Annotated in this window: 178 protein-coding genes, 2 tRNA genes and 1 pseudogene (1 of these 181 cut by a window edge); 96 read left to right on the top strand and 85 right to left on the bottom strand. The window is 34.0% G+C overall.

Annotated features, from left to right (window positions below; genetic code table 11):
• The 3 genes in view from E0I26_RS04580 to E0I26_RS04570 are tightly spaced (at most 54 nt apart) and all read left to right on the top strand, a layout consistent with a single transcriptional unit that may run on beyond the window.
• On the top strand, positions 1-21 hold the final stretch of the coding sequence (locus E0I26_RS04580; protein ID WP_131915318.1) for an ROK family protein. 882 nt of this gene lie to the left of the window's left edge; only the last 21 of its 903 coding nucleotides appear in the window; the start codon falls outside the window, past its left edge; its stop codon occupies positions 19-21.
• 54 nt (positions 22-75) lie between these two features.
• On the top strand, positions 76-1,068 hold the full coding sequence (locus E0I26_RS04575) for an isoaspartyl peptidase/L-asparaginase family protein (RefSeq protein ID WP_131915317.1): 993 nt from the start codon (positions 76-78) through the stop codon (positions 1,066-1,068).
• Positions 1,069-1,740, top strand: a complete 672-nt coding sequence (locus tag E0I26_RS04570) for a copper homeostasis protein CutC (RefSeq protein ID WP_131915316.1) — start codon at positions 1,069-1,071, stop codon at positions 1,738-1,740.
• 90 nt (positions 1,741-1,830) lie between these two features.
• Here E0I26_RS04570 and E0I26_RS04565 read toward each other — a convergent pair whose 3' ends face one another.
• Complete coding sequence (locus E0I26_RS04565) at positions 1,831-4,242, bottom strand: TonB-dependent receptor domain-containing protein (RefSeq protein ID WP_131915315.1); 2,412 nt, start codon at positions 4,240-4,242, stop codon at positions 1,831-1,833.
• A 292-nt stretch (positions 4,243-4,534) separates the two neighbouring features.
• Between E0I26_RS04565 and argS the strand changes: the two genes are divergently transcribed.
• The 12 genes from argS (at position 4,535) to E0I26_RS04510 (ending at position 18,097) form a co-directional block, all read left to right on the top strand.
• Positions 4,535-6,313: an arginine--tRNA ligase gene (gene argS / locus E0I26_RS04560; protein ID WP_131915407.1), complete on the top strand. Its 1,779-nt coding sequence runs from the start codon at positions 4,535-4,537 to the stop codon at positions 6,311-6,313.
• Positions 6,314-6,381: 68 nt separating this feature from the next.
• A complete protein-coding gene (locus E0I26_RS04555; protein ID WP_131915314.1) occupies positions 6,382-6,852 on the top strand; it encodes a hypothetical protein in 471 nt (156 codons plus the stop codon).
• A gap of 129 nt (positions 6,853-6,981) precedes the next feature.
• Positions 6,982-8,343 (top strand): signal recognition particle protein, encoded by a 1,362-nt coding sequence (ffh, locus tag E0I26_RS04550; RefSeq protein WP_131915313.1) that lies wholly within the window; start codon positions 6,982-6,984, stop codon positions 8,341-8,343.
• 136 nt (positions 8,344-8,479) lie between these two features.
• Positions 8,480-9,361 carry a bifunctional 5,10-methylenetetrahydrofolate dehydrogenase/5,10-methenyltetrahydrofolate cyclohydrolase gene (locus E0I26_RS04545; protein WP_091205932.1) on the top strand — a complete coding sequence of 294 codons (882 nt, stop codon included), beginning with the start codon at positions 8,480-8,482 and terminating at the stop codon, positions 9,359-9,361.
• 226 nt (positions 9,362-9,587) lie between these two features.
• Positions 9,588-10,514 carry a magnesium transporter CorA family protein gene (locus E0I26_RS04540; RefSeq protein ID WP_131915312.1) on the top strand — a complete coding sequence of 309 codons (927 nt, stop codon included), beginning with the start codon at positions 9,588-9,590 and terminating at the stop codon, positions 10,512-10,514.
• A 200-nt stretch (positions 10,515-10,714) separates the two neighbouring features.
• On the top strand, positions 10,715-12,358 hold the full coding sequence (locus tag E0I26_RS04535) for a M14 family metallopeptidase (RefSeq protein ID WP_131915311.1): 1,644 nt from the start codon (positions 10,715-10,717) through the stop codon (positions 12,356-12,358).
• A gap of 61 nt (positions 12,359-12,419) precedes the next feature.
• Positions 12,420-14,174 carry a M14 family metallopeptidase gene (locus E0I26_RS04530; protein WP_131915310.1) on the top strand — a complete coding sequence of 585 codons (1,755 nt, stop codon included), beginning with the start codon at positions 12,420-12,422 and terminating at the stop codon, positions 14,172-14,174.
• A 257-nt stretch (positions 14,175-14,431) separates the two neighbouring features.
• Positions 14,432-15,046: a hypothetical protein gene (locus E0I26_RS04525; RefSeq protein ID WP_131915309.1), complete on the top strand. Its 615-nt coding sequence runs from the start codon at positions 14,432-14,434 to the stop codon at positions 15,044-15,046.
• A gap of 2 nt (positions 15,047-15,048) precedes the next feature.
• Positions 15,049-15,342 carry a winged helix-turn-helix domain-containing protein gene (locus tag E0I26_RS04520; protein WP_131915308.1) on the top strand — a complete coding sequence of 98 codons (294 nt, stop codon included), beginning with the start codon at positions 15,049-15,051 and terminating at the stop codon, positions 15,340-15,342.
• Positions 15,343-15,396: 54 nt separating this feature from the next.
• On the top strand, positions 15,397-16,785 hold the full coding sequence (locus tag E0I26_RS04515; protein ID WP_131915307.1) for a DUF4153 domain-containing protein: 1,389 nt from the start codon (positions 15,397-15,399) through the stop codon (positions 16,783-16,785).
• 190 nt (positions 16,786-16,975) lie between these two features.
• The gene (locus tag E0I26_RS16455; protein WP_165929404.1) at positions 16,976-17,116 is read left to right on the top strand and encodes a hypothetical protein; all 141 of its coding nucleotides are present in this window, start codon (positions 16,976-16,978) and stop codon (positions 17,114-17,116) included.
• A 102-nt stretch (positions 17,117-17,218) separates the two neighbouring features.
• Positions 17,219-18,097, top strand: a complete 879-nt coding sequence (locus E0I26_RS04510; RefSeq protein ID WP_131915306.1) for an Abi family protein — start codon at positions 17,219-17,221, stop codon at positions 18,095-18,097.
• A 125-nt stretch (positions 18,098-18,222) separates the two neighbouring features.
• Here E0I26_RS04510 and E0I26_RS04505 read toward each other — a convergent pair.
• Positions 18,223-18,423, bottom strand: a pseudogene (locus tag E0I26_RS04505) (23S rRNA pseudouridine synthase F); the annotation flags it as partial.
• 107 nt (positions 18,424-18,530) lie between these two features.
• Between E0I26_RS04505 and E0I26_RS04500 the strand changes: the two are divergent.
• Complete coding sequence (locus tag E0I26_RS04500; protein ID WP_131915305.1) at positions 18,531-19,787, top strand: TlpA disulfide reductase family protein; 1,257 nt, start codon at positions 18,531-18,533, stop codon at positions 19,785-19,787.
• 102 nt (positions 19,788-19,889) lie between these two features.
• Here the strand turns inward: E0I26_RS04500 and rluF are convergent, their stop codons facing one another.
• The 4 genes from rluF to E0I26_RS04480 all read right to left on the bottom strand — a co-directional run bounded on the left by rluF (position 19,890) and on the right by E0I26_RS04480 (position 23,621).
• Positions 19,890-20,702 (bottom strand): 23S rRNA pseudouridine(2604) synthase RluF, encoded by an 813-nt coding sequence (rluF, locus tag E0I26_RS04495; RefSeq protein ID WP_131915304.1) that lies wholly within the window; start codon positions 20,700-20,702, stop codon positions 19,890-19,892.
• A gap of 150 nt (positions 20,703-20,852) precedes the next feature.
• Positions 20,853-21,704, bottom strand: a complete 852-nt coding sequence (locus E0I26_RS04490) for an alpha/beta fold hydrolase (protein ID WP_131915303.1) — start codon at positions 21,702-21,704, stop codon at positions 20,853-20,855.
• 39 nt (positions 21,705-21,743) lie between these two features.
• Positions 21,744-22,523, bottom strand: a complete 780-nt coding sequence (locus E0I26_RS04485; RefSeq protein WP_131915302.1) for a zinc ribbon domain-containing protein — start codon at positions 22,521-22,523, stop codon at positions 21,744-21,746.
• A gap of 3 nt (positions 22,524-22,526) precedes the next feature.
• Positions 22,527-23,621 carry a Nif3-like dinuclear metal center hexameric protein gene (locus tag E0I26_RS04480; protein ID WP_131915301.1) on the bottom strand — a complete coding sequence of 365 codons (1,095 nt, stop codon included), beginning with the start codon at positions 23,619-23,621 and terminating at the stop codon, positions 22,527-22,529.
• A 97-nt stretch (positions 23,622-23,718) separates the two neighbouring features.
• On the opposite strand from E0I26_RS04480, the gene lpxK reads away from it, so the two are divergent.
• Together lpxK and E0I26_RS04470 are read left to right on the top strand one after the other, a co-directional pair.
• Positions 23,719-24,753: a tetraacyldisaccharide 4'-kinase gene (lpxK, locus tag E0I26_RS04475; protein WP_131915300.1), complete on the top strand. Its 1,035-nt coding sequence runs from the start codon at positions 23,719-23,721 to the stop codon at positions 24,751-24,753.
• Positions 24,716-25,528 (top strand): purine-nucleoside phosphorylase, encoded by an 813-nt coding sequence (locus E0I26_RS04470; RefSeq protein WP_131915299.1) that lies wholly within the window; start codon positions 24,716-24,718, stop codon positions 25,526-25,528. The genes lpxK and E0I26_RS04470 overlap by 38 nt, the downstream gene beginning before the upstream one ends.
• 4 nt (positions 25,529-25,532) lie before the next feature.
• On the opposite strand, the gene E0I26_RS04465 is transcribed toward E0I26_RS04470, so the two are convergent.
• From E0I26_RS04465 to lipA, 3 genes are all read right to left on the bottom strand, one after another.
• Positions 25,533-27,701 (bottom strand): tetratricopeptide repeat-containing hybrid sensor histidine kinase/response regulator, encoded by a 2,169-nt coding sequence (locus E0I26_RS04465; RefSeq protein WP_131915298.1) that lies wholly within the window; start codon positions 27,699-27,701, stop codon positions 25,533-25,535.
• A gap of 30 nt (positions 27,702-27,731) precedes the next feature.
• Positions 27,732-28,727 (bottom strand): type I glyceraldehyde-3-phosphate dehydrogenase, encoded by a 996-nt coding sequence (gap, locus tag E0I26_RS04460; protein ID WP_131915297.1) that lies wholly within the window; start codon positions 28,725-28,727, stop codon positions 27,732-27,734.
• A 67-nt stretch (positions 28,728-28,794) separates the two neighbouring features.
• Positions 28,795-29,664 carry a lipoyl synthase gene (lipA, locus tag E0I26_RS04455; protein ID WP_131915296.1) on the bottom strand — a complete coding sequence of 290 codons (870 nt, stop codon included), beginning with the start codon at positions 29,662-29,664 and terminating at the stop codon, positions 28,795-28,797.
• Between the two features lie 342 nt (positions 29,665-30,006).
• Here lipA and E0I26_RS04450 point away from each other — a divergent pair, with 342 nt between their 5' ends.
• Positions 30,007-30,861: a M48 family metalloprotease gene (locus tag E0I26_RS04450; protein ID WP_131915295.1), complete on the top strand. Its 855-nt coding sequence runs from the start codon at positions 30,007-30,009 to the stop codon at positions 30,859-30,861.
• Between the two features lie 63 nt (positions 30,862-30,924).
• On the opposite strand, the gene E0I26_RS04445 is transcribed toward E0I26_RS04450, so the two are convergent.
• The 10 genes from E0I26_RS04445 to recF all read right to left on the bottom strand — a co-directional run bounded on the left by E0I26_RS04445 (position 30,925) and on the right by recF (position 40,965).
• Positions 30,925-31,746 carry an energy transducer TonB gene (locus tag E0I26_RS04445; RefSeq protein ID WP_131915294.1) on the bottom strand — a complete coding sequence of 274 codons (822 nt, stop codon included), beginning with the start codon at positions 31,744-31,746 and terminating at the stop codon, positions 30,925-30,927.
• A 251-nt stretch (positions 31,747-31,997) separates the two neighbouring features.
• Positions 31,998-32,549 carry an RNA polymerase sigma factor gene (locus tag E0I26_RS04440; RefSeq protein WP_131915293.1) on the bottom strand — a complete coding sequence of 184 codons (552 nt, stop codon included), beginning with the start codon at positions 32,547-32,549 and terminating at the stop codon, positions 31,998-32,000.
• On the bottom strand, positions 32,540-33,646 hold the full coding sequence (locus tag E0I26_RS04435; protein ID WP_131915292.1) for a glycosyltransferase: 1,107 nt from the start codon (positions 33,644-33,646) through the stop codon (positions 32,540-32,542). Before E0I26_RS04435 ends, E0I26_RS04440 begins: the two co-directional genes overlap by 10 nt.
• A gap of 85 nt (positions 33,647-33,731) precedes the next feature.
• A complete protein-coding gene (locus E0I26_RS04430; protein ID WP_131915291.1) occupies positions 33,732-34,346 on the bottom strand; it encodes an FMN-binding negative transcriptional regulator in 615 nt (204 codons plus the stop codon).
• 89 nt (positions 34,347-34,435) lie between these two features.
• Positions 34,436-35,449 carry a UDP-N-acetylmuramate dehydrogenase gene (gene murB / locus E0I26_RS04425; protein ID WP_131915290.1) on the bottom strand — a complete coding sequence of 338 codons (1,014 nt, stop codon included), beginning with the start codon at positions 35,447-35,449 and terminating at the stop codon, positions 34,436-34,438.
• A gap of 48 nt (positions 35,450-35,497) precedes the next feature.
• On the bottom strand, positions 35,498-37,345 hold the full coding sequence (gene asnB / locus E0I26_RS04420) for an asparagine synthase (glutamine-hydrolyzing) (RefSeq protein ID WP_131915289.1): 1,848 nt from the start codon (positions 37,343-37,345) through the stop codon (positions 35,498-35,500).
• 2 nt (positions 37,346-37,347) lie between these two features.
• Positions 37,348-38,415 carry a glycosyltransferase gene (locus E0I26_RS04415; RefSeq protein ID WP_131915288.1) on the bottom strand — a complete coding sequence of 356 codons (1,068 nt, stop codon included), beginning with the start codon at positions 38,413-38,415 and terminating at the stop codon, positions 37,348-37,350.
• Between the two features lie 15 nt (positions 38,416-38,430).
• Positions 38,431-39,102: a DUF2461 domain-containing protein gene (locus tag E0I26_RS04410; RefSeq protein ID WP_131915287.1), complete on the bottom strand. Its 672-nt coding sequence runs from the start codon at positions 39,100-39,102 to the stop codon at positions 38,431-38,433.
• A gap of 6 nt (positions 39,103-39,108) precedes the next feature.
• Complete coding sequence (locus tag E0I26_RS04405; RefSeq protein WP_131915286.1) at positions 39,109-39,807, bottom strand: thioredoxin domain-containing protein; 699 nt, start codon at positions 39,805-39,807, stop codon at positions 39,109-39,111.
• Between the two features lie 78 nt (positions 39,808-39,885).
• Entirely contained in the window at positions 39,886-40,965 is a 1,080-nt protein-coding gene (recF, locus tag E0I26_RS04400) for a DNA replication/repair protein RecF (RefSeq protein WP_131915285.1), read from the bottom strand.
• Between the two features lie 232 nt (positions 40,966-41,197).
• Between recF and E0I26_RS04395 the strand changes: the two genes are divergently transcribed.
• From E0I26_RS04395 to E0I26_RS04365, 7 genes are all read left to right on the top strand, one after another.
• The gene (locus E0I26_RS04395) at positions 41,198-41,971 is read left to right on the top strand and encodes a tetratricopeptide repeat protein (RefSeq protein ID WP_131915284.1); all 774 of its coding nucleotides are present in this window, start codon (positions 41,198-41,200) and stop codon (positions 41,969-41,971) included.
• Between the two features lie 106 nt (positions 41,972-42,077).
• Positions 42,078-42,653 carry a 6,7-dimethyl-8-ribityllumazine synthase gene (ribH, locus tag E0I26_RS04390; protein WP_131915283.1) on the top strand — a complete coding sequence of 192 codons (576 nt, stop codon included), beginning with the start codon at positions 42,078-42,080 and terminating at the stop codon, positions 42,651-42,653.
• Between the two features lie 5 nt (positions 42,654-42,658).
• Positions 42,659-43,042, top strand: coding sequence for a hypothetical protein (locus E0I26_RS04385; RefSeq protein ID WP_131915282.1), 384 nt, complete (start codon positions 42,659-42,661; stop codon positions 43,040-43,042).
• Positions 43,043-43,281: 239 nt separating this feature from the next.
• Entirely contained in the window at positions 43,282-45,123 is a 1,842-nt protein-coding gene (gene mutL / locus E0I26_RS04380) for a DNA mismatch repair endonuclease MutL (protein WP_131915281.1), read from the top strand.
• Positions 45,120-45,866: a rhomboid family intramembrane serine protease gene (locus tag E0I26_RS04375; protein WP_131915280.1), complete on the top strand. Its 747-nt coding sequence runs from the start codon at positions 45,120-45,122 to the stop codon at positions 45,864-45,866. Before mutL ends, E0I26_RS04375 begins: the two co-directional genes overlap by 4 nt.
• 61 nt (positions 45,867-45,927) lie before the next feature.
• Positions 45,928-46,797, top strand: coding sequence for a rhomboid family intramembrane serine protease (locus E0I26_RS04370; protein WP_131915279.1), 870 nt, complete (start codon positions 45,928-45,930; stop codon positions 46,795-46,797).
• A gap of 45 nt (positions 46,798-46,842) precedes the next feature.
• The gene (locus tag E0I26_RS04365; protein WP_131915278.1) at positions 46,843-47,889 is read left to right on the top strand and encodes an endonuclease/exonuclease/phosphatase family protein; all 1,047 of its coding nucleotides are present in this window, start codon (positions 46,843-46,845) and stop codon (positions 47,887-47,889) included.
• A gap of 16 nt (positions 47,890-47,905) precedes the next feature.
• Here the strand turns inward: E0I26_RS04365 and E0I26_RS04360 are convergent, their stop codons facing one another.
• From E0I26_RS04360 to E0I26_RS04335, 6 genes are all read right to left on the bottom strand, one after another.
• Positions 47,906-48,532, bottom strand: a complete 627-nt coding sequence (locus E0I26_RS04360) for a WbqC family protein (protein ID WP_131915277.1) — start codon at positions 48,530-48,532, stop codon at positions 47,906-47,908.
• A 90-nt stretch (positions 48,533-48,622) separates the two neighbouring features.
• Positions 48,623-50,194: a signal peptidase I gene (gene lepB, locus E0I26_RS04355; RefSeq protein ID WP_131915276.1), complete on the bottom strand. Its 1,572-nt coding sequence runs from the start codon at positions 50,192-50,194 to the stop codon at positions 48,623-48,625.
• 63 nt (positions 50,195-50,257) lie between these two features.
• On the bottom strand, positions 50,258-50,986 hold the full coding sequence (gene dapB / locus E0I26_RS04350) for a 4-hydroxy-tetrahydrodipicolinate reductase (RefSeq protein ID WP_131915275.1): 729 nt from the start codon (positions 50,984-50,986) through the stop codon (positions 50,258-50,260).
• A gap of 243 nt (positions 50,987-51,229) precedes the next feature.
• Complete coding sequence (locus E0I26_RS04345; protein WP_131915274.1) at positions 51,230-51,784, bottom strand: DUF5683 domain-containing protein; 555 nt, start codon at positions 51,782-51,784, stop codon at positions 51,230-51,232.
• Positions 51,784-52,683, bottom strand: coding sequence for a ParB/RepB/Spo0J family partition protein (locus E0I26_RS04340; RefSeq protein WP_131915273.1), 900 nt, complete (start codon positions 52,681-52,683; stop codon positions 51,784-51,786). Before E0I26_RS04340 ends, E0I26_RS04345 begins: the two co-directional genes overlap by 1 nt.
• Before the next feature lie 4 nt (positions 52,684-52,687).
• A complete protein-coding gene (locus E0I26_RS04335) occupies positions 52,688-53,455 on the bottom strand; it encodes a ParA family protein (RefSeq protein ID WP_131915272.1) in 768 nt (255 codons plus the stop codon).
• Between the two features lie 421 nt (positions 53,456-53,876).
• Between E0I26_RS04335 and E0I26_RS04330 the strand changes: the two genes are divergently transcribed.
• Together E0I26_RS04330 and trxB are read left to right on the top strand one after the other, a co-directional pair.
• Positions 53,877-53,951: transfer RNA gene (locus tag E0I26_RS04330), tRNA-Pro, on the top strand.
• 131 nt (positions 53,952-54,082) lie between these two features.
• Positions 54,083-55,030, top strand: a complete 948-nt coding sequence (gene trxB, locus E0I26_RS04325) for a thioredoxin-disulfide reductase (protein ID WP_131915271.1) — start codon at positions 54,083-54,085, stop codon at positions 55,028-55,030.
• Positions 55,031-55,106: 76 nt separating this feature from the next.
• Here trxB and E0I26_RS04320 read toward each other — a convergent pair whose 3' ends face one another.
• From E0I26_RS04320 to E0I26_RS04295, 6 genes are all read right to left on the bottom strand, one after another.
• Positions 55,107-55,940 carry a GIN domain-containing protein gene (locus tag E0I26_RS04320; RefSeq protein WP_131915270.1) on the bottom strand — a complete coding sequence of 278 codons (834 nt, stop codon included), beginning with the start codon at positions 55,938-55,940 and terminating at the stop codon, positions 55,107-55,109.
• Between the two features lie 122 nt (positions 55,941-56,062).
• Positions 56,063-58,333, bottom strand: coding sequence for a M1 family metallopeptidase (locus E0I26_RS04315; protein WP_131915269.1), 2,271 nt, complete (start codon positions 58,331-58,333; stop codon positions 56,063-56,065).
• A gap of 179 nt (positions 58,334-58,512) precedes the next feature.
• Entirely contained in the window at positions 58,513-59,253 is a 741-nt protein-coding gene (locus tag E0I26_RS04310) for a head GIN domain-containing protein (protein WP_131915268.1), read from the bottom strand.
• A 4-nt stretch (positions 59,254-59,257) separates the two neighbouring features.
• Complete coding sequence (locus E0I26_RS04305) at positions 59,258-61,018, bottom strand: PspC domain-containing protein (protein WP_131915267.1); 1,761 nt, start codon at positions 61,016-61,018, stop codon at positions 59,258-59,260.
• A 2-nt stretch (positions 61,019-61,020) separates the two neighbouring features.
• Positions 61,021-61,353: a PadR family transcriptional regulator gene (locus tag E0I26_RS04300; RefSeq protein WP_099713267.1), complete on the bottom strand. Its 333-nt coding sequence runs from the start codon at positions 61,351-61,353 to the stop codon at positions 61,021-61,023.
• 152 nt (positions 61,354-61,505) lie between these two features.
• Complete coding sequence (locus E0I26_RS04295) at positions 61,506-61,961, bottom strand: DUF4870 domain-containing protein (protein WP_131915266.1); 456 nt, start codon at positions 61,959-61,961, stop codon at positions 61,506-61,508.
• 152 nt (positions 61,962-62,113) lie between these two features.
• On the opposite strand from E0I26_RS04295, the gene E0I26_RS04290 reads away from it, so the two are divergent.
• Positions 62,114-62,566, top strand: coding sequence for a DUF4442 domain-containing protein (locus E0I26_RS04290; RefSeq protein ID WP_131915265.1), 453 nt, complete (start codon positions 62,114-62,116; stop codon positions 62,564-62,566).
• Positions 62,567-62,652: 86 nt separating this feature from the next.
• On the opposite strand, the gene E0I26_RS04285 is transcribed toward E0I26_RS04290, so the two are convergent.
• The 5 genes from E0I26_RS04285 to E0I26_RS16450 form a co-directional block, all read right to left on the bottom strand.
• The gene (locus E0I26_RS04285) at positions 62,653-62,886 is read right to left on the bottom strand and encodes a hypothetical protein (protein WP_131915264.1); all 234 of its coding nucleotides are present in this window, start codon (positions 62,884-62,886) and stop codon (positions 62,653-62,655) included.
• 150 nt (positions 62,887-63,036) lie between these two features.
• Complete coding sequence (locus E0I26_RS04280; protein ID WP_131915263.1) at positions 63,037-69,654, bottom strand: LamG-like jellyroll fold domain-containing protein; 6,618 nt, start codon at positions 69,652-69,654, stop codon at positions 63,037-63,039.
• Positions 69,655-70,092: 438 nt separating this feature from the next.
• The gene (locus E0I26_RS04275; RefSeq protein WP_131915262.1) at positions 70,093-75,843 is read right to left on the bottom strand and encodes a LamG-like jellyroll fold domain-containing protein; all 5,751 of its coding nucleotides are present in this window, start codon (positions 75,841-75,843) and stop codon (positions 70,093-70,095) included.
• Between the two features lie 1,283 nt (positions 75,844-77,126).
• Positions 77,127-80,021: a GEVED domain-containing protein gene (locus E0I26_RS04270; RefSeq protein ID WP_165929403.1), complete on the bottom strand. Its 2,895-nt coding sequence runs from the start codon at positions 80,019-80,021 to the stop codon at positions 77,127-77,129.
• Positions 79,937-80,518, bottom strand: a complete 582-nt coding sequence (locus E0I26_RS16450; RefSeq protein ID WP_165929402.1) for a hypothetical protein — start codon at positions 80,516-80,518, stop codon at positions 79,937-79,939. The genes E0I26_RS04270 and E0I26_RS16450 overlap by 85 nt, the downstream gene beginning before the upstream one ends.
• Here E0I26_RS16450 and E0I26_RS04265 point away from each other — a divergent pair.
• Positions 80,502-80,930: a hypothetical protein gene (locus E0I26_RS04265; protein ID WP_131915260.1), complete on the top strand. Its 429-nt coding sequence runs from the start codon at positions 80,502-80,504 to the stop codon at positions 80,928-80,930. The two genes, E0I26_RS16450 and E0I26_RS04265, sit on opposite strands and share 17 nt — an antisense overlap.
• Before the next feature lie 530 nt (positions 80,931-81,460).
• Here E0I26_RS04265 and E0I26_RS04260 read toward each other — a convergent pair.
• The 3 genes from E0I26_RS04260 to E0I26_RS04250 all read right to left on the bottom strand — a co-directional run bounded on the left by E0I26_RS04260 (position 81,461) and on the right by E0I26_RS04250 (position 87,227).
• Positions 81,461-82,528, bottom strand: a complete 1,068-nt coding sequence (locus tag E0I26_RS04260) for an alkaline phosphatase D family protein (protein WP_131915259.1) — start codon at positions 82,526-82,528, stop codon at positions 81,461-81,463.
• Between the two features lie 191 nt (positions 82,529-82,719).
• On the bottom strand, positions 82,720-84,126 hold the full coding sequence (locus E0I26_RS04255; RefSeq protein ID WP_131915258.1) for a SusD/RagB family nutrient-binding outer membrane lipoprotein: 1,407 nt from the start codon (positions 84,124-84,126) through the stop codon (positions 82,720-82,722).
• Positions 84,127-84,137: 11 nt separating this feature from the next.
• Entirely contained in the window at positions 84,138-87,227 is a 3,090-nt protein-coding gene (locus E0I26_RS04250) for a SusC/RagA family TonB-linked outer membrane protein (protein ID WP_131915257.1), read from the bottom strand.
• 1,382 nt (positions 87,228-88,609) lie between these two features.
• On the opposite strand from E0I26_RS04250, the gene E0I26_RS04245 reads away from it, so the two are divergent.
• From E0I26_RS04245 to E0I26_RS04145, 21 genes are all read left to right on the top strand, one after another.
• Positions 88,610-89,641, top strand: coding sequence for a GntR family transcriptional regulator (locus E0I26_RS04245; RefSeq protein WP_131915256.1), 1,032 nt, complete (start codon positions 88,610-88,612; stop codon positions 89,639-89,641).
• A 10-nt stretch (positions 89,642-89,651) separates the two neighbouring features.
• A complete protein-coding gene (locus tag E0I26_RS04240) occupies positions 89,652-90,542 on the top strand; it encodes a LysR family transcriptional regulator (RefSeq protein ID WP_131915255.1) in 891 nt (296 codons plus the stop codon).
• Positions 90,543-90,965: 423 nt separating this feature from the next.
• Positions 90,966-94,040 carry a SusC/RagA family TonB-linked outer membrane protein gene (locus tag E0I26_RS04235; RefSeq protein ID WP_131915254.1) on the top strand — a complete coding sequence of 1,025 codons (3,075 nt, stop codon included), beginning with the start codon at positions 90,966-90,968 and terminating at the stop codon, positions 94,038-94,040.
• A gap of 28 nt (positions 94,041-94,068) precedes the next feature.
• Entirely contained in the window at positions 94,069-95,601 is a 1,533-nt protein-coding gene (locus E0I26_RS04230) for a RagB/SusD family nutrient uptake outer membrane protein (RefSeq protein WP_131915253.1), read from the top strand.
• A gap of 91 nt (positions 95,602-95,692) precedes the next feature.
• On the top strand, positions 95,693-96,523 hold the full coding sequence (locus tag E0I26_RS04225; protein ID WP_131915252.1) for a phytanoyl-CoA dioxygenase family protein: 831 nt from the start codon (positions 95,693-95,695) through the stop codon (positions 96,521-96,523).
• On the top strand, positions 96,523-97,356 hold the full coding sequence (locus tag E0I26_RS04220; protein WP_131915251.1) for a sugar phosphate isomerase/epimerase: 834 nt from the start codon (positions 96,523-96,525) through the stop codon (positions 97,354-97,356). Before E0I26_RS04225 ends, E0I26_RS04220 begins: the two co-directional genes overlap by 1 nt.
• Positions 97,357-97,364: 8 nt before the next feature.
• A complete protein-coding gene (locus tag E0I26_RS04215; protein ID WP_131915250.1) occupies positions 97,365-100,229 on the top strand; it encodes a glycosyl hydrolase in 2,865 nt (954 codons plus the stop codon).
• Between the two features lie 19 nt (positions 100,230-100,248).
• Positions 100,249-101,724 carry a glycoside hydrolase family 28 protein gene (locus E0I26_RS04210; protein WP_131915249.1) on the top strand — a complete coding sequence of 492 codons (1,476 nt, stop codon included), beginning with the start codon at positions 100,249-100,251 and terminating at the stop codon, positions 101,722-101,724.
• 80 nt (positions 101,725-101,804) lie between these two features.
• A complete protein-coding gene (locus tag E0I26_RS04205) occupies positions 101,805-103,277 on the top strand; it encodes a glycoside hydrolase family 28 protein (protein ID WP_131915248.1) in 1,473 nt (490 codons plus the stop codon).
• Between the two features lie 125 nt (positions 103,278-103,402).
• Positions 103,403-104,329 (top strand): ROK family protein, encoded by a 927-nt coding sequence (locus E0I26_RS04200; protein WP_131915247.1) that lies wholly within the window; start codon positions 103,403-103,405, stop codon positions 104,327-104,329.
• Between the two features lie 72 nt (positions 104,330-104,401).
• Positions 104,402-106,696: a GH92 family glycosyl hydrolase gene (locus E0I26_RS04195; protein WP_131915246.1), complete on the top strand. Its 2,295-nt coding sequence runs from the start codon at positions 104,402-104,404 to the stop codon at positions 106,694-106,696.
• A gap of 9 nt (positions 106,697-106,705) precedes the next feature.
• Positions 106,706-108,589 (top strand): CocE/NonD family hydrolase, encoded by a 1,884-nt coding sequence (locus E0I26_RS04190; protein ID WP_131915245.1) that lies wholly within the window; start codon positions 106,706-106,708, stop codon positions 108,587-108,589.
• A gap of 36 nt (positions 108,590-108,625) precedes the next feature.
• Positions 108,626-109,942 (top strand): M28 family metallopeptidase, encoded by a 1,317-nt coding sequence (locus E0I26_RS04185; protein ID WP_205728771.1) that lies wholly within the window; start codon positions 108,626-108,628, stop codon positions 109,940-109,942.
• 183 nt (positions 109,943-110,125) lie between these two features.
• Positions 110,126-111,178 carry an L-rhamnose/proton symporter RhaT gene (rhaT, locus tag E0I26_RS04180; protein ID WP_131915244.1) on the top strand — a complete coding sequence of 351 codons (1,053 nt, stop codon included), beginning with the start codon at positions 110,126-110,128 and terminating at the stop codon, positions 111,176-111,178.
• A 54-nt stretch (positions 111,179-111,232) separates the two neighbouring features.
• Complete coding sequence (locus E0I26_RS04175) at positions 111,233-113,368, top strand: bifunctional aldolase/short-chain dehydrogenase (protein ID WP_131915243.1); 2,136 nt, start codon at positions 111,233-111,235, stop codon at positions 113,366-113,368.
• A 147-nt stretch (positions 113,369-113,515) separates the two neighbouring features.
• Positions 113,516-114,790, top strand: a complete 1,275-nt coding sequence (locus E0I26_RS04170; protein WP_131915242.1) for a TIM barrel protein — start codon at positions 113,516-113,518, stop codon at positions 114,788-114,790.
• Positions 114,791-114,803: 13 nt separating this feature from the next.
• Complete coding sequence (locus E0I26_RS04165) at positions 114,804-116,165, top strand: FGGY-family carbohydrate kinase (RefSeq protein WP_131915241.1); 1,362 nt, start codon at positions 114,804-114,806, stop codon at positions 116,163-116,165.
• Between the two features lies 1 nt (position 116,166).
• Positions 116,167-116,904, top strand: coding sequence for a (Fe-S)-binding protein (locus E0I26_RS04160; protein ID WP_131915240.1), 738 nt, complete (start codon positions 116,167-116,169; stop codon positions 116,902-116,904).
• Positions 116,901-118,295: a lactate utilization protein B gene (locus tag E0I26_RS04155; protein ID WP_131915239.1), complete on the top strand. Its 1,395-nt coding sequence runs from the start codon at positions 116,901-116,903 to the stop codon at positions 118,293-118,295. Before E0I26_RS04160 ends, E0I26_RS04155 begins: the two co-directional genes overlap by 4 nt.
• Complete coding sequence (locus tag E0I26_RS04150; RefSeq protein WP_131915238.1) at positions 118,288-118,875, top strand: LutC/YkgG family protein; 588 nt, start codon at positions 118,288-118,290, stop codon at positions 118,873-118,875. The genes E0I26_RS04155 and E0I26_RS04150 overlap by 8 nt, the downstream gene beginning before the upstream one ends.
• A 241-nt stretch (positions 118,876-119,116) precedes the next feature.
• Positions 119,117-121,042: a sialate O-acetylesterase gene (locus tag E0I26_RS04145; RefSeq protein ID WP_131915237.1), complete on the top strand. Its 1,926-nt coding sequence runs from the start codon at positions 119,117-119,119 to the stop codon at positions 121,040-121,042.
• A gap of 522 nt (positions 121,043-121,564) precedes the next feature.
• Here E0I26_RS04145 and E0I26_RS04135 read toward each other — a convergent pair.
• Positions 121,565-122,191, bottom strand: a complete 627-nt coding sequence (locus tag E0I26_RS04135) for a recombinase family protein (RefSeq protein ID WP_131915236.1) — start codon at positions 122,189-122,191, stop codon at positions 121,565-121,567.
• A 250-nt stretch (positions 122,192-122,441) separates the two neighbouring features.
• On the opposite strand from E0I26_RS04135, the gene E0I26_RS04130 reads away from it, so the two are divergent.
• Complete coding sequence (locus E0I26_RS04130) at positions 122,442-122,966, top strand: hypothetical protein (protein WP_131915235.1); 525 nt, start codon at positions 122,442-122,444, stop codon at positions 122,964-122,966.
• Positions 122,967-123,020: 54 nt separating this feature from the next.
• Here E0I26_RS04130 and E0I26_RS04125 read toward each other — a convergent pair whose 3' ends face one another.
• The 6 genes from E0I26_RS04125 to E0I26_RS04100 all read right to left on the bottom strand — a co-directional run bounded on the left by E0I26_RS04125 (position 123,021) and on the right by E0I26_RS04100 (position 133,482).
• Positions 123,021-123,734, bottom strand: coding sequence for a M48 family metallopeptidase (locus E0I26_RS04125; RefSeq protein ID WP_131915234.1), 714 nt, complete (start codon positions 123,732-123,734; stop codon positions 123,021-123,023).
• On the bottom strand, positions 123,735-126,788 hold the full coding sequence (locus tag E0I26_RS04120; protein ID WP_131915233.1) for a type I restriction endonuclease subunit R: 3,054 nt from the start codon (positions 126,786-126,788) through the stop codon (positions 123,735-123,737).
• Positions 126,781-127,821, bottom strand: a complete 1,041-nt coding sequence (locus E0I26_RS04115) for a PDDEXK nuclease domain-containing protein (protein WP_131915232.1) — start codon at positions 127,819-127,821, stop codon at positions 126,781-126,783. Before E0I26_RS04115 ends, E0I26_RS04120 begins: the two co-directional genes overlap by 8 nt.
• A gap of 96 nt (positions 127,822-127,917) precedes the next feature.
• A complete protein-coding gene (locus E0I26_RS04110; RefSeq protein ID WP_131915231.1) occupies positions 127,918-129,861 on the bottom strand; it encodes a DUF262 domain-containing protein in 1,944 nt (647 codons plus the stop codon).
• Between the two features lie 25 nt (positions 129,862-129,886).
• On the bottom strand, positions 129,887-131,053 hold the full coding sequence (locus E0I26_RS16445) for a restriction endonuclease subunit S (protein WP_165929401.1): 1,167 nt from the start codon (positions 131,051-131,053) through the stop codon (positions 129,887-129,889).
• Entirely contained in the window at positions 131,044-133,482 is a 2,439-nt protein-coding gene (locus tag E0I26_RS04100) for a type I restriction-modification system subunit M (RefSeq protein ID WP_131915230.1), read from the bottom strand. Before E0I26_RS04100 ends, E0I26_RS16445 begins: the two co-directional genes overlap by 10 nt.
• Positions 133,483-133,827: 345 nt before the next feature.
• On the opposite strand from E0I26_RS04100, the gene E0I26_RS04095 reads away from it, so the two are divergent.
• The 5 genes from E0I26_RS04095 (at position 133,828) to E0I26_RS04075 (ending at position 138,981) form a co-directional block, all read left to right on the top strand.
• Positions 133,828-135,351: a hypothetical protein gene (locus E0I26_RS04095; protein WP_131915229.1), complete on the top strand. Its 1,524-nt coding sequence runs from the start codon at positions 133,828-133,830 to the stop codon at positions 135,349-135,351.
• Between the two features lie 168 nt (positions 135,352-135,519).
• Positions 135,520-136,326 (top strand): hypothetical protein, encoded by an 807-nt coding sequence (locus E0I26_RS04090; protein WP_131915228.1) that lies wholly within the window; start codon positions 135,520-135,522, stop codon positions 136,324-136,326.
• Positions 136,327-136,341: 15 nt separating this feature from the next.
• A complete protein-coding gene (locus tag E0I26_RS04085; RefSeq protein WP_131915227.1) occupies positions 136,342-136,905 on the top strand; it encodes a hypothetical protein in 564 nt (187 codons plus the stop codon).
• Between the two features lie 421 nt (positions 136,906-137,326).
• Positions 137,327-137,704 carry a hypothetical protein gene (locus E0I26_RS04080; protein WP_131915226.1) on the top strand — a complete coding sequence of 126 codons (378 nt, stop codon included), beginning with the start codon at positions 137,327-137,329 and terminating at the stop codon, positions 137,702-137,704.
• The gene (locus E0I26_RS04075) at positions 137,701-138,981 is read left to right on the top strand and encodes a tyrosine-type recombinase/integrase (RefSeq protein WP_131915225.1); all 1,281 of its coding nucleotides are present in this window, start codon (positions 137,701-137,703) and stop codon (positions 138,979-138,981) included. The genes E0I26_RS04080 and E0I26_RS04075 overlap by 4 nt, the downstream gene beginning before the upstream one ends.
• Positions 138,982-139,179: 198 nt before the next feature.
• Here the strand turns inward: E0I26_RS04075 and E0I26_RS04070 are convergent.
• A tRNA-Met gene (locus E0I26_RS04070) sits at positions 139,180-139,256 on the bottom strand.
• A gap of 155 nt (positions 139,257-139,411) precedes the next feature.
• On the opposite strand from E0I26_RS04070, the gene E0I26_RS04065 reads away from it, so the two are divergent.
• On the top strand, positions 139,412-139,804 hold the full coding sequence (locus tag E0I26_RS04065) for an START-like domain-containing protein (RefSeq protein WP_131915224.1): 393 nt from the start codon (positions 139,412-139,414) through the stop codon (positions 139,802-139,804).
• Between the two features lie 55 nt (positions 139,805-139,859).
• Positions 139,860-140,699, top strand: a complete 840-nt coding sequence (locus E0I26_RS04060) for an aminotransferase class IV (protein ID WP_131915223.1) — start codon at positions 139,860-139,862, stop codon at positions 140,697-140,699.
• Here E0I26_RS04060 and E0I26_RS04055 read toward each other — a convergent pair.
• The 5 genes from E0I26_RS04055 to E0I26_RS04035 form a co-directional block, all read right to left on the bottom strand.
• Positions 140,696-141,256, bottom strand: a complete 561-nt coding sequence (locus tag E0I26_RS04055; RefSeq protein WP_131915222.1) for a YqgE/AlgH family protein — start codon at positions 141,254-141,256, stop codon at positions 140,696-140,698. The two genes, E0I26_RS04060 and E0I26_RS04055, sit on opposite strands and share 4 nt — an antisense overlap.
• 117 nt (positions 141,257-141,373) lie before the next feature.
• Positions 141,374-141,646, bottom strand: a complete 273-nt coding sequence (locus tag E0I26_RS04050; RefSeq protein ID WP_073017033.1) for an HU family DNA-binding protein — start codon at positions 141,644-141,646, stop codon at positions 141,374-141,376.
• A 181-nt stretch (positions 141,647-141,827) separates the two neighbouring features.
• Complete coding sequence (gene fmt / locus E0I26_RS04045; RefSeq protein WP_131915221.1) at positions 141,828-142,775, bottom strand: methionyl-tRNA formyltransferase; 948 nt, start codon at positions 142,773-142,775, stop codon at positions 141,828-141,830.
• A complete protein-coding gene (locus E0I26_RS04040; RefSeq protein ID WP_131915220.1) occupies positions 142,775-144,670 on the bottom strand; it encodes a RecQ family ATP-dependent DNA helicase in 1,896 nt (631 codons plus the stop codon). Before E0I26_RS04040 ends, fmt begins: the two co-directional genes overlap by 1 nt.
• Positions 144,671-144,751: 81 nt before the next feature.
• The gene (locus E0I26_RS04035; protein WP_131915219.1) at positions 144,752-145,288 is read right to left on the bottom strand and encodes an AAA family ATPase; all 537 of its coding nucleotides are present in this window, start codon (positions 145,286-145,288) and stop codon (positions 144,752-144,754) included.
• A gap of 147 nt (positions 145,289-145,435) precedes the next feature.
• Here E0I26_RS04035 and E0I26_RS04030 point away from each other — a divergent pair, with 147 nt between their 5' ends.
• The 4 genes from E0I26_RS04030 (at position 145,436) to E0I26_RS04015 (ending at position 148,906) form a co-directional block, all read left to right on the top strand.
• Complete coding sequence (locus E0I26_RS04030) at positions 145,436-145,720, top strand: DUF493 family protein (RefSeq protein ID WP_131915218.1); 285 nt, start codon at positions 145,436-145,438, stop codon at positions 145,718-145,720.
• Positions 145,721-145,809: 89 nt separating this feature from the next.
• Positions 145,810-146,535 carry a DUF4290 domain-containing protein gene (locus tag E0I26_RS04025; RefSeq protein ID WP_131915217.1) on the top strand — a complete coding sequence of 242 codons (726 nt, stop codon included), beginning with the start codon at positions 145,810-145,812 and terminating at the stop codon, positions 146,533-146,535.
• Between the two features lie 79 nt (positions 146,536-146,614).
• Entirely contained in the window at positions 146,615-147,925 is a 1,311-nt protein-coding gene (gene murA, locus E0I26_RS04020) for a UDP-N-acetylglucosamine 1-carboxyvinyltransferase (protein ID WP_131915216.1), read from the top strand.
• Positions 147,926-148,039: 114 nt separating this feature from the next.
• Positions 148,040-148,906 carry a cation diffusion facilitator family transporter gene (locus E0I26_RS04015; RefSeq protein ID WP_131915215.1) on the top strand — a complete coding sequence of 289 codons (867 nt, stop codon included), beginning with the start codon at positions 148,040-148,042 and terminating at the stop codon, positions 148,904-148,906.
• Positions 148,907-149,008: 102 nt separating this feature from the next.
• Here the strand turns inward: E0I26_RS04015 and E0I26_RS04010 are convergent, their stop codons facing one another.
• From E0I26_RS04010 to E0I26_RS04000, 3 genes are all read right to left on the bottom strand, one after another.
• Entirely contained in the window at positions 149,009-151,495 is a 2,487-nt protein-coding gene (locus tag E0I26_RS04010; RefSeq protein WP_131915214.1) for a DUF5686 and carboxypeptidase regulatory-like domain-containing protein, read from the bottom strand.
• A gap of 97 nt (positions 151,496-151,592) precedes the next feature.
• The gene (gene aroQ, locus E0I26_RS04005) at positions 151,593-152,006 is read right to left on the bottom strand and encodes a type II 3-dehydroquinate dehydratase (protein WP_131915213.1); all 414 of its coding nucleotides are present in this window, start codon (positions 152,004-152,006) and stop codon (positions 151,593-151,595) included.
• 77 nt (positions 152,007-152,083) lie between these two features.
• The gene (locus tag E0I26_RS04000) at positions 152,084-152,647 is read right to left on the bottom strand and encodes a porin family protein (RefSeq protein WP_131915212.1); all 564 of its coding nucleotides are present in this window, start codon (positions 152,645-152,647) and stop codon (positions 152,084-152,086) included.
• Between the two features lie 325 nt (positions 152,648-152,972).
• On the opposite strand from E0I26_RS04000, the gene E0I26_RS03995 reads away from it, so the two are divergent.
• The 5 genes from E0I26_RS03995 to E0I26_RS03975 all read left to right on the top strand — a co-directional run bounded on the left by E0I26_RS03995 (position 152,973) and on the right by E0I26_RS03975 (position 157,936).
• Complete coding sequence (locus E0I26_RS03995; protein WP_131915211.1) at positions 152,973-153,497, top strand: hypothetical protein; 525 nt, start codon at positions 152,973-152,975, stop codon at positions 153,495-153,497.
• A gap of 215 nt (positions 153,498-153,712) precedes the next feature.
• Positions 153,713-154,207: a hypothetical protein gene (locus tag E0I26_RS03990; RefSeq protein ID WP_131915210.1), complete on the top strand. Its 495-nt coding sequence runs from the start codon at positions 153,713-153,715 to the stop codon at positions 154,205-154,207.
• 442 nt (positions 154,208-154,649) lie between these two features.
• Positions 154,650-155,243, top strand: a complete 594-nt coding sequence (locus tag E0I26_RS03985; protein ID WP_131915209.1) for an outer membrane beta-barrel protein — start codon at positions 154,650-154,652, stop codon at positions 155,241-155,243.
• A gap of 78 nt (positions 155,244-155,321) precedes the next feature.
• Positions 155,322-156,218, top strand: a complete 897-nt coding sequence (xerD, locus tag E0I26_RS03980) for a site-specific tyrosine recombinase XerD (RefSeq protein ID WP_131915405.1) — start codon at positions 155,322-155,324, stop codon at positions 156,216-156,218.
• 191 nt (positions 156,219-156,409) lie between these two features.
• Positions 156,410-157,936 (top strand): PAS domain-containing sensor histidine kinase, encoded by a 1,527-nt coding sequence (locus E0I26_RS03975; protein ID WP_131915208.1) that lies wholly within the window; start codon positions 156,410-156,412, stop codon positions 157,934-157,936.
• Positions 157,937-158,049: 113 nt separating this feature from the next.
• Here the strand turns inward: E0I26_RS03975 and rny are convergent, their stop codons facing one another.
• The 3 genes from rny to E0I26_RS03955 all read right to left on the bottom strand — a co-directional run bounded on the left by rny (position 158,050) and on the right by E0I26_RS03955 (position 160,412).
• On the bottom strand, positions 158,050-159,612 hold the full coding sequence (gene rny / locus E0I26_RS03970) for a ribonuclease Y (protein WP_131915207.1): 1,563 nt from the start codon (positions 159,610-159,612) through the stop codon (positions 158,050-158,052).
• Positions 159,613-159,819: 207 nt separating this feature from the next.
• A complete protein-coding gene (locus E0I26_RS03960) occupies positions 159,820-160,113 on the bottom strand; it encodes a cell division protein ZapA (protein WP_131915206.1) in 294 nt (97 codons plus the stop codon).
• An 8-nt stretch (positions 160,114-160,121) separates the two neighbouring features.
• Positions 160,122-160,412 carry a hypothetical protein gene (locus E0I26_RS03955; protein WP_131915205.1) on the bottom strand — a complete coding sequence of 97 codons (291 nt, stop codon included), beginning with the start codon at positions 160,410-160,412 and terminating at the stop codon, positions 160,122-160,124.
• A 174-nt stretch (positions 160,413-160,586) separates the two neighbouring features.
• Here E0I26_RS03955 and E0I26_RS03950 point away from each other — a divergent pair, with 174 nt between their 5' ends.
• The 4 genes from E0I26_RS03950 to E0I26_RS03935 all read left to right on the top strand — a co-directional run bounded on the left by E0I26_RS03950 (position 160,587) and on the right by E0I26_RS03935 (position 166,319).
• The gene (locus E0I26_RS03950) at positions 160,587-162,284 is read left to right on the top strand and encodes a M23 family metallopeptidase (RefSeq protein ID WP_131915204.1); all 1,698 of its coding nucleotides are present in this window, start codon (positions 160,587-160,589) and stop codon (positions 162,282-162,284) included.
• Between the two features lie 12 nt (positions 162,285-162,296).
• Complete coding sequence (locus E0I26_RS03945) at positions 162,297-164,768, top strand: TonB-dependent receptor (protein WP_131915203.1); 2,472 nt, start codon at positions 162,297-162,299, stop codon at positions 164,766-164,768.
• 39 nt (positions 164,769-164,807) lie between these two features.
• Positions 164,808-165,359: a hypothetical protein gene (locus E0I26_RS03940; protein WP_131915202.1), complete on the top strand. Its 552-nt coding sequence runs from the start codon at positions 164,808-164,810 to the stop codon at positions 165,357-165,359.
• A 237-nt stretch (positions 165,360-165,596) separates the two neighbouring features.
• Positions 165,597-166,319 (top strand): hypothetical protein, encoded by a 723-nt coding sequence (locus E0I26_RS03935; protein ID WP_131915201.1) that lies wholly within the window; start codon positions 165,597-165,599, stop codon positions 166,317-166,319.
• An 11-nt stretch (positions 166,320-166,330) separates the two neighbouring features.
• Here the strand turns inward: E0I26_RS03935 and E0I26_RS03930 are convergent, their stop codons facing one another.
• From E0I26_RS03930 to E0I26_RS03905, 6 genes are all read right to left on the bottom strand, one after another.
• Positions 166,331-167,032: a DUF2971 domain-containing protein gene (locus E0I26_RS03930; RefSeq protein ID WP_131915200.1), complete on the bottom strand. Its 702-nt coding sequence runs from the start codon at positions 167,030-167,032 to the stop codon at positions 166,331-166,333.
• 82 nt (positions 167,033-167,114) lie between these two features.
• Positions 167,115-168,941, bottom strand: a complete 1,827-nt coding sequence (locus E0I26_RS03925; protein ID WP_131915199.1) for an ABC transporter ATP-binding protein — start codon at positions 168,939-168,941, stop codon at positions 167,115-167,117.
• A gap of 75 nt (positions 168,942-169,016) precedes the next feature.
• Entirely contained in the window at positions 169,017-170,744 is a 1,728-nt protein-coding gene (locus E0I26_RS03920; protein ID WP_131915198.1) for a phospho-sugar mutase, read from the bottom strand.
• A 185-nt stretch (positions 170,745-170,929) separates the two neighbouring features.
• Complete coding sequence (locus E0I26_RS03915; protein ID WP_131915197.1) at positions 170,930-171,430, bottom strand: ORF6N domain-containing protein; 501 nt, start codon at positions 171,428-171,430, stop codon at positions 170,930-170,932.
• 115 nt (positions 171,431-171,545) lie between these two features.
• The gene (locus tag E0I26_RS03910) at positions 171,546-172,505 is read right to left on the bottom strand and encodes a glycosyltransferase family 2 protein (protein WP_131915196.1); all 960 of its coding nucleotides are present in this window, start codon (positions 172,503-172,505) and stop codon (positions 171,546-171,548) included.
• Between the two features lie 6 nt (positions 172,506-172,511).
• Positions 172,512-173,042 (bottom strand): DUF4199 domain-containing protein, encoded by a 531-nt coding sequence (locus E0I26_RS03905; RefSeq protein ID WP_131915195.1) that lies wholly within the window; start codon positions 173,040-173,042, stop codon positions 172,512-172,514.
• A gap of 240 nt (positions 173,043-173,282) precedes the next feature.
• Between E0I26_RS03905 and E0I26_RS03900 the strand changes: the two genes are divergently transcribed.
• Both E0I26_RS03900 and E0I26_RS03895 read left to right on the top strand, forming a co-directional pair.
• Positions 173,283-173,534 carry a type B 50S ribosomal protein L31 gene (locus E0I26_RS03900; protein WP_039109118.1) on the top strand — a complete coding sequence of 84 codons (252 nt, stop codon included), beginning with the start codon at positions 173,283-173,285 and terminating at the stop codon, positions 173,532-173,534.
• 176 nt (positions 173,535-173,710) lie between these two features.
• On the top strand, positions 173,711-174,886 hold the full coding sequence (locus E0I26_RS03895) for a GlmU family protein (protein WP_131915194.1): 1,176 nt from the start codon (positions 173,711-173,713) through the stop codon (positions 174,884-174,886).
• A 77-nt stretch (positions 174,887-174,963) separates the two neighbouring features.
• Here the strand turns inward: E0I26_RS03895 and E0I26_RS03890 are convergent, their stop codons facing one another.
• The gene (locus tag E0I26_RS03890; protein WP_131915193.1) at positions 174,964-175,497 is read right to left on the bottom strand and encodes a murein L,D-transpeptidase catalytic domain family protein; all 534 of its coding nucleotides are present in this window, start codon (positions 175,495-175,497) and stop codon (positions 174,964-174,966) included.
• A 573-nt stretch (positions 175,498-176,070) separates the two neighbouring features.
• On the opposite strand from E0I26_RS03890, the gene E0I26_RS03885 reads away from it, so the two are divergent.
• Positions 176,071-177,705, top strand: coding sequence for an ABC-F family ATP-binding cassette domain-containing protein (locus E0I26_RS03885; RefSeq protein WP_131915192.1), 1,635 nt, complete (start codon positions 176,071-176,073; stop codon positions 177,703-177,705).
• 81 nt (positions 177,706-177,786) lie between these two features.
• Here the strand turns inward: E0I26_RS03885 and E0I26_RS03880 are convergent, their stop codons facing one another.
• Positions 177,787-178,734, bottom strand: coding sequence for a TerC family protein (locus tag E0I26_RS03880; protein ID WP_131915191.1), 948 nt, complete (start codon positions 178,732-178,734; stop codon positions 177,787-177,789).
• A 294-nt stretch (positions 178,735-179,028) separates the two neighbouring features.
• Between E0I26_RS03880 and E0I26_RS03875 the strand changes: the two genes are divergently transcribed.
• Entirely contained in the window at positions 179,029-181,218 is a 2,190-nt protein-coding gene (locus tag E0I26_RS03875) for a glutamine synthetase III family protein (protein ID WP_131915190.1), read from the top strand.
• 183 nt (positions 181,219-181,401) lie between these two features.
• The gene (locus E0I26_RS03870) at positions 181,402-182,175 is read left to right on the top strand and encodes an OmpA family protein (RefSeq protein WP_165929400.1); all 774 of its coding nucleotides are present in this window, start codon (positions 181,402-181,404) and stop codon (positions 182,173-182,175) included.
• A 189-nt stretch (positions 182,176-182,364) separates the two neighbouring features.
• Here the strand turns inward: E0I26_RS03870 and E0I26_RS03865 are convergent, their stop codons facing one another.
• Positions 182,365-182,646, bottom strand: coding sequence for a DUF4242 domain-containing protein (locus E0I26_RS03865; RefSeq protein ID WP_131915188.1), 282 nt, complete (start codon positions 182,644-182,646; stop codon positions 182,365-182,367).
• 386 nt (positions 182,647-183,032) lie between these two features.
• Between E0I26_RS03865 and E0I26_RS03860 the strand changes: the two genes are divergently transcribed.
• Both E0I26_RS03860 and E0I26_RS03855 read left to right on the top strand, forming a co-directional pair.
• Positions 183,033-184,211 (top strand): AIR synthase related protein, encoded by a 1,179-nt coding sequence (locus E0I26_RS03860; RefSeq protein WP_131915187.1) that lies wholly within the window; start codon positions 183,033-183,035, stop codon positions 184,209-184,211.
• Between the two features lie 18 nt (positions 184,212-184,229).
• Positions 184,230-184,589, top strand: coding sequence for a hypothetical protein (locus E0I26_RS03855; protein ID WP_131915186.1), 360 nt, complete (start codon positions 184,230-184,232; stop codon positions 184,587-184,589).
• A 192-nt stretch (positions 184,590-184,781) separates the two neighbouring features.
• On the opposite strand, the gene E0I26_RS03850 is transcribed toward E0I26_RS03855, so the two are convergent.
• Positions 184,782-187,622 (bottom strand): M16 family metallopeptidase, encoded by a 2,841-nt coding sequence (locus E0I26_RS03850; protein WP_131915185.1) that lies wholly within the window; start codon positions 187,620-187,622, stop codon positions 184,782-184,784.
• 339 nt (positions 187,623-187,961) lie between these two features.
• Positions 187,962-191,819: a TIM-barrel domain-containing protein gene (locus E0I26_RS03845; RefSeq protein WP_131915184.1), complete on the bottom strand. Its 3,858-nt coding sequence runs from the start codon at positions 191,817-191,819 to the stop codon at positions 187,962-187,964.
• Positions 191,820-191,993: 174 nt separating this feature from the next.
• Here E0I26_RS03845 and E0I26_RS03840 point away from each other — a divergent pair, with 174 nt between their 5' ends.
• A complete protein-coding gene (locus E0I26_RS03840) occupies positions 191,994-192,590 on the top strand; it encodes a GNAT family N-acetyltransferase (RefSeq protein WP_131915183.1) in 597 nt (198 codons plus the stop codon).
• A 35-nt stretch (positions 192,591-192,625) separates the two neighbouring features.
• Here the strand turns inward: E0I26_RS03840 and E0I26_RS03835 are convergent, their stop codons facing one another.
• Together E0I26_RS03835 and E0I26_RS03830 are read right to left on the bottom strand one after the other, a co-directional pair.
• Positions 192,626-194,779: a PAS domain S-box protein gene (locus tag E0I26_RS03835; RefSeq protein ID WP_131915182.1), complete on the bottom strand. Its 2,154-nt coding sequence runs from the start codon at positions 194,777-194,779 to the stop codon at positions 192,626-192,628.
• A 459-nt stretch (positions 194,780-195,238) separates the two neighbouring features.
• Positions 195,239-196,237, bottom strand: coding sequence for a hypothetical protein (locus tag E0I26_RS03830; RefSeq protein WP_131915181.1), 999 nt, complete (start codon positions 196,235-196,237; stop codon positions 195,239-195,241).
• 64 nt (positions 196,238-196,301) lie between these two features.
• Between E0I26_RS03830 and E0I26_RS03825 the strand changes: the two genes are divergently transcribed.
• The 11 genes from E0I26_RS03825 (at position 196,302) to E0I26_RS03775 (ending at position 206,758) form a co-directional block, all read left to right on the top strand.
• Positions 196,302-197,015, top strand: a complete 714-nt coding sequence (locus E0I26_RS03825) for a hypothetical protein (protein ID WP_131915180.1) — start codon at positions 196,302-196,304, stop codon at positions 197,013-197,015.
• A 98-nt stretch (positions 197,016-197,113) separates the two neighbouring features.
• Entirely contained in the window at positions 197,114-197,461 is a 348-nt protein-coding gene (locus tag E0I26_RS03820) for a hypothetical protein (RefSeq protein WP_131915179.1), read from the top strand.
• 628 nt (positions 197,462-198,089) lie between these two features.
• Positions 198,090-199,220, top strand: coding sequence for a tRNA guanosine(34) transglycosylase Tgt (gene tgt / locus E0I26_RS03815; protein WP_131915178.1), 1,131 nt, complete (start codon positions 198,090-198,092; stop codon positions 199,218-199,220).
• Positions 199,221-199,278: 58 nt separating this feature from the next.
• Entirely contained in the window at positions 199,279-200,367 is a 1,089-nt protein-coding gene (locus E0I26_RS03810) for an LptF/LptG family permease (RefSeq protein WP_131915177.1), read from the top strand.
• Positions 200,354-201,235: a DMT family transporter gene (locus E0I26_RS03805; protein WP_131915176.1), complete on the top strand. Its 882-nt coding sequence runs from the start codon at positions 200,354-200,356 to the stop codon at positions 201,233-201,235. Before E0I26_RS03810 ends, E0I26_RS03805 begins: the two co-directional genes overlap by 14 nt.
• Positions 201,236-201,356: 121 nt before the next feature.
• Positions 201,357-202,310, top strand: a complete 954-nt coding sequence (locus E0I26_RS03800) for an acetyl-CoA carboxylase carboxyltransferase subunit alpha (protein ID WP_131915175.1) — start codon at positions 201,357-201,359, stop codon at positions 202,308-202,310.
• Between the two features lie 140 nt (positions 202,311-202,450).
• Positions 202,451-203,995, top strand: coding sequence for a replicative DNA helicase (dnaB, locus tag E0I26_RS03795; protein ID WP_131915174.1), 1,545 nt, complete (start codon positions 202,451-202,453; stop codon positions 203,993-203,995).
• A gap of 242 nt (positions 203,996-204,237) precedes the next feature.
• Positions 204,238-204,636 carry a hypothetical protein gene (locus E0I26_RS03790; protein WP_131915173.1) on the top strand — a complete coding sequence of 133 codons (399 nt, stop codon included), beginning with the start codon at positions 204,238-204,240 and terminating at the stop codon, positions 204,634-204,636.
• 7 nt (positions 204,637-204,643) lie between these two features.
• On the top strand, positions 204,644-205,273 hold the full coding sequence (locus E0I26_RS03785) for a hypothetical protein (RefSeq protein WP_131915172.1): 630 nt from the start codon (positions 204,644-204,646) through the stop codon (positions 205,271-205,273).
• A gap of 8 nt (positions 205,274-205,281) precedes the next feature.
• The gene (locus E0I26_RS03780) at positions 205,282-206,073 is read left to right on the top strand and encodes a sensor histidine kinase (RefSeq protein WP_131915171.1); all 792 of its coding nucleotides are present in this window, start codon (positions 205,282-205,284) and stop codon (positions 206,071-206,073) included.
• Between the two features lie 4 nt (positions 206,074-206,077).
• On the top strand, positions 206,078-206,758 hold the full coding sequence (locus tag E0I26_RS03775; RefSeq protein WP_131915170.1) for a response regulator transcription factor: 681 nt from the start codon (positions 206,078-206,080) through the stop codon (positions 206,756-206,758).
• A gap of 263 nt (positions 206,759-207,021) precedes the next feature.
• Here E0I26_RS03775 and E0I26_RS03770 read toward each other — a convergent pair whose 3' ends face one another.
• Complete coding sequence (locus E0I26_RS03770; RefSeq protein ID WP_131915169.1) at positions 207,022-207,552, bottom strand: hypothetical protein; 531 nt, start codon at positions 207,550-207,552, stop codon at positions 207,022-207,024.
• 702 nt (positions 207,553-208,254) lie between these two features.
• Between E0I26_RS03770 and E0I26_RS03765 the strand changes: the two genes are divergently transcribed.
• The 5 genes from E0I26_RS03765 (at position 208,255) to E0I26_RS03745 (ending at position 215,416) form a co-directional block, all read left to right on the top strand.
• Positions 208,255-209,514 (top strand): asparagine synthetase B, encoded by a 1,260-nt coding sequence (locus tag E0I26_RS03765; protein WP_131915168.1) that lies wholly within the window; start codon positions 208,255-208,257, stop codon positions 209,512-209,514.
• Positions 209,515-209,579: 65 nt separating this feature from the next.
• Entirely contained in the window at positions 209,580-210,491 is a 912-nt protein-coding gene (locus E0I26_RS03760) for a glutaminase (RefSeq protein ID WP_131915167.1), read from the top strand.
• Positions 210,492-211,060: 569 nt separating this feature from the next.
• On the top strand, positions 211,061-212,470 hold the full coding sequence (gene aspA, locus E0I26_RS03755) for an aspartate ammonia-lyase (protein ID WP_131915166.1): 1,410 nt from the start codon (positions 211,061-211,063) through the stop codon (positions 212,468-212,470).
• Positions 212,471-212,883: 413 nt separating this feature from the next.
• The gene (locus E0I26_RS03750; RefSeq protein ID WP_131915165.1) at positions 212,884-214,224 is read left to right on the top strand and encodes an anaerobic C4-dicarboxylate transporter family protein; all 1,341 of its coding nucleotides are present in this window, start codon (positions 212,884-212,886) and stop codon (positions 214,222-214,224) included.
• Between the two features lie 7 nt (positions 214,225-214,231).
• Positions 214,232-215,416 carry a porin gene (locus E0I26_RS03745; RefSeq protein WP_131915164.1) on the top strand — a complete coding sequence of 395 codons (1,185 nt, stop codon included), beginning with the start codon at positions 214,232-214,234 and terminating at the stop codon, positions 215,414-215,416.
• A 103-nt stretch (positions 215,417-215,519) separates the two neighbouring features.
• Here E0I26_RS03745 and E0I26_RS03740 read toward each other — a convergent pair whose 3' ends face one another.
• The 13 genes from E0I26_RS03740 to thrS all read right to left on the bottom strand — a co-directional run bounded on the left by E0I26_RS03740 (position 215,520) and on the right by thrS (position 229,884).
• The gene (locus E0I26_RS03740; protein ID WP_131915163.1) at positions 215,520-216,323 is read right to left on the bottom strand and encodes an endonuclease/exonuclease/phosphatase family protein; all 804 of its coding nucleotides are present in this window, start codon (positions 216,321-216,323) and stop codon (positions 215,520-215,522) included.
• Positions 216,324-216,593: 270 nt separating this feature from the next.
• On the bottom strand, positions 216,594-217,649 hold the full coding sequence (locus tag E0I26_RS03735) for a type I restriction endonuclease (protein WP_131915162.1): 1,056 nt from the start codon (positions 217,647-217,649) through the stop codon (positions 216,594-216,596).
• 287 nt (positions 217,650-217,936) lie between these two features.
• The gene (locus tag E0I26_RS03730) at positions 217,937-218,257 is read right to left on the bottom strand and encodes a hypothetical protein (RefSeq protein ID WP_131915161.1); all 321 of its coding nucleotides are present in this window, start codon (positions 218,255-218,257) and stop codon (positions 217,937-217,939) included.
• A gap of 21 nt (positions 218,258-218,278) precedes the next feature.
• A complete protein-coding gene (locus E0I26_RS03725; RefSeq protein WP_131915160.1) occupies positions 218,279-218,584 on the bottom strand; it encodes a hypothetical protein in 306 nt (101 codons plus the stop codon).
• A 155-nt stretch (positions 218,585-218,739) separates the two neighbouring features.
• Entirely contained in the window at positions 218,740-219,027 is a 288-nt protein-coding gene (locus E0I26_RS03720; protein WP_131915159.1) for a hypothetical protein, read from the bottom strand.
• Positions 219,028-219,224: 197 nt separating this feature from the next.
• Positions 219,225-219,893, bottom strand: coding sequence for a DNA-binding transcriptional response regulator (locus tag E0I26_RS03715; RefSeq protein WP_131915158.1), 669 nt, complete (start codon positions 219,891-219,893; stop codon positions 219,225-219,227).
• Between the two features lie 11 nt (positions 219,894-219,904).
• Entirely contained in the window at positions 219,905-221,623 is a 1,719-nt protein-coding gene (locus tag E0I26_RS03710) for a tetratricopeptide repeat-containing sensor histidine kinase (RefSeq protein WP_165929399.1), read from the bottom strand.
• 184 nt (positions 221,624-221,807) lie between these two features.
• Positions 221,808-223,442 carry a tetratricopeptide repeat-containing sensor histidine kinase gene (locus tag E0I26_RS03705; protein WP_131915156.1) on the bottom strand — a complete coding sequence of 545 codons (1,635 nt, stop codon included), beginning with the start codon at positions 223,440-223,442 and terminating at the stop codon, positions 221,808-221,810.
• 282 nt (positions 223,443-223,724) lie between these two features.
• A complete protein-coding gene (locus tag E0I26_RS03700; RefSeq protein WP_131915155.1) occupies positions 223,725-226,334 on the bottom strand; it encodes a zinc-dependent metalloprotease in 2,610 nt (869 codons plus the stop codon).
• Between the two features lie 191 nt (positions 226,335-226,525).
• Positions 226,526-226,870 (bottom strand): 50S ribosomal protein L20, encoded by a 345-nt coding sequence (gene rplT, locus E0I26_RS03695; protein WP_091205336.1) that lies wholly within the window; start codon positions 226,868-226,870, stop codon positions 226,526-226,528.
• Between the two features lie 180 nt (positions 226,871-227,050).
• On the bottom strand, positions 227,051-227,248 hold the full coding sequence (gene rpmI / locus E0I26_RS03690) for a 50S ribosomal protein L35 (RefSeq protein ID WP_022827375.1): 198 nt from the start codon (positions 227,246-227,248) through the stop codon (positions 227,051-227,053).
• Positions 227,249-227,363: 115 nt separating this feature from the next.
• Positions 227,364-227,921 (bottom strand): translation initiation factor IF-3, encoded by a 558-nt coding sequence (gene infC / locus E0I26_RS03685; protein ID WP_369800971.1) that lies wholly within the window; start codon positions 227,919-227,921, stop codon positions 227,364-227,366.
• A 16-nt stretch (positions 227,922-227,937) separates the two neighbouring features.
• On the bottom strand, positions 227,938-229,884 hold the full coding sequence (thrS, locus tag E0I26_RS03680) for a threonine--tRNA ligase (protein WP_131915154.1): 1,947 nt from the start codon (positions 229,882-229,884) through the stop codon (positions 227,938-227,940).
• Positions 229,885-230,686 lie beyond the last annotated feature (802 nt).

Raw genomic sequence — 230,686 nt, 5'->3', positions numbered from 1 at the left:
AGTTTACTATGTGAAATATAGTATTTAATTATAATTATTTTTAAACCAAATTTGGATTAATATAAAATAGAAAATATGACTAACCGTAGGAGTTTTATAAAAACAGCGGCGATAGCTTCCGCAGCTGTGGCGTTAAATTCATTCAAAGGGAAACCAGAAGAAAATGATTTTTCATCTAAAAAAGGAAAGAAACCCATTGTACTTTCTACATGGAATTTTGGGATACAAGCTAACGCTGCCGCTTGGGAAATATTAAAAAATAAAGGGAGAGCTTTAGATGCTGTAGAAGCAGGAGTGAAAGTTCCCGAAGGTGACCCAAAAGAACGAAGTGTGGGGTATGGCGGACGACCAGATAGAGATGGTCGGGTTACACTTGATGCTTGCATTATGGATGAAAATGCCAATATTGGATCAGTAGCTTGTTTGGAATTTATAAAACATCCTATTTCGGTAGCTCGAGGTGTGATGGAAAAAACACCACACGTGATGTTGGTTGGTGATGGTGCTTTACAGTTTGCGCTATCACAAGGTTTTAAAAAGGAAAATTTATTGACCGAGGAATCCGAAAAAGAATGGAAAGAATGGCTGAAAGATAGTAAATACAAACCCATCGCTAATATCGAAAATCATGACACGATTGGGATGATTGCTTTGGATGCGAGCGGGAATCTTTCTGGTGCCTGTACCACAAGCGGAATGGCTTTCAAAATGCACGGACGTGTAGGCGACTCACCAATTATAGGTGCGGGTTTGTATGTTGATAATGAAATTGGTGCCGCCACAGCTACAGGTCACGGAGAAGAAGTGATTCGTATTTCAGGTTGCCACTTGGTTGTCGAATTGATGCGTCAAGGGAAATCTCCACAAAAAGCCTGTGAAGAAGCGGTTGCTCGAATTGTAAAATTAACAAAGAATAGAAATAAAGACCTAAAAGACATTCAAGTTGGTTTTATCGCCTTGAATAAAAAAGGGGAATATGGTTCGTATTGCATTCAAGGAGGTTTTAACTACGCCGTTAATGATGAAACGGGAAACCGATTAATTGATGCCGATTACTTTTTAAAATAAATGGAAAAAAGTAAACTGGAGATAGCGTGCTTTAATCTTGAATCGGCTATTATTGCACAAAAAAATGGCGCCGATAGAGTAGAATTGTGTGCCAATATGAAAGAGGGCGGAACAACGCCAGATTTTGAAATAACTAAAGCTGCCCGCGACGTTCTTTCTATCGATTTGAATGTCATGATTCGACCTCGTGGAGGAAATTTTGTCTATTCTGATTTTGAATTTGAACAAATGAAATCAGAAATCATAGCCTTCAAAAAGCTACAAGTAGATGGTTTTGTTTTTGGAATTTTAAAAGAAGACGGTAGTCTTAATAAGGAACGAAATGCCGAATTAGTTGCTTTGGCAAACCCGCTTCCATGTACGTTTCATCGTGCTTTTGATAGAATAAAAAACAGATTTGAATCACTTGAAACCGTAATTGAATGTGGTTTTAAAACCATTTTGACTTCTGGGCTAGAAACAAATGTGATGGAAGGAATTGATATATTGGTAACTTTAGTAGAAAAGGTAAATGATAGAATTACCATTATGCCAGGCGGGGGATTGCGTTCATCGAATATTGGTTTGTTAAAGGAAAAAACGAATGCTGTTTTTTACCATTCTTCAGCTATTACAGACTCAAGCGAAACAGCAAACGGTAATGAGGTAAAAGCCCTAAAAGCCATTTTGTAATACTTGTAAAAGAGCAATTTTTAAAATCGAAAAACCCGGAGTGGCATACTCCGGGTTTTTCTTTTGGCAACAAACTATTAAAACTAATTCTTATAAAAGCCCACCACTACCTTGGGTTTCATTTTTGTCGCGTTGTTTTCTTTGAATGGCTTTGTTTTTTCCACTACCAAAACGGTAATTGAATCCTACATAAACCGATTGGCTTTCCCAATTAAATTGTCCGTTTGCCTTGTAAGGTCTGTCACCATTAAATGCAAAATGCATGGTGTTGAAAATATCGCTGAATCGGGCACTGATGGTTCCGCTTCCTTTCAAGATATTGTAACTTGTTCCAAAGTCCATTTTCCACATTGGTTCTCTTAAAAATTGCAAACTGATATCACGTCCTCTATACATTCCAGACAATTGAAAACGCAGGTCTTTTGTGGCTTTAAACGTATTGCTAATTCGGGTATTGAAAGTAGTAGCATTAACCGTTATAAATTCGAAATTTCCAGGTGTATTTTCAATAGTTCCTTTTACTTTTTTCTTATACGCATCTAAACTGATGTTGGCACTCCACCATTTTTTGAAATCTAAATTTCCGGAAACTTCCACGCCATACGCATCATTGTTTTCGAAGTTGTCGTAAGATAATATTTGTTTGTTAGTATCTTCAGGATTGGTAAAAATTACTCTGGTAATTTCGTCCTCGATTCTTCTGTAAAAAATACCTGAAGTGATCGATCCAATTTTAGTTTTTCGGGTATAATTCAATTCAAATGAATTGGTAAATTGAGGGATTAGATCTGGGTTTCCTTCAGAATCGATTGTAGGGGTACTCCATTCTCTAATTGGGTTTACCTGTGAAATACTTGGTCTGTCTACACGTCTTGAAAAGCTCAAGTTGAAAGAGTTGTTATCGCTGGGATTGTAGGTTATAAAAGTGGATGGATAAAGGCTTAAAATATCGTCTTCAAATTTCGAATCGGCTTCACCATCTTTTTTAAATATCGCCTCTACATCGTATTGTTCCAAACGTGCTCCCACTTGGAAATTCCATTTTTTCCATTGTTTTCCTAAAGTGGCATAAGCCGAATATAACGATCTGTCATAAGTAAAAGCAGAACCGAAAGCATTGTCTTTGAATAAACTATTGTCAGTATTATCATTTCTGCTTTCCAATCCCAGTTCTAATTTGATGGTTTCAGTTAATGGATTAACATAGTCAAGATTAACGATAGTACTTTTGCCCAAAGTTTCCACATCATTGTTGAATGAATTAATTAATACCCCAGTGGTTTTGTTATAATTGGTATAAACGGCATCTTCTGGACTGTCACTTTTGTTGTAATTCACTTCCAGTTCTAAATTGTGACCTTCTTTTTTGAAATTCAATTTATAATCAAAGTTATAGGTTTGCGAATGGTCATCGTTTACGTTGTCAAAAAGTTGTAATTTGTCTATATTGCTGTTGTTAACATAATCTACATCGGTACTTCCAAAACCATTTCCTAAGAAAAAACTTTGATTGGTATAAAACGAAAAAGTATTTTTTTCATTGATATAGAAATCAAATCCCAATTTGGCCAAATGCGAGGTGTTTTTATTGTTAAATTCAAACTTCTGAAGGTTTTCTTTGTTCGTTTCAAAACTTTTTATAAAACCATAGTTTGCATTTTTTCCATGATTAAATCCATAATTTCCATAGAAATTAAACTTTCCAGATCTATAATTTAAGTCAAGTGATGAATTTACTTTTGGAGTTTTACCAAAGGTTACGCCATTATTGATACTTCTATTGAAACCAAGTTTACTGTTTTTATTCAAAACAATATTGATAATTCCGCTCATTCCTTCGGGATTGTATTTTGCCGATGGATTGGTGATTAATTCAATTTGTTTGATGGAAGCTGATGGGATTTGTTGCAAGATTTGTGCAGCATCCATATTGGTAGGTTTCCCGTCGATTAGTATGCGAACATTAGAATTTCCTCTTAAACTGATGGCATTCGTTTGCGGATCTACACTCACAGATGGAATGTTGTTCATGATTTCTCCAGCTGTTGCTCCGGCAGAAATTAAATCTTTCCCCACGTTAATAATCTTTCTGTCAATTTTTTGTACAATAGTTGATTTTTCGCTTACTACTTCAACACCAGCCAGCTGAACGGCATCTTCTTCTAATGCAATTGTATTAAAATTGATGTTTCTGTCTTCCGTTAATTTTGCCGATTTTGTAATTGTTTTATAACCCATAAATTGGATTTCAACAGTGTAATCTTTTAAGGCTAAATTTTTTATTTGAAAAGTTCCTTTGTCAGATGTAATGCCACCAGTAATGACTTTGTTGTTTTCTTTTACCACAATATTTACATACGGTAACGGTTCATTAGTTTTTTTGTCAGTGATTTTTCCAGAAATAATTCCGGAGTTTTCCAGAATTGATGGTTTGACCGAAGTTTGTGCCTGCATCGAAAACAACGTTCCGATAAAGCAGATTAAAATTAATTTAAGTTTCATGATTGATTTGATTTAAATGATTGATGATGCAAATGTATTCTTTTATATAATACTATGTTAAACATAATACCTTTTTTAATAATATTTAACATTTTTTAACAAATACTAAATATTAAAAGTTTCTTAATAGACTTCCGAACAAGGATTTTGTTACATCTATTTTTGAAAAAAATATGGATTTCTACCTTAAGCTAGGTTAAAAGCTTCATTTTTAGGTGTAAATTATCTTGTTTTCCAATTTTCAAATTACTGCAATATGACTATCTTTGTAGCCTTAAAACCAATACACGAAATGACATTACCACAGATTCTTACGCCCTCTATTGAAAAAGCTGTAAAAGTTTTATTCGACGTTACTATTGATAAAGTTGAATTTCAAACTACACGCAAGGAATTTGAAGGGGATATTACAATGGTTATTTTTCCATTGTTGAAAGTTGTTAAAAGTAATCCAGTAGAATTGGGAAATAAAATAGGGAACTATTTAGTTGAAAATCTAGCTGAGGTAAGTCGGTTTAATGTGGTTTCCGGATTTTTGAATATTGTTATTTCAGATGACTATTATTTGGATTTCTTCGGAGAAATAAAAGATAACCTTACGTTTGGTTTCGTTACCCCAAATCCAGAAGACAAAGCGGTAATGGTGGAATATTCTTCGCCAAACACCAATAAACCATTGCATTTAGGTCACGTTCGTAATAATCTTTTAGGCTATTCAGTTGCCGAAATCATTAAAGCTTCTGGTAAAAAAGTCTATAAAACTCAAATTATCAACGATAGGGGGATTCATATTTGTAAGTCGATGCTGGCTTGGCAGAAATTTGGAAATGGACAAACTCCGGAGTCAACAGGTTTAAAAGGCGATAAATTAGTTGGAAATTATTACGTGGCTTTTGATAAAGCGTACAAAGAAGAAATAGCGCAATTAATGAGCGCCGGTAAAACAGAAGAAGAAGCCAAAAAACAAGCACCAATCATCTTGGAAGCGCAGGAAATGTTGCTGAAATGGGAAGCTGGAGATGATGCGGTAATCACGCTTTGGAAAACCATGAATCAATGGGTTTATGATGGTTTTGCCATTACCTATAAAAATTTAGGAGTTGATTTTGATTGTTTTTATTACGAAAGTAACACGTATTTATTAGGGAAAGATGTGGTTCAGATTGGTTTGGACAGAGGCGTTTTCGAAAAAGATCCTGACGGTTCCGTTTGGATTGATTTAACGGACGAAGGCTTAGACCGTAAAATTGTATTGCGTTCAGACGGAACTGCGGTTTACATGACGCAAGATATTGGAACTGCTATTCAGCGTGTGAAGGATTATCCAGATGTAGGCGGAATGGTTTATACCGTAGGAAATGAGCAGGATTATCACTTCAAAGTGTTGTTTCTTATCTTGAAAAAATTAGGTTTTGACTGGTCTAAAAATCTATTCCATTTGTCTTACGGAATGGTAGATTTACCTTCCGGAAAAATGAAAAGCCGCGAAGGAACGGTTGTCGATGCCGATGATTTGATGCAGGAAATGGCAGATACAGCGCAAAAAATTGCAGAAGATTTAGGGAAATTAGACTCCTATTCTCCCGATGAAAAAGCAAAATTATACAGCACGATTGGTTTAGGTGCTTTGAAATATTATATTCTAAAAGTAGATCCTAAAAAACGAATCCTTTTTAATCCGGAAGAATCGGTAGATTTCGCCGGAAATACAGGACCGTTTATTCAATATACCTACGCCAGAATTCAATCTATTATTCGTAAAGCAAATTTTGATTTTTCGAATAAATCAAAAATGACAACGCTGCACGAAAAAGAGAAAGAATTGGTGAAACAATTAGAATTGTTCCCTGAAGTTATTCAAAATGCAGCGCAACATCACAGTCCGGCTTTGCTTGCAAATTTCACGTATGATTTAGTTCGTGAATACAATTCATTCTATCAGGCTGTTCCTATTCTTGGAGAAGAGGATTTAGAGAAGAAAATTTTCAGAGTTCAATTATCCAAAAAAGTAGCAGATACTATTGCAGCCTCGTTTAGATTGTTGGGAATTAACGTTCCGGAGAGAATGTAATTTTTTAACTTCTTTATTGTGAAAATGATGTTTATTTAATACATTTAGTATCAAATAAATAGTTAATCATGAGAAAGATGTTTTTTTACCCGCTTTTGTTTGGTCTGTTTTTGCTGAATGTAGCTGGAACATGTTGTGCTGATGATCCCGAAGTGGTGTCTATTGCAAAAAATAACCTGACACAAGTAAATAGTATAATAAGTCAAGGCACTTGGAAAGTGAGCTATTTTCTTGATAAAAATAGTAACCTGACAAGTGAATATTCAGGATATAATTTCACTTTTGGAATGAATGAAATTTTGACTTCTAACAATGCTGCCAATGCGTTTTCTGGAAATTGGTCCGTTGTAAAATCGAATGGTATCGATGATAATCCGGATAATGATTTGGATTTTGCCATTTCATTTTCAAGTCCGGATACATTAATGGAGTTGACAGCGCATTGGGATGTTACTGAAATTACGGAAACTAAGGTTCGGTTGAAAAGTAAATCTGGCAATGTTGATGGAATCAATTATTTGACTTTCGAAAAGAAATAAATTTATATCGTTTAACGATTTAGTAAAACTTTAGAAAACAGTCTTAAAAAAGGCTGTTTTTTTTATAATATTATGAATACAACTTCAAAATCAAATGCTTAAATTTGCATCTCAAAATAAATCAATACTATGTTCGATAATTTAAGCGATAAACTAGATAAAGCCTTTCATATACTTAAAGGTCACGGAAAAATCACCGAAGTAAATGTAGCCGAAACTCTAAAAGAAGTTCGTAGAGCCTTACTTGACGCGGATGTTAACTTTAAAATTGCGAAAGATTTTACCACTAAAGTAAAAGAAAAAGCAATTGGTCAGGATGTATTGACGACACTTCAACCAGGACAATTATTGGTGAAGTTAGTGAAAGATGAATTGACAGAATTAATGGGTGGTGATGTTGCCGGAATCAATCTTTCGGGAAATCCATCGATTATTTTAATGTCAGGTTTGCAAGGTTCAGGGAAAACTACTTTCTCAGGAAAACTAGCCAATTATCTTTTAACAAAGAAAAATAAAAAGCCATTATTAGTAGCTTGTGATATTTACCGTCCTGCGGCGATTCAACAATTATACGTAGTTGGAGATTCGATAGGAGTTGAGGTTTATTCAGAGCCAGAAAATAAAAATCCTGTTGAAATTGCTCAAAATGCAATCAAACATGCGAAAGCAAACGGATTCAATGTAGTGATTGTCGATACAGCCGGTCGTTTAGCTGTCGATGAGGAAATGATGAACGAAATAGAACGCGTTCATAAAGCAATTCAACCTAATGAAACGTTGTTTGTTGTTGATGCAATGACAGGTCAGGATGCTGTAAATACTGCAAAAGCCTTCAATGAAAGATTAAATTTTGATGGGGTTATCTTAACCAAATTAGATGGTGATACACGTGGTGGAGCTGCAATTTCGATTAAATCGGTTGTTAATAAACCAATTAAATTCGTAGGTACAGGAGAAAAGATGGACGCCATTGATGTGTTCTATCCTATTCGTATGGCCGAAAGAATTTTGGGAATGGGAGACGTTGTGTCTTTGGTAGAAAGAGCTCAAGAGCAATTTGACGAAGAAGAAGCAAGAAAAATCCAAAAGAAAATTGCCAAAAACGAATTCGGTTTTGATGATTTCCTTTCTCAAATTCAGCAAGTAAAGAAAATGGGTAATATGAAAGATTTGGTAGGAATGATACCAGGTGCTTCAAAAGCCATGAAAGATGTGGAAATAGAAGACGATGCATTCAAACATATTGAAGCGATTATTCATTCAATGACTCCAATTGAAAGAAGCAAGCCGGCTTTGATTGATGTAAAAAGAAAAGCCAGAATTGCAAAAGGTTCCGGAACCAAAATCGAGCAGGTTAATCAATTGATGAAGCAGTTTGAACAAATGAGCAAGATGATGAAAATGATGCAAGGACCAGGAGGAAAAAACCTCATGAAGATGATGGGCGGCATGAAAGGCGGAATGCCAGGTGGTATGGTCGGAATGAGATAATTTATTTGTGTAAGGTTTAAAAATTCAATTCGTTGCGTTTTTAAACCTTACTCTTTTATACAAATTACACAACTACTAAACCTTTAAGTCTCAAGTTTTCAAAGCTTCAGAATTAAAATTTAAACAATTTTTAAAAATGCAATTACTAGACGGAAAAAAAACAGCGGAAGATATTAAGAGTGAAATCGCTGCAGAAGTACAAAAAATGAAAGACAATGGGGAGAAAGTACCTCATTTAGCAGCCTTGATTGTTGGTAACGATGGAGCTAGTTTAACTTATGTAGGAAGTAAAGTAAAAGCCTGCGAAAGAGTAGGTTTTGAGTCGACTTTAGTAAAAATGCCAAGTACAACTACTGAAGTTGAATTGTTGAAAAAGATTAAGGAATTGAATGAGAATGATGCTATTGATGGATTTATCGTTCAATTGCCACTTCCGGAACAAATCGATGAGCAAAAAGTGTTAATGGCGGTAGACCCAAGTAAAGATGTTGATGGATTTCATCCTGAGAATTTTGGAAAAATGGCTTTAGACATGACCACTTTTATTCCGGCAACACCTTTCGGAATTTTAGAATTGTTAGAAAGATACGGAGTAGAAACCAAAGGAAAACATACTGTAGTAATAGGTCGTAGTCATATTGTGGGAAGACCCATGAGTATTTTGATGGGAAGAAAAGGTTTTCCTGGAAATTCAACGGTAACTCTAACGCATAGTTACACTAAAAATATTGAAGAAATTACCATTCAGGCGGATATCATTATTACGGCTTTGGGCGTTCCTAATTACCTGAAAGCAAATATGGTGAAAGAAGGAGTGGTAGTTATTGATGTTGGTATTACTCGTGTTCCTGATGAAACAAACGAAAAAGGATATGTGATTACGGGTGATGTTGATTTTGAGCAAGTAAGTAAAAAATCATCGTTTATTACTCCTGTTCCGGGTGGAGTAGGACCTATGACCATTGCAATGTTGTTGAAAAACACGCTTTTGGCTAGAGAAATGAAAAGAAATAAATAAAGAAAAAATAGTTTTGATTGAAAGCCTTAAATGTAAGTTTAAGGCTTTTTTTATCTTAAAAATGTATAAAATTCTGATAATTGATGCTAAAACGGAATTTAAAGAATACTTTTGCACCACTTAAAAAAAGACCTTTAAAATGGACGATTATTATTCGGAAATGTTGAACTAATGTAGCACTTGAACTGTTTTCAAGAGGCTATAAATAAACCTATAGAATTTTGAAATGAGAGCTTTTTACAAAAACAATAACGGATTAATTGCCATTACTGAATGGATTCCAAACTGCTGGATAAATATTGAATGTCCTACCGAAGCAGAAAAAAAATATTTACTCGAAGACTTACAGATTCCCGAAGCATTTTATAATGACATTGAAGATATTGACGAAAGGCCAAGGATAGAAATTGAAAATGGTTGGACTTTGATAATTATGCGAATTCCGGTTAAAAGTAACGATGTGAAATTACCTTTTCATACAATTCCTGTCGGGGTTGTTTTTAAAGGAGATGTTTGCATCACCATCAGTTTTCATAAAACGGAAATGCTTACTGATTTTGTAACCTACACCAAACGCAAAAATATCAACATTAAAGACAACTTCGATTTAGTGCTGAAACTATTGCTTTCCTCCAGTGTTTGGTTTTTGAAATATTTAAAACAAGTCAATCAAAAAATAAAATTAGCTGAGGACAATTTAGAAAAGTCAATTAAGAATGAAGAATTACAAGCGTTGCTTCAAATAGAAAAATGTTTGGTATTCTTTATGACATCCTTGAAAGGGAATGATATTTTGTTGCATCGAATCAAGAATATAAAATCCCAAAAAGAACACTTTGACCTGGATTTGCTGGAAGATGTTGAAATTGAATTGCGTCAGGCACAAGAAACTACTAATATTTACAGCGACATCTTAACGGGAACTATGGATGCCTATGCCTCTGTGATTTCTAATAATATGAATACGATTATGAAACAGATGACTTCGATTTCGATAATTCTGATGATTCCAACATTGATTGCCAGTTTGTATGGAATGAACGTGCCTAATGATTTAGAAGATAATCGCTATGGAATATGGATTGTCATTTCCGTATCTGTTTTGTTATCTGCTTTTGGTGTGTTTCTGTTCAAAAGAAAAAGATGGTTTTGATAAAAACGGTTTTAAGTTGAATTTTAATCCTCCATTTAATGTTAAAGAGGAGTGTGTATTTTATCAATACACATAGAATATTCATCTTTTTTATGGCTAAAGTCCTAGTAACTTGATGACTGTGTAAAATATTTTTTACATAATTTAGGATAGGCCAAATTTATAAACTACATTTATTTCTCAAAGAAATTACTATCTAAATGAGAAAAAAAATACTGTTTTTATTCGTACTTTGTTTTGGTATCACTCATGCGCAAAATGACTACCTGAACTATCAAAATCTTACTAAAAACCTAAAAGAGCTTGACGTTAAAAGTAAATATTGCACTGTCAAATCAATTGGTAAAAGCAGTGGAGGCAAAGAAATATGGTTGTTGACAATTTCTGAATCAACTACTCCAAAACCAGCCTTGCTTATCACAGCCGGGCTTGACGGAAAATATCGCGCAGGTACGCAGATTACCTTAAAAATGATTGAGAACTTATTAAACAGCGATAAATTATCAAAGATTTTAGAGGAAAAAACAATTTATTTTGTTCCATCTGTAAATCCAGATGCCATAGACGCCGCTTTTGCTACTATAAAAATGGAAAAGAGTGGTAACGACACAAAAACGGATGATGACAGAGATGGTAAAATTGGAGAAGACCCTTTTGAAGATTTGAATAAAGATGGTTTAATTACGCAACTACGGATTGAAGATATAACAGGAAGTTTCATTGAAAGCCCAGAGGATTCCCGTGTTTTAATAAAAGCGGATCCAATGAAAAATCAGGTTGGCAAGTATGTTTTGATTTCAGAGGGAATTGATAACGATAAAGATGGCATGTTTAATGAAGATTTTTCAGAAGGAGTCAATATAGATAAGAATTTTACTTTTGATTATCCTGTTTTTGAAAAAGGTGCAGGAGTCTATGTGGCTTCTGAACCAGAAACCAGAGCACTTCTTGATTTTTTATATTTGAATCAGAATATATATGGTGTACTAACTTTTGGGATGCACAATAATTTATCTGAAACTCCTAAGTATGACAGTAAGTTAGCCAGTTCCCGAATTATTAAGGGATGGTTAGAAAAAGATATCAAAGCGGTCGAGCGGGTTTCTAAATTATATACGCAAAAAGCAGCAATCAAAGACGGACCCAAAATGCCAATGACCAAAGGGAATTTTGCGCAAACTGCTTATTTCCATGCAGGCAGATTCAGTTTTTCTACACCGGGATGGTGGGTTCCTAAAGTTGAAGCTAAAAAAGATTCGCTTGATTCTAAATTAGAGAAGCCAAAAGATAAAGATAAAGAGGCAGTGAATTCAGAAGTCTCTTTTTTAAAATGGGCTGATAGCCAAAATATAAAAAGTGCTTTTATCAACTGGTCAGTCATCAAGCATCCTGATTTTCCAAATCAAAAAGTAGAAGTAGGAGGTTTTGCTCCTTATACTTTAAATAATCCACCCGTAAATTTCTTGGAAGAAACAGCTACTAAGCATGTGCTTTTTGTTGAAGAACTTTTGGCAGCCATGCCAAAAATTGAAACAAATGTTCCCGAAGTAGAAAAGGTAAGGGAGAACTTATATCGTATCACTATAAAAGTAGCCAACAAAGGATTGCTGCCTACCTATACTGAAATAGGGGACAAAATCCGATTTGTTTCTAAAATGAAAACAGAGATTGTACTCCAAAAAAATCAATCAATGGTTTCTGGCAGGAAATATTTTATTCGTAACAGTATGCAAGCTGATGAATCAGAAGAATATTCATGGCTGATTTCAGGTACAGGAAAAGTGACTATTACTACTGGTTGTGCCACTGCAGGGTTCAAAGAAGTAATTGTTGATTTGAAATAATACTTTAACTTCAAAAAAATAAAAAAGGATGTTAAATTCTTACAGATAAAAAATTAATGAAATGAAAAAATACATACTACTCAGCTTGCTCAGTTTTGTTTTTTGGGTTACCAATGCTCAAAAAAGTGATATTGCTCCACAAGATTTAAATGGCATCCGAGCTATTGGTTCGCCTGCTAATCCCAAAGTAAAAATGGCTTGGGACAGTTACCATGATTATGCGCAGGTTACTCAGCTAGGAAGGGATTTGGTGAAAGCATATCCTAATTTGGTTAAAATGGAATCCGTTGGTAAATCGTATGAAGGAAGAGATATTTGGGTTTTAACCATATCCGATTTTAATTCAGGTGAAGTTGAAAATAAACCAGGTTTTTACATAGATGGAGGTATTCATGCGAATGAAATGCAAGGTGTTGAGGTTGCCATGTACACGGCATGGTATTTAGCAGAGAGTTTTCAAACTATTAAATTCATCAACACTTTATTAAAAGAAAAGGTGTTTTATATTGTAATGACTATCAGTCCTGATGGACGGGAAAATTTTATTTATAAATCGAATAACTCAAATACCTCTCGTTCAGGAATGCGCCCTTTTGATAATGATGGTGATGGTCTTGTGAATGAAGATAAGCTGGATGATTTGGATAATGACGGGCATATTGTAATGATGCGCAGAAAATCAAAAACAGGACGTTGGAAAGTAGATACTAAATATCCTACCCGAATGTATCAGGTGAAAGGAGATGAAATAGGAGAATATGAAATGTTGGGTTATGAAGGTGTAGATAACGATAAAGACGGTTTAGTAAATGAGGATTTGATTGGAACTTATGATCCAAACCGAGATTGGGGATGGAATTGGCAACCTAATTATGTTCAAAATGGCGCATTGTTTTATCCAGGTACACTTCCTGAAACCCGTGCCATAAAAGCCTTTATTGTAAATCATCCCAATATAGCCGGAGCTCAAAGTTATCATAATTTTGGCGGAATGTTTCTAAGAGGCCCAGGTGCTGCAGAAGATGATGCTTTATTTTCATCTCAAGATATTGAAGTGTACGATAATATTGGAAAGTTAGGAGAAAAAATGATTCCTGGTTATAATTATTTTGTAATTCACAAAGACTTATATACCGTTTATGGGGGAGAAATCGATTTTTTGTCCTTGACTCGTGGGATATTTACTTTTAGTAATGAGTTGATGACTTCTTATAAATTATTTAACCAAAAGAGCACTGCTGGACGATGGGATAATGATGAATTTAATGAGTTTGATAAATATCTGTTGTTTGGTGATGGCTATTTAGAATGGAAGACGTTTAATCATCCGCAGTTTGGCGATATCGAAATAGGAGGGCCCAAAAAGAATTATATTCGGAATCATCCCGGGTTTATGATTCAGGAAGATGCTCATAGAAACATGGCGTTTTCATTGTATCATGCTTATCAGACTCCAAAATTAGAAATTATAGGTATTGAAACTGAAAAACTTTCAGGGGATTTAGTCGCGGTGACTGCTACAGTTATGAATACCAGGATTATTCCAACCCATTCTCTACATGATGTGAAAAATAAAATAGAGCGTCCTAATTATATCAGTTTAACAGGTAGTGCTGTGGTAGCAGGTATGACAGTTCAAAATGAAGATTTAAATTTATTTACAGAACAAAAATTCACTCCTGAAACAATCGCAGTACCTAATATTGAAGGTATGGGTAATGTAAAAGTAAGATGGATTGTTAAAGGAAACCCTTCTGGAGCTACAGTTAAAGTTTCCAGTGCCAAAGGAGGAACAGTCTCTGATAAAATAAAATAGATCAATTAGTAATGATGTAAAAGGAGATTATTGAAAGTTAATTTTAATAATCTCCTTTCTCTTTTCTTTCTTTCTTTTGAAGAGTCGATATTGACTGGGAATTATAAAAAATAACGTCATTAATAATCTCCTTTCTCTTTAAATCTTGATAATGTCATTTGATAAATATTCATTTTATAAATTTATTAAAATTAAATCAGTTTCTATTTTGAAATCTAAAAATAATAAATAACTTTGTAGTTCAAAGTACTTTATTTATGAGTCAGAAAATTAAAGAAGATTTATCGCATATTCGTTCCATGATGGAGCGCTCTTCAAGATTTATTTCGTTAAGCGGCCTTTCAGGAGTATTTGCAGGAGCATTTGCATTAGCTGGGGCTATGTATGCCTATCAGTTGTTTAAAAATAATGGCATTGAATATTTTGATGGTAAGCAAAAGATGTATAGTTATGATTTAATAATCGAATTAGCATTCATTGCTTCGGCAATTTTGATCTTAGCATTGGGATCGGGTATATTTTTTACTTTGAGAAAAAGTAAAAAGTTTGATTTGCCGGTTTGGACTAATACTACTAAAAAAATGTTACTGAATCTAGCGATTCCTTTATTGGTTGGAGGCGTGTTTTGTGTTGCACTTTTATACCATCAGTTATTTGCTCTGATTGCTCCTGTTACTTTATTGTTTTATGGCTTAGCACTTATTAATGCCGGGAAATATACTTTTTCGGATATTAGGTATTTGGGTATATGTGAAATTATTTTAGGGTGTATTTCCCTTTTTTATCTTGGTTTCGGACTTGTTTTTTGGGCAATAGGATTTGGAATTTTGCACATCCTGTACGGAATAATTGTGTTCAAAAAATACAAATAGAAATGGGAATCATTGATACATTAAATAAAGATTTCGAAAGTCGGGTCAGATTAGGCATTATGTCTGTTTTGATGGTAAACGACTGGATTGATTTTACCGAAATGAAATCTTTATTGAATATTACTGATGGTAATTTAGCGAGTCATTCTTCAGCATTGGAAAAATCTGGATATATAGAAGTTAAAAAAGAGTTTGTTGGTAAAAAGCCGAAAACTTCGTATCGAGTTACCAATATGGGTAGAGGTGCTTTTGTTTCCCACTTGAATAGCCTTGAAAAATTAATCAAATCTAAATAACACCTTTTTTTAACTTTATACTTTGAAATACAAAGTACTTTTAAATTTTTTATTATGAAAAAACACCAATTAATTTTAGCCTGTAGCCTGATTTTTACTTTGCTTTTTTATAAGCAAGATGTAGGAATAAATCTGGCAATTTTCGGTTTAGTATTGACCGGAATGATTTGCTATTTCTTTCAGGAACGATTTGCCAGTCGTTTGCATTTAGTATTAGTAACCACTTCTGTTTTGTCGTGTTTTGCTTTTGCTTGGTATGGCGATTTTGTATCTTTTTTGGCTTTATCAATGTCTATTCTTTTTTTACAATATAAAACTCATGAAGTAAAACTTAAAATGCTACAGATTTTTCCAATTGTATTTATCAACGGATTTGCTTCATTGGGCCGCATTTTTATGTTTAGTCAATGGCTTCCAAAACGAGAAATCAAAAATGATTTTGCTAAAAAACTGATAGCTTACGTTGTTATTCCAGCTATATTTATAACCTTGTTTTTTATGGTATACGCTTTTGGTAGCGACCATTTTTCAGCTCTATTTACGGATTATACGTTGGATTTGGATATTTTTGAAGTCTTTCTGATTGCTTTGTTAGGCTTCTATATTTCGTTTAGTTTTTGGAATTATTGGGTTCCTGATATTTGTTACGATTATAACTCAATGTTAGATAATGATTTTAGCAATGCAATTAAAAACCAAAATCAAAAGACATTTTCATTCCTTGATTTGGATTTCGAAAGAAAGAGCGGTGAAATTACCTTAGTACTTTTGAATGCTATGCTTTTGGTTTTTATAGTTACCTATAATTACGAGCAGTTTTTTGAAATAATCGAAACGTCTAAATTAAGTTCAGCCACTCACGAACGAGTAAATGCTGTAATTTTTTCTATTGTTATGGCGGTAGGTGTAATCTTGTTTTATTTTAAAGGAGGATTTAATTTTGATGAAAAAGCAAATAGCTTGAAACGGTTAGCTAAAATTTGGATTCTTCTAAATGGAGTTTTAATCATTAGTACCGTTATTAAAAACTCAGAATATGTTTCCTATTTTGGTTTAACCTATAAAAGATTGGGCGTATATGCTTTCTTAATTTTAGCGATTATTGGATTGGTTTTTGCCTTTTTGAAAATTATAAATCAAAAAACCAACGCTTTTCTTTTCAATCAAATGGTTTGGTATTTTTACGGAACGATTCTTTTATGCAGTTTTGTGAATTGGGGAAATATAATCACGCAGTACAATATTTCTGTAAATAAGGGGGTAGAGCCTATATTTTTATCTGGATTAAATTTTAATGATGAAGCACTTCGGGATTATTTCAAACTTAATAATCTTGATGGAGGTAATAGTGAATCTTATGAAGAAGACTTAATTGATGAAAGACAAAATGAGCCTTTTCTGTCAAAAGCTTTGTACTATGAATTTGTAAAGACTAAGAATTAATAGAAGTCAAAAATCCTGTTCTATTGATGAATGGGATTTTTTATTTCAACATTTAAAGCTTCTCAATCGGTTTGAATTTTCTTATATTGTGAATCTTTTTAATCAACATCTTTTACATGTCGTTATTTCAAAATTCAGTTTGAGTGAGTAAGAAATAGAAATAGTTGAGAAAAGTTAAAATGCAAGCATTATGATAAAAGCAATAATAGGTTTTTTTAAAAATCTGTGGGAAAAAGAAATTGATTATGAATTTGAAATTGAATTTTCAATTTATGATGTTATCGCTGGAGTTGGATTATTAGTTTTACTACTTTGGTGCTTTTTGAAGTAAATGGACAATCTTTAATGTTAAGAACTCTTATTGTTTGTGAATAAGTCCTTTGTGGATTATCAATAATTAATTACAAACTTTGCCAAATAGAAACTAATAATTATGGCTGGAATAGCAACCAATGTTAAAGACCAAATTCAGAAACTTACCGATAGAGGAATGGAGTTGGATTGGGGAATGGAAAAAGCAGAAGAAATTTTGCTTGATGTTGGTTACTATCGTTTGGGTTTTTATTGGAATCCTTTTGAGATTGACGATAATCATAATTTTGAAAAAGGGACAAAATTTTCAAACGTAGTTCAATTGTATTATTTAGATGTTGATTTAAAAAACATCTTAAATAAAGCATTAAATAGAATCGAAATTAATTTAAGAACTCAATTGATTTATATTGTTTCTAATGAATATCCGCAATTCCCAACTTGGTTTGCCAACAAAAAAGTAATGAACAGCAAATTTGTTGACGAATTTCCAAAATATTATAATGAGAAGTTTAAAGATAAAAATAAACCAATAAAGAAACACCATGTTAACTATCCAAATGATATTTACGCCCCAGCTTGGAAAACATTAGAATTTTTAACTTTTGGCAGTGTTTACAGTATTTTTTATTCGATAAAAGATGAAAAATTAAAAAGTAAAGTAGCTAAATATTATGGTTTTAATTCAGTAAAGACGTTTCTGAATTTTTTTCAAACTATAATCTTTATTCGTAATATTTGTGCACATAGTGGTTTATTGTACGATTCTAACACACCTAAAGAGATAAGTACAACACCATTTTTTAAATTTAATAACAATAACAAACACTCGTTAGATTCTGCAATTAAAGTGATTTTATATTTTCTTGAAAAAATTTCAACTGATAGAAAAAGTATTATTGAAAAGGAGATTGAAGCTTTGTTTAACAGCTATGAAAACAATGAAGTGCTGATAAAAATTATCGCTAAAAAAATTGGTTACGTAAAAAAAATAGACTGAATCATTTTGTATTATTACACAAATTGTGTAATTTTGTCCCTCAGTGCCCAGCTATTCATTACGCTTTAGTGCCTGCACTTAAAAATAGTAACTATAACCCAGACTTGCTCTGGGTTTTTTTATATCTAATAATCCCCTCTTTTCTTAAACCTGGGATCGTTTCTTTTGATGAATTCGGTTCTTCTTTTTGGCGCTTCCGTTTTGGGTAAACTGGCTTCTTCGGTTTTACTCGAAGGCTCGATGAGCTCGTTTAATTCTTTGATTTCGGCATCTGTCAAATCGCGGTAACGCCCTACGGGAATATCCAGCGAAATATTGATAATTCGGTTTTCGATTTAAATTATACTAAATCTAGAAAGAAAACAATTTAGCATAAGAAAAAACGTGTTATATTGTGCGTTAAAAAGTCAAGTAAATTTTAAAATAAACAGATATGAAACACATTTTTTATGCAAAACTCCTATTGATGATAGGCTTGATCTCTAACAGCTTATTTTCACAGGAAATTCATTGTAAATTACGAGGAAATGTAATTGGAGAAAATTCTAAATTCTTGATATTAGTCAATGAAAGAGAAAATCCTAGTCATAATGGGGTAAAAATTCCAATTATAGGGGGACATTTTGAGTATGAATTGAAAACATCTTTTGCTGAAAAATATAGCTTGATTTTTGAAAATGAATTGGATGCGTATAGACCTATAAGTTTCTTTACGGAAAATGGTATTGTTGAATTTTTATTACATCCATCTCAAGAATTTGATAAAAACATAATAAAGGGAGGGATGTTAACCAACAAAATGATTGCGTTTGAAAAAGAGCAAAAAAATATTTTTAATTCTAAAGCGAAGCCTTTTAAGAGGGAACTTGATACGTTATGGAACTCAAACGGTTATTTTAGCGAAGCGGTTAATGCTCTTTATGAAAAAGGTAAAGGTCTTGAAAACGGAGAGGAGCTTAATAGACTATATAAGATGCGAGATGAATTATTGGAAACGGATAAAGGGTATACTCCTAAAACATGGCTCTTAAAGAATAAGATGGATTCTATTCAAAAAATAGTATTTGATTGGCAAAACAAATACATCAAAACAAATCAAGATATTTTTTCGTATTCACTTTTGCAAAATACGGTACAGCAGTATAAACAAGTCAAAAAAAATATTGATTTAGATTTTATATCAAATCTATTTTCGATCTATTCAAAAAAGTATCCTTTACATCCTTATACCAAACAAATAAGAGAAATGCTCAATGGCATAAAAACAATAAAAGTAGGAAGTCAATTTATAGATTTTTCGGCACCTACTATAGAAGGAAAAGTAGTTAAGGTTTCGGAAATTGTAGCTGGTAAAGTGGCAGTAATTGACATGTGGGCTTCTTGGTGTGGGTCATGCAGGGTAACCAGTAAAAGTTATATTCCTGTATATGAAAAATATAAAGACAAAGGATTTGTCATTGTTGGCGTCGCTGGAGAATATAAAAACACCAATGCGTTCAAAATTGCTATTGAAAAAGATAAATACCCTTGGCTAAGCCTTATTGAGTTGGACAATGAAAATGGGATTTGGAACAAATATAATATTTCAAATTCAGGGGGTTCTACCTATCTTGTTGATTCCAAAGGTGTAATCTTAGCTATCAATCCAAATGCAGAACAGTTGGAAAAGTTTCTTGGAGAATTATTATGATAGAACGGTAAGCGCATAAAAGGAATAGTCAAAAAATAGTATTAGTACCCGATGAAAAAGCGCTTCGTTCGAATGTTTTTATCGGGTGCTGGTATTAAATCATTAATAATCCCCTCTCTTCTTAAATCTGGGATCATCTCTTTTGATGAATTCCGTTCTTCTTTTAGCGGGTTCCGCTTTGGGCAAACTGGCTTCTTCGGTTTTGCTCGAAGGCTCGATGAGCTCGTTTAATTCTGTGATTTCGGCATCGGTTAAATCGCGGTAACGGCCTACGGGAACATCCAGCGAAATATTGATAATTCGGATGCGTTTTAGCGCCGTTACATCATACCCTAAATATTCTGTCATTCGACGAATTTGACGGTTTAAACCTTGTGTCAAGATGATTTTGAAAGTAAATTTACTAATTTGTTCCACCTTACATTTTCGGGTAACGGTGTCTAAAATTGGAACTCCATTGCCCATTCTTTCGATGAATCGATCGGTGATGGGTTTATTAACGGTTACCGTATATTCTTTTTCGTGATTGTTTCGTGCGCGTAATATTTTATTGACGATGTCACCGTCATTGGTCATAAAAATCAATCCTTCACTGGCTTTGTCCAATCTTCCGATAGGAAAAATACGTTTGGGATAATTGATGTAATCTACAATGTTATTGCGAACATCAAGATTTGTGGTACATTCGATTCCTACGGGTTTGTAGAAAGCAAGATAAACAGGTTTCTCATTTTTTTCACGGATTAATTTACCGTCAATACGCACTTCGTCATTTGGGGAAACTTTTGTTCCTAATTCCGGAACGACTCCATTGATGGTCACACGACCTTCTTCAATGATTTTATCAGCTTCGCGGCGGGAGCAATACCCAGTTTCTCCTATGAATTTATTGAGGCGTTTTAAATTTTCTTCCATACTGCAAAAGTAGTCATTTTGTTTGTTAGATTTTTAGACTTCTTAGATTTTTGGATTGTTAGAAAGTTTAGTTTCGATGGATTGTTTTAAGTCTTCTTAGATTTAATACACAAGTTCTTATCATCTAAGAAGTCTAAAAATCTAAGAAGTCTATTTTTGTTCTTCAAATAAAAAGCGGGACACTTTTTCATACAATTCGGCGTCATGCATGCTGTGTCCCAAACCCTTAGTTTCGATAAAAACTGCATTTTCCCATGCTCCGGCAATTTTCTTTCCCTCTTCGAATAAAACTACCGTGTCGTCAATATCGTGGGCGATTAGTCCTTTGATGTTCAGTTTAGAGGCGAATAATTTTCCTGAAAATTGTTCCAGATTGAGTTTGAAATGATTTAAATAATGATCTTCTAAAGATTTTGAAATTTTAGCATTCAAGCTCAATAATGTAATATAATTATTGAGTATGATGTTGAAATCACTTGGTGCTCCAAGAATCACCATTTTTTTTAGCAAATCATTTTGATATATGGATTGATAATACAAACAGGTTTTGCCGCCGATGGAATGCCCTATCAGGTATTGAGGCTTGAATTTTTGGACAGCGAGATGAATAAATTCGGCATATTTAGGAATGCTAAATTCCTTGCCGCTGGATAATCCATGAGCCGGACCGTCAATAGCAATAATGGTGCTTCCTGATTTTTTTAAATACGGTAGTAAGTTTTCCCAGCGAGAAGCGTTACTTTCCCAGCCATGAACCAATAGGATTACAGTGTCATTTCCTTTCCAAGTATAAGTGTGAAAGGAATGTTTCCCATGTTGGAATGTCTCAGATTGTGCTTCTTGTAATATTGCCGGAAGACTAGTTTTTGATAATTTACCTTCTCGAGGTTCACTAAAAAAGGCATACGCAAGTTGCGAAGCTTTTTTGGGAAATACAAAACTCAAAAGGTTAATGTATGCCCCAATAGATTTAGTGAATATAAAAAATAATATTTTTTTCATAAAAAAAAAGTCCCGATGTGTATCGGGACTTAAATGTAATTAGAATTTAGAAAACAACTGTTCCATTTTCTCTTTTTCTTCGTCAGCCAATACGCTGTCTACTAATATTCTTCCTGAATGTTCATCAGTAATGATTTTCTTTCTAGAAGCAATTTCTACTTGTGTCTGTGGTGGAATAGTAAAGAATGATCCTGCAGACGCACCTCTTTCAATAGAAACAACAGCTAAACCATTACGAACGCTAGTTCTAATTCTAGTGTAGGCCTTCAATAATCTTTCTTCGATTAAAGCTTGGTATTCAGCTGATTTTTCAGACAAGAATGCTTCTTCTTTAGCAGTTTCTGCCATGATAGCATCTAACTCTGATTTTTTGTGCTTCAAGTGATTAGATTTTGCTTCTAATCTTTCTTTTGAATTTGAAATTACTTCTTTCTTGTGTTCGATAGAAGCTTTCATTTCTTTAATTTGTTTTTCAGACAATTGAATTTCTAATTCTTGAAATTCAACCTCTTTAGTCAACGAATTAAATTCTCTGTTGTTACGAACAGTTTCTTGTTGCTTCGTATATTTTTTGATAGCCTCTTTGTGCTCATCAATTGCATTCTTTTTTACCTTGATAAGATCTTCGATAACTTCAAGTTCACTTTTCAATTTTTCTGAACGTGTGCTTAAACCAGCCACTTCATCTTCTAAATCTTCCACTTCTAAAGGAAGTTCTCCTCTTACGTTTCTGATTTCGTCAATTCTAGAGTCAATAAGTTGTAAATCGTAAATTGCTCTTAACTTGTCCTCAACACTTAATTCTTTCGTATTCGCCATATTCTATAAGTACTTAACTGGATTTGAATTTTCTTCTGATAAAATAACTGCAAAATTAAGGATTTTTTTCCGAAGATACTCAACAATATAATTTTTTGTATAGCGTTCGCTTTCAAAATGTCCAATATCGGCTAATAGCAGTTGATTTTCGGCTTCATAAAACTGATGATATTTTAAATCAGCAGTCAAATAAGCATCTGCTCCGGCTTGAATGGCATTTTTTATTGCAAAACTTCCTGCTCCACCAAGAACCGCGACTTTTTTTATTTCCTTCCCCGTGAAGTTGGAATGTCGAATTCCGCCGCATTCCATTTTTTCTTTTGCAAAAAGCAAAAATTCTTTTTCTTTCATGGGATTTTTCAATTCGCCAATCATTCCCAAGCCAATATTTTGATGCTTGTTTTGTAAATCATAAATCTCATATGCGACTTCTTCATAGGCGTGGCTTTTAAATAACGCTTTTAGAATTTTGTTTTCTAAATGCTTTTCGAAAGTGACTTCGATTTTTATTTCGTCTCCTTGTACAAACTCAAATCGTTCTCCGACTTGTGGATTGCTGTTCTCATTTCCCATATAGGTTCCAATTCCTTTCGAATTAAAACTGCAATTTTCATAATTCCCGATCGTTCCGGCTCCGGCATCGAATAGTGCATTTCGTACTTCTTCCGCATTTTCAGGAATAGTATAGGTCACTAATTTACGAATGAAATTTTCCTTCGGAATCAGGATTTTAGTATTTACCAATCCTAATGCATCGCTGAATATTTTATTCACGCCTTCTTGATGATTGTCCAAGGCGGTGTGAACGGCATAAATAGCAATGTCATTTTTTATGGCTTTAATGACGGAACGTTCCACGTAGTTTTTCCCCGTAATTTTTTTCAACCCTGAAAATAAGATGGGATGAAAACAAACCACCAGATTACAATTTTTTGCAATCGCTTCGTCAATTATATTTTCTAAAGCATCATGGCAAACCAAAATTCCTGTTGCTTCGGATTCTTGATTTCCAACCAATAATCCCACATTGTCAAAATCTTCAGCATAGGCGAGTGGCGCCATTTCTTCAAGTACGGAAATTATTTCTTTGATTTTCATAACATCAGATTTTTGATTGTTTAATTCAGGATTTTCGAATGAACAAATTAACGAATAAACAAATCAACTTTAAAATAAAATATTCTACTTTCGTATAATGAATTTACTGCGAAAAATACTGTTCCCGTTTGCCATTTTGTATGGTCTGATAACGAGTATTCGGAATTTTCTTTTCGACAAAGGGATTTTAAAATCCTATTCTTTTGATTTACCTATTATTGCTGTTGGAAATCTTAGCGTTGGTGGAACCGGGAAAACACCTCAAATCGAATATTTGATTCGGTTGCTTTCGGATAAATATAAAATCGCCACATTAAGTAGAGGTTATAAAAGACAATCTAAAGGTTTTATTTTGGCGGAAGCCAGCTCAAATGCTGCCCTTCTTGGAGACGAGCCTTTTCAGTTTTATAAAAAATTCGCAGCTATCCAAGTTGCCGTTGATGCCGACAGGAAAAATGGAATTGAACAATTGCTTGCTCAACAAGAAAAACCAGAAGTGATTTTGCTTGATGACGCTTTTCAACATCGAAAAGTAAAAGCGGGATTTTATATTCTACTCACTTCTTATGGTGATTTGTATTCGGATGATTTTATGTTGCCAACCGGAAATTTACGAGAAAGCCGAAGCGGAGCAGCAAGAGCCAATGTGATTATTGTTACGAAATGTCCTTTTAATCTTTCGCCTGACGAACAAAATAATATTAAAAACAGGTTAAAAGTTTCTGAAAATCAGGAATTGTACTTTACTTTTATAGCATACGAAGAATTTATTTATGCAGAGAATCGAAAGATAAATGTAAATGAAATTCAATCGGCTTCTAAATTACTGGTGGCAGGAATTGCAAAACCGGAACCGTTTTTTGCCTATTTACAAGACACCAATGATGTCTGTTTGTCTTTTCCGGACCATCATAATTTTACCGATAAAGACATTTTGGAAATTAAAAATTTAGCTCAAAATAACATTATTATCACTACCGAAAAGGATTATGTACGATTAAAAGGAAGTTTACCAAGCGAACAACTTTTCTATTTGCCAATACAAAGTTCTTTCGTTTCGGGAAGTGAAAATTTTGATAAAATAATTATAGATTATGTGGGAAAAAGTACAAGAAACAGTAAGTCAGATTAAAGGAAAAATCAATTTCACACCAGAATACGGGGTGATTTTAGGTTCAGGACTAGGGAGTTTTACGGATGAAATGAAAGTAGAATATACGTTGCCGTACAATGAAATTCTAAATTTTCCTGTTTCGACCGTTCAAGGTCATAAAGGCGCATTAGTTTTTGGAACAATAGGAGATAAGAAAGTAGTTGCCATGCAGGGACGATTTCATTTCTATGAAGGCTATTCGATGACAGAAGTTACTTTCCCGGTGCGAGTGATGAAATTTTTAGGCGTTGAGAAATTAATAGTTTCAAATGCTTCAGGCGGTGTAAATCCAAGTTATAAAGTAGGATCTATCGTTATGATTACAGATCATATCAATATGACGCCGGAACATCCTTTGCGTGGAAAAAATGACGAACGTTTTGGACCTCGTTTTGTAAATATGAGTGAACCGTATTCGAGAAAAATGATTGCGAAAGCCACTGAATTGGCTCAAGAATTAAACATTGCCGTTCATGAAGGAATTTATCTTGGTTTGCAAGGCCCAACTTTTGAAACCTTGGCTGAATACAAAATGGTAAAAATCCTTGGTGCAGATTGTGTCGGAATGTCAACCGTTCCCGAAGTTATTGTGGCACGTCATATGGATTTGGAAACATTTGGTATTTCAGTAATTACCGATATGGGAAATGAGGAAAGTATTGGAACTATTTCACATGACGAAGTATTAGAAGCGGCAAAAAATGCAGAACCAAAAGTAAGAAGTCTTATTAAAGAATTGATTTTAAACTACTAGGGATCTAAATATATTCAGCGATTATACTATAAAATTCCTCTGGGACAAATGGTTTGGTGATTACTTCATTCATTCCAAACGATAAAAGCATTTCACGGTTTTCATGTAATGAAATTGCGGTAAGAGCAATGATAGGTGTAGTGCTATCAAATGTTCGTATCGTTTCTGTTGCAATTGTTCCGTTTATGCCGGGTAAGTGAACGTCCATAAGGACTAAGTCAAATTTATTCCTTTTTAATAAATCGATTGCCTCCTCGCCGTTGTCAATTATTTCGCAGATAATTCCTTTATTATCCAGCATTTTTTTGGTAATCATTTGATTGATTTTATTATCCTCAACCAATAGTATTTTTTTGTTTACTAATTTAGAATCGTAGTCTATTTTTGGTTTTTTCTCAATTTGTGATTCCTGCTGTGCGCTTATTTTGAATTTTAGTTCGAATGAAAATGACGAACCTTTGCCCACGACACTTTTAAGTTTTATATGCCCGCCAAGAATTTTAATTAATTTTTTTACAATAGTCAATCCTAAACCGGTTCCGCCATATTTGCGATTCACTTCTATGGAGCCTTGGGAGAAACTATCAAAAATAGTTTTTAATTTGTCTTCAGGAATTCCTATCCCTGTATCTTTTACTTCAAAATATAAAGCAGCTTTTTCATCCGTAATAGCAGCTAGTTTAGTGATTACATTTACAGAGCCATTTTTTGTGAACTTTAGCGCATTGTTAATTAAATTCAACATTATCTGCGACAATTTTGTAGGATCACCAATCAAATAATCAGGAATGCCAGCATCAATTTCAAGTTCAAAGGTGTTGTTATTTACTGAAGCCAATTCTTTTAAAGAGTTCTGTATGTTTTCTAATAATTGTTTAAGGTTAAAAGTAATGTATTCGATTTCAACTTTATTAGAATCAATTCTATTTATTTCCAGAATTTCATTTATAAATTTTGTCAGATAATCTCCAGAAAATTTCAAGGACAGCAAATAGTTCATTTGCGATTTTTTTGGTTTTTCTTCCAATAATAAATGAGCGATACCATTGATGGCATTCAAAGGTGTCCGAAGTTCATGGCTTACGGTTGATAAAAATTCGGATCTTGCATTAGAAGCTTTTTCTGCTTTATTTTTGGCAATTTCTAATTCTTTATTTTTTTCTTTTAATAGTAAATTAGACTGATTTCTAATGATATTATTTTTGTACAAGGATAGACTTAATAAAGATAAAATTGAAATTAAGGCAATTGCAAAAATACTGATCAGTTTCGAAAATTTATTAGCTTTTTCCTGCTCCTTGTTTTCATAATTGATTTGTGCAATTTCTTTTAATTTTTCAGATTCTTTGAATTTGTCATAATCATCAATTCCCAGTCTTTCGTTGTTCAAAATCGCAATGTGCTCTTTTAAATTAAGATGCTGTTTCAAATAGGAATATGCGTTATTTTTGTCTAACGTTTTTTCATAAACATCACTTATGGCAAGTAAAATATTTGATTTCTGTTCTAGATTTTCGGTTTTACTGTTTAATTCTAATGCTTTATTAAGATAGTTTAAAGCCAGATTATTTCTATTTCGGCTGGCTTCAATTTCACCTATTTGATACGTGGCTTCTGCTTTAGTATTTAACAAAGCTGGCCTGTCAGGTTTTGCAATTATAATTTTAAAAACGGATAATGCTAAATCTAATTTATTCTTTGATTTGTAAATCAGTCCTTTTTGGAGGCTAAACAATTCAGCAGAATCAGGAATTCTTAATTTATCATTAATGGATCTGGCTCTCTCGAAATATATTGAAGCTCTATTGTAATTTTCCTTTTGCATATAGCATAAGCCAATATAATAGTACGTTGCAGAACGTTCTGAGTTTAGCTCAAAATTCGAAAATAATGCAGCACTTTTCAATAAAGTTTCTATGGCATCATCGTATTTTTTTAAGTCAAAATAAATTTTTCCAAGGTTGAAAGTCTGTTTTGCCTGGTCTTTAGTGTTTTTGTTTTTTGTGGCATACCGTATTGCTTTTTGACTATACAATAACGCCTCTTTATAATTATTAGTTTGAATATTGGAGTTACTCAAACTGTTGTAATAGGCAGTACTATCTATATTCTCATTAGGTTGAGAATACAGTGTGGAATAAAAAAAGACAATAAAAACAAAAAAATACTTCATTTGCAACTGAATTTTTTCTTGGGGTTATTTTTATTTTTTTGTTAAAAGAATCAAATCGATTATTCTAGAGGAATAACCAATTTCATTGTCATACCATCCTACCACTTTTACCATTTTATCAATAACAGAAGTGAGTTGAGCATCAAATATACATGAATTTTTATTGCCAATCACATCTACAGATACAATCGGGTCTTCGGTATAATCCAAAACACCTTTCAAAGTAGTTTGTGCAGCAATTTTAAAAGCAGCGTTGATCTCATTTATGGTGACCGCACGTTTTACATTGAAAGTAATATCAGTCAAAGAACCATCAGGAACGGGTACTCGTATACCACAACCGCCAATTTTACCTTCAAACTCAGGAAATATTTTTGTCAATGCTTTTGCCGCCCCAGTTGTTGTTGGTACAATAGATTGACTTGCCCCGCGAGCGCGACGTAAATCTTTATGAGGTTGATCGTGTAAACTTTGATCCGTCGTGTAGGAGTGAATGGTGGTGATGTACGCTTGCTCTATACCACAAAGGTCATTGATTACTTTAATCATCGGTGCAGCATTATTCGTCGTGCAACTAGCATTCGAAATAATAGTTTCTGTACCGTCAAGAATAAAATCATTTACACCCAATACTACCGTTTTTATAGTGTCAACTTCTGATGGTGCTGAAAGAATCACTTTTTTGGCACCGGCAATAATATGGGAATTCAGTTCTTCAAAAGTCTTGTACTTGCCGGTTGATTCCACTACGTAATCAATGTCTAGACTTTTCCAATCCAGGTTAGAAATGCTTTTTTCGTGAAAAAACAAAAAAGGCTTTCCATCTACCAGAATTCCTTTTTCATCATCGCTGACCGAAAATGGTAAGACACCATGGATACTGTCGTATTTCACTAAATGCGCCATTGTTTTTTTATCAGCAATGTCATTTATGGCAACAACTTCTATTGAAGGATGGTTCAAAAGTAATCGGAATAAATTCCTGCCGATTCTTCCAAAACCATTTATGGCAATTCTTGTTTTCAAATGGATTCGTTTATTCGTTTATTCGTTTATTTGGTTAACCGATTAAACAAATAAACAAATAAACTATTTATAAAATATGCTTTTGTGCTTTGTAAGAGGAACGAACCAACGGTCCGCTTTCTACATGACGGAAACCTAATTCTAAACCAAACTGCTCGTATTTTGCAAATTGTTCCGGCGTTATAAATTCCTTTACTGGCAAGTGTTTTTTACTCGGTTGCAAGTATTGGCCTATCGTTACTATATCAACATTGGCTTCACGCAAATCTCGCATCGTTTGATACACTTCCTCTTCTTGCTCGCCAAGACCCAACATAATTCCCGACTTTGTTCTGTTAATTCCTTTTTCTTTCAAGTAGCGTAATACTTCCAGACTTCGGTCGTATTTTGCCTGAATTCGTACTTCACGTGTCAATCTGCGAACCGTTTCCACATTATGCGAAACCACTTCAGGATTCGCTTCCACGATTCGGTCAATATTCCTTTCGATACCTTGAAAATCCGGAATCAATGTTTCCAGTGTTGTGTTTGGGTTCATTCTGCGAATGGCTTTTACGGTTTCAATCCAAATAATTGATCCGCCATCTTTCAAATCATCTCTGTCAACGCTAGTAATTACGGCATGTTTGATGTTCATAATTTTGATAGAACGCGCCACTTTTTCAGGCTCATCCCAGTCCACAGTTTCTGGTCTTCCAGTTTTTACACCACAAAAACCACAAGATCGCGTACATACATTTCCTAAAATCATGAATGTTGCCGTTCCTTCGCCCCAGCATTCCCCCATATTTGGGCAGCTTCCCGAAGTACAAATCGTGTTCAAACTATATTTGTCTACTAAGCCGCGAAGCTCCGTATATTTTTGGCCTATTGGGAGTTTTACCTTCAACCATTTCGGTTTTCCTGTAGGTAAAGTATTTTCTAAAACAGTTTCCATATATCAATTTTCAAAGCACAAAGATAATGAAAGTTGATTTAAGAAATAGGAATTAACAAAGACGAATTAAGCCCGTAAATCGCAATGATTTTTAGAAGCAATTTCCAGCTATGCGTTTCAATCTTGTGCTTTGAAATGCTTTTTTTTTAAGACCATAAAGGAGCTTCCGTTGGTCGCTCTTTTTGGTCAAGAAAAAATACCATTTCAAAGCACAAGGATTTTCACTGCTATCTGGGCTAGAAAGCGGTAAAGACAAGGTTAATTATAAAGATTGACTTTTGTTGTATTCCATTAAATCAGTTCTTCAAAAAATAGTATATTTGAAACTCAAAATCAAAAAAAATGAAAAATAAATCAATACTATTAGGGGTATTATTGGTACTGTTTGGTCTTTCAAAAGCCAATGCGCAAATTAATTTTGGAGAAAAAGCATTAGGTGCAGTTCAAAAAGGAGTTACAGGATTCACTTTTAATGATGCTGATGCCGCTGCATTATCTAAAGCCGCTGTCGATAAGATGGATGCGGAACACATCGTTACGGGACCAAAAGATCCTTACACCATCCGTCTTAATAAAGTTTTTGGGAAATACACAAGCGGGGACGGATATACATTAAACTATAAAGTCTATAAACTAAATGAAGTAAACGCATTTGCAACTGCAGATGGAAGTGTTCGTGTGTATTCAGGATTGATGGACATTATGGATGATAATGAATTGTTGGCTGTTATTGGTCATGAAATAGGTCATGTTGCCAATCACGATTCACGAGATGGGATGAAAGCGGCGTATAAAAAAGAAGCATTAATAGATGCAGCTGCTTCGCAATCAAATAAAGTGGCTGCTGTAACGGATAGTCAACTGGCTAAATTGGGAAGTGTGATGATTGATAGCAAACACAGCCGAAAACAAGAATCAGAAGCAGATGAGTTCTCGTATAATTTCATGAAAAAAAACGGATATAATGTTAATGCAGTTTCATCTGCCTTTTCTATTTTGGCAAAAATGAGCGAAGGAACTCAGGCTTCTTTTTTGGAAAGAATGATGAGCTCGCATCCTGATTCTAAAGAAAGAGCGGAATCAGCAAAACAAAGAGCTGAAAAAGATGGATTGTACAAACCGTATGTGCAACAAAAAGCAGTGGTAGCTACTAAAACTACAACGACCAAAAAGACTGCGACTAAAAAGGAGAAATAAATTTTTCTCTCAAAATCACATAAAAAAGCAGAATCATTTGATTCTGCTTTTTTGTTTTTAAAACTAATTCATTTGTACTGTAATGGGAAGGTTATAGGCGGTTCGCACTGCTTTTCCGTCAATCATTCCCGGAGACCATTTTGTTTTCAAGGATTTCAATACGCGAACGGCTTCTTTTCCCAAGCCATAACCAGGATCTCTTTTTACCTGAATGTCAGTCATGCTTCCGTCTCTTTCAATTACAAAAGAAACATACACCCGAATCGAACCGCTACCGTCTATTTCTTGTTTTTCAAAATTATTACCCACATAATTATAGAACTTATTAATTCCACCTGGGAATTCAGGAAGTTTATCCAGAGCAACGCTGTTTACAATAGTATTTCCAAGATCAACGGGCGTTACGGTTTCAGTTCCTGTTCCCGAAGTAGAAGTTGGATTCATGCCTATAGTTCCAGTTCCTTCTGTAGTGGCATTTGTTATGTTAGCATTTTCGGTGTTTTTTGCAATGTCCTGATTTGCTTGTGATGCCTGTACGATAATTGGATTAACCAGTTGGGCACTTTTAATGGGTACATCTGCATTTTGGGTTTTTACTTCAGGAAGGGTCTGTTTTTTCTCAACCTGATTTGGTATTATGTCAGTAAGTTGAACGACAGTATTTGTAAACTCAGGAATACGTATCGAAATACTTTTATCGGGATTAAAATAATTAATGATCACAGGAATACTTAAAGCCGCTGATAAAAATAATACACCCATGAAAAGTGCCATTAATGATGTTTTAGTGCTTTCCTGGCGCAATTGATACGCTCCATATTCTTTGTTTCGGTCTTGGAAAACAAGGTTAATCCAACCGGTCTCGTAAATGCTTAGTTTTGACATAATTTATGGATTTAATGGTTAAGTAGTAATTAAATCATAAGCAGAGGTATTTTTATTTTATAACGAATATAACAGGAATTTTAGTATGTAAAATAGAAATTATTTTAAAATAAATGAAAGAGATGGAAAGCAAGGAGCGTGGAGAGTCTTTTTTAGTTTAGAACCAAACAAATATGAATTGCCGTTGTCCCGAAACGTAGGGATTAACCAACGGATTAAAATGAGAAATAAAGAATAATAAATTGTAAATGTTATCTTTTATTCTGAATAATTTCTGCCAGAAGTTTTTTGGCGCGAAGCAATTTAATCTTCACATTACTCAAAGGTTCGTCAATTTTGTTGGCGATTTCCTGGTAACTCATTTCCTGGAAATAGCGCAACTGAATCACTTCCTGATAATGAGGTTTCAATTCTTTAATGAATTGCAGTAATCGAGAAAGGTTCTGTTCGGTAATCAATTCATCTTCCGCTGATGGAGTAGTGTCGGCAATATTGTAGGCTTGCTGGTCTTGTTCATCGGTAATTTCCACAAAAAGACTCGATTTCTTTTTTCGTAATAAATCGATATGAACGTTTTTTGCAATAGCAATAAGCCAGGTGTTAAACTGGAATTCCGAGTTGTAAGTGGCTATTTTATCGAACGCTTTCGAGAATGTTTCGATGGTAATGTCCTCGGCAGTGGTTTCGTTTTCGGTACGTTTCAGCATAAAACCATACACTTCATTCCAATAATAATCCAATAGAAAAGTAAAGGCAACCTGATCGCCTTGTTTTGCTTTTTCTATTTGTTTGTTTATTTCCAATGTACCGGTTTTGAGAATATATTTGTTATAAAGATATTGATTTGTGTGAAGATAAGTACTATCTCAACGATAGGGAACCAGAATTTAATATCATTTTCTTTAAGTTTTGCTGCTGAAAATCCTACCACAACCCATGCCACAAGATAGCGTAATGCTATTAAACTTAAAACGAATATCCATTGAAATTGAAAAGCTAATAACAGAATGGGCAATAAAATAAACAGTAATTGCGAACAATAGAACGCTCCTAATTGTAATTTATCGAGAGGTTTATAATAATTTGCCGTAGCAATATGCCTTCTTTTTTGTATTAGCCAGTCTTTGTATGTCGTTTTTGGTTTAGAAAGCGTAAAACTTTCCAGTGTGTAGGCAATAGTTGTGTTTTTAGCTTTTGCTGCTTGGTTTATAAATAAATCATCATCGCCAGAACGAACCTGCATGTGCTCGATGAAACCATTTACATTGAAAAATTCTTCCTTTTTATACGCTAAATTTCTTCCTACACCCATATACGGATGTCCAATTTTTGCCCATGAAAAATATTGAATTGCGGTCAGTAAAGTTTCAAAACGAATTATTTTATTCAGGAATGAATTAGGAATTTTTTCATATTTACCATAGCCCAAAACAATAGTTTTTTGCATCGTAAATTGAGAACTCATAGCAGTTATCCAATCTTTTGAAGTTGGGTAACAATCAGCATCAGTGAATAATAAATACTCTTTTTTGGCAGCTTTTATTCCTAAAGTCAACGCGTATTTTTTGTTTCCCCAAAAGGCTTCGTTGTTCTCTACTTTTACCAAGCGAACATTTGGATATTGCTTTTCAAAACCTTCAAAAATAGCCAGAGTGTTATCACTTGAAGCATCGTCAATTAAGACAATTTCAAAATCAGGATAGTTTTGTTCCGCAAGCAGAGGAATAAAATGAGCTGCATTTTCTTCTTCGTTTTTGGCACAAACAATCACCGAAATCGGGATTCTTTTTGGTGTAATTTTCTGTGCTTTGGCGAAAGAAAATTTTCCGAAAACACCTAGATAATACGAAATTTGAACTACAACAATAAAAATAAAAAAGTAAAGAATTAGTATAAGCATCGGAGTTTAATGAGTTTTTAAATCGAGTGCAAAGGTATGAATAGAATTGTGAATTGTAAATACAATGTGTTAATTTCGAAAGAATTTATATTGGGCATTTCTTCATCTCATTTGCAATGGCAATGGACTGATTTGTGTTCACTTTTTCTAACTCGGAAATGATGTTTTGATAATTTTTTTCGTCTCTGTTTTGCGATATTTTTTTCGTGGCTTGGATTTCAGTTATTTCAATTTCAAATGCTACAATACCACGAGTTTGCATCATAGTTTTCTTAGATAAATCTTCTATGCGAACCGGGTTTTCAGAATTTTGTTCGTACTTATCAACTAGCTTTTTTAGGGATTCAATGACGGCTTCTCCTTCGATAATTTTGATTTTTCCGTACACATGAACGGCAATATAGTTCCAAGTTGGAACATTTTCATGATCGTACCAAGAAGGAGAAATATAACTGTGAGGACCTGAAAATACCGCTAAAACTTGGTCATTGTCTATGAAACCATTCCATTGTGGGTTTTCTTTGGAAATGTGCCCGTATAAAATGTCCTTGCCTTCTTTATTGGTGTCCAGTTCCAAAGGAATATGCGTTGCGCACAATATTCCATTGGTTTGATTGATTAGAATACCAAAACTATTCTCTTGCAGAAATTTTTTGATTTCTTCTTTGTTTTCGTTTTTATAAATATCGGGTGTATACATATTTGATAACTTAGGTTTTTGATTTTAGAATTAAACATAAAATTAAAAGATATGAATTAATCGGTTTGCTATCTAATAATCTGTTATTGTTAAATCACATTTACTTCGGCCTCAATATGAATGCCAAATGTTTTAAAAATAGTCTCTTGAATGTCCTTTGAAACATTCAAAATTTCCTGTCCGGTCGCATTACCATAATTTACTAAAACCAACGCTTGGTTTTTATGGATTCCGGCATCACCAAAACGTTTTCCTTTAAACCCAGCCTGTTCAATCAGCCAGCCAGCAGGAACTTTTACTTCGGTTTCAGAAATGTCGAAATATTTCATTTCAGGAAATTGCTGATGAATTTTTTCGAAATCCGATTTCAATAGAATTGGATTTTTAAAAAAACTACCGCTGTTTCCTAACTCTTTTGGATCGGGTAATTTGCTTTGTCGAATGGCAATTACGGCATTACTGACGTCCTTTAAAGTAGGATTTGTGATGTTGTTTTTGGCTAATTCAGCTGAAATGTCTCCGTAAGAAGTGTTGATTTTATGATTCGTTTTTGTCAATTTAAAAACAACCGATGTAATAATGTATTGATTTTTCACTTCGTTTTTGAAAATGCTTTCTCGATATCCAAAATGACATTCTTCCTTTGTGAACGTTTTTATTTTCTGATTTTCTATCGTCATTGCTTCACAGGAAACAAAAGTGTCTTTTATTTCGGTTCCGTAAGCTCCGATGTTTTGGACTGGTGTAGTTCCAACGTTTCCAGGAATAAGTGACATGTTTTCTAAACCACCAAAATTTTGGTCGATGGTCCAAAGCACAAATTCATGCCAGCTTTCACCAGCCTGACTTTCGACCCAGACAAAATCATCGTTTTCTTCAATAATTTTCTTGCCTTTCAAATCGATATGAATGACAAGCGCATCAATGTCTTTTGTCAAAAGCATATTGCTTCCACCACCCAAAATAAATTTTTTCTGAGATTTATTTTCTTGTAAAATAGTTGTCAAATCCTGCACAGAATGAACGGCAACGAACTGTTTTGCTTTGGCTTCAATGCCAAAAGTATTGTATTTTTTTAAAGAGAAATTAGGTACTATTTCCATAAAAGAAAGTGCTTTTTGAATTGTTTTATTCCGCACCAAAAGTAAGGATTAAAATTTAGTTGCATACGTTTTCATCCAGATATGCATCATAAACAATGGCATAATGTAAGGAGTCATTCGGATGTCACCTTTTTGTAAATTCTGAACGAGTTTTTGGATGTTTATGTGTTCAAAATAAGGAATTTGAAATAAATCACTTTTAGAAAAAGATTCTAATTCTTCTTTAAAGGCAGTACTTTTTGTGATGTAATCTCCCCAAGGAGCACTTAATCCTACCTTTCTGAATTTTAGAATTTCGTCTGGTAAACGTTTTTCCATTGCTGATTTCAGAATGTATTTCCCTTTTTTTCCTGTAAAAGGCCATTTGTCTTCCAATGATCCTAATCCAACAATTAATCTAGTGTCCAAAAATGGTTCCCTGCATTCAATGGATGCGCCCATTGTACAGCGATCGTTTCTGTCAAGAAGTGAGCATAAATAGGTATGTTGGTCAAAATAAAGTGCTTGTCGGCGTAAATTATTCGGATACAATGACTTCGCTTCCTTATAAATTTGTTTCCTGTATTCGTTTTTTGGTGGCGCATTAATTCCAAAAGTTTTCGCAATATCATTTGGATAAATATTGGAGCCGTTGAAAATAACCAAATCAGATTTTTTATTGATTTGAGCATAACGTGTTAACTTTTCATATCGCGGTTGTTTTGTAAAAACATCCAGATTTCCAATGGCGGCAATAGAATTCAATAAAGAAGGATATTGTAAGGCTTTATAGCGCACATAACCACCCATTAATTCATCGGCACCTTCACCGGAAAGTAATACTTTTACCGAAAGTTTTGCCATTTGAGAAACTGCCAAAAGGTGCGGTTCGCTTAAATGCATGATCGGTTCGTCCTGAAAATAAGTAGAACTGATTAGCTGATCATGCAGATTTTTACCCTCTAATTGCATCGTGTGAAATTCATAATCAAACTTCTCTGCCATCATTTTAGCCAAATGTGCTTCGTTATGTTCTTTCTCTTTGAAACCTATATTAAAGGTTTGTATGTCTTTGTAATTTTGGTAGTATAACGAAGCTAAAATCGAGGAAGAATCCAGTCCGCCGCTCAAAAGAACGCCCACAGGAACGTCACTCACCATTCTCAGTTTTACAGAATCATCAAAAATTTCCCGAAACCATTCTACCGGATTTTTTATCTCAGGTTGATTTTGAATTTCCTTTTTTAAATTCCACCAGTTGTAGGTAGTGGTTTTTCCGCCTTCATGAATGGTCATGATATGTCCGGGCAATACTTTTTTTACGTTTTGATATAAGGTGTTTTCACCGGCAACAAATCGGTTGAAAATGTATTCTTCCAGTCCGTCTTGTGCCATTTTGAGCGGAACCCCAGCCGTGAAAAGTGCTTTTTGTTCGGAAGCAAAATAAAAAGTTTCATTGTAAAAAGAATAATATAGCGGTTTAACGCCCATTCTATCCCGAACAAGAGTTAGCTTTTTTTCCATTTTATCCCAAATAGCAAATGCAAACATTCCGTTGAGGCGATTGAGCATTTTTAAACCATGCAATTGAAATAATTTCATTAAAACCTCGGTATCCGAAGTGGTTCTGATGTCAAATCCATTGCTTTTTAACTCTGGATAAAATTCTTTGAAATTGTAGATTTCACCATTGTAAACCAGTACATATCTCCCGTCTTCTGACAGGAAAGGTTGGTGTCCGGCTAAGGAAACATCCAGAATTGAAAGTCTTCGGTGTCCAAAACCAATATTGTTTTCTATGAATAATCCTTTATCATCTGGTCCGCGATGCTCGAGCGAATCACGCATCTTAGTAAGAATACGTTCGTCAACTTTTTTTTGTGATTGTAAATGCAAGATTCCATTAATTCCACACATAGTTAATTGGGGCTATTTGTGTTAATTAATTCGTGGTATTTATTAGCAATGATTTTCATATTTATGTTGTAATCTGCATTTTTTTCTAAAAACAGTCTGTTTTTTAAAACGGCTTCGTTTCGATGTTCTGAATTTTCAAATGCCCAGATTAATTCTTCTGCGAGCATTTTATAATCATCAACGGTAATCAATTGTCCGTTTTCGCGGTGTTTAATCCAACTCTGGTTTCCTGCAATGTCGGTTACAATTGGATAGCAATTAGTAGCCATAGCTTCAAATAGTGAGGACGAAACCCCTTCGGTTACGGGCATACTAATGTAAATATTAGATTGCTGTAATAGTTTTGGTAATGCTGTGTTTGGAATCCTTCCGGTAAAGTTGACTTTGTTTTCAATACCTAAATCTTTTGTTAAATCTTTCAGTTTTGAAAGTTGTGTTCCGTCTCCTAAGATAGTAAGTGCGAAATCTATTCCTTTTTGGTTTAAAATGGCAAATGCTTTTAATATGATGTCATGACGGTATTCCGGTAATAAAGACCGAGTAACAATGGCACAAATTTTTTCTGGATTGGCGTTGTTTATATTTACAAATGTAGCCAAATCAATTCCCTTTGGTAAAACCAAAACTTTATTCATATCGACATTGGCTTCCATCATAGAAATAGTCATCACCGGACCCCAGGCATGAATTAAATCTGCTTTTTTGAAAGCGTAATTCTGAATGAGTTTTTTTAAAGGTAATGAAATCGATTTTTCAGGCCATAAATCTGTTCTGCCTTGTTGTGCAATTGCAATAGGTTTTACACCGGATAATGCGGCAAGAAAACCATAACTGGTGGTTCTCTCTGCAATTACCATATCCGGTTGTTGGGCTTTTATTATTTTTTTGATTCTAAAAATGGCCAATTCGAATTCGAAAATCCTTAAAATTCGGTTATGAATATCACTACTGGGTGTTTTTAATTCCCAAGTAATAATTTCAAAATCACCAAATTCCTTTAAGCCGTTCATCCAAGTGATGGCATCGGCTCTGTAGGATTCCCCTAGAAATAGAATTTTCTTTTTTTTCATCAGTGTAAATTATAATCACTCAGAAGTTAAAGCCCGATTTATAAAATCGTTCAATGGTTTAAGCGCAATCAGTTTTTTACTCATTGTAGCGACAAAATCTTTTTTTGTCACTTCTGCAATATCAATTCTTTGAGAAGACTCAAAACTTTTTAGCTTGAGAAATTCAATCGCCGGATGTTCTTTTTCATACCCTCTTGGTGGGTTTTTCAGCATATTTTTTTCATTTCGATCAAAATCTTTAAATTCCTTTTTGAAATTTTTCTCATCAAGAATTGCTTCTAAATCATCATGAAAATAGGCAATTTCTTTGCGCATTTTTTTCAAATCTTCCGCTTCAGGACAATACAATCCTCCGGCAATAAAACTGGCTCCTTTTTCTAAATGAAGGTAATAACCGGAACGATTCAGGCCCTTTGCTCCCGAAGAAAGCCAAACACCTAAATGCGATTTATAAGGAGTTTTGTCCTTAGAAAACCGAATGTCACGATTGATTCTGAAAGTACAATTTTTTACTTCCAACATTTCCAATGAAGGATCGAGCGGTTTCATGGCATCAAGTAAATCAGCAACTAATTGCTGGTAATCTTTCTTGACAGCTTCGTAGCGTTTTTTATTTTCCAAAAACCAATCCCTATTGTTATTGGCTTTTAAATCATCCAGAAATTGTAGTGTGTCTTTTGAAAGCATCTTGAGCTATTGTAATTGTTTTTTTAAATCAGTTTCACTTATATAACCAGAATGTTTCCATTTTACTGCTGCATTATCATACAATAATACCGTAGGAAGTTCACTGATTTTCATTTCAGCCATCAAGGTTTTATTTTTATCGGCATCCAATCGAATGATAACCACTTCATCTCCTAAATCTTTCTGCATTTGCAAAACATAAGGAGTCATTTTTTTGCAGGGTGCACACCATTCAGCGTAAAAATTAATCAGTACTTTTTTATCTGAATTTAATAGTTTGTTGTATTCCGGAACGGATAATCCTATGATTTTATCAGTTGGTTTAGCGTGTCCGTTAGCGTCCCATTTTAACATTCCGCCGTCTAATTGATAGATGGTTTTAAAGCCTAATTCATTTAATTTTTCAGCTGCTTTCTGACTTCTTCCGCCACTTTTGCAATACACAAAAACGGGTTGTGATTTGTCTAGTTTTTCTACGTCAGAAACAAAAGTATTTCCAAGCCAATTTATATTTTTGGCATTATCAATATGATCAGAAGTAAATTCCTCGGGAGTTCGCACATCCAGAATTTGTGGATTTGGAGTTGCTGCGATTTTTTCGGCAAAGGCTTTTGAATCAATTGTTTTGATTTCTTTTGAACTTTGTCCGTTGCAGGATAAGATAAAAAAGGATAGTATTGCAAGGAATATCGAATGAAATTTCATTGTAATCGAATTTAAAATTGAATACGCTAAAATAGGTAATTTTTCAATTTTCGAACGGTATAAATTACTAAATAAAAGTTATAAGTTGAAGATCTTATACGTCTGATGTGTCGATTTTACAATGGCTTCAGTACGTTCCGGATGTGTATCTGAAATAAAAAGCTGCCCAAAAGTATCACTGTTTACCATTTCTATGATTTTGGCTACACGACTTTCGTCTAATTTATCAAAGATGTCGTCAAAAAGTAAAATTGGTTTTACACCGCTTTGCTTTTTTAGGAACTCAAATTGAGCTAGTTTCAAAGCAATCAGAAACGATTTTTGCTGTCCCTGAGATCCAAATTTCTTAATTGGATGTTGGTCAATTTCAAAAGCCAAATCATCTTTGTGAATTCCCACACTTGTATACTGTAAAGCTCGGTCTTTATTGATGTTTTCCTGTAATAAAGTCAATAAGTCTTTTTCGAATAAATGACTTTCATATACCAGTTGAACGGTTTCCTGTGATCCCGTTATAGCTTGATGATGTGTATTGAAAATAGGAATAAACTGGTCGATAAATTCTTTTCTTTTTTCGAAAATATAATCTCCAAAACTAGTTAGTTGCTCATTATATATAGACAGCGTATCGTTGTCAAAAACATGATTCAATGCGAAATATTTCAACAAAGCATTGCGCTGACTCATTACTTTTTGGTATTGAATGAGTTGCTGTAAATAATGAGAATCCAGTTGAGAAATCACACTGTCCATGAATTTTCTCCTGGTTTCGCTGCCTTCCACAATCAAATCCCTGTCGGCAGGAGAAATGATAACCAAAGGAATAAAACCAATATGATCTGAGAATTTGTCATAGGCTTTTCCGTTGCGTTTCAATATTTTTTTTTGCCCTTTTTTTAGACTGCAAAGAATTTGTTCATTTCTTTCGTTTTTTTCAAATTCAGCATCAATCACAAAGAATTCTTCTCCGTGTTTAATATTCTGAACCGCTAAGGGATTGAAATAGCTTTTTCCGTATGATAAATGGTAGATTGCATCAAGCACATTTGTCTTTCCAATGCCATTCTTACCTACAAAACAATTTATTTTGCTGTCAAAATCGAAATTTGCTTCCGAAAAATTCTTATAATTGAATAATGAAATCTTTTTTAAATACATCTGTAAGGCTTGCTGGTATTGAGAACTTTGATGTTTTTAAACGGGTTTTTCAAAGTGGGTGCAAATTATTGAAAAATATCGATAAAAATGGCTTTTCCATTTTTTCTATGCTAATTATTTTGCCTTTGGAAAGAAAGAACCTCCCATAATATTTTTTTTGAATATAAAAGCATATTTTTTATGTCGGTTTGAATAAAAATTTTATTTTTGCGACTCACTAAATTAAAAATAAATGGCTACTTACAGTAAAAGAGGATATAAAGCACCAAAAGAAAAAGAAGTAAATGACGCGGTTGAAGCAGTACAGATTGATGAAAAAGACAGCACAACAGCTGGTGTTTTTTCAACATTAGACGAAACAGCTTCGAAAACTGAGGATTGGGTAGCTAAAAACCAAAAAGTTATTATTGGTTTAGTTGCTGCTGCTGCTATTTTTACAATTGGTTATTTAGGATACCAAAGATTCGTTGCTGCGCCACAACAAGAAGAAGCAGCAAACGAAATGTTTGTAGCACAACAAAATTTCCAAAAAGCAACTGATGGAGTAGCAAGTGACTCTTTATATAAATTGTCTTTGAATGGTTCAGAAGGTAAATTTGGATTCTTAAAAATTGCTGATGAATATTCTGGAACTGATGCAGGAAATTTAGCTAATTATTATGCTGGAATTGCGTATTTGAATACAGGAAAATATACTGAAGCGATTGATTATTTAAGTAAATTTAAATCGGATGATATTGTTCTGGGAGCTTTGGCAAAAGGAGCAATTGGAGATGCTTATTCTCAAAAAAATCAACCGAAAGAAGCTTTAGAAAATTACGTAAAAGCTGCTGAATCAAATAAAAATGATTTCACTACGCCACGTTTCTTGTTGAAAGCTGGAAAAACAGCTTTGGCATTAGGAAACAAAGCAGACGCTTTGAAATATTTTACAGACATTAAAGACAATTTTGAAGGAACTCCAGAGGCTGCTTCAGTTGACGTTTTGATAGGATTAGCACAATAGTAAAAAATGATATAAGATTGGTGATTTAAGATTGTAGAATTTTGATTTCAAAATGCTATCTTTAATATCTGAAATCAAAATTCTAAAATCAAAATTCTAAAATCAAATGGCTACCGAAAATAAAAACTTATCCGAGTACGATAAAAATTCAATCCCAAACGCGAAAGATTTTCGCTTTGGGATTGTTGTTTCAGAATGGAATGATTCTATAACTGAAGGACTTTACAGAGGTGCTATTGAAGCCCTTTTGGAAAACCAAGTTCCAGCCCAGCATATTATTCGCTGGAATGTTCCTGGAAGCTTTGAGCTTATTTATGGCTCTAAGAAAATGCTCCAAACCCAGAATGTTGATGCTGTTATTGCTATTGGATGTGTAATTCAAGGGCAAACCAAGCATTTTGATTTTGTGTGTGAAGGAGTAACGCAAGGAATTAAAGACCTGAATGTTCAAACGGATATTCCTGTTATTTTTTGTGTTTTGACTGATAATACCATGCAACAATCCATTGATAGAAGTGGAGGGATTCACGGTAATAAAGGTACAGAAGCGGCTATTGCGGCTATCAAAATGGCCTATATTCGCCAACAGGCTTCGTTGTCACATCAAATAGATAACCAACATTTATTGTCTGCCGGAGCTATTCAACTAGAAGAAGGAACGCCTTTAGAGTTGAAAGAGTAAACATTATGGATGAGTTTTTTTGTAAAACAAGACTTTTTTGGGCTATTACTAGAATTATTTTTTCGATTCTAACTTTGATAGATATTTTTGCTAAAATTGGAGATAATTATCGTTATACAGCAATAGAATCCATCTATAATTTTCTTTTCTTTATATATGCAGTTTTGTTATTTATTATTGGAATAAACGAAATTAGAGAAAAAGAAACCAATACTTCATTACTTTTTATAACTGGTATTACTTCTATGATATTCTCAGTTTTAATAGTTGCATTGACTATGAATCATTTAAAATCGGGTTACTTTTTATTGTTATTTTTGAATTTTGCATGGATGATTTTAGTTGGTTTGAAGGATATTTTAGGAAATCATTTTTATGTTGAAGAATAGTTTTTTTATAGTTAATGATATTTTAGCTTTAAAAAAAATATAACTGGAAAACCTATACTGTCTCATAAATAGTATAGGTTTTTTGTTTTTTTTATGATTAAATAAGCTACCATTCCCAATAGAAATTCATTAAATTTGTGCATCTTGGTTTTATAATAAACTATTGTCACCCTGAGGAGTCTATACTGAGCGAAGTCGAAGTACAGTCGAAGGGTTAAACTTTAAACCTAAATTTTTTAATGTCGAGTATAATTCAATTACTTCCTGATCATGTTGCCAATCAAATTGCTGCTGGAGAAGTCGTTCAAAGACCCGCTTCAGTTGTCAAAGAGTTGCTTGAAAATGCGGTTGATGCCAGAGCAACAGATATAAAATTAATTCTTAAAGATGCAGGGAAGGCATTAGTACAAGTGATTGATAATGGTTTAGGAATGAGCGTTACCGATGCACGTTTGTGTTTTGAACGTCACGCCACTTCCAAAATTCGTCAGGCTGAAGATTTATTTTCTTTGCATACCAAAGGGTTTCGTGGGGAAGCATTGGCATCTATTGCGGCGATTGCCCATGTAGAAATGAAAACCAAGCCAGATCAAGAAGAACTCGGAACGCACATCATCGTTGAAGGCAGTAAGTTTGTATCGCAAGATGTGGCAGTTTTGCCAAAAGGCACGTCATTTGCTGTCAAAAATTTATTTTTTAATATTCCGGCGCGACGTAATTTCTTAAAGTCGGATACGGTGGAATACCGTCATATTATTGATGAGTTTCAACGTGTGGCTTTGGCTCACCCAAAAATACATTTTACGTTTTATCACAATGGCAGTGAAATGTTCAATTTGCCGCCATCTACTTTACGACAACGAATTGTGAATGTTTTCTCGGGTAAAACCAATGAAAAATTAGTGCCGGTTCAGGAAGAAACAGAAATAGTGGCGATTCAAGGATTTGTGAGCAAACCGGAATTTGCCAAAAAAAATCGTGGAGAACAGTTTTTCTTTGTCAATGATCGTTTTATAAAAAGCGGTTATTTGCATCATGCGGTTATGGCAGCTTATGACGGAATCTTGAAAGACGGTGCGCAGCCTAGTTATTTTCTATATTTATCGGTGCCGCCAAACACAATTGACATCAATATTCATCCTACTAAAACGGAGATTAAGTTTGATGACGAACATGCTTTGTATGCTATTTTAAGAGCTTCCATAAAACATAGTTTGGGTCAGTTTAATGTAGCGCCAGTTTTAGATTTTGACAGGGATTCTAATTTGGACACACCATATCATTATAAAGATTTAGAAGGTGCAACGCCTACGATTCAGGTGGATGGCAATTTCAATCCGTTTTCTGATGATAAGCCCAATAAGCATTTTTCTAATTATAAGAAACCGGAACCAACGGCTAATTGGGAAAGTTTGTACGTAGGTTTAAAACAAGATACGGATGAAATAGGACACATAACTTTCGAAAATGAAGAAGTGACTTCCTCTTTATTTAATGACGAAGAAGTGGAGCATTCTGTTCATAAAACGTATCAAATACATAAAAAATACATTGTTTCATCGATAAAATCAGGAATGGTAATTGTCGATCAGCAACGGGCACATCAGCGTGTTTTGTACGAGCAGTTTTTGGTAAATATGACCGTTAATCAGGCATCAAGCCAGCAGTTATTATTTCCATTAAACTTGTTTTTTTCGTCAAGCGAAATGGATCTTATTGCTGAATTACAGCTTTCATTGATGAACACCGGATTTGTCTTCGAAGAAAATAATACAGATCATATTGTTATTTCAGGAATTCCTGTGAATGTAACTGAGAGTGAAGTTTCACTGGTTTTAGAACAATTATTAAGTGATTTGCAGGACGGGATTCCTGAAAGCAGTTTCAGTCAGAACGATACGATTGCCAAATCTATGGCCAAAAGTTTAGCGGTGAAAACAGGAACGCACCTTACAGAAAAAGAGCAGGAAAATTTGGTAAACGGACTTTTTGCCTGTAAAGATCCCAATGTTTCCCCATTTCATAAACCCACTTTCATCACGATACGTGTGGAAGATTTAGATAAAAAATTTGCATTATGAGAAACGTAACTGAGACAGTAAAACAATTAATAATTATAAATGTATTGTTTTTTGTAGGTACGCTGGTTATAGGTGACGCTGCCTATAAAATATTGGCATTGTATTTTCCGGAAAATCCAGATTTTCAATTGTGGCAACCGTTGACCCACATGTTTATGCATGGTGGCTTTATGCATATTTTTTTCAATATGTTTGCTTTGTATTCTTTTGGGTCTGCTTTAGAGCAAATGTGGGGAAGTAAGAAATTCTTATTTTTCTATATTTCCTGTGGGTTAGGAGCAGCGTTGTTGCATACGGGAGTCAATTATTACTATTTTCAAGAGAGTTTGAATACGCTAATCGCTAACGGATTTCCTACACAAGAAATTTTACAACTTTTAAATGAGGGTAAAATCGATACAAGATGGCAACAATTTATATCCGTTTCTGATTTTCAAAATTTCACAAGTGCCTATGTTGGTACCGCGGTGGGTGCATCCGGAGCTATTTATGGAACGATAGTAGCATTTGCTTTTATGTTTCCTAATGCTGAATTGGCTTTGATGTTTATTCCTGTGCCCATAAAAGCAAAATATTTTGTACCAGGTTTAGTATTGGTCGATTTGTATTTAGGGATTTCTGGAAAATCAATTTTTGGTGGCGGCGGAATTGCCCATTTTGCACACGTTGGTGGCGCTTTGTTTGGTTTTATTATTATGTGGTATTGGAAGAAAAATCAGTTCAATAAAAACCGTTGGAATTAAAATTGTAACCCCTTTTAAAGTAGTACGACCTAAATATCAGATCTTAAATCCCAATTAAATTATGAATATTATTGACGACCTGAAATTACAATACAAAATGGGAGGAATAGTGACTAAGCTAATCTTTTGGAATGCAGCTTTGTTTGTTCTTCCGTGGTTGTTTTTTGCACTTTTATCCTTGTTGGGTGTCAATATTGATTACATTCATTATGTGAGTTTATCCTCTAATCCGGCACATTTGCTTTGGAAACCTTGGTCGCTGCTTTCGTATGCTTTTTTTCACAGCGGAATCATGCATATTATTTTTAATATGATTGTTTTGAACTTTTCGGGCAGATTATTTATGACGTATTTTACGGCTAAGCAATTGCTGGGCTTGTATGTATTGAGTGCTATTTTTGCTGGAATTAGTTATATTCTTGTATTCTATGTTTTAAGTATTAACGCTCCAATTGTAGGTGCCTCTGCCGCTATTATGGCTATTTTAGTCGCAACTACTACATATAATCCTTTGATGGATCTTCGTTTATTGATTATTGGAAATGTCAAATTGTGGCATATAACCGCTGTAATTGTTATTATTGATTTGATGCAACTGCGTTCAGAAAATATGGGTGGGCATATTTCTCATCTTTCTGGAGCTTTTTTTGGTTTTATTTTTATTAAATTGCTCCAAAATGGAACGGATTTAAGCACACTTGTTTCTCGTTTTCTAGATTTTTTTGCAAATTTGTTCAAAAAAAATACGGCGACACCATTCAAGAAAGTGCATAAAAACTACAGTAAGCCTCTGGAAAAAAGCGTTTCAAAAATAGTTGCAAAAGATAAATCGCAGCAACAGATAGATGAAATTTTAGATAAAATTAGTCAGTCAGGATACGATAGTTTGACAAAAGAAGAGAAAGAATTCTTGTTCAAAGTTGGAAAATAAGTAGCAATGAGATTTTAGCTATTGTCTTAATAAAAAATGTAGAAAATGAAAAATCTTTCATGGTTTAATAAAGGAATGTTTTTTTTGAATATAGTCCTTACTATTGTGACTTTTATTGCCTATGTTTTGCCCTTTTTGGCGCCAAAATCATTTCCTCTTTTGTCTGTTTTAACACTTTTTATGCCACTCTTTTTTATTTTGAATGGCTTGTTTTTTGTGTATTGGGCATTGCAATTCAAAAAGCAATTGATAGTTTCGGGTTTAGTTTTATTGATGGGAATTACTTTTATAAATAAATTTTATAAATTTTCTTCGCCTGAGTTTCCCAAAGAAGAAAAAGATTTTACCGTAATGAGTTATAATGTTCGTCTGTTTAATGTTTTTAAATGGATTGACAGAGACGATGTCCCTTCTGATATTCTCACCTTTATTAATGATAAAAACCCTGACATATTGTGTATTCAGGAATACTCTTCGTCTGCTAATATTGATTTGAAAGTGTATCCACACCGATATATTTTTACCGATGGGAACCAAATTAAAACGGGACAGGCTATTTTTTCTAAATTCCCGATTATTGATCAAGGAAATATTATTTTTCCAAATTCCAGTAACAACGTTGTTTTTGCGGATATAAAAAAGGGAAAAGACATTATCAGAGTGTATAATATGCACATACAGTCCATTAAAATTTCTCCTGATGTTAATGAAATTGATGAAAATATCGACGCTATTAATCAGCAAAAATCACAAATGTTATTTATTAGGATAAGTAAAGCGTTCAAGCAACAGCAACAGCAAGCTGAGATTTTCAAGGAGCATAAAATGAAATGTACGTATCCAATTATCATTTGTGGAGACATGAATAATAGTGCGTTTTCTTATGTATACCGAAGCATCAAAGGAAAGTTGAAAGATAGCTTTGAAGAAGCAGGGAAAGGTTTTGGAGAGACGTATAAATTCAGGTATTATCCAGCCAGAATTGATTATATTTTTGCTGACGAAAAAATGAAAGTAAAGAAATTTGAAAATTTCCCGAAATTTATAAATTCAGATCATTTTCCTATTATGGCAAGATTATCTTTGGAATAAAATTTAATCAGGAATTTTATTTTAGAATCAGATCTTGTTTTTTTAAATAATCCATTGCATATTTCCCTTCATTAAACAGCAAATCCAGAACACTAAGATTGTTGATAAAACCATGTTTATCATCAAAAACCTGTGTGTAACTTTCAAATAAAGAAAGGTCTTTTTTCCCGTTTACCAAAGCCCTAAAATCTGTGATTGTAGCTGTATTAACATCATGAAAGTATTCCGTTGTTGTCGTGTAATCTAATTTCAGGCGAAAACATTTTGATAGAATGGCGAAAACTTCAAAATTTAAATCCAATAAAAAAGTATATTTTTTTTCGAAAATTGGTCTGATATCATCTTCGAAAAATTCAAAAAAAGGAGAACTTCGGTATCCAGCTTCTAATGATTTGAAGTGTTGTTTTTGCCAGTCAAAATCAGTTTCAATTTTGATGTCTTTTGTTTTTTGATGACTTTCTTTCGAATGTTTTACCGGGATATTCAATAACTGAATTCCATTTGGACTATAAATATAAGCGCGGTTGCGGTTGGTTTGTTTCTGAAAATTATCTTCTATTTCAAAGGTAATATTTTCCGATTGTACCATGGCTGCAAAATGGCTTATCGATGGGAAATAGGTGGGGTGGATGAGAATGTTCATATTTGTCTAAAGTTTTTAAAGTTATAAAGTCGAAAGTCATAAAGCTAAATTAAATAGATACTTTATGACTTTCGACTTTGAAACTTTTGACTAATTTTTTTCCTCTTTTCTTTTCTTCCAAAAATAATCTCCAATGAAAAATGCTGCTAAAGCGATTAGGAAATATTTAAAATAAGATTGAGGTTGACCATCACCGCTAACAGTTGTAAAAACTCTGTCCCAACGTATTTTATTCAAACCTTTACCGTTTGTATCCCAGCTTAACCAGATAAAAATAGGTTTCCCAACAATGTGATTTTCAGGAACAAATCCCCAAAAACGGCTGTCTTCAGAGTTATGACGGTTGTCACCCATCATCCAGTAATAATTTTGTTGGAAAGTATAATCTTTAACTACTTTTCCGTTTAGCCTTATTTCGTTCCCTGTTACTTTAAGGTCGTTTTTATCTCCATTTTCATTTGTTTCATAATCAGTAATTATGGTTTTATAAAATGGCAATGATTCGGTTGTTAAAGAGACAGTTTTCCCTTTTTCGGGGATGTAAATTGGACCAAAATTATCACGGTTCCATTTATTAATGTGTGGGAAGATGCTGTTATCAATATCTTTTGATATTTGTTGGATAACGGCTGTAATACCGGGTACATTTTTCAATCTTTCCGCTCCGGCAGCTGTCAAAGCACTAAAGAATAAGGTATCTCTTCGGGTTTCATCAGTAACCATTACAGGGTCGGTTATGTCCATCTCTTTGAATAAATGTTCAAAATCGATTGGCGTTTTTCCGTCTAATGCTACTTTATAGGAGAATTGTGGTTTCGCTCTTTCGGGCATTTCCAATAGCTTACCATCAATATAAATCATGCCGTCTTTTATAGACAAGTTGTCTCCAGGGATTCCAACGCATCTTTTTACATAATTCGATTTCTTGTCTACCGGTTTGAAAGCACGTCTTTTTGAAGTGTCAAAAAATCTATAAACAGTATCAACCGGCCAGTTAAATACAACGATGTCTGTTCTGTTTATATTTTGGATCCCCGGTAATCTTAAATAAGGTAATTGTGGCCAAGTTAAGTATGATTTTTTTTGAACTAAAGGTATCGAATCGTGAACCATTGGCAATGCCACAGTTGTCATTGGAATTCGGGCACCATAATTCATTTTACTCACAAATAAAAAGTCACCTACCAATAAGGATTTTTCTAATGAAGGGGTAGGAATTGTGTACGGTTGAATTAAATAAGTATGAACCAAAGTAGCTACGATAACTGCAAAAAGTAAAGAGCTAACCGTATCAGCGGTTTTATTTTCCGGACTTAAACTTCTGTCGGCTATGTAATTTAATTTTTGAGTATAATTGACATAATAGATGTAAAATCCGAGGGTTATAAGTACTAAAAAAGTATCTAGTCCAGATCGTTTTCCAAAACTTCTCAATGTTTCTACCCAGATTACCGGAAACATAATCAAATTGATAATTGGAATAAAAAGTAAAATGGTCCACCAAGTGGGGCGACCTATTATTTTCATCAAAACAATAGCATTATATACTGGAATAGCTGCTTCCCAACGTTTCCTTCCTGCACTTTCATATAATTTCCATGTTCCTAAAAAGTGAACTATTTGTACAAGCAGAAAAAATATAAACCATTGATATACTGACATAATTTTTTGTTTAAGGTTTGAAATTTATGATTGTCAAATGAGTAATCATAAACTGGATAACATTTATTTTAAATTTAAAACATCCTTCATTGTGAAAATTCCTTGTTTTCCTACAATCCATTCTGCTGCAATTACTGCACCTAGAGCAAAACCTTCACGATTGTGTGCCGTATGTTTTATTTCGATAGCATCAACAACAGAATTGTATGTTACGGTGTGTGTTCCGGGAACAGTTCCTATTCTTTTTGCTTCGATATGAATTTGCTTCGCCAGTTCGCTATCGCTCGGGTGATTAGCTTCAGGTTTTTCCAATGTCCAGTTGGTGTACAAACTATTTTCAATTACTCCTTTGGCTAATGAAATTGCAGTACCACTTGGCGCGTCTAGTTTTTGGGTATGATGAATTTCTTCCATAGCAACCGTGTAATTGTCAAATTTTGACATGATTTTAGCCAAATATTCATTGAGTTCAAAGAAAATATTTACACCTAAACTAAAGTTAGAACTAGAGATAAAACCACCGTTCTTTGCTGCACAAAGTGCCGCCATTTCATCATAATGTTCCAGCCAGCCTGTGGTTCCTGAAATTACAGGGACATTAGCATGGAAACAACTGGAGATGTTACTGACTGCGGCTGTTGGAACACTGAAATCTATAGCCACATCAGCATTTGAAAGACCGTCAAAAGTATTGTTTTCATCTTTTTTCAAAACGATTTCATGACCTCTTTCCAGTGCAATTCTTTCAATTACCTGACCCATTTTTCCGTATCCTAAAAGCGCAATTTTCATTTGTTTATTTTTTAAATTTTGAATAATTTACGATTCCTGCAAGCAAGAGCCCTATTAAAATTCCAGCGATAAATCCAGAAAAGAAATTATTCATTCGAATAGTCTCAAACTCTTTAATTTCTGAATAATTTATTAAAGTGATTAATAACAAAATTGTAGTAATAATAAAAAAATATTTCTTCCCTATTTTATTAATTAATGACATAATGAGCTGTTCTTTTTCTTTATTTAAGCTTTTGGCTTCTAAAAATTATAATTAAATGTTAGTCCTACATTAGTCTTTAATGTTACATCATTTGGATAAAGAACTGGTCTTATTGATAAGTTTTCATCCACATTGAATTGTATTAAAGCGGCATCCACATTAGCATCAATAATATTTAAGGCATAAAAAGCCACAACAAATAATGCGGATAAATCACGATTTCGCTGATAAAATTTTTGTCCGGCAATCAATCGGTTATTATCTAAGAAAGCTAAATCGTCGGTAACATGTCCTTCCAGCCGGCTTTTATAAGCGTCTCTATATTGATGGTACTTTTTATTGTTATCGATATAAAAATAGAGACTGGTTCCAATGGCTCCATAAACCAGCGGTATTTTCCAATATTTTTTATTGTAAGCCTGGCCTAAACCGGGCAAAACTGCTGAATAAAAAGCTGCTTTTGCGGGAGTCAACGGATCAATGTTGTTCGATTTCAAAGTATCTTTAGCTACAAGTACCGCTTCTGTTTGGGCAAAAACAGTAGTGTTTCCCGTAATAAAAAGGAATAGACCTATGAAAATGATTTTATGCACTACTCGTTTATTAATTTAATAATTCTGTTGAAGTCTTCTTCAGAATGAAATGGAATAGTGATTTTTCCTTTGCCGTTTCCGGCTACTTTCACATCGACTTTGGTTCCGAAATAATTTGTAAAAGTACTTTTATGAGCATCTGCAATTTCAAATGAAGCCGCTTTTGGTTTGCCGGCAGGTTTAGGTTTTAAACTTTCCTGATAGTTTTTTACCAAAGCTTCCGTATCTCGAACGGATAGATTTTGACTGACGATTTTTTGATAAATATCAGTTTGAATATCTTGGTCTTCAATATTGATTATCGCACGACCATGACCCATACTGATGAAACCATCACGAATTCCGGTTTGGATTATCGGATCTAGTTTTAAAAGTCTCAAATAATTAGCGATTGTAGAACGTTTTTTTCCTACTCGCTCACTCATTTGTTCCTGAGTCAATTGAATTTCATCAATCAAACGTTGGTACGAAAGTGCAATCTCAATTGGATCTAAATCATGACGTTGGATGTTTTCCACCAAAGCCATAACCAATGATTCGTTGTCATTTGCAATACGAATGTAAGCAGGGACAGTTTTCAATCCTACAAGAGTTGACGCACGAAGACGACGCTCACCCGAAATCAATTGGTATTTATTGAAGTCTAATTTACGTACGGTAATAGGCTGAATAACGCCTAATTCTTTGATAGAAGTCGCTAATTCTCTCAACGATTCCTCATTGAAATTACTTCTGGGCTGAAACGGATTTATTTCAATTGCTTCAATTTCAAGCTCAATAATATTTCCTACAACTTTATCGGCATTTTTATCGTCAACGGATTTTATATCGTTTTCCGGATCTTTCAATAACGCAGATAATCCTCTTCCTAAGGCTTGTTTTTTTATTGCTTTTGCCATAAAACTATTTACTGTTTTTCTTTATAACTTCTTGAGCAAGATGTAAGTAATTGGTAGCTCCTTTGCTTGTCGCATCGTAGTTTATTATACTTTCTCCAAAGCTTGGCGCTTCGCTCAGTTTTACATTTCTTTGAATAATGGTGTCAAAAACCATGTCGTTGAAATGCTTTTGAACCTCTTCAACTACTTGGTTTGATAAACGCAATCTCGAGTCAAACATGGTCAATAATAACCCTTCGATGTCTAAATCCGGATTGTGAATTTTTTGGATGCTTTTTATCGTATTCAATAATTTCCCTAAACCTTCCAGTGCAAAATACTCACATTGAATAGGAATAATCACAGAATCTGCAGCAGTCAAAGCATTCAACGTAAGCAATCCAAGAGATGGCGCGCAATCGATGATGATATAATCGTACTCCTCTTTGATGCTTTCCAATGCTTTTTTAAGCATATATTCCCTGTTTTCTTTATCGACTAATTCGATTTCAATAGCAACAAGGTCAATATGTGATGGAATTACATCCACATTTGGAGCAGAACATTTTATAATGGCCTCTTTCGGCGCATGACTATGTTCCAGAATTTGATACGTACCGATCTCAACAGATTCAACATCAATACCCAATCCTGAAGAGGCATTTGCCTGTGGATCAGCATCAATAAGTAATACTTTTTTTTCTAAAACACCCAGTGAAGCAGCAAGATTAACTGACGTTGTAGTCTTTCCAACTCCACCTTTTTGATTAGCAATCGCGATGATTTTGCCCATTTATTTTTCTAAATTTTGAACCGTAAAAATACAATTATTTATGGTTTCTAAAAATCTATTTTGTTAACATTTGTTAAAGCTTGATTAGTCGCTATTTGACAATTCCCATTTTTAAAACGGATTTCATTTTACAGGAGCTATTCCAGCTGTGCGTTACAAGTTCTTGAGCTGCTCCTGGTTTTTTCTAAAACCATAAAAGGAGCTTCCTTTGGTCGCTCTTTTCTGTCAAGAAAAAATCGGGAGTAGCCCGGCGAAGCTTTTCACTGCCATCCGGGCTAGGGGAGTTGTGGATGAATAATGCTTTGGAAAAACAAATTTATTATAGATTTCCACACTAATTTTCGCACCAAATAAATTTAGTCCTTAATTTCTGAAATAGTTTTGCATAAGCCAAAAATAGTACTATATTTGCACCCGCTTTCGGGGTGTAGCGTAGCTCGGTTATCGCGCCTGCTTTGGGAGCAGGAGGCCGCAGGTTCGAATCCTGCCACCCCGACTAAAAATCCTTTCTGTCTCAACAGAAGGGATTTTTTTATTGTAGAATAACAAAAACTGATTATTCAGGTTCTATAATACAGTAATTATGACTTATTTTTGCACTGTTAAAAATTATAATATAATCGTACTATGTCAGATACAATCGAAAAAATTAAATGTCTTATTATAGGTTCTGGTCCAGCAGGTTATACCGCAGCAATATATGCCGCCAGAGCTAATATGAATCCAGTTTTATACCAAGGAATCCAACCTGGTGGGCAGCTGACAACAACTAACGAAGTGGAAAATTTCCCAGGATACGTTGATGGTGTTACAGGACCTGAAATGATGGTTCAATTGCAATCTCAAGCACAACGTTTTGGTACTGATGTGCGTGATGGTTGGGCAACTAAAGTTGATTTCTCAGGAGATATTCATAAAGTTTGGATCAATGATACTAAAGAATTGCATTGTGAAACAGTAATTATTTCTACTGGAGCATCGGCTAAATATTTAGGTTTACCATCAGAGCAACACTATTTAAAAATGGGTGGCGGAGTTTCTGCTTGTGCTGTTTGTGACGGTTTTTTCTATAGAAATCAAGAAGTGGTAATTGTAGGAGCAGGAGATTCGGCTTGTGAAGAAGCACATTATTTGTCAAAACTTTGTAAAAAAGTAACCATGTTAGTGCGCAGCGAGAAATTCAGAGCTTCTAAAATCATGGAAGAACGCGTTCGCAAAACCGAAAACATTACCATATTAATGAATCACGATACCGTTGAAGTATTAGGAGATGAGCAAGTGGTTACTGCTGTGAAGGCTTTAAATAAAACGACAAATGAAGTTTTTGATATTCCTGCAACTGGTTTCTTCGTGGCTATTGGTCACAAACCAAATACGGATATTTTCAAAGATTATATCACATTAGACGAAACGGGATATATTATCAATACTCCTGGAACTTCAAAAACAAATGTTGATGGCGTTTTTGTAGCGGGTGATGCAGCGGATCATGTATATCGTCAAGCGATAACTGCAGCCGGAACAGGTTGTATGGCCGCTCTTGATGCCGAAAGATATTTGGCTTCTAAAGAATAATCAGAATCTGGAAGTTCCAATAAAAAAAGTCCCATTTGCCTTAGCAAGTGGGACTTTTTGTTGGTTAGAGGATTTTTTATTTCAACTTTTTTATCAATTTAGCTTCATCAGCAAATTTTCTGATTTCAATTTTTGGAGCACCCACAAGTTGGATTTCTGATTTATTAGCGGCGTCTATAATAACGGTTGTTACAGCATTAACACTACAATTGGAATAACTTTCTGTGGTTACGTCAACATTTTTTATAGTTAATTTATTTCCTGTCAAGCTCGAGTTATTATCCAACCGAATGATGGCATTAGCTGCGTCTCCTTCGATAGTAGCATCTGATTTTTGGTACATATCCACTTTTAAATCAGTAGTGGTGACTAAGGCTTTTAGAGATGCGTTTTTACTTAATTCGATGGTAGTATTCTCTGATTTTAAATTGAGTTCTGTTTTTGATTTATCATCAGATTGTAATACGAAGTTTTTGGCATTCACATTCAAAAATAGTTTGGATGCATCGTGTGCTTTCAGTGTGAAATCATTTAATAAAATTTCCTGAATTGCATTTACAGTCGTTTCATCTTTTGAAGTAACCAGATTTAAATCATTGGTATACGTTACTCTAATAATCAGTTTTTTATAATTGGTGGCTTGTTTTGTGGTGTAAATACGAAGCATATTGTCTCTTAAATCCAGTGAGATAATATCGTGTAAATTTTCATCAGCTTCAATTTTCAGTTCAGTTCTCTCGCCTCTTTCCAAGTGTACTTCGAGATTGTCTTCAACAGTAAGCGACTCGAAATTTCCAACTTCCCTTTGTTCCACAGTTACTGTTTTTGAGCCTTTTATTTTTTCCTTTTTCTGTGCAAATGTCAATGTGGTTGATAAAAGGAGCAGGAGTATAGCAGCATGTTTTTTCATAGTCATTTGAATTAGAGTCTACACAAATATAGAAAAATCATCCACTTGTGATGGATGATTTTTTAATTTTAGTAAAATGATTTTATTTACTGAGGGATAACTTTTTTCCTAAGGGATTTATTTTAAGCCTTTGTAAACAAAAATTCTTGACCATTTACTTTAAATTTAAATTCATTTTTAGTTTCGTTAAAATGAATTTCAATTCCTGCTGGTTCAAAACCAAATTTGTCTTTACCGATTGAGTCAAAAGTAAGTGTTGGTTGACCAGTTGCATTTGCAGTAAGATTTCCATTATCTTCTGTTAAAACAATTTCTACCGGAATTTGTTTACTTGAAAAACTACCAACATAACTATCTAAAATAACTGCTTTTTCTAACTCACTTTTGCCCGAACTCCACACGTTATTTTTTGTATTTACATCAGGTAAAGCATGATCTGGATCGATGGTAATGGTGTCAATTTCTTCGGTTGAGGCATTTTTAAATACCCAATTCGTGTTGCGTTGCCAGATTTCTACAGGAAGTTGCACACGATTAGTTGCGCCACTTTTGGTTTTAATTTCTAATACTACAGGCATAGCCATTTTTTCCAAATTTTCGATATAAATAAGTGCTCCCAATTTTGGATTATTTTTTAAATACTTAATCTTAGAAATGCCTTGGTCTAAACTCCAATTGTTTACAAACCAAGCTCTCCAAAACCAGTTTAGATCTTCTCCGGAAACATTCTCCATTGTTCTGAAAAAATCATCTGGTGTTGGATGTTTAAAAGCCCAACGTTCCGTGTAAACTCTAAAAGCCTTGTCAAATCGTTCCTTGCCTAACACTTGTTCACGCAACATAACTAATCCAGAAGATGGCTTTTCATAGGCCAGCAAACCTAAGTTTGATTCTTTCATCCCGTCAGGAGCAGTCATAATAGGTTCTAATTCCGGATTAGTTAATCTTTTTGACATTCTTTGCATGTCTTTTGGTTTCGATTTGTATTCTCCGTTGTTAAAATCCTCGGCACTCAGTGAGTTGATAAAAGTATTTAATCCTTCGTCCATCCAAGCAAATAAACGTTCGTTTGAGCCCACAATCATTGGAAACCATCCGTGTCCAAATTCATGGTCCGTGACTCTCCATAACTCCCTGTCTTTTGATTGCCAATCACAAAAAACAATTGCAGGATATTCCATTCCACCTTCGTTTCCTGCTACATTTGTTGCTGCGGGATAAGGATATTCGAACCATCGTTTAGAATAATTTTCAACAGATGATTTTGTATATTCTGTAGCTCGGCTCCAAGCATCTTGACCAGCACTTTCAACAGGATATGCTGAAATAGCCAACGATTTTTTACCACTTGGTAAATTGATTTTTGCGGCATCAATAATAAATGCTGCTGAAGATGCCCAGGAAACATCACGAGCATTTTTTATTTTAAAATGCCAGTTCAAAGTAGATTTTCCGGAAGGTCTCGAAGCAGTATTTGTCACTTCTTCTGCAGAGCGAATTGTAACTGTTTTGTCACTTTGCGAAGCTGTTGCCCAACGTTTTTGTTGTTCGGCCGTGTATACTTCAGAAGGATTCATTAATTCACCGGAGCTGACTACGATATGATTTGCGGGAGCTGTTATGGTTACGTCAAAATCACCAAATTCCAGATAAAACTCTCCAGCACCTAAATAAGGTAAGGTATTCCAACCTTTGACATCGTCATAAACACACATTCTTGGATACCATTGCGCCATGGTAAATATTTTGCCATTTTGGGTTTCTAAAACGCCCATTCTGTCTGATCCGAAGTCTGGCGAAATAAATGAAAAGTCAATTTTAAGTTTGATACTTCCTCCATTTGGATTCAAATCCTGAGGAAGGAAAATTTGCATTCGCGTATCAATTATTTCAAATTTGGCTTCCGTTTCGACAGTCTTTCCATTTTTTCCAGAAACTATTTTGATCGATTTTATTTTATGACCACCGTCAAAAACTTGTCCTTTATCTCCGTTGCGACTTCCTGTTATTGGAATAACAGTTTCTCCTCGGGAATTGTTTTTAAATAAATTCTGATCCACGTTCATCCATAAAAAAGAAATTTTATCTGGGCTATTGTTCGTATATGTCAAAATTTCAGAACCAATAACCTCATTGTTTTTCTCATTCAAGACAGCGGTCAATTGATAATCGGCTCTGTTTTGCCAGTATTTTGCTCCGGGCTGTCCGCTTGCTGAGTGAGAATCTGTGCCGTTTTTAGTATAAAAATTGGGGCCAAAAGTATCATGATAATTATACTTTGATATTGCCTTATTGTTTATAGGAACTACTGTTTTAGCTTCTTGCGCCTGAAGTGTTGTAACTCCAAAAAATAAAGCTAAATAGGGTGTAGCCTTAAAGAAATTGTTTTTCATAATTTGATTGATTTTGATTGATGATTTGTAGAAGTGATTAATTGTTTTGGACTACCGTGATTTTTTCGATAGTCATTTATTGTAATAAATAGATGGTTAATTGTTTTATTTTCGATAAAAATAGTCTTAAAAAAACATCCATGATTGGTGGATGTTTTTTTAAGACTAAGAACGATTTGTTATTCTTGATGAATACTTCCTCCGGAATTGGTTTCTTTTCGAATTGATTTAGGAACTTTATTGTAGCTTATACTTCCTCCGCTAGACGCTTCTGCATCCAAACTCACAATAGGGTGAATACTGATGGTGGCTCCACTGGAAGCTTCAGCATTAACTTCATTTGCTAATAAGTTTTTGGCGTCAATTCCGCTTCCACTTGATGCATTTGCTTTCATTTTTAATCCCATTCCATTAATGGTGATGCTGCTTCCGCTACTTGAATCACAAGTGATATCATCTGATTCTATACTCAGGTTAATAGTTCCGGCACTAGAAGTATTTAGTGTGATGTTTTCTCCTTTTATAGTATTTATGCTTGTGATTGACGCACTGCTGTTGGCTTCTAATTGTTCAATAACAGGCATTTTTACGGTTACTGTTTTTGATTTCGTATTGATAAAAGAATTTTTATCGCAAGAAATAACGAGTGTGCCATTTTCAACTTTGGTAATGATGTGTTTCTGCAAATTATCATCAGCCTCAACTACTATTTCAGTTACGTCTGATTGTTCAATGACAAGATCGATGGCATTGCTTACTTCTATGCTTTTGAAATCACCTTCCACATTTCTTCTTTCGGTGGTGACATTCCCGCTTCCTTCTATTGATTTCAAATTAATGGAATGGTTACACGATGCGAATAGTAAGGCAGTTAACGCAACCAGAATAAATTTTGTAATTAATGTGATGATTTTTAACATAGCTTTAATTTTTAATGATTACACCGTTTTTGCTTACTGATAAACCTTTTTTTGTTCCAGCTTCATTCACTGTTACCGTTTCACCGTTTACTTTTACAGTAGTGGTTGTAATACTGTCATTTTCGGTTACTTTTCCAGTAATGTTTACTTCTACATTATCGCCATTTTCATTTACATCAACATCATTATATTCATTTTCATCAGCAGGACAATTTAAACATTTTATTTGAGAATTTTCTACTTTGTAAATGTAATTATCTGAACTGTAGTGTAAGTTGAAAAATGAATCATCAGATCTGTCATAATTTTGTATAGAAGAATCTGGTTTCAATAGAATTCCTTCTGGTAGGTATAAAAATATTTCCACTTCCTGATCACGGAATTTATTAGCTACTTCTGTCAATAAATAATTATCTAAAATCAGCTGATTTCCTTCAATTTTAATTGCGTATTTTATTTTTTCGGCTCTTCGTTTTGCATCTTGAAACGATTTTCCCCTTGCCATTTTTTCAATTTGAATGAAAGGTAATTTTTCATCCGTATGTAAAATTTGAAAACTCACATTATTAGAGTAAATCAATTGTACGTTTGCTGAATCTTGAACAAATTCAAAGTTTTCGTTGCTGTCAATGTCTTTTGTGTAATACTCATTGTATCTGAATTTTACAAACAAAGTGTCATTTGGCAATATATTGATCGTTTCTTTCTGAACCGTTTTTCCTTGGTACGCCACTTCTGAAGCTTGGTTGATTCCAATAGAAATTAGAATTCCGATTGCAATTATCCAAAGTGCCAATAATGTGTATTTAGCAATGTTTCCAATTGATTTCATGGTTGGAGACAATAATTTGAAACCTAAAAGTGTCAAGAAAAAGAACGGAATTCCAACAGCAAAGAACATTAACAATCCAAAAGACCATATTGGATAATCCGTGAAATTTCCAGCTTCAATAAAACTTTGCCATGGAACATTAATAAAATCTGAGGAACCTAAAGTGAAAACAGCAATTAGTAAACAAACTAATGTAGCGATTCCAGTGATGATTAAAATCACACCCAAAAACTTTGCAAAAATCTTGAAAACAGTCATGATAAAATCACCAAAAGAGCTTCCTATTTTACCGGCACCAGTTTTTATTTGATTGCCATATTTGTCGTAATCAACATTTTTTAATTTCCCAGAAACGCTTTCAAACTCTTCACGTACTTTTTTTTCGATATTCGAAATGTTTACCGGTTCTCCAGTCATTTCCAGTTTTTCTGATGTGGTAACGGCTTCAGGAGTAACAATCCAAAGAATGATATACGCTAAAATTCCAGTTCCAAATCCAGCAAAAACTAATAGTATTAAAACGATTCTGATCCATACGGCATCAATTCCAAAATAATGACCTAATCCTGCGGCAACACCACCAATCATACCTTTTTCTTTATCACGGTATAATTTTTTTGTTCTTCTGTTAGAATTGTCACTAAAGGTTTGAGAACCTTTCAATTCATCTTCAATAATGTAATCTTCCGGTTGTCCCATTACGGCAATAACCTCATCTACATCTTTTAAACCCACAACATGTTTGTCGCTTATTTGTTTCTCATTCAATAATTCTGAAACACGCATTTCAATATCTTTTATAATCTCATCATGTCCTGATGAATTTGATAAAGAACGTTTTATGGCATCAAAATATCGAGTTAATTTTTGGTATGCATCTTCATCTATATGAAAGAACATTCCGCCTAGATTTATATTTACAGTTTTGTTCATGACTATTGTTTTTGGTTGGTTATAAGGTTTACGGCATCGGATAATTCAGTCCAGGTGCCACTAAGTTCTTTTAAAAATGTTTGTCCTATTTCGGTTAGACCATAATATTTTCTTGGTGGTCCTGATGTGGATTCTTCCCAACGATAGTTGAGCAATCCATCATTTTTCAATCGGGTTAGCAGCGGGTAAATAGTTCCCTCCACAACTAATAATTTTGCGTTTTTTAATGTGTCCAATATTTCCGATGTGTATGCATCTTTTTCTTTTAATACTGATAAGATGCAAAACTCGAGAACACCTTTACGCATCTGGGCTTTTGTGTTTTCAATGTTCATAATTTCTTTTTTTTGATTTTGTGTTGATTAAACGGTTCATTTTCTGATTGATGATTGATGATTTGTCATTGCGAGGAACGAAGCAATCTCTTATTGCTATTTGGTTCACTTTATTTATTACGTCTATTCTCTTTTAATTCATTTTATTTTTCCTACTTAATAAAAGGAATCGTTATTGGATAGTTGTATTTTTCTCCATTTGATGTTTTGATTGAAGCATAAATGATTAAAAAGAATTCAGCCACTTTTAAAAGGCCAAAAATTAGAACAGCAACTAAACCTACTGTTAACATTCCAATGTTTCCTTCAAAGTTAAAATTTCTAAAAACAAAATCGTGGTCATTTATTACAGCTTCTAAAGGAACATTTCTAAACAGTGTAATTAAAAATGTTGGAACTGCAATTAGTATCAGCACTAAAGAATACAATAATAAACTTAACTGAAAATTAAGTACTTGCTTTCCGTGGTGATCCACAAATTCAGAACTTTCCTTTTTTGAAGTCCAAAGTATTATTGGAAAAATATAATTTCCAAAAGGAATAAAATATTGAGTTAATGCACTCAAATGAGTAAATGTAGCGGTGTTTTTTTCGGTTGTTGTTTCCATGATTAAAAGTATATAGTAATTTCTTATGCAAATATATGTCTAAAAGACAGTATCTTGTTTCGCATAGTACCAAATATTAACATAAAATTAACAAATTAATTTAATATGTACGCATACTATTTTTTTGTATTTTAGCAAAAAACCTAGCAATAATGAAACTTACAGCGTCAAAACTTAATAAATTTCTCTTATTTAAATTACCGTCAGCATTTATCTGTGGTGTACGTGTAAAAGAGATTGATGAAAACAAATGTGTGGTATCAGTAAAACACCGTTGGATTAATCAAAACCCGTTTAATTCCATGTATTTTGCCGTGCAAGCGATGGCTGCAGAGCTTTCTACAGGAGCTTTAGTAATGTTCCAAATTCAAAAAAGCGGGAGGAAAGTATCAATGCTTGTCGCTAACAACAAAGGAAATTTTACTAAAAAAGCAACTGGTAGAATCACTTTTACTTGTAAGGATGGTCATTTAATTGAAGAAGCAATTGAAAAAACAATTGCTACCGGAGAAGGACAAACCTTCTGGATGAAGTCTATTGGAACGGATGAAAAAGGAATTCAAGTATCCGAAATGGATTTTGAATGGAGTGTAAGAGTTAAATAAAAACACTTTGTTATTTATAAAAATAGAAAAACACCTCTAGATTTAGAGGCGTTTTTTATAGGAAATTAAAATCTATATTTTTCAGATTAGCATTTTTTTTCACTTGCTTTTGCCGTTGAGACATCACACTTTTTTCCTTCGGCCTTGCATTTTGCTTGGCATTTTTCTATTTCATCAGCACTCATCGCTTTTGATTTGGAATCTTTTTTAGCACAACAAGACTCTTTTTTTGCTTTTTCTTTTGTAGCAGTTTTACTTTCTTGCGCACTAAGATTTATAGTCAGAAATGCTATTGCTATACATGTTATTATCTTTTTCATATTTTGTAAAGTTAAAATTGGTTTTATTTTTTGTTTTGGATGTAAATCCAAAATTTCAATTCAAATATAAATAATAATTTAAATCAATTATTAAAATTTAGGTTAATATTTACTTAATTGAATCTGATTTTATTACTGGAAACATCCATTTTATTTGATAATGATTTTTTTGCCGTAATCTCCTTTTGAAGTTTTTAGTTTTACTAGGTACACTCCTGAACTTAAATTTTTGACTGGAATCTGAATCCTGGTTTGATTTTCATTTTTCACATCCCAATTTGCAACAGCTTGCCCTAGTAAATTAAAGAGATGAACTTCGTTCACAGTTGCGTCAGGAATCTTGTTTTGGATAATTAAAACCTTATAGTTATTGGAGTACAAAACTAAAAGCCCATCATTCAAATTATTCTCTTCAACATCAAGTGTTTTATCTTTAAATTGTATGGAGAAACGGTTTTTGTATTCACCAATGGCTAACGAAATTGTAAAATCACTATTTCGTATGTCATGATAAATGCCTGTAATGTTATCGTACAGATAAATTTTGGTAGCCTCAGGGATGTTTTCTAATGCATCAATTTTGATAGTCGCTTTACCTTCATTTGCGATAGTAAGCCCTAAAGGGATTATTTGGCCCACATTAAAATCTGGAATTGCCTGAATCACAAACTGACTGTTACTCAATTCCCAATACATATCATTATCATTCATGTCAAATATTGGTGCATCATAGCCAATGTCAAAAAGAAGGGTTGTATTGCTGTCAACTCCAACTAATAGTTGTCGGTGCGCACCAACAGGAGAGTCAAAACCAAGTCTGATTTTTAATCTTGTATCTGTTGTTTCTTGTGTTTTTGTGCTTTTAGTTTCCGCAGTTTTCATGAAAATGGAACTCGCCGAAGTTTCTCTTTGAAAAACTCGTTGGCTATTTTTAAAAATTATATCGCCACCATCAACGGTTGATGTTGTCCCAGATACGGCAGGGTCTAAATAACCGTCAATAAAAAATCCTTGTCCTACGGGTATGTAGCGTTTTGGTGTATCTATTTTTGATCCAGTTGCGCCATCATTTAACGTTAAAGGACTGTCGTTAATACCTGCTACACCTCCCATTAAAGTATAGGTAGCATAACCACCTTCATATTCAGCTAATATATGATTGTCTGACTGGCCAAAATGATCCCAAAAATAAAGTGCTCCATTGAAAATATTCTTGCCTGCTCTTCTGCCTGCCAAATTATCTAAAATAAATTCATTGGCATCGAGTGCAGATGGATAAGGGTTTCCAACTAAATAGCTATATTCCTCGTTCAAAGTTAGCGAAATAGTTCCAGAATTAGGTTTCCCGACGAATACATGATTTTGTGTTACAGCAAGAGCTGCCACTCCGCCAGTTCCTTTCATCGTAAATCCTTCCCCAACTTTTAAATTATCAGTGCTTTTAATATTTTTCCATTGAGAATAATTAGCCCAATCTGCACCATCTGTTATTTTTGAATTGTAGGAATTAATCCAGCGATTACTAATTTTTATAGGACTTGAGATCCCTGCGTCGGCAAAAAAAGCGCCGTCACCAAAATCTATAATACCCGGACTAGATGAATCTGTACCATCCCTTAAAATACCTGCAATTGAGTGTAGTGTATTATTACTGAGCCCTTGAATAGTACTTACGGGTGATGACCAATAATTGTAATTGAAACTGTTTTTCTTTCCTTGTTGATCCCGTTCAATATATCCTAAACTGGCTGCGTCTAAAATACTTTCACTGAATTGTGTAGTAATAAATAATTGGTCAGTTGGATTATAAGTGCCATATCTCTTTTGTACCAATTGTGATTCTCCTACCAGATCAATGCTACCATTCAATTTTAAATAATGGGTAATCCATAAACCCTGACCGGCATTTTTTTCATCTAAAGTTTGAGAAGGATTCGCTATTGTTAATTTTCCCGCAGTTGAAATCAAACCTAATACCGTAATGTCTTTATTTCCAGAACTAATGTTGTGTGCTGTTTGTACAATATTCCAATCGATCTTGGTTCCAAAAACTGTGTTGTTTGGAGTGTACCAAACAACAGGTTGCATCCATGTAGTATTGTTATTCCAAAGACCATTGTTAGCAGATAGGTATGGTAACGGAGCTGTTTGTTCTTGATCTGAATAAATATTTCTTAATCTACCATTAAGGCTGCCTTTATATGGAGATAAATATCCGCAATTCACAGCCATACGATAATATCCGTCTAGATCTGACCACAGTAATGGGGCATTATCGGTGCCATTTTGTGTTGCATCCGGACCATAAATTTTTATAGGAATAATTTCTCCCATCACATTATCACCGTCATCCAGTTTTATTTCTTGATTCATCATTTGACGTATATGCTCAATATTTAGTGCTTTGTTCCAAATTCTTAATTCATCTATCCAACCATAGTAATAGTTAACGGGTTTATTAGGAGGGTTATCCGCTTGATCCATAGCGCCTAACATGCAATCCATAAGATTAGCGGTAGGTGCACTACCATTTGTACTTGCTTTTTCAACACCATCCATATATAATTTATAGGTGCTACCATTAAAAGTTACTGCAATATGATGCCATGTTGTTGCATCTATGGCGTCACTTGTTATAAAATTAGTAAGTCCCCAATGAAATTCTACGAAACCTCCATTCAATCGTAAATCATATCCAGAGGCTAAATTATTAGCATCACGTTTAGATATTAGACTCTGTGTACCTGTTAAGTCACCTGCTTTTATCCACATCTCTATACTAAATGGACCAGTTTTGTCATAATTATCTTTAAAAGTGATGTAGTCATTTAGACCGTCAAAATCAATCTGACTGCAACTATTAATAGTTACTTGTACAGTGCTAGCACATCCTTTTACAGTCCATGTAAGGGTATATGTTCCAGGTTTTCCGGTAAATGTTGCGTTAGGATCATTTATATCAGAAAACGTAGGGATGTCACCAGTACATGCTGGAGGTGCAACAGTTATGCTCCAAGTTCCAATTTCTCCTGTCGCTGGGTAATCACGTGACACGGGAGCTATGTTAGGAACTTTATAATTGTTATTCCAAACTCCCTTATCATAATTATATTGAGCCGTTTTGGTATTATCGTAAGCAGATAAGGTAACCGTGTCTTCTCCACATTCACCAACAATAGGCACTATATTATTCCCTGCATACGATAATGTAGCTTCTATTTTGATGAATTCAGTACCTGCTATATCAGCACTTCTACAATTATTAATTAACGATGTTGCACCATAATTTTGTATGCCTGGAGTCACAGGTTTTATAGATACAGTTGAACCTGTAGCTACTATCACACCGGAATCATCAGTCCATTCTATAACTTCATCAATAGGATTGTCTGGAATCTCTACATTATCTATTGCCCAAACACTATTTGTGGTTCCAGAGTATGTAAACTTAATTCTTAGGCCAGTTAATCCTATATATTTTTGTAAATCAATAGATACATGTTTGTCAAGTTTGGTTCCTAAACTAGTTTTACATGATCCTGTAAAACCAGGGGTATTGGTAGCAAAACCAGTATTGCTTGGTCCGGTATAGTCAAAGGCGGCCCCTGGATCTAGAATCACGTCGTAATTTGCACCACCATCAATAGATATTTCTATTTTGGCCCAAGCTCCAGCTTCTAAAAAGTAGGCTTGGTCAAATTCTAAATGAGCAGTGGTTAAACCAAGTGTATTAAAAATAGGCGTTTCCAGGGTTGATAAAGGGGTGATAATATGAACATTATTAGTTTGATTTACATATTGCGGAATTCCGGCTACAACGGCAAATTTTGTATTATCGGCAGTGTCATAGCAACGCCCATTATAATTTTTAGGCCCGTTGGTTTCTTTCCAATAAGTGCTTTGACCATTATCTCCTCCAGCCGACATTTCAGCTTCACCATCTACCTGCCATCCTAAATTATTAAGATTAGCTTGATTAAACAGACCACCTTCGTTAAATGCTAAATTGACACCATATTCACTTTCTACCACAACTAAAACAGAGTCTCCCAAGCAAATGGTATTAAATTCTGTACCATTAATAATGGTAGGAGGTATATCTGGGGGTATTATGCTTATAATTGCTATTGGTGAAAAGCCTAAACAATCTCCAACATTTATTACAGCTCTTACAAGTGTTGTAACTTGAACATCAACAACCGTGTATGTGGTAGTTGTATTAGTTGTGCCAATAATTGTTGACCAAGTAACTCCACCATTAGTAGAATATTCCCATCGGTTTATGCTGCTAGCTAATGCAGGATTTATATTCAATTTTAGAGCCACATCTTGTTGTATTGTATTACCATTACTATCTACTGGACAAGCTGTTATTTCAATCACATTAGAGGCATCGGCAATTGTCTCTGTTTGAATAATATAGCCAGTTAGTGTTCCGCTATTAATAGTAGGAGCATCTACTCTAATTTTAGTAGTGCATGTAGCTGTATTGCCCTGATTATCAGTAATTGTTAGTGTTACATTTTGAACACCAATGTCATTACAACCAAACGTATACTTATCAAGGCTAAGTGTTATTGGTCCACAATTATCGGTAGAGCCATTGTTTATTTGACTGGCTAAAATAGTTGCTTTTCCTGTAATGCCATCTAAAGTAACAACAAGTACATTATCACCAATACATTTTGCTATTGGTTTTGTAGCATCGTTAACTGTTATTGTTTGTGTGACATTTATGCTATTTCCTGCATTATCAGTTACCTTATAAATTCTAGTAACTGTTACTGGACAAGTACCCGATGGTGTATCGCTTACCCATGCTACTACTGGGTTAGCAGTACAATTATCTACTTCATTGATAACCACTGTGATATCTGACGCTGGTGCAGATCCTGATGCTACAATTGGAGCAGGGTTAGAGGCTGTTGGTTTTTCATTGTCCGTAACGGTAATTGTTTGATTGCAGGGAAGAGAAATATTTCCATTCTGGTCTGTCGCTGTCCACACTACAGTAGTGTTTCCTGTTCCAAATAAATAAGTCGATGGGTTTATGATAACGCCGCCCACTTTAGCTGTAATAATTAAGTTTCCAGCTGTGGTACAATTGTCTGATGCTGTAGGAGTTCCTAATAAAACTGTGGTAGTACAATTTCCTGTGCCATCGCTGTTGGTGTTAGCCGTAGCGGGTGCAGGACAGCTAATAGTCGGAGCTTGTGTATCTGTTACAGTAATGGTTTGCACATAAGAACTCACATTGGAATTAGCATCTGTAGCAGTCCAAGTTCTGGTAATTGTTTTATTGTTTCCAGTTCCATTAACGACAACATCAGAAAATCCAATGGTAGGAGTAGCACAATTATCATTAGCAGTAGCCGGACCATTGGTGGCTGCAGGCAAACTACTTGCAGAACACGCTATGGTTAAACTTGCGGGAGACAAAGTGAAGGTCGGAGCTTGTGTATCTGTTACAGTAATGGTTTGCACATAAGAACTCACATTGGAATTAGCATCTGTAGCAGTCCAAGTTCTGGTGATTGTTTTATTGTTTCCAGTTCCATTAACGACAACATCATAAAATCCAATGGAAGGAGTAGCACAATTATCATTGGCAGTAGCCGGACCATTGGTGGCTGCGGGCAAACTACTTGCAGAACACGCTATGGTTAAACTTGCGGGAGATAAAGTGAAGGTCGGAGCTTGTGTATCTGTTACAGTAATGGTTTGCACATAAGAACTCACATTGGAATTAGCATCTGTGGCAGTCCAAGTTCTGGTGATTGTTTTATTGTTTCCAGTTCCATTAACAACAACATCAGAAAATCCAATGGTAGGAGTAGCACAATTATCATTGGCAGTAGCCGGACCATTGGTAGCTGCAGGCAAACTACTTGCAGAACACGCTATGGTTAAACTTGCGGGAGACAAAGTGAAGGTCGGAGCTTGTGTATCTGTTACAGTAATGGTTTGCACATAAGAACTCACATTGGAATTAGCATCTGTGGCAGTCCAAGTTCTGGTAATTGTTTTATTGTTTCCAGTTCCATTAACAACAACATCAGAAAATCCAATGGTAGGAGTAGCACAATTATCATTGGCAGTAGCCGGACCATTGGTAGCTGTAGGCAAACTACTTGCAGAACACGCTATGGTTAAACTTGCGGGAGACAAAGTGAAGGTCGGAGCTTGTGTATCTGTTACAGTAATGGTTTGCACATAAGAACTCACATTGGAATTAGCATCTGTGGCAGTCCAAGTTCTGGTAATTGTTTTATTGTTTCCAGTTCCATTAACAACAACATCAGAAAATCCAATGGTAGGAGTAGCACAATTATCATTGGCAGTAGCCGGACCATTGGTAGCTGTAGGCAAACTACTTGCAGAACACGCTATGGTTAAACTTGCGGGAGACAAAGTGAATGTGGGTAGCGTAGCATCATTACCAGTAACAACCACGATACAAGTAACAATATTGCCGTTACCATCATTAACACTAATGGTAACATCATGAGTAGTGCCATCGCTAGAAGCGACAAGCGTTCCAGCGGTAGGTGATTGTGTTACAGTTGGTGTTGTACAATTGTCCGCTTCATCGATGATTCCAGTTACTAAATCAGGAATAGCAACTTGACAAGTTCCATTAAGATTTACAGTTACAGGGGAAGGACATGTGAATGTAGGAGATGTATTATCTTCACCTGCACCACACTGCCCAAAACTATATAGTGAACTTAGAAACAATAGAATTATAAAGAAGTAATTTTTTTTCATAATAGTCACACTTTAGAATCAAATAATTAATATTTTTATAAAAAATCCATAGCGTAATCTATGGCGTTTCTAGAAGTAAAATAAAGTTTATTGTAGTGGTATTATTCGCAATGAAAAAATTAATCATGTTGCTGTTATTTTCTATATCTTCTTTCAGAATTAATACTCAAAAATGACAACAAGAATGATTTTATTCGGATTTATATGTGATGTTTTTTTTATTTTTTAGGCTTAATAAGCTTAAAATTAATGATTTATAATGGTGTTTTGTTAAAAAAAATCTTTTTTTCGATAAAAGGATTTTATCTCCCGACAAACTACTCGTTTTAAGAAATTTAAGGTCAAAGGTTTTCTTTTTTCTTTTTTTTAGGGCCAATTTAGATATAAAAAAACTGCCTTTTCAGACAGTTTTTCTTTTTAAGTGTATTAAATCTCAAGTTATTTGATAATTATTTTTTTACTGAGATCTCCTTTGGAAGTTTTGAGTTTTACAATATAAACTCCTGAACTTATTTTTTTGATGGGAAGTTGTATGTCATATTGCCCTTGATTTTCAATCTTCCAAGTAGTGATTAATTGTCCAATACTATTGAATAAAGTAACTTCCTGAACAGTTGTATCTATTACTTTATTGTTGATTATAATTATATTTTTGCTTTGTGAATGGGCGATTTTTATCTCATTATCAATGCCGGTTTCCTCAGTAAGACTTAGTGTCTTGTCTTTGAATCGTAAGGAGAATCGAGAATGGTGTTCGCCTTCAGAAAGGTTAACTTCAAAAGTTTCATCACGGATGTCATGGTATAATTTGGTGTCATCGTCGTATAAGAAAATAGGCTGGCTTGAGTCAAAATTTTCTAAAGCATCAATCATGAATTTTACTTTTCCTGCAGCACCAGTTTTTACACCAATAGGGTAGGAGGCATCCACATCAAAAAATCCTTCACCCTCAATTACCAGTTGATTTTCTCCATTCAAAAAATACATATCATTCGGGAAATCATCAATATTTAAACCATCATAACCGTAGTCCATTTCACTGGTTGCTTTTTCATTCATAAATCCTAATAATACCTGTCTATGATAATCGTTATGGGAATTAAATCCCAATCGAATTCTCTTATAAGTGTCTTTTATCACAGGGTCATTATCATTGTTACTCAACGATTTTTCTTTTTTATCATTGGATCCAATTTTATACATTACATTAGAATTCAAAGCGTCATTTTCTTTATGAAAACCTCTTTGGCTATTTTTAAAGACAACCGTGCCACCTGAACCAATTTTTCCGTTTACAAAAAAGCCTTGCCCCACAGGAATATATCGGTTTGGAATACCTCTTGACGGAGTTCCTGATTGGCTTATGAAATCAATGCCTGAAGCTGATGGGGCTAATCCCCCAGTTAGATTTCTAACGGCATAACCGCCTTGATAATCCCGTAAAATGTGGGTGTTATTACTGGCATAATGCTCCCAAAAATATAGGGTGCCATCTATTGACGGACTTGAAAATGTTTCTAAAGAGTTTATATTATCGGTTATAAAAGCATCGGCATCTAATGCGGATGGATATGGGTTTCCAGTTAACAATAATTGGTCATCACCAACAGTATTTGTTGCTATCGATCCATTATTTGGTTTTCCAATAAAGGTATAATTTTGAGTTGCTAAAACACTTCCACTTCCTTTCAATGTGAATCCTTGGCCTACACGCAATAAATCATTCTCTGTTATTTGAACCCAATTGGCATAGTCATTAACATAATCATCAAATTTATAAAGCCAATATCGTGCTAAACTAATTGGTGAACCCGCAGCTCCATCATAACCGCCAACCCAATTGATTGCCGTAGGTACAGCCACATTTGTTCCATCTTTAAATACTTCATTTACGCTATAGTCATTATTGTTGCTTAAAGAATTGATAGGGCTTACAGGAGAACTCCAATAGTTATAATTGTATACGTTGGATTGTCCTTGTTGGTCTCTTTCTATCCATCCGGTGCTTGAAACATCCAAATCACTCTCAGCAGTTTGCACTAACTGTGACATCCCTACCAAATCTATTTTCCCATCTAATTTTAAGTACCAGTCATTTTGTATTTTGGTATCATTATTCATCACAATGTTTTTTCCTGAATCGACCAGCATTCCCAAATCAATATTATTGGCCATTTCCGTAATGTTGTGTTTTACATGTACTATTGACCAGTCTTGTTCCATGATATCTTCTCCTCTAATTTCTTTTGTAGGACTGTTTACCGCTGTTGCAAAACTTCCATTTCGTTCTGTTAAAAAAGGCATAGGAGCTTGCTGAACATGAATATTTTTATGGTTGTATATTTTTGCCCCGGTAAGATCTATTACCGGAGTTGTCAGGTCATCAATGATATCATCTTTATAAGTATCCATTCTGTAATAACGTAATAAATTGGTAAAGGGTAAAGAAGCGGGTGATGTAACAACGTTTTTAGGAACGATTGTACCTCTAACTTGTGAGCCGGTATCCTGTATTTCCTGATAGACCATTCTTTGTAATTGAGATTCTGTTAAAGCCGAATTAAAGACTCTTACTTCATCTATTTTTCCTTTAAAGTATTTTGTACTCGTACCAGAATCTCTTCCTAAAGTGAGCAGCGAAACATCAGCTGAAATGCTTCCAGTTTTAGCTTGGGTTGCCACCAAAGCACCATTTAAATATAATTTTATATTTGATCCGTCATAGATTACTCCAACATTGTACCATTGAGATGTATTTAATGTGGTATTGAAGATGACAGTTGTACCATTTACAACTGCTTCTAATTTCTTGGCAGCTGTAATTCGTATTTGAAAATTATTTTGACCTATAATTACTCCATCGGTAGAAAACGCAGGATTCAAATTAATCCATGCCATTAGCGATGCATTGGCTAAACCGCCAAGAATTGCGGTGCTTTGTCCATAATCATTTCGTCCGTCAAAATCTAGAAATAGTTTGGTGCCTATATCCCTTGGCGAACCAAAATATGCGGTATTTGTATCAAAAATATCTAAAATTCCATCTTTATCAATGTCTGTTGTGCCGTCAATAATTCCATTATTATTGGTGTCTAACGTTTTATAGTCATAGATTAATAATGTGTTTGCAATATCAAATGTACTCCCATTGGACATGACATCTAAATAATCAGGTATTCCGTCGGCATCAGTGTCTTTTAAATAAGTAGTAGCAGGATTTCCAGTTGCAATGCCTTGGTCTAAATTTCCATATTGAGAATTGAATGTTGCTCCAGTACCATAATCATAGATATCTAATATTCCATCGCCAAAACCTTCCGTTATTCCGTCTCCATTAATGTCTTTACTTCTAAATGTTTCTGATTCTGGACCATCGCCAACACCATCACCATTGATGTCTCCATCGCCATTTATATAGCCAACTGCACCATGGATATTCCCGGCTCCAGATTCATCCACATCAAAAAGACTGTCGTTATCACTGTCTAAATCAATATAATTCGGAATGCCATCACCATCAGAGTCTAATGCTGGTAAAGCTGCCACTGATTCGCTGCTGTCATGAAGACCGTTTCCATTTCCATCTACCCAAGTCGCATCTATTTTTCCTTTGGCATTACTCAAGTTTCCTAAGCCAGCTTCAATAACATCTTCAATTCCGTCATTATCGGCATCTAAATCAAACATATCAGCAACTCCATCATTTTCTAAATCACATAAAGTTTGTGAAATTAGGATATCATCCAATGCAAGGTCATTACCACCACCACCGGGAGCATTGTTTTTGAAACGGATGGTAAAGGCATTCACATTACCTAAGTTAACACTAGTGGTGAATTGTTTCCAAACTCCTTGACTGCAGGTATTGTCTGTTGTGCTTCCGGAGCATCTGCCAATATCTCCTGTATTGAAAGTCGTAAGAAGATTGTTTGATAAATCATAAAATTCTACTGTTACATTGGGTAAAATTGAGCCCGGAAAAGTCGATTGTGCCATGATGTTTAATACCCAAAAACTATACGTTACAGGCAGATTGGACAGGATTCCAGTTATTGTTGTTTCATAAAATATACCGGGAGTAAAACTGGCATTGAAAACGGCCATTCTTCCATTGGTATCTCCTGTGGTATGATCTTCGCCATTGTACCAAGCTAAATCACCATGAATATTTTCAGGGTCGCTGGCTACTGTCCCCGTTATTTTAGAAACCACCGTGTATTCTCCATCGTCTAGTATTTTTGTTGATTGTGAAGGGCATTCTGTTGTATTAGTGCCTACAATTCCGTCTTCATAACAATAGGTTGTTGTTGCATTATAGGCGGCAGTAAAGTTTGGAGTTCTTCCTCCTGTACCAAAGGTTTCATTTAAAAATTTATAATCTACTTTATGTCCATTGGAACTATTGCAATTTATTTCCTCGGTGGCATCCAGAATGCCGTCGTTATCATCATCAATATCAAAATTGTCATAAACGCCATCCCCGTCACTATCAAAAAAGGTTTGGATTCCCGTACCTTGAATGGAAAAATTATAAGGATTCTCATTAGTATCATCGTTTACAATCGAAATAGCGGCAGTTTTTAAACCTAAGGTATTAGGATCGAAGCTAACAGAAAATGTAGTGCTGCCTCCCGCAGGAATTGAAGCACTCGGACTTGTGGTAAGTGTGAAATCGCCAGCGTTAGTTCCAGAAATAGTTATGGCTCCTATGGATAAGGGGGAAGTACCCGTATTTTGAATGGTGTATGTTTTTGTGATGATTCCCGTACTGGTTTCCATTGATCCAAAGTCTGTCCAGTCTGTGACGCTTGGGGTTGTGTCACCATCAATAATTGAAATAGCATTTCCCAGAATATTTATTTCGGGTAAATTTATAGTTGCCACTACTGCTATTCTTGGAGAAGAAGTACAAGAAGCATTAGTTGTTTCAACATAATAGGTTGTAGTTGTTGTAATAAATGGAGTGGTAAAACTGGATCCTGTTCCTAAAGCACTTCCGCCTGTAGCGGCGGTATACCAAGAAACTGTTCCCACAGAAGCTGTAGCTCCAAGTACAACAGTTCCAGGACCAATTATGGTAGCAGGAGTCGTACCCAAAATTATTGGGGTTGTATTTACAGTGATGTTTGCGATGTTATTAATACTGATGATTGAACTACAATTATTAGGAGTAGTTCCACCACTTGACAGTTTTGTTATTGTTATTGCAGTTATACCAGAATTTGAAAGAGCACTTGTGTTAAAGCTCCCTAAACCAGCGGTTGTAACAGTCATAGTTGCTGTATTTCCTACAGCGACATTGGCTCCTGTTAAGTTGTAAGTGACGGTATAAATTCCTATGGGTAAATTTGCAGCAGCAGCAGTGACAGATACTGTTGCACTGTTGGATGTACATACTGATGTTGCAACTGTTGTTGAACTCAAGCTGTATGAAGTAGGGCAAGTCCACGTAATACTGACTTTACCATCCGAACCATTTCCTCCTGACCTTTGATTTGATGCAGAAGTTGAATGTCCGCCTGCACCACCTGCACCGAAAGTACTACTAGAAGCTCCATTTGCATCTGCGGTACTTCCACTGGCTCCACTGGCTCCTCCTATGGGAGCGAGTCCACCTATTAAAGCTATTGGAGCATTTCCATTAGTCAATGTACCAGCACTTGAACCTCCACCTCCACCAGATATTCCCACTAGACCACCACTACCTCCGGCACCACCATAATAAGTAAAGGTTGATGACCAACCTATATTTCCTGTTGTACTTGCGCTTGCTCCAGCTGCTGTGGTATTGTTGCTTTCGGAACTAATACCACCATTTCCGCCAACTGCTTTAATTGTTGATGATGATTGAAACCATGATGCGCCACCAGCTCCACCAGTACTATTTCCGCCAACTCCACCAGTCCCAACGTTAATAGTGTAAACTGTACCCGGTACAACAGTAAATGCTGTATTTTTTACATAACCACCTCCAGCGCCACCTCCAGCGCCAGATGAGTTTTTAGTTGCACCACCACCAGCACCTCCGCCTCCCCAAGCTTCAACTTGTATTGAGGTCACCCCAGCAGGAACAGTAAAGGTTCCAGATGTGGAAAAGGTTTGAGTTGTTTGTGAAATTCCAAAAAATGTTATGAAAAAGAGAACAATTGTAAAAACTAATTTTTTGCTTATTAAAGTAATTTTATCCATAGTCTAATTACTGTATTTAATTAAGGTTCAGTTTTTTATCTTTTTACTTCTAAAGTAGTAATGACAATTTTTTTTCGTACATTAAATTTAAATGTATTATGGTTATCCATCTGTTTAAGCGCTAATAAAATCGATTAAATACATGTTTTTTTATATATTGTAAGTTAATTGGCATTAAAAAATGCATTATGGTAGCTTTTTAAAATGTTTTTCATTATCAGAATTACGGGCAAATAATGCAGGGCAAACGCATGAGTGAAAACGGTTAAAGATTTGACACAAATTTCACAAATTAATCTGTGTGAATTTGTGAAATTTGTGTCAAAAAAAGTTGAATTAAATCTATTGGCTCGATAATTCTCATCAAATAGACAACTTTTTAAACTCATGCGTTTACGCTGGTAAATAATGGCAGGTCAAACGCATTAAAAATTGAACCACATAGAAACATAGAAATTAATTTAATTTTTGATTTAAATCTGTTCCGAACAGTCGAAATTTAGGTGACATAGAAAAAAAGCCAATGCTTTTTTTCTATTGTGAACTCTTATCATCGTCAAAATTTATTTTTGCAGGAATAAACACTATGTTTCAATGTGGTTTAAACTTCAACTTATTTTAATGCGTTTGACCTGCAAATAATGGCTCTTTTTTTAATTTTTGAAGAATTAGTACTATTGAAAAAGAATTAGTCCAATTGTCAGTTCGAACGCAATGTCATTAAGGTTTTTATCAATTTTTAAGAGCTACTAGTGTTCTAATATTATATGATTCCTCCTTCGTCGGAATGACAAAGCGTACGTGGTTCAGTATGTTTTATTAAGAAAGTTTGTTATCTCGAAGAAGGAGAGATCACACAAGTAGCTCGACAATCATAGTAAATTCAATTCATTTTTCCTTAATCTTAATGACATTAAGTTAAAAGGTTTTGCACGTCACTTCGAGTGATTTTAATAGTAATGCGATAGCTTTACTATTCAAAATAGTATCGAGAAGTCTTTAATATAAAATGGTTCTCGATACTTCGTGAAAATTTTCTATCGCAAATTTGCACTCAACTCGAACTGACGAATCCTTAACTTAATGACAAATAGATGTTATTTTTATTCCAGTAAAAAGAAAGAAAAGATGAATTAGATGTATTGAAGAAGTTCATTAAAACCCTTTAAATCTTTGGCAAAAAATAAAGTTAGTCCGCAAATGATTTTTTAGTTGGTCTAATTGTATAAAAAAGACTTCCCGGTTAGGAGAAGTCTCTTTCTGAAGTATTCTTTTATTTTAAATTATTTGACGATAATTTTTTTGCTGATATTCCCTTTGGAAGTTTTCATTTTTACGATATAAACTCCCGAAGCTATATTTTGAATCGGGATTTTAATGCTGGTTTGTTCCTTGTCAGTCACATCCCATTTAGACATTAATTTACCTTGAATATTGAAAAGTGACACGGCAAGAACTGTATTGTCAGTTGCACTATTTGTTATATTCAAAACATTATTAGAACGCGTAAAGACCACTTGAATGGTATTTTCATAAGCAGGATCTTTTACGCTAAGGGTTTTATCGGTGTAGCGAAGTATAAAACGATCATCAAAATCACCTTCTTCGGTTGTGAAAACATAGGGCTTATCTTTTAAATCATGAATTATACCCAGTTCTTTATCTTCTAAATAGATATTTTGGGTATCAAAAAGCCCGTCTAAATGATCAATACGAATAGACAGTTCTCCTGTAATTGCTGCATTATAGCCTAAAGTCACCTGATCCTTTTCATCAAATGGTACTGCTCGTCCTTGAATAGTTAGATTTACATCCGGAATAATAGAGTAGAAGCTAACATCATTTCCGCCCAGCAATTCCCCATCATAACTTCGATCACGATCTTGCGTGGCACCCGGAACATAACCCACTAATATTTGGCTAAAGGCTCCTGAATTATTAGTTAAGTTCAGCCAAATTCTATGTTTCTCTAGGTTAGCTTCTGTGTTTATTTCTGTTTTTTTATTAGACTTACTGTTGTTTGTTTGTCTAAAGAATTGACTGTTGGTATAAGTTGACCCATCAACAATATTACGCCGCATGTCGTTATTGAAAATAGCACTACCGGTTACTCCAAGGCTTACGGTCAAAAAAGCTTGTCCCGAAGCAATAAATCCATTTGGAGTTGCACCTCCGCTAGGAGCAGCGGCTGTGTCTACCCCTCCCGTTTTGTTCCAAGAAGCATAATCTTCATCTGTATAGTTATAGACAAAATCTCCATAAAAAGGATCGGGTGTGATAATAAGCGGAATCGTATTGTGGGTCCAGAAATAGATGGTTCCGTCAAGCAATGTAGCATTAGTTGGATTATCCAGGAAGGTGGCCGCGTTTATTGCCGAAGGATAGGGATTTCCTAATAAATTCCATTTATCATCCGTTGCGAGTGCTCCCAAGGCTCCATAAGTTATCGGGACTGAAACATCTCCGTTGTTTGGCGTGCCGTCAATGAAATTACCAGTGTAATTCGCCTTGGCGCCACTGATGTTATAGGTTTGAGGCGCTCTCACAATGTAACCTATTCCGGGTTGCATGACAGTGGCAGTACTCTCATATTTCCAGTTGCCGCTGACTCCGCCAATGGAGGGTGTCCAACTGAAGTATTTGTCGGATAAAGTCAATGGGGATAAGGTACCTAAGGTAAAGTTCGACGATGAGGTTAGCGGTGAACCCCAGTAGGTAAAGTCGTACCGATTCATAGGTTGGGTAATTCTTTCCACATTGACAATTCCGGTATTGGCAACATTGTTAATTTGCACTAAGTTGGCATTGTTTTTTATGTTGAAAATGCCGTTTGTTTCTACTTTTACAAAATCCGTAACGGTAAGGTTACCGCCTGTGGAGAGTTCTAAGTTCCCGGTTGATTTAACCGTTAAGTTTTTTGCTAAAGCATCGTAGCCACTGCCCGGAATAACAGATGTGCTTGGGATAATCACACAATTATCTGCTGTGGGAACTCCAGCCGGTAGCCAATTGGTTGGCTCATTCCAGTTAGAAGAGAAAGAACCAATCCATTTCTTATTATTGATTACTGTTAAAGTTTGTGCAGTACCATTGCCACAGCTGTTAGAAGGCGTAACGGTTATATTTCCTGTCGCTTCACCAACTGTCATTGTTACAGAATTTGTAGTTCCTCCTGAAGTCTGTATCCAATCTGATGGAAATGTCCAAGTGTAAGTTACTCCGGGGGTATTTATAACACTATACGTTTGTGAAGTCGCTTGGCACGGTGATGTAATTCCCGTTATTGAGCTGGGCTGAGTGGGTTTGTCATTGACAGTGAAACTTTGAGTGCTAGTAGCTGTACCATCGGCTGTTGTTACTGAAACTGTTCCAGTGGTTCCAGTTCCTATTATTGCAACTATAACAGTTCCAGAATTTGATGTTATCGAGGTGACAGCTGTGCCGCCAATTTTTACATTGGCTGCAGTTGCGCCAGTAAAATTTGTTCCGGTAATAGTAATGCTTGAACCTAAGCAGCCACTTGTGGCATCTAAACTGGTTATTGTAGGTGGTGGTGGTGGCGATATATTCACAATATAATCCTCGGTTTCTCCGTAAGGACTTGACGAAGCACCACAAGCTTGCGAATTGGTAAGTGCAGAATCGTTTCCGCCTCGTACTCTCATCCGGGTGTTCCCCGAAATGGCTCCAGCCGGAACAAGGATGCTGATTACTACTGTCCCCGATGGACCAGCGTTAGTAGAAACAGCCCCTTCGGTCGTTTGAAAAATACCATCCTGATTAAAATCGATCCAAACTCCTGCATATTGATTAGGGTCAGAACCCATGGTTACAAATACGGAGGCAGTTGAAGATTGCGTAAGATTAGGTATCGTAACCGAATTATAAAAAGTATAAAAGGGTGTGGTTGAATAACCGGAAGGATTATTTAAGGTTCCCAAAGTCACATTTGAAATTTGATCATTTGCAGCAGGTCCATTTGCATAGGTTGATGTGCAATAAACAAAACAACCCAGTCCCATTGATGTGGTAATAGTAACATCGCTAGTTGAAGAACCGCATGCTCCATTTGTTATTGTCCAACGTAAAGTAGCTATTGCCCCAAAGTTAATCCCGTTACTCCTGAAGTGGGAGAAGATGGTGTTGTTATTGTTGCTGTTCCAGAAACAACAGACCATGTTCCGGTTCCGTATGTTGGCACATTTCCTGCTAATGTTGTTGTAGTTGCACATGCTGCTAATGTTTGGTTAGAGCCTGCATTGGCAGTTGCGCTAGGGCAAGTAAAAGTTATTTTAATTGCACCAGACGCTCCTGCACCAGCTATGTAATTTTTTACAGAACCTCCACCTCCACCTCCATATCCGGTTGTTGTGGTTGCACTAACTCCAAATCCTGAATTACTAAATAAGCAATCACCATAAGTTGCTCCGTTTCCGCCATCTGTTCCAGAGCCTCCAGTACATCCAGAAGCATTTCCTCCTGTAGCATTTGTTCCAGCTCCTTCTCCACCACCACCAGCAACACCAAATAAGGAATTACCAATAGCTCCATTTCCTCCATTAAATGATGATCCGATACCTCCAACACCTCCAGTAGAAAAATTAGTGTAACCTCGTCCTCCATTTCCTCCATTCGCAGTTATAGTTGTGCCCTCAAAAGTGGCTGTAGAAGTCACTCCGTTTGCACCATTTTCTCCTACGAATCCACTTGCAGTACCACCACTTCCAACAGTTATGGTATATGTTGTTCCTCCATTTACACTTATAGAGGTTAATTTAGAATATCCTCCGCCGCCTCCGCCTCCAGCGTTTCCATTCCAAGATCCTCCGTTTCCTCCTCATCCACCGCCACCCCATGCTTCGACAGATATTGAGGTAACTCCAGCCGGACAAGTCCAAGTTCCAGAAGCGGTATATGTTGAAGTCGTTTGTGCAGATAACCACCCACCAAAGAAAAGCATAATAAACAGACTAAAAAAAGCTACAAGAGATTGGGTTTTATTTTGTTTTCCTTTTACGGTAGCAAAAAAGGAGAGAGGATGTGAATTTTTTGTAAACTTAAGAGAATCGGTATTTTTAGAAAAGTAATTTTGGGCCATGAACTTTCGGGTAAGATATTTAGGCAATAAAACTACTTGTTTGTTTGCTATGAAACAACATTTTGTTGATAAAATGTTATAATTTTTCGCTGTTTATCGGGTTTTTTGTTTTATTTGTCGATGATGTAAATGTGGTAAAGTCACTACGGAACGGTGTTGTTTCTTGTAAATCCTTAAACTGTCACTATCAGCCCCCTGCGGAATTGTTCCGATAGGAGTTAAATGTTTTGATAGAAATAATACGACTATCCGTTATTTGTACCAAGCTACATCTTATGAATAAAATTTAGCTGTTTTGTCATTTCGACGAAGGAGAAATCACATAACGAGAGCAACTAATGAGATTTGTTTCTCCTGTTCACTTCGTTCGAGTCTCCTTCGTCGAAATTGACAAAATTAAATGTATTGGTATTAGTAACGGGCTATCATATCCTTTTTTTATCGGACAATACTGTTTGTTAATAGAAAAAAGACTTTCTTTAACCACTTTACGACTTTAAAACGGTATGACTTGCGGCTTTAGGGATTAAATGAAATCTCTGATAAAAGAAAATCATGATTGCTAACAATCCCATTTTTGTCAAATAAGTTCAGCTTAATCACTGGCTCTTTGTCTTTATAGAAAATTTCAATTAAGCCAATATTATTCTGTATGATAACATCGCCAATCCTGTTTTTATTAGACTCAGTGCTGTTCCATGTTTGGGTTATACCGCTTGAGGTAACATCATACAAAGGATACGTATTGTTTGTTTTCATTTTTGAAATCTCACCCCAGTGAACATCTCCCGAAATAAACACAACACCATTGGCTTTGGTTTTTGCTATTAAATCAACAAATTTTGCTTGCTCATGAGGCATATTTGTCCAAGATTCGTACCCGTTATACTCATGTCCAAATTGCAAACTAGAGGCGATAATTCGGATGTCTGCTTTTCTTGACAACTCATTTTCTAACCATTTCCATTGCTTGTTTCCAAGGAGCGTACTGTCTTTTTTAGTATAAGGAATATAGTCATTTTTATAGGCTGAATTTTTAGGTTCATTTTTTAATAAATCATCTCTAAAGGTTCTCGTGTCCAGCATTATTATCTGAAGTGTTTTATCACCTAGTTTTACATATTCGGAACCATAAATACCGTCATGGGTTCTTCTTTCGGAGTCTTGGGGAACTTCCCAAAAGTTCATGAAGATTTCTTTCGATTCTTTTTTAAACGGGTAGTGTCTTCCTTTGTCATTTTCTCCAAAATCATGGTCGTCCCAAACCGATAAAATTGGAGTGCTTTTTTTTAATTCTTGAAATTCAACTTTGGACGCTAGTTTTGCATATTTATTTTTTAATAGATTCATGTCTCGCGTGTCTCCATAAATATTGTCACCGAGATAGATAAATAAATCAGGATTCAGTTTCACTGCATTTTGAAGCATAGGCTGCTCTTTGTCCTGATTTGCACAAGAACCAAATACGATTCTGAAACTTTCATTAAGCGGAGTCGCTTGAATCTCATTTTTTTGAGCGTTGCAAAAGATGCTGTTTGTTAATAACAACAATTGCAGTATTATAAATAGTCTATTGAAATTTTTCATTGTTTTTTATTAAAAGTGGTTCTGCCACGAAATGAATAGGTATTGCAATCTATACTAATTTGTAAAATAAAGACTTAATAAAATCACCATTAAGACATTAAGCTTAATGCCACTTAATGTCTTAATGGTGAAAAAAAGGCATTATCTAATGGTGTGATTTCAAATTAAACCACACAAAAAGGGGTAAAACCTTAAAAGTTATCCCACCAAATTTTAGTGTTAATGTTATCTCCTCCAATTGCTTTTACAGCAGCACTATTGTTTTCAGCATTCACAGATTGCTCTATACTTGGGTACATAACTCTTCTAGGGACTTTACCGCCATTTTTAGCTCCAGGTCCGGCTTGAATAAAACTTGGTTTTCCAGTTCTTTTCCAGTCTATCCACGCTTCTACACCAGTGTGGTATAAAGCCAACCATTTTTGTGTGTACAACACATCATTTGTAGCGCTATAAGGTGCCGTTGTGATTAAATAATTTGCGGGCATGGTAACATTCCATTGATTGAATGATGCTTCAACTGCAGTGTTGTAATATCCTTGGGCAGTTCCGGTAGCAATTATATTTCGTTGACGGGCTTCGGCTAACAAGAAATTCAACTCACTATAGGTCATGAATATCGAAGTTATTTTAGTTTTAGTATAAAAATAATCTTCGGCTCTTCTGGAGTATTTTGTAGGTTCCCCAATTTGATCTAAAGCAAGACCCGGTTGAACCCCTTTGTGATTAGTGGTTCCGGCAATTGGATCGATCCATTCCTCCAGACGCGGATCATTATTTGTCATTAATGTATTCACTATATGGGTTGAAGGCATAACGATATTGTACCCATACAGTCGGTTTATTCCATCACTCATAGGAGATATATTTGGAAAAACACCAGTGTACTTGTAATTTGCATTATCTGAGTTTGACTCAAATAGGGGATAGGTTGCCGGTTTCGAAATGATTTCACTTAGTTTTGTATTGACAACGGTCTTATTAGAAACACGCATTAACAATCGTACATGAAGTGAATTACAGAATTTTTTCCATTTCAACATAGAACCGTTAAACAATAAATCGCCTTCTATTGATTTGCTCGTTTCAATAATGGAATTGGCGGTAGTTAAATTCTCAAATATTTTTGTGTAAATCTGTTCTTGAGAATCATACACCGGTTTCAAAATTCCTTCTTCTCCTCTTGATGTTTCTGAATAAGGGACATTGCCATACGTATCCGTAATTACACTTATTACATAGGATTCCAAAATTAGAGAAACGGCCTCATAATTTTTATCATTCAATACAACGGCTTGTTTCTTAATATCATTGATGTCATTAAGCCATTTATACATATCCCAGAAACGGCCGCTAGCTCCCCAGTTGTATACGTCAAGCTCATTGTATTCATAGTTTCCACCATATTGAGCCACAATATCTCCAAAGTCAAAAGCATTCGACACATTTTCATTTGCCAAATTAAAAATGACATTCGGTAATAATGTTTTAGGTTGGGCTGCTGTTGGCTGGTTTTTGTTGGTGTTAATTTCTTCGAATTGATCGGTACAAGAAATTGAAACACTTAATAATAGAACGAATATTAGAAATTTTTTCATGATTGTTTTTTTTAGAATGAAACATTTAGTTTTACACCATAGCTTCTTGAGGATGGAAGTTGTAATACTTCAAATCCGGGTAATAATGTTCCTCCGCTTAAAGATTGAGTTTCCGGATCGATATTAGGCACTTTTGTCCAAAGAGCCAAGTTGTTCCCTACTAAGCCAATGCTTATATTTTGCACGTTGGCAGCTTTAATTAACTTTTGTGGAAATCTGTAATTCAAGCTTACTTCCCTCAATTTTACATAAGAAGCATCAAATGAATTTGCTTCAATATTATCACGACGGAAAGCATTTGAATAGTACCAGTTTTCGGCACTGATGACTGTTGTATTTGGACTGTACGAACCATCCGAATTTTGTACAACACCATCGCCAACAATTCCTGTTTCTCTTCCTGGTAATGAAACGGCTAATATGCCACTTTCCATACCAATTGCATTAGTCATTGAATAAATTTTTCCACCGTGTCTAACGTCAAATAAGGCGTTAAGAGTGACATTTTTAAACCTTAAATTGGTAGAAAGTCCCAGCATCCAGTCCGGATTGTAGTTCCCGATTTTTTTAATTTGAGTGTCCAAAATTGGAGAACCGGTATTGTCAAAAACAACTTGACCATCAGGACTTCTAAGATATCCTCTGCCGTACATGTCTCCCATTCTTTCCCCTACACGAGCTTCTACAGTTCCACCGTTAGGACCTTGTGCAATGATGTAACTGCTGATTCCTTCCGTTAGTTCTTTTACAACTCCTCTGTTTTGGCTAAAGTTGGCGTTAATTGACCATTCTAGATTTTCACTTTTAACGGGCGTAATCCCTAAACCAATTTCAATACCTTTATTCTGAATTTTTCCTGCATTGATTACGTTTGATGTAGATCCTGTTGCTTGTGAAACATCTAAACCTACAATTTGATTTTTAGAGTTTGTAATATAATAACTGGCATCTAATGTTACTCTTTTGTTGAAAAACTGAGCTTCAACACCTACTTCATAAGATGTTGCGATTTCAGGTTTCAAATTGCTGTTTAAAATAGTGCTTGGATTTGTTAATGTACCTGCTAAAGCTCCATTTTCATACGTTTTTACTAAACGATACGGATCAGTATCATTTCCTACAGATGCGGCATTTGCTCTAAATTTTAAAAAATCAATGTTTTTATTCATTTCAAACAATGAAGTAGGAATAAAACTCAAAGATGCCGAAGGATAGAAATAAGAATTGTTATCTGCCGGAAGTGTAGAAGACCAGTCGTTTCTGGCAGTCAGATCTAAATAAAGATAGTTTTTGTAACCAATATTTGCCATTCCATAAGTACTATTGATACGTTTCTTATAAATATTTCTGGATTGTATAGGCATTACATTAATGTTCTGTAAGTTGTAAATTCCGGGAATACTAATTCCCTGTCCTTCAATTTTACCTTCAGATGTGTATTGATTCATTCGGTTTGCACCCAAAGAAAATTTTGTGGAGAAATCTCCAAAAGTGCGATCGTAAGTAAGTAAAGCATCTGCATTGTATTCCGTAAAAGCGATACTTTGTTCACGGTACATTCCTTGTGGATATCTGGAAGATCCAATAGGTCTTCGTGACCAACGGAAATCATTGGAATTGTCCATTCCCATTCGAACCATTAAAGAAAGGTTTTCATTGAAATCATACGTTGAAGCGATGTTTCCAAATAGACGTCCCTTTTTAAAGGCATTGGTATTTTCATGAGCAATTTTAAATGGATTGTCTCCCCAGCTGAACATGCTGTTTTGTTTGACATCTTTTATAATCCAATAATCCTTTAGCCAGTCTAAATCAACATTGGTATGATTCCATAATAGATTATACATAAGCCCCTGACTTCCATATCCTGTTACAGGAGTATTGTCACTACCGCTTTTTGTATAGGTAGCTATCGTTATTACTTTCCATTTATCAGAAATTTTATAGTTTAAGTTTAAACTGATATTGTCTCTTTTTAAATTTGAATTCGGTACAATATCTTCACTTGTGGTTTTTCCATAACTCAAACGAAAATTAGTTTTCTCATCTGAACCGGTGATGGATACCGAATTAGAAATCGAATTTCCTTTTCTGAAAAAGTCATTCAAATCATATCTGAATTGGAAAGGAAGTGCTACTCCTTGACCAACAGAATAGCCTGGGCTTCCGTTTTGTAAAATAGACAATCCGGCATCTAATCTAGGGCCTAAATTAGTATCCGCTCCCGGATCATAGGTTAGTTTTGATCCTGCACCGTAAACACCTTGTATCTCTGGTAGTCTTAACGCTTCACTTGTCATGAAAGAGGAAGAGATGGAAACACCAAGTCCTTTATTTTTTTTACCTGATTTTGTGGTAATGACAATGACACCATTTGCCGCTCTTGATCCGTACAAGGCAGATGCCGCGGCACCTTTTAATACATTCACACTTTCTACGTCTTCTTGGTTTATTTCAGATGCGCCATTTCCATAATCTGTTGGTAAATCACGTTGATTGGTTGAGTTACCTCCAACTCCATACGTATTGTTGTTAATCGGTATTCCGTCAACAACAAATAATGGGCTGTTATTATTAATGTTTAAAGATTTATCGCCACGTATCACCACTCTCGAAGAGCTTGTAATCCCATTTCCGGAACCTGTTATTTGAACACCGGCCACTTTTCCTGATAAATTGGAAACAAAATTTGTGGAGTTGACTTTATTGATGTCATCCGATTTTAATTCTTGTGAAGCATATCCAAGAGCTCGTTTGTCTCTTTTGATACCTAAAGCAGTTACTACGACTTCCCCCAAAGCCAATGAGTTGTCATCCAATACCACATCAACTTTAGACGCCTCAGAAGTTATAATCTCTTTGGTTTTAAACCCCATAAAAGAGAATACTAACGTTTTCCCACTTTCAGTTTTAATGGAATAGTTTCCATCTAAATCTGATATGGAACTCAGTTTGCTCTCTTTGACCATTATACTGGCGCCTGGTAATGGAAGCCCCGATTGGTCGGTTACTTTCCCTGTAATTGTTTTTGTTTGTCCATTAATTAAGTGAACAGAAAAAACAAATAAAAAAAACAATAATTTTTGTCCTAAGATTTTCATTTTTTGTAAAGTTTAATTTTCAAGGGCAAACTTAGTTGTAGGATGTTTATAGTGTATTATGATACTTTTAACAAAATGTATTCTTTTATTAAAAAACAAATCATAATGTAAAGTTATTGGTTGGTGAGCTTTTAGGCAGTGCTTAAGAAATTTTAGCCGTGCCCTAAAGTTGCAAGTCATAAGTTTTAAAGCCTTATGTATCATGCCAATCAAGGGTTAGAATGTGCCGTTAGGTACTAAATCTTGGTAGAAAACATGAATTGGAACGAATTTTGCGTGCCGTAGGTACGCAATATTTATCGTTTTGTTGCGTACCTACGGCACGCTAACGAATTTTAAACCTAATTACTACCTATATTTAGTGCCTAACGGCACAAAAAAAGACTTTCAACCCTTGATCGCATGTATCTTACATTTTTTGATTTTAAGCTTTCAATAGCATTGTCCTGGAGATTCAAATCTCTTGAAAGAACTTCATTTTCTCTTATTTTGATAATTGATTTTATAGAAGGATGTCTAATTCGTCGATATAAATCTTGATTTTTGAATATTTTTTTATGTTCTAATGGTGTATTTTTAGTAAAATAAAAAAGTGTAAGCATAAAAAAATCCCTAACACTTTAGTGTTAGGGATTTTACCTTGGTAGCGAGACCGAGATTTGAACTCGGGACCTCAGGGTTATGAAAACGGAAATTTAATCTTTTTTATTTTTTAAATATTTGATTTTTAGCGGTTTATGTTTTTGGTGAAAATAGTTTTTTTAAGGTTTTTTTTACTTTTCCTCACTCGTTTTCCTCACTCCTTTCAATTGGTTTTTTTAAACTAAGAATTTGGCTTTAGTAAATTAAGTACTGATTCAGAATTCTTTGATTATCCAACATAGGTTTTGAAACTAAAGGTTGTCATTTGAATTCCAAAAGTTCTAAGATATTCATTTGTTAGCTGAATCTTAATGTCTAAATTTGAAATATCTTTAATGTATATCGATTTGTTCTAAGCTTGCAGTTTAAGTTCTCATGGCTTTCTTTGGGTGTGGTATCAAATTGTGATTTATTTTTAGGACAATCACTATAATCCAAGAATAAGCCACAAAACGGAAATTCTTTTGTAAAACCTTATCAATGAGTTTGTAACTGGGAACCAATGAAAGTCTTAACAAATTAGGTCTTCAATATTTAAAAAAAGAATATTATTTTAAATTAATTACGTTTGAAAAACCAAAAAACGGAACATAAATTAATTACAGACCCATAATAAAAATTGATTTTCAAATTATAAATTAAAGTATATTTACAAAAATTATCGACAAAATTGCATATACTACTTGAATACGTATGTCAGATCTACACCTTATAATTGATTCCTACAATCTTGAATTTCTATGAAACATAAGTCAAAAATTGATAGTCTCAGAATTGATGAGCTTTCTGCTACTCCAAAGTACCAACAGTTAGTTAATGCTGTATTGAATGCCATAAAGCAAAATATTTTGACAAAAGGCGATTTAATGCCTTCGATTAATGAATTGAGTTTTGAGTACGAAATATCGAGGGTTACGATTGAAAAGGGATATAACAAACTCCGTAAAATGGGCATTTTGGAAGCCCATCAAGGGAAAGGCTACTTCATTGCCAATACTGATGTTTCGCAAGATTTGAAAATATTCTTGATGTTCAATAAATTGAGTGTTCACAAGAAAATCATTTATGATGCCTTTGTAGAAACTTTGGGTGAAAAGGCAGCAATTGATTTTTATATTTATAACAATGATTTTAGCTTGTTTAAAAAATTGCTGAACCAACAAAAAGGCATTTACACCCACTATGTCATTATTCCCCATTTTTTAGAAAAAGGGGAAGGGTATAAATTATTGATTGAGCAAATTCCAAAAGAAAAACTAATTATTGTAGATAAAAAAATTGAAGGAATCACAGGAAATTATGGAACTGTTTATGAAAATTTTGAAGAGGATATTTATAATGCACTTAGCAAAGCTTTAGAGCCTTTGAGTAAATATCACACTTTAAAACTTATTTTTCCAGAAGACAGTTATTTTCCAAAGGAGATCATAAAAGGGTTCGAAAACTTTTGTTATAGTTATGCTTTTAATTATAAAATTGTACACGATCTTGACCTAGAAGAAGTAAATGAAGGTGAGGTTTACATAAATTTAATGGAATCTGATTTAGTAAAAATTTTGGACAAAATTATTACTTTGAATTTGACTGTTGGGGAACAAGTTGGACTGATTTCCTATAATGAGACTCCTCTCAAAAAATTTATCATGAATGGACTTACCACAATCTCAACTGATTTTGCAACAATGGGAAAATCAGCAGCAGAACTGGTATTAAGCTCCTCAAAAGAACATATCGAAAATCCATTTGAACTGATTTTAAGAGGATCTTTATAATGCATTAATAATGGAATTACGTAAATTAAAATCGTTTTTGGTAGTAGCGAAAGAATTACACTTTGGTAAGGCTGCTGAAAAACTAAATATTACTCAACCTGCCTTAACTCATCAAATTCAACAATTAGAAAGTGAGTTGGGTTTTGAACTTTTTGACAAAGCAAAACGTGTTAATAATAGAAAAGTTGAACTTACTGAGGCAGGTGCATATTTAATGAAAGAAGTAAGTCGTGTAATTGATCTTCTTGACAGAACACTAATAAGCGCCAAAATAAACAGTGAAAAAAGCAAACAAATAAAGTTGGGGATACCTAAAATGTGTCTTACAAATGAGATTATAGCCGTTCTAAAAAAGCTACAACAGAAGTTTCCCGATACTACTTTCAAAATAATCGAATGTTCAACAGTAATATCGGTGCAAGAAGCTTTGTTCAAAGGAAATGTTGATATTGGCATTACTACATTACCTCTAGTTTTCAAAGGATTGGATTACCAGGTTTTCCAGAATGAATTTCTTAATGTCATCATGCCTAAAAATCACCCTTTGGCAAAATACCAAAAAATAAAGATAGAGCAGCTTAGAAACGACAAATGGGTTGAATTGACTAAAGACTTATGTCCCGCAATTTTAGAAGATGTTGAAGTATATTGCAGAAATGAAGGTTTCTCAAGAGATGCCAATATTGTTCAGGAAGTGTCAAATGTAGAATTATTGCTAGGATTGGTGAGTGCCGGAATTGGAATTGCTATTTTTCCATCGCACTTTCCAACCAATTCAGAAGGAATCTTTTCAAAAGAATTAATTTTTTCTGATAACACTCGATTAGAACTAACAAAAATAATTGCTTGCAAGGAATCAATGGAGCAACAATATATTAAAGTCTTAAAAGAATCTTTTTAATTACCAAGGTCTTGTTAAATTTAATTGTCAGGAATTTAAATGAATTCTGATGACCAGTTCTCAAAATTTCGATTGGGAAACCAATATATTTCACAATTCAAATTTAATATTTCAAATTACAAGAATACCCCTTCAAATAAATTAATTATTTGAAGGGGTATTCTTGTAATTAATTTAATCAACTAAGTTTCTTATAAGAGTATAAAATTATTTTAGTATTTATGGGCAATCTCACATCTATTTTGGATTAATTAAATTAATTAATTTAATAAAAAAAAAGAATTAAAATAATGATTTCTATTACGATTGCGTAGGACAGTTGTTAGAAATGCAACTGCTAAGTTTGTAATATATAAAACATAATTTTATGTTATGTTAAAAAAAAAATAAGATTAAATAAATTCTAACTAAAAAAACCAAAAAATGAAGAAATTACTACAACAGCATCGAGTAAGCCTATTCTTGATTAAGGCATTGGTGTTGTATTTGGGATTCTGTACCCAAGCCATCGCACAACAAATTGTTCAAGGGAAAGTTCTAGATGAAAAAAAGGAGCCTCTTCTGGGGGTTAATGTTTTGGTAAAAGGTACTAATATAGGGACCAACACCTTGGCAGATGGTTCTTATAAAATTGAAGTTGCCAACAATTCTACTTTGGAATTTAGTTTTTTGGGGTTTGCTACCAAACAAGTTTCGGTAAACGGTCAGTCAATTCTAAATATAGTTTTGCAATCTGACAACAAAGTTCTTGATGAGGTTATAGTAGTAAGTTACGGTAGCCAAACTAAGAAAAAGGTTTTGGGATCGGTACAGACGGTGAATAACAAAGATTTGAAAGATGTGCCTGGTGCAGAAATAGGTCAAAAATTGCAAGGAAGAGTTGCGGGTTTGCAAATAAATCAAGCAAATGGAAGACCTGGTCAGGGTATGGCATTTCGAATAAGAGGTGCTGCTTCGTTAGGTTCTGGAAATCAGCCTTTAGTAGTTGTTGACGGTCAGCCGATAACAGGGGATTTAAATTTAATCAGTTCAGATGATATAGAAAGTTTTAGTGTGTTAAAGGACGCTTCTGCATCTGCATTGTACGGTTCAAGAGCTGCAAATGGGGTGATATTGATTGTTACTAAAAAAGCAAAATCAGGAAGTACAAATGTTTCATTTAATACTTATACCGGAATTCAGACTGTATTAGATAGAGGTAAGCCGGACTTAATGAATGCAAACGAATTTGCTACATTTCAAAAAGGATTTTATGAAGATAAAATAAAATATGAAAATTGGAAGTATCCAAAAACAGGTTTAGCAGAAATACCTGACGATTATAAAAATCCAGAAAATTATGGGAAAGGCACTGATTGGTACAATGCTTTATTACGTTCTGCACCTATTACTAACTATTCTTTGAACATTTCTACTGGAACAGAAAAAGTATTATCTAGCAATACATTGACCTATTTTAAGCAAGAAGGGGTTTTGGTAAATACCGAGATGTCAAGAATTTCATTTCGTTCCAATAATGAATATAATCCAAGTAAATCATTGAAAGTGGGTTTTAATATCGCACCAACTTATCAGATGGATTATAATACAACAGCTGCATTGGACGCAGTAACAGGAAGACCAATAATAGTTGGTGCTGAAATAAGTTCTCCTTTGGTACCTGTTGTCAATCCTGACGGAACGTATCCTAAACCAATTTCTTATGGAACCTATCCTCTGCCAAATTTTTACGAACAATTAAATATCTTAAATTTAAAAAATAATATTTTTAGAATGTTAGGAAATGCTTTTGTCGAAATAAAAATTCTAGATGGCTTGAAAATTAAGAGTTCTTATAATACCGATTTAGGATTTACAGACAGTAATGTTTTTCGTCCATCGACTTATGGTTTTTTTGGTACACCAGGACCAACAATTCCATCGGCTTCACATAATTCTAACAATTATGTCTCTTGGTTGATAGAAAATATGCTTACTTATAATAAAAAGATTAACTCGCATACATTTGATTTTTTAATTGGGCATAGTGCTCAAAAATATGAAAGGAATTATAGAAATATTAATGGATCTAATTTTGCTAATGATGATATTCCATGGATTGTTGGAGCGGCTACTACAACCGGAACTACAAATAAGAATGCTTATGCAATTGAATCTTTGTTTAGTAGATTGAATTATGATTTTAAAGGTAAGTATATTTTTTCGGCAAGTATGCGAAGAGATGGTTCTTCTAGATTTGGTTTAAATAAAAAATATGGAATATTTCCATCAGCATCTGCTGGATGGATTGCAAGCGAAGAATCTTTTTTTCCAAAATCAGAGAATTTTTCTCTCTTAAAATTGAAAGCAGGGTTTGGAGTAACGGGTAATAATAACATAGGAGATTATACACAAACAACAACACTAGGTTCTACTAATTATGTATTTTCGGGTGCATTAGTTCCGGGGCTATCTATAAATAATTTGGGGAATCCAGATTTGACTTGGGAAACATCTAAACAATTAGATTTAGGACTAGAATTAAGTTTGTTTAAAAGTAGAATCTCTATTCTTTACGATTATTATGACAAAAGAACAGATGGGATGCTTTATCAAATTAGTATTCCTTTTTCATCGGGTTATTCAAGTATTCGTTATAATGTAGGAGAATTTAAAATGTGGGGACATGAATTTCAGATTAACACCAAAAACTTGATTGGAGATTTGAAATGGGATACAAATTTAAATCTTTCGTTTTTAGATAATAAAGTGCTTTCTCTTCAGGATAATACACCTATTGGAGGAGTTAATAAGTATAATGATTTTAACAGGACCGAAGTGGGGCGTAGAATTGGAGAATTGTATGGATATGTTTTTGATGGTGTATATATGAATCAACAAGAGTTTGACTCCCAACCTAAACATGCAACTTCGGCAGTTGGTACTGCAAGAATGAAAGATATAAACGGAGATGGGAAAATTGATGGAAATGATAGAACTTTTTTAGGAAATTCAAGCCCTAAATTCTTATTTGGAATAACAAATACACTATCATTTAGAAATTTTGATTTTTCTATGACGATGTCAGGACAAACAGGAAATAAAATAATGAATGTCAATATGCAAAATTCTCAAAATTTAGATGGAATTTTCAATATTGAAAAAGATATGATGAATCGCTGGAGGTCACCAGAAAATCCTGGTAACGGAAAAGTCCCTAGAACTCTTTCTAATACTACTGAATTGTATAGATTAGGGAATTCTAATTGGGTTTTTGCAGGAGATTATCTTACTATTCGTAATATTTCGGTTGGTTATACTTTAAACATAAACTCAAAATACCTTTTGAAATCGGCAAGAATTTATTTGAATGCAAATCAGGTATATGTATTTACTAAATATCCTGGACAAAATCCAGAGGTGAACGATACAAGAGATAGCCAGACAACTGCAGGACAGGATAATGGATCTTATCCTGTTCCGAGAACCATAAGTATTGGAACAAATATTAATTTTTAGATATAAAATAGATTTAATACAAAAAAACATGAAAAATTTTAAATACTTATTATTCACGATAGTTTTGATAATAAATACTTCGTGCGAAAAGGATTTTTTGGAATTGTCTCCTGAAGGAAATTTAAATACAGGAAATTATTATAAAAATACACAAGATTTTCAACAAGCTCTTGTAGGTGCATATGTTCCACTACGTGATGTTTCGAATATTGCTTTTTTTATGGACGAAATGAGATCCGATAATAGTGAATACGACTACAATCCAAAAGATAGAGGAGGGTTGGGATTTGAACAGTTAGCAGATTTTTTGGATGATTCCCAAAATGGAGTTATTTCACAACGTTATTTAGCTTGTTACAATGGCATTTCTCGAACGAATGTAATATTAGATAAACTAGAAAAAATTAATTTTTCGATGACAGATGCAGATAAAAACCAAATAATTGGTGAGGCAAAAGCACTTCGCGCTCATTACTATTTTGATTTAGTTCGTCATTTCGGAAAAGTTCCGTTGCATATCCATGAAGTTTTGGATAAAGAAAATGCTTATTTGCCACAGTCTTCGGTTGAAGAAATTTATACTCAAATTATAAACGATTTTACAGATGCATTAGATAAAGTTTCATTGCCTAAATTCCCACAAGGTACGGGTAGGATCACTAAAGGGATGGTTGCGTCTGAATTAGCTCTTGTGTATATGTCTCTTAAACAGTATGATAAATCAGTTCCGTTGTTGGATTCGGTTACTAAAATGGGTTACGGATTATGGGCAAATTATGGTGATGCTTTTAAAAATGAAAATCAAAATAAAATGGAATCTGTTTTTGAAGTGCAATATAAAGACGGTACAGATGGACAATCGAGCAATTTTATTTATAGATTTATTCCTATCGGAAATACAACTAATATTTTAGGAATTAATTATAATAATACCCTTGGGGGCTGGAATGTTCCTACGCCTGATTTAATAGAATCTTACGAAATTGGCGACAAAAGATTGGATGCCTCTATTGGAGTAATTGAAGGTACAATAAATGCATCTTCTAATTTTGTAGCAAGCCGAATCGTAAGTAGCGTAAACTATGTGCCAAACCCTAGTGTTGCATACAAATATTTTATCCGAAAATACTATCATCCTCCTTATTTATTGGCTAATAATACTAAAGAAAATTGGCCTGTAATTAGATATTCGAATGTATTATTAATGCTTGCAGAGTCCTTAAACGAGTCTGGCCAATCACCAGTTGCTTTGCCTTATTTGAATCAAGTTAGAACAAGAGCTGGATTGGCAAATGTAACAACAACGGTACAATCTGAGTTGCGAGATATAATTGCAAAGGAAAGAAGAATAGAACTTGCTTTCGAAAACTCAAGATGGTTGGATTTAGTAAGAACCAACCAAGCTATTCCAGTTTTGACTCAATTTGGTATTAAACAGAAAGCAAAATACGGATATATGCTTCCTTCCGCATATACCATAACCGAAAACAGATATATTTATGCTATTCCGTTTAGAGAAATGACCATTAACCCTAAATTAATTCAGAATAACGGTTACTAATCGAAGTATAATTCATTAAAATTAAACTTGATTTTATTTCATTAGGAATTTTAATAAATCGGAAAAAAGTTTAATTCTAAACAAAAATAAAATGAGAAATCAATTAACAGAAAAAGAAATACAATCGTATCAGGAAAACGGATTTATTCTTATTGAAAATTTTTTATCAACAGAAGAATTAGAAGATTGGAGATCCGTTGTGATGCATGCAGTAAAGGAAAGAAGCGGGCAGAAAATGCCAGGCAAAGACCTTAAGACAGGAGAGTCAGACGGTATAAATGAAGATACAGAATACTTCGGAAAAGTATTTGACCAGTTACTAAATTTATGGCAAACAGATGAAGGAGTAAAGAAGTTGATGCTAGATGAGAGGATTGGAAAGATGGCAGCCCAGCTTTCGGGTTCAGAAGGAATTAGAATTTGGCATGATCAAGCGCTTTTTAAAAGACCTTGGGCAAATCCAACATCTTGGCATTTGGACACCCCATTTTGGTCTTTTTCGGATCGACGCGCATTGTCTATATGGGTAGCCCTTGATGATGCTACATTGGAGAATGGATGTTTGTTTTTTATTCCAGGCTCCTATAAGCAAACTACATTTGAGAATGCCGGTATTGGTAAAAATATGGATAACATGTTTGAAGTCTATCCCCAATTTATTAAAGTGAATTCGGTTGCTGTACCAATGAAGGCAGGTAGCTGTTCATTTCATAATGGTTTAACGATACATGGAGCAAATGCGAATATGACCAGTGGTTATCGCAGAGCAATGACTTGTGCCTATATGCCTGACGGTAATGTTTTTAATGGTCAACCCAATGTTTTGCCAGCCGAGTACGTAGGTAAACTAAAGATAGGGGATCTGCTTAATGATGAGAATCAAAACCCGCTTATTTATCATTCGTCTAGAGAGACAAAATAATGCTGGTTGAGTTTTACTGCCCACGTTGGGGATCGGAACATATTGATTGGGAACTTTTTTTACAAAATGTTAAAGCAGCTGGCTATTGTGGTATAGAATGGTTTCCTTTTGGAGATGAATCAGATCCTGAGATAGTGGTAGATTTATTGATAAAGTACGATTTAAAATACAGTATTGTCATGACGGTTCTTGGAACATATTCGTCTTTTGAAGAATATGTTTTGCTTATGAATCGACAATTACAAGAATTAACTCTTGTGGGTAAGGGACTTTTAAGTCCCTTATTTATAAGTGCTCAAATAGGTAGAGAATATTTTACCAGTGAACAAGTAGATATTTGTATCAATAGTTGTGAGACTGTTAGTAAGTTTAGTGACATACCAATCTATCATGAAACGCATCGCAATAAATGGTCCTACGCTTCCCATATTTGTTGGGATGCATTAAAGCGGAATCCTAATCTTTTACTTACTCTGGATGTTTCCCACTGGTTTTGTGTATCGGAGAGTTATTTAGAAGATCAAAAGCCTGCTCTTGCTCTTGCGATATCCCGTTCTAGACATATACATGCTAGAATCGGTCATACCCAAGGCTCGCAAGTATCAGATCCTAGATCTCCCTCTTATGCAGAAGCGTTGGCAGCACATTTAGAAATATGGGATTCATGGATTAACAGCCGAAAGGTTTCTGGAGATACAATTTGTACTATAACACCTGAGTTTGGCCCTCCACCGTATCTTTTGAATACCTCGGTGAATAGCAATCATCAGGTACAATGGGATTTAAATCTGTGGATGAAAGATTTCCTTAACAAGCGTTATAATAAAATTTAAAATTAATTATGAAAAGAAGAAGTTTTTTAAAAGGAGGATCCTTAGCTGCTACAGGATTATTAATAAATTATTCCTTACCGTCTTTTGCAAACCCTCTAAATTTAGCAGATTTTTCTGTTGAAAATGACCTATATAAATTGTTTAAAAATCCAGAACTTAATTATCGACCTTATGTGAGATGGTGGTGGAATGGAAATAAAGTTGATAAAGCTGAACTAATCAGAGAGTTAAAAATACTTAAAGCGGCTGGAATTGGAGGGGTAGAAATAAACCCTATTTCTTTCCCAGACAGAACAAATGATATGAATATTGATTCATTACAATGGTTGGGTAACGAATGGATTGACGCATTGAAATCTACTTTGATTGAAGCTAAAAAGATGGGAATGACCTGTGATTTACTGGTAGGCTCAGGTTTTCCTTGTGGAGCAGAGTTTTTGGAAGGTGAGGAGCGTTCTCAAATAGTTGTTTTAGGCGTAAAAAAAATGGAAGGACCTTTAGTTGATGAAATATCTACTTTTACTTTTTTGAAAGAAGCCGACCCAGCTGTTACCAATGCCTATTCGGGTAGAAAAATGGAATTGCTGTCCGTTAAATTGGTGCCAGATCCATTAACAAAAATGGATGAGGTTATCGACTTATCAGATCAAATAAAAAATGGAATTATTAATATAAATATTCCAAGAGGAAAATTTGCGGTTTATAGTTTGGTAAAAATAGAAGGTTTCATGAAAGTTATTCAGGGAACTCCTGGCGGTGGTGGACCTGTTTTAAATCATTTTGATAAAAAAGCGGTTAAACGTTTTCTGGACAAAATGACGGATACAATTCAAGATAAAATCGGGCCACTTTCACCTTACGTAAGATCATTTTTTATAGATAGTTTAGAAACCGAAGGAGCAAATTGGACTTCGGATATGATGAGTGAGTTTAAAGCCAGACGTGGATATGATATTTACCCATATTTACCTTTTGTATTATTTAAAATCGGAGGTATGGGTAATACTGCTAATCCGAAATATCCTGCCGATATGTCTCCGGAAATGGTTGAAATGACTAATCGCATGCGATATGATTTTGAATTAACAAAAGCCGAATTACATCACGAAAGATTCGTTCACACTTTTGCCGAATGGTGTAAAGAAAATAAAATAAAATCTAGAGCTCAAGCTTACGGTAGAGGCTATTTCCCATTGGAAGGAAGTTTTGAAATAGATATTCCGGAATGTGAAACTTGGTTAAAGTATGGAATTGGAGAAGAAGTTTCAGAGGCTCAATTCGCGTCCTACCCTTGGCATCATGGACAAGGAAACACAATGATTAATAAATATCTTTCTTCTGGAGCTCACTTAAAAGGGAAAAAACTTATTAGTTCGGAAGAATTGACTAATACCGCAATGGTTTTTAATGAATCATTAGAGATTTTTAAAATTGCAGGGGATCAAAGTACACTCTCAGGCGTTACACATCCTATATTTCACGGATTCAATTATTCTCCTCCAAATGCTGCATTTCCAGGATGGATAACCTATGGTGGGTATTTGAATGAAAAGAATACGATGTGGCCTTATTTTAAAAACTATACGGATTACAGAGCTAGAATTTCAGCATTGTTACAACAAGCAACGATGTTTGCCGAGATTGCAGTTTTGCCCCCAACTACCGATTTATGGAGTATTTATGGTGCTCAAAACGAACCTTTTCCAACAGTAGTACATCCCGCTTATCAAATGTTGGTTTGGGAAGCAATTCATCAAAATGGAAGTTCTTGTGATTACGTTTCGGAACAAGTGATTCAGGATTCGGGTACAGAAAAAGGGTTTATGACTTATGGGGAACGAAAATATCATACGTTGTTTCTTATTGAAGTTGAAAGTATTGGAGTTGCAACTGCAAAAAAAATAGCTGATTTTGTTGCCAATGGAGGAAGAGTCTTTTGCATTGAGAAATATCCAGATAAATCTAGTGGTTGGTTAGATTTTGAAAAGAGAAATCTTGAAGTAAAAGAAGTGATTTCCAAATTAAAAAAACAGGAAAATCAATTTGTACTGTTAAAAAAACCAGAAAGTAATTTTATTGATTGGTACAAACAAATTCAAGAACAATATAATATTCCGTTGTATGTTAAAATTAAAGAGCCAAATCATTTTATAAAACAAATTAGATACCAAACAAAAGATACTGAAATATTATTTTTTAGTAATTCTAGTAGCATTCAATCTTATGATTATGAAGTATCTATATCAAGTTCTATTTTTTCCGGAAAACAAGCTTGGATATGGGATCCTATTTCAGGTGAGCGATATAAAATAGATATTAGTAATGGCTCTTTGGCTCTTAAGTTTGGTCCTGCGGATTCTAAACTTTTAATATTTGACAAGGATAATGATGGTCGAGTATTTAAACCAATGCTAATAGGAAACTCAAAAGAACTGAACTTCAGTGAGAATTGGTCTGTAGAATTGCAACATATAAATGGTACAACTAAAAATACACAATTTAGTACACTTTCTGATCTAAAAGATATTCCAGATTATACCAATTTTTCAGGGACAGTAATTTATAAAAAGAAAATAGAAATTTCTAATGCGAATCTCTTGAATCATTTGAATATTGGGAAAGTTTATGGTATTTCTGAAGTCAGTGTGAACGGAAAAAATGTAGGAACTCAGTGGTATGGCAATAGAATTTTTCCAATCAATAAATTTCTTGTGAAAGGGAGTAATACAATAGAAATTAAAGTGATTACTACAATGGGGAATTATATGAAAACACTAACAGATAATCCGGTTGCACAATACTGGACTAATGAGAAAAGAAAAAATCAACCCCTTCAATCTATGGGATTATGTGGGCCAGTTAAAATTTATTAATAATTAAATAATTATAGTCATGAATATAAAAAATAATGCACTGTTATTTTTACTTCTTTTTACATCTTTTAGCATGTTTGCAAAAGATTATAAAGCTTCCTTATTTGGAATCAATTCGGATGGTAAAACATTAAATACAACCTCAATACAATTTGCTATAAATCACATTAATGCCAATGGCGGGGGAAGATTAGTTTTTAATGTTGGAAGATACCTTACCGGAACGATTAATTTAAAATCCAATGTTACACTTCATTTTGATGAAGGAGCAATCTTGTTAGGTTCTACTAATCCGTTCGATTATGAGAAAACAAGCGCATCATGGTGTTATGCTTTAGTAGTTGCCTATGATCAGGAAAATATTGGTATTACCGGAAAAGGAATTTTAGACGGTCAAGGAGTAGAAGTAGCAAGAAATGTAGTAGAGAATATAGAAAAAGGACTTACTAAAGATTCTTATAAATATGGCAGACCATCTGAAGGGAATAGACCTATGTTAGTGTATTTTAAAAGATGTAAAGACATTAAGATTATTGATATTACTTATAAAAATTCCGCTTCTTGGAATCAGACCTATGATTTGTGTAAGAATCTAACTATTGATGGAATTACTGTAGATAACACTACTTATTGGAATCAAGATGGTATTGACATCGTAGATTGTGATAATGTATCAATTACTAATTCTTATATAGATGCCGCCGATGATGGAATCTGTTTGAAATCACACGATGCCAATAGTTTTTGTAATAACATCTTTATATCTAATAATAAAATTAGAACAAGTGCCAATGGAATCAAATTTGGAACTGCTTCAAAAGGAGGGTTTCGTAATGTAAAAATTGTAAATAATATCGTATTTGATACCTACCGCTCAGCTATAGCTTTAGAATCTGTTGATGGAGGTTTTCTAGAGAACATAGAAATTGATTCTTTAAAAGTATACAATACTGGTAATCTAATTTATCTAACAACTGGTGAGCGTATAAAAGGTAAAAAGAGTACTCTTAAAAATATTAAAATAAGCAATGTATACGCAGAAATTCCTGCAACAAAACCGGATGCGGGTTATGGTTTTGAAGGGCCAATTGAGGATCAACCGAGGAATATCTCTCCTGCAATCATTATTAAAGGGCTTCCAGAATCAATAATTTCGGATGTTGTTTTCAAGAATTTTGTTATTAAACATGCAGGTGGTGGTAATGCTAAATTTGCCAACGTGCCTTTGAATCAAATAGAAAGCATTCCAGAGTTGCCAGCCCAATATCCTGAGTTTTCAATGTTTAAGGAGCTACCTGCTTGGGGTGCTTATATTCGTCATGCAAGTGGGATTCAGTTTTCTAATATAAAAATGCAGACAGATAAAAATGATTTTAGAGTGCCAGTAGTTTTAGATGATGTACAAAAGTCTAAATTCTCAGATTTAAAAATCAACGGTAAATTTAAAAATCAAGACGTTTTTCAAAATAAATCTACCGAAAATCAAGTGAAGTAATTTTTGTATTTGATTTTGGACTTTGACTTTGAATCTAAATTCTAAAAACAACAACAACTTAATTTATAATTAAAAAAAATATGAGAATAAAAAACATAATTATTATCGTTTTGTTATGCCTAAACGCTACTGTATTAGCTGCAAAAGATTTTTCTGTTTCGTTGTTTGGAATAGAATCGGACGGTAAAACATTAAATACAAAATCAATACAATTTGCCATCGACCACATAAATCAAAACGGTGGTGGCAGATTGGTTTTTCACGCAGGACGATACCTTTCGGGAACGATTAATTTAAAGTCTAATGTTATACTTCATTTAGAAGATGGAGCAACTATTTTGGGGTCTTTAAATCCTTTTGATTACGAAAAAACAAAAGATTTTCCGTCCTTTTTATTTGCATTTAATCAGGAAAATATGGGGATAACAGGTAAAGGTGTTATTGATGGACAAGGAAAATTTGTTGCCCGAAATGTAGTAGCCAATATTGAAAAAGGTCTTACAAAAGATTCGTATAAATACGGGCGAGCTTCCGAAGCTAGCAGACCGATGGGACTTTATTTCAGAGAATGTAAAAACGTAAAAATAGAGGGAGTAACTTTTAGAAACTCGGCTTCTTGGAATCAAACGTATGATCAATGTCAAAATTTGACAATAGATGGTATTACAATTGACAATGTAGATTATTGGAATAATGATGGAATTGATATTGTTGATTGTGACAAAGTTTCTGTAACAAACTGCTATATAGATGCTGCCGATGATGGAATTTGTTTGAAATCACACGATTCTAAACGTTTTTGTAATGATATATACATCGCAAACAATACTGTTAGATCAAGTGCCAATGCTATCAAATTTGGTACTTTAGGACATGGTGGCTTCAAAAATGTTAAAATTATCAATAACATTGTTTTTGACACCTACAGATCTGCAATAGCTTTGGAATCAGTTGATAGTGGTTTTTTGGAAAACATAGAAATAGATGGATTGAGAGTATACAATACGGGGAATCTTATCTTTTTGAGAATAGGAGAGCGAACTAAAAAGGAAAGAAAGAGCACTTTGAATAACATTAAAATTAGTAATGTTTATGCCGAAATTCCTGCTACAAAACCAGATGCTGGATATAGTTACGAAGGCCCGATTGAAGATTTACCTCGAAATATTTCGCCTGCGATTATTATTACTGGATTGCCTGGTTTGTTGATTTCGGATGTTGTTTTCAAAAATTTTGAGATAAGACACCCTGGAGGAGGAAACGCACTGTATGCCAATGTTCCTTTGAATAAGTTAAATACAATTCCAGAGATTCCAGCTCAGTATCCGGATTTTTCAATGTTTAAAGAATTACCTTCTTGGGGAGTTTACATTCGCCATGCCAAAGGAATTGATTTTTCTAATATAGAAATGAAAGTAGATAAAACCGATTTCAGAGTTCCGATTGTTTTAGACGATGTACATAATTCCAAATTCTCGGGATTAAAAATAAATCAAATAGTTAATAAAAAAGAAATATATCAAAATAGTTCTACGAAAATAGAGATAAAATAAATTGTTCTTGTATAAAAGATAATAGGCGTAAAGTTTTGTAGGGTAAAAAGTTTTATTAGTATCATAATGATAATCAATTATACTTAATTAAACTATATGAAAAAAATAATTAAAACAGTTATGAAATGTCAATAACAATAGGAGTAGACATAGGTGGAAGTCATATTAGTAGTGCTGCCGTTGAAAGTGAAAACTTTAAAATAATCCCAGGTACATATTTTAGCGGAGCGGTTAATAGTAAAGCTTCAAAAGATGTAATTATAAAAAAATGGGGAGAAATAATTAATAAAACAATTAAAGAAATTGATACCAATCAAACTATTGGAATTGCATTTTCTATGCCAGGTCCATTTCAGTACGAAACGGGGATAGCGATGTTTAAAGATAATGATAAATATGAATCATTATATAATATTTGTATTTCAGAAGAACTGTTAAAACATTTAATTGTTAAGGATGTAAGTTTTCGGTTTTTGAACGATGCAAGCTGCTTTGGAGTAGGAAGTTCCCTTATTCAAGAATCTCTTTTTGTTAAAGAAAAGATTATAGCAATTACTTTAGGAACAGGATTTGGAGCTTCTTTTTTAAATGAAAGGTTGCCTATTACTACTGGTAATACTGTACCCCATAATGGGTGTTTATGGGATAAGCCTTTTAAAGCAAGTATAGGAGATAACTATTTTTCAACGAGATGGTTTTTGGGTCAGTATGAAAAGTATACAGGAGAAAAGCTTAAAGATGGAGTAAAAGAAATAGCAAGCATTCAAAATGAATACACCTCTATAATATTTGAAGAATTTGCAAATAATGTAAGCGATTTTTTGTTCCCATTCTTAGTAGAATTTGATGCTGATTTACTTGTATTGGGAGGTAACATTGCAAGATGCCATCAATTATTCTTGCCAAAAATAACTCAAAATTTAAAAATCAAAAATGTTAATTTACCAATCATTATTATTGAAAATACAGAGGAGACTAGTATTATAGGTTCGACTTATCTTTTCAATGAGGTATTTTGGGAAAAAATTAAAGAAGAACTTCCTTATTTTTAGATTCGATTGTTTATACTAATTTTTGAAGAAAACATTTATTAATAATTAATATATTATAATAGTGAATTACAAATGAAAAGACTTATAACGCTTCTTCTTATTTCGGTTTCGGTTCAATTATTTTCACAGAAACAATTGTATCAATATGTAAAACCGATAATTGGTACCGAAAAAATGGGACATACTTTTCCGGGGGCAACTGTGCCTTTTGGAGCAGTACAACTGAGTCCCGAAACCGATACGCTTTCGTACGTGAAAAACGGAAAATACAATGCAGATGTTTACAAATACTGTGCGGGTTATCAATATACCGACCCCACGATTGTAGGTTTTAGTCATACGCATTTTAGCGGAACAGGACATTCAGATTTGGGCGATTTTTTGATTATGCCTACAACTGGAAAATTGTTTTTGAATCCGGGTACTGTTTCGGGAAACAAAAATGGATTTCGTTCTGCTTTTTCGCATAAAACGGAAACGGTTGAAGCCAATTATTATAAAGTAAAATTAGAAGATTACAACATAACTGCTGAGCTTACTACTTCAAAAAGAGTTGGGATGCATCAATACACTTTCCCAAAATCGAATTCTTCTCATATTATCTTGGATTTGATTGCTGGAAATTATAATTACGAAAATAAAAACGTCTGGACCTATTTGAGGGTAATAAATGACACTTTAGTAACTGGCTATAGACAAACATCTGGCTGGGCCAGAACCCGAACTGTTTATTTTGCGATGACTTTCTCAAAAGCATTTGTTGCTTATGGACAAAAAAATTACGATAAAGAAGAAGTGTATAAAGGTTTTTGGAGAAAATTTGATCAAACCAAAAATTTCCCGGAAATGGCAGGGCGAAAAATCAGGACTTACTTTGATTTTAATACAGAGGAAGGCGAGAAAATCAAAATTAAATTCGCTTTGTCATCGGTAAGTCAGGAAAATGCTTTACTAAATCTAAAAACCGAAATACCGCATTGGGATTTTGAAAAAGTAAAAAAGGATGGTCAAGAGATTTGGAACAAAGAATTAAAAAAAATAGAAATAAATACATTGAATGAAGATGATAAAGTAAATTTTTATACTGCATTATACCACACTTTTATCAACCCAACTACGTATACCGATGTAAATGGTGAATATAGAGGATTGGATCAGAATAACCATTTTGTAAAAGGATTCGAAAATTATACAACATTTTCATTATGGGATACTTATAGAACTTTACACCCTTTGTTAAATCTGATTCAGCCCAAAAGGAATTCAGATATGGTGCGTTCAATGATGGCTCATTATGAACAAAGTGCCTTAAAAATGTTACCTATTTGGTCGCATTATGCCAATGATAATTGGTGCATGAGCGGCTACCATAGTGTTTCGGTAATTGCGGATGCAATTATAAAAGGAAACTATGAAGGAAACTCACAAGAAGCTTTAGATGCTTGTATTAAAACAGCAAATCACAGAAATTATGAAGGAATTGATGATTACATGGACAACGGATTTGTTGCGGCAGACAAAAATAGAACTTCGGTTTCGAACACATTGGAGTATGCTTATGATGATTGGAGTATTGCACAATTAGCAAAAAAACTGAATAAAACGGATGTTTATAACACTTTCTTGAAACGTTCTGAAAATTGGAAAAATGTTTATGATTCCAAAATTGGATTTATGCGTCCTAAAATGAGCGACGGTACATTCAAAAAGGAATTTGATGTTTTGAGCACACACGATCAGGGTTTTATAGAAGGGAATGCTTGGAATTTCAGTCTGTTTGTGCCACACAATCCAAAGGCGATGATTGAATTGATGGGAGGCAAAAAACAATTTAGAACACGCTTAGATTCTTTGTTTACGATGAATTTACCGGATAATTTTTTTGCAGAAACCGAAGACATAACCAGAGAGGGAATTATTGGAAATTATGTTCATGGTAATGAACCTTCTCATCATGTTCCTTATTTATATAATTATGTCGATGCACCTTGGAAAACTCAGGAAACAGTAAGAATGATTATGAAAAAAATGTATCAGCCAACTTCGGATGGTTTAGGAGGAAATGATGATTGCGGTCAAATGAGCGCATGGTATATTTTTAGTGCCCTTGGTTTCTACCCAATGTCTCCTGGATCTGTGAATTATGAATTAGGAAGTCCAGTTGTTACAGATGCTTCTTTGAATTTAGAAAATGGAAATACATTTAAAATCTCCACAAAAAACCAAGGTGATAGCAATGTGTATGTCGAAAAGGTAATTCTGGATGGAAATGTTTTAAATCGTACTTATATAACACATGACGAAATTGCTAAGGGAGGTCATTTAGAGTTTATTATGTCTAAAAAACCTAAAAAAAATCATAAGTAATAGATTGATATGAAAGTCATTGTAAAATTAAGTTTGTTTCTTCTTTTTGCAGGTAATCTGGCTGTAAATGGACAAGAAAAAAATACAGCTGATGATACGCTATACAGTAGTGAAAATTATGTTAAGTTAATTAAAAAAATCCCAATGAGGGACGGTGTTTTACTTTATACGGTCATTTATATGCCTCAAAAAAAAGATCAAAAATACCCGTTTTTAATTTGTCGTACGCCATATAGCGTTGCTCCTTATTCTGAAAATAAAATGAGAATTCCTGTAGGCCCCAATCGTTTGCTTACTAAAGAAGGATTCATTTTTGTTTATCAGGATGTGAGAGGTAAATATCTTTCGGAAGGAAATTTCGTGGCAAACCGTCCGTATATTCCAAACAAAAAGAATCGAAAAACGGTTGATGAAAGTTCGGATACTTACGATACAATAGATTGGTTAGTTAAGAATATAGACCATAATAATGGAAAGGCTGGGATTTGGGGAATATCTTCTCCTGGATTTTACGCAACATCTTCTTTAATAGATTCACACCCTGCTCTAAAGGCGGTTTCGCCTCAGGCTCCCGTAACAGATTGGTTTATTGGAGATGATAGACACCATAACGGTGCTTTTATGTTAATGGGAAGTTTCTCTTTTCTTTCTTCTTTTGGACAAAAACGAGACAGTATTTCTATCAAAGGAGCCCCCGGTTTTTCAAAATATGGAACTCCAGACAGCTATAGATTTTATTTAGATTTAGGTTCAATAAAAAATATAAACAACCGCTATTTGAAATATACGAATCCCTTATGGAATGAGATGATGGAGAATGAAACCTATAATGAATATTGGAAATCTCGTTCTCCACTTCCTCATCTTTCTAAAATTAAGCCTGCCGTACTCACTGTAGGAGGCTGGTTTGATCAAGAAGATCTTTATGGACCGTTGAAGACTTTCTTGGCTATAGAAAACGCAAAGCCTTTGTCAAAGACGGTTTTAGTTATGGGGCCTTGGTACCATGGTTCTTGGAACAGAAGAGATGGAGAGAGTATAGGAAACATAAACTTCGGAAGCAAAACAGGGGAATTTTACAGGTCTGAAATCGAATTGCCTTTTTTTAAGTTTTATTTAAAGAATAGTACAGATCCGCTATTGCCTAAAGCATATATTTTTGAAACAGGAAGTAATCTATGGAAAAAGTATTCAGCTTGGCCACCTGTTGAAGCTGTTGAGAAGTATTTATATTTACAGGACAAAGGTAAATTATCTTTTGAACGACCTTCTTCTGCGGTTCCTCTATTTGCAGAATACCAAAGCGATCCCGCTAAGCCAGTTCCTTTTACCTCAGAAATTAGAATATTTCGAGGGAATGAATATCTGGTAGAAGACCAAAGAATATTTGCTTCAAGACCCGATGTAATCACTTTTGAAACAGAAGTGTTAGACAAAGACGTAATCATATCCGGTAAGTTAACGGCAGATTTGTTTGTATCAACTACAGGTACAGATGCCGATTTTGTTGTAAAGCTAATTGATGTCTATCCTAATGATGCAGCCAATAATAGCCCTAATGCAAATGTGAAAATGGGAGGCTATCAATTGATGGTAAGAGGAGAGGTAATGCGAGCAAAATTTAGAAATTCATTTTCTTCTCCGGAAGCAATGACTCCTAATGAAATTACAGAAGTGACTTTTGATATGCAGGATGCGAGCCATTGTTTTAAAAAAGGGCATAAGATTATGGTTCAAATACAAAGTTCGTGGTTTCCTTTAGTGGATCGTAATCCTCAAACTTTCACGAATATTTATACTGCAGACGAGTCTGCTTTTCAGAAAGCCAATCATAAAGTGTATTTTCATTTAGGAGCTTCCTCTCATATAAAAGTGCAAGTGATTGAAAAATAATAAATAAACAGATAAAAAACGAATTAATTTATACAAATGAATATATTAAAATTTTCTTTAAAAAATGCAATGCAAATGTTGTTTATAACAGCATTATTGGCAACGTCTTTTGGTAGTTATTCTCAAGATATAAGCTATGCCAAAAGTGTTATAAAAAAATTAGCATCTACTGAATTTAAAGGCAGAGGTTATGTTCATAATGGGGACAAGCGTGCTTCATCTTTTATTGCAAATGAGTTTAAAAAATTTGGTTTGCAGCCTATAAATAAAGGATCTTATTTTCAAGATTTTAATCTTTCAGTAAATACTTTTCCTGGAAAAATATATGTAAAACTTAATGACTTGGTTTTAACTCCGGGTGAGGATTATTTAGTTGTAACTACAAGTCCTTCAATAAAAGGAAAATACAAAGTGATCTCTGTATCTCGAAAAGACATCGATACCGAAGCTAAATTTAGAGTTCTTATAGATAAAGCAGCAGACTGCTTTATCTTGTTAGATTCTCGTCCTAATTCTGAAGAAACGAAAGAAGAAAAAAACAGGATTGAAGCTAATATTACTTCTTTAAAAGAGGATTTTAAATTAAAATTTAAAGGATTTATTGAATACAATGATCTTAAACTGACATGGAGAACATTGACCTATCAAACGACCAGACCTGTTATAACCATCAATAGAAAGGATTTTAATTCTTCGGACATTACAAGTATTGACGTTAGTATTGAAAGCAAATTTGTTCCTGAATATACAACAAGGAATGTGATTGGAATGATTAAAGGGAGCTCGAATACGGACTCGTTGCTTGTTGTTTCAGCTCACTATGATCATCTTGGGATGATGGGTAAAGATTCCTATTTTCTAGGTGCTAATGATAATGCAAGCGGAACTGCTTTTATGCTAAATTTAGCTCGTTATTGTTCTAAAAACCAGCCTAAATATAATATGGTTTTTATTGCTTTTAGTGGTGAGGAAATAGGGCTTTTGGGCTCACGTGCATTTGTCAAAAATCCACTTATTGATCTAAAAAAAATTAAATTTTTAAATAATTTTGATTTGGCGGGTACTGGAGAAGAGGGTATTAGGGTGGTAAATGGAACCGTTTTTAGATCTAAATTTGATGCTTTGGTCAAATTAAATCAAGAACATAATCTTCTTCCCAAAGTAGATATTCGCGGCGAATTGAACAGAAGCGATCACCATCCTTTTTATGAAAAAGGAGTGCCTAGCTTTTATATTTATACCCAAGGAGGAATTAAAGCATACCACGATATTTATGATAAGCCAGAGACGTTGCCTTTAACTGAATTTGATGACTATTTTAAGTTAATGGTTCTTTTTTTCGCAACACTTTAAAAACAAGTTTAAAGATTAGAACTAAGGTAAATGACAATGATGCTCTTGTTTAAATCTAGAGTACTCGAATTATTAAAAAAAAAATAAAAAAGGTATTTTTATAAGGATTGTATAGGACAGTTTTGTTTTAGATATTCTTTTATTTTACAAGATCATATTCACTAACACCAATTAAAATATAACATGGAATCACTTCTCGGTATTCTTTTTCATTCAATAGGAGGTTTTTCCTCAGGAAGTTTTTATATGCCTTTCAAAAAGGTAAAAGATTGGGCTTGGGAAAGCTACTGGATTGTAGGTGGATTTTTCTCTTGGTTGATAGTTCCGCCAATTGCGGCTTATTTAACCATTCCCGGATTTGTTGAAATTATTGGTGCAGCGACCCCTACTATAAAAGCATTTACTTATTCAATGGGATTAATTTGGGGTATAGGCGGATTAACCTATGGTCTTGCTGTTCGTTATTTAGGAATGTCATTGGGGAACTCAATTGTATTGGGGTTTTGCTCGGCTTTTGGAGCTTTAGTACCTTCTGTTTATTATAATTTTTACCCTGTTGAAGGTAAAACTTCTTTTACTGATATGCTTTCAAATTCCGGAGGTCAAATGGTTCTGTTAGGTGTTTTGGTTTGTCTTATTGGTATTGCTATTTCAGGAAAAGCCGGAATGCTAAAAGAAGCTGATTTTTCTAAAGACAGACCGGAAAATAGCGATAAAGATTTTAGTTTAGTCAAAGGACTTATCATAGCGGTTATCTCTGGAATTCTGAGTTCATTCTTTAATTTCGGAATCGAAGCAGGAAAACCAATGGCTGAGGAAGCAATTAAATTTGGGGCTAATCCTTTATTTCAGAATAATGTGACCTATATTGTTCTACTATGGGGAGGACTTACCTCTAACTTTATTTGGTGTATGTACCTTAATTTTAAAAATAAAACTTTTGGAGATTATGCGAATGCTAAAATTCCAATTGCTAAAAATACCTTGTTTTCTGCCCTTGCAGGTACGATGTGGTTTTTACAATTTTTCTTTTATGGAATGGGCGAAAGTAAATTGGGTAACGGTGCCAGTTCTTGGATTTTGCACATGGCAACCATTATTCTAACAGCTAATTTTTGGGGATTTTATCTGAAAGAATGGTCAGGTGTTTCTCAAAAAACGTTTAGAACATTTCTATGGGGAATTGGACTGATTTTATTATCAATAGTATTGGTCGGAATTGGGAATTCTCTTTAATATAATATTTCAAAAAAATTTGAAACTCTTTTTTAAATAAATTAATAAAACACTATGTCAAATATAAATAATATAAATTTTCAGCACGTAAGCTACCTGTGGAATGATGCGAAAGCTAGAGAATTGGAAGGAGATGAAGTGGCACTTTTTATATATCGTTCTAATTTATTAGGAGCCGATTTAAGACTAACAAATTATGGCGGTGGAAACACGTCCGTAAAAATTACAGATAAAGATCCATTAACTGGAGAAGATTCTGAAATAATGTGGATAAAAGGTTCTGGTGGCGACATCGGAACATTAACAAAATCAGGTTGTGCGGCACTTTATTTAGAAAGACTTCGCAATCTTGAAAACGTTTACAAAGGCATCGAATTCGAAGACGAAATGGTGGAATTATTCAATCATTGTATTTTTGATTTAAGTTCAAAAGCTCCTTCAATTGATACACCTTTACACGGTTTCTTGTCTTTCAAACATATTGATCACTTGCATCCGGATGCTGCTATTGCTATTGCTGCCGCAAAAGATGGAGCTAAAATTACGGAAGAATTATTCAACGGAGAAATTGGTTGGGTGGGATGGCAACGTCCAGGTTTCGACTTGGGTTTACAAATGCGCGCTTGTTTAGAAGAAGCGGAGTCTCGTGGTAAAAAATTAAAAGGAGTAATGTTGGGTTCACATGGTTTATTTACTTGGGGAGACACATCTTATGAAAGTTATGTAAATACACTTGAAGTAATCGAAAAATGTGCCGAATATTTAGAAAGCAATTACGGTAAAAACCGTCCAGTTTTTGGAAGTCAAAAGATAGAAAGCCTTCCATTGGAAGCACGTCAGTTGAAAGCTGCCAAAGTAGCTCCGATATTACGCGGTTTCTGTTCGTCAGAGCGCAAAATGATAGGTCATTATACGGACGATGCCAGAGTCTTGGAATTTATTAATTCGAATGATTTAGTTAAATTGGCACCATTGGGTACTTCTTGTCCAGACCATTTCTTGCGTACTAAAATCAGTCCTTTGGTTCTTGATTTAGACCCAAATGAAGATTTATCAGATGTAGAAGCGATTAAAGCAAAATTAACTCCTGCTTTTGAAGCGTATCGTGCGATGTATTCAGAATATTACAATACCTGTAATAAATCAAACTCACCAGCGATGCGTGATCCAAATCCTGTGGTGATTTTATATCCAGGAGTTGGGATGTTTACTTTCGCAAAAGATAAAATAATGGCTCGTTTGGCATCAGAATATTACATCAATGCGGTAAACGTGATGAAAGGTGCTGAAGCAGTTTCAGAATACACGGCGCTGCCTCGTCAAGAAGCTTTTGATATTGAATATTGGTTGCTTGAAGAAGCTAAATTACAACGTATGCCAAAACCAAAAGCCTTATCAGGACGAATCGCTTTGATTACAGGTTCTGCAGGTGGAATTGGTAAAGCTATTGCGAAGAGATTTGCAGAAGAAGGTGCTTGTGTCGTTATCAATGACATCAATGTAGAACGTTTAGAAGGAGCTACAAATGATTTTATCAAAATTTTTGGTAAAGATGCAGTTTCAAGTACTTTATTAAATGTAACGGATGAGAAAAGTACAGAAAAAGCATTAGATGCTGCTTGTTTGGCATTTGGAGGTGTGGATATTGTAGTGAATAACGCCGGAATCAGTATCTCAAAATCTATTGCGGAACACAGTTTAGAAGACTGGGATAAATTATATGATATTTTGGTAAAAGGACAATTTATTGTTTCTAAAGCCGGAATAGAAGTAATGCGCAAACAAGGATTTGGTGGTGATTTAGTGAACATCGTATCCAAAAATGCAGTAGTTGCAGGACCGAATAACCCAGGTTATGGCTCAGCAAAAGCAGCTCAAGCACATTTAACCCGTTTAATGGCTGCCGAATTAGGTGGTGATAAAATCCGTGTTAATACCGTAAATCCTGATGCTGTTATTTCTGATTCTAATATTTGGTCAGGTGGTTGGGCTGAAGGTCGTGCGAAAGCGTATGGAGTTACAGTAGCAGAATTACCTGCTTACTATGCAAAACGTACTTTATTAAATGAAATTATATTGCCTGATGATATTGCCAATGCTTGTTTTGCATTTGTAGGAGGCTTGTTGAATAAATCAACAGGAAATGCCTTGAATGTTGACGGCGGAGTAGCCATGGGCTTTTATAGATAAAATTTGGTTTTGGTTTGGTTTTTCTAACGTCCTATTCTTTGGGCGTTAGAATTTTTTAAATAAAACAATACAAGGAAAAAAAATTCAGAACATAATTTCAGTAAAAAATATTAAAATAAGTTTTATTTAACTTTATAAAAAAATATCATGTTAATTGATTCAAACAAAATAGCCTCACATAATGAAGATTTAATAAAATCTCATAAAAATAAATTGGTTTTCACCGCGTCAGAAATTGGTGAAACCGAAAATATTATCCAAAAATTAATTGATTTCCAAATAGCAATTCCATCTTGGGCTTTAGGAACAGGAGGAACTCGTTTTGGTCGTTTTCCGGGTGGTGGAGAACCACGTTCATTAGAAGAAAAAATTGAAGATGTAGGTTTGTTACATACATTAAACAATGCTTCTGGTGCAATATCATTACACATTCCTTGGGATATACCAACAGATTATCAAGCCATCAAAAACTTAGCTGCACAACACAACTTAAAATTTGATGCGGTTAATTCAAATACGTTTCAAGATCAGGCTGGTCAAGCACATTCGTATAAATTTGGCTCGTTACAAAACGTAAATAAAGCAGTTCGTAAACAAGCTATTGCTCATAATATAGAAGTGATTCAACAAGGAATTGCTTTAGGTTCTGAATCATTAACGGTTTGGCTTGCCGATGGTTCTTGTTTTCCGGGACAATTGAATTTTCGTAAAGCATATCAAAATACACTGGAAAGTTTAGAAGAAATTTATGCTGCATTACCATCAAACTGGAAAATGTATTTAGAATACAAATGTGCTGAACCTAACTTTTATTCTACCACAGTAGCCGATTGGGGACAATCGTATTCTTATGTGAAAAAATTAGGAGGCAAGGCCTTCACTTTAGTTGATTTAGGTCACCATCTTCCAAATGCTAATATTGAGCAAATCGTTTCTCTATTATTAATGGAAGAAAAATTAGGTGGTTTCCACTTCAATGATTCGAAATATGGCGATGATGATTTGACTGCTGGTGCATTAAAACCATATCAATTATTTTTGATTTTCAACGAATTGGTAGAAGGAATGGATGCCAGAGGAATGAATCACGCTAAAGATTTAGGCTGGATGATTGATGCTTCGCATAACGTAAAAGATCCGATGGAAGATTTATTACAATCAGTTGAAGGAATTATGGTTGCTTATGCACAAGCACTTTCAGTTGACAGAAAAGCATTGGAAATTGCTCAAAATGAAAATGATGTCGTTACGTCGCAAGAGATTTTACAAAATGCTTTCCGTACCGATGTTCGTGCCTTAGTTGCCGAAGCACGTTTGCGCTCAGGAGCTGCATTAAATCCAGTTGGATTATACCGTGATCTTGCAGTAAGAAAGGGTCTTATCACCGAGAGAGGATTTAAAACAGTAGCAACGGGCTTGTAAAAACCAATCAAAAATGAATGTAGCAGCGATTTTTGATATCGGTAAAACAAACAAAAAAGTCTTTCTGTTTAATGAAAACTATCAAATTGTTTGGGAAAAATCAGTGAATCTTCCTGAAACAGTGGATGAAGATGGTTTCCCTTGCGAAGATATTGCAGAACTCAGAAACTGGATCGTTTTTAGGTTGTCAGAAATGCAGGAATTAAAAGAATATATCTTAAAAGCGGTAAATTTTAGCACCTATGGAGCCAGTTTTATTTATGTGGATGAAGAAGGTAACTCTTTAACACCATTATATAATTATCTAAAACCATATCCTGAAGCGCTAAAAAAGAAGTTTTATGACAAATACAAAGGAGAAGAAAAGTTTGCCCTAAAAACTGCTTCTCCTGTTTTAGGAAGTTTAAATTCCGGAATGCAGATTTACCGTTTGAAAGAAGAAAATCCGGAATTATTTGCGAAAGTGAAATACTGTTTGCACTTGCCTCAATATTTAAGTTCTCTTTTAACGGGAAAATATTTTGCAGATATTACAAGTATCGGTTGTCATACCAATCTTTGGAATTTCAAGAAGACGAAGTATCACAAATGGCTTAAGAAAGAAAATATAGCGGATAAAATTCCGCGTATTCATGATGCGGGACATACTATAAATATAATAGGAGATATTGCTGTTGGAGTAGGATTACATGATAGTTCTTCAGCAATTATTCCATATATGATAAATTTTACGGAGCCTTTCGTTTTGTTATCAACTGGAACCTGGAGTATTTCGATGAATCCTTTCAATGATACCCCATTGACTTTTGATGAAATGCAATACGACTGTTTGTGTTATTTGCAATACAAAGAAAAGCCTGTGAAGGCAGCTCGTTTGTTTGCCGGTAATGAACATGAAGTGCAAACCAAAAAGTTAGCGAGTCATTTTGGAGTGCCATTAGATTCTTATAAAGAGATCCTTTTTGACAAAAACATCATTTCTAAATTGAGGGGAATCAATCTTAAAAGATATTCTTCAAGTGATGATAAATATAAAATTCTTCGAGAATCTCCTTTTGAAAAGAGAAATCTTAGTGATTTTAAAAATTACGAAATTACCTATCATCAATTGATGTTGGATATCGTTGCACAGCAAATACTTTCAACTAACCTAGTGATTCATAATAGTCCTGTTAAGAAAGTATTTGTGGATGGTGGTTTTAGTAAAAACTCTATTTTTATGAATTTACTGGCTGAAGCTTTCCCGGAAATGGAAGTGTATGCTGCTTCTATGGCACAAGCCAGTGCTTTAGGTGCTGCATTGGCCATTCATAAAAATTGGAACCCGAAACCGATTCAAAATGATTTGATCGATTTAAAATTTTACAAACATTAATATGAAAATTGGACTTTTTATACCGTGTTATGTGGACCAATTTTACCCAAAAGTGGCTATTGCAACCTATGAATTATTACAGAAATTAGGCTGTGATGTTCGTTTTCCAATAAAGCAAACCTGTTGTGGACAGCCCATGGCCAATAGCGGGTATGAGCATCTGACTAAAGGTTGTGATACTAATTTTATTGCCAATTTTTCCGAGTTTGATTATATAGTTTGCCCTTCGGGAAGTTGTGTATTGCATGTCAAAGAACATTTGCATGATGAAAACAATGAAGCATTGGCTTCTCAAATGAGAAAGCGAGTTTTTGAATTAACCGAGTTTATTACCGATATTTTGAAAATCGAAATGATTCCCGGAAATTTTCCCCACAAAGTAGGGATGCATCAAAGTTGCCATGGACAACGTGGGTTGAAGCTTTCGCAAATGACTGAGTTGAATGCGCCATTTTTCTCTAAGCCGGAACAATTGTTAAGCAAAATTAAAGGGATAAATCTGGTTTCATTAAGCAGAAAAGATGAATGTTGTGGATTCGGGGGTACTTTTTGTGTAACCGAAGAAGCGATTTCTGTAAAAATGGGACAGGATCGTATAAAAGACCATGAAGACCATCAGGTAGAATACATTACCGGTGGCGATATGTCCTGTTTAATGCACTTAGAAGGCATTTTGAAAAGACAAAAAAGCCCGATAAAAATTATTCACATTGCGGAAATATTAAACGCTACTATATGAAAAATAATTTAGAACATAGCGAAGCCGCAGCGATTTTTAATAAAGATGTAAAACGAGTAGATTGGCATGATGAAACGCTTTGGTTTGTTCGTGAAAAACGAGATAAAGCGGCTTTTCAAATTCCGGAATGGGAATTACTCAGAGAAACGGCTTCAGAAATCAAGAATAATGTGCTTTCGAATATCCATGATTATTTGCTTGAATTTGAATCGAATGCCCAGAAAAATGGAGTTATTATTCATTGGGCTGCGGATGCCGATGAACACAATAAAATAGTCCATTCTATAATGGAAAAACATGGCGTGAAGCAGATGGTTAAGTCTAAATCAATGCTCACCGAAGAATGCCATTTGAATGAATATTTATTCGAAAAAGGAATTGATGTAATCGATTCAGATTTAGGAGAACGTATTGTTCAGTTTAGAAAAGAACCGCCAAGTCATATTGTTTTACCGGCGATTCACCTTAAAAAAGAAGATGTAAGTGAAACTTTTCACGAGCATCTTGGAACCGAAAAAGGAAATAATGATCCGCAATATTTAACCGAAGCGGCACGTCTTCATTTAAGAGATGCTTTCCTGACGAGAAAAGTGGCTTTGACGGGAGTCAATTTTGCTATTGCTGAAACGGGTGAAATTGTAGTTTGTACCAATGAAGGGAATGCTGATATGGGTGTGCACCTTGCTGATGTACATATTGCCTGTATGGGTTTTGAGAAAATAATTCCCCAGCGCAAACATTTGAGTGTTTTCCTTCGATTATTGGCAAGAAGTGCAACGGGACAACCGATTACCACTTTTTCCAGTCATTTTAAAACGCCTAGAGATGGGAAAGAAATGCATATTGTTATTGTCGATAATGGCAGAACGACCCAATTAGGCAGAGAAGATTTCAGGAGTTCATTGAAATGCATCCGTTGCGGGGCCTGTATGAATACCTGTCCGGTTTACAGACGCAGTGGAGGTCACAGTTATCATAATGCGGTGGCGGGACCTATAGGTTCGATATTGGCACCGAATCTTGATATGAGTAAAAATGCTGATTTGCCTTTTGCCAGTACCCTTTGCGGTTCTTGCACGAATGTTTGTCCAGTAAAAATTGATATTCACGATCAATTGTATAAATGGCGTCAGGTATTGGTAAAAGAAGGACATACTCCATTGGGGAAAACGGTCGCAATGAAAGGAATGGCAACCGTTTTGGCCAATCCTATGGTTTTTGATTTTGCTGGAAAAGCAGGACGATTTGTGATGAAAAACATACCGATTTTGGTCAATAATAGCCTTAATCCTTGGTATAAACAAAGAGAAATGCCTGCGCCACCTGAGGAATCATTTAGAGAATGGTACAAGAAAAATGCAAAGGAATCTAAAGACAAACAAAATGAGTAGCAGAACCACTATTTTAGAAAAAATAAAACAAAACCAACCGAAAGCAATCAGTGAATTACCTAATTTAGGTACTTTAGGATTGGAATCTTTTGAGATACTCGATAAATATAAGACGGTATTGAAGGGAATTGGAGGAGACTTTGTAGAAGTTCCTAATTATGATGCTATAATTTCGTTTGTCAAAAAAAACTATGCAACCGAAAAAAGAATGATTACGACGATTCCAGAACTTGCTGAAATTGCAGCGACTGATTGGTTTAACAATGATCCACATACTTTAGAAAATGTAGAATTGACTTTGGTTAAAGCGCATTTTGGTGTTGCGGAAAATTCTGCATTATGGGTAACGGATGTTATATCAGGGCAACGCGTAGCTGTATTTATTCCTCAATATTTGGCAATTGTAGTACATAAAAAAGACATTGTGGAGACTATGCATCAGGCTTATGACCGTATCGGAAATCAAGAATATGATTTTGGGACTTTTATAGCTGGACCTTCAAAAACAGCAGATATTGAGCAATCATTAGTTTTAGGTGCTCATGGTGCCAGAGGATTAACGGTGTTTCTTATGGATTAGGTTTTTATGGTTAAAATGAATAATAACTTCATTATTAGGCGTTTTTTATTCTGTAGACATTACTAAAGCCATAAAAGAACGCGAGATATTATCAGAAATGGTTGTTTGTTAGAATTCACATCCTAATCAAATTTTTTATTGTTAAAGGAGATTCTTTAAGTATCCGAAAGTAATGGATTAACGGTAAGATTATTTACTGCTAAGACTTCAGTATTTACCATCAGAATTTAAATTATATGAAATGAAAAAACGTATATTCTTAATTACTATATTGATTTGCAATTTTGGATATTCTCAAATAAGACTACCCCAGCTTATTAGTGATGGTATGATATTGCAACGACAGACAAATATAAAACTTTGGGGTTGGGCTTCCCCCAATGAAAAAATACAATTGGAATTTAATCACAAACAGTATAACGCAGTTGCATCTGAAGAGGGAAAATGGACAATACAATTGCCACCCCAAAAAGCAGGAGGGCCCCATGAAATGACTTTTTCAGCCAGCAACAAAATTATTTTAAAAAATATTCTTTTTGGTGATGTTTGGATTTGTGGTGGACAGTCAAATATGGAACTTACTATGGAAAGGGTAAGAGATAAATATAGTGACATAATATCTAATGCGAACAATTCAAATATTAGGCAATTCAAGGTGCCTTTTAAATTTGATTTTGAAAAACCGAATGACGATTTTGAATCTGGAAAGTGGATAGTTGTAAATCCTGAGAATATTTTAGAATTCTCGGCTGTAGCATATTTTTTTGCTAATGAAATTTATACAAAATATAAAATTCCAATTGGACTAATAAATAGCGTACTTGGTGGTTCGCCTGCGGAAGCTTGGATAAGTGAAGATGCAATCAGAAAAATTCCAGACTATTATAATGAAGCCCAAAAGTTCAAAGATAAAAAACTGATAGAAGAAATAGAGTCGAAGGATAAAACAATAAATGATAATTGGTATAAGTTAGTAAATAGCACCGACGATGGATTAAAAAATAACTGGTCAAGCCCTGAATTTGACGATAAAGATTGGCAGAAAATGAATATTCCAGGATATTGGGCAGACAATGGATTGGGCAATGTAAATGGGGTTGTTTGGTTTAGAAAAGAATTCGATATTCCAAAAGAAAAATCTGGTATGACAAAGCTTCTGTTGGGAAGGATTGTAAATGCGGATTATGTATTTATAAATGGCAAATCTGTAGGTACTACAACTTATTTGTACCCACCAAGACGCTACTTGTTTGATTCAACTCTTTTGAAGGAAGGAAAGAATGTAATTGCAATAAGAGTAATCAATAATTCTGGAAAAGGAGGATTTGTTTTGGATAAGTCGTATAAACTTATTTCAGGTAATGATTCCATTGACTTAAAAGGTATTTGGAAATACAAATTAGGGGCGAAAATGGATGCATTGCCCTCTAAAACATTAATCAGATGGAAACCGGTTGGATTGTTTAATGCAATGATTGCGCCATTAATAAACTATCCAATTAAAGGCGTTATCTGGTATCAGGGAGAAGCTAACACGAAAAAACCAGCAGAGTATTCAGATTTGATGGAGACATTAATTAACAATTGGCGCACCTATTGGAAACAAGGAAGTTTTCCTTTTATATATGTTCAACTTGCCAACTTTATGGAAGTAAAATCTGCACCAAGTGAAAGTAGTTGGGCAGAATTAAGACAGGCGCAAACGAATACATTATCAGTGCCGAATACGAGAATGGCTGTAGCTATTGATTTAGGCGAATGGAATGATATACATCCTTTAAATAAATATGATGTAGGGAAGCGACTTGCATTACAAGCAAAAAAAATAGCATATGGCGACAAGAAAATTGTTTCTTCTGGTCCATTGTTTAAATCTATGAAGCAGAAAGGAAACAAATTCATTCTAAAATTTACCAACACTGGTAGCGGTTTAGTTTCTAAAGGTAGTACAGAGTTAAAAGGATTTTCAATTGCTAACGAAGACAATAAATTTATTTGGGCAAAAGCTTCTATTAGCGGAAGTAAAATTATTGTATGGAATAGCAATATTTTAAGACCATATAGGGTAAGATACGCTTGGGCGGACAATCCGGAAGAAGCTAATCTATACAATGAAGAAAATTTACCTGCTTCACCTTTTGAGGCAAAATTGAGTGATAACAAATGAGAAAGTGTGTTGTGAAGAAAATGACAGTTACTTTAATAGTGAAAAATATAGAGAAATGACTGGAAAAGAAGTGGTTCAATAGTATTTCCACCACATCAATCCTTTCCAGTTCTAACAACATGAAAAGTCAGTAGTTTTTAATGGTCAATTTACCCAAAAAATGATGGTCAATTTGAATTGGAAAGTATTGGGTCTCATAATATTTTTAGCTTCTATACTACAAATTCCAGTGATATTGACCACCCAATTCCAATTTAAAGTGACCACCTAATTCCGGAACAAAATGACCACCTCCGTTTTATTACCAAAGTGTTTCTTAAAATCTATTTTACGGCTATCTCAACTGAATTAGAAGTGGGATTAAACTAGAAAATGAATGCTGTAGAAACATCGAAATGCAATGGCTTTTAGAAGACATTCGTTTATTTGATAAGATGTTTTTAAATGCCTTTTCTGTATAGTTTTGTAGGCTTTAGTCACTCCTCATCTCTCATATAATCGTGATTGGCTCACAGTTATTTTTTAAGTTAAATTGTTCAACAACTCTTTTACCTTCTTTACAGTATTAGCCGAAACTTTATAATCTGAATCTGATGCAAGTTTTGCAATCTGTCTTAGGGATAGCGTTGGATTTGATTTTATAGCTTTTACGACTCTTTTATGTTTTGATAGCGTTTCCTCTGGAGTATCCTTAGTGTCTTTAACACGCCCTTTATAGACACCGCCCCTTAATTTTGCCTGTAAAATCCCTTCTGCCTGTCTTTCTAATAAACTGGTTTTTTCGAGAGAACTCAACTCGGATAAAATTGTGGTTATAAGGTTGAATACTGGGTTTGCTTTACCATTTATCATTGATTCAAGCCCAAGATTATCTATTTTAACAATTACACCTTTATCATAGAAATATTGAAGGGTTTGTAACACATTAATGGTGTTTCTGCCTGCACGGTCAATCGCATGAAAACGGATATAATTAACTTCACCTGTTTCAACAGCGTCAATCAGTAATTTTCCTTGAGGTCTTTCTTTAAATGGAATAGAACCACTTATAATATCTATAAATAGTTTTTCATCGGGATGTGCTTTCGCCAGTTGGCGAAGGTTTGATTGCTGATTTGTACTCTGACGGATATAACGAGCTTTTTCCATTTGAAAAAATGTTTTTAAGTATGTCAAAAATAGTTAAATTTGATTAAATGAGCAAATTTAGGATGGTATATTTTGCACAATAAATATTATTGATATTATTAGATTCGATATGGTGGAAGTTGTGTAACGTATAAGTATAGTCTAAAATTGATCAAATTATCTAATTCTAAACTTTTTTACTATAAAATCAAGTTTTGATTAAACTTTCTGCTCAATTTCTTATATAATAATTAATTCAAACAAATTTTTTATGAAAACAAATGAGTGTAACAGCGAGATCGCTGAATTAGAGAAAAACAGAATTAATCTTAAAATTAAAAATGTAGAAGGTTACATAGTAAAGAAAAGTAGCTTATCTTCTAATTTAGAATGGTACTATGAGCGCAGGTCAAAATCAAAAGAATGTAAAAAGTCAGGATTAAATTATGCATACTTTATAAATGTACCAGAAAACGCATGTTTTATATTTACAGAGTGTCCTTTATATTGTGAAGATAATCAACTTGATATGGAACTGGAAGAGGGTTGTATAATAGTTACGATTTATGAGTCTCCAGAAGATTTCATGGCCAGTTCACTTGCCGAATTTTATCGTCAAATCTATAATGAAAATGCGGTGTATAGCTGGGATGAATTCGGGTATTATAGAACCAAAAGTAAGCATTATAATATAATTCCAATAGTGGTTGCAATATCAAAATTACGACCAAATAAACAAATTAGGCGTGAACCACCAAAAGAACGAAAAGGTATATGTGATAATTTATTTGTTTAAAAAAGCAAAAAAGAGGTTTCGGCCTCTTCTTTGCTTTTCTTCCATCTTTAATTTCTAATACCCCCATTCAGTATGACTAACCGGCAATCGATTTAATTCTTCTTTTACTTCTTTCCAGTTGGGTAAGAAACTATTCATCAGTGCTACAAAACGTGAATTATGATTTCGTTCCAAAAGATGGGTCATTTCGTGAATGATTATATATTCAAGACAAGTAATTGGTTTTTTAGCCAACTCCAAGTTTAACCAGATTCTTTGCGCTTCAATGTTGCAGGTGCCCCATTTGGTTTTCATTTTCTTGATGCCAAATCCATTTACATTAACATCCATTACAGTTTCCCATTTTGAGATAAGTTCTGGAATCTTTACTTTGAGTTGCGTTCTATACCATTCCTCTAAAATCTCTTTTCTTTTTGCTGTTTCAGTCTCGGGTCTGATATACAATTCAATTGTATTGTGTTTCAGTTTTACTACAGGAGAGCCATTGTGTTCTATAACTTTTAGCAAATACCTTTTACCTAGAAAGTAATGACTTTCTTTGGTTAAATACTCTCGAGGTGCTTCTCTTTTTTGTGCTTTAATTTTGACTTGTTGTTTTCTGATCCAACTTAATTTCGAAATAGCGTAAATGCGAATAGTATCAATATCCATTCTATTGGGCGCAGCGATTTTTACCTTGCCAAAAGGCGGATATACGCTTAAATGGACATTTTTTATATCCTTTTGAGTCACTTCAACAGTAATATCTCCAAGTTGAATTTCCTGCATTTAATACTCCTTTTGATTAACAACAATTTGAAAAATACGTTCTACTTCCTCATCATTATTTAAAACACTGTATAGTGCTCTTTTGATATTTCTTTCTTTTACCAGATCGCCTCGAAATCCATCCTGTTTATAAGATAACACTGCCGAATCACAAGCCATAGCTAATTCAATATTATTATCTAGATTATTATAAAGAGCTACTTTTGCTGGGCTACTCAAAACTTTAGGAACATCTGTCTTTTTACCATCGTTCACTTTTTTGGCTAATTCGGCGATTTTCTTTAGATAATCACCATAGGATAAGGCCTGATTTTTTCTTTCGTGAATGATTGCAGTCAATAAAGTAGACATTTCTTCAAAAAAGGCAGGGTCAATTAAATGGTCTCGGATAATTTTCTGGCGAACGTTGTTTTCTATCGTTTCTGCAACAGCTTGTTGATTGGATTTAATACCTGCCGGCAACGAATTTATCGCATCCGAAATCCCGGAATTTACTATCAAATCCAACAAGGGGATGTCACCAAATGGCGAGACTACTACCGATTCCTCTGCTTGTATATAATGGTCAATCAAATGACGCATATCTGCCTCGTAAGTTTTTAAATCCAAGGTTTCACCACTTAACTTTCTTATTTCCTCCCTTAGTTTCAAATAGAAATCTAGACGGTCTTTGATGTGATTTACTTCTTTTTCATTGTAACCCGCTTCTTCCATATCGCCAGCAATATTAGCGTAGGCCCTAATCAGGGCTACCGTTCCCTTATATAATGCGGTTCTTTGTGCTTCACGCTCTTTTAAATCGGTTTCTATCTCAGTATTACCACAGAAGTAGTGAAAGTACTGTAATTGCTCTTTTGGCGGCGCAACTGGCTCGCAAATCATTTCTAATTCTTCCAGTGCATTATCCAGTCGTTCCCTTCCCATTTTTAGACGGTCTTTCATTAAGACTTCGCAATCCTCTTGGGTAAAGGTTTCCGTATCCAATTCGGAAGTATAGACATTTATAGCATCTGAAACGCTGTCAAACAGGTTTTTGTAATCGACAATATAACCAAAGGTTTTGTCATCTGTGTCCAAACGATTCACGCGACAAATTGCCTGAAATAAGGTATGATCCTGCATGAATTTATCAATGTACAAATAAGTACAAGGTGGTGCATCAAACCCAGTTAATAATTTAGAAACCACAATCAATAATTTCATATTGGCAGGCTCTTCTCTAAACTTTGTTTTGGCGTTATCTTCGTAGGTTTCTGTTTTGGTCTGATTGGGATTGGCGGCTACTTTTTCGAGTAATTCGGAGTAAATCTTGAAGATGTATTCTTTGTCAGTTTCCGTATTAGCTCCTGTGTCTTCGGTGTTAATGTCTCTTGTTGCAGGATTATATGAAGTAATCACGGCACATTTTCCTTTCAACTCTGTTCTATTGAAGAGTTCGAAATACTTGCAGGCTTCATAAATACTGGAAGCCACCAATAAAGCATTTCCTTTTTCGGTGGATAATCTAGGTTTGGTGCTAAAATCAAAAAGAATATCGCTCACCACTTTCTCCATTCGGGATCGAGAACTCAATACATTTTGCATAGTTCCCCATTTCTTTTTCAGTTCCGATTTTTGAAAGTCATTCAATCCTCGTGTTTTGGCTTCAAACCAAGCATCTACTTTGGCTGGGGAAGATAATTTCTGGTCAATATCCCGTCCTTCATAGACTAGGTCTTTGACTACTTCGTCTTCAACGGCTTCGTTAAATTTATAGGTATGAATGTAAGAACCAAACACTTCCGAAGTCGTTTTTTTGTCTTGCTTTAGCAATGGTGTACCTGTAAACCCAATAAATATGGCATTTTGTAACATGGTTTTCATAACCAAGTGTAGTTTTCCGCTTTGAGTTCGATGGCATTCATCCACAAAAACGTATAATTCGCCAACGGTTTGTACCGGGTTTTCTTCTAATTCTGTTATAAAATCTTCAAAGTTATCTTCCGTTTTCTTCCCGAATTTATGAACCAAGGAACACAACAACCTTGGCAATGGTTGAGTTAATTGTTGTAAAAGTTCTCTTCCGCTTCCTGTTCTTTTGACAGGCTCTCCTGCATCATTGAATACCCTTTCTATTTGTTTGTCGAGTTCGGTTCTATCGGTTAAAATAATCACTCGGGCATTGGCATTATTTTCTAATATCCATTTGGCCAACATCACCATCATGATACTTTTTCCGGAACCTTGGGTATGCCAGATAATCCCGCCTTCTTTCTTTTTGATACGTTCCTGTGATGCTTTTAATGCAAAATATTGGTGTGGACGTGGCAGTTTTTTTATCCCAGCATCAAACAAAATACAGTTGTGAATAATGTCAAGAAATCGCTCTTTGTTGCAAATCTTTTTTAAATACTTGTCTACTTTGAGGTCACTGTTATCTTGCTCTTCTTCTTTCCAGTTCAGGAAGTATTTCTCTTTGGTTTGTATGGTTCCATAGCGTAAGCCTTGGGTGTCATTACCCGCCATGACAAATTGAACGGTAGCAAAAAAGGATTCAATAAATTCCTTTTGCTGATTGGTGATGTTTTGGCGAATACCTTCCGTAATTTCTACCAAACCCCGTTTGAGTTCCAGAACGCCCAGCGCAATTCCATTGACATACATTACAATATCAGGTCGTTTATCCCGATTGCCTTTTATGGTCACTTCCTCGGCAATGGCAAAATCATTGTTTTCCCAGTTTTTCCAATCGATCAAATGAACTGTGGTATAATTGGTTCCAATGTCTTCTTTTATTTTTATGCCATACCGTAGCATAGCATAAATTTTCTTATTCTTTAGGTACAAATCATCGCTAAAGCTATCCGCCACTTGCTTGAGTTCATAAATAGCTTTGCTGAAAACAGTAACAGTATAGCCTTGTTTGAGTAAATAATTCCCCAAATAGCTTTCCTCAATATTGCTGTTTTTTTCTCGGTCTTCCCAATTGCCGTAATATTTGTAGCCCAACTGATCTTTGAACAATTTGACAATTCGGTTTTGGGAATGGCGTTCTATTTGTCCTATGTTATTCATGGTCTTTATCCATTAATTTTTGTTGTGCAATTGCTACGGCTCTGTGTAATTTTTCCTGCAATACTTTTTGCGAAGGCAAAGCAGTCAAATAATCGGCTACTCGAATGTTGCTTTTGTCCAATTGCATAAGCTCTACATGCTCTTCATTTTTGCCCGTGCAAAGAATAAGTCCAATGGGTGTGTTTTCCCCCTCTACTTGTTCGTATTTTTCCAGGTATCGCAAATATAATTCCATTTGGCCTTTGTTACTGGCTTCAAATTCGCCAATTTTTAGATCAATGGCTACTAAGCATTTTAATCTTCGGTGGTAAAAAAGCAAGTCAATATAATAATCCCGGTTGTCTATGGTGATTCTTTTTTGGCGCGCCATAAAAGCAAAATCAGTACCCATTTCGGTGATGAAACGTTGTAGTTCTGCCAAGATGGATGATTCCAAATCTTTTTCGGAATACATATCTTTTAGTCCTAAAAAATCCAAGAAATAAGGATCCCTAAACACTAAATCAGGACTTATTGTTTTTTCGTTTTTCAATAATTCCAAATCATTTTTTATGGTTTGTTCTGGCTTTTTGCTAATGGCAGTACGTTCGTAAAGCATGGATTGAATGCGTTCACTAAAGGTACGAACACTCCATTTCTCATGAATACACATTTGAGTGTAAAAGTCCCGTTTTAATGGAGTATCTAAATAAATTATCAACTTTAAATGTGACCAGCTCAATTGTCTCCACAGTGTAGAGACAATTTGCTCGTTCTCAAAGATATTAGCAAGTTGTATACAATGTCTTAATTGTTTTTCGCTCCAGCCTTTACCATACTGTTGTGTCAATTGTATACTCAGTGCGTAGACAATTTGTTTACCGTATTCCGCTCTCTCGTTTTTTAGTACTTCGTTGTTAATGCGTTTACCCACATTCCAATAGAGCAAAGTGATTTCGGCATTTACGGCAATGGCCACATTTTGCTTACTTTGCTCAATAAGTTGTGTTACTTCGCTATAAAGTTGTACTTCTATTTTTGCTTCTTTGCTCATTATATTAATGGTGTTTTGATGCTTCAGTTTTTATTTAAAACTTTAATAATTTGGTTTAAGGAAAGGCTTAAATTTATCTTATAGTGATCATGAGAGTTAATTTGAATAAATTTCGCTAATTATTCTGAAGAGTAATTCTTGACGCTCATTGATGGCTTCTCTTGTTAAAAGACCATCTGTGTCTGGTTCATAACTTTTAAAGTGTTTTTTAATATCGTGAGTGCAATTATTTAATGATGCTTGATTAACAGAGTTTGTTAAAATTCTGTTCCAAATAAAACCGCTTTGTTGGTATGATTTTAATTTTTTCTTAAAGATCCAATTACTAGTTCTAATGTTTTCGTTTCCTTTAAAAAGTATAACAGCACCTAATCTATTTCTTTCTTCAATAAATAATTTTTCATCAAATTCGCCTTTTCCATCTTTAAATTGATCCATTATTTTTTCATTGTTTGAAAACATATGCTCTATATGGAAACCATGTGTTGGCCTGTTACCACTATGAGTGATGAAATGTAAACTCTCTTGTTTGGCAAAAGATTGTTCATTAAGTAAATCGGCTAAATATCTATCAACTCTTGATAAAACATATTTAGAAAAACGACCATCTATTTTTGCTTTTTCAAAATTTTTATATTGAAATATATCATTAAAAACTGTAATTGAAAAATTATTTTCGTTGAAGTAAGGTATTGTAACACTATCAAAAGCATCGTTTATTTCCACAAGTGGTTTATTACGTATTGCTTTGTTTAAATCATAGTATAATTTCTGACGCTTATTATTATCTCCTGCGCTAATTAAACTAGATATGGTAAAAAACTGATCGAATTTCTTGGCGACTAAATTGATTTTTGCATCATGTTCAGGGTCGTTTAATGTAAGAGCAGACAAAATTAAAAGAAATTGCTGTCCTTGCTCATTAGCGTAATTTGAAGCAATGTTAATATTTGTTCCATTTTTGGCATGGGCAGAAATTTGCAAATAGAGTTTGTAGAAATATTTAAAATCGTTTTTTATAAATTTCTCTATTTTAGAGGGATTACTCCTGTCTAAGTCTTTAATTATTTTGTCATTAGATAATAGGTTCCGATGGTATTTATTAGCAAATTGTTGGTATTGAAATGCAGTATCAGCATATTTTGCCCTGAAATAAGTTCTGAAAAAATCGTCTACGTTTTTATAATTTTCATCAATATTGAAAAATGTTTTTAATCCGTCATTCCAAATTACGTTACATTCTTCTTTTTTATCAGTGTCTAAAACCCCAAGTAACATTCCTTTTAAAACTTCATGAGGTTCTAATTCTTTACCTCTATCGTTAGCCGTTTCAAATATCATTGCTACATCTTCTTTATGTTTAATCACTTGCTCAATAATTAAAACTTTTTGTAAAAGATTGTAAACATAGTAATTGTATTTTACGGCATTAAAAGATCCATTTTTATCATAGAAATAACCATCATAATATTTAGATATAATTTGATAATTATCTTTTAGGTTGAGCTGGGTAATATTAGTAATGTCGGCATCTAAAATTGTTTCCTCTTCAAATATTTTTTTTATGATCGTGTTTCTATCTACATTAGAAATTTTAAAGTGTTTTACACTTGCCATATCTTCTTCATAGATTTTCTCACCGATAAATTTCTTAACATTTAATACAGCTTCTCCTTTATCAATACCTATATGATACAACTTGATAAGAAGCAGTAGGATAGTGGTCAAACGTTGCTGACCGTCAACAATATAAATATTGCTGCCTTGTTGATTTAGCATTATGGTATTAAGAAAGTAAGGCTTGAAATTTTCGTCTACATCTTTGAGAATATTGGGCAATTCGGATGATTGATTTCGCTTGTTTAATTTTAGATTATTCTCAAATCTTAATTCAATATCAATGATTAATTGAGTGACAATTTTATATTCTTTATCATCGCTCCAACGGTAATCTCTTTGATATACATCTAAACTATAAGGTCTTGGGTTTCCGAAAATATAGTTTATATCTCTTTCTTCAACATCAATTAATTTTGCCATATTTTTTTTGTGTGTTTGTTTTTATCTAAATCAACCTCGTTTTCCCCGTTAACAATTCCTGCATCATCCCCAACTTTATTTTTTTATATTTATCTAGTTTTTGCTCTAATGTCGTAAGTTCTGCATCCATATCCGAAAGAATCGTAGCGATTCGGGTTTGTTCTTCGTAGTTTGAAATAGAAACTTCTATCTGCTTTATTTTGTTTGGGCTTATTTCTAAAAATGTACTTCCACTAGCGTTTTGTATTAAAACATTTTTCAACGTAGTAATTAAATAGTATATATATTCATTATTGTAACCTGTTTTTGCAACAAGAGATTGAAATCCTTGATTTGTACAGCCTTCATACATTAAAATACTTACGTCTCCAATTCCAGCACGAGAAGTAAGCAAAATTGAACCAATAGGTAAAATTTTGCCAGAGGAATTTATAAATCCTTCTTTGGTTATTTTCCTTACACTTTCAAATGTGTATTTGTGTTTGCCAATTTCAGTTGGTGTAAACCAGTTTATTGTTCCGTTCCAATATTCAGGAATAAAGGTACTCGGAGTTCCTCCTCCGATAACATCGCAGATTTCCCCCAACTTCTTCACTTCCCAACCTTCTTTTGGTTTCAAAAGTTGTTGCATTGCACCCTGTTTGATGTTGCGTTTTTTGGCAATTAGTTTTTCTAAACCCGTTATCAACGCATCAGCATCGGATAGGGCAGTGGCAATGACGGTTTGTTCTTCGAGGGATGGTTTTTTAATTTTGATTTTCAAGCAGCTATTTTTATTCAGCTTAGGTTGGGCTGTACCAGAATTGAGCAATGAATAATTAAGACTTTCTAAGTAATTAGTTAAAAAAACTATATCAAAAGTTTCTTTTGGTTTTAAAACATGAGCATGATTGTTTACCCAAATTTTTCCTTTCACTTGAAATGCTAAAGGCAAATTTCGACTTAAAATATTTTCCCCATCCTCTCCAAGTAAAATCAAATCATCATCAAAAATGTAATCATCTATATAATCAATAATCCCAGATGCACCGTAATATGGAAATATACCGCTAATCTTCGTTCTATCACTTGATTTTATAGGTTGTCTCTGTCCATCTAAAAAGTCAACAGCCTCAGATAATTCACAAATCTCCCAATCATTAGGAACAATCCCTATTTCAGTTTGTTGGTATTTCTCTAATATTAATTCCATACCAATCCCATTTTAACCAAATGTGCATTCACTTTTTCTTCTAGCGTTTCCACTTTGTTCTTTAGTTGTGGCATAGGGTTGTCATAGCGATCCGCTAGTTCCTTGATGCGTTGGGTTAAGGCTTGGCTCACGCGTTCCATTTCGGAGGTAATAGCGCTAGCAATGGTATGCATCCATTTGTGGTCTACTACCAATGTTTTTATTTCGGTTTCTGTAAGCGTTGGGTATTTGGCTACTACTAATTTTTCTAATGCTTTTAAAGCTATTTTCAACTCCGCATTAATCTTGGTGTCTTGTTCCAAGAGTTTCAAATAGGTTTCACACACTTCCAGCTCTTCTTTGGGTGCTTTTTCAGCCTTTTTCTCTTTGAGTAATTTGGTTACTTCGGCTTTATTAATTTTGTCTAAATCACCAAAGAGCCCTCCTTCAGCACCGTGTTCTTCTTCTAGTTCCGTTTTGGTGGCTTGTCCTGCTTCTTTTTTGGCATTAAAAGCATCAATAGCATTTTGTTTTGTTGCAAAATAGTGAGCAATGATAAGGCTTGGCGGTATCAATCGGCCTTCAAGCCCCTCTAATCCCTCTATGTCTTTACGTACGGTTTCTTTTTTAGCGTTCTTGCTTTCTTTCGCTAGTCGGTTTACTTCGTTACCCGCTTTCCAGCCATCGGTAGCAATTACATAAATATCGTCTTGCATGGTTTCGCTCCAATAGGACATCAGGTGTTGGTACACATCATATTGGTCTATCAAGGGACGGTCATCGTAGGTATGCAATAAGCTTTCAGAGATGGTGTGAATCACTTCTTTGGGTTTGCAACCCGCTTCCAGGTTTTTAAGTTTGCTGGTTGTTTGTGCTGTCCATTCTTCCAAAACAGTCAATAAACCATACGTAAACGAAAGGAACTCAGGATGGGTAAATATTGTATTGTTTAATTCAGAAGCCGGGACGGTCAATTGTGAATACTTCGTTGCGTCAATATTCTTAAATAAAACGGTTTTTAAGGCTGGATATATTTTCCAATAGTCATTCAGGTTGTCAATATCCACATTTGGAATACCGCCTTTTAAATGCGCTAAAATATCTTGTATATCTTCGGTTTCCTGACTGTCAATATATCTTGGAATGTTGAGGTTGTAATCGTTTTTGGCATCTGCAATTTCATCAATGCCCACCATGCGGCTATACTTAGGTACTTCGAGTTGCTTGTTGAATACATCTACAATTTTGTGAATGTCCTGGTCACGTAAGCGGTTTTTGTTACCGTCTTTCATGAAACCTTTTCCAGCATCAATCATGAAAATTCCTTTGCGGGTATGGGCGTTTTCTTTGTCAATAAGAATAATACAAGCGGGAATTCCAGTGCCATAAAACAAGTTGGCAGGCAATCCAATGATCCCTTTTATCAGTCCCTTTTTGATGATGTTCTTGCGAATTTCACTCTCGGCATTACCACGGAACAAAACCCCGTGAGGTAAAATGATAGCCCCTTTTCCTGTACTTTTCAAGGATTTGATAATGTGAAGCAAGAAAGCATAATCACCATTCTTGTCTGGCGGTGTGCCAAAATCCTTAAAACGTTTGTATTTATCATTCTGTGCATCGACACCATTGCCCCAGTTTTTTAACGAAAATGGAGGATTCGCCACACAATAGTCAAAGGTTTTTAGTTTTCCATCTTCTTCCCAGCGTGGTTTAGAAAGCGTATTGTCTGCCCAAATTGATGCTGATGGTTTGTTGTGCAAAATCATGTTCATACGTGCCAAACCAGCCGTTGCCGTTTCTTTTTCCTGTCCGTACAAAGAGATTTCTTTTTCAGCTTCATCGGCTACTTTTAAAAGTAATGATCCGCTACCACATGTTAAATCATATGCTGTAGTTTGGGTAGTACTGTTGGCATCATTGATACCCAGAATCTTTGCCAACACCTTACTTACTTCTGCTGGCGTATAGAATTGTCCTTTTGATTTACCACTTTCGGTAGCAAAATGGCGCATCAGGAATTCGTAGGCATCGCCCAGGATATCATCGCCTTCGGCTTTGTTTTTGCTAAAGTCCAGTTCCGGTTTATTGAAAATTAGAATCAGTTTAGACAAGGTATCTACCATTTCTTTTCCGCTTCCCAATTTGGTTGGGTCATTGAAATCCGGGAAATCTTGTAGTTGGTTTACTTCCTTTATTGGATTTAAAATTTTCTTGTTGATGTCATCACCGATGGTTTCTTTTCCCACCAAATCGACCATGTCTTTGAAGCTCGCACCGTCAGGGATAACGAGAGGGGCGTATTTATCACCTGAATATTTATCGGAAATGTATTTTACAAACAACATTGTAAGTACGTAATCTTTGTATTGAGAGGCATCCATTCCGCCACGTAATTCATCACAACTAGCCCAAAGTGAGCTATATAATTCAGATTTTTTGATTGCCATTTTAGTATGCTATTCTTTATGTTTTTGTATTGATAAATTCAATCTCTTTTTTGGCTAAAGTAAAGATTATTTAATTAATAGGAATGTGGAAGACGATAATAGGAACGGATTTATTTTTATAAAAGAGAGTGAAAAAAAATAGCCCTTCAGGTATGATAGTAAAGCCTTTGCTCCTTGGTGAGAAAGGCTGCTATAATTATTTGTTCTTTATACTAAATCTACTGAGTGATAGGTGTACTAAAAAAAGATGCTAAAAAAATAAACTTTATCAAAGAGATGTACTACAAGTAAAGTCAAGACATCTTAAGAACAAGGTTTTGACTTAAAAAATAAAGTATATAACCTATGTTAAAAGAAAGTAAAAGAGTAAAAGTAAAGACTCAAAGAAGTAAATCAGTAATCAAGAATAAAAGAACCTCAAATCCCAATCAAACTACATTAATTAATTTTAATTCATCTATATCTATCATTAATGATGTAACAAATAATGATGATTTTGATGACATTGAATTAACTAAAATATTAGATAATTCAGGGGTTAAGGTCGAAAACGACAAGACAGAAACGGATGATATTTATGCACAGTTTGCGACACTGTTTAAAAATCCTGATACGATAATGATACCCACCAAGGTGAAGTCTTTAATAGAGCGAGATTTACCGAAAGGGATTTTGGATAATATACACGGAAGGGAAAAGACGAAAGAAAATAGAAAGGTAGCTGTTGAATTGTGTTTGCTATTTCTTTCTCAGTTGAGTTCAACTCACCGAAATATTTTAAATGGATCGAATCCTGAAGGATGGAAATCTTTACGAGCTGAATATTTGAGGCAATTATTACGAATTGATGAAAAGACTTATCAGCATGTGAAAGATGCACTAAAGTATGAATATAAAATTGGATCGATTCTAGAAGATCGTTTTTATATAATTGGAAAACACAGCTACGAGTATCGTCTAGGATCAGAATTTAGAAGTAAAGGATTTGTTCCTTATAAATTACAAACTGGCGTAGTTCAGACTTTGTTTAAAAAATCGTGTGTACGTAAACTAAAGAAAGCACAAGACAATATCATATGTGTAAACTTATTGGAGTTATATAAGTATGTGGTATTACCGACGGAAAATGAGATTAATATTGAAGCAAAGATGTTGGTGAAATTAGGACATACCAATAAAAAAGGGAAGACACTCATTTTTAATAATAAAAAAGGGAGGGATTTTTATCCTAATCCAGATAAACTTGTATTTGTAGAAGATTCACTTAAAGCGTATAAATATTTAACAAAAAATGGCTTACTAATACCTAGACCTGGAAACGAAAAAAGTGGTAAAAGGGTAGTAGATTCATTTACACTTATGCCTTCCTGGATCAGAAAATTAGTAAAGATTAATGGTCAGCCAATCGCCGAAGCAGATTATTCTTGTTTGCATCCAAATATAGCAATGTCACTTTATGGTGGGAATGCTCAATATTTGACACATAAAAATTTAGAAACAGAGCTAGGTATTGATGAGAAAACAGTAAAAATAGAGCATCTGTCTTTTTTTAATAAAGAAGTTTCGCAGATGCAGCAGTCGCCATTATTTAAATATTATCAAAAATACGAACCAGCTATGCTGGATGCCATAATCAAAGAAAAAAATGAGAGTGAGTATAAACACAAAATAACTTCACGCCGTTTATTTGCTAAAGAAGTCGAGATTATGACTGAGGTTGTGTCAAGGCTTAATGAGGAAGGAATATTTGTTGGTTATGTTTACGATGCGTTGTTTTTTGATCCGGTGCATTCGCAAAAAGTTGTAGAAGTTATGGATGAAGTTGCTGTTGATTTAGGGGCCTTTACAAAGGTTAAAATAGAGGAATAGACTTGTGTGTTTGTTATGAAATAAAAGCAGCTTAAAAGCTTTTATTTGACACCATATATGGTTACTTGACTTCTTTTCAAAATATTTAAAAAAAAAGTTTTAAAATACTGAAGGTCATGCTGGTGTGTCTCATTTCGCCAGCGTATATTAGCAGAAGATCAAATTTTTATGAAAAAGAAAAAGTCAATTACAAGAAAACAAATCGAATTCATAATAAAAAGATACCGACTACGAATTGGTCCATGGACACTAACGGACGGTTTACTCAGTGTTAATGGCAACGTCAAAATTTGTCATATAGATATAAAACAGGTCCCATTGAGATTCAAATATGTCTACGGTGATTTTATTATATCATCAAACAAGCTAACATCTTTAGTCGGTTGCCCCCAATACGTGGCTGGGGATTTCAATTGCTATGGAAACAACCTAACATCATTAAGATATTGTCCAGCTGAAATAGGAGGTAGTTTCTTAGCCCACGAAAATAGATTAACCTCATTAAAAGGAACTCCAAAAATAATTAATGGAAATTTTTCATGTTCTTGCAACGATTTAACTTCACTTGCCGATGGCCCTATTAAAGTAAATGGATTTTTTTATGGGTTCAAAAATAAGTTAAATACACTTGAAGGTTCACCAGAATATGTAGGTGGTTCATTTCGTGTTGAGGCAAACGAAATAACTAATCTAGTGGGTGTTCCTAAAGTAATAGGTGGCATTTTTGGATTTGACAGTTCTACATCACTTTATATGGGCAATCAAGATTGCAAGGTCAAAAGAATCGAAATTCAATCTCAAGAAAGAGTATCAAAATCAGAAAAGGTACTTCCTCAGATAATAATAGATAATAAAAAAAACTTGCCAATAGTATTTAAGTATATGCATTTCCTTGATCTGTTTACACCTCAAGGAACATTCAATAAGTCAAATTTTGATGATATTATTATGGACATAAAAGAAGGTTTACTTTAATCAATATACTGAGTGATGGGTTTGGATACATTTTTTGCAGAAGAGGATGAGGCTGCAAAAATATTGCGGGATCATTGGGTGTCAATTGATGATTATATCGTCAATGATGATGGAAGCATCGATGTTATAGGCAATGTAAAATTTTCAAAAACTTCAAGCTTTTTGACGGAAATACCATTGATTTTTAACAAAGTAAGTGGTGATTTTGACTGCTCAAATTTAAATTTAAAATCACTAAAAAACTCACCAATTGAGGTTGGAGGCACATTTGATTGTACCTATAATCAATTATCAACTTTGGAATATTTACCCAAAAAAGCAAAAGGGTTTATTTTTGATAATACAGTCAAATCAATATTTACTGGTGGGATAAATTCCAATTTTGAAAAAGTTTTGATGATGTTCAGGACCAATGACCCGAAACTGATTGGGCTACAAAAAATAATTACTGATAACGCTATCTACTTACCCACAATTTTCAAATATCAAAATTATTATGAGGTGTGGAATAACGACAAATCCTTCAATGAGCAAAAATTTAACGAATTGATTGATGATATTAAAGACGGTTTGGAATAGTCCCTTCGAAAACAATACTTAAAATATTTAAAAATAGTATGCAAAAACGTCATTAACTATAATTTTAAAAAATATTAATATGAAAAAACTACAACATTGACAATTTTAAGAATCAAACATTTTATCCTATTTATTGTTACTAGCTGGTTGTATTATTTGCATGTTTTTCTTTAAAAAAAAACGATTAAAATGAATTAATCACTTGTATTTACTTAAATATGGTTGCTTTTGCCGGTAAATTGAATCAGAATAAAATAACTTTTTCGGTAATGATAATTAGGTAGGATATACTAAAATATCCCAAAATACTGAATGTGCTTGGAGATGCTTATTACTGTTTTTTGAGTCCATTTTCATTTTTCTTCCTGTCGCCTAAAACTTTTTGCCTTTCAAATAATATAACTTCTATAACAGTTTAATCATGACAGATAAAGAAGAAAAAGAAATGAATTGCTCGGCAATTATAAATTTAAAGGACATTGGTGTCCATATTGGTCGAAAAGACAAAGAATGCATTAAGAAGTGGTTGTGGGAAAATAAGATTACAATTCACCGATTGGCAAAATTGACTTTTGTATATAAGGTAGATTTTGAGTGTGCTATGATTTTGCCGCATGTTAAAGATCGTCAACGGAAAGATCCTAAAGGATGGCAAGCGTATTATCAAAAAACGATTAAAAACGAAGCATTATTTGAATTAATAATGTTAGAGTTAAAAGTTAATGTTCAATACAAACCAACAACCAAAGTTAAAAGAAGTAAAAGCGATGAGGAATTGTATAAACAGCTACTAACATGATTAAGTTAAATCTTCCAAAAAATCCATATAGAGGATTAAAGATATTTTGTAAAAAATGTAATCAGGATAATAATAGTAATTGTAAGCATTATGACAGCCAGGTTTATAGAGTTAGGTTTCACGTTCCGGGGTCTAAAAAATCGGTTAAAACTAGGAAGTTAAATGCTATTAACTATGCTGATGCTGTAATTGAAGCTATTGAATTTGAAAAAGAATTAATTGCTACCGATTTTACAACTATTGGAAGTACAAAAAGCGAAAACATAATAGAAGAATATCAGGGAAATGATTATTCAATAGCCGATGCCGTAATTCGATATAATCAATATCTAAATGGTCAGAGTAACTACGCCCATTTGAAGAAGAATATCAGTCCAGGATATAAAGATGAACTAATTCGTTATTGTCGTTTTTTTTGTAAAAATATTAACGTGACTGAAGATATTACAACGTTTAGAGTTAAAGATGTAAGCAGGAAGGAAGTTTCAAATTTTTATAAATGGGCAGAAGGGCATTATAATGAGAAGACATTTAACAAGTGTATGGCTGGAGTTAAGGGCTTTTTTGAATTTTTAATGGATGTGGAAGAAATCGATATGAAAAACCCTTTTAGAAAGTACGTTCTAAAAGAAGTTGTTGGTACTGCTATAGACACAATTACAAAACAAGAATTTGATTCGGTACTACAAGCAGTTGACAATGCTTATCCAGTACTTAAATTAGGCGGAAAAGGAGAAAAAAAGGACATGTATAGGCCGTATTTAAAACAGGCTTATAAGTTGTTTTTGTTGACAGGTTGTAGACGTGAAGAACTAGTTGTTATGAGGTGGAGTGATATTTTTGGTTTTGATGAAAACGTCAAATTTATGTATATAGAAAATATCAAAGTTCAGAGAATTAAAAAAGGAAAAAAAATTCTTAGGCCTATTCCGATAACTACTGAGTTAATGAATTTGCTTATTGAAATGGGATACAACGATAAATATATGACAGATGATTATATTTTGTGTCCTGATCGAAAAATGAATGTTCAATCTTTTATGGATTTTCTATCAAAATCATTTACACATTATCGTAAAGGAGCAGGGATCGAAAAAGATTATAGCTTAAAGAATTTACGAAAAACATACTTTACCTGGGTAAATAAAGCAATGGGTGATGACACTATGGTAATATCATCTCATTCAACTAATGAAATTTTAAAGAAACATTATCTAGATGCTAAAGTTTTATCTGTGATTAAAAAAGGGGCTTTAGAAATTAAAATATTTGATTAAAGTTCAAAAGGTATAAATGAAAAACTACATTTCATTTATACCTTTTCTGTTTAATGTCTAGTAATATTTTTGTCTTGATTTATAAAATTCCTCACTTGAGTTCCTCACTTTTTCCTCACTTGAGAGATTTGAAGTCTATATTTCCGAAACATTATTCCAATAAAAAACCCTAACATATTGATGTTAGGGTTTTTGCTTTGGTAGCGAGACCGAGATTTGAACTCGGGACCTCAGGGTTATGAATCCTGCGCTCTAACCGACTGAGCTATCTCGCCATGATTCCGGATGGATAACCATCCCTGAATGCGGGTGCAAATATAAAAATAAAATTAATGCCTGCAAGCATATTTTTAATAAAAAAAAATATTTTTAAAAATGCTTTTTTTTCGGAGTTATATTCTATATATTTCGAAAAAATTAAATGTAGCTCATGGATCAAAAAGTACGTTACGAAATCGAGTTTCCCATAAATTCTTCGCCTCAATTATTGTATCAATATATATCGACTCCGTCAGGTTTGTCTGAGTGGTTTGCCGATAATGTGAACTCTCGTGGGGAGTTTTTTACCTTCATTTGGAATGACTCCCAAGAAAAAGCCAGACTTGCCTCTAAGAAAACTGGGGAAAAAGTAAAATTCAAATGGGTCGATGAGAATAGTAAAGACACGGAATACTTTTTTGAATTGCATATTTTAGTCGATGAACTAACCAAGGATGTATCTTTAATGGTCGTTGATTTTGCCGATAAGGATGAGGTTGATGAAGCAACATTGCTGTGGGAGAATCAAATTTCGGATCTTAAACATCTCATCGGTTCCGTATAGTAAAATAGTATTTTATAACTTATATTTGCCCTGAATAAAATTTAGGGCTTTTTTTATGATTAATTTTAATGGGACTATTGTATCTGAGGATGCTAATATATTGACACAAAACCGAGCTTTTTTATATGGCGATGCCGTTTTTGAAACGGTTAAAATACTAAACAATAAAATCCTTTTTCTCGAGGATCATTATTTTAGGTTAATGTCTTCGATGCGTGTCGTTCGAATGGAAATTCCAATGAATTTTACCATGGAGTATCTTGAAGAACAAATACTTTCTTTAGTGAAAAAAAAGGCATTGACTGATTCTTCTCGAGCCCGAATCACCGTTTATAGAAATGATGGGGGCTATTATTTGCCACAAAATAATACGGTATCTTTTTTGATCCATTCAATAGCGCTGGAGAATACGTTGTATTCAATTGAAAAAAAGCAATATGAAGTAGATTTATACAAAGATTTTTACATTACAAAACAATTGCTTTCGTCTATTAAAACGACTAATAAAATCATAAATATAACTGGAAGTATTTTTGCGAATGAAAATGGTTTGGATAATTGTCTGTTATTGAATGACAGTAAAAATGTTGTTGAGGCATTACAGGGGAATATCTTTATGCTTTTGGGAAGCAAACTAATTACACCCCCAGTTTCTGAAGGATGTTTGAATGGTGTTATGAGAAAGCAGATTCTTGCTTTGGCTAAAAAAATAGAAAATTTAGAAGTTGTAGAGGAAGTAATCTCTCCGTTTGACCTTCAAAAAGCGGATGAATTATTTATTACTAATGTGATAAAAGGAATTCAACCGATAACTCAATACCGGAAAAAAGTATTTACTACCGCTATATCAGTCCAATTGACTGAAAAGCTTAATGAAATGATCGGTACTACTTAATTTAAGTATGGATTTTCAGGGGCATTAGACCAGATGAGATATTCTCCGCCTAATTCCATGATTTGTTCTTTCCAGAAATGTGTTGCTGATTTTCCAATTATTTTATTTTCATAGCTATTTGCGGTAATAATCCATGAGTGGCTTTCCATTTCGCTCTCTAATTGGTTTTCGTCCCAACCGGTATACCCTAGAAAGAATCGGATGTTATCATTGTTAATTACGCCTTTATTGATGAGTTCTTTTGTCGATTCAAAATCACCTCCCCAATAAATTCCATTAGAGATTTCGATACTATTAGGAATCAAATCTGGAATGTTATGAATAAAATAAAGGTTGTCTTGTTCTACTGGACCGCCATTATAAATCTTAAATCGCGCGTCAATATCCGGGATTAAATCATGGATGGTATACTTCAAAGGTTTGTTAATTATAAAGCCAACTGATCCCTCCTGATTATAATCAGCTAATAAAATTACCGATCTGTTAAATGATAGATCCCCAATTATCGTAGGCTCTGCAATAAGCAGATATCCTTTTTTTAGTTTATCTGTAATCATCGGAATATAATTTTTATTAAATTTAAGTTTTTTATTATAATAGTACAAAATAAAATCGTTGAAATGCATAAAAAAACCTTCCATCTGGAAGGTTTTAATTATATTGGAAAACTTAAATTAGTTTACCGCTCCTTCTAATTCTGCACCAGCTTTAAATTTCACTACATTTTTAGCAGCGATTTGAATCGTTTTTCCTGTTTGAGGATTTCTACCGTCTCTAGCAGCTCTCGCTGAAACTGACCATGATCCGAAACCTACTAAAGATACTCTTCCACCTTTTTTCAAAGTACCACCTACGTTTCCTAAAAATGACTCTAAAGCTAATTTAGCTGCAGCTTTTGTAATTCCTGCATCAGCAGCGATAGCATCGATTAATTCTGATTTGTTCATAATAAATAGTTATTAATTGTTGGTTAAAAAAAAATTGTTAATACACAAATTTAGTAGGAAATACGTTCCTTGCAAGCGTTTTGTACGATTTTAGTTTGTTTTGTTGATAACTTGTTTTATTTGTTAATAAAAGCAAGGTTTTTTCTGATTAAAATGAACAAAACACCCGTTTTTGTTGATGTTAATAGGCCTTTGCCTCAGCTGAAAAGGTGATTCCATTGAGCAATTCGGGTGTATTCATCCTCTTTTTACCTGGAAATTGTAAACTCAACACCTGTATAAATCCATTTTTTACCGCAATCTTCATTTCTTTTTTGGTACAAATCAGAGTTCCAATACTGTAATTGTGATCTTCTAAAACAATTTTAGTTTCGTATATTTTTACATTCCACTCTTCGTTTTTATCTCCAATAAAACACCAAGCTGCTGGATACGGACTCAAACCTCGAATCAGATTGTTTATTTCCAAAGCCGGTTTTGTCCAGTCTATTTTGCAATTTTCTTTGTTAAGTTTGTAAGCCGTTTTAGTATCGGCAGTGTCTTTTTGGATAATTGTGGACACATTCCCTTTTTCAATCATCTCCAAAGTATCAATAACGGTCTTGCTTCCCAAATCCATTAATCGGTCATGCAATTGACCTGCACTTTCGGTTTCGTCAATTGGTGTTTCCGAGCTCAAGATCATCGCGCCGGTATCAATTTTATCGTCAATAAAAAAAGTAGTCACGCCTGTTTTAGTCTCTCCATTTATTATTGCCCAATTAATAGGGGCGGCTCCGCGATAGTTCGGTAGGAGTGAAGCGTGAAGATTGAAAGTTCCTAACGATGGCATTTCCCAAACTACTTTTGGTAACATTCTGAAGGCAACCACAATTTGTAAATTGGCATTCAACGATTTCAATTCCGATAGAAAAGTTTCGTCTTTAAGGTTTGCAGGTTGTAATAAAGTAAGATTATTGGCTAGCGCATATTCTTTTACTGCTGAATATTTTAATTTTTGTCCACGACCGGCAGGTTTGTCTGCGGCAGTAATGATACCCACAACTTCGTAGTTGTTTTTAAGTATTGTATCTAATATTCCCACAGCAAATTCGGGCGTTCCCATAAAAACAATTCGTAATTTTTCCATTATGATCTTAAAGTATATTTATTATTTGGTTTAACCAAAATAGTGTTGTTTTCTAATAAATCCTGAAGTACAAAGATAACTTCATCAGGACTGTTTTTAGTTTTATTTTGAATGTCTCTCGAATTTAAATCTTCGGTTTGCAATAAAGCAATGATTTCTTTCGAAAGTAACGTAACATCCTTTTTCTTGATTTTTTTGGTAATGCAAAATGAACAAATACCGCAATCAACGGTTGTTTCTTCGCCAAAATAATTCAAAATCAGTTTGTTTTTACATACCTTTTTCTCATTGACATAATGAAGAACGGACTGGAGTTGTTCTTTTTTTAACTGATTTTGATTTTCTAAATATTTTGAAACCCGACTGATGGTTCTTTCATCTTCCCGAATTTCATTAAATAGTATTGTGGCATCATTATTTTTCGAATGGTACTCAATAATCTCTTTTTCTTTTAATTTATGTAAAACCGCTTGTATTTCAGCTTCCTTGTGATTTGATTTTTTGGCAATCAATTGCAGGTTGAAAGCAGTTTGCATTTCATAAATTCCGGGATAGGTTCGTAAAATAGCCAAAATAATTTCCTCATCGTTCGGATTCAAACTCATATAACGAATCACTTCTTTGGAAGGAATAAGAAATTGTAACGTGATTTTTTCAGAAAATTCTTGAGACAAATTGATGATTCCTTGTCGATCCAGAAATTGCATCGCATTATATGTTTTCAATGTTGGGAATTCATATTTTAAACAAAAATGATGCAAATTGAATGTAAACTGTTCGTTGATTCCTTCTCCGTAAGCAATCTGAAAATAATTACAGAGTTTGACATACATGAGATTCAAAAACTTTTTATCGGGAAGAATATTTATAAATTGATTTTCAGTTTGTATTATGTCAGAAGGGCTGGTCAATAAGATTGCAAATGCTCTTTCTCCATTTCTTCCCGCACGTCCCGCTTCTTGGTAATAATTCTCCATGTTTTCGGGAAGTTGAATGTGGATTACGGTTTTTACATTGGCTTTGTCAATTCCCATCCCGAAGGCGTTAGTGGCAACAATAACGGGTATATCTTCATTCATCCACAGTTGCATGTTTTTATCTTTTTCTTTGGACGAAAGTCCGCCGTGATAATACGTTGCTTTAAATCCTAACGAATTCAGTTGTGAGGAAATGTCTAAACATGATTTTCTGTTTCGGACATAAATGATTGATGGTTCTGGATTTTTCTTCAGGATTTGTTCTGTTCTGAAAAGTTTATCTTCCACTTCAAAAACCATATAGGCGATATTTTCTCTTGCAAATGATTTTTCAAACACTTGCGGATTATGCAATCCCAGTTCTGTGATGATGTCTTCTTTGACTTTTGGAGTCGCAGTAGCCGTTAATGCAAGGAAAGGTACTTTAGGGAAATGTTTTTTTAATGCGGAAATCTTCAAATAAGCAGGTCGGAAATCATGCCCCCATTGTGATACGCAATGCGCTTCATCAATGGTAATTAAGTTTATGGGAAGGTTTTTTATTCGTTCCAGAATCCAGTCAGATTGCAAGCGTTCGGGAGATAAATAGAGAAATTTATAATTACCGAATTGACAATTGTCCAGCAAATCAATCATTTCTTCGGATCTGATGCCACCAGTTAATGCAATGGCTTTGATATTTCGCTTTTGCAAATTGGTAACTTGATCTTTCATCAGCGCTACTAATGGTGAAATTACCAGACAAATTCCTTCGTTCATCATCGCCGGAATCTGAAAACAGACTGATTTTCCTCCGCCGGTTGGCATCAATGCAAAAGTATCTTGACCACTTAAAACGGAATCGATAATTTCCTTTTGCAGTGACCTAAATTTGTCGTGTTTCCAATATTTTTGAAGAATAGCTAACGCTTCAGTCATTGTTTGAGAGTTATGAGTTATAAGTTATAAGTTGTTGATGAATACAGTTAGCATATGCACACAACACTTAACTCTTAACTTTTAACTAATTTTGTCTAAGATAAAAAGAATTCTGTTATCCAGGGTATCTTTAGGAACTTCTATCAGTTCGTAGCCGTAACTTTGATACGTTTCAGTAAGGTGATTACAGATGAGTTTAGCTTGTTCAAAGTTTTCATAACGTTCGTGATCGCTAATATAGATTTCTTCCCAAGGCGGAAGAAAGAAGATTTTAGAGTACTTATGTTCGCGACAAGCTATATCAAAAGTAGCAGGATAGCTATCGCCAATATAATGCATGTAAGCCAAAACATCCGGAATTCCCCGGTCAATAAAAACGACTTCATGTGGCTCTTTTGAAGCATTCTGGAATTGTTTTTTTCTTCCTTCAAGAAGTAATTCACTGAACAACAGTGGTTTTTCGAGGAATAATTGCTCAATTCCTTGTTTTTTTGCTTCTAAAGTTACTTCCCGCGAAATTTCGGGATAGCAACAATATCCATTAGCTATCAATCCATCGATGATAGTTGTTTTACCTGTTCCTGGACCGCCAATGATAACTATGATTTCTTTCTGCACTTTTAAAAAATAAGGGGCAAATTTACTTAAACTTATTGGGATTTGAAAAAATCATTGCGGTTAAAATAATATTAGGTAAAAAATCATAATTCAAAATTCATAATTTACGTTTGAAACTGTATATTTGCCTTTATTTTTAAATAGAAAATGGATAAGAACACTCAAGAATTTTATGATAGATTAAAAGTAGAGTTGGATATGAGCAATACATGGCCGGCGGAATACTTATTTAAATTTATTGTGCCAACAGATGATGATAACATTGAACGTGTTCAGTTGGCTTTTGATTGTATGGGAGCGGTTATAAAAACAACAAAATCCAAGACGGGCAAGTTTACCAGTATATCTGTTGACGTAACCATGAAAGATTCGCAAGAAATAGTAGATAAATACCTAGAAGTTTCTACGATTAAGGGAATTATTTCTCTTTAGATATAAAACAAAATTTTTGATGCAATATACTCGAATGATTATAAATCTTCGAAAAAGAGCATGTAAGATCAAAAAATATACATTCGAATATGAATTCAAAATATATTAAAGAAAACTCGAACGATGTGGTGCATCATTTGGAATACAATGCGGAAAGATCGCATTTGATTATCCCGGAATATGGACGCCATTTGCAAAAACTGATTGATCAGGCAACTAAAATTGAAGATGATGTGGAGCGTAACAAAGCTGCAAAATACATTATTCAGGTTATGGGTAGCTTGAATCCGCATTTGCGTGATGTTCCTGATTTTCAGCACAAATTGTGGGATCAGATTTTTATCATGTCTGATTTTAAATTAGTGGCTGATTCTCCATATCCAATTCCATCCCGTGAAGTATTACAATTGAAACCGGATGTGTTAAGTTATCCTCAGAATTTTCCAAAATACAGGTATTATGGCAACAACATAAAATACATGATTGATGTAGCCAATAAATGGGAAGATGGAGAGATGAAAAGTGCTTTAGTGAAAGTGATCGCTAATCACATGAAAAAATCCTATTTGAGTTGGAACAAAGACACCGTTAAAGATGATGTCATTTTCGAACATTTATACGAATTGTCAGATGGTAAGCTGAATTTGCTTCAAAGTACGGAAGAGCTGCTGAATACTACTGATTTATTACGAACGAATAAGCGGGTTTCTAATAAAATCTTGCCGGTAGGACAGCCAAAAATCCTTAGCAATAAGAATGTGAAAACTGGAAAACCAAATCCGACGCACAAAAATCAAAATAGAAAACCTTTATAAAACAGTTATTGGTTAAGAGTTATGCGTTCTTTATGAGCAACCCATAACCCATAACCCGTAACCCATAATCTAAAAAAAAATGGGAATTTTCAAAATAGAAGGAGGCATTAGTCTAAAAGGAGAAATCACGCCACAAGGGGCAAAAAATGAAGCATTACAAATTTTATGTGCTGTTCTTTTAACGCCTGAAAAAGTGATTATTAATAATATTCCTGATATTATTGACATCAACAAACTAATTACGCTTTTAGGAAATTTAGGAGTTAAAATCCAAAAGACAGGATCTGGCTCTTATACTTTTCAAGCTGACGAAGTGAATATAGCGTATTTAGAAACCGAAGCATTCAAGAAAGAAGGCGGTTCTCTTCGTGGATCTATTATGATTGTTGGACCACTTTTGGCACGATTTGGAAAAGGATATATTCCAAAACCAGGTGGTGATAAAATTGGACGCAGAAGATTGGATACTCACTTTGAAGGATTTATAAATCTTGGAGCAAAATTTCGTTACAACAGAGAAGATCATTTTTATGGTGTAGAAGCGCCTAAAGGATTGAAAGGTGCCGATATGTTATTGGACGAAGCATCCGTAACCGGAACCGCTAATATTGTTATGGCTGCCGTTTTGGCCAAAGGAAGAACAACAGTTTATAACGCTGCTTGTGAACCTTATTTACAACAATTGTGTAAGATGTTAAACTCCATGGGAGCTAAAATAACAGGTGTTGGATCTAACTTATTGACTATCGAAGGTGTTGAAAGTTTAGGTGGTTGTGAGCATAGAATTCTTCCTGATATGATCGAAATAGGAAGTTGGATTGGTCTTGCTGCAATGACAAAATCGGAGATTACGATAAAAGATGTGAGTTGGGATAACCTAGGCGTTATACCTAATACTTTTAGAAAACTTGGAATTACCCTGGAACGTAAAGGAGACGATATATACATTCCTGCTCATGTAGATGGGTATGAAGTAAAAACAGATATTGATGGTTCTATTCTAACAATTGCCGATGCTCCTTGGCCTGGGTTTACTCCTGATTTATTGAGTATTGTTCTTGTAGTTGCCACTCAAGCAAGAGGCGATGTATTGATTCACCAAAAAATGTTTGAAAGCAGATTGTTCTTTGTGGATAAATTAATCGATATGGGAGCTAAAATCATGTTGTGTGATCCGCACCGTGCAGTTGTGATGGGACACGATTTCAAATCACAATTGAAAGCCACTACAATGTCTTCTCCGGATATTCGTGCGGGAATCTCATTATTGATTGCAGCGCTTTCGGCAAAAGGAACGAGTACCATTCAGAATATTGAACAAATAGACAGAGGGTACGAGCGCATTGACGAACGATTGAGAGCCATTGGAGCCAATATTGTACGCGCGTAAATCAAATAAATAATTATAAAATATCGTTTAAGTAAACCAAATAGGATTTGAATCTAAGCATTCAATATGGTTTACTTAAACGTTTTTAATTTTAATTAATTTTAGAAAAAGATCATGTCAATCGAACAAACAGCGATAAAGGCTACTTATTTTAGTATTGTTGGAAATACATGTCTGGCAATTATAAAAGGATTGGCGGGATTTTTCGGGAATTCGTATGCTTTAATAGCGGATGCCATTGAATCTACCACTGATATTTTTGCTTCATTTTTGGTCTTATTTGGAATTAAATATTCCAATAAACCAGCGGATAAAAATCATCCTTATGGACATGGAAGAGCTGAACCATTAATCACTTTTTTGGTTGTAGGTTTTTTAATCACTTCTGCCACCATTATTGCTTATGAAAGTGTCATCAATATTGGCACACCCCATCAATTGCCAAAACCATGGACATTAATCGTTCTTGGGGCAATAATCATTTGGAAAGAGTATTCTTTTCGATTAGTGATGAAAAGGAGTATTCAAACCAATAGTTCCTCACTGAGAGCTGATGCCTGGCACCATCGCAGCGATGCGATAACATCTGTGGCAGCATTTCTTGGGATTTCAATTGCTTTGATTTTAGGTAATGGATACGAATCAGCCGATGATTGGGCAGCACTTTTTGCTTCAGGATTCATTCTTTATAATAGTTATCAAATATTCAGACCTGCTTTGGGGGAAATAATGGATGAACATTTATACGATGATTTAATTGAACAAATTAGAATAGTTTCACTTCAAGTAGACGGAATCATAGATACGGAAAAATGTTTTATTCGAAAAGCAGGAATGCAATATCACGTAGATTTACATGCAATTGTGGATTCGAATATTACAGTAAAAGAAGGACATGACTTAGCACATAAACTGAAAGATACCTTACGAGAGAAAATCCCGGAATTGGGCCACGTTCTGATTCATGTGGAACCGAATTAATTTCATAATTTAAATTTTTGAAATTTATAAAACTAAAAAAGGCACGAGAAGATTATTTCTCGTGCCTTTTTTCTTGTTGTTAAACTATTTGTCGTTGTTGTTTTACTCTAAAATATCTAAAAATTTAAGTCCAAAAACTACTCCGTCGCCTTGGAAACCATTTTGGTAGGAACGCACATAATCGACACGTAGCATCTTAAATTTTCCAAAGCCTAAATTATCTAAACCAACCGTAAATTCTGTGTAGGGCTTAACATTTGGTGTAGAAAGTGTATGAGCCCCCAGTATTAGAGTTGATTTTAATTTATTCAACAGCGGAATTTTATTCATAATATATCCTTCGTCATTGTATTCTCCATGTGCCTCAAAATAACGGTTATTTGTACTGTTGGAATAATAAGGCAATAAGTTGAAAACATTCAAATAGCGTTCTGACTGGCCTATATGTGTTTGATTTCCATTGAAATGTTTGTAATCTACAAAGGAGATATTTTCTGCATTCAAAAATTTACCAGCTTTTAAATTCATTCCTATAGTTCCTTTGTTTTCCAATTTTAAATCATAGGTTAATCGTGCATTTACGTGGTCAAATTCATATTTTTTTTCATTGGCAGCAAACCCTTTTTCATATCCTAAATAAAGAGTCGGATATTTTTCATTTCGGATGTTAAATTTCCCATCGGGACGCGAGGAATACTTGTTTCCAAAATTTATTTTTGCATTTAGAGTAGCTTTCATCAAATGATGCTTTTCAAAAGCAGGAGTAATAAAGTCATCAGGTGCCAGCGGATTATTAGAAGTGTATAAATCGTCCTTGCTAAACAAAGAGAAATCAGTGTTGTTGAATAATGGTTTGCGTTGCTGGTATTCTATCTTTCCATTCAGGTTTACTCCATTTGCAATATCCTGGCTGTACCCAATTGCTGCCGATTCCAGATTATACAACTTCATGAAATTGTTCTTGAAAGCCAATGAACTTATCGTGTTTATAACTTTACTGATGGGTTCATTGGGATTAAATTGCTTGACGGAACTACCTCCTGTCAAGTATAAAGTGGCGTAATTCTGATTGTTGAACCGATGGATAAATTGTCCTGTTACACGCAAACGATCTTCAGCAAAACCGTAATTGAGTTTAGTACTGATGGAAGTGTATATTCCTTTTTTTTCCTGATTTTTCCAGTTGGTGTATCTAAATCCAGAATCAAAATTATATCCTTGAACGGTATTGAAACTTAAAGAACCCAGATTTAATAAGCCTTCATAACTAAAGGAGTGTTTTTCTGTACTATTTTTATAAGTGTAACCTGTTAGGATTTTTAGCAGTTTGAATTTATTCCCTTTAGCATCAATAGAATCTAAATATTTTTTAGAATTTCGAACCTTGTAAATACTATCTTTTCGAATGTAATCACCACTTTCTTCTATGGTTAAAGGAATGGGTCTGTTGCTATTCCAAAAAACAGAATCTTTTTTATTTGAATTTATTTCGACACTTGTAATTTCATTTGTAAAAGTCTTTTTAGCAAAAGAGTTCACAAATTCATAATTACTATACACATAGGTATATTTTCCATTGAATTTTATTCCAAAGGCTCCGGCTGAAATATCAAGACTTTGGGTGTTTTTAGCCCAAATTTTATTGTTTTTATTATAGCTGAAGTTTTGTTTTAAAGTCATGACATCAACAAATTCCTCTTTCATTCGGTATCCTTTTATATCCAAGTCAACGGCATATATGGCCCAAGAATCTTCAACAATATAAATATAACCTTCAAAAACAGGTTCGCTGTCACGTTTTGCAGTAACTTTTATTTTATTGATCATTTGATTATTGGCATCATAAAAAGTACTTTCCAGTTTGTATTTGTAATAATTGAACGCATTATTGGCAATTGGAGAAATCATATTAACCCCAAAGTCAATCGTATTGTCATAGAAATCATAAAAAGACGATCTGGCAGTATTATAACTGTAGCCATTGTCTCTTCCGCTTACTTTAGAGGCGGTTACGACTTCTTTTAAATTATTGGGTTTTTCAAAAGTAATCTTAGAAAAAGTTTCAGACAATGAAATAATCCCGGTTCCTGTAGAATCCAAAGAGCCATTCATATCACCAATTTTTTGACCAAATATTTTTTTAGGGGCATTTTTTAGTTTGAAAATACCTCTGGAATAAAAATCGGCGTTAAAACGAGCTGTTTTTTCGGTATTTTCTTTTTTACTGGCAATTGCGTTTTTTATGATAGCAAGTGCAGGATTGATTTTGGTGTTGATTACAACTTCATTCAAAGAATAACTTTCTTCAATCATTTTAACGTCAAATGAATACGGCAACTTATCCTTCTGAATTGTTATTCTTTGCGTTTTAAAACCTAAAAATTGAAATACGACTGTTTGCTTTTCCGATTTTTTTAGGTTTAACTCATATTTTCCAACCTCATTTGAGGTAGTTCCATTATAGGTTTCCTCTTGAAAAACGGTTACAAAAGGCAGGGGATTCCCTTTTTCATCCGAAACGGTTCCTTTTATTTGTGCATGGTTGGTAAGTGATACCAAAGAAATCAGGAGTAGGTAGTATTTTTTCATGAAAGTTTTTTCTTTCGCAAAAATATAAGAACTTTAAAAAGAGGGTATTAATTATTTGTTAAACATTTATAGGAATATTTTTATTTTATTTGGGGAGCTACAAGAAAGATTGTATGGCCAATTCATAACTTTTTAAACCAAAACCTAGAATAACTCCTTTTGCATTTCCAGAAATATATGATTGGTGTCTGAAACTTTCACGCGAAAACGTATTCGAAATATGCACTTCAACAACAGGAGTTGTAATGGCTTTTATAGCATCGCCAATGCCAATGGAAGTATGGGTATAGGCACCGGCATTTAGAATAATACCATCGTATGAAAAGCCAAATTCCTGAATTTTATCGATTAATTCTCCTTCGATGTTGCTTTGGAAATAGGTCAATTCCAGGGCCATATATTTTATTTGTAAAGAGGTAAAATACTCTTCAAAAGTTTGACTACCATAAACCTCGGGCTCACGTTTGCCTAAAAGATTAAGATTTGGTCCGTTGATGATGATGATTTTCATAGTTCTGTTTTTGTAAAAATAAAAAAACCGTTCCAATTTAAGGAACGGTTTTGATAAATTTAATTTTTTATTGTAATTTAGAACGTAAATCCAGCTGATACTTGAACAACAGAGTTCTTAACTTCGGCATCTTTTGAAGCTTCAGTTAGTCCTAATACATAACGACCTTGTAGAAAAAAGTTTTTAGTAATATTAAGACCTAAGCCTCCAGCCAATCCAAATTCAAAAGTTTCGGGATCTTTGATATTAGCATTCTTTCTTTCGCTCAATAAAAAAGAAGCTTGCGGTCCAAGATCTAAACTAACTGTTTTATTCAAATGAAATTTTGCCAAAACCGGAATAGATAAGTAACCCAATTCATTTTTAAATTCTTCTCCTGCATTTTCATAGCTTGCTCCTTGAGTAGAATACAATAATTCAGGCTGAACAGAAAAACCATCGGTTAACTTAATCTCGGCTACTAAACCAGCGTGGTAACTGGTAATGGCATCCTTATTATAATTGGAGCCGTTTATCGTAATATCACTACCAGTTTGATTGGCGTAGTTTAAACCAGCTTTAATTCCAAATTTAACTAATTGAGCTTGCATAGTACTTGAAATAGCGAGCAGTAAAACGGTAACTAAAATTGTCTTTTTCATAATATTGTTTTTAATTATTGTTCTTAATTTGAACCTGCAAGATAAAACTCTTAAAGTATAGAAATATTATAATTTTATATTTTTTACTTATAATATTCACTTCCTTTTAAAATCAAGTTCATGCTGTTTTAAGCAGCTGATTAAGTCTGTTTTTTTAGGCTAAATCAGTTGAAAATACCGTAAATAGCTTTAAATCAGCTATTTAAATGTTAGTTTTTATTGTTTTTAATCGGATTAATTTGATTTTCAACGAGTTTCATTGATTAATAAGTGATTCTATAGATGATTTTTTAACTTTGGGGATATAAATTTTAAATGATATATCATGAAAAAAATTATTTTAACGGCAGCTGCAGTATTCACATTTGGATTTGCAAATGCTCAAGACAAAAAAATGGACAACAATGGTGGTCAAACCTCAGAAGGGAAATGGCTGATTGAAGCTAACACTGGTTCATGGACTACCGGAAATACTTCGTTCTCTTTACTTTCTGTTGATGGCAGTGACACTGCTTGGTCAGTTGGTATAGAAGGGGGATATTTTGTTATAAAAGATTTAGCTATAAAAGCAGGTCTTGGTTACTCAGATAATGGTTTTGATTACACTCCTTTTAATTACAAAATAGGGGTTAAATATTACATCGCAAGTCAGTTTCCAGTTGGAATTGATTTTACAGGAACTTCTGGTGATGGGGATAATGCCAACTGGATTGGTTTTCAAGGTGGTTATGCTTGGTTTGTTAGTGATACTGTTTCAATCGAGCCTGCGATTCGTTATAACGCAACTCTTGATGAAAACAAAGCAGATAATGCCTTTCAAGGGTTAATTGGTTTCGCCTTGCATTTCTAATTTTTTTATTACATATAATATTTCTAAGCCTCCTAATTTGGGAGGCTTTTTTATGGTAAATTTTACTCAATTTGTAACAAAATCGATAATTTTTGGATGATAAAAACTATAGGAATAGACTGTTAGTAATTCTGTTTATAACTTGCGTTAGTAAGAATTTTATGCCGATATAATTGTTGTACTTTTATTTGAATTAACAATTAAAACAAAACAACATGAAAAAAATTATTTTATCGGCTGCGGCTGTATTTGCTTTTGGATTTGCTAATGCGCAAGAAGGAAATTTTAAATTAGGAGCACACGTTGGTTTGCCAATGGGGGACTTTAAAGATTCTTATTCTGTGAATTTGGGTGCTGATGTAGCTTACGTTTGGAATGTTGCAGATAAATTTAGTGCGGGTGTTACAACAGGGTATACTACTTATTTAGGTAAAACAATTGGTTCTGGTGTTGGAAGTTTCGAAGTTCCTAACGCTGGATTTATACCATTAGCTGCTACAGGGCAGTATTCAATTTCTGATGATTTATTTTTAGGAGCTGATTTAGGGTATGCAATTTATGCTGGTAGCGGCGATGGAGACGGCGGTTTCTTATACCAACCAAAGTTTGGTTATCAAACTGAAAAATTTGAAGTTTATGCAGGATACAAAGGAATTTCTAATAATGGAACACTTTCTTCAATCAATTTAGGGTTTAACTACAAATTCTAATATTTCATAAAAATAATAAATTCTAAGAGCCTCCCAATTTGGGAGGTTTTTTGGTTTTTATGCTTTGTATTTTAACCGTTTGTTAGGTTTATTTTTTTGTTTGGACAAGAACATCTTTATGTGGAATTAGATTGCGATAGTCTTGAAATAAAATATTTTTTTTTGCTTTATGACAATAGAACATTAGATATAAAAATGCTTTTTTATGCTTTAAATATAAGTATGTACGTGTTAAAACAATATGTTTTTTTAGCGCTGTGTATCACTAAATTTAGTGATACAGGGTGGTTTTAATTTATTATTTATCAAGATGTTAGTGTGTTTGAAATAAAAAAATGAATTATTGATATGTAAGATTTATTTTAATTATTTAATAAAAAATCATATGTTTTAATAAGATGTTAGTTACATTTGATGCGTTAATTAAAACAAACAAAAAAACATGAAAAAAATTATTTTGACGGCTGCGGCTGTATTTGCTTTTGCCAATGGTTATTCTCAAACGGAGGGTGGATTTAGAGTTGGTTTAGATTTAGGTTATACAATTCCTTCAAATGGGGGAGGAGGAATATTATTCTCTATTGAGCCTAAATACAACATCAAAGACAATATGAATGTCGGCTTACGCATTGGTGCTGCTGCTATGGTTCGAGATATTAAAAGTGAAGGAGATACAGAGAGTGCTAAAGTTTCAGCTAATGGCTCTTACGTGGGGACTTACGATTATTATTTTAATAAATCTGGAAAATCTTTTGTCCCTTATTTGGGAGGTGGTGCAGGATATTATTCTATAGCAAATGTTGAGATTAACAATGGAGATAATAATGATGAAATAGCATTAGATGCGAATGGAAAAATGGGAGGATTGTTAAGAGGAGGATTCGAATGGGGTAAATTTAGAATGGGATTGGAATACAATCTTGTACCAAAATCTACCTTGCAAGATATTAATGGAGCGGATTTAGGAACTATTTCAAATTCTTATTTAGGAATTCATCTTGGTTTTTATGTTGGTGGAGGAAAATGGGGAAAATAGTCCATTTCTTTTATAGTTCTTATAAACCACGCCAGAGGCGTGGTTTTTTATGCCTAAAAAATGCTTTTCTTTGTAAACATGAATTGGAGTTCATACATCAAAAGTTATCAGTCTTATTTGAGAATCGAACGGGGTTTGTCAAAAAATACTATCGAAAACTATTCTTTCGATATAGAACGTCTGTGTCTTTTTCTTATAGAAAATGGAATAGAAGTTTCGCCGATACAGATAGAGGAAGAAACACTGCAACAATTTATTTACAGTGTTTCAAAGGAAGTCAATCCACGTTCACAAGCCAGAATTATATCAGGCCTTAAAAGTTTTTTTGGCTATTTGATATTTGAAGATTACCGATTAAACAATCCATTAGAACTCATTGAAACGCCCAAAACAGGCAGGAAACTTCCAGATACGTTAACGGTCGATGAAATTGACAATCTTATTGCGGCGATCGAATTAAGATCTAATGAAGGGGAACGCAATCGCGCCATGCTTGAAACCCTTTATGGTTGTGGATTGCGGGTTTCAGAATTAGTTTCCCTAAAAATTTCCGATTTATTCTTTGAGGAAGGCTTTGTCAAAATAACGGGTAAAGGAAATAAGCAGCGTTTTGTGCCCATAAGTGATTTGACACAGAAATACATTCAAATCTACAGGAATACTATTCGGACGCATAGTACTGTTCAAAAAGGTTTTGAAGATACGCTCTTTTTAAACAGAAGAGGAAAACAGTTAACCAGAGCTATGATTTTTACTATAATTAAAAACTTGGCAGTCAAAATAGATTTGAATAAAACCATTAGTCCGCATACTTTACGCCATTCTTTTGCAACACATCTTTTAGAAAATGGTGCTGATTTACGTTCCATACAGTTGATGCTTGGTCATGAATCGATAACGACAACAGAAATATACGTGCATCTTGACCGAAAGTTTCTGACGCAAGTTCTAAATTCCTTCCATCCCAGAAAATAATATTTTGTTTTATAATTGCTAATTCAGCGCTATTTAGGAAAGAAAAGGTTTACGGATCGAATCTAAAATAAAATTTCTAAAGATTCAGCTTAACTTCTTATTAAATTGGTGCGATTTTATTGTTAATTTGACGGTTTAATAAAAAATATAATCTAAATTGTTGGCATATTCAAATGATATAAAAAGTAGTTATGGTTTTTGATTTTCCCCAAAACGAAAATTGCCAAGAGGTAAATGATTTTTACAATAAATTATTTAATGAGATTCCAGATTTAATTTTTGAATTTGTGATTGCTCCTGACAATACCTATTTATTCCCATTAGTGAGTAAATCGGTAAACGATTTTTTTGAGTTGTCTTCGGATCATTTTTTTGACAGTGACAAATTCCTTGTCTATGACAGGATATTTGAGGCGGATCGATTGTCGTTTTTTCAATCATTGGTAAACGCAAAACGAAACATTACAAGATGGGATTTTGAGTTTCGGGTTTTATTACCTGAAAAGGGATTGCGTTGGCTTAAAGTTTCATCAAAACCAGAATTATATCCTGATGGGAATATTGCTTTTTATGGAAGAATTTCAGATGTAACGGACTTAAAAGAACAGGAAATCAAACTTAAAATTTCTGAAGAGCGTTTTAAATTTGCTTTGGAGGCCTCTACAGCAGGAGTCTGGGATTGGGATTTAACGACCAACAAAGTTTTCTATTCCTCACAATCGATGAAAATCCTAGAGCAGGAATCTTTGGATATTTTTGATAATCCGGAACGTTGGGATGAAATTGTGCACCCTGATGATTTAGAAAAATATTATTCTGAAATCCATGATCATTTTGAGAATAAAATACCTTTTTATGAAAATTACCACCGTGTTTTAACGTCAAGCGGAAAATACAAATGGATTTTAGATAGAGGAAAAGTAATTGAGCGTGACGCAGATGGGAAACCATTAAGGGTTATAGGAACGCACACTGATATTTCTTCCCAAAAAGAAAAAGAACTGGAGTTAATAAAAACAATGGAATTGTATAGTCAGCAAAATAGCCGACTATTGAATTTTTCACATATTGTATCGCATAATCTAAATACACAAGCAGGTAATATTAAATCACTTTTAGATATTATAGATGCCGATGATAATTTAGAGAGCAACAAAGAAATGTTGGTCCATTTGCGCACTGTTTCGAATGATTTAAACGAGACAATAGCAAATTTGACCCAATTGGTGTTAATACAAAGTAATTCGAACATTCCGATTAAATCATTGAACTTGAATTTATATTTAAATAAGACTTTGGATTTGATCAAGAATTTAAAAAATAAAAATCAAGTTACCATTATAAATGAGATTCCTGATGGAGCTTTTGTGGATTTTAATCCGGCTTATTTAGAAAGTGTTTTGTTGAATTTTACAACAAATGCCATAAAATACTCGAATCCTAATAAAACCATTGAGATAAGATATTCTTTCTCATTGGAAAATGGAAAAAAAACGTTGTCGATTTCAGATAATGGATTAGGTATCGATTTGAAAAAATATGGGGATTCTCTTTTTGGGATGTACAAAACATTTCACAAGCATGAAGAAGCCAGAGGATTAGGATTGCACATTACAAAGAATCAAATAGAATCGATGAAAGGGACTGTTTCGGTTGAAAGTGAAGTAGGAGTAGGAACTACTTTTAAGATCGTTTTTAACGATAGCTTGAATGATTAATTAGCTAATTTCGATAATAGAAAGCATATTTTAAAGATATTCTACTTTCTATATAATGCAAAAAAAAAACTTCTCAGTGATGAGAAGTTTTTTTATATATGTAATTCAATAAATTATTTAGCAATATTCACGGCTCTTGTTTCACGAATTACAGTTACTTTAACTTGTCCAGGATACGTCATCTCCGTTTGGATTTTTTGGGAAATATCAAAAGATAAGTTAGCCGCATTTTCATCAGAAACTTTTTCGCTCTCCACAATTACACGAAGTTCTCTTCCCGCTTGAATTGCATAAGCGTTTTTCACACCGCTGAATCCGTACGCGACTTCTTCAAGATCTTTTAGACGTTGAATATAAGAATCCAATACTTGTCTTCTCGCTCCTGGTCTTGCACCTGAAATAGCATCACAAACCTGAATAATTGGCGATAATAATGATTTCATCTCTATCTCATCGTGGTGTGCTCCAATAGCGTTACAAACCTCTTCTTTTTCGCCGTATTTCTCCGCCCATTGCATTCCTAATAATGCGTGTGGTAAATCACTTTCGGCATCTGGAACTTTACCAATATCGTGTAATAAACCGGCTCTTTTAGCGAGTTTTACGTTTAGACCAAGTTCAGCAGCCATGATTCCACAAAGCTTAGAAACTTCACGGGAGTGTTGCAATAAATTCTGTCCGTAAGAAGAACGGTATTTCATACGTCCTACCACTTTAATCAATTCAGGGTGTAATCCGTGAATTCCTAAATCGATAACGGTACGTTTACCAACTTCTATAATTTCATCGTCAATTTGTTTAGCAGTTTTTGCAACTACTTCTTCAATACGAGCCGGGTGAATTCTTCCGTCAGTTACTAATTTGTGTAATGCCAAACGTGCAATTTCTCTACGTACAGGATCAAAACAAGAAAGGATAATAGCTTCCGGCGTATCATCTACAATGATTTCAACTCCAGTTGCAGCTTCCAGCGCACGGATATTTCTACCTTCACGACCAATGATTCTTCCTTTTACGTCATCAGATTCAATGTTGAATACCGAAACACAGTTTTCTACTGCTTCTTCCGTACCAACTCTTTGAATGGTATTGATGATTATTTTTTTCGCTTCTTGCTGTGCCGTCAATTTTGCCTCTTCAATAGTATCTTGAATATGAGACATTGCTTTGCTTTTTGCTTCCGCTTTCAGTCCTTCTACCAATTGATCTTTAGCTTCTTCAGCAGATAAACCAGAGATAACTTCCAATTGTTGCAATTGACTTTTATGTAGTTTGTCAACTTCAGCTTGTTTCTTATCTAGGTTTTCAATTTTAGTGGTGTATTCTAAAGTTTTAGATTCAAAATCATCATTTACTTTTTTAGCTTTTGATAATTCATTAGAAATTTGAGATTCTTTATCGCGAACTCTTTTTTCTATTTCGGCAACTTTTTTATCACGGGATAAAATAACTTGTTCGTGTTCTGATTTTAATTCAATAAATTTCTCTTTTGCTTGAAGAATTTTATCTTTCTTTATGTTTTCAGCTTCCAGATTAGCATCTTTCAAAATGGATGATGCTTCTTTTTTTGCGTTTTTAATTAAGTTTGAAATATTGCTTTTTTCTATCAGTTTGGCAATACCAAAACCTCCCGCAATACCTATAATTCCTGAAATAATAATCGTTAATATGTCCATGTTTGTTAAAATTTATATATAAAAAAAGCCTACATTAGGTTGCTTGTATAAACTCGGAAAGACAAGTTTTGAGCTAACTCGTTGTTCAAGCTTCCGTACTTAAACGGCTTGCTATAGTAACGATGATTTGCTCATTCTAAATTGTTAGTGTTGAGTTTACCAAATATGAACTAATGTAGGCAGTATCTTAGTTTTTGTAAAGAACGTTTATTTGTCGAGATATTGATCTAAAATCGAATTGATTTTTTTAATTCTTTCGATGGTTGCTTCTCCATCTATGGCATTATCAATTTGTTTTTGTTCCGTTTGTGAAGCAAATTGTAAAGCACACATTGCCAATACATCTTGCTTGTCACGAACCGCGTAATTTTCTTCAAATTGCTTGATCATCTTATCAATTTTTTTCGAAGCGCTTCTAAGGCCTTCTTCCTGAGAGAAATCAACCGTTAACGGGTAGACTCTGTCTGCGATTGATATTTTAATTTTAAGCTTTTCGTCCATATCTTTTATTAATCTGATAGCTGTGCTATACAGTAATCAATTTCGCGAATTAATGAATTTATTTTAAGCTTCGTATCTCTTTTATTATCGTCACTGCCTAGTAATGTATTTGCTACTTTGAGTGTTTCATACTGCGTTTTTAGCGCTTCAATCTCTTGTGATTGAGTTTGTATTATGGATGCAGTTTTTGTTAATTCGTTTTTCAAATCTTGATTATTTTTCTCCAAACCTTTCATTTTTGTGAAAAGTTTTTCAATCTTATTTTCAAGAGTATCAATAATTTCTGCAATTGCACTCATTATATATCTTATTCATTACATAATCATACAAAGTTAGTATTCCTTTTTAATTTTGCAATATTTTATTATTTTTTTTGCATTAAATTAATTAAATATCAGTTTTACAAATGGTTACGGACTATTTTTTTTAGTGCTGTTTTGAATACTTTTTTTATCTTAGCAAAAATGTAAACGATGAGATTTTCTGTGTTTTTTTTATTTTTTTGCACTTCTGTTTTTGCACAAGTTGATTATCCAAAAGATTATTTTAGTTCACCATTAGATATTCCGATGCAATTATCCGGTAATTTTGGAGAGTTGAGACCCAATCATTTTCATGCCGGTTTTGACTTAAGAACGCAACAAAAAGAAGGATTTAAAGTGTACGCAGTGGCCGATGGTTATGTGTCAAGAATAAAGATATCTACTTTTGGAAACGGAAAAACAATCTACATCACTCATCCTAATGTATATACATCTGTTTATGGGCATTTAAAAGTGGCCAATGGTGAAATAGAAAACTATATCAAGAAAACGCATTATAAAGAGCAATCATTTGAAATTGAAATATTTTTGAAGCCAGATGAAATGGTGGTGAAAAAAGGAGAAATCATTGCTTTTTCTGGAAACACCGGAGCGTCAGAAGGACCGCATTTGCATTTTGAATTTCGGGATTCCAAAACAGAGTTTATAATCAATCCGTTGCTTTTTGGGTACAATAAATTTTTAAAAGACACTAAGAAACCTGTTGTTTCTGGAGTTTATGTGTATCCTTTAGATTCGAAAACTACGGTCAATCATTCGAAACGACCTTTATTACTGAATGTTTCATTGCAAAAAGACGGAACCTATTTGTCAGATAAAGTAGTTGCAAATGGTATGATAGGTTTTGGAATTTCGGCTTATGACACTGATGATGTTTCGTTCAATAATAACGGAGTGTATAAAGTACAGTCTTTTTATAATGGGAAACCAAACTTCGGATATGAATTCAATACGTATTCATTTGACGACATGCGTTATATCAATGCGCTAATCGATTATTCGAGATATAAGAAAATGCAACAACGGGTTCAGAAATTATTCATGAAAAACCCTTATAATTTGAGTATCATCCAAGCCGATGAAAATAAAGGAGTGCTACAAGTAACTCCGAATTTAGCATCGCTGTATCGCATTGAAGTTTCGGATTTCTTTGGAAATAAAAAAACAATAGCCATTCCTGTTCAATATGATTTATTGACTACAATAATCAGTCCTGAGCCAGTGCAATCGAATTATTTTGTGAAAGCCAATAAAGACAGCAATTTTGCCTTAGCAAATATGTCGGTTTTCTTTCCTGCAGGAACTTTTTACGAAGATTTTGATCTGAATTTTGAGGTGAAAAATGACACGTTATTTTTACACGACGATACTGTTCCTGCTCACACTAATTTTACGGTTTCAATTGAAGACACAAAATCTACTGAAGCGCAAAGAGAAAAAATGTTCATTGGCAGAATCGAAGGAAGAAAAATAAATTACAATCCAACCTATAGAAAAGACAGCGTTTTCAATACAAAGGTTAAAATTTTAGGAAAATATGCTTTAGTTGCAGATACTATTGCACCAAAAATAAGCATGGCCGTTCCCGTAGAAGGGAAATGGATCAGCGATCAAAAAACAATTCAGCTTTCTATTTACGATGACGTGTCAGGTATAAAATCATACAACGGCTATTTAAATGGAAAATGGGTATTATTCGAATATGATAATAAAACCAGAAAACTAATTCATTATTTCAGTGATGGAATTGTTGCTGATGGTGCCAATGATTTAAAAGTTGTGGTGATTGATAATGTAGGAAATTCAACTACCTTTGAAACTCGTTTTTTTAGAAGCCAAAAAAAATAAAAACCAAATCATTTGAACACTAATAAATTAATTTTTGTTTTCTTTTTTTGCTTCATAAGCCTACCTTTATTGGCCCAAACGGCTAGAATAAAAGGAGTCATTTTAGACAAAAACAATCAACCGGTAGAAAACGTAAATGTTTCTTATTCCAGTATTGGCACTCAATCCAATAAAAATGGATTTTACGATATAAAAGTTCCCGCGAACCAAAAAGTAACGTTAGTTTTTACGCATGTCTCGTTAAAAAAAATAACGATAATTTTTTCTTTGGATTCCAACGAACAAAAGGAGTTTAACCCAGTGATGAGTGATCAGGAAGAACAAATGGGTGAGGTGATTGTGACATCCAATAACCGAAAACTGATTCAGGGTGTTGCAACAATTGAGCCTGAAATGATCCGAAAAATCCCAGGAGCAAATGCAGGTATCGAAAACATTTTAAAAACCTTACCGGGAGTAAATTCTAATAATGAATTGAGTACGCAATACGCCGTACGCGGTGGAAATTATGACGAGAATTTGGTTTATGTGAATGAAATTGAAGTTTATCGTCCGTTTCTTATTCGGTCGGGACAACAAGAAGGGTTGAGTTTTACCAATACGGATTTAATTCAGAATGTTGATTTCTCGGCAGGAGGCTTTCAAGCTAAATTTGGGGATAAATTATCGTCTGTATTAGATATTACCTACAGAAAACCGGTTAAATTTGGCGCAAGCCTTGAAGCTAGTTTTCTTGGCGGAAGCCTTTCCGTTGATGCCGTTTCCAAGAATAAAAAATGGTCTGCGGTTACGGGAGTTCGATACCGCAACAACAGCCTTTTAGTAAAAAGTCAAGAAACTCAAACGAACTTTACGCCATCCTTTGCGGATATTCAAACCAATATAAATTATCAGGCTTCTGCAAAATGGCAATGGAGTTTTCTTGGGAATATTTCTCAAAATAAATACCAATATCAGCCATTAACCAGACAGACTAATTTTGGAACGATAGATAATCCTATGACACTTACTGTTTTTTATGAAGGTCAGGAAAAGGATAAGTACGATACATATTTTGGAGCTTTAAAAACAACTTTCAATGTTTCGGATAACTTTACTTTGAAATTTATTGGTTCTGTTTTTCATACTTTAGAACAAGAATATTTTGATATTTTCGCCCAATACCGTTTAGGCGAAGTGGATTCCAGTATTGGATCAGAAACCTTTGGAGAAGTCGCTTTTACAAGAGGAATTGGTTCTCAGCTGAGTCATGCCAGAAATGATTTGGATGCCTTAATTGTAAATACAGAGATAAAAGGATTCCACGATTGGAAAGAAAACCAATTTGAATGGGGAATAAAATATACGCGAGAATCCATTCGTGACAGAATAATAGAGTGGGAGGTAATTGATTCGGCTGGTTTTTCATTGAATCCACCAATTATTGATTTGCCTAAAAATGACCAGCCGCATTCGCCTTATACCGGACCGCTTGTTCCGTATCAAAATATCCGAGCGACTAATTTTAACTCCATCAATAGATTTTCAGGGTATGGTCAATGGAGTTTAAAATCAAATATTGGTACGAGTAAAGTTTGGTATAATGCCGGCTTGCGTATGCACAATTGGGAAGTTACAGGCTCTACTATAACAGAAAAATCTCAAATCACGTTTAGTCCAAGAGCACAATTTGCCATAAAACCAGATTGGGAGAAAGATATGGTTTTTAGACTTTCGGGAGGATTATACCATCAGCCGCCATTTTACAGGGAATTAAGAGATGCGGATGGAATGGTGCAACTCAATACCAAGGCGCAACAATCTGTTCATTTTGTTTTTGGAAATGATTATAGTTTCAAAATGTGGGATCGTCCTTTCAAGTTGGTTTCGGAGTTGTATTATAAATCGCTGACAGATGTAAATACGTATACGATTGACAATGTTCGCATTCGTTATGCAGCCAACAATAATGCAACAGCGTATGCACAAGGATTAGATGTTCGCTTGAATGGGGAATTTGTACCCGGAACCGAATCGTGGTTTAGTTTTGGTTATTTGAAAACAGAAGAGAACAGTAATGATAAAGGATATATTGCCAGACCTACAGATCAAAGATTAAAATTTGGGCTTTTGTTCCAAGATTACATGCCTAATATTCCAAGTATAAAATTGTACTTGAATTTGGTTTACAATACTGGATTGCCGGGAGGTTCGCCATCCTATGCTGATCCTTATTTGTACCAAAATCGATTGAATGATTACCGCCGTGTGGATGTTGGTTTCTCTAAAGTTTTTATAGATAACACTACAAAAAAAGAGAATAATACGGGTTGGTTCAAAAACTTTAAAGAATTGGCGATAGGATTAGAGATTTTTAATCTTTTCGACAATCAAAATGCCATTACGAATACTTGGGTTCGGGATGTGTATTCTAAAAATCAATATGCGATTCCTAATTACATGACCACTAGAGTTTTTAATTTGAAATTGACTGCGAAGTTGTAATAGAAAAGTTAGCGGCAAGTAACTCCAAAAAATAAACATATGAAAATTAGAATCTTAATAATCATAACAGTGATTTTCGTCTCATGTAAAAAAGAACTTAAAAAAGAAAATCTAAACGTTGAAAATCATAAAACTGACACAACACAAATATTAAAAGATAAAGAGATTAAAAATAGTGACACAATTGTGATTTCAAAAAAACATAAAGTGAATAAAATAATTTGTGATTTAGATGGTGATGGAATAAATGAAAATATTGAAATCGTAAGAAGTACAAAAAACGCAAAAAGTGGTCTAAGAATAATCTTTGGGAATGGAAAAAGAACAGATTATTTAGGAATGGGAAATAATATCTTAGAACAAGGTTTTGACGAAATTGATTGGGCAGGAATATTTGAAAAAGCCACAAAAAATGAAATCTATTGGAATAATGTTAATGAGGATGGGGAATTATTATCCGAAGAAGAGATAAAAGATGTTGACAAAATAAAACTTATAAATGATGGAATATTTATGCACGCTGAAGAAAGTTGTGGAGGTGGAATAATCTATCTGAAAGACGGAAAATATGAATGGATACAACAAGAATAATTTGCCAGCCATTGATTGCGGTTTTAAGCTAGGGCAAAACTGAAACTTCTTTTCGTATATTTGGCTTGGATGAAAAACCGAAATTGAATTAAATAGAAATCCCCACCAGCTAAAAGCCGGCGGGATGATATAGGAACGTTTTTTAAGGTTTAAACCATTTCTATCTCACAAATCGTTTGCGGAATGCCATTACCATTTTTAAAAATGATTACATTTGAATTTTAATAGTACAACAACATGAAAAAACTACATATCATAATATTAGGAATCGCAATTTTGCTTTTAACGAGTTGTAAAGAGGAAATCGAAAAGCCAAAAGTAACTTATAATGGATCTAATAAAGGAAAAGAACTAGCCAAAGCTGATTCAACTCAAATACAAATTGCCGATTTGCCGCTTCAAATGGAAGGAACGGATTATTTGATTCATCCTGTGGCTGATTTAAGTATTCGTGAGAAAGGGATAAAATCGCGATATGGTTCTTCCAGCGTCAATGATTTGAGTTTTACCATTTCTAATTATGGAGAATTTGAAATTACCGGTTTTTTGCAAAATATAAAATTTCAAAAAGTAGATTCAGATTCCATCAGAAAATTGACTGATAAACCTGTTTTGATTCAAACAGCCACATATTTGAAGTCGGTTGCTGATAAAACCAATAATCAGATTATGGTGTACACGATGGTCGATATGGATACAAACAAAGACGGAAAATTAGATACAAGTGATATTAAAGCATTGTATTTAAGCGAAATTAACGGTAAAAAATTCACTAAGATATCGTATAATTTACAGGAATTAATAGATTGGAAATTGATAGAATCTAGAAATCGGTTGTACTACAGAACCGTTGAGGATACCAATAAAAATGGAGAATTCGATAAGAAAGATGTGGTGAATTACTACTATATCGATTTGTCAAAAAAGGAATGGAAAATAGTTGGTTACGAGCCAGTTTAGAAGCGATAATTTTAAATCAAAATATCACTTTCCAAGTCTGATTTTTCTATGGTGAAATCAAATCCCAGTTGTTTCACTAATTGAATGACCAGGTTTTTATACCAGTTTTCGGATTTAGGATGAATGTATATTTTTTCAATCAACTGATTGATATCTACATTGATTTTCAGTCCCTCATTGATTTTTATATCGCTTTCGCCAATGTCTGAAATGATACGAACTTCACGTTCATATTGAAAACTTTTTCGCTTGAACAAAAAAGGGAAAAACATATCGTCAAACGGAATGTGTTCTTTTTTGTAATCGATGTAATTTACTTCTCCAATATATTGATTGAAATTTGTTTCAGGACCAAGCGATTCCTGTAATCTGCCAATTGTGGATTGAATCGCTAAACCTTCACTGTTTTGCGTGAAAATCTGCCACATGGCAAATGATTCATATTCATTGATATGCCAACTGCTAATGGCTACTTTTTCCCGATGGGTTTTGTAAAAATTTAAAAAGTCAGGATTGTCAATGGAAAGTTTTTTTATTTCTTCAAAAGTTGGTTCGCTAAAGGTACCTTCATATTGATCTTCAAATTTATCCGATCGAGACATAAACAGCTTTTGTGACAACAACAAATCAAGAAATTTAGATAAGTCAAGGTATTTCCAAACAACAGTATTTGGATCTTCAGGAAGTTTTATGTTTGGATTGTTGATATACATTTTTTAAATTTAAAAATTTAAATTATTTAAAGATTTCGACTTTCAATAAAATCTTAAATCAAAAATCGTTAATCTGCAATCTTCATTCAAAGGACTGCATTGTCACTAATTTGTTATACGTGCCATTCAACGCAATTAGTTCATCATGTTTGCCTTGTTCTACAATTTTTCCCTTTTGCATCACTACAATCAAATCTGCTTTTTGAATAGTTGAAAGACGATGCGCAATGACAATTGAAGTTCTGTTTTGCATCATATTCTCGAGTGCCACTTGCACAAATTTTTCGCTTTCAGTATCCAATGCTGATGTTGCTTCATCGAGAATCATAATTGGAGGGTTTTTCAAAACAGCACGAGCAATTGATAATCGTTGTTTTTGACCACCGGAAAGTTTGTTTCCGCTGTCGCCAATATTAGTATAAATTCCAAGAGGCAAGTCTTTTACAAATTCGTATGCATTGGCAATTTTTAAGGCTTCAATGATTTCTTCATCGGTTGCGTTATGTTTGCCTAATGAAATATTAGCTTTAATGGTGTCATTGAATAAAATACTGTCCTGTGTTACTAATCCCATCAAATCACGAAGAGAATGTAAATTAATGTCCTTTATATCCGTTCCATCGATACTTATTGTTCCTTCATTGACATCATAAAAACGAGTCAATAAATTAGCAATCGTACTTTTTCCGCTTCCGGATTGTCCAACAAGAGCAACCGTCTGTCCTTTTTTTACTTCAAGTGAAAAGTGCTTTAAAACATTCTCATCTTCGTATTTAAAGTTAATGTCTTTAAGAACTATGTTAGCATCAAAAGAATCTTTTTTGATGGCATTGACTTTGCTTTTAATAGTGTTCTCCTGTTCTAAAATCTCTAAAATACGTTCTGCAGCCGCATTTCCTCTTTTGATGTTATAGGAGGCTTTTGAGATTGATTTAGCGGGAGTTAAGATATTGTACGCTAAACCCATATAGGTAATAAAAGCGGCTCCATTCAACGTTTTTTCTATCAAAACCATGTGACCGCCGTACCAAAGTAAAATAGCAATTACCATAATTCCCATAAATTCACTCATGGGAGAAGCTAAATTTTGTCGGTTTCCGATACTATTCGATAAGGTAAAAAAACGTTGTGTTGATTCTTTAAAAACACGATTGAAATATCTTTCGGAATTGTAGCCTTTTACAACTTTCAATCCCCCTAAAGTCTCCTCTATTGTAGATAAAAAGACTCCTTGTTCTTCCTGTGCACGAGTCGATTGCTTTTTTAGTTGTTTTCCAATAAGGGAAATAACATACCCTGAAATAGGAATAAAAATAAATACGAATAACGTCAATTTTGCGCTTATGGTAAGCATTGCAATTATCGTAAATAGTATAGTTAATGGCTCTTTTACAATAAGTTCAAGAATGGATAAGAAGGAAGTTTGTACCTCGTTTACATCGGCAGAGATTCTGGCTATAACATCACCTTTTCTTTTCTCTGAGAAAAAAGCCAAAGGTAATTCGAGTGTTTTTTTATACATCGCATTTCTCATGTCTCTCAAAATACCATTTCTTAGATAAGTGATGAAAAACATCGCTAAATAATCGGATAAATTTTTCAATAAAAATATGATGATAATTCCAGCCACCAATATCGATAAAGTATATCCAATTCCATTAGGATCAGTAATGGAAGTTAAGTAATAACTCAAAGAATCGGATAGATATTTTTTTAGTTCCCAAACTCCTTTATAAGTTGGAATTACATAATTTTTCTTTGATTGTCCAAATAATACATCCATCATTGGCATCAATGAAACAAAAGATAATGTTCCAAAAAGCGCATACAAAATATTGAAAAATATGTTGAGATAAGCGTACTTTTTATAGGGGATTATAAAAGAGAATATTTTTTTAAAATTGTTCATTTATGTTATTTTTTACCATTAAAACCCGACAGTTTTTTTACTGTCGGGTCTGTCTGAAAATCAATTTGTATTGAATTAGTTCAATTGCATTGATGCAATAATATTTTTTATTTTTTCGTCTAATGAACGTTCCACTTCCGTGAAATCGGCTACATCATAGAGCTCTGTATTTACACTGATATAGAATTTTATTTTAGGCTCTGTTCCACTTGGTCTGGCGCAAATTTTAGAACCGTCTTCCGTATAATAAATCAGTACGTTAGATTTTGGGATTTCCATTTTGGTTTCCTCGTCGGTAAGCAAGTTTTTAGCAATTGAAGATTGATAATCCTCCACCATAATTACTCTTTGCCCGTTGATTTCTTTCAATGGATTTTCGCGTAAATCAATCATCATCTGGTTAATTTCCTGTAAACCATCCATTCCTTTTTTAGTCAATGAAACTAAATGTTCTTTGTAAAAACCGTTGTCAACATACAGTTTCAGCAATTCTTTGTAAACAGTGCTTCCTTTGGCTTTGGCTTGAGCCGCAACTTCGCAAATCAATAAAGTGGCCGCAACTGCGTCCTTATCACGTACTGCATCGCCTACCATATAGCCAAAACTTTCTTCCCCGCCACCAATGAATTCCAATTCTGGAAAATCCTTAATCATTTTGGCGATCCATTTGAAACCAGTCAAACCAATTTTGCATTCAACATTGTAATTAGTGGCTAATTCCATCATCATAGGAGTAGAAACTATCGTAGAGCCCACGAATTGTTTACCATTGATTTTTCCCGCTTTTTTCCATTGTTCCAATAAAAAAGCAGTCATCAAAATCATGGTTTGATTTCCGTTAAGCAAGGTCATTTTGCCTTCGTTATTTCTAACCGCAACTCCCAAACGGTCACAGTCAGGATCAGTTCCAATAACAATATCCGAATTGGTTTTATCAGCCAAAGCCAGTGCCATCGTCAAGGCTTCCGGCTCTTCAGGATTTGGAGATTTTACCGTTGGGAAATCACCATTTGGAACTCTTTGTTCTTCAACAATATTCACGTTAGGATAACCCGCTTGCGATAATGTATCAGGAACTGACTTTATAGATGTACCATGCAAAGAAGTGAAAACAATATTCAGATTTTTTTTGGCTTCAGCCGAAGTCCCAAAACTGGCATTTTCGATAGTCGATTTAATAAAAGCTTCATCAACTTCCGTGTCAATATAGTGTATCAAATCGGCATTGGCAGTGAACTTGATTTGATTGTAATTTAAATTTTCAATACGATTAATAATTCCTTCATCTTCCGGAGGAACAATTTGTCCGCCATCTTCCCAATACACTTTGTATCCATTATATTCCGGTGGATTGTGTGATGCAGTAAGAACAATTCCGCATTGGCAACCTAAATGTTTAAGTGCAAATGACAGCTCTGGTGTTGGTCTCATATCCGAAAACAAATAAACTTCAATACCGTTAGCCGAGAAAACATCCGCAACTAATTTGGCCAAAGTATCACTATTATGACGACAATCGTAAGCAATAACCGCCTTCAAAGGCTGGTTAGGAAAAGCAGTATGCAAGTAATCCGAAAGTCCTTGCGTACTTTTTCCAAGCGTATATTTATTGATGCGATTGTTTCCAACACCCATAACTCCGCGCATTCCGCCCGTTCCAAATTCGAGATTTTTATAAAAACTCTCTTCCAGTTCTTTAGGAGATGTAGTCATCAATTCGGTAATTGCTTCCTGTGTTGTCGTATCAAATGTTGGTGTAAGCCATTCGTTTACTGCATCCAAAATGTTTTGTTTGATATCCATTCTATATATCTTTTCGTTTCTAAATTCGTAATTTAAATAGTGTTACTTCTGTTTTATAGGAGCTGTTTACTTTGTCAGTTCGCTACGCTCGTGTCCTGCTATCCGCTGTATCTTCTTCTTTTTTTAAAGAAAAAAAAGAAAAAGGATGCCGCTACTATCAGGGCTAGTCACGTTTACATTGAAAATCAGTTTTTATACCCAATTTTGTTTCTTTCGTCGTTATTTTTGCTACTACTCTCTTTGTCTACCAAATAATTTAGGGCTTTGTAAATATCAGGAAATTGCTTTTCGATTTCTATGATTCTATCTTTCAGTTCACTATATGTTAATGTAAATTGTCTAATGGTTACAAATGCTCGAATAATTGAAATGTTCACTTCAATTGCCTTTTCACTATTCAGTACACTAGAGAGCATTGCGATTCCTTGTTCTGTAAAGGCGAAAGGAAGATACTTTAAATGTTGCCCTCTTCCATTCTTTAAGGTCGCAAATTGCGTCCTTAAAGAATCATACTCAATTTTAGAAAGTTCAAACATAAAATCTTCTGGAAAACGATTAGGATTTCTTCTGACAGCTTCTTTTAATCGTTTGTTTTCAACGTTATATAATAAAGCTAAGTCAAAATCTAGGATAACTTTATAGCCTCTTATCTCAAAAATTTTATTTTGTATAACTTCCAGTTCCATAGTTTTTAATGTTTGAGGACGAAAATTGCGTCCTCAAGTTATATTTTTTCTATGAGGTCACAATTTGTGAGCTCATACTATACTGGTATCACATTTTGTGATACCAGTATAGAAATTATAAAAAATTAACCTCACTCGAAACTTTATAACGTTCTTCATTGTTTTTTGTTCGCAAAATGATTTCGCCCAGAAATCCCGCCAAAAACAATTGCGTTCCCAAAACCATTGTGGTAAGTGCAATATAAAACCAAGGATTGTTAGTCACTAAGGTATAACGCATGTCATTATACATGTGATATAATTTTGAAATACCAATATATCCGGCAAGCATAAAACCAATAATAAACATTAACGATCCCATGGCTCCAAACAAGTGCATCGGTCGTTTTCCAAATCTCGAGAGAAACCAAATGGTAATCAAATCCAGAAAACCATTGATGAAACGCTCCATTCCAAATTTAGTTTCGCCATATTTTCGGGCTTGATGCTGCACTACTTTTTCACCGATTTTTCCAAAACCGGCATTTTTTGCCAAAACCGGAATGTATCGGTGCATTTCACCTGAAACTTCAATGTTTTTTACAACAACGTTTTTGTACGCTTTCAGTCCACAATTAAAATCATTGAGTTCTACTCCCGATGTTTTTCTCGCAGCCCAATTGAATAATTTAGACGGTAAGTTTTTAGCAACTACGGAATCGTAGCGTTTCTTTTTCCATCCGGAAACCAAATCATATTTCCCATTGGTAATCATATCGTACAATCCCGGAATTTCTTCGGGGCTGTCTTGCAAATCAGCATCCATAGTGATAATGACATCGCCTTTTGCTTTTGCAAAACCAGCATGTAGCGCCTGTGATTTTCCAAAATTTTTCATGAAACGAACCCCTTTTACATGTGGGTTTTCATTTGCAAATCCTTCGATAATAGTCCAGGAATTATCCGTACTTCCATCATCCAGAAAAATGATTTCGTAAGAGTAATTATGGGATTGCATCACTTTAATGATCCAATTGTAGAGTTCATTAAGCGATTCCTCTTCATTAAGAAGCGGTATGAGTATAGATAAATTCATTAATTTTTATTCTTGTGTAGTTTTGCTTTTGAAAAATGCAGCCAAAATTAATCCTAATATAGAGTAACCAACAAGGCTAAAAACTAATGCTTTCAGTTGTTCTAAAGTCGAAAAAGGATTGTTTTCTTTCATTTTTGCTAATGCTTCGTTTATGGCAGATGCTGGTGTTCCAAATTTTTGTAATGTTTCAGCCATATACTTTACAAGTAAATCGTTTACAGTGTCTTTTGCACTAGGATCAATTACGTTAAATAATAAAACGCTTAATAATGTTGAAATTAAAAGAGCGATTACAACGGTAATGAAAAAAGCAGTAAATGCATCTTTAAAGGAGAAAAATCCATTAATGTCTTTTTTTGTTTTTGTAAGCAATAAAATACCAATTACTAAATAAATAACAAATGTCAAGCCTCCAATCCAGCCAGAAACAAACAATTTTAAATCAATTGCGTACATTGTAGCCGTAATTAAAGCTAAAATAACACCTAAAGTAATTCCGTAAGTAACCCCGTTCTTTTTAATAATTTCATTTATCATTGTTGTTGTTTTTAAATTAATCCACAAATATAACAATTCCCAATATATTCGTAGCTAAAAATCGTTTTTTACGATTATATAAAAAAAGTGATGCAAAGATTTGTTTATTGGAAAATAATTGTAAATTTGCAAACTCAAAATAATATTGTAAAACAAAAAGTTATAAGGAGTTTATACCTTTTCTGTTAGAAGAAAAGCTTCAAGACAAATTATAATTAACAAATAAAAAAGATTAACAAGATGAAAAAAGGAATTCACCCAGAAAATTACAGATTAGTTGCATTTAAAGACATGTCAAATGACGAAGTTTTTATCACTAAATCTACTGCAGATACAAGAGAAACATTAACAGTTGATGGAGTTGAATATCCAGTTGTAAAAATGGAGATCTCTAGAACTTCTCACCCTTTTTACACAGGTAAATCTAAACTTATTGATACTGCAGGACGTATCGACAAATTTAAAACTAAATACGCTAAACACGTTAAATAATTTTAACTTGTTATCAAATACAATCAAGCCTTCCTTTTTGGGAGGCTTTTTTTATGGAGTTTATTGAATTGATTTATCGGATTAAGAAAGGCGGCTTTCAAGTAAACAGATAAAATATTTGTAACTTTGCCTTGATAACCAAATCACATTTTAACAATTTACAATTCAATTTATTTATGAACTATATTCTTTTTGACGGTCCCGCTCGAAATGCATTATTGCCCTTTACTTTCACACGTCCTGTTGCTGATATTCTTATCGGAATCATGACTATTCGCCAAAAATGGGAAATGCGTCTGGGTTCTACTACAACTACATTGACAGAGGAATATTTGTCAGAGAAATTCCCAATGGTAGAATTAGAAGAAAATGTAATGATAAACGCTTCCTTTCTTCCTAATGATGTTTTAGCAGAGATGGTTAGTAATCTGGAGCCAAACCAAGCTATTTTTAAAGGGGATGAAGTCATTGCTTTTTATACTAATGAAGAGCAGGAAGAAGTTGATTTTGATTCCTATGAAATTATTGAATATCATGATGATTGCTTGACAGTTGAGCATACTTGGGATATTTTTTCTAAAAATGATGCTGCGATACGAGAGGATTTCGAATATTTAACTGAAGACAGAAAATCACAACCCATCCCGAAAAGTGTCAATGTCATTGCGCCGGAGAACATATTTATAGAAGAAGGGGCAAAGTTAGAGTTTGTAACTTTAAATGCTTCTTTAGGCCCCATATATATAGGTAAAGATTCTGAAATTATGGAAGGTTCCGTAATCAGAGGGCCTTTTGCCTTGTGCGAAAATGCGCAAGTAAAAATGGCGGCCAAAGTATATGGCGCTACAACAGTTGGACCCTATTCCAGAATTGGTGGTGAGGTAAAAAATACAGTGCTTTTTGCGTATTCGAATAAAGGGCATGATGGATTTCTTGGAGATTCTGTTCTTGGCGAATGGTGTAATATTGGAGCTGACAGCAACAATTCTAATCTAAAGAATAATTACGAAGAAGTGAAATTGTGGAGTTATGAAACGGAAGGTTTTGCTAAAACGGGACTTCAGTTTTGCGGATTGATGATGGGAGATCACAGCAAATGCGGAATTAACACGATGTTCAATACAGGAACGGTAATAGGAGTGAGCGCTAATATCTTTGGTAGTGGGTTTCCTCGCAACTTTGTGCCTAGTTTTTCTTGGGGTGGCGCTTCCGGTTTTACCACTTATGTGACCAAAAAAGCTTTTGAAACGGCTCGATTAGTAATGAGTCGTAGAAACGTGGATTTTGACGAAAGAGAAGCAGCTATTCTAGAGCATGTTTTTGAGGAATCAAAAAAGTGGAGAAAAGAATAATTTCTACTTTATATACAATGTAAAAAGCCTCTTGATTGAGGCTTTTTTTAGTTTAAGTTCCGCTAAGTAAACGTTTTTTATTGATAAGCGTAAATAAGGGAGCCGTTTTTTATCAAGTCAATCAGGGGATTGGCATTATTGTCCGGAACAGAAAAACATCCCCAACTGAATTTACTAAACATTTTTTTTGACGAATGGACCACGATATTTCTTTTTAAAGCATTCGAATTTTTATCATTTTCTAAACCATCTAATCTCAAAGAATATCCCCACATGCCTTGATAGGTCTGCAACGTAAGATAGCATCCTAATGAAGTGGCTTTGCTTCCTTCAATATTGCTAAATGAACTGGGAGTCAATCCGGTTCCTGAGCCGGAACCATGGTCAACATTACTGGTCAGAAGTATTTTGTTATTTTTTAAATCAATAACATAAAGCCTTGCTTCGTTGATTGATTTTGAAAAATCAATTAGCGTAATAATATTTTTATTTTTGGCTTTAGATCCCCATTTTGTTTGTACTTCGCAAGCTTTCTGTACAATTTCTTCATTGCTCTGAGCTACAATAAAATTAAAAGCGCATAAGAGAATAATTGTTAATGTTTTTTTCATGAACTAGTTTTTAAATTTTCATTCAACCTAGAAAAATTAGGTTTTTCGTTTACGCATCGATTTTGTTTTCTACACTATTCTCCTGTTTTTACATTGTTTAAACATGGATTACTGTTTTCATCATGATTTAGGGATTTGTTGTTTTTAAGATTTTTCTTTTGTTTCAAATACAAGATTTTTTTAGTTAGTAAATATCTAAATATCAGATACAAAACTATAAAAAAATATTATTATTGTGCTCCGTTTAATTTTTATATTTTTTATATTCAAAATTTAAATTGTTATAAACAGGGCAAACGCATGAGTAAATACGGTTAAAGATTTGACACAAATTCCACAAATTAGCACAAATTAATCTGTGTAAATTTGTGGAATTTGTGTCAAAAAAAGTTGAATTAAATCTATTGGCTCTATAATTCTCATCAAATAGACAATTTTTAAAACTCATGCGTTTGCCCTGTTGTTATAAATTATTCAATTGTCCAATTCCTGAATTAATCTATCTTTGCACTTTCAAAAAACACTTGCTGAGAAGTCTAAAAATCTAAGCAGTCTAAAAATCTAAAAATCTAAATGATTACAGTTAACGATATCTCTGTGCAATTTGGTGGCACGACACTTTTTAGTGATGTTTCTTTTGCTATAAATGAAAATGATAAAATTGCCCTAATGGGTAAAAATGGAGCAGGAAAATCGACGCTGCTTAAAATTATAGCGGGTCAAAGCAAGCCTTCAACCGGGAGTATTTCGGCGCCAAAAGATGCTGTTGTGGCCTATTTGCCTCAGCATTTATTGACTACAGATGGTGCGACGGTGATGGAAGAAACTTCGAAAGCTTTTGGAGAAGTTTTTGCAATGAAAGCGGAGATCGATGAAATTAATGAACAATTGACCATTCGTACCGATTATGAAAGTGATGCCTACATGAAATTAATCGAAAGAGTTTCGGACTTAAGCGAGAAATTTTATGCTATCGAAGAAATAAATTATGAAGCCGAAGTAGAGAAAATTCTAATCGGTTTGGGATTTGTCCGTGAAGACTTTAGTCGTCAAACTTCAGAGTTTTCTGGAGGATGGAGAATGCGAATTGAACTGGCAAAAATCCTTTTGCAAAAACCAGACCTAATTTTACTGGATGAGCCTACCAACCACATGGATATTGAAAGTATTCAATGGTTAGAGGATTTCTTGATTAATTCAGCCAAAGCAGTTGTGGTAATTTCTCACGATAGAGCTTTTGTAGATAATATTACGAATCGTACCATCGAAGTTACAATGGGGCGTATTTATGATTATAAAGCCAAGTATTCTCATTATCTGGAACTTAGAAAAGACAGGCGCGTGCATCAGCAAAAAGCGTATGATGAGCAACAACGAATGATTGCTGATAATAGAACTTTTATCGATCGTTTTAAAGGGACGTTTTCTAAAACAGATGCCGTTCAATCCCGTGTTAAGATGTTAGAGAAGCTTGTAATTGTTCAGGTTGACGAGGTGGACACTTCGGCTTTGAAGCTAAAATTTCCGCCTGCTGCCCGTTCCGGACAATATCCGGTAATTGTAAAGGATTTGTCAAAATCGTATGGCGATCACGTGGTTTTTTCGAATGCAAATATGGTTATTGAAAGAGGAGAAAAAGTAGCTTTCGTAGGGAAAAATGGGGAAGGAAAATCGACGATGATTAAAGCCATTATGAAAGAAATCGAAATAAATGGTGGAAGTTTAGAAATAGGTCATAACGCACAAATTGGTTATTTTGCTCAAAATCAAGCTTCTTTATTAGATGAAAATGCTACTATTTTTGAAACGATTGATGATATTGCCGTGGGTGATGTTCGAACTAAAATTAAAGATATTCTTGGCGCTTTTATGTTTCAGGGTGATGATGTGACCAAAAAAGTGAAAGTGCTTTCTGGTGGTGAGAAAACCCGTTTGGCAATGATAAAATTATTGTTGGAACCAGTGAATTTATTGATTCTGGATGAGCCTTCGAATCACTTGGACATGAAAACCAAAGACATTATCAAAGATGCGTTGCGTGATTTTGACGGAACATTAATTTTGGTTTCTCACGACAGGGATTTCTTGGATGGATTGGCGACTAAAGTTTTCGAGTTTGGAAACAAAAGAGTAGTAGAGCATTTTGAAGATATTGCCGGTTTCTTGGCTCACAAGAAAATGGATAGTATGCGTGAGATAGAAAAATAGTGTTCAGTTAGAACATTTTATAGCATAAAAAAAGGAAATCCCACGATTTCCTTTTTTTTATGTGTTCTGTTTTCGGAATTATTATACAAACTCTTTGCTGCTCTTTCTTAGAGATGCAACAATTCCTGCTATAAGTGAAACTGCTATAAAAGCCAGTGACACCCATTCTGGGAATTTAATATAATCATGAAGCAGCATTTTAATACCTACGAAACTCAAAATAGCAATAAGACTGTATTCCAAATGAGCAAATTTGTCAAGCATATGGGCGAGAAAGAAATACATAGAACGCAATCCTAAAATAGCAAAGATATTCGAACTAAAAACTAAAAAAGGATCACTTGTTATGGCTAAAATTGCAGGAACACTGTCTATAGCAAATACGACATCCATTACTTCGATAACTATAAGTGCTACAAAAAGAGGTGTAGCAGCTGTAATATGTCTTCTTTTTACAAAGAAATGTTCTCCGTCGATGTGATTGGAGATAGGAATAACTTTTTTAAGAGCCTTATAGATGAATGATTTTTTAGGTTCAAATTTTTCATCTTCACCACTAAATAACATTTTCATGGCAGTATATATTAGAAAGCCTCCAAAAATATAGGTCATCCATGAAAACTTGTTAATAAGCAAAACACCAAAATAGATCATTAAACCTCTAAAAACGATGGCACCTAATATTCCCCAAAATAATACTCGATGCTGATATTTTTGTGGGATTTTAAAGGCAGAGAAAATAATAGCTATGACAAAAATATTATCTATACTAAGGGATAATTCTATTAAATAGCCTGTGATGAATTTTATTGACGCATCTGCAGGTTTCAAAGTATCTGGATTTTCAATGTAATTCGTGGTGTAAAGCCAGTAGATTACTCCAGAAAACATAAAAGATAACGCAACCCATATTGCGGTCCACTTACCAGCTTCTTTTGAACTTATAATATGTGGTGTTTTGTTGAAAACACCTAAATCAAGAGCAAGAAAAAGCATTACTGCTGCTAAGAAAGAAATCCAGACAATCATAAATGAAATATTTAAAGTTGCACAAAGATACTTTTTGGTTTTTTAACTTCCATAAATATTTTAATCTAAAGTTCTTTTACATCGTAATGCTGTTTTAATTTTTTTGATGAAAACAGCAGTTAAAAAAAATAGGGTCGCTAAAATTATTATGTTGTTATTATTAGGCGTCTTTTTTAAGAATTTGATAAATTTAAAGAATTGCCCATAAAAAATAGAGGTAAAATTTCATAAAAGTAATAATTGAATTATATTTGCATCGAAATATTAGGGGTTTAATCTATAAAATAATTTTTTATGTCAACATTACGTTTTCAAGCTTTGAGAGAAGCATCAAACAGAAAGCCTGTTCAATTTGAAGAAACCGATAGAAAATCAACTATTTTTGGTTCGAATGTGTTTAATGATAAAGCAATGAAGCAATATTTGACTTCAGATGCTTTTAAAGGAGTGCAAGGTGCTGTTCAGCATGGAACTAAAATAGACAGAAAATTAGCTGATTATATTGCCATGGGTATGAAAGAGTGGGCTCTGTCAAAAGGAGTAACTCATTACACACACTGGTTTCAACCACTTACAGGAACTACTGCTGAAAAGCATGACGCTTTCTTTGAAACCTCTTATGATGGTAGCGATCCGGTAGAAAAATTTGGTGGTGCTCAATTAGTACAACAAGAACCAGATGCCTCTAGTTTTCCAAATGGTGGAATTAGAAATACATTTGAAGCAAGAGGATATACCGCTTGGGATCCAACATCTCCAGCATTTATTTTTGGAACTACTTTATGTATTCCAACCGTTTTTATTTCTTACACCGGAGAAGCTTTAGATTATAAAACACCTTTGTTGAGAGCTTTGACTGTTATGGACGACGCTGCAACCGAAGTGTGTAAATATTTTGATAAAAATGTCAAAAAAGTTACGGCAACCTTAGGATGGGAGCAAGAATATTTCCTAATCGACAGATCATTGGCAGATTCTCGTCCTGACCTTATGATGACAGGAAGAACTTTGCTTGGACATACCTCTGCAAAAGGCCAACAATTAGATGACCATTATTTTGGTTCTATTCCAACTCGTGCTTTAACGTACATGAGAGATTTGGAGCAAGAATGTATGTTGTTAGGAATTCCGGTTAAAACACGTCATAATGAAGTAGCTCCAAATCAATTTGAGTTGGCTCCTATTTTTGAAGAAACAAACTTGGCTGTTGATCATAACTGTTTGTTGATGGATGTGATGCAAAAAGTGGCGGAACGTCATGATTTGAAAGTGTTATTCCATGAAAAACCGTTCAAAGGAGTAAATGGTTCAGGGAAACACAACAACTGGTCATTGGCTACTGATACTGGAGTTAACTTGTTAAGTCCAAGTAAAACGCCTATGAGTAACTTGCAATTTTTGACTTTCTTTATCAACACGATCAAAGCTGTAAATGATAATGAAGCATTGTTGAGAGGGGCTATTGCTTCTGCCAGTAATGATCACAGGTTAGGTGCAAATGAAGCGCCACCAGCAATTATCTCTGTGTTTATTGGAGAGCAATTGACAAAAGTTTTGGCTGAATTAGAAGGCGTAACTGCCGGTAAATTATCACCGGAAGAAAAAACAGATTTAAAATTAAATGTAGTAGGTAAAATTCCAGATGTACTTTTGGACAATACGGACAGAAACAGAACGTCTCCATTTGCCTTTACAGGAAATAAATTTGAGTTCAGAGCCGTGGGTTCTACTGCAAACTGTTCTAATGCAATGACTACTTTGAATGCCATTGTAGCAAAACAATTGAGAGATTTCAAAAAAGAAGTTGATGGCTTGATTGAATCTAAAGACATGAAGAAAGATGATGCGATCTTCAATGTATTGAGAGAATATATCAAAGTTTCTAAAAATATCCTTTTCGAAGGAGACGGTTACAGCGATGCTTGGGAAATCGAAGCAGAAAAAAGAGGTTTAAGCAACTTCAAAACAACGCCACAAGCATTAAAAGCGAGAGCTTCAAAACAAGCTTTAGATTTGTTTTCTGAATTGGGTATCATGAACCACATTGAAGTGGAAGCGCGTTACGAAATTGAATTGGAAGAGTACACTAAGAAAATACAAATTGAAGGTAGAGTTTTAGGTGATATTTCTAAAAATCACGTAATTCCTACTGCTATTCGTTACCAAAATACTTTAATTGAAAATGTTAAAGGTTTGAAAGATATTTTTGGAGCTGAATTTGAATCGATTGCCAAAGAGCAAATCATCTTAATCAGAGAAATTTCTGGTCATATCGAAGGAATCAATTCTAAAGTTGAAGCGATGACAAACGAAAGAAAGAAAGCAAATATTTTGACTGATGCCCAAGAAATGGCTGAAGCATATTGCGATTCAGTAAAACCATATTTTGAAGTAATCCGTGAGCACTGTGATAAATTGGAACTTTTGGTTGACAATGAACTTTGGACATTGACTAAATACAGAGAATTGTTGTTTACAAAATAAAAGATTTTTTTTAAATTTCACCCGATGCACTTTTATAGTGAATCGGGTGTTTTTTTATACGATTTTTTTTATTTGTGCGTTATTTCAGGGTAAAATATAACTTTTTATACTATGAGAATAAAGATCCTTCTGGTTTTGTTGTTTTTTAAAACGATGACTTTATTCGCTCAAGATAAACTGGTTTTGTTTTTTAATTTTAATCAAGATATAATTAATGAAAAATCACAACATGATTTTTGTAAATGGTTAGAACATTCAAAAGGCAAAGAAATTTTAAAGATTCAAGGGTATTGTGATAGTATAGATTCCAATTCTTATAACAAGGAATTGTCTTTTAGAAGAGCTAATAATGTACTCGCACTTTTAGAATTTAATAAAGTTCATCTGAGCGAAAAACTTGAATTATATGGTTTGGGAGAAGATTTTAAACAATTAAAAAATCAAAGCGATAATCGAAAAGTTTTAATTTATTATCAAGATAAGCTATCCATTAAGAAAAAACCGGATAACGGGAATTTAGCTTTTGAAAATACGCAAGGCAAGGAAGTTCCGGTTAATGAAACGAAAAATAATGTTTCTCTAATTGAAAAAGTCAATACTGCTAAAGTAGGAGATTTAATAAAGCTTGAAAATTTGAATTTTCATTTTAATTCAGAAAAAATAATTACAGAATCAGAGCCAATTCTTTCGGATCTTCTTCAGGTTCTGAAAATGAATCCTCAATTAAAAATTTATATTTACGGGCATATTTGTTGTAACAACAACCCAAATGACGTAAAACTTTCCTACAGGAGATCAAAATTTGTATTTGATTATTTAATAAGAAACGGAATTGCCACTTCAAGATTAGGTCATAGAGGGTTTGGGAGTACTAGGCCCATATATGCGTTGCCCGAAAAAAATGAAGCAGAACGAATTGCTAACAGAAGAGTCGAAATTCTTGTCGTGAAAAAATAGTGCAATACTGTAAAACTATATTTCGAAATCATCACAAACCACTGTGATAGGCTAGAGTTGCTGGCAGATAATGACTATGTCCAGAGAGTTGTTATTTGTAAAATAATAACAAACGTTTTTTTATAGAAAATGCTTTTCCGTTTTGGAAAGGCATTTCTTTTGAAGTTAAATACATTTAATTATAGTTTGCTAAACTGTTTCTTCTGCGGTTGTCGGGTCAATGATTGTTGATACTCGATTGATGGAATTTGCAGGAAACCCACCTAGTTTTGCATGTTCACGAATCATTTCCTCATTGGGTGCGATATAAGTACAATAGATTTTGTCAGCGGTTACCTGGCTGTTAATCCACTGGATTTGGGGTCCCATTTTACCCAACACTCCACAAGAAGTTTGGGAAATAGCTTTCAATTGTTCGGCGTTTAATTTACCGGCACCGGGAATCTCTCTTTCAATTACATATTTAGGCATGATATTGTTGTTTTAATTTCCTACTCATAAGGCTTTTCGGCAAGGCCCCGTTTTTTATAGTGGTCGCTGGTTTCCACTTTTCTAAGTTTAATTCATGGTTTAAAATTTGTTAAACTTTTAAAGGTGATTTATTGATAAACTTCAATTAAAATCTATATGAATTTAGGATAATACCGATTAAGATAAACGGTATTTGGATATTTATTTTTATATATAATGGTCTAATATATAAAACATTACAACAAATTTAATAAAATAAAACTACACTTTGTAGACGGATTGTAGATTTAACGAAACACTTGAAAACCCCATAGGCAAAACCCAAAAAAATAATTATCTTTGCCGCACAACTACCTGCCATAAAGCAGGCTTCACAACTATACTACATGAGTTCAGATACTTCAAAAAGATATGCGCTTCGCGGTGTTTCGGCATCCAAAGAAGATGTTCATAATGCGATAAAAAATATTGATAAAGGATTGTTTCCACAAGCTTTCTGCAAAATTGTCCCTGATTATCTAACTCAAGACGAAGAATATTGTCTTATCATGCATGCTGATGGAGCAGGAACTAAATCCTCTTTGGCTTACATGTATTGGAAAGAAACAGGAGATATTTCCGTTTGGAAAGGCATTGCTCAAGATGCTTTAATCATGAATATAGACGATTTATTGTGTGTAGGAGTAACTGATAATATCTTGCTTTCCTCTACCATTGGAAGAAATAAAAATCTAATCCCGGCCGAAGTAATTTCAGCAATTATCAACGGAACTGAAGAGTTAATTAAAGAACTGGATTCTTTTGGCGTGACTATCCATTCAACAGGTGGTGAAACGGCAGATGTGGGCGATATTGTTCGAACTATAATTGTAGATTCAACAGTAACAGCTCGTATGAAACGCAGCAAAGTAATTGATAATGCTAATATTCAAGCCGGTGACGTAATTGTGGGATTGGCTTCTTTTGGTCAGGCTACTTACGAGAAAAGTTATAATGGCGGGATGGGAAGCAACGGATTAACATCTGCACGTCATGATGTTTTCGGGAAATATTTGGCAACCAAATATCCAGAGAGTTTTGATGCTGCGGTTCCTGAAGAATTAATCTATTCCGGACAAGTACAATTGACGGATGCAGTTGAAAATTCACCAATCGATGCCGGACAATTAGTGCTTTCGCCAACCAGAACGTATGCGCCAATCATCAAGAAAATTTTAGACCAATATTCTTCTAATGAAATTCACGGAATGGTGCATTGCAGTGGAGGAGCGCAAACTAAAATTTTACATTTTGTAGAAAACCTGCACATTATAAAAGACAATTTATTTCCGGTTCCGCCATTGTTCCAGTTAATTCAAGAACAATCTAAAACAGATTGGAAAGAAATGTACCAAGTATTCAATTGCGGTCACCGTATGGAAATTTACGTTCCTGAAGCAGTTGCCCAAGATATTATTGCGATTTCAAAATCATTTAATGTTGATGCACAAATCGTGGGTAGAGTAGCGGCAGCCGATACCAAAAAACTGACTATTACCAGCGAATACGGAACTTTCGAATATTAAAAAGTAAAACAAAATACTATGTACGAATTGCTTTTTTGGAAATATCTAGAGGGAATTTATCTCAACCATCACGAAGTTTATGAAGCTATTACAGAAGAACAAGCTGAAATTGAAGGTCTAGAGGAACTCCCCGTTCAAGTTATCTTGAATAGAATCGCTTCCGTATTCTCAAAATGGGAAAAAGTAGACGATAGCAGTTGGAAAAACAACACTGGTGTGGGTGCTTTTCACATCAGAACGACTCCCCAAAGCATAAAAATTGATTGTTATGGTACTGAAGGAAAGACAATGGATACTTTAGTGAATATAATGGAAGAATTCAAATGTCCGCTGTATGATCCGCAAGTTCCGGAGCGATATGACGAAATGAGTGAATAGTGTTTTTAGGAGCTAATCCAGCGCTCCGTTTCAATCCTCCCTTAAAAAAAAATATTTTTCTAAATCCTGAAAGGAGCTTCCGTTGGTCGCTCTTTCAGGACAAGAAAAATTATTTTTTTACAGTCCGGGATTTTCACTTCGATCTGGGCTAATACAATCAGTGATGTATAACCCGGAATATTAAATCAGCGTTTATTTTACCGCTGGTTTATTCAAAAGAATTGGCTCTCCAAAACCAATCTGCTCTAGCTTTTTCAATTGCGTTTCAGCATCGCCTACCACTAAATAGATCATTTTATCAGTATTCAAATACGTCTCTGAAAGCTTTTTTAGCTCTCCAATAGTGCTGTTTTTTACAATGCTTTCTTGTTTTTTTGCGTAATCATCAGCGTAGTTGTAGTTACTGATATCATACAGCATTTCCAGTTTAGCCGAAAGCGTTTCAAATGCTCTTGCATTACTTTTGATTAAATATCCTTTAGTCACTTCAAGATCATTCTCGTTGAAATTTTTTCCATATTGCGCTACAATTTCTTTTATCAAACTAACGGATTCAAACGTTACATTAGAACGTACACCACTAGAAATAGTAAATGGACCTTTGTTGGTTGAACCATCAAATGAGGAACCGATGCCATACGTATATCCTTTTCCTTCACGCAATTGTTGCGTTAATTGTGAAGCGAAACCACCACCGCCCAAACGGTAATTCATGATTTGGGCTGGATAAAAATCTTTGTCAGTAGCGGCAAGAGCAGGATAACCAATTCGGATTACAGATTGTTTTGCACCTGGAACATCATAAAAATAAATTTTTGATGATACAACCGTATTTGTAGTTGCTATTTTAGGAATGGTAACTGTCTTAGCCTCCCAGTTTTTATTTAAAGTGGCTAATGAATGTGTCACATTCGTTTTTGAAATAGCACCAACAATTTGAAAATCAGTAACAGATGGAGCAATGTTTTTAATATAATAATTTTTCAAATCATCAATAGTAATACTGTTGACAGAATTTTCGGTACCAATGCGATTATTCGCCAAAATAGATTCTTTACCATAAATTAATTTTTTGAATTCATTTCTGGCAATACTATTTGGATCTGCTTTTTGTTGTATAATTTGGCTTAAAGTACTTTGTTTAATCAAATCAAATTCCTTGGTATCCCAACGAGGTTGCAACACTATTTCTTGAACTAATGCCATAGTTGCATTGTAATTCTTTGCCAGGGTATTTCCTGAAATAAAAATGGATTCATCAGTCGCATATGCTTTAATTGTGGCTCCAAGACTTTCAATGGCATTCTCCAGTTGCTCCGGAGTTTTGTTTTTGGTACCTTTTGTCATCAGTTCAGCCAGCATAGTTGATACTCCTATTGTATCGGTATTTTCAAGTAGCATTCCGCCTTTAATTTGCAATTGAAATTGAACAAGGGGAACTTCGTGGTTTTCGATACCTAAAACATTTAAACCGGATGACAATTTGCTTTTCCACACCAACGGTAATTTTACATCAGGGCTTTCTCCATAAGCTGGTTCCATACTTCGATCAAATTTAGAAGGTGTTTTTTCATACGTTGCTGCAATGCTGGCATCAAATGAATCTTCTTTTCCTTCAATAATTTTTTCCTCAACAACGGTTGCTAATGATGAACCATCTAGGATTAAATTTGCTTCTCCTTTTGGTACAAAACTAGTGGCAACAAAATGTTTCCCTTTGATGTATTTTTGATACACACGCATTACATCTTCGGTAGTTACCGCAAGAATATTTTTTACATCTTGATTGATATAATCAGGAGTTCCTAGAAAAATTTCATATTGCGCCAGTTGAAATCCTTTCCCTAATACACTGGATAGATTCGTGTAAAAAGCAGTTTCTTGTCCCGCTTTAATTCTATTTAAATCCTGCTGTGAAATTCCTTCGGTCTCAAAGTTTTTAAAAGCTTCGTTAACGCCATTCATTACGTCATTCAAATTTGTTTTTTCAAAAGCAGTAACACTTAGCATATACTGGCCTGCTATTTCTGAATTGTATTGGAACAAATCAGTGGCATCGGTTAATTTTTTGTCTTCTACGAGGGTTTTGTATAAAGGTGCTTTTTTACCTTTTGAAAGATAGCTGGCCAAAACTTCCAAGGCATAACTGTCAGGATGGTATTCATAAACAGAAGGCCATGTCAGTGTGAGTTGCGGTAACTTGGCAAAATTATCTTCATAATATAGTTTTTTGGTTTCGGTCAATGTTACAGGCTGTTTCTCCATTTTAGGAATGTCTTGCCCACGTTTTATTTCTCCAAAGTATTTTTCGACCCATACTTTGGTTTGTTTGACATCAAAATCACCTGCTATAGTTAACGTAACATTATTAGGTACATACCAGCGATTGTAGAAACTTTTTACATCTTCCAGTGTGGCATTTTGTAAATCTTCTAAGGAACCAATGACTTCCCAACTGTACGGATGAGTTGCCGGGTATAAATTTTTAGAGATTACAGAAAAGTTGTGCCCATAAGGTCTGTTGTCATAACTTTGTCTTTTCTCATTTTTAACGACCTGTTTTTCTTTGGCTAGAACAGGTTCCGTCACGGTATTGATGAAATAGCCTAATTTATCAGCTTCAGCCCAAATCATTTTTTCCAATGCGTCTTTAGGAACGGTTTGAAAATATTCGGTACGGTCTCTATTCGTTGAGCCATTGGCACCAGAGCCGCCAATTCGGGCACTCATTTTATCAAGTCCTCCTTTACCCAAGTTTTCAGATTCCAAGAAAAGCAAATGTTCGAATAAATGTGCAAATCCGGTACGACCCACTTTTTCTCTCGCTGATCCCACATGGCTGGTCAAAGCAACAGCAACAACAGGGTCAGATCGATCTATATGCAAGATTACATGCAGTCCGTTTTCTAAGGTGAACTGTTCAAATTCTACTTTAAACTCTTTTGATTTATCCGTTTTACTTTGATTTTGGGAATAGGAACTGAATGCAGTAAAAAGAACGAAATGAAGGATTAAAAACTGGATTGGTTTCATTATTTAATTTTTAAAATTGGAGTTCGTAGTTATTTAGTCAAACTAATTTTTTGCTACCGACAACGAAATTAAGAAAATAAAAATAATAAATGGCTAAATTGTAAGAAGTTAAATTTAGAGATTTGTATCAAATTTACGACTTGATTTGATATCGTCCCTCTGTCGAAAATGCGATTTTAATATTTGAATAAAGGGATACAAATGGGAGCATAGATTATCATTCTAGAAGGTAAAATTGTAGAGGAATGAAAAAAAATAAAAGTAAAAAGCTCCCCGAAATTTTCTTTTGGGGAGCTTTTTTGATATTATATCAGGTTGGTGAAGACACCGACCATTAGCTTAAAAAGAAACCGTGTTTAACGCTTTGTCAACCAATAAACCATCTACTGGTTTTAGGCTAACGGTTAATTTGCGTTTCGCTTTTAATTTAATAATGAATAAATCAGCAGTACCTTTTAGCGTTTCTTTATCTCCAATGTTCACAAAAGTTGGATACAATGCTTTTTTGCCGTTGGTATGCAACCTATCGTAAGTAAGGTTTTGCATATCCTTAAGCGCTAAAGCTTCTATGCCCATAAATTCGAAATCTTGTGGATTGTAAGGTAAGCCAAAACTTAATGCATTTACGCTGGCTAAATTTGCACCTTTTACGGTTATTTCTACAGTTTCGCCAGCATTGTAGCTTGTTTTTGCAGTGCTTAAGGTTAAGCTTCCAGCCAATTTATCGACTTTGTCAATTTCTACGCCAGCATCCAATTGCGTAGTCACATTCGAAATATCGAAAGCATCAATTAAACCGTTTTTGTTGATATCGCCATTACTGATGTAACCATCAAAATCGCCATCGCCTTTGCGTAAACCGGTGTAGTTGGTGTATGAGGTTAAATCGTTTTCATCAATCAATTTATCGTTATTGATATCACCAGGGAAGAAACTTTCTGTTCCAGGTACTTTAAATACATATAGTTCTCTACCAGAACCAAAACCGCCAACACCTTCGGTAATAGCTAGTTTAATGTAGCGGGCAGTTGGGTGATTAGCGAAATCGAATGTTTTTGTGTCGCCATTTTTGGCCCATACAAATTTCCCGGCCTCTGTCCAAGTGGTTTTATTGGAGCTATAAAATACCGTTCCCTTCAACAATACGCCATTGCCTCCGCCAATGCGTGGCAAGTACTGGAATTTCTCCAGCTGGTTCATGCTCTTCAAATCCATTACCACATCAAAAGGCAACGAGTTTACGCCCCAGATGGTGTGCCAACCATTATCTTGATCAAAATCAAATAATTTATTTAAACCAGAACCTTCCTGACTTTCAGCAGTACTTGTCGCTTTAATTCCTTTAATGGCAAACTGTAAGGGATTGGCGGTTGTTTTTGCATTAATGCTTGCCCAATCAGAATGACCATCTTTATTAACTGCTCTCAGTTTAAAAGAATAAGCAGTTTCGGCTGTTAAACCATCAAATAACATTGTGGTGTCTTTAATGGTGGTGTATAACATAGTGTTGAACTCAATTTCGTAGAAATCGGCATTGGGTACCGTTTTCCAAGTTGGTTTTAATGTAAAAGCAGATGCATCTTTTTCGCTAACCTGTGCTAAATCGGGTGTTTTCAATGCGCCTGTAGAAATTCGGTGTTTATCTGCAGGTTCAAAAATATAGCCTTTAATATCAAGTGTAATTCCATTTGCAGTTACATCGGTAGAGGCTAATTTTACCAGCAATTGTGGGTTTTTAGCCATCACCACTTTTTCAAATTCACTTCCTTTGGTAGCAAATCGGTTTAAATTAGGTGTAGCATCGTAAAAATAAACATTCTGTTGTTTGGCAAATTCATCTGCCGATTTAACCATTTTCAGTTTCAGGTTTTTGCCTCCAACTTTTGCCGTAACGGTATTAGGTTGTTCGGTTACGTTAATAACAAAGTTTGTTGCCTTCTCTTTCACAAAACCTTCAAAATCACCTTTGGTAGTTTCAATAGTAATGGTGGCATTGATTTTATTTACCGAAGAAGAAATTAAGGTTGTAGCACCTTTACCCAGTTTGTAGGCTTCGGTTGTTCCGTCATCATCGTATTCGGTAAAACTGCTATTCCCGGCCGGATAAATCTCATAACTGCGCAATGCTTTATTAATTTCGGCTACGTTGTTTGTGGCATTTGCCATCGGTATAATGGCCCCGCTTTTTACAAAAACAGGTAGTTTCCAAATCGGTGTTTCAAAACTATTGATGATTGCATTTCCAGTATATTTCTCTCCTGAAAAATAGTCAATCCAACTGCCTTCTGGTAAGTAAATATTATCACGGATGTCGTTTCCTTTTTCATCAATCTTGGTGACTTGATAAATTGGCGCTATTAAAAAATTAGGGCCAAACAAGTATTGATACTGTGTAGCAGATCCCAATGTATACCCATTTGAACTGGCTAAAAACATCGCTCTAATCATTGGCAAACCATTTACTGCTTCTTTTGCAATGCTGTATTGGTAAGGCAACAGCTCAGATTTTAGTTTTAAATAATTACGGTTAATAGAGGCAGCCGGTTCGTCTTGTGCGTGTGGGTATTTTTGGCTAGAACCCCAACCATCCATGTTCAACTGCATAGGAGTAAAGGTTTTCCATTGAAAATCTCTGATATTCATTGACCCGTTTTTACCGCCAAAAATACCATCCATATCAGAAGTTATGTTTGGCTGGCCAGATAAACCAGAACCAATATATGTTGGGATATGGAAACGGATGTACTCCCAATTGCCACCGGTTTGGTCACCACTCCAGATAGTTGCGTAACGTTGTGTACCGGCCCAACCATCTAACGAGATAATGAAAGGTCTGGCATCGTTACCGTAATATGGCATGGTTTGTCCAACATCGGCTACGCCATTTAAACCAAATGAATAACCTGCGCCTACCCAGGCCACATCGGTTTTAAGTACCCTAACACCGGCATCTCTTACTTCTTTTAAAATATCTCTTTGCAGTAATGCGCTCACTTCTGGTTTAGGATGCAAGTCAGACTGTGTCCACAAGCCAATTTCAACGCCGTTTTTACGGGCGTAATCGCCAAAGCTTTTTAAGTTAGCGATATTGCCGTCTAACGTTTCTGTTTGGCCATAACCTGCGCCATAACCATCGTTTGGTAAAATCCAACCCAAGGGCATATCGTGTTTTTTGTAGCGGTCGATAACGCCACGGGCAGAAAACAGGTAATTGTTTTTTTCGCCATTAAGCGATTCTTTTATACCGCCATTGTCTTTTTGGCTTTCTTTATAGGTCTTTCCGTCTTCAAATAAAATCCCGGCAGGGTCTTCTTTCCAATAATCCCGGTTAAAAGCATTCAAATGACCTTCGTAAAAACCGAATTTTGGCAATAAAACCGGATTTCCGGTCAGTTGATAAAAATCGTTCAATAAGGGAACAATACCATCATTGATCATGAAAAATAGATCCAAATAATCTGTTTCGTGGAAAAGTTTTACCGTTCCTTTATCTTTTGCGCCAAAATCGTATCGACCTTGTTTAAAGGTGTACCACATTAGGCCGTACCCTTTGGTACTCCAATAATAGGGTGTTGGAGAGGCTACACCGCCATCTGTCCAACTGTTTTGGTTTTCAATGGCAATCGATTTTCCTTTATGGGAGAAACGGCCATTTTGCACACCACCACCATAAAAATACTCTTGCGGGTTTTCTTTTAGCGTAATCGAAACTCTGCTTTTTTCGAATTTTACAGGTTCTGTTTCTTCCAAAACTATCTCCTGGTTTTCTTTTTTAACCACCTTAAATAAGGAGGTGTTTTTATTGATGATAATGCTGATTTTGCCAGTTGATATCACCAACTCTCCATTTTGATCGGTTAAAGTCAATTTTGAAACCGGCTTACGTGGATTGTTCACCAAAATTTGCGCTTCGGGTTTAGCTTCCGGATCTCTGATGACACCGCCATTATTGTCCTGAAATAATCTAAAGATATTCTCCCCATAAAAATCGATGGTTAAACGCTGGTTATCGGCGTACAATACTTCAACAGTTGTTGGGTTGATGATTTTTGCGCCGGTAACTTTTTGCGCTTCCTTAAAATGTGATAAAGGATACTTTATTTTTGTGCCTGCATTTACCTGAAGGTTAGAAAACAGCATTGCGAATGCCATTACAGCTGTTATGCTAAAGCTGCTGTTGCGAATAATTTTGTTCATAAATTTATGATAAGCCACGTTTTGTTTCGATGGTGTATATTTGTGAACTGACAAAAGTAAAAAAAAGGAGCAATTTTTTAATTTGTTCAGGGTCTTTTAACAAATTCAGTAATTTTAGAGAGAAAATTAACAGCAGCAGAAATTTCAAAGATTAAACGGTTTAAATGTTAAAATATGAATACAGATTTCCCTCAAAATACCATCCTCGAAGACGAAACGGTTTTACTGCGCCCATTACAGGAATCAGATGTTGAAAATCTATTGGAAATTTCCATGAATGAACCAGAGACTTGGAAGTATTCCCTTGTTCAGGCAAATGGTAAAGAAAATTTAGAGAAATACATTCAAATTGCGCTAAAAGCAAGAGAGAACGGAACAGAATTCCCCTTTATCGTTTTCGATAAAAAATCAGGGAAATATGCTGGAAGTACCCGTTTTTACGATATCAATTTAGAATTCAAGACACTTCAATTGGGGTATACTTGGTACGGTAAAGCGTTTCGAGGAACAGGGTTAAACAAGCATTGTAAATTTTTACTGTTGCAATTTGCATTCGAAACTTTAGGAATAGAACGTGTAGAATTTAGGGCTGACAATAATAACGAACGAAGTATTGCGGCCATGAAAAGCATCGGTTGTAAAGTAGAAGGAGTGTTGCGCAATCACATGCCAACCCTGGAAAGTGAAGTGCGACGGGACAGCATTATATTAAGTATCTTAAGAAACGAATGGTTTGATGCCGTTAAAGAGAATTTGAAAAAGAAATTATAGCACAAAAGTATTGGTTCCCAGATTCCGTTTAGTGTTTAAATCATGGTGTCGGTACTGCCTTTTTTAAATCCTATTAATTGTCTGCATTTTGATTCGGATTCTTTCAAATCTTCCTCCATTTGTTTGTATTTGCTAATATCTTTTATCGTTACGACAGCTAAAACCACATTATTATTTTGATCGACTAATGGTCTGCCGCTAATCAGCACTCTTTTCTTTTCCTGAGCCATTGGATTCCAAAGAATTATTTCAACATCAGTAGTCACTTCGCCGCTTAGTGCGCGTTCCATAGGTAAGTTTTGCGAAGGGAAAATGGTTTTTTCATCAGGAAAATAGAGCTCAAAATGATTGCTTAAATTCGGGGATATTTTGTCGTCCTCTTCGATTCCAAAAATCTCATTGGCCATGTTATTGGCCATGATTATTTTTTTATCGGCGTCTGCCACAATAATTCCCTCACTGATATTTTCGACTATTAATCGTAATTTTTCTTCATTTTCATAGAGATTATCTATGGCTGTTTGCTGTTCCTTTTCGAGCTCTACAAGTTCCGTAACATTTCGTCCAACAGAATAAAATATCCCGTTCTGAAGATCCATATTACTATTCCAATCAATCCATTTATAAGAACCGTCTTTACTAATAAATCGCGTTCTAAAATTAACCACTGACTCTCCTTTTAAATGTTTTTCCAGTACTTCTCCCGCAGTTTTCTTGTCGTCGGGGTGAATTAAATCCATGAATTTAATCCGATCCATGTCTTCCTGATTATACCCGAGGGTTTTCGTGAAAGCCTGATTGATTTTGATAAAATGCTCGTCTTTGGCAACGGTTAAAATGTCGAATGCCATGTCAAAAAACATATTTGCAATCTTCAAGGATTCTTCATTTTTAATCAATTCCGAAACATCTCTTGCCACGGCATAAATTATTCCTGTTTGAATGTCGATTGTGCTGGTCCAATCAAACCATTTGTAAGAGCCGTCTTTTAGTCGTTCCCGTACTCTATGACTTATAACGGAGTCGCTGACTTGTAATTTTTTTATACCATCCATAAAAATGGTAGCATCGTCAGGGTGTATAAAATCTAAAAATGGCTTGTTGATTATTTCTCTTTGATCGTATCCAAGTATTCTTGTGAAAGCAGGATTTACTTTTACAAATTTTTCGTTTTTAATGACTACAAACATATCAAACGACATGTAGAAAAATGTATTAGCGACATTTAATGCACTTTCAATTTCTTTTTGAGCGGTAATATCGCGGGCTACGGCATACAGTAATCCAGACGAAATATCAGGAAATACGGACCATATGAGCCATTTTATGGAGCCGTCTTTACAAATATATCTGTTTTCGAATTTTATTGTTGGAACTCCGGTTTGAAGTTTAGAAACTTCTTTTTGTGTAATTTCAATATCATCAGGATGTGTGAATTCCAGAAAGCTTTTACTTAATAGTTCTTCTTCTGAATATCCTAAAATTTTACTGACTGCCGGATTCACTTTTATGAATTTATCCATAGTGGAAATAATCATCATGTCTACTGACATTCTAAAAAAATTATCAGCGGCTTTGGAAGATTCTTCCAGTTTTTTCCTTTCGGAGATGTCAGTAAAAATCCCACCAATGGCATAAATTCTTTTTGTGGAATCATAGATAGGAAATTTCACGGCAATGTACGTATGCATGCCGTCAGATTGTTGAATAGTTTCCTCGGTTTTTAATTCTTTTAATGCTTTTACAACCTCAAAATCAGAATTTCGGTAAACATCGGCTATTGATGCAGGTAAAAAATCATGATCCGTTTTACCTATTATTTCTTCATTTGAGATTTTATATAAAGATTCAAATTGTTTATTTATCAATAGATATTCTCCATTTATTTTTTTTATAAACATCGGACTCAAAGTGTTGTCAAGAATCGATTGCAGTAATTGCTTGTTTTCTAAAAGTAAATCTTGAGAAACATTTTTAGCCTGCAGTTGGGACCGAATGATAAAATAAACGACGATCAACAAAATGACCGAAAGAATGAGTAATGCAATTTCTATCCAATTCAATGAAGTATCCAAAGCTTGGTTTCTTTGCTTGTCAATCCTTAAAATAAAAATCCAAGCTATGGCAAAAACAACGAATAGGTTGAGGATAAATCCAATGATTATTTTTTTTTCTAAAGAAATTTTCATAGTCGTACGGTATAAAAATTAAATAGCGTTAGCCCCAATATTTAGAATTGGTAAATCAATATAAGTATATGAAATGAGCATGACCGTAATTGGGTCGCAAACACCAATGATGATATGCGAATTACATATGACCGATAAAAAACAATAAATATCAACATATGAAAGTTAGTTAATTAAATTGAATTAACCAGTGGTTTTTTAAGATTTGTTGCCACTTGAGGAGTAAATCAATTTCAGGATTGAGAGTAAATAGGTAGGCTTTTTTAGGATGAGACAGGAGATTTAGAATAACAAAAAGCCATGAATTGCTCATAGCTTTTTGTGTTATTTGCACATTATTGTGGGCACAGTTTGCAAAACTGCGCTAACGATTGTGGCATATCAGCGCGGTCGGGCTGTATATTATTCTTGTTACGTCATAACCTCTTTCTTCTAACTCTTTTTTTAATTCTTTGTTTGTCATATCTCATTTATAGATTTTTCTTTTCTCTCCTTTTGCCTGTCTTCTTCTGTTTGTCTTTTTAAGCTGTCTTTTTTAATATTATTATCAATTATATTTTTCCTTTTATTATATTCATTTTTAGAAAAATATGTAATTGATTGCTCTAAAACATAATATTTATAAACTGTTTTTATCCTTGAGTTACTCGCAATAATGTGTCCTGTTATTCCTGCTTCTGGGTAATTTATAGTTCCAAAGCCTTCTCCATTGATATTTTGTTGTGCTGACATTGCTTCTTTATTTTTTTCTAAAGACCAAATTACAGACGGATTAGCTATGTCTTTCAGTGTCTGCTGAAAAACTATAAATACACTATCTTTATCAACTGTAAATTCATCTTTATAGAATTTTTTAGTGTAATAAGTTGAATTATACTCTTCGTCATTTATATCAAAGTATATTCTACTTTTTAAAGGGGGTGTTTTATCTAATAGAACATCAGGTACTTGGTATAGTTTATCTCCGCTACCAATTTTTTTATAGGTTAATACTGGCTGGTAATCTGTATTATTATCTAAATAGCATTGATATAATAAATTAGTATCAACTAAATCGGGTAAATTATATTTTTTCTGATATAGGGGATAAACTCTCTCAATGTCCGATTTTAAAGTTATGCTTTCCAATTTATCATATTTATTAAAATTAAATTTTATAGTTATACTATAATTATTTAATTCATACGTGTATATTCCCCTGTCAAAGGCAATACTTCCCTCTTTAATTAGTATATCATCAACCTTAGATATCTCGTTTACTGACATTCCTGACCAGTATTTTAAAAATATCTTTGGTTCGTGTTTTAACTTATACTCAAAGGTTTTAGTTAAGTCTAACTTTTTAGGTTTATCTAAATCTAAGCTTGTGTTTTTTCTTTCATTACAAGATTGCAACGTGATAAATATGGATAATATAATTAGACTTTTAAATAATATATTTTCTGCTGTCTTATTCATAAAGTTAAATTTTAAACCGCAATTTATGAAAAGTTTTTCTTATGTTTGATTAAAAGTATGTTTTATGAAAAATTTTATTTTAGGTTCTATTATTACATTTTTAGTTATGCTTTGCGCTTTCTTTTATTTTCAGAATACTTCACTTACTGCAAGTTTAAATACGTACAGATACTCCAAGGAACTCATAAATAAAGATTTACAAAAAGCTAAAGAAGACTACTATATCGAGCAACAAAGTGATAACATAAATTTAATTCTTTTTACAGTTACAATTCTTTTTACAATTTTTGGCGCAACAACATTCATTGGTGTTAAATCCGAATTTCATTCCCAAACTAAGGAAACCAATAACAGATATGACGCTCAAAAAGAAGAATATAATAAGTCCGTAATTCATATAAATAATTTAAAAAGTGGTTTTAGTTTTCAGTATGCTAGTAATATGCACAAGGATTTTAAAGATTTATTATTAAAAAGTACTGTTGATGTTAGTGTCCTAACCGAGACAGGAATTATTGCCTGTGAACATTATTGTTATGCAATTGGATATAATTCAAATAATAATGAAAAATTTGATGAAGCTATTTATGTAATTATAAATTCTATTCTATCTAAAATAATAGAAAACACAAATAATTGTGGAAATATAAACTTAATTAATATGGACTATATAAGATTTATAAATGCTAAAAAAGTCATAGATTTAAGTTTAGGTGAAAATGAGTTAAAAAAGTTTTCCATCATTTTCAGTAGACTTTCTTTTCCAACTTTAGGTTAATTTAACAGCTAATTCTTTTTTTAATTTCCTAACGTTTTTCCACAAAACAATCTTTAAATCTTTTTCTTATTTTTGGTTTTCACTTTAAATACTTAATTATGAATGTTGATAAAATACTGTCCGAACTAGAGGCAAGAGTGGAAGTTAAAATGCAACCACTCGTTAAATACTTTCAAGACAATAAAGAATCGTTACACTCTGAACTTTCAGACAAATGGTTTGATTTTCAAGAAAATGGTAAAAAACAAATAGTTACCGAAATTGTTTTTGAAACAATCCTAGAACACGGAGTCGATTTAAGCAATGTTAAAACTAAGAGTGATTTTGATATTGTTTATCCTGCTATTCAAATTTTACCAAAAGAGATTTTAAAATATATCGAAAATGTCTACAGTAAAGAAATTAAACTTATAGTTTTTAACGGGAAAGACCGTATTTCTTATTAAACTCTTCGTTTGGTACTATTTTGTAGGCTAGTGGTAACTCTCTGTTTTTTTCAAACATAGGGTTATCAATGTATTCTTTACAACTTGCGATAACATTAGAAAAGAAATATGTTAAATCGAGATTTTGTTGAATAAATGATTGATTCTCTTTTTTGAGTTCAGTTACTTTTTCAATAAGTTGTTGTTTTTGTTAGTTGTTCTAATTCTGTCATTTTCGTTAATTGTTTTTAACGATGTTTGTCAGTACTTATTTGGTTAAGCTGACGCACAACTCATATATAGGCGAAACAAACCTTCGTATATGCACCCAAATGAGGGTAGATTGGTGAAGATTTGTTTAGCTTTATGTTTCTCAAATATATAAAAATAATATTACAAATTGTAATTTTGGTTTGAAGTTGAAATTGATTTTTGAAATTGCAATTGTAGTTGATTTGCGTGAGGGATAGCAGTGGAAATCCTTTTATGAAGCACAGCGGAATAAAAGATTGTAATGGATAGCCCGACCTTTTTAGGGCACGCCCAAAATGATTTCCCAAATCTTAATTAAATTTTTAAATTATGTAATTATCTAATTTTCAAATTAACCTATCTTTGCCAGCCGAACAATCGGGTGAAATACGTTACTATGAAGTTTGATTTATTAAAAAAAGATCCGCAGTCCAAAGCTAGAGCGGGAACTGTTACCACTGATCACGGTGTGATTGAAACCCCAATTTTTATGCCTGTAGGAACCGTTGGTTCTGTAAAAGGGGTGCATCAACGAGAATTGAAAGACGATATAAACCCGGATATTATCCTGGGAAATACCTACCATTTATACTTGCGACCCCAAACCGAAATCCTGGAAAAAGCGGGAGGTTTGCATAAATTCATGAACTGGGACCGTAATATTTTGACGGATTCTGGTGGATACCAAGTGTATTCACTTTCGGCCAACCGAAAAATTAAGGAAGAAGGCGTGAAGTTCAAATCGCATATTGACGGTTCGTACCACTTTTTTACGCCGGAGAATGTGATGGAAATTCAGCGTACCATTGGTGCCGATATTATCATGGCTTTTGATGAGTGTACGCCGTATCCTTGTGATTACAACTACGCAAAACGCTCGATGAAAATGACGCATCGCTGGTTAGACCGTTGCATCAATCATTTAGACACGCAGCCTTTTAAATACGGATACGAACAAACATTTTTCCCAATTGTTCAAGGAAGTTGTTATAAAGATTTACGCCAACAATCGGCAGAATATATTGCGAATTCCAATCAACAGGGAAATGCGATTGGCGGACTTTCAGTAGGGGAACCTGCGGAGGAAATGTATGCGATGACCGAAGTGGTTTGTGAAATCCTACCGGAAGACAAACCGCGTTACCTGATGGGCGTGGGAACTCCAATCAATATTTTGGAAAATATTGCCCTTGGAATCGATATGTTCGACTGTGTGATGCCTACGCGTAACGCCAGAAACGGAATGTTGTTTACGGCGAACGGTTCGATCAATATCAAAAACAAAAAGTGGGAAGCTGACTTTTCGCCTATTGACGAAATGGGAATCACTTACGTGGATACGGAATATACAAAAGCGTATTTGCGTCACCTTTTTGCTGCCAATGAATATCTGGGAAAACAAATTGCCACCATACACAATCTCGGTTTTTATATGTGGTTGGTTCGTGAAGCCAGAAAACATATCTTAGCAGGCGATTTCAGACCTTGGAAAGAAATGATGGTAAAAAATATGAACCAACGTTTGTAAAAAAAGTTAGGAGTTTCTTAACGCTTAACTCCTAACCTCTAACTTCTAACCTAAAAAAATGCTGACAATAATAGACAAATACATCCTAAAAAGATATTTAGCCACATTTGCGGTGATGCTGTTGTTGTTTATCCCCATAGGAATTGTTGTTGATGTATCGGAGAAGATCAATAAAATGCTGGAGTATAAAATCCCGTTTTTAGATATTGCGCTTTATTATTACAACTTTACGGTTTATTTTGCGAATTCCCTTTTTCCGATATTTTTGTTTTTATCGGTGATTTGGTTTACCTCAAAACTGGCGAATGATACGGAGATTATTGCTATTTTAAGTTCCGGAATTTCATTTACGCGTTTTTTAAGGCCTTACATAATTGGGGCTTCCATTGTTTCTGTTTTTGTATTGCTAATGGGTTTCTTTGTGGTTCCCGCAGCCAGTGAAGGATTCAATAATTTTAGGTATACGTATCTAAAAGGGGGCGGTAAAGAAGCCATGCGTGGCGATAACACGGATGTGTACCGACAAATTAGTGATACCGAGTTTATCTATGTAAACAGTTTTAATACGGAGTCTAAAACAGCTTTTAATTTTTCGCTTGAAAAGTTTAAAAACCAGAAGTTAGTCCATAAAATTACCGCTACCAGAATAAAATGGAACCCGAAAGACAGTACATACACCATGTATGATTATACCAAAAGAACGGTGGGAGAACTGAATGATAAAATTGAAAAAGCACCTCAAAAAGAGGCCGTTTTTACTTTTGATTTGGAGGATTTAACCCCCGTAATTTATATTGCCGAAACCTTGAGTTTAGGGAAATTGAATGCTTTTATAGATAAAGAGAAAAAAAGAGGATCATCAAACATTAATGTGTATTTGGTGGTTTTGTATAAAAAATATAGCGTTCCGGTATCGGCATTTATCCTTACCATTATTGCCGTTGCGGTTTCGTCCATGAAACGAAGAGGCGGAATGGGAACCAATTTAGCCATAGGAATAGCATTGGCTTTTGCCTTTGTATTTTTTGATAAAATCTTTGGCGTATTGGCCGAAAAATCGAGTATTCCACCCATGTTAGCCGTTTGGTTGCCTAATATTGCTTTTGGAATTTTAGCCATTTATTTGTTACGAAATGCAAAACGATAAATTAAAAAGTTACTTAAGCCTTCATTTGATCGTTTTTATTTGGGGTTTTACCGCCATTTTAGGCGCTTTAATCACCATTACCGCCGATGCTTTGGTTTGGTATCGCATGGTTTTGGCAGGACTGTTTTTAGCCATATTTATCGCATTCAAAAAAATATCATTTAGAATTCCTTTAAAATCGTTCTTGAAATTGATTTTTGTGGGATTATTGATTGCTTTGCATTGGATCTTTTTCTTCAAAGCCATTCATGTTTCTAATGTGTCCATTACACTATCCGTTTTTTCGTTGGGAGCGTTTTTTGCTTCCATATTAGAGCCTGTTTTTTATGGTCGAAAAGTATTGTGGTACGAAGTGTTTTTTGGTCTAATTATTATTGCTGGTCTGGCATTGATTATGAAGGTCGAAATTAACTATTTGGCCGGGATGTTATACGCCTTGGCATCTATCATATTAGGTGTTTTGTTTACGCTGATGAACGGAAAATTGATAGAAAAACACGAACCTTCAGTAATCTCTTTTTACGAATTTCTGGCAGGTGTTTTCTTCATTACGATTTATTTTTTGTTCCAACAAAAATTCACCGCTGACTTCTTTATATTGACCGCTAATAATTGGATTTTAATCCTGATTTTGGCTTCCGTTTGCACGGCGTATGCGTTTACGGCGTCAGTAAAAGTGATGCGAAAACTAACGCCGTATACCGTAATGCTCACTACAAATTTAGAGCCGGTTTACGGGATTGTTTTGGCGTACTTTATCCTTGGCGGAAAAGAGAAAATGAGCTTTGAGTTTTACATCGGCGCACTAATAATTGTAATCACCGTAATCCTGAACGGAGTTATAAAACACTATCAAAAGGACAAATAAGAATAACTTTCTCAACCTTTTGAGAAGCAAACTTTTACACATAAATATAAAATTTACCTTTTTGAACGATTTAAAATTTTATATTTGCGGTTCCAAATAAAAACAAAAACGCAAAAATCCTATGGAATATTTAGATTTTGAGCTTCCAATAAAAGAACTAGAAGAACAGTTAGACAAATGTCTTATTATTGGTCAGGAATCAGATGTTGATGTAACGAATACTTGCAAACAGATCATCAAAAAATTAGAAGAGACTAAAAGAAAAATTTATAAAAACTTGACAGCTTGGCAACGTGTCCAACTATCAAGACACCCAAGCCGTCCGTATACAATGGATCACGTAAGTGCTTTATGTGGGGACAGTTTTTTGGAGCTTTTTGGCGACAGAGGTTTTAAAGACGATAAAGCCATGATTGGCGGTTTAGGAAAAATTGACGGACAATCTTTTATGATTGTTGGTCAACAAAAAGGATTTAATACCAAGACGCGACAGTTCCGTAATTTCGGAATGGCAAATCCAGAAGGATATAGAAAAGCATTGCGATTGATGAAAATGGCAGAGAAATTCGGTATTCCTGTTTTGACTTTGATTGACACTCCTGGAGCCTATCCGGGATTGGAAGCAGAAGAACGTGGACAAGGAGAAGCTATTGCCAGAAACATATTTGAAATGATTCGTCTTAAAGTGCCTATTATCACAGTAATTGTTGGTGAAGGAGCTTCTGGAGGAGCATTAGGAATAGGTGTGGGTGACAAAGTATATATGATGGAAAATACGTGGTATTCTGTTATTTCACCAGAATCGTGTTCTTCTATTTTATGGAAAAGCTGGGAATACAAAGAACAAGCAGCCGAAGCATTAAAATTGACTTCTGCTGATATGAAAAAACAAAAATTGGTTGATGATATCATCCCTGAACCTTTAGGTGGAGCACATTATGATAGAGAGACTGCTTTCAAAACGGTGGAGCAATATATTATGAAAGGTTTTAATGAATTAAAAGACTTATCAACAGAAGAATTAATAGCCCAAAGAATGGATAAATACAGTAAAATGGGCGAGTATAAAGAGTAAAATCTTACAAATTAATCTTTAATCCGAAGCCTTACCGTTTCGGATTTTTTTTTGGTTATAAACAAAAAATAGTTACTTATGAACAATTATTTGTAACAACTCAATAACAATATTTTTTTAATTTTTGCTACTTTCGCTCTATGGAAAACTTCAGAAATATAAACCCTGTAAAGGTAGATAAAACAACAATTATAAGCTTAGAAAAAGGGAAATTGCCTCCTCAGGTTCTCGATTTAGAAGAGGCGGTGCTGGGTGCCATGATGATTGATAAAAAAGGGGTAGATGATGTGATTGACATTTTGCAGCCTGATGCTTTTTATAAAGACGCACACAAACATATTTTTGAGGCTATCGTCCAGCTGTTTACAGAAACACAGCCTATTGACTTATTAACCGTTTCTGCCCAACTTAAGAAAAATGCAAAATTAGATTTGGCAGGTGGTGATTTTTACTTAATTCAGCTGACGCAAAAGATTTCCTCTTCGGCACACATTGAATTTCACTCCAGAATCATTTTACAAAAATTTATTCAACGTAGTTTGATCCGAATATCTTCAGAAATTATCGAAGAATCCTATGATGAAACAACGGATGTTTTTGATTTATTGGACAGAGCCGAATCTAAATTATACGAAGTAACACAAGGAAACATCAAACGTAGTTCCGAAACGGCGCAGAGTTTAGTGTTGCAGGCCAAGAAAAGAATCGAGGAAATTGCCGGTCAAGAAGGACTGAGTGGTGTAGCGACAGGTTTTGATAAATTAGACAAGATTACTTCAGGTTGGCAACCAAGTGATTTAATTATTATAGCGGCAAGACCAGCAATGGGTAAGACAGCATTTGTATTATCGATGGCCAGAAATATGGCAATTGATTTTGGAATGCCGGTCGCCTTATTTTCCCTGGAGATGGCATCGGTCCAGTTGATTACCCGTTTGATTTCTTCGGAGACAGGGTTGTCATCAGAGAAATTGCGTACCGGAAAACTGGAAAAACACGAATGGGAACAATTGAGCACCAAAGTTAAGAATTTAGAAAAAGCGCCTTTGTTTATTGATGATACGCCTTCATTGTCTATTTTCGATTTAAGGGCTAAAGCAAGACGTTTGGTTTCGCAACATGGTATCCGAATTATTATTGTCGATTACTTGCAATTGATGACTGCCGGAGGAAACGGAAAAGGAGGAGGAAATAGAGAGCAGGAGATTTCTACGATTTCCCGAAACTTAAAAGCATTAGCAAAGGAATTGAATGTTCCGGTTATTGCCCTTTCTCAATTGTCGCGTGCGGTGGAAACCCGTGGTTCGAGTAAAAGACCGTTGCTTTCTGACCTTCGTGAATCGGGTGCGATTGAGCAAGATGCCGATATTGTATCGTTTTTATACCGTCCTGAATATTACAAAATTGATGAATGGGATGATGATGAAGCTTCACCAACTGCGGGTCAGGCAGAAATAATGATTGCCAAACACCGTAATGGTAGTATTGAAAACGTTAGGTTAAAGTTTATTGGACATCTGGGAAAATTTGATAATCTGGAAGATTTCAGCGGTGGATACGATGATTTACCGTCGAGTATGAATCAGGATGATAACCCTTTTATCACTAAAAATCTCCCATCGGCTAATGAAGCTTTTGGAAGTAATTTGAATGACCCTGATGATGATAGTGATGTTCCTTTTTAGAATACGATCCTTTTTTGAAATACCATTGAAGCCTACTTTTGTAGGCTTTTTTTGTAACTAAAATTCATGTTCAATTCCTCTTGGTAGATTATTGGAACTCTCAAAACTGGTGGCATTTATTTAGTGTGACATTTTTTATTTTATATATAAACCTTTTCTTCATAAAAGCACAAAAAAAATAGTAATTTAGCTCTTCTTTTTCTTAACGGAAAAGTGGTATAACCAAAAAAAAACTAAACACTATGTCAGAAGAAGCCACAACAGGAAACAATGCAACTGAGGGTGCAAAAAAAGTAAACACCATTTTGCTGAAAGATGCCCAAAAATGGGCCAAGCGATGGACCAAAAAAGAAGGGAACTACAACAAACACCACGAATTGCATGCTTTTTTAATTCCAAAAATAGATTTATTGGAAGTATTAAGAGAAGACGTAGATGCCGTAAGGGCTTATATTGGGATTGATGATAATGGAGTGGAGAAATTGATGATCGTAGGTACGAAATACGATCCTGCAACAAATATCTATGTAGATATGATTACGGTGGGAGATGGAAATGTAGCCGCTGTTGCCGATGATATTTATGATTTTACAAGACCTTGTCCAACTACTTGTGATCCTAATAGCCCTTTAAATTATTAGATATTTAATGATTGAAATATTAGCATATATAGGATATTTTATTTTATTATTGAATTTAATCTTTTTTTTTATAAGCTTTTCCAATCAAGGGAAAGCTTATAAAATATTTACTTTGTACTTAGGATTGGTTTTTGTGGTTCAAATTTTGGCTGAAATTTTAAATCAACAAAAAAGAAGCAATTTATTTCTATCCCACTTTTATTTTATAGGTCAATTTATCATATTGAGTTTTTTTTTCTTAGCTATTTTAAAAGAAAAACACCAAAAAAAGATAGTAAAACTAGGTTTGCTTTTCGGTTTGTTAGCTTTAGGGATACAATATGCCAACGATATAAGCCTGTTTTTTAGATTCAATCTGTTTGAAATATTCATTACTTCCTTTTTATTGATTATTTATGCGACCTTTCATTTTTACAATATGTTGAATGAAAAAAAAGAATTTTATTATATTAATATGGGGATTTTGCTCTATTTATTCGGAAGTACCATATTGTTTCTTGTAGGTAATTTGACAATTGGACTAAGTCTAGGACTAAGGAAAACAACTTGGATTTTGAATGCGTTTTTATATATTGTTTATCAAATGTTTATATTGGTAGAATGGAAAAAGAGTTTTTCAAATAAGACACGTCAATAATAAAAGTGATGAAGATAAATCTGGCATACGAAAAAGAAATTGTTGCAATCATTTTGTATACCTCGGCATTTTTTATAATAATATCTGTGGTTTTAGTCTTATTTTTTTATTTTTCGAGAAAGAAAATTATCCAGAAAGAATTGGAAAAGAAAGATTTAGAAATCCAGTATCAAAAAGAGCTTTTAAGTGCGGTAATTATTACGCAAGAAGAAGAACGGAAACGAATCGCCCAAGATTTGCATGATGATATAAGTTCTAAACTGAATATCGTTTCACTGAACTCTCATTTGTTGACAACACCTAATTTGTCCGGAAACGAGATTAATGAAATTACTGCTAATATTATTAATCTTACGGCGAAAGCTTTAGATAATTCCAGAAAAATTGCACATGGTTTGTTGCCTCCCGTTTTAGAAAAATTTGGGCTTCATGCAGGTGTGGAAGAATTGTGTTTGGAATTTAACAGTTCCAAAGCTGTCACAGTAAATTATGAAAATAGAACGAAATTTGCTATTGCTGATAATGACAGGCATTTGCATGTTTTTAGAATTTTACAAGAGCTTATGAATAATTCACTCCGTCACGGAAAAGCCACTTTTATTTCTATTCTTTTTGAAGAAAAAAATGGAGTGAAAATTTGCAGTTACTCCGATAACGGAATTGGTTTTGACATGAAAAAGGATACCAATAAAAAAGGTCTTGGGATGAAAAATATAGAGAGCAGAGTAGCCTTTTTAGAGGGTAGTATCACTATTGATTCTGCTGTGAATAAAGGAGTTTCAGTAGTTTTTAATTTTTAAAAAAATGAACAAAACTATAAAAATAGTATTAGTGGATGATGAAATTCTTTTTAGAAAAGGAATTTCTTTTTTATTGGGACGTGAAACAAATATTGAAATTATTTTTGAAGCTTCAAATGGTGATGAATTGATTTCTTTCCTCCACAACAATAAAAATAATCATCCGGATATTATTATCATGGATTTGAAAATGCCAGTAATAAATGGAGTTGAAGCCACAAAGATTATTCATAAAGAATTTCCTAAACTTAAAATTATAGCTTTAACGAGTTATGATTCGAAATCTTTCGTGGCTAATATGATAGCTGTTGGAGCAGTTTCTTATCTAATAAAGAATGCAACACCCAAAGAATTGTTAGCCACCATAAATGGAGTGGCTGCAAAAGGTTTTTATTATACGGATTATGTGATGAAAATCATTCAGGAATGTGCGGTCTCTCCCAATAAAATATCAAAATCCAGATTTGATGAGGAACATTTGACCAATAGGGAAAAAGAAGTGCTGTTGTTGTTATGTAAACAATATAACAGTAATGAAATAGCCGAAAAGCTATTTATCAGTTCAAGAACAGTAGAAGGGCACAGAAATAATTTATTATTGAAGACGGAATGTAAAAATATAGCAGGATTAGTGGTTTATGCCATACAAAACGAGATTGTGACTCTTGGGGATTTATTAGAATAAAGAAATTTACAGTTCGTTAGTTTATAATACTATTTTTATTTAGATTTTACGGGGATAAATGCCAGATTTGTGTCACCCTGAGCGCAGTCGAAGGGCGACCGGGCTTCGACTGCGCTCAGCCTGACATCAGGGAATAATCACAGTATTTTCAAAGATCAAGTGGTATAAAACCGAAACATTTATCAAGGAAAAAGATAAAAGAGACTACTCAAAAATTAATTTTGAGTAGTCTCTTCATCATAGTTTTTCAAAAGACAGCAGCATTATTTTTTAATCTGGCCGTCTGCATATACTACAATAGTGCGCGTTTCATTTTCTTTCTCTATTTTAATTTTGTACTGTTTTTTTGTAACCACGCCATTTTTTTGAGAATAAAAATACGTGTCCTCTGTAACTACCCAACCCGGAAGCTCTTTTAGAATAGAATGCATAACAATATTAGGGAGTTTTACGTTTTTATATTTTTCATCTACGCTAATTAATTTTTGATCTTCGCTATAGAATGCGAGGATAGTGCCTTTTTTGTTTTCCAGATTGAGTCTGTATATGGGATTTTCTCCATTGTTTTTTGGAATAGAATATTCTACAAATTTTTTCTGAAGTTCTCTTACTGCTGCATCGGGGTGTTTATCGGTTAAATACACATACGAAACTTTCCCGTTTGTTTTTATAACCATACCGGGTAATCCTTCTGTTTCCGGATTTCTATTTTCAAAATCAGTGAGCATAATATCTTGACTGTATGTTGCATTTGTAAAACTTACCAATAACAACGTAATAATAAATGTTTTCATGATGTGTGGTATTAATAAAAATGTTTTGTAAAATGATATTTCGGTATTTATTTTTCCTTATAATCAGTGGTGCCAATAGAAATGATGACTGGATAAACCAAATAATACAATGGTTTTTTTATAAAGGAAAAACGGAATCGATTTTTAGGCTCTGTCCCTATATTTCACGCTTTTTATAAAAAGATGGGATTAAGGCCTATTTTAAAAAATAGAGTCATAGGCATTTTGTTTTATGGATTAATAAAAAAAGCCAATAGTAATGTTGGGTAGGTTTTCTCAATGACTTGGTAAGGGGAACCAAGATTCAAGGCGCCATGATTTTTTAACGCTTGAATATTTTAACTATATTTGAAAGAGCTATTGTATAGTTTTGGAGCTATAGCTTATTTCAGGAGTAGGATTTAAAAAATTTAAATTTTGCTTTAATGGTTTTTCAACGAATGTTATTTTTTTTAAATGTTGAAAATTAAGAAAGAATAAATTGAATAGAAAGTACATAATACACAATGAGTATTACGATTAATAGGAACAAGCCGATTCTTTTTAAAAAAAATTTAAACTGCTGATTTTTTTTTCTCTCTTGTATGGCATTATTATTCATGATCATCATATGTCTTAATATATTATTCAAAGTTAGCGACTTCGAACAGTGTATAAATGCGTATTTTTACCTGTTTTTATAGCTAACATAGATTTATACTTATGTCCAAAAGAATATTGTATTCGCTTTTTTTTCTGTTATCAATAACAGCTAAAGCTTCTTTTATTTTGTTGCCAATGGATGAAACGAGCCAGCAAAATCATCTGAAAGCCTATGGAATAACCTATTGGTGTTTAGATAAAAATTACAAAGCCAGTTGGTTACTGAACTATCGTGGAGGTTCCTTTTTATTGCCTGATGCTGAGGAAATACGCAAAGAATGCCAGATTCGAGGGGTGAGTTTTGAGATTATTTCTGATGGTGAAGAGTTAGCCATTTTAAATGAAATATCCAGTCCTTCCCAAAATATGGAATCAGTTGTACTGGAAAAAGCACCTAAAATTGCTGTTTATACTCCTAAAGGAAAGCAACCTTGGGACGATGCGGTGACTATGGTGTTAACGTATGCCGAAATTCCTTTCACACCAATTTACGATGAAGAAGTTTTAAGCGACCAACTATTACTTTATGATTGGTTGCACTTGCATCATGAGGATTTTACGGGACAATACGGTAAATTTTACGGAGCTTATAAAAATGTACCTTGGTATATTGAGCAAAAGAAAGAGGCCGAAACACTAGCAAGTAAATTAGGATTCCCTAAAGTGTCTCAAGAAAAAGTCGCTGTTGCTAAAAAAATTAGAGACTTTGTTATAGGCGGTGGATTTATGTTTGCCATGTGTTCCGCAACGGATAGTTTTGATATTGCTTTGGCTGCGGATGGCGTTGATATTTGTGAAGCTATGTTTGATGGGGATCCGAGTGAGGGAAATTACCAATCAAAGATGAATTACAGTAATTCGTTTGCCTTCAAAGATTTTATTTTAGAAAGAAGACCGGAACAATATGAATTTTCAGATATTGATATGACTTCGAAAAGAAGAGTTCCTATGGAGAAAGATTATTTTACTTTAATGGAATTTTCGGCAAAATGGGATCCAATTCCCAGTATGTTGTGCCAAAATCATACGCAGTTGGTTAAAGGATTTATGGGACAAACGACTGCATTTGATGCTTCTTTAATAAAATCGAATATTCTGATGATGGGTACTTGCGAGGTTAATGGTGAGGCACGTTACATTCATGGTCAAAAAGGGAAGGGAATGTTCACTTTTTATGGTGGTCATGACCCGGAGGATTTTCAGCATCAAGTAGGCGATCCACCTACAGTTCTGGATTTGCATCCTAATTCGCCGGGGTATCGCTTGATTTTGAATAATGTATTGTTTCCCGCTGCGAGAAAGAAAAAACTGAAAACGTAAAGGATTTAGGATTTGACCCTTAGACTGCCTCAGGGTAACAGTTAATATTTACAATTCATAAGGCAATGAACTACGAAACTATTTTACAAGAAGTATATCAAGAATCTAAATCAATTCCAACTGTTGGAAATGTTTCCACTTCAATTCCGGAATTGTCAAAAGTTGATCCGGATAAATTTGGGATACATTTGACAACTATTGCTGGAGAAGATTATGGAGTTGGGGATTGTAATGAAAAATTTTCTATTCAAAGTGTGTCCAAAGCATTAACGGTTGCATTGGCATTTTCCTTTTTGGATGAAAAAATATGGGAACGAGTAGGAGTGGAACCTTCTGGAAGTGCTTTCAATTCCTTAGTGCAATTAGAATATGAGAAAGGTATTCCTAGAAACCCATTTATAAACGCAGGCGCAATAGTTATTGCAGATATGCTTGTGACACATTTGAACAATCCAAAACAAGATTTTCTGGATTTTATAAGATTGATTTCCGGAAGTCCAACTGTTGATTTCAATTTTAAAGTAGCGCAATCTGAAAAAGACTTTCGTTTCAGGAATGCTGCTTTGGCAAATTTTTTAAAGTCGTTTGGGAATATTAATAATGATGTAGAAACGGTTTTGGATTTTTACTTTCATCAATGTTCCATAGAAATGACATGTAAGGAATTAGCCCATTCTTTTTTCTTTCTTGCCAATGAAGGTAAAACCAAATCAGGGGTTCAAGTTTTGGCCCAAAGTCAAGTAAAAAGATTGAACGCTCTAATGCAAACATGTGGTTTTTATGATGAATCGGGAGAGTTTACTTATAAAGTAGGATTGCCAGGAAAAAGTGGAATTGGCGGCGGAATTGCTGCTTTGTATCCGAAAAATTTTGTAGTTGCCACTTGGAGCCCACGCCTTAATGAGAAAGGAAATTCAGAGTTAGGAATGAATGCATTAGAATTATTGACCACCAAAACGGGGATGTCGATTTTCTAGAAACAAAAAGAGATTATTACGACCTATCGCGTGGACATAAGTTTAAAAGAGGACGCAGATTATCGCAAATTTACACAGATTTTTTTTTTGAAATTCAAACTGTCTTGAGTCTTCGGGACGGGTCAATTTTTTTTGAAATATTTGTGTCCAGACGATAGTTGAAAGCCTTTTTTCTTATTGATTTGGGTTTTTTATATGCAAATAATGATTTGAAATTATAAATCGAAAAATTTTTTAAAATAATTTGAAGAAAACATTCGTGGTGTTTTCGTTGGAATGACTACTTTTTGTTCTCTTTTTCACCACTTAATTTTTCATTGTATTTTTATTATGTTAAAGGACCTCATAATTCTGTATACTGCTCCTGACATGCCAAATCGTGTATTCTTCAAACATGATATTTATCACAATTATTCTTTTTTTTACCTATTAAATTTGTTAAGTCTTAAGAAGGTGGTTGTTCAAAAAACATGATTTTCCGTAAAAAAAAAAGCATGTTTTTTTTAGTAATTATTTTTTTAGACATAGAAAATTATCAATTTATTAAATAATTACAAATTAATTTTATTATGAAAACGACAAGAAAAGAGCATGATTTTTTAGGTGAATTAGAAATTCCGAATCATTTATATTACGGTATACAGACTTTTAGAGCCGTAGAAAATTTTAACATTACCGGTATCTCAATTTCAAAAGAGCCTTTATTTATCAAAGCTTTAGGATATGTAAAAAAAGCTGCTGCATTGGCAAATAAAGATTGTGGTGTTTTAGACACAAAAATTACAGAAGCTATTTGTTATGGAAGTGATCAGCTTATTGCCGGTAAATTTGATCAAGAGTTCGTTAGTGATTTGATTCAAGGTGGAGCTGGAACTTCAGTAAATATGAATGCAAATGAAGTAATCGCAAATATTGGTCTTGAATATTTAGGTCATAAAAAAGGAGAATATAACTTTCTACACCCGAACAATCATGTAAACTGTTCTCAGTCTACGAATGATGCTTATCCATCAGCTTTTAGAATTGCACTTTATTTAAAAATGGAACGCTTTATTAAAACTTTAGGCGGTTTAGAAATTGCTTTTTCTAAAAAGGGAGTAGAGTTCAAAAGTGTATTAAAAATGGGACGTACACAATTGCAAGATGCGGTTCCGATGACTTTGGGACAAGAGTTTCATGCCTACGCAACTACTATAGGCGAAGACATTAAGAGATTAAAAGAGGCACAAAGTTTATTGTTAGAAATAAACATGGGAGCTACAGCTATTGGAACTAAAGTAAATGCTCCAGAAGGATATCCAGAAATTTGTGTGGATTATTTAGTAAAAGAAGTAGGTATTCCTCTAACATTGTCTCCAGATTTAATTGAAGCGACTGTTGATACGGGTGCCTATGTTCAAATTATGGGTACTCTAAAAAGAACTGCAGTTAAAGTTTCTAAAATCTGTAACGATTTACGTTTGTTAAGTTCAGGTCCAAGAACAGGATTTAATGAAATTAATTTGCCAGCGCGTCAACCAGGATCTTCAATTATGCCGGGTAAAGTAAATCCTGTAATTCCAGAAGTAGTAAATCAGACTTGCTTTTATGTTATTGGTCAAGACTTAACAGTGACAATGGCTGCAGAAGCAGGTCAGTTACAATTAAATGTTATGGAGCCAGTAATTGCTTTTGCAATGTTTACTTCATTAGACTATTTGGGAAATGCAATCGAAACCTTAGTTGACAAATGTATTGTTGGAATTACGGCAAATACAGATCATTGTTTTAATATGGTAATGAATAGTATTGGAATAGTTACCCAATTGAATCCAATCCTTGGATATGAAGAATGTGCCAGTATTGCTGGAGAAGCGCTTAAAACAAACAAAAGTATACATCAGATTGTAGTAATAGAGCGTAAGGAAATTACTCAAGACAAATGGGATGAAATTTTTTCATTAGAAAATTTGATAAACCCTAAGTTCATAAATTCATAAATTTTTATGAATATTCAGATTCCGGCCTTGTTATCGTTAACGTTTTAGCAAACGAAAATGTTAAATGAATAGTTTGTGTTGGCTTTGGGATCTGTTATATTAATGCTTCAGTAAGTAATTCACTTGAAAACGCATCTGAGAAAGATGTTCTTGAATGACGTTCTAATACAGCGGATTCAAGTGGGTTTACTTTACTTAATGATGATAACACTACACTTTTTTATTGTTGGGGATGATCTTAATCCTCAAAAGATAGCGTTTTATTACTGTTTTCTTTTTGAAAACAAATGATAGGACAGAAATTCAAAAAATATTTTTAGAATAGTATTCAATTATAATTGGAAGGAGTCCTGTTTTTAGGTACCTCCCAGTATAATTGTGACTAAATCAAATCAAATTAAACAACTATTTTTATGTTCTGGATAGAATTTTTAATCCTTTTAATCGCGATCCTTATCGGATCACGAATGAAAGGTATAGGTCTCGGTGTAATGGGTATTTTTGGATTAGTGATTTTCGTACTAGGATTTCACATGAAACCAACGGAGCCGCCTATGGATGTTATGTTAATTATTATTGCAATTGTGACTACTGCCGCAACTCTTCAAGCGTCAGGAGGTTTAGATTATTTGGTTAGTTTAGCCGAAAAAGTAATTCGAAATAATCCTTCAAATGTTACTTTTATCGCCCCTTTTGCAACTTATATTTTATGTTTATTTGCTGGGACTTCTCATATAGTGTATTCTATATTACCCATCATTTCCGAAGTGGCAACAAAGAAAAGAATACGCCCTGAGCGTCCTCTAAGTATCTCGGTTATTGCCTCTCACTTAGCCTTAACAGGTAGTCCTATTAGTGCCTGTACTGCTGCTCTGGTAGTGTTGTTGGGATACCCCGGAGCCCTTTTTGATGTCATGATGATATCCATTCCTGCAGGTCTTATTGGGACATTGGTTGCTTGTTTTGTTGTTAGAAAAAAAGGATTAGAATTAAATGAGGACCCTATTTTTATTGAGAAAATGAAAGATCCCGAGTTTGCTAGAAGTATTGATTTCAGTACAGAAGGTAATGGTGTAAAAGTAAGAGCGGGTGCTAAAACTGCGGTTATGATTTTTAGTGTTGCGATTTTGCTAATTGTAATAGCTGGGGCTTTTCCGGAGTTATTGCCCAATTTTGGACCTGGAACAAAAAATCTAGTTCTTAAGGATGATGGTACCGTTTCTATGGTAACTGTTATTTGTCTAATCACTTTGTCAGCTTCCGCTGCCATGATGTTAATTACAAAAACCAGTGCAGTTGCTGTTACCCAAGTTAGTCTATTTGGCTCTATGGCTTCAGCAACAATATCTGTGTTTGGTGTAGTTTGGATGGCTTCTACTTTCATGGAAAATAATTCGGTTGTCATCAAAGAGTCTTTAGGTAGCGTTGTTACTGCTTATCCTTGGACTTTTGCTATAGCTTTATTTCTTTTAGGAATCATAATGTTTAGCCAAGCTGCTGCAGTTAAGACTATGATACCATTGGGTATTGCTTTGGGGTTATCCCCCATAGTTTTGATAGCTTCCTTTCCTACGGTAAATAGTTTTTTTGTATTACCAGGTTACCCAACATTATTAGCAGCTATCAATTTTGACAGGACGGGAAGTACAAAAATCGGGAAATATGTTATCAATCACAGTTTTAATCTTCCTGGTATTGTCGCTACTGTTGTCGCTGTTGCTGTTGGGTTTTTAATAGGTTCAATTATTTTATAAAAAGATTATGAAAACTATAAATAATATAAAAAGTAGATTGTTTTGTTTCATTGTTTTATTTATTCCAATTATTATTCTTGCTCAAGAACAAGGGGAGGATCCATTGTTGTATCAGTCGATAATTCCTATGTCAAAACAATCTTTATTGAAAGACGTTGATGTTATTTTTAATACTCGCTTTAGCTTTAATTCTAAATTTGAAAATGGGGATTATGAGAAATCTGTATTTTCAGTCGACCAATTTCGACTTGAAATAAGAGGAAAGATTCATGAAAAAGTGAGTTTTAGATTTCGTGATAGATACACAAGAGCTCCTAAAATAGGCAGTCAAGATAACATTAATAGAACAACTGATATTGCCGCTTTATTTATTGATTTTACTCCTAGAACCAAATTTTCTATGGGAAAACTATTGGCTGATTTGGGGGGGTATGAATTTGATATGAATGCAATTTATATTTTGGAGTATAATGATATTTTGGATAATTCTGACCACAATTTAACGGGTGCTGGTATATCCCATAAATTAAAGGATAGCAGGAATACATTTATGTTTCAAATATTGGATTCAAGAACAAATGTTTTGAAGGAACAATACGATAATATTGTACCAGATGGGACAATAGAATCAAAAACGGCTTTGGCATTTGTAAGTAATTGGCATGGAACCTTTTTTGGAGGTAAATTTGAAACGTCTTATAGCTATGGTTTCTTTAATGAGGCCAAAAACACAAGCATGAATTATATCGCACTTGGGAATAAGTTTAAAAGCAATAAATTATTGTTGTATTATGATTTTAAGTACAGTACAGAAGATTTAGATCGTAGGGGTATTGTTCGAAAACTTGTTAAGAGTGATGATGCATCAAAAGATGTGGTATACGTCGAAAATTGGCTAAGAGCAGAGTATAGAGTTCAACCAAAAGTAAATTTAGTCTTAACTCTTATGTCTCACAGTTCTTATTGGAATAGTAATCCTGATGTTAATGCTTGCAACAAATTATATACTAGCTATGGTCTGATTCCGACTGTTGAATATTATCCTTTCAAAGATTTGAACCTGAAATTTTATTTGGGTTATATAGCCAGAAGATACGATTACTCTTCTTATGCTGAAAACGCTTATGGTTTGGAAGATAAAAATACAGGAAGATTAAGTTTTGGAATTATTGCGCCAATACTGGTTTTATAACTAAATTTAGATCTTTCTAAGTGCCACTCAATTTGAGTGGTTTTTTTTTTATCCTTCATCAGACAGGTTTATACTACCTGTCAGTATTTCTATTGTATGTCAATTAATTCAAAGAGAATTCAAACCAAATAGGGATATGATCGGATATTATTCTGGCTTCTTTTAGGGAATTAAAATTTTTATGAAAAGGGATAATTCCCGAATTGATAGTATTGATTTTTGAAGTTTTGTAATACATATTGTCAAATTCAGAAGCGAGACATTTACCATTTTTGCATTCTTGTTTCAAAGAGGTTTTCTGGTTGACCAAAATCGATTGATACCCCATTTTTTTCAAGGGATTAAAAACCGTGTGCGATTGCGGACAATTGAAATCGCCTGCAAATATTAAATTCAAGTTAGGATATTCATCGGGTAAAAACCGGAAGTACTTTATCTCAGTTTCAGGTTGTCTATTTTTAGTAATAGCATGAAAATTAACGATAGTGAATTGTTTGTTTCCATATTGAAACGTACAAAAATACGGCTCCCTATCAATCTCTAGATGGTATTTTTTTTCGAGCCAAGCTTTTCCTATTTTCTTGACTTTACTCGTTTTCCAAATAAAGGCATAACGTTCCGTTTTGTAAGCGCTGCTGCTGGTTGGATCGCTAATTACATAATCCCATTTGGCTCCTTTGCGGTTGAGTTCATCAGCTAATCGGGCTACTGCTTGAGCACCGCCATAACCCGCTACAACCTCTTGAATTGCAATGATGTCATAGTCACGAAGTGTATTGGCGATATAGTTTATTGTTCCATCGGATTTAGATTTACCAAGATTTTCTATGTTCCAAGAAATGAGTTTGGTTTGGGAGAAAGTAAAGGTTGAAATAAGAAGGAGCAGGAGGGAAAAGAGGGGTTTCATTTAGTTAGTTGATTGTTGTTTACTATAATTTGGCTAAAGCCTTTTAGGTTTTAATAGTTTAAATTGCCCTCATTTGGAAATGGGGCAATTTAAACTATTAGAATCAAATAAAAATGGAGAATTAAATAATTATTTAAATTTTAAACTGCCTCTTGTTTTTGAATTATTTCAGAATATAATTCTTCAACTATGAATTGCCACCAGCTTCAGCTGGAGGAGAGATAAATTGGCTTTAGCCAAAATAACTATGATTCCTGATTTAAAAGGAAATCACTCCATTTCATACAACCCAACCGTTTCTAATAGCTCCTTTTCAAATTGATAAATGTCATCAACAGATTGAATAGCATGTTTCACTTCGGTTTTATTATCATTAAAAAGGCCAATGTGTTTTTTTCCTCCGTTGAGATGCAGTCTGCATAATGGTTTTCGGTTATTATCGTCTAGGAGAATCCCAAAATAAGATTGAGTATCCCTACAAATGATTCGGTTTACTGGAAGTTTGCGTCTTAGAATCGCAATTATAATTCGGAAGCCTTCCATTTCTTCTTCACTGGTGACTACACGACTTTCTTCCTCAATAGGCTCAATTTGTTCTGCTTTTTGCTTAATGGTTTCTTTGTTGAGAGCGGCATTTAAGCGATCATTAATTTTTTCACTGATAAATTGATTGAATGCTTTTTGGACTAATTCTTTAAATTCTTCCAGGACTTTTTCGGTTAGTCTTCCGGTGTAGACTTTGTTTGCAAACAATTTGACAAATTCATTGGAAGGATTTCCTAATTCGTCATTAATTTGTTTTTTGATCTCTTTTGTATATTTCAATGCGCTTGCATTGTTTACAATATGGTCAACATTGAAGCTTGATTTATGGAATTTAGCAATTTCAATGATGGAATTTTCTTTGAGATTGACAATGTCAAACTCAAGAAATGGTTTTTGGTCCATTTTATTTTTCTCATCTAAATCGGTGAAAAATTGATATTGGATTCCGTTGGTTAAAAGAGCAAAACGTGTTTTGGTAACATGGAAATAGCGAAATAACTGGGAACTGTGAACTGTGAGATTTTCTTTCCAACTTTTGCATTCAACAATGAGTATGGGATCCCCATTTTGAAAAATGGCATAATCTACTTTCTCTCCTTTTTTCAAACCTAAATCAGCAGTAAATTCTGGAACAACTTCCAGCGGATTGAAGGCATCGTAACCCAGCATGTTGATAAACGGCAATACAAATGCATGTTTAGTAGATTCTTCGGTTTCGATTTTATCTTTTAACTGATTGATTTTATCGGCTAATGATTTGAGTTGATTCGTTAATTCCATAGTTTGTTATTTAGTTAATTGATTGACTTCAAACCTGAACCATAAAAAAAAAACATCACTTTATGGTTTTCTTTATTTTATCTCCTTTTCCAAATTTTATATACCAAATAAATGATACAAATGGTACCCAAAAACATTATAGCAATTTGTATTGAAAATAATAGATTGGATTTCAAAATAATTAAGGGTTTCATTGATTTCGTATTTTAATTTGTGTAAACCTACCTCCATAAAAAATCATTAGTTTACGGTTTTCCTCATTTGGGGTAAAAAAATATAAATAAGTATTATTCAAACTCAGTATTATGAGTTTTTGTGTTTTTTTGGATGTAGATAATTTTTCCTTTTCGGTGTCTGGAGGGACTTTTTATTAGTCGTTGGTTTATAGAAATGCCAATACGATTTTGAATTGGATTCGTTTTTCCTGATTTAGTAAAAAGATCAATGTCTGCCTTTTCTTTGAGAATTAAAGTTTTAGTGTTGTCTTTATCTTCTAATAACCCATTATCATTATGAACATTGTTGAGATGAATTTGTAGCTGTTGTTTTGAGGGACAGGAGAATAGAGCCATAAATAGCAATAGTCCTATGAATATAATTTTTTTCATTTATTCTTTTTAAGACTATATTTAGTTAGAACATGCATTCACAATTTTCTTTCGGATTTTGAAAACTTTTGTAAGTTGTTTTTTTGTTAATAGCTCTTTTTTTATTCCTTTATTGAGTTTTTTGCTTAAGCTTTCAGACTTAACTTTTAAATAAGGATATCTTGATAATGAAAGTGTATTGCCTTTAAGTGATTTTTTATAATGAATGAGATACTCTTTGACATAATTATCATAATCATTGAGTTTTTGATCCCATTTATCTAAGATAAGTTCCTCTTTATTTTTTTCGAGTACGTTCAAAAGGGATTTGGTTTCGTTTTTCTTCATAACTTAAATTGTTTTATGGCATCAAAATTAGGGGTGATAAAAGTGATTGTCTTACGGGAAACCGTAAACCATTAGAAAATTAAATACAAGAATGTTATATAGGCTGTCTCAGCTTATAAAATATTCTGAATTAGACACCTTAAAATAAAAGATTATTATTGTTTTACCCAATTGCTTGCAATCCAGTCTAATAATTGTAGTCGGTAGATTTCGTTTTCTAAAGAGGGATGTTGTAAAAAGCTTTCTGCTTTTTGAAAACTTGCTTTTGTTTGAGGAACTTTGTATTTTTTTAGAAACTGATTGCAGAAATGTACTACTTCAAATTCTTCTGTTTTATTAACACAAATCCTATCAAGAACTTCAATAGTTTTAGGATCGTTTTCTATATCAATAGTTTGTGAATATCCAGCAAATGCTAAGTCTTCTCTTGTAAAATCAGCCATTTTATATGATTTAAAGTTGTATTGGCCAAACCTAATATCTTTAGAAATCATTTCTTTACGGGAAACCGTAAAAGGGGTGATTATTTTAAAAAAAATGCAAAATTAATGAGTTTCTACAATTTGAAATTATTAATTTTTTTAAATGGATTCAATTTATCGTTATACAGTTTTTTTGTTGGAAAGAAGTAGTAACAAGATTAGACCAAGCCTAAATCTTTGGTAATGGCAATAAGATGCACATTATTGCTGGCTTTGAAATATATTTTTAATCTGTTTATTCGTTTTTCGAGACTACTGCTGCCATTTGGAATGATTCCTGAATCTTTAAATTCCGATGAAATATCCTCAAGAGTTAAACCTTTAGATAATGATTTCAAAAGCGCAATGTCATAGGATTCAATTTCAAAAAGTGATTTGTCTCTTAAAGCATGAGATAATTCAGGCGATAGTTTGATTTCTTCATTGTTATAAATGCGTTGAATTGCTTTCTGGAGCTCAGGAATACTGTCCCGTCCTTTAGATACATAGGCATTAATTCCTAAGTTATTGAAAAGTGATTTTATTCTAAAGGATTTATCTTCAATAGAGAATACTATTGTCTTGATGTCAGGTTGTACTTTTTTTACAGCCTCAATTAGCTCTTCTCCGGAGCAGAGCTTATTTTCTCGATGGTCTGGCTTGAATGATAAATCACTAATTAATAAGTCATAAGGCTGATTATCATGAAGCGCTTTTTTTATTTTTAAAAAAGCATCATCACAGTATTTGGCATGATGAATTTCTAAGATGGAGATTTCCCCTAGTGCTTGAACAACAGCGATACTGATACTGTCTAAATCTTCGGCTACTAAAACTTTATGGAACATAGAATCGAGTATTATATTGGAATAATAAATTGCACTTTAAATCCTTTATTAGATTTAGTATCAAAAGTAATTATTCCTTTTATGGCCTGAATACGGTTTTCCACATTTTGGAGTCCATTTTTTGAATTTAATTGTTCTAATGTTGCTCCGGCCCCGTTGTCCGTATAATATATTTGTAATTTGTTTCCTATTTTTTTAAAAGTTAGAACAACCAAACTGCATTTGCTGTGTTTTTTCATATTGACCAACAATTCTTGGATAACACGATAAATGATGATTTTTTTGTTACTATCTAATGCCATCCAATTGATTGAATCCATTCCATTAGTTATCACATTTACTTCCTGGGTATTAAACCCGGACATCATTTCTTTCAAATCAGATATAAATAATGGCCCGGTTTCCATAGCATTATTTTCTCGGGATATATTTCGTGTCCTTGAATAAATGGTGTCTAGATTGGAAATCAATATTTCTTTATTATGATTTGTGGATAAATCTTGAGTTTCAGCAAAAGCCATGGTTTGATAGACATCGTTAGCCAATTCATCGTGAAGTTTTTTAGAAATCCGAATTTCGGTATTATAAGCAGCTTTAATCTTTTCTCTTTTATTTCGGGCTAATAGTAGATTAGTTATAAAAATACTGATTACAGTAATGGTTCCCACAACTAAATATAATATTAGATTTCTCTTTTTTTGATGTTCTAATTGAATAATTTTTTGGACTTTTAGTTTTAGATTTTCATCTTTTTCTTTTTTTGAATCGTATTTTATTTTGGCAAATTGATTCTTAGCCTTTTGTCTCACTTTATTTATACTATCATTGATATGTATGTGTTTTATAGAATATTCTTTGGATTTATTTCCTGTATTGAGTTCAATTAATAATTTTAAACTTAGCAATCGACCTTCAATATTGTTTAGTTTTGTTGCTTTTTCATAAGCTATTAGGGCATAATCTATGGCTAAATTTGGATTGTTTTTTTGATAAAACTTAGAAAGATTGTAATAACTTGAAATCAGTCCCCAGTCATCCTTTCTTTGCGTTCTTATTTTTAAGGAATGATTCAAATAATTAATTGCTTTTGAATCACCTACTTTAAAATAGGAATATCCTAAATTATCGATTGCTCTGGAAAATGCTTCAGGATTATTAATTACTTCTTTTTTTAAAGATAAAGGTTGTAGAATTTTTATTGCTGTATTATAATCTTCCTTTTCCATGAATACAACAGCAATATTATTTTTTATATCTGATTTTCGAAGTTCATCAGTTTTTAAATTTAATGCTTTGTTGTAGTAATAAAGTGCATTTTCATAATCATATGCATATAAATAATTAATACCCATTATGGTATAAATATTCCATTTATATTTGGGATTTGTAGTTTTTTCTAAAAAAGGAATCGCCTCCATAGCTGTAGTTTCACTACCAGAGTAATCCCCTTGGTTTTGTTGAATGGTAGCTAAATTTGATATTGAATAGATGATTTTAGAAACATCTTTTTTTTCATCACAGACTGATTTTGCTTTATTAAAATAATAATAGGAACTATCATATTCTGATTTTTCAAAATATTTGTCACCTAGATCAATTAGTCGATCAATTTCAGCTGTATTGTGTTTTTTCTTGGGATTGTTTAGCGTCTTTTTTTCACAGGAATAAAGTATTAAAAAGAATGACAATGATAAAAAATAAACTATTGGGGGTAACTTTTTTAGAATCATTCCCCGAAAATAAAGAAATTAATTAAAATATAGAAACTATCTTCAAGACAATTTAGAGTATAGTTTTAGAGGAAGAATTGGAACTTTCAGTTTCTATGCATCAATTAAATTATTATCAGTGTTTTAGATAATTATACTGTTTAAACTTTGGTAGTTAAAACTTGATTAAGCAGGTGAATTAGAATTATATTGGAAAAATAAAATGTATTCTAAACCCTTTATCGGATTTAGTGTCATAAGTAATTGTTCCTTTTATAGCCTGAATACGGTTTTCCACATTTTGAAGCCCATTTTTTAAATTTAATTGGTCTAATGTTGCTCCAACCCCGTTGTCCGTATAATCTATCTGTAATTTATTTCCATTTTTTTTGAAAGTCAGTACAACTAAACTGCATTGACTGTGCTTTTTCATGTTAACCAGTAATTCTTGAAGCACACGATAAACAATAATCTTTTTATTACTTTCTATTGTCAACCAATCAATCGAATCCATTCCATTAGCCAGTACATTTACTTTATCTGTATTGAATCCGGACATCATTTCTTTCAAATGGGATACAAATAATGTTCCTGTTTCTATGGTGCTGTTTTCTAGGGATATATTTCGTGTTCTGGAATAAATAGTATCCAGGTTGGTCAGTAATATTTCTTTATTCTGACTGGTGGATAAATCCTGTGTTTCCGCAAAAGCCATAGTGTGATACACGTCATTAGCCAATTCATCATGAAGTTTTTTAGAAATCCGAATTTCGGTATTGTAAGCAGCTTTAATCTTTTCTCTTTTATTTCGGGCTAATAGTAGATTAGTTATAAAAACACTTATCATAATTATAATTCCGACCACTAAGTATAATAATAGATTTCTGTTTTTTTGTTGCTCTAATTGAAGTATTTTTTGGGCTTTTAGTTTCTGATTTTCATCTTTTTCTTTTTTTGAATCGTATTTTATTTTGGCAAATTGATTCTTAGCCTTTTGTCTTACTTTAGTAATGCTATCATTGATATGTATGTATTTTATAGAATATTCTTTGGATTTATTTCCTGTATTGAGTTCAATTAATAATTTTAAACTATAGAGGCGGTCATCTGGGCATTTTAATTTTGTAGCAGCATTATAGGCTAATAATGCATAGTCATTTGCTAAATTTTTATTTTTTTTGTGATGATATTCGGATAGATAAGCGTAGCTTGAAATTTTACCAATATCATTCCTTTTAAGTCTTATTTGAAGTGATTTATTTAAATAATTTAATGCTTTAGAATTACCTATTTTAAAATAGCAATACCCTAGGTTTGTCAATATTCTTGAATAACTAGATGAATCATTCAATACTTCTCTTCTGGTAATTAAAGGCTCCAGTATAGTAGCCGCCTTTTTAAATTCTTTCATTTGTAGATTTACAAATGCAATATTATTTTTTATATCTGATTTTCGAAGTTCATCAGTTTTTAAATTTAATGCTTTATTGTAGTAATAAAGAGCATTTCCATAATCATATACACATAAATAATTATTACCCAATATAGTATAAATGTTCCACTTGTAGTTGGGATTTGAAGTTTTCTCTAAAAAAGGAATGGCCTCCATAGCTGTAGTTTCACTACCAGAATAATCCCCTTGGTTTTGTTGGATGGTAGCCAAATTAGATATTGAATAGATGATTTTAGAAACATCTTTTTTTTCATCACAGGCTGATTTTGCTTTATTAAAATAATAGTAGGAACTATCGTATTCTGATTTTTCAAAATATTTGTCTCCTAGGTCAGTCAGCCGATCAATTTCAGCTGTATTATGTTTTTTCTTGGGAATGTTTTGCACCTTTTTTTCACAAGAATGAAGCACTAAAAAGAACGACAATGATAATAAATAAACTATGGAGGCTAACTTTCGTAGAATCATTTTCCGAAAATACAGAAATTAATTAAAACATTGAAACTATTTACTAAGCAATTTAGAGTGTTCCGGTTTGCATCCTATAAAATCATTACGCAATATATTATTGATAAATAATTAAAACAATAGTAACATAAAGGACTAAACTATAGTTAAAAAAAACTCCCATTCTGATTTTTAGAATGGGAGTTTTTTATGCTTAAAAAATTATTTTATGGAAAGTGCATTATCGATTAGGAAAATAAGGTTGCCGCGATGTGCTCGGGTACTTTCATCTATGGAAGATGCTGTAAGAAGTATTGATTTAATTTTTTTCAATGTTTGTCTTGCGGCAGCTTTCGAAATATCATCATAAGAGTTTCTGGAAGAATTTATATCCGAAATTTCTATAGCCTGTTTAACAAAATAAGTTTGAAGGTATTGTCTGTGCATATTTACTTTTCCAACTAAATCAGCTTTGAATATTCCGCTAACTAAATCATTCATAACTTCTGCTACTGAATACGTATTGCCGTAGAGACTAGTGTTAGAAATTCTTTGCAATGTTGTAGGATGCAGAATGTGTGAAAGCGCTCCATCAGTTTGCATGGATAGATATATGCCACTCAATTTTGGATCTTCTGTAGAAGAGAAGAATCCAAATCCACGTCTTTGTAATTGTAAATAAGGGTATAAAGAGACGTCAGCTTCAAATGCATTTGGTGCAAATGCATATTTATTCAATACCTCAATTGCTCTTTTTTGCTCAGCTTCAGACACAGGGGTGAATGGTTTTTCAGTTGTATTTTGCCCAACATAACTTCGGTCAACATATACTCCGCCAATATAGCGACTTACTACAGCTATCATGTTTCTTCTTTGTCCGTTTAGCATGCTGAATCTAGAGCGTAATTCTGCATAATTCTGTCCAGTTTTACTATATTTTACTTTGAGTTTAGGCATTACAGTATTGACTAATTTAAATCGGCTTTCGGCATATCCTATTGCATCACTACTCAAGTCTTCGATCATTACATGTGGATCAATCGCCTTTCCCGATGCTCTCATGTCATCCGCATCATTACCAAAAGCAAGTCCTGGTTCTGTACTGCGGCTAAGAATTTTGTTTAACTCATTTTCTTCCAGTTTTTCATCAAATTCTTTGTATCCATATTCAATGGCCCAAAGATCGTATGGTCCGGGTTTTGTAGTAAAATAGTTTCCTTGTTTTGTTCGATCCAAAGAAAGATTAATAGTAGGATAATCCATTACAGAACCAATTAAACCAATTTTTTCTGTAATTGAAGTGTCATTAAGTTCAGAAGGACTTAACATTTGACTTGCTTTCATATTGTGATTTAAGCCTAAAGTATGACCCATTTCATGTAAGATTAAATAATATAAAAACTCTTTATGAACTTTTAAAATAGTTTTTGGATCTTCATCATAAGCTTCTGCTATAGTTGCACCTGTCAAAAACTGACTTTTTAGTTCACTTGCCATCGTACAAAGATGCCCATCTGAATGAAAATAGGTGTTTAGATTGTTTTGATTTTGAATACTTTTCGCCGAAAACAATTCATCATAAATTGGCGATCTGCTTCCTGAACTCCATTCTACTGTAATATCAGAACCTAAAATCTGTCCTGTTCTTGGGTTGGCAAAACTGGGTCCAATTGCACCATAATTTGGATTTGCTGAAGCAACCCAACGAATAACATTATAACGCACATCTCCTGCATCCCAATCAATAGTGTCAGGTTGTATTTTCATCACAACAGCATTTTTGAAACCTGCTTTTTCAAAAGCTTGGTTCCAACGATTACCTGCCTCAACAATAGTTTGACGATATTCAACAGGGGTTGTATTTTCAACCCACCAAACAATAGGCTCTACAGGTTCGCTGAGAGCTGCCGTAGGATCTTTTTTTGTCAAATACCATCGATTGATAATGTCTTTATAAGGTGTTGGTTTTATACTGGTTTGGTCGTTAATAGTTTGCCCAAAATATCCAATACGAGGGTCATCCTGTCTGGATTTGAAATTATTCTCTGGTATTTCTAAAAATGTATGTTGCATACGAACACGAATATATCGTGCATCAGTAATGTCATCTCCACCGCCATTTAAAGGTGCTGGATTATCATAAGCCAGATCTACAACTACATCAGTATTATTAGGAAATGATCTGATGCTATGGTATTTTGATTTTGCTGAATTGAAATTACCAAGGTTGAAAATTGCTCCCGGAGGTATTCCTGGAGGCATTGTTGGTTTCACGGGATCTAATTTTTCACTTAAGAAAAGTCCGTCAGCAACAATTAAGAAACCAGTACTGTCTTGTGCTACAATTTTCTCAGCTAAGAAAATTGCTTCTGAAATATCAGTACCGGCTGTTTTACTAACGGCATTTTTTTTGTCGTAATAAAAAGCGGTGTTTACTAATCCAAATTCAATTTTGTCATTGGCTTTCTTTATGTTGAAAATACTTGTTGCACGATGCATACTTTGATTTAAAAACAAAGCCGTTGGTCCATTCATGGAATAGCTTTGATAAATAAATTCCTTATTCAGTTGGTTTTTCTTAATGTAAAGTTGCATATTTCCGGTAACCGTATCCTGATACATGGTAAACAAGCCTTCAATTTTTTTAGAGCTTTTTATTTTATCATTTATAGAAACAGTAGCAGTTTTTTTCGCCTTAATGCTATCTAATTTAGCAGCTGCAATCTCTTTTTTGTTTTTCTTTTTGCGATTGGTTTTTTCTTGAGCAAATGTGGAACTTGTAATAAATAAAAACACTAAAGAAAGAAGGAGTGTGGGTTTTAATTTAGTCATAGTATTTGAGTTTAATGAAAAATGATAGGAATCACGTCTAATTTTTTAAAAATCCTTACGAAAATAGAATAAATTTTTGAGATTAGTTGTATATTTTTTAATTAGAATAGATTGTTAAAAACAAAAAAACCCCAATCTTTCGATTGAGGTTTCTATATAAGTAAGTAATCTAAATTGAGTTGATAAAACGTTTATTTTACTTTATTAAGTACTGCTTTGAAAGCTTCTGGGTGGTTCATAGCTAAATCTGCAAGAACTTTACGGTTCAATTCGATTCCGTTAGCTTTTACTTTACCCATGAATTGTGAATAAGACATTCCTTCCAATCTAGCTCCAGCGTTGATACGTTGAATCCATAAAGCACGGAAATTTCTTTTATTCACTTTTCTGTCACGGTAAGCGTAGCACATTGCTTTCTCTACCGCATTCTTAGCAACTGTCCAAACGTTTTTACGTCTACCAAAGAAACCTTTGGCTTGCTTCATTATTTTTTTTCTTCTTGCTCTTTTAGCAACTGAATTTACCGCTCTTGGCATAATTTTACTGTTTTTTTTGTAGCAGGCGCCCCGAATTAAATCAAGAGAACTTAAAAGCCATACTCCAAGGTTATTTTAAATTGTTTTAACCTAAAGAATTTTTTAAAATAATTATAAATTGTAAATTATAAATTATAGACCATGAGTGAACAATTAATAATTAACAACTAACAATTGATCTTAGATAATTCTTAATTGTTGTTTGATGCTTTTCATATCTGTTTTGTGAACTAGCGCTGAGTGTGTCAAAGCTAATTTACGTTTTTTAGACTTTTTAGTCAAGATGTGACTTTTAAAAGCATGCTTTCTTTTAATCTTTCCAGAACCAGTAACTTTGAAACGTTTCTTGGCGCTAGATTTGGTTTTCATTTTAGGCATTTTTTCCTAGTGTTTTAATTTATTCTTACTTACTATCTTTTAGTCTAAAGTTTAAAAGTCTAAAGTTTAAAAGTCAGCTTATGACTTTCGGTTTTATGACTTTCGACTTTAAGACTTATTTCTTCTTTTTCGGAGCAATGAACATAATCATTCTCTTTCCTTCTAAAACTGGCATCGCTTCGACTTTACCAAATTCTTCAAGATCTGTAGCTAATCTTAATAATAAGATTTGACCTTGATCTTTATAGATAATCGAACGACCTTTAAAGAAAACAAACGCTTTCAATTTCGCCCCTTCTTTTAAGAATTTCTCAGCATTCTTTCTCTTAAATTCATAATCATGCTCATCTGTTTGAGGTCCGAAACGAATTTCCTTAACGACTACTTGTGTAGATTTCGCTTTTAGGATTTTATCACGTTTCTTTTGCTCGTAAACAAATTTTTTGTAATCCATGATTTTACAAACCGGTGGATCCGCATTTGGTGAAATCTCAACTAAATCCAATTCAAATTGGTCAGCTAATCTTAAAGCTTCCGAAAGTTTAAAAACTCCAGGTTCAATATTTTCACCTACAAGTCTTACTTCTTGTACACCACGAATAAGGCTGTTTATTCTGTGGGCATCTTTTTTTTCTACGCGAGGTTGGTAACCTCTGTTGCTTCTTATTGCTATGACTTTATAATTTAAGTTAAACTGTAAATACTTTTAATGTTTTATTGATCTCTTCGTTTACAATAGCAGCAAATTCTTCTATTGTAACGCTGATATTTCCTTTTCCTTCCTGTCCATGACGACGGATAGATATAGTACCATTTTTCTCTTCTTCCTCGCCTACAATCAACATAAACGGGGTTTTTTGCATTTCTGCATCCCTGATTTTCTTGCCTATTGTCTCGTTTCTGTTGTCAATGAGGGCGCGAATTTCGTGATTTTCTAGCAAATCTAAAACTTTTTTCGCATATATTTCATATTTCTCGCTCAAAGACAATATTATAGCTTGTTCCGGCATTAACCAAAGAGGGAAATTTCCTGCTGTATGTTCTAATAAAATCGCAATAAATCGTTCCATAGATCCAAATGGTGCTCTATGAATCATCACCGGTCTGTGTAATTCGTTATCAGATCCTTTGTAAGTCAAATCAAAACGTTCTGGCAGGTTGTAATCTACCTGAATCGTTCCTAATTGCCATTGTCTTCCCAAAGCATCTTTTACCATGAAATCCAGTTTTGGGCCATAGAAAGCTGCTTCGCCATATTCAACTATAGTATTCAAACCTTTGTCAGCAGCAGCATTGATAATTGCATTTTCTGCTTTTTCCCAGTTTTCGTCTGTACCTATATACTTATCTCTGTTTTCTTTGTCTCTCAATGAAATCTGAGCAGTAAAGTTTTCGAAGCCTAAAGAACCAAATACATATAGTACCAAATCAATTACTTTCTTAAACTCTTCATCCAGTTGTTCTGGAGTACAAAAGATATGCGCATCATCCTGAGTAAACCCTCTTACACGAGTCAAACCGTGTAATTCACCACTTTGTTCGTATCTGTAAACAGTACCAAATTCGGCATAACGCTTTGGTAAATCTTTGTATGACCAAGGACGTACATTGTAAATTTCGCAGTGATGAGGGCAGTTCATCGGTTTCAATAAAAACTCTTCTCCCTCAGCTGGAGTACTTATAGGTTGGAAACTATCGGCACCATATTTTGCATAATGCCCTGAAGTTACATACAATTCTTTCTGACCAATATGCGGAGTCACCACTTGTTCGTAGCCGCCTTTTTTCTGAGCTTTTTTCAAGAACTGTTCAAGACGGTCTCTCAAAGCAGCACCTTTCGGCAGCCATAATGGCAAACCTGCGCCTACTTTTTGTGAAAAAGCAAACAGTTCCAGTTCTTTACCTAATTTTCTGTGATCACGACGTTTCGCTTCTTCCAGTAATTCTAGATATTCAGTTAAATCCTTTTGTTTTGGGAACGAAGTTCCGTAAACACGAGTCAGTTGTTTGTTTTTTTCATCACCACGCCAGTAAGCGCCTGCAACACTCATAATTTTCATTGCCTTGATAATTCCAGTATTTGGAATGTGGCCACCGCGACATAAATCTGTGAAAGTGTCATGATCACAAAACGTAATGGTTCCATCCTCAAGATTTGTAATCAATTCTGTTTTGTAAACGTTATCCTTATATAGTTCTAAAGCTGCTGCTTTAGAAACAGGACGCAGTTTGAATTCATGTTTCCCTCTTGATATTTCAAGAACACGGTCTTCTATCTTTTTAAAATCAGCATCAGTTATTTTCTGATCTTCAAAATCCACATCATAATAAAACCCATTGGATATTGCTGGTCCAAGTGTTAGTTTGATACCAGGATACATTTCCTCAAGAACCTGTGCCATTACGTGTGAAGTCGAATGCCAAAAAGCTTTTTTCCCGCCTTCGTCATTCCAGGTATATAATATAAGACTGCCGTCCGTCGTCAAAGGAGTTGTGGTTTCCACAGTTGTACCATCAAAAGAAGCCGAAATTACATTTCTGGCAAATCCTTCACTAATGCTCTTGGCAACATCCATAGGAGTAATCCCAGGAGCAAACTCTTTAATTGACCCGTCGGGCAAAGTAATCTTAATCATCGTTTATTATTTTAAGAATGCAAATATAGACCATTACAAAAATACATACAATATATATGTAAGGTTTGTTGCTTCAATTAGGTCTAAAAACAAAATTGGTACTCATTATATATAGGTAAAGGGCAAATGTTTCCATTAGGAGCTGTTTCCTGCTATTCGTTTCAAATGAAATTCACTGAACTCCGATTAAAATAAAAGTATAGTGAAGTAATCTTTTCTCTCGTAAAAGAAACGATAGAAAAGGATTTTTACTGCTATCGGGGCTAAGAAAGTAGTTTTGGTAAGTCGTAATCCGGTCAAAAGGCAATAAATCACAATATCCTGAAGGATTCTATAAAAGAAGAAGGCAAGATATGATCGCATATATAATGACTTCCGCTGTTTTTTACTCATAAAGTCACCTTCTCCGAAGAAGATTGGGGTTTTGTTTAAAAAAACTTTGAGATTCAAGAATCATGTTTTCAGCGTTTTAAAGATTAGGTTAAGAAAAGATTAAAAAAAGAGTTTAAAAAAGCTTGTAAAAGCGAATAAAGGGTGTAGTTTTGCACCCGCAATGACGCAGACGTTCTTTTAAATACTGGCAAGTAATAGTAATCAAAACGGGAAATTTATTTTCAAAAAAAGATTGCGAAAAGCTTGTGAGATTAGAAAACGGATGTTACATTTGCACCCCGCAAAACGCGCAAAGTTCCTTGACAGATTGATGAGAAAAGAGAAGAAAACGAGATAGAAATATTTCTAAAAAAAACTTCAAAATTTTCTTGCCAGTTGAAAAAAGAAGTTGTACTTTTGCACCCGCTTC

Origin of the sequence: Flavobacterium rhamnosiphilum, from assembly GCF_004349195.1 — a bacterium.
Taxonomy (GTDB): Bacteria; Bacteroidota; Bacteroidia; order Flavobacteriales; family Flavobacteriaceae; genus Flavobacterium; species Flavobacterium rhamnosiphilum.
This window is presented reverse-complemented; position numbering and strand designations above follow the sequence as displayed.

What these genes read in the sequence shown, in the direction of transcription:
- E0I26_RS04320 (WP_131915270.1), bottom strand. Translation starts at nt 55,940, where the DNA reads ATGAAAAAACATGCTGCTATACTCCTGCTCCTTTTATCAACCACATTG.
- E0I26_RS04040 (WP_131915220.1), bottom strand. Translation starts at nt 144,670, where the DNA reads ATGACTGAAGCGTTAGCTATTCTTCAAAAATATTGGAAACACGACAAA.
- E0I26_RS04570 (WP_131915316.1), top strand. Translation starts at nt 1,069, where the DNA reads ATGGAAAAAAGTAAACTGGAGATAGCGTGCTTTAATCTTGAATCGGCT.
- E0I26_RS03780 (WP_131915171.1), top strand. Translation starts at nt 205,282, where the DNA reads ATGAAGATAAATCTGGCATACGAAAAAGAAATTGTTGCAATCATTTTG.
- E0I26_RS03820 (WP_131915179.1), top strand. Translation starts at nt 197,114, where the DNA reads ATGAATGTTGATAAAATACTGTCCGAACTAGAGGCAAGAGTGGAAGTT.
- E0I26_RS03745 (WP_131915164.1), top strand. Translation starts at nt 214,232, where the DNA reads ATGAAAACTATAAATAATATAAAAAGTAGATTGTTTTGTTTCATTGTT.
- recF (WP_131915285.1), bottom strand. Translation starts at nt 40,965, where the DNA reads ATGTATTTAAAAAAGATTTCATTATTCAATTATAAGAATTTTTCGGAA.
- E0I26_RS04430 (WP_131915291.1), bottom strand. Translation starts at nt 34,346, where the DNA reads ATGTATACACCCGATATTTATAAAAACGAAAACAAAGAAGAAATCAAA.
- E0I26_RS04215 (WP_131915250.1), top strand. Translation starts at nt 97,365, where the DNA reads ATGAAAAGAAGAAGTTTTTTAAAAGGAGGATCCTTAGCTGCTACAGGA.
- E0I26_RS04270 (WP_165929403.1), bottom strand. Translation starts at nt 80,021, where the DNA reads ATGGTCTGTTGTTTCTGGAACAGCAACAATAACAACACCATCTTCTCC.
- E0I26_RS04125 (WP_131915234.1), bottom strand. Translation starts at nt 123,734, where the DNA reads ATGCAGGAAATTCAACTTGGAGATATTACTGTTGAAGTGACTCAAAAG.
- E0I26_RS03960 (WP_131915206.1), bottom strand. Translation starts at nt 160,113, where the DNA reads ATGGACGAAAAGCTTAAAATTAAAATATCAATCGCAGACAGAGTCTAC.
- E0I26_RS03785 (WP_131915172.1), top strand. Translation starts at nt 204,644, where the DNA reads ATGATTGAAATATTAGCATATATAGGATATTTTATTTTATTATTGAAT.
- E0I26_RS04370 (WP_131915279.1), top strand. Translation starts at nt 45,928, where the DNA reads ATGAATATTATTGACGACCTGAAATTACAATACAAAATGGGAGGAATA.
- E0I26_RS04295 (WP_131915266.1), bottom strand. Translation starts at nt 61,961, where the DNA reads ATGGAAACAACAACCGAAAAAAACACCGCTACATTTACTCATTTGAGT.
- E0I26_RS04205 (WP_131915248.1), top strand. Translation starts at nt 101,805, where the DNA reads ATGAGAATAAAAAACATAATTATTATCGTTTTGTTATGCCTAAACGCT.
- E0I26_RS03845 (WP_131915184.1), bottom strand. Translation starts at nt 191,819, where the DNA reads ATGAACAAAATTATTCGCAACAGCAGCTTTAGCATAACAGCTGTAATG.
- E0I26_RS04075 (WP_131915225.1), top strand. Translation starts at nt 137,701, where the DNA reads ATGATTAAGTTAAATCTTCCAAAAAATCCATATAGAGGATTAAAGATA.
- E0I26_RS03860 (WP_131915187.1), top strand. Translation starts at nt 183,033, where the DNA reads ATGAGTTCAGATACTTCAAAAAGATATGCGCTTCGCGGTGTTTCGGCA.
- E0I26_RS04255 (WP_131915258.1), bottom strand. Translation starts at nt 84,126, where the DNA reads ATGAAAAAATTTCTAATATTCGTTCTATTATTAAGTGTTTCAATTTCT.
- E0I26_RS03985 (WP_131915209.1), top strand. Translation starts at nt 154,650, where the DNA reads ATGAAAAAAATTATTTTGACGGCTGCGGCTGTATTTGCTTTTGCCAAT.
- E0I26_RS04490 (WP_131915303.1), bottom strand. Translation starts at nt 21,704, where the DNA reads ATGAAAAAAATATTATTTTTTATATTCACTAAATCTATTGGGGCATAC.
- E0I26_RS03955 (WP_131915205.1), bottom strand. Translation starts at nt 160,412, where the DNA reads ATGAGTGCAATTGCAGAAATTATTGATACTCTTGAAAATAAGATTGAA.
- E0I26_RS04165 (WP_131915241.1), top strand. Translation starts at nt 114,804, where the DNA reads ATGAATGTAGCAGCGATTTTTGATATCGGTAAAACAAACAAAAAAGTC.
- E0I26_RS04285 (WP_131915264.1), bottom strand. Translation starts at nt 62,886, where the DNA reads ATGAAAAAGATAATAACATGTATAGCAATAGCATTTCTGACTATAAAT.
- E0I26_RS03720 (WP_131915159.1), bottom strand. Translation starts at nt 219,027, where the DNA reads ATGGCTGATTTTACAAGAGAAGACTTAGCATTTGCTGGATATTCACAA.
- E0I26_RS04110 (WP_131915231.1), bottom strand. Translation starts at nt 129,861, where the DNA reads ATGGCAAAATTAATTGATGTTGAAGAAAGAGATATAAACTATATTTTC.
- E0I26_RS04480 (WP_131915301.1), bottom strand. Translation starts at nt 23,621, where the DNA reads ATGAAAATCAAAGAAATAATTTCCGTACTTGAAGAAATGGCGCCACTC.
- fmt (WP_131915221.1), bottom strand. Translation starts at nt 142,775, where the DNA reads ATGGAAAAATTACGAATTGTTTTTATGGGAACGCCCGAATTTGCTGTG.
- ffh (WP_131915313.1), top strand. Translation starts at nt 6,982, where the DNA reads ATGTTCGATAATTTAAGCGATAAACTAGATAAAGCCTTTCATATACTT.
- E0I26_RS04210 (WP_131915249.1), top strand. Translation starts at nt 100,249, where the DNA reads ATGAATATAAAAAATAATGCACTGTTATTTTTACTTCTTTTTACATCT.
- ribH (WP_131915283.1), top strand. Translation starts at nt 42,078, where the DNA reads ATGGCTACCGAAAATAAAAACTTATCCGAGTACGATAAAAATTCAATC.
- E0I26_RS04080 (WP_131915226.1), top strand. Translation starts at nt 137,327, where the DNA reads ATGACAGATAAAGAAGAAAAAGAAATGAATTGCTCGGCAATTATAAAT.
- E0I26_RS03935 (WP_131915201.1), top strand. Translation starts at nt 165,597, where the DNA reads ATGAAAAAACTACATATCATAATATTAGGAATCGCAATTTTGCTTTTA.
- E0I26_RS03790 (WP_131915173.1), top strand. Translation starts at nt 204,238, where the DNA reads ATGTCAGAAGAAGCCACAACAGGAAACAATGCAACTGAGGGTGCAAAA.
- E0I26_RS03730 (WP_131915161.1), bottom strand. Translation starts at nt 218,257, where the DNA reads ATGAAAAAAATTATATTCATAGGACTATTGCTATTTATGGCTCTATTC.
- E0I26_RS04190 (WP_131915245.1), top strand. Translation starts at nt 106,706, where the DNA reads ATGAAAGTCATTGTAAAATTAAGTTTGTTTCTTCTTTTTGCAGGTAAT.
- E0I26_RS03875 (WP_131915190.1), top strand. Translation starts at nt 179,029, where the DNA reads ATGTCAACATTACGTTTTCAAGCTTTGAGAGAAGCATCAAACAGAAAG.
- E0I26_RS04515 (WP_131915307.1), top strand. Translation starts at nt 15,397, where the DNA reads ATGAAAAAACACCAATTAATTTTAGCCTGTAGCCTGATTTTTACTTTG.
- E0I26_RS16455 (WP_165929404.1), top strand. Translation starts at nt 16,976, where the DNA reads ATGATAAAAGCAATAATAGGTTTTTTTAAAAATCTGTGGGAAAAAGAA.
- xerD (WP_131915405.1), top strand. Translation starts at nt 155,322, where the DNA reads ATGAATTGGAGTTCATACATCAAAAGTTATCAGTCTTATTTGAGAATC.
- tgt (WP_131915178.1), top strand. Translation starts at nt 198,090, where the DNA reads ATGAAGTTTGATTTATTAAAAAAAGATCCGCAGTCCAAAGCTAGAGCG.
- E0I26_RS04085 (WP_131915227.1), top strand. Translation starts at nt 136,342, where the DNA reads ATGGGTTTGGATACATTTTTTGCAGAAGAGGATGAGGCTGCAAAAATA.
- E0I26_RS16445 (WP_165929401.1), bottom strand. Translation starts at nt 131,053, where the DNA reads ATGGAATTAATATTAGAGAAATACCAACAAACTGAAATAGGGATTGTT.
- E0I26_RS03900 (WP_039109118.1), top strand. Translation starts at nt 173,283, where the DNA reads ATGAAAAAAGGAATTCACCCAGAAAATTACAGATTAGTTGCATTTAAA.
- E0I26_RS03920 (WP_131915198.1), bottom strand. Translation starts at nt 170,744, where the DNA reads ATGGATATCAAACAAAACATTTTGGATGCAGTAAACGAATGGCTTACA.
- E0I26_RS04360 (WP_131915277.1), bottom strand. Translation starts at nt 48,532, where the DNA reads ATGAACATTCTCATCCACCCCACCTATTTCCCATCGATAAGCCATTTT.
- E0I26_RS04200 (WP_131915247.1), top strand. Translation starts at nt 103,403, where the DNA reads ATGTCAATAACAATAGGAGTAGACATAGGTGGAAGTCATATTAGTAGT.
- E0I26_RS04065 (WP_131915224.1), top strand. Translation starts at nt 139,412, where the DNA reads ATGGATCAAAAAGTACGTTACGAAATCGAGTTTCCCATAAATTCTTCG.
- asnB (WP_131915289.1), bottom strand. Translation starts at nt 37,345, where the DNA reads ATGTGTGGAATTAATGGAATCTTGCATTTACAATCACAAAAAAAAGTT.
- E0I26_RS04240 (WP_131915255.1), top strand. Translation starts at nt 89,652, where the DNA reads ATGGAATTACGTAAATTAAAATCGTTTTTGGTAGTAGCGAAAGAATTA.
- E0I26_RS03915 (WP_131915197.1), bottom strand. Translation starts at nt 171,430, where the DNA reads ATGGAACTGGAAGTTATACAAAATAAAATTTTTGAGATAAGAGGCTAT.
- E0I26_RS04445 (WP_131915294.1), bottom strand. Translation starts at nt 31,746, where the DNA reads ATGTCAAAACTAAGCATTTACGAGACCGGTTGGATTAACCTTGTTTTC.
- E0I26_RS03715 (WP_131915158.1), bottom strand. Translation starts at nt 219,893, where the DNA reads ATGTTCCATAAAGTTTTAGTAGCCGAAGATTTAGACAGTATCAGTATC.
- E0I26_RS03880 (WP_131915191.1), bottom strand. Translation starts at nt 178,734, where the DNA reads ATGATTGTCTGGATTTCTTTCTTAGCAGCAGTAATGCTTTTTCTTGCT.
- E0I26_RS04535 (WP_131915311.1), top strand. Translation starts at nt 10,715, where the DNA reads ATGAGAAAAAAAATACTGTTTTTATTCGTACTTTGTTTTGGTATCACT.
- E0I26_RS03775 (WP_131915170.1), top strand. Translation starts at nt 206,078, where the DNA reads ATGAACAAAACTATAAAAATAGTATTAGTGGATGATGAAATTCTTTTT.
- E0I26_RS03910 (WP_131915196.1), bottom strand. Translation starts at nt 172,505, where the DNA reads ATGAATTTATCTATACTCATACCGCTTCTTAATGAAGAGGAATCGCTT.
- E0I26_RS04275 (WP_131915262.1), bottom strand. Translation starts at nt 75,843, where the DNA reads ATGGATAAAATTACTTTAATAAGCAAAAAATTAGTTTTTACAATTGTT.
- E0I26_RS04385 (WP_131915282.1), top strand. Translation starts at nt 42,659, where the DNA reads ATGGATGAGTTTTTTTGTAAAACAAGACTTTTTTGGGCTATTACTAGA.
- mutL (WP_131915281.1), top strand. Translation starts at nt 43,282, where the DNA reads ATGTCGAGTATAATTCAATTACTTCCTGATCATGTTGCCAATCAAATT.
- E0I26_RS03770 (WP_131915169.1), bottom strand. Translation starts at nt 207,552, where the DNA reads ATGAAAACATTTATTATTACGTTGTTATTGGTAAGTTTTACAAATGCA.
- E0I26_RS04470 (WP_131915299.1), top strand. Translation starts at nt 24,716, where the DNA reads ATGTGGGAAAAAGTACAAGAAACAGTAAGTCAGATTAAAGGAAAAATC.
- lipA (WP_131915296.1), bottom strand. Translation starts at nt 29,664, where the DNA reads ATGGAAACTGTTTTAGAAAATACTTTACCTACAGGAAAACCGAAATGG.
- E0I26_RS04435 (WP_131915292.1), bottom strand. Translation starts at nt 33,646, where the DNA reads ATGCTTATACTAATTCTTTACTTTTTTATTTTTATTGTTGTAGTTCAA.
- E0I26_RS03840 (WP_131915183.1), top strand. Translation starts at nt 191,994, where the DNA reads ATGAATACAGATTTCCCTCAAAATACCATCCTCGAAGACGAAACGGTT.
- rluF (WP_131915304.1), bottom strand. Translation starts at nt 20,702, where the DNA reads ATGGAAGAAAATTTAAAACGCCTCAATAAATTCATAGGAGAAACTGGG.
- E0I26_RS04485 (WP_131915302.1), bottom strand. Translation starts at nt 22,523, where the DNA reads ATGGCGAATACGAAAGAATTAAGTGTTGAGGACAAGTTAAGAGCAATT.
- E0I26_RS04130 (WP_131915235.1), top strand. Translation starts at nt 122,442, where the DNA reads ATGAAAACAAATGAGTGTAACAGCGAGATCGCTGAATTAGAGAAAAAC.
- E0I26_RS04565 (WP_131915315.1), bottom strand. Translation starts at nt 4,242, where the DNA reads ATGAAACTTAAATTAATTTTAATCTGCTTTATCGGAACGTTGTTTTCG.
- rplT (WP_091205336.1), bottom strand. Translation starts at nt 226,870, where the DNA reads ATGCCAAGAGCGGTAAATTCAGTTGCTAAAAGAGCAAGAAGAAAAAAA.
- E0I26_RS04450 (WP_131915295.1), top strand. Translation starts at nt 30,007, where the DNA reads ATGAAAAATAAATCAATACTATTAGGGGTATTATTGGTACTGTTTGGT.
- E0I26_RS03710 (WP_165929399.1), bottom strand. Translation starts at nt 221,623, where the DNA reads ATGATTCTAAAAAAGTTACCCCCAATAGTTTATTTTTTATCATTGTCA.
- E0I26_RS04525 (WP_131915309.1), top strand. Translation starts at nt 14,432, where the DNA reads ATGAGTCAGAAAATTAAAGAAGATTTATCGCATATTCGTTCCATGATG.
- E0I26_RS03800 (WP_131915175.1), top strand. Translation starts at nt 201,357, where the DNA reads ATGGAATATTTAGATTTTGAGCTTCCAATAAAAGAACTAGAAGAACAG.
- E0I26_RS04170 (WP_131915242.1), top strand. Translation starts at nt 113,516, where the DNA reads ATGTTAATTGATTCAAACAAAATAGCCTCACATAATGAAGATTTAATA.
- E0I26_RS04340 (WP_131915273.1), bottom strand. Translation starts at nt 52,683, where the DNA reads ATGGCAAAAGCAATAAAAAAACAAGCCTTAGGAAGAGGATTATCTGCG.
- E0I26_RS03825 (WP_131915180.1), top strand. Translation starts at nt 196,302, where the DNA reads ATGAAAAATTTTATTTTAGGTTCTATTATTACATTTTTAGTTATGCTT.
- E0I26_RS04520 (WP_131915308.1), top strand. Translation starts at nt 15,049, where the DNA reads ATGGGAATCATTGATACATTAAATAAAGATTTCGAAAGTCGGGTCAGA.
- E0I26_RS04575 (WP_131915317.1), top strand. Translation starts at nt 76, where the DNA reads ATGACTAACCGTAGGAGTTTTATAAAAACAGCGGCGATAGCTTCCGCA.
- E0I26_RS04060 (WP_131915223.1), top strand. Translation starts at nt 139,860, where the DNA reads ATGATTAATTTTAATGGGACTATTGTATCTGAGGATGCTAATATATTG.
- E0I26_RS04030 (WP_131915218.1), top strand. Translation starts at nt 145,436, where the DNA reads ATGGATAAGAACACTCAAGAATTTTATGATAGATTAAAAGTAGAGTTG.
- E0I26_RS04260 (WP_131915259.1), bottom strand. Translation starts at nt 82,528, where the DNA reads ATGAAAAATTTCAATAGACTATTTATAATACTGCAATTGTTGTTATTA.
- E0I26_RS03855 (WP_131915186.1), top strand. Translation starts at nt 184,230, where the DNA reads ATGTACGAATTGCTTTTTTGGAAATATCTAGAGGGAATTTATCTCAAC.
- E0I26_RS04000 (WP_131915212.1), bottom strand. Translation starts at nt 152,647, where the DNA reads ATGAAAAAGACAATTTTAGTTACCGTTTTACTGCTCGCTATTTCAAGT.
- E0I26_RS03850 (WP_131915185.1), bottom strand. Translation starts at nt 187,622, where the DNA reads ATGAAACCAATCCAGTTTTTAATCCTTCATTTCGTTCTTTTTACTGCA.
- lpxK (WP_131915300.1), top strand. Translation starts at nt 23,719, where the DNA reads ATGAATTTACTGCGAAAAATACTGTTCCCGTTTGCCATTTTGTATGGT.
- E0I26_RS04465 (WP_131915298.1), bottom strand. Translation starts at nt 27,701, where the DNA reads ATGAAGTATTTTTTTGTTTTTATTGTCTTTTTTTATTCCACACTGTAT.
- E0I26_RS04500 (WP_131915305.1), top strand. Translation starts at nt 18,531, where the DNA reads ATGAAACACATTTTTTATGCAAAACTCCTATTGATGATAGGCTTGATC.
- E0I26_RS04530 (WP_131915310.1), top strand. Translation starts at nt 12,420, where the DNA reads ATGAAAAAATACATACTACTCAGCTTGCTCAGTTTTGTTTTTTGGGTT.
- E0I26_RS03760 (WP_131915167.1), top strand. Translation starts at nt 209,580, where the DNA reads ATGAACTACGAAACTATTTTACAAGAAGTATATCAAGAATCTAAATCA.
- aroQ (WP_131915213.1), bottom strand. Translation starts at nt 152,006, where the DNA reads ATGAAAATCATCATCATCAACGGACCAAATCTTAATCTTTTAGGCAAA.
- E0I26_RS03865 (WP_131915188.1), bottom strand. Translation starts at nt 182,646, where the DNA reads ATGCCTAAATATGTAATTGAAAGAGAGATTCCCGGTGCCGGTAAATTA.
- E0I26_RS04250 (WP_131915257.1), bottom strand. Translation starts at nt 87,227, where the DNA reads ATGAAAATCTTAGGACAAAAATTATTGTTTTTTTTATTTGTTTTTTCT.
- argS (WP_131915407.1), top strand. Translation starts at nt 4,535, where the DNA reads ATGACATTACCACAGATTCTTACGCCCTCTATTGAAAAAGCTGTAAAA.
- E0I26_RS04050 (WP_073017033.1), bottom strand. Translation starts at nt 141,646, where the DNA reads ATGAACAAATCAGAATTAATCGATGCTATCGCTGCTGATGCAGGAATT.
- E0I26_RS04310 (WP_131915268.1), bottom strand. Translation starts at nt 59,253, where the DNA reads ATGTTAAAAATCATCACATTAATTACAAAATTTATTCTGGTTGCGTTA.
- E0I26_RS04230 (WP_131915253.1), top strand. Translation starts at nt 94,069, where the DNA reads ATGAAAAATTTTAAATACTTATTATTCACGATAGTTTTGATAATAAAT.
- E0I26_RS04335 (WP_131915272.1), bottom strand. Translation starts at nt 53,455, where the DNA reads ATGGGCAAAATCATCGCGATTGCTAATCAAAAAGGTGGAGTTGGAAAG.
- E0I26_RS04160 (WP_131915240.1), top strand. Translation starts at nt 116,167, where the DNA reads ATGAAAATTGGACTTTTTATACCGTGTTATGTGGACCAATTTTACCCA.
- E0I26_RS03895 (WP_131915194.1), top strand. Translation starts at nt 173,711, where the DNA reads ATGAACTATATTCTTTTTGACGGTCCCGCTCGAAATGCATTATTGCCC.
- E0I26_RS04510 (WP_131915306.1), top strand. Translation starts at nt 17,219, where the DNA reads ATGGCTGGAATAGCAACCAATGTTAAAGACCAAATTCAGAAACTTACC.
- thrS (WP_131915154.1), bottom strand. Translation starts at nt 229,884, where the DNA reads ATGATTAAGATTACTTTGCCCGACGGGTCAATTAAAGAGTTTGCTCCT.
- E0I26_RS04115 (WP_131915232.1), bottom strand. Translation starts at nt 127,821, where the DNA reads ATGAGCAAAGAAGCAAAAATAGAAGTACAACTTTATAGCGAAGTAACA.
- E0I26_RS04225 (WP_131915252.1), top strand. Translation starts at nt 95,693, where the DNA reads ATGAGAAATCAATTAACAGAAAAAGAAATACAATCGTATCAGGAAAAC.
- E0I26_RS03830 (WP_131915181.1), bottom strand. Translation starts at nt 196,237, where the DNA reads ATGAATAAGACAGCAGAAAATATATTATTTAAAAGTCTAATTATATTA.
- E0I26_RS04175 (WP_131915243.1), top strand. Translation starts at nt 111,233, where the DNA reads ATGTCAAATATAAATAATATAAATTTTCAGCACGTAAGCTACCTGTGG.
- E0I26_RS04025 (WP_131915217.1), top strand. Translation starts at nt 145,810, where the DNA reads ATGAATTCAAAATATATTAAAGAAAACTCGAACGATGTGGTGCATCAT.
- E0I26_RS04150 (WP_131915238.1), top strand. Translation starts at nt 118,288, where the DNA reads ATGAGTAGCAGAACCACTATTTTAGAAAAAATAAAACAAAACCAACCG.
- E0I26_RS04315 (WP_131915269.1), bottom strand. Translation starts at nt 58,333, where the DNA reads ATGAAAAACAATTTCTTTAAGGCTACACCCTATTTAGCTTTATTTTTT.
- E0I26_RS03950 (WP_131915204.1), top strand. Translation starts at nt 160,587, where the DNA reads ATGAGATTTTCTGTGTTTTTTTTATTTTTTTGCACTTCTGTTTTTGCA.
- E0I26_RS03975 (WP_131915208.1), top strand. Translation starts at nt 156,410, where the DNA reads ATGGTTTTTGATTTTCCCCAAAACGAAAATTGCCAAGAGGTAAATGAT.
- rhaT (WP_131915244.1), top strand. Translation starts at nt 110,126, where the DNA reads ATGGAATCACTTCTCGGTATTCTTTTTCATTCAATAGGAGGTTTTTCC.
- E0I26_RS04290 (WP_131915265.1), top strand. Translation starts at nt 62,114, where the DNA reads ATGAAACTTACAGCGTCAAAACTTAATAAATTTCTCTTATTTAAATTA.
- E0I26_RS04095 (WP_131915229.1), top strand. Translation starts at nt 133,828, where the DNA reads ATGTTAAAAGAAAGTAAAAGAGTAAAAGTAAAGACTCAAAGAAGTAAA.
- E0I26_RS03805 (WP_131915176.1), top strand. Translation starts at nt 200,354, where the DNA reads ATGCAAAACGATAAATTAAAAAGTTACTTAAGCCTTCATTTGATCGTT.
- E0I26_RS04555 (WP_131915314.1), top strand. Translation starts at nt 6,382, where the DNA reads ATGAGAAAGATGTTTTTTTACCCGCTTTTGTTTGGTCTGTTTTTGCTG.
- dapB (WP_131915275.1), bottom strand. Translation starts at nt 50,986, where the DNA reads ATGAAAATTGCGCTTTTAGGATACGGAAAAATGGGTCAGGTAATTGAA.
- E0I26_RS03925 (WP_131915199.1), bottom strand. Translation starts at nt 168,941, where the DNA reads ATGAACAATTTTAAAAAAATATTCTCTTTTATAATCCCCTATAAAAAG.
- E0I26_RS04015 (WP_131915215.1), top strand. Translation starts at nt 148,040, where the DNA reads ATGTCAATCGAACAAACAGCGATAAAGGCTACTTATTTTAGTATTGTT.
- rny (WP_131915207.1), bottom strand. Translation starts at nt 159,612, where the DNA reads ATGGACATATTAACGATTATTATTTCAGGAATTATAGGTATTGCGGGA.
- E0I26_RS04415 (WP_131915288.1), bottom strand. Translation starts at nt 38,415, where the DNA reads ATGAAAAAAAAGAAAATTCTATTTCTAGGGGAATCCTACAGAGCCGAT.
- E0I26_RS03835 (WP_131915182.1), bottom strand. Translation starts at nt 194,779, where the DNA reads ATGAAAATTTCTTTAGAAAAAAAAATAATCATTGGATTTATCCTCAAC.
- E0I26_RS04305 (WP_131915267.1), bottom strand. Translation starts at nt 61,018, where the DNA reads ATGAACAAAACTGTAAATATAAATCTAGGCGGAATGTTCTTTCATATA.
- E0I26_RS03765 (WP_131915168.1), top strand. Translation starts at nt 208,255, where the DNA reads ATGTCCAAAAGAATATTGTATTCGCTTTTTTTTCTGTTATCAATAACA.
- dnaB (WP_131915174.1), top strand. Translation starts at nt 202,451, where the DNA reads ATGGAAAACTTCAGAAATATAAACCCTGTAAAGGTAGATAAAACAACA.
- E0I26_RS04365 (WP_131915278.1), top strand. Translation starts at nt 46,843, where the DNA reads ATGAAAAATCTTTCATGGTTTAATAAAGGAATGTTTTTTTTGAATATA.
- E0I26_RS03905 (WP_131915195.1), bottom strand. Translation starts at nt 173,042, where the DNA reads ATGATAAATGAAATTATTAAAAAGAACGGGGTTACTTACGGAATTACT.
- murB (WP_131915290.1), bottom strand. Translation starts at nt 35,449, where the DNA reads ATGGAAATAGTACCTAATTTCTCTTTAAAAAAATACAATACTTTTGGC.
- E0I26_RS04090 (WP_131915228.1), top strand. Translation starts at nt 135,520, where the DNA reads ATGAAAAAGAAAAAGTCAATTACAAGAAAACAAATCGAATTCATAATA.
- E0I26_RS03810 (WP_131915177.1), top strand. Translation starts at nt 199,279, where the DNA reads ATGCTGACAATAATAGACAAATACATCCTAAAAAGATATTTAGCCACA.
- E0I26_RS04010 (WP_131915214.1), bottom strand. Translation starts at nt 151,495, where the DNA reads ATGAAAAAATACTACCTACTCCTGATTTCTTTGGTATCACTTACCAAC.
- E0I26_RS04405 (WP_131915286.1), bottom strand. Translation starts at nt 39,807, where the DNA reads ATGAAATTTCATTCGATATTCCTTGCAATACTATCCTTTTTTATCTTA.
- aspA (WP_131915166.1), top strand. Translation starts at nt 211,061, where the DNA reads ATGAAAACGACAAGAAAAGAGCATGATTTTTTAGGTGAATTAGAAATT.
- E0I26_RS03990 (WP_131915210.1), top strand. Translation starts at nt 153,713, where the DNA reads ATGAAAAAAATTATTTTATCGGCTGCGGCTGTATTTGCTTTTGGATTT.
- E0I26_RS03890 (WP_131915193.1), bottom strand. Translation starts at nt 175,497, where the DNA reads ATGAAAAAAACATTAACAATTATTCTCTTATGCGCTTTTAATTTTATT.
- E0I26_RS04280 (WP_131915263.1), bottom strand. Translation starts at nt 69,654, where the DNA reads ATGAAAAAAAATTACTTCTTTATAATTCTATTGTTTCTAAGTTCACTA.
- E0I26_RS03740 (WP_131915163.1), bottom strand. Translation starts at nt 216,323, where the DNA reads ATGAAACCCCTCTTTTCCCTCCTGCTCCTTCTTATTTCAACCTTTACT.
- E0I26_RS04055 (WP_131915222.1), bottom strand. Translation starts at nt 141,256, where the DNA reads ATGATTACAGATAAACTAAAAAAAGGATATCTGCTTATTGCAGAGCCT.
- E0I26_RS03885 (WP_131915192.1), top strand. Translation starts at nt 176,071, where the DNA reads ATGATTACAGTTAACGATATCTCTGTGCAATTTGGTGGCACGACACTT.
- E0I26_RS03940 (WP_131915202.1), top strand. Translation starts at nt 164,808, where the DNA reads ATGAAAATTAGAATCTTAATAATCATAACAGTGATTTTCGTCTCATGT.
- E0I26_RS03725 (WP_131915160.1), bottom strand. Translation starts at nt 218,584, where the DNA reads ATGAAGAAAAACGAAACCAAATCCCTTTTGAACGTACTCGAAAAAAAT.
- E0I26_RS04195 (WP_131915246.1), top strand. Translation starts at nt 104,402, where the DNA reads ATGAAAAGACTTATAACGCTTCTTCTTATTTCGGTTTCGGTTCAATTA.
- E0I26_RS03750 (WP_131915165.1), top strand. Translation starts at nt 212,884, where the DNA reads ATGTTCTGGATAGAATTTTTAATCCTTTTAATCGCGATCCTTATCGGA.
- E0I26_RS04135 (WP_131915236.1), bottom strand. Translation starts at nt 122,191, where the DNA reads ATGGAAAAAGCTCGTTATATCCGTCAGAGTACAAATCAGCAATCAAAC.
- E0I26_RS04545 (WP_091205932.1), top strand. Translation starts at nt 8,480, where the DNA reads ATGCAATTACTAGACGGAAAAAAAACAGCGGAAGATATTAAGAGTGAA.
- E0I26_RS04235 (WP_131915254.1), top strand. Translation starts at nt 90,966, where the DNA reads ATGAAGAAATTACTACAACAGCATCGAGTAAGCCTATTCTTGATTAAG.
- E0I26_RS04220 (WP_131915251.1), top strand. Translation starts at nt 96,523, where the DNA reads ATGCTGGTTGAGTTTTACTGCCCACGTTGGGGATCGGAACATATTGAT.
- E0I26_RS04145 (WP_131915237.1), top strand. Translation starts at nt 119,117, where the DNA reads ATGAAAAAACGTATATTCTTAATTACTATATTGATTTGCAATTTTGGA.
- E0I26_RS04100 (WP_131915230.1), bottom strand. Translation starts at nt 133,482, where the DNA reads ATGGCAATCAAAAAATCTGAATTATATAGCTCACTTTGGGCTAGTTGT.
- E0I26_RS04155 (WP_131915239.1), top strand. Translation starts at nt 116,901, where the DNA reads ATGAAAAATAATTTAGAACATAGCGAAGCCGCAGCGATTTTTAATAAA.
- E0I26_RS04300 (WP_099713267.1), bottom strand. Translation starts at nt 61,353, where the DNA reads ATGAACATTGAAAACACAAAAGCCCAGATGCGTAAAGGTGTTCTCGAG.
- rpmI (WP_022827375.1), bottom strand. Translation starts at nt 227,248, where the DNA reads ATGCCTAAAATGAAAACCAAATCTAGCGCCAAGAAACGTTTCAAAGTT.
- E0I26_RS04395 (WP_131915284.1), top strand. Translation starts at nt 41,198, where the DNA reads ATGGCTACTTACAGTAAAAGAGGATATAAAGCACCAAAAGAAAAAGAA.
- E0I26_RS03995 (WP_131915211.1), top strand. Translation starts at nt 152,973, where the DNA reads ATGAAAAAAATTATTTTAACGGCAGCTGCAGTATTCACATTTGGATTT.
- E0I26_RS04375 (WP_131915280.1), top strand. Translation starts at nt 45,120, where the DNA reads ATGAGAAACGTAACTGAGACAGTAAAACAATTAATAATTATAAATGTA.
- E0I26_RS04185 (WP_205728771.1), top strand. Translation starts at nt 108,626, where the DNA reads ATGAATATATTAAAATTTTCTTTAAAAAATGCAATGCAAATGTTGTTT.
- E0I26_RS04245 (WP_131915256.1), top strand. Translation starts at nt 88,610, where the DNA reads ATGAAACATAAGTCAAAAATTGATAGTCTCAGAATTGATGAGCTTTCT.
- E0I26_RS03735 (WP_131915162.1), bottom strand. Translation starts at nt 217,649, where the DNA reads ATGGAATTAACGAATCAACTCAAATCATTAGCCGATAAAATCAATCAG.
- trxB (WP_131915271.1), top strand. Translation starts at nt 54,083, where the DNA reads ATGTCAGATACAATCGAAAAAATTAAATGTCTTATTATAGGTTCTGGT.
- E0I26_RS03700 (WP_131915155.1), bottom strand. Translation starts at nt 226,334, where the DNA reads ATGACTAAATTAAAACCCACACTCCTTCTTTCTTTAGTGTTTTTATTT.
- E0I26_RS04540 (WP_131915312.1), top strand. Translation starts at nt 9,588, where the DNA reads ATGAGAGCTTTTTACAAAAACAATAACGGATTAATTGCCATTACTGAA.
- murA (WP_131915216.1), top strand. Translation starts at nt 146,615, where the DNA reads ATGGGAATTTTCAAAATAGAAGGAGGCATTAGTCTAAAAGGAGAAATC.
- E0I26_RS03930 (WP_131915200.1), bottom strand. Translation starts at nt 167,032, where the DNA reads ATGTATATCAACAATCCAAACATAAAACTTCCTGAAGATCCAAATACT.
- lepB (WP_131915276.1), bottom strand. Translation starts at nt 50,194, where the DNA reads ATGTCAGTATATCAATGGTTTATATTTTTTCTGCTTGTACAAATAGTT.
- E0I26_RS04120 (WP_131915233.1), bottom strand. Translation starts at nt 126,788, where the DNA reads ATGAATAACATAGGACAAATAGAACGCCATTCCCAAAACCGAATTGTC.
- E0I26_RS04410 (WP_131915287.1), bottom strand. Translation starts at nt 39,102, where the DNA reads ATGCTTTCAAAAGACACACTACAATTTCTGGATGATTTAAAAGCCAAT.